The sequence below is a fragment of the Parviterribacter multiflagellatus genome, assembly GCF_056863265.1.
Window position 1 is genome coordinate 54,198 of the sequence record NZ_JBXPIZ010000011.1, and the last position, 228,404, is coordinate 282,601.

Annotated in this window: 202 protein-coding genes, 1 tRNA gene and 1 pseudogene (2 of these 204 cut by a window edge); 128 read left to right on the plus strand and 76 right to left on the minus strand. The window is 73.9% G+C overall.

Annotated elements, in window-relative coordinates:
* On the minus strand, positions 1-595 hold the 5' portion of the coding sequence (locus AC1UE5_RS22460) for a tyrosine-protein phosphatase (RefSeq protein WP_482927790.1). 194 nt of this gene lie to the left of the window's left edge; the window shows 595 of its 789 coding nt (coding positions 1-595); its start codon is at positions 593-595; its stop codon lies off the left edge, out of view.
* Positions 596-673: 78 nt separating this feature from the next.
* Between AC1UE5_RS22460 and AC1UE5_RS22465 the strand changes: the two genes are divergently transcribed.
* Positions 674-1,117, plus strand: a complete 444-nt coding sequence (locus AC1UE5_RS22465; RefSeq protein ID WP_482927792.1) for a universal stress protein — start codon at positions 674-676, stop codon at positions 1,115-1,117.
* A gap of 9 nt (positions 1,118-1,126) precedes the next feature.
* Here AC1UE5_RS22465 and AC1UE5_RS22470 read toward each other — a convergent pair whose 3' ends face one another.
* Positions 1,127-2,437: a S8 family serine peptidase gene (locus AC1UE5_RS22470; RefSeq protein ID WP_482927794.1), complete on the minus strand. Its 1,311-nt coding sequence runs from the start codon at positions 2,435-2,437 to the stop codon at positions 1,127-1,129.
* Positions 2,438-2,531: 94 nt separating this feature from the next.
* Between AC1UE5_RS22470 and tadA the strand changes: the two genes are divergently transcribed.
* Complete coding sequence (gene tadA / locus AC1UE5_RS22475; RefSeq protein WP_482927796.1) at positions 2,532-2,984, plus strand: tRNA adenosine(34) deaminase TadA; 453 nt, start codon at positions 2,532-2,534, stop codon at positions 2,982-2,984.
* 74 nt (positions 2,985-3,058) lie between these two features.
* Positions 3,059-5,206: a methyl-accepting chemotaxis protein gene (locus AC1UE5_RS22480; RefSeq protein ID WP_482927798.1), complete on the plus strand. Its 2,148-nt coding sequence runs from the start codon at positions 3,059-3,061 to the stop codon at positions 5,204-5,206.
* Positions 5,207-5,291: 85 nt separating this feature from the next.
* Here the strand turns inward: AC1UE5_RS22480 and xylA are convergent, their stop codons facing one another.
* Positions 5,292-6,485: a xylose isomerase gene (xylA, locus tag AC1UE5_RS22485; RefSeq protein WP_482927800.1), complete on the minus strand. Its 1,194-nt coding sequence runs from the start codon at positions 6,483-6,485 to the stop codon at positions 5,292-5,294.
* 121 nt (positions 6,486-6,606) lie between these two features.
* Between xylA and AC1UE5_RS22490 the strand changes: the two genes are divergently transcribed.
* The 9 genes from AC1UE5_RS22490 to AC1UE5_RS22530 all read left to right on the plus strand — a co-directional run bounded on the left by AC1UE5_RS22490 (position 6,607) and on the right by AC1UE5_RS22530 (position 14,248).
* Positions 6,607-7,809 carry a hypothetical protein gene (locus AC1UE5_RS22490; RefSeq protein ID WP_482927802.1) on the plus strand — a complete coding sequence of 401 codons (1,203 nt, stop codon included), beginning with the start codon at positions 6,607-6,609 and terminating at the stop codon, positions 7,807-7,809.
* Positions 7,810-7,842: 33 nt separating this feature from the next.
* A complete protein-coding gene (locus tag AC1UE5_RS22495; RefSeq protein ID WP_482927804.1) occupies positions 7,843-8,874 on the plus strand; it encodes an ArsR/SmtB family transcription factor in 1,032 nt (343 codons plus the stop codon).
* Between the two features lie 73 nt (positions 8,875-8,947).
* Positions 8,948-10,573 carry a hypothetical protein gene (locus AC1UE5_RS22500; RefSeq protein ID WP_482927806.1) on the plus strand — a complete coding sequence of 542 codons (1,626 nt, stop codon included), beginning with the start codon at positions 8,948-8,950 and terminating at the stop codon, positions 10,571-10,573.
* Positions 10,574-10,615: 42 nt separating this feature from the next.
* Positions 10,616-11,371 (plus strand): hypothetical protein, encoded by a 756-nt coding sequence (locus tag AC1UE5_RS22505; RefSeq protein ID WP_482927808.1) that lies wholly within the window; start codon positions 10,616-10,618, stop codon positions 11,369-11,371.
* 65 nt (positions 11,372-11,436) lie between these two features.
* Positions 11,437-11,526, plus strand: a tRNA-Ser gene (locus tag AC1UE5_RS22510).
* 73 nt (positions 11,527-11,599) lie between these two features.
* Positions 11,600-11,971 carry a hypothetical protein gene (locus AC1UE5_RS22515; RefSeq protein WP_482927810.1) on the plus strand — a complete coding sequence of 124 codons (372 nt, stop codon included), beginning with the start codon at positions 11,600-11,602 and terminating at the stop codon, positions 11,969-11,971.
* A 35-nt stretch (positions 11,972-12,006) separates the two neighbouring features.
* Positions 12,007-13,179: a tyrosine-type recombinase/integrase gene (locus AC1UE5_RS22520; RefSeq protein WP_482927812.1), complete on the plus strand. Its 1,173-nt coding sequence runs from the start codon at positions 12,007-12,009 to the stop codon at positions 13,177-13,179.
* Complete coding sequence (locus AC1UE5_RS22525) at positions 13,176-13,808, plus strand: hypothetical protein (RefSeq protein WP_482927814.1); 633 nt, start codon at positions 13,176-13,178, stop codon at positions 13,806-13,808. Before AC1UE5_RS22520 ends, AC1UE5_RS22525 begins: the two co-directional genes overlap by 4 nt.
* Positions 13,808-14,248 (plus strand): PIN domain-containing protein, encoded by a 441-nt coding sequence (locus AC1UE5_RS22530; protein ID WP_482927816.1) that lies wholly within the window; start codon positions 13,808-13,810, stop codon positions 14,246-14,248. The genes AC1UE5_RS22525 and AC1UE5_RS22530 overlap by 1 nt, the downstream gene beginning before the upstream one ends.
* A gap of 61 nt (positions 14,249-14,309) precedes the next feature.
* Here the strand turns inward: AC1UE5_RS22530 and AC1UE5_RS22535 are convergent, their stop codons facing one another.
* The gene (locus AC1UE5_RS22535; protein WP_482927818.1) at positions 14,310-14,738 is read right to left on the minus strand and encodes a hypothetical protein; all 429 of its coding nucleotides are present in this window, start codon (positions 14,736-14,738) and stop codon (positions 14,310-14,312) included.
* The gene (locus AC1UE5_RS22540; protein ID WP_482927820.1) at positions 14,735-19,117 is read right to left on the minus strand and encodes a DNRLRE domain-containing protein; all 4,383 of its coding nucleotides are present in this window, start codon (positions 19,115-19,117) and stop codon (positions 14,735-14,737) included. Before AC1UE5_RS22540 ends, AC1UE5_RS22535 begins: the two co-directional genes overlap by 4 nt.
* A gap of 412 nt (positions 19,118-19,529) precedes the next feature.
* Between AC1UE5_RS22540 and AC1UE5_RS22545 the strand changes: the two genes are divergently transcribed.
* Complete coding sequence (locus tag AC1UE5_RS22545) at positions 19,530-19,775, plus strand: NIPSNAP family protein (RefSeq protein WP_482927822.1); 246 nt, start codon at positions 19,530-19,532, stop codon at positions 19,773-19,775.
* A 76-nt stretch (positions 19,776-19,851) separates the two neighbouring features.
* On the opposite strand, the gene AC1UE5_RS22550 is transcribed toward AC1UE5_RS22545, so the two are convergent.
* Complete coding sequence (locus AC1UE5_RS22550) at positions 19,852-21,114, minus strand: PP2C family protein-serine/threonine phosphatase (RefSeq protein ID WP_482927824.1); 1,263 nt, start codon at positions 21,112-21,114, stop codon at positions 19,852-19,854.
* Between the two features lie 221 nt (positions 21,115-21,335).
* On the opposite strand from AC1UE5_RS22550, the gene AC1UE5_RS22555 reads away from it, so the two are divergent.
* The 3 genes from AC1UE5_RS22555 (at position 21,336) to AC1UE5_RS22565 (ending at position 22,472) form a co-directional block, all read left to right on the plus strand.
* Positions 21,336-21,674: a hypothetical protein gene (locus AC1UE5_RS22555; RefSeq protein WP_482927826.1), complete on the plus strand. Its 339-nt coding sequence runs from the start codon at positions 21,336-21,338 to the stop codon at positions 21,672-21,674.
* Between the two features lie 91 nt (positions 21,675-21,765).
* Positions 21,766-22,110 carry a hypothetical protein gene (locus AC1UE5_RS22560; protein WP_482927828.1) on the plus strand — a complete coding sequence of 115 codons (345 nt, stop codon included), beginning with the start codon at positions 21,766-21,768 and terminating at the stop codon, positions 22,108-22,110.
* 26 nt (positions 22,111-22,136) lie between these two features.
* On the plus strand, positions 22,137-22,472 hold the full coding sequence (locus AC1UE5_RS22565) for a hypothetical protein (RefSeq protein WP_482927830.1): 336 nt from the start codon (positions 22,137-22,139) through the stop codon (positions 22,470-22,472).
* A 21-nt stretch (positions 22,473-22,493) separates the two neighbouring features.
* On the opposite strand, the gene AC1UE5_RS22570 is transcribed toward AC1UE5_RS22565, so the two are convergent.
* Genes AC1UE5_RS22570 through AC1UE5_RS22580 form a run of 3 tightly spaced genes read right to left on the minus strand, consistent with a single transcriptional unit; the run spans position 22,494 to position 24,971 of the window.
* Positions 22,494-23,516 (minus strand): MBL fold metallo-hydrolase, encoded by a 1,023-nt coding sequence (locus AC1UE5_RS22570; RefSeq protein ID WP_482927832.1) that lies wholly within the window; start codon positions 23,514-23,516, stop codon positions 22,494-22,496.
* A 37-nt stretch (positions 23,517-23,553) separates the two neighbouring features.
* A complete protein-coding gene (locus AC1UE5_RS22575; RefSeq protein WP_482927834.1) occupies positions 23,554-24,672 on the minus strand; it encodes an amidohydrolase family protein in 1,119 nt (372 codons plus the stop codon).
* A gap of 59 nt (positions 24,673-24,731) precedes the next feature.
* On the minus strand, positions 24,732-24,971 hold the full coding sequence (locus tag AC1UE5_RS22580) for a hypothetical protein (protein WP_482927836.1): 240 nt from the start codon (positions 24,969-24,971) through the stop codon (positions 24,732-24,734).
* 82 nt (positions 24,972-25,053) lie between these two features.
* Between AC1UE5_RS22580 and AC1UE5_RS22585 the strand changes: the two genes are divergently transcribed.
* The 7 genes from AC1UE5_RS22585 (at position 25,054) to AC1UE5_RS22615 (ending at position 32,586) form a co-directional block, all read left to right on the plus strand.
* The gene (locus AC1UE5_RS22585) at positions 25,054-25,476 is read left to right on the plus strand and encodes a hypothetical protein (RefSeq protein ID WP_482927838.1); all 423 of its coding nucleotides are present in this window, start codon (positions 25,054-25,056) and stop codon (positions 25,474-25,476) included.
* Between the two features lie 136 nt (positions 25,477-25,612).
* Positions 25,613-26,542 carry a fumarylacetoacetate hydrolase family protein gene (locus AC1UE5_RS22590; protein WP_482927840.1) on the plus strand — a complete coding sequence of 310 codons (930 nt, stop codon included), beginning with the start codon at positions 25,613-25,615 and terminating at the stop codon, positions 26,540-26,542.
* A gap of 4 nt (positions 26,543-26,546) precedes the next feature.
* Positions 26,547-28,046, plus strand: coding sequence for a bifunctional 3-(3-hydroxy-phenyl)propionate/3-hydroxycinnamic acid hydroxylase (locus AC1UE5_RS22595; protein ID WP_482927843.1), 1,500 nt, complete (start codon positions 26,547-26,549; stop codon positions 28,044-28,046).
* Positions 28,043-29,044 carry an NmrA family NAD(P)-binding protein gene (locus AC1UE5_RS22600; RefSeq protein ID WP_482927846.1) on the plus strand — a complete coding sequence of 334 codons (1,002 nt, stop codon included), beginning with the start codon at positions 28,043-28,045 and terminating at the stop codon, positions 29,042-29,044. Before AC1UE5_RS22595 ends, AC1UE5_RS22600 begins: the two co-directional genes overlap by 4 nt.
* Positions 28,945-29,844 (plus strand): VOC family protein, encoded by a 900-nt coding sequence (locus tag AC1UE5_RS22605; protein WP_482928247.1) that lies wholly within the window; start codon positions 28,945-28,947, stop codon positions 29,842-29,844. The genes AC1UE5_RS22600 and AC1UE5_RS22605 overlap by 100 nt, the downstream gene beginning before the upstream one ends.
* Complete coding sequence (locus AC1UE5_RS22610; RefSeq protein WP_482927848.1) at positions 29,841-31,733, plus strand: acyl-CoA synthetase; 1,893 nt, start codon at positions 29,841-29,843, stop codon at positions 31,731-31,733. The genes AC1UE5_RS22605 and AC1UE5_RS22610 overlap by 4 nt, the downstream gene beginning before the upstream one ends.
* Before the next feature lie 199 nt (positions 31,734-31,932).
* A complete protein-coding gene (locus AC1UE5_RS22615; RefSeq protein WP_482927850.1) occupies positions 31,933-32,586 on the plus strand; it encodes a Crp/Fnr family transcriptional regulator in 654 nt (217 codons plus the stop codon).
* A gap of 25 nt (positions 32,587-32,611) precedes the next feature.
* Here the strand turns inward: AC1UE5_RS22615 and AC1UE5_RS22620 are convergent, their stop codons facing one another.
* Entirely contained in the window at positions 32,612-33,358 is a 747-nt protein-coding gene (locus AC1UE5_RS22620; protein ID WP_482927852.1) for a PaaX family transcriptional regulator C-terminal domain-containing protein, read from the minus strand.
* Between the two features lie 83 nt (positions 33,359-33,441).
* Here AC1UE5_RS22620 and AC1UE5_RS22625 point away from each other — a divergent pair, with 83 nt between their 5' ends.
* Positions 33,442-35,094 carry an acyl-CoA dehydrogenase family protein gene (locus tag AC1UE5_RS22625; protein WP_482927854.1) on the plus strand — a complete coding sequence of 551 codons (1,653 nt, stop codon included), beginning with the start codon at positions 33,442-33,444 and terminating at the stop codon, positions 35,092-35,094.
* 13 nt (positions 35,095-35,107) lie between these two features.
* Here the strand turns inward: AC1UE5_RS22625 and AC1UE5_RS22630 are convergent, their stop codons facing one another.
* From AC1UE5_RS22630 to AC1UE5_RS22645, 4 genes and pseudogenes are all read right to left on the minus strand, one after another.
* Complete coding sequence (locus AC1UE5_RS22630) at positions 35,108-35,512, minus strand: arsenate reductase ArsC (protein WP_482927856.1); 405 nt, start codon at positions 35,510-35,512, stop codon at positions 35,108-35,110.
* Positions 35,513-35,536: 24 nt separating this feature from the next.
* Positions 35,537-35,779: pseudogene (locus AC1UE5_RS22635) on the minus strand (ACR3 family arsenite efflux transporter); the annotation flags it as partial.
* Positions 35,780-35,828: 49 nt separating this feature from the next.
* Positions 35,829-36,590 (minus strand): arsenite methyltransferase, encoded by a 762-nt coding sequence (gene arsM, locus AC1UE5_RS22640; RefSeq protein ID WP_482927858.1) that lies wholly within the window; start codon positions 36,588-36,590, stop codon positions 35,829-35,831.
* On the minus strand, positions 36,578-36,919 hold the full coding sequence (locus AC1UE5_RS22645; protein WP_482927860.1) for an ArsR/SmtB family transcription factor: 342 nt from the start codon (positions 36,917-36,919) through the stop codon (positions 36,578-36,580). Before AC1UE5_RS22645 ends, arsM begins: the two co-directional genes overlap by 13 nt.
* A gap of 242 nt (positions 36,920-37,161) precedes the next feature.
* On the opposite strand from AC1UE5_RS22645, the gene AC1UE5_RS22650 reads away from it, so the two are divergent.
* The 3 genes from AC1UE5_RS22650 (at position 37,162) to AC1UE5_RS22660 (ending at position 40,378) form a co-directional block, all read left to right on the plus strand.
* Positions 37,162-38,277 carry a zinc-dependent alcohol dehydrogenase gene (locus AC1UE5_RS22650; RefSeq protein ID WP_482927862.1) on the plus strand — a complete coding sequence of 372 codons (1,116 nt, stop codon included), beginning with the start codon at positions 37,162-37,164 and terminating at the stop codon, positions 38,275-38,277.
* 68 nt (positions 38,278-38,345) lie between these two features.
* Positions 38,346-39,773 (plus strand): MFS transporter, encoded by a 1,428-nt coding sequence (locus tag AC1UE5_RS22655; protein WP_482927864.1) that lies wholly within the window; start codon positions 38,346-38,348, stop codon positions 39,771-39,773.
* Between the two features lie 23 nt (positions 39,774-39,796).
* Positions 39,797-40,378 (plus strand): TetR/AcrR family transcriptional regulator, encoded by a 582-nt coding sequence (locus tag AC1UE5_RS22660; protein ID WP_482927866.1) that lies wholly within the window; start codon positions 39,797-39,799, stop codon positions 40,376-40,378.
* 8 nt (positions 40,379-40,386) lie between these two features.
* On the opposite strand, the gene AC1UE5_RS22665 is transcribed toward AC1UE5_RS22660, so the two are convergent.
* The 4 genes from AC1UE5_RS22665 to AC1UE5_RS22680 form a co-directional block, all read right to left on the minus strand.
* Positions 40,387-40,983, minus strand: a complete 597-nt coding sequence (locus AC1UE5_RS22665; RefSeq protein ID WP_482927868.1) for a DUF305 domain-containing protein — start codon at positions 40,981-40,983, stop codon at positions 40,387-40,389.
* Positions 40,984-41,059: 76 nt separating this feature from the next.
* Positions 41,060-41,404 (minus strand): hypothetical protein, encoded by a 345-nt coding sequence (locus tag AC1UE5_RS22670; protein ID WP_482927870.1) that lies wholly within the window; start codon positions 41,402-41,404, stop codon positions 41,060-41,062.
* An 80-nt stretch (positions 41,405-41,484) separates the two neighbouring features.
* A complete protein-coding gene (locus tag AC1UE5_RS22675) occupies positions 41,485-43,704 on the minus strand; it encodes an esterase-like activity of phytase family protein (protein ID WP_482927872.1) in 2,220 nt (739 codons plus the stop codon).
* 90 nt (positions 43,705-43,794) lie between these two features.
* Positions 43,795-44,847, minus strand: a complete 1,053-nt coding sequence (locus AC1UE5_RS22680; RefSeq protein ID WP_482927874.1) for a LacI family DNA-binding transcriptional regulator — start codon at positions 44,845-44,847, stop codon at positions 43,795-43,797.
* Positions 44,848-45,015: 168 nt separating this feature from the next.
* On the opposite strand from AC1UE5_RS22680, the gene AC1UE5_RS22685 reads away from it, so the two are divergent.
* The 8 genes from AC1UE5_RS22685 (at position 45,016) to AC1UE5_RS22720 (ending at position 55,816) form a co-directional block, all read left to right on the plus strand.
* Positions 45,016-46,398 carry an ABC transporter substrate-binding protein gene (locus AC1UE5_RS22685; protein ID WP_482927876.1) on the plus strand — a complete coding sequence of 461 codons (1,383 nt, stop codon included), beginning with the start codon at positions 45,016-45,018 and terminating at the stop codon, positions 46,396-46,398.
* 4 nt (positions 46,399-46,402) lie between these two features.
* The gene (locus tag AC1UE5_RS22690; protein WP_482927878.1) at positions 46,403-47,374 is read left to right on the plus strand and encodes a carbohydrate ABC transporter permease; all 972 of its coding nucleotides are present in this window, start codon (positions 46,403-46,405) and stop codon (positions 47,372-47,374) included.
* The gene (locus tag AC1UE5_RS22695; protein WP_482927880.1) at positions 47,371-48,195 is read left to right on the plus strand and encodes a carbohydrate ABC transporter permease; all 825 of its coding nucleotides are present in this window, start codon (positions 47,371-47,373) and stop codon (positions 48,193-48,195) included. Before AC1UE5_RS22690 ends, AC1UE5_RS22695 begins: the two co-directional genes overlap by 4 nt.
* A 32-nt stretch (positions 48,196-48,227) precedes the next feature.
* Positions 48,228-49,379, plus strand: a complete 1,152-nt coding sequence (locus AC1UE5_RS22700) for an ABC transporter ATP-binding protein (protein ID WP_482927882.1) — start codon at positions 48,228-48,230, stop codon at positions 49,377-49,379.
* The gene (locus tag AC1UE5_RS22705) at positions 49,369-51,447 is read left to right on the plus strand and encodes an ROK family protein (RefSeq protein WP_482927884.1); all 2,079 of its coding nucleotides are present in this window, start codon (positions 49,369-49,371) and stop codon (positions 51,445-51,447) included. Before AC1UE5_RS22700 ends, AC1UE5_RS22705 begins: the two co-directional genes overlap by 11 nt.
* Positions 51,444-52,550 carry a glycoside hydrolase family 68 protein gene (locus AC1UE5_RS22710; RefSeq protein ID WP_482927886.1) on the plus strand — a complete coding sequence of 369 codons (1,107 nt, stop codon included), beginning with the start codon at positions 51,444-51,446 and terminating at the stop codon, positions 52,548-52,550. Before AC1UE5_RS22705 ends, AC1UE5_RS22710 begins: the two co-directional genes overlap by 4 nt.
* On the plus strand, positions 52,547-53,494 hold the full coding sequence (locus AC1UE5_RS22715) for an alpha/beta hydrolase fold domain-containing protein (protein ID WP_482927888.1): 948 nt from the start codon (positions 52,547-52,549) through the stop codon (positions 53,492-53,494). Before AC1UE5_RS22710 ends, AC1UE5_RS22715 begins: the two co-directional genes overlap by 4 nt.
* Positions 53,495-53,581: 87 nt before the next feature.
* Entirely contained in the window at positions 53,582-55,816 is a 2,235-nt protein-coding gene (locus AC1UE5_RS22720; RefSeq protein WP_482927890.1) for a helix-turn-helix transcriptional regulator, read from the plus strand.
* 3 nt (positions 55,817-55,819) lie between these two features.
* Here the strand turns inward: AC1UE5_RS22720 and AC1UE5_RS22725 are convergent, their stop codons facing one another.
* Genes AC1UE5_RS22725 through AC1UE5_RS22735 form a run of 3 tightly spaced genes read right to left on the minus strand, consistent with a single transcriptional unit; the run spans position 55,820 to position 61,835 of the window.
* On the minus strand, positions 55,820-56,620 hold the full coding sequence (locus AC1UE5_RS22725) for a L,D-transpeptidase (RefSeq protein ID WP_482927892.1): 801 nt from the start codon (positions 56,618-56,620) through the stop codon (positions 55,820-55,822).
* Between the two features lie 17 nt (positions 56,621-56,637).
* On the minus strand, positions 56,638-58,410 hold the full coding sequence (locus AC1UE5_RS22730) for a penicillin-binding transpeptidase domain-containing protein (RefSeq protein WP_482927894.1): 1,773 nt from the start codon (positions 58,408-58,410) through the stop codon (positions 56,638-56,640).
* A gap of 38 nt (positions 58,411-58,448) precedes the next feature.
* Entirely contained in the window at positions 58,449-61,835 is a 3,387-nt protein-coding gene (locus tag AC1UE5_RS22735) for a COG1361 S-layer family protein (RefSeq protein WP_482927896.1), read from the minus strand.
* Between the two features lie 363 nt (positions 61,836-62,198).
* Between AC1UE5_RS22735 and aqpZ the strand changes: the two genes are divergently transcribed.
* The 15 genes from aqpZ (at position 62,199) to AC1UE5_RS22810 (ending at position 81,186) form a co-directional block, all read left to right on the plus strand.
* On the plus strand, positions 62,199-62,930 hold the full coding sequence (aqpZ, locus tag AC1UE5_RS22740; RefSeq protein ID WP_482927898.1) for an aquaporin Z: 732 nt from the start codon (positions 62,199-62,201) through the stop codon (positions 62,928-62,930).
* Positions 62,931-63,042: 112 nt separating this feature from the next.
* Positions 63,043-65,229 carry a diguanylate cyclase gene (locus tag AC1UE5_RS22745; RefSeq protein WP_482927900.1) on the plus strand — a complete coding sequence of 729 codons (2,187 nt, stop codon included), beginning with the start codon at positions 63,043-63,045 and terminating at the stop codon, positions 65,227-65,229.
* Positions 65,230-65,252: 23 nt separating this feature from the next.
* Positions 65,253-65,693: a helix-turn-helix transcriptional regulator gene (locus AC1UE5_RS22750; RefSeq protein ID WP_482927902.1), complete on the plus strand. Its 441-nt coding sequence runs from the start codon at positions 65,253-65,255 to the stop codon at positions 65,691-65,693.
* 10 nt (positions 65,694-65,703) lie between these two features.
* The gene (locus AC1UE5_RS22755) at positions 65,704-66,114 is read left to right on the plus strand and encodes a VOC family protein (protein WP_482927904.1); all 411 of its coding nucleotides are present in this window, start codon (positions 65,704-65,706) and stop codon (positions 66,112-66,114) included.
* A 3-nt stretch (positions 66,115-66,117) separates the two neighbouring features.
* Positions 66,118-68,511: an excinuclease ABC subunit UvrA gene (locus tag AC1UE5_RS22760; RefSeq protein ID WP_482927906.1), complete on the plus strand. Its 2,394-nt coding sequence runs from the start codon at positions 66,118-66,120 to the stop codon at positions 68,509-68,511.
* A gap of 81 nt (positions 68,512-68,592) precedes the next feature.
* Positions 68,593-69,642 (plus strand): agmatine deiminase family protein, encoded by a 1,050-nt coding sequence (locus tag AC1UE5_RS22765; RefSeq protein ID WP_482927908.1) that lies wholly within the window; start codon positions 68,593-68,595, stop codon positions 69,640-69,642.
* Complete coding sequence (gene ureA / locus AC1UE5_RS22770) at positions 69,639-70,307, plus strand: urease subunit gamma (RefSeq protein WP_482927910.1); 669 nt, start codon at positions 69,639-69,641, stop codon at positions 70,305-70,307. The genes AC1UE5_RS22765 and ureA overlap by 4 nt, the downstream gene beginning before the upstream one ends.
* On the plus strand, positions 70,300-71,925 hold the full coding sequence (locus AC1UE5_RS22775) for an urease subunit alpha (protein ID WP_482927912.1): 1,626 nt from the start codon (positions 70,300-70,302) through the stop codon (positions 71,923-71,925). The genes ureA and AC1UE5_RS22775 overlap by 8 nt, the downstream gene beginning before the upstream one ends.
* Entirely contained in the window at positions 71,922-72,512 is a 591-nt protein-coding gene (locus AC1UE5_RS22780; protein ID WP_482927914.1) for a TetR/AcrR family transcriptional regulator, read from the plus strand. The genes AC1UE5_RS22775 and AC1UE5_RS22780 overlap by 4 nt, the downstream gene beginning before the upstream one ends.
* Before the next feature lie 179 nt (positions 72,513-72,691).
* Positions 72,692-74,848 (plus strand): TolB-like translocation protein, encoded by a 2,157-nt coding sequence (locus AC1UE5_RS22785; protein WP_482927916.1) that lies wholly within the window; start codon positions 72,692-72,694, stop codon positions 74,846-74,848.
* Positions 74,845-77,808, plus strand: coding sequence for a hypothetical protein (locus AC1UE5_RS22790; RefSeq protein WP_482927918.1), 2,964 nt, complete (start codon positions 74,845-74,847; stop codon positions 77,806-77,808). The genes AC1UE5_RS22785 and AC1UE5_RS22790 overlap by 4 nt, the downstream gene beginning before the upstream one ends.
* A 59-nt stretch (positions 77,809-77,867) precedes the next feature.
* Positions 77,868-78,977 carry an AI-2E family transporter gene (locus AC1UE5_RS22795; RefSeq protein WP_482927920.1) on the plus strand — a complete coding sequence of 370 codons (1,110 nt, stop codon included), beginning with the start codon at positions 77,868-77,870 and terminating at the stop codon, positions 78,975-78,977.
* A 59-nt stretch (positions 78,978-79,036) separates the two neighbouring features.
* On the plus strand, positions 79,037-79,369 hold the full coding sequence (locus AC1UE5_RS22800; protein WP_482927922.1) for a nuclear transport factor 2 family protein: 333 nt from the start codon (positions 79,037-79,039) through the stop codon (positions 79,367-79,369).
* Positions 79,370-79,462: 93 nt separating this feature from the next.
* Positions 79,463-80,428, plus strand: coding sequence for an ATP-binding cassette domain-containing protein (locus tag AC1UE5_RS22805; RefSeq protein WP_482928249.1), 966 nt, complete (start codon positions 79,463-79,465; stop codon positions 80,426-80,428).
* Positions 80,425-81,186 (plus strand): ABC transporter permease, encoded by a 762-nt coding sequence (locus AC1UE5_RS22810; protein ID WP_482927924.1) that lies wholly within the window; start codon positions 80,425-80,427, stop codon positions 81,184-81,186. Before AC1UE5_RS22805 ends, AC1UE5_RS22810 begins: the two co-directional genes overlap by 4 nt.
* On the opposite strand, the gene AC1UE5_RS22815 is transcribed toward AC1UE5_RS22810, so the two are convergent.
* The 7 genes from AC1UE5_RS22815 to AC1UE5_RS22845 all read right to left on the minus strand — a co-directional run bounded on the left by AC1UE5_RS22815 (position 81,160) and on the right by AC1UE5_RS22845 (position 91,075).
* Entirely contained in the window at positions 81,160-84,432 is a 3,273-nt protein-coding gene (locus AC1UE5_RS22815; RefSeq protein ID WP_482927926.1) for an ATP-binding protein, read from the minus strand. The two genes, AC1UE5_RS22810 and AC1UE5_RS22815, sit on opposite strands and share 27 nt — an antisense overlap.
* A gap of 226 nt (positions 84,433-84,658) precedes the next feature.
* Positions 84,659-85,903, minus strand: a complete 1,245-nt coding sequence (locus tag AC1UE5_RS22820; RefSeq protein ID WP_482927928.1) for an arginine deiminase — start codon at positions 85,901-85,903, stop codon at positions 84,659-84,661.
* 10 nt (positions 85,904-85,913) lie between these two features.
* Complete coding sequence (locus AC1UE5_RS22825) at positions 85,914-87,269, minus strand: basic amino acid/polyamine antiporter (protein ID WP_482928251.1); 1,356 nt, start codon at positions 87,267-87,269, stop codon at positions 85,914-85,916.
* Positions 87,270-87,388: 119 nt separating this feature from the next.
* On the minus strand, positions 87,389-87,706 hold the full coding sequence (locus AC1UE5_RS22830) for a hypothetical protein (protein WP_482927930.1): 318 nt from the start codon (positions 87,704-87,706) through the stop codon (positions 87,389-87,391).
* 5 nt (positions 87,707-87,711) lie between these two features.
* Positions 87,712-88,476 carry a succinate dehydrogenase/fumarate reductase iron-sulfur subunit gene (locus AC1UE5_RS22835; protein ID WP_482927932.1) on the minus strand — a complete coding sequence of 255 codons (765 nt, stop codon included), beginning with the start codon at positions 88,474-88,476 and terminating at the stop codon, positions 87,712-87,714.
* Positions 88,476-90,392: a fumarate reductase/succinate dehydrogenase flavoprotein subunit gene (locus AC1UE5_RS22840; RefSeq protein ID WP_482927934.1), complete on the minus strand. Its 1,917-nt coding sequence runs from the start codon at positions 90,390-90,392 to the stop codon at positions 88,476-88,478. Before AC1UE5_RS22840 ends, AC1UE5_RS22835 begins: the two co-directional genes overlap by 1 nt.
* Positions 90,389-91,075 (minus strand): succinate dehydrogenase cytochrome b subunit, encoded by a 687-nt coding sequence (locus AC1UE5_RS22845; protein ID WP_482928253.1) that lies wholly within the window; start codon positions 91,073-91,075, stop codon positions 90,389-90,391. Before AC1UE5_RS22845 ends, AC1UE5_RS22840 begins: the two co-directional genes overlap by 4 nt.
* 198 nt (positions 91,076-91,273) lie before the next feature.
* On the opposite strand from AC1UE5_RS22845, the gene AC1UE5_RS22850 reads away from it, so the two are divergent.
* Positions 91,274-92,506 (plus strand): alpha/beta fold hydrolase, encoded by a 1,233-nt coding sequence (locus AC1UE5_RS22850; protein WP_482927936.1) that lies wholly within the window; start codon positions 91,274-91,276, stop codon positions 92,504-92,506.
* Positions 92,507-92,639: 133 nt separating this feature from the next.
* Complete coding sequence (locus tag AC1UE5_RS22855; protein ID WP_482927937.1) at positions 92,640-94,307, plus strand: hypothetical protein; 1,668 nt, start codon at positions 92,640-92,642, stop codon at positions 94,305-94,307.
* A 4-nt stretch (positions 94,308-94,311) separates the two neighbouring features.
* On the opposite strand, the gene AC1UE5_RS22860 is transcribed toward AC1UE5_RS22855, so the two are convergent.
* From AC1UE5_RS22860 to AC1UE5_RS22870, 3 genes are read right to left on the minus strand one after another with little or no spacing between them, the layout of a single operon-like run.
* Entirely contained in the window at positions 94,312-95,550 is a 1,239-nt protein-coding gene (locus AC1UE5_RS22860; protein WP_482927939.1) for an amino acid permease, read from the minus strand.
* 11 nt (positions 95,551-95,561) lie between these two features.
* Positions 95,562-96,122 carry a PadR family transcriptional regulator gene (locus AC1UE5_RS22865; protein WP_482927941.1) on the minus strand — a complete coding sequence of 187 codons (561 nt, stop codon included), beginning with the start codon at positions 96,120-96,122 and terminating at the stop codon, positions 95,562-95,564.
* Positions 96,119-96,796: an enoyl-CoA hydratase/isomerase family protein gene (locus AC1UE5_RS22870; protein ID WP_482927943.1), complete on the minus strand. Its 678-nt coding sequence runs from the start codon at positions 96,794-96,796 to the stop codon at positions 96,119-96,121. The genes AC1UE5_RS22865 and AC1UE5_RS22870 overlap by 4 nt, the downstream gene beginning before the upstream one ends.
* Before the next feature lie 94 nt (positions 96,797-96,890).
* Between AC1UE5_RS22870 and AC1UE5_RS22875 the strand changes: the two genes are divergently transcribed.
* The gene (locus AC1UE5_RS22875) at positions 96,891-98,732 is read left to right on the plus strand and encodes a methyl-accepting chemotaxis protein (protein WP_482927945.1); all 1,842 of its coding nucleotides are present in this window, start codon (positions 96,891-96,893) and stop codon (positions 98,730-98,732) included.
* A gap of 140 nt (positions 98,733-98,872) precedes the next feature.
* Here AC1UE5_RS22875 and AC1UE5_RS22880 read toward each other — a convergent pair whose 3' ends face one another.
* The gene (locus AC1UE5_RS22880) at positions 98,873-100,060 is read right to left on the minus strand and encodes an acyl-CoA dehydrogenase family protein (protein ID WP_482927947.1); all 1,188 of its coding nucleotides are present in this window, start codon (positions 100,058-100,060) and stop codon (positions 98,873-98,875) included.
* A 327-nt stretch (positions 100,061-100,387) separates the two neighbouring features.
* Between AC1UE5_RS22880 and AC1UE5_RS22885 the strand changes: the two genes are divergently transcribed.
* The gene (locus AC1UE5_RS22885; protein ID WP_482927950.1) at positions 100,388-101,107 is read left to right on the plus strand and encodes a TetR/AcrR family transcriptional regulator; all 720 of its coding nucleotides are present in this window, start codon (positions 100,388-100,390) and stop codon (positions 101,105-101,107) included.
* A gap of 35 nt (positions 101,108-101,142) precedes the next feature.
* Here AC1UE5_RS22885 and AC1UE5_RS22890 read toward each other — a convergent pair whose 3' ends face one another.
* Positions 101,143-102,330 (minus strand): MFS transporter, encoded by a 1,188-nt coding sequence (locus AC1UE5_RS22890; RefSeq protein ID WP_482927952.1) that lies wholly within the window; start codon positions 102,328-102,330, stop codon positions 101,143-101,145.
* A 53-nt stretch (positions 102,331-102,383) separates the two neighbouring features.
* Entirely contained in the window at positions 102,384-102,896 is a 513-nt protein-coding gene (locus AC1UE5_RS22895) for a winged helix-turn-helix transcriptional regulator (RefSeq protein WP_482927954.1), read from the minus strand.
* A 31-nt stretch (positions 102,897-102,927) separates the two neighbouring features.
* Here AC1UE5_RS22895 and AC1UE5_RS22900 point away from each other — a divergent pair, with 31 nt between their 5' ends.
* Positions 102,928-104,367: an MFS transporter gene (locus AC1UE5_RS22900; RefSeq protein ID WP_482927956.1), complete on the plus strand. Its 1,440-nt coding sequence runs from the start codon at positions 102,928-102,930 to the stop codon at positions 104,365-104,367.
* Here AC1UE5_RS22900 and AC1UE5_RS22905 read toward each other — a convergent pair.
* Entirely contained in the window at positions 104,348-104,560 is a 213-nt protein-coding gene (locus tag AC1UE5_RS22905; protein ID WP_482927958.1) for a hypothetical protein, read from the minus strand. The genes AC1UE5_RS22900 and AC1UE5_RS22905 overlap by 20 nt on opposite strands.
* Positions 104,561-104,661: 101 nt before the next feature.
* Between AC1UE5_RS22905 and AC1UE5_RS22910 the strand changes: the two genes are divergently transcribed.
* The 4 genes from AC1UE5_RS22910 (at position 104,662) to AC1UE5_RS22925 (ending at position 108,078) form a co-directional block, all read left to right on the plus strand.
* On the plus strand, positions 104,662-105,711 hold the full coding sequence (locus AC1UE5_RS22910) for an iron-siderophore ABC transporter substrate-binding protein (protein ID WP_482927960.1): 1,050 nt from the start codon (positions 104,662-104,664) through the stop codon (positions 105,709-105,711).
* Positions 105,708-106,700: a FecCD family ABC transporter permease gene (locus tag AC1UE5_RS22915; protein WP_482927962.1), complete on the plus strand. Its 993-nt coding sequence runs from the start codon at positions 105,708-105,710 to the stop codon at positions 106,698-106,700. The genes AC1UE5_RS22910 and AC1UE5_RS22915 overlap by 4 nt, the downstream gene beginning before the upstream one ends.
* Positions 106,697-107,749: a FecCD family ABC transporter permease gene (locus tag AC1UE5_RS22920; protein ID WP_482927964.1), complete on the plus strand. Its 1,053-nt coding sequence runs from the start codon at positions 106,697-106,699 to the stop codon at positions 107,747-107,749. Before AC1UE5_RS22915 ends, AC1UE5_RS22920 begins: the two co-directional genes overlap by 4 nt.
* Positions 107,750-107,856: 107 nt before the next feature.
* Positions 107,857-108,078, plus strand: a complete 222-nt coding sequence (locus AC1UE5_RS22925) for a hypothetical protein (RefSeq protein WP_482927966.1) — start codon at positions 107,857-107,859, stop codon at positions 108,076-108,078.
* Here the strand turns inward: AC1UE5_RS22925 and AC1UE5_RS22930 are convergent.
* Positions 108,075-108,338: a DUF6027 family protein gene (locus tag AC1UE5_RS22930; protein WP_482927968.1), complete on the minus strand. Its 264-nt coding sequence runs from the start codon at positions 108,336-108,338 to the stop codon at positions 108,075-108,077. The two genes, AC1UE5_RS22925 and AC1UE5_RS22930, sit on opposite strands and share 4 nt — an antisense overlap.
* 60 nt (positions 108,339-108,398) lie before the next feature.
* On the opposite strand from AC1UE5_RS22930, the gene AC1UE5_RS22935 reads away from it, so the two are divergent.
* The 12 genes from AC1UE5_RS22935 (at position 108,399) to AC1UE5_RS22990 (ending at position 120,884) form a co-directional block, all read left to right on the plus strand.
* Complete coding sequence (locus tag AC1UE5_RS22935; protein WP_482927970.1) at positions 108,399-109,400, plus strand: TerC family protein; 1,002 nt, start codon at positions 108,399-108,401, stop codon at positions 109,398-109,400.
* A 103-nt stretch (positions 109,401-109,503) separates the two neighbouring features.
* Positions 109,504-110,838 carry an FAD-binding oxidoreductase gene (locus AC1UE5_RS22940; RefSeq protein ID WP_482927972.1) on the plus strand — a complete coding sequence of 445 codons (1,335 nt, stop codon included), beginning with the start codon at positions 109,504-109,506 and terminating at the stop codon, positions 110,836-110,838.
* 226 nt (positions 110,839-111,064) lie between these two features.
* On the plus strand, positions 111,065-112,315 hold the full coding sequence (locus tag AC1UE5_RS22945) for an aminotransferase class III-fold pyridoxal phosphate-dependent enzyme (RefSeq protein ID WP_482927974.1): 1,251 nt from the start codon (positions 111,065-111,067) through the stop codon (positions 112,313-112,315).
* A 16-nt stretch (positions 112,316-112,331) separates the two neighbouring features.
* Positions 112,332-113,003, plus strand: coding sequence for a class II aldolase/adducin family protein (locus AC1UE5_RS22950; RefSeq protein ID WP_482927976.1), 672 nt, complete (start codon positions 112,332-112,334; stop codon positions 113,001-113,003).
* Entirely contained in the window at positions 113,000-114,019 is a 1,020-nt protein-coding gene (locus AC1UE5_RS22955) for a carbohydrate kinase family protein (RefSeq protein WP_482927978.1), read from the plus strand. Before AC1UE5_RS22950 ends, AC1UE5_RS22955 begins: the two co-directional genes overlap by 4 nt.
* 9 nt (positions 114,020-114,028) lie before the next feature.
* A complete protein-coding gene (locus AC1UE5_RS22960) occupies positions 114,029-114,652 on the plus strand; it encodes a TetR/AcrR family transcriptional regulator (protein WP_482927980.1) in 624 nt (207 codons plus the stop codon).
* Complete coding sequence (locus tag AC1UE5_RS22965) at positions 114,639-116,282, plus strand: ABC transporter substrate-binding protein (protein WP_482927982.1); 1,644 nt, start codon at positions 114,639-114,641, stop codon at positions 116,280-116,282. The genes AC1UE5_RS22960 and AC1UE5_RS22965 overlap by 14 nt, the downstream gene beginning before the upstream one ends.
* 10 nt (positions 116,283-116,292) lie before the next feature.
* Positions 116,293-117,234, plus strand: coding sequence for an ABC transporter permease (locus AC1UE5_RS22970; RefSeq protein WP_482927984.1), 942 nt, complete (start codon positions 116,293-116,295; stop codon positions 117,232-117,234).
* Positions 117,231-118,115 (plus strand): ABC transporter permease, encoded by an 885-nt coding sequence (locus AC1UE5_RS22975; protein ID WP_482927986.1) that lies wholly within the window; start codon positions 117,231-117,233, stop codon positions 118,113-118,115. The genes AC1UE5_RS22970 and AC1UE5_RS22975 overlap by 4 nt, the downstream gene beginning before the upstream one ends.
* Complete coding sequence (locus AC1UE5_RS22980; RefSeq protein ID WP_482927988.1) at positions 118,112-119,116, plus strand: ABC transporter ATP-binding protein; 1,005 nt, start codon at positions 118,112-118,114, stop codon at positions 119,114-119,116. Before AC1UE5_RS22975 ends, AC1UE5_RS22980 begins: the two co-directional genes overlap by 4 nt.
* Positions 119,113-119,949 carry an ATP-binding cassette domain-containing protein gene (locus AC1UE5_RS22985; RefSeq protein ID WP_482927990.1) on the plus strand — a complete coding sequence of 279 codons (837 nt, stop codon included), beginning with the start codon at positions 119,113-119,115 and terminating at the stop codon, positions 119,947-119,949. The genes AC1UE5_RS22980 and AC1UE5_RS22985 overlap by 4 nt, the downstream gene beginning before the upstream one ends.
* Positions 119,950-119,951: 2 nt before the next feature.
* Positions 119,952-120,884, plus strand: a complete 933-nt coding sequence (locus tag AC1UE5_RS22990; RefSeq protein ID WP_482927992.1) for a phosphotriesterase family protein — start codon at positions 119,952-119,954, stop codon at positions 120,882-120,884.
* Between the two features lies 1 nt (position 120,885).
* Here AC1UE5_RS22990 and AC1UE5_RS22995 read toward each other — a convergent pair whose 3' ends face one another.
* The 3 genes from AC1UE5_RS22995 to AC1UE5_RS23005 are packed head-to-tail and all read right to left on the minus strand — an operon-like array spanning position 120,886 to position 124,045.
* The gene (locus AC1UE5_RS22995; protein WP_482927994.1) at positions 120,886-121,938 is read right to left on the minus strand and encodes an iron-siderophore ABC transporter substrate-binding protein; all 1,053 of its coding nucleotides are present in this window, start codon (positions 121,936-121,938) and stop codon (positions 120,886-120,888) included.
* 8 nt (positions 121,939-121,946) lie between these two features.
* Positions 121,947-122,993, minus strand: a complete 1,047-nt coding sequence (locus AC1UE5_RS23000; RefSeq protein ID WP_482927996.1) for a FecCD family ABC transporter permease — start codon at positions 122,991-122,993, stop codon at positions 121,947-121,949.
* On the minus strand, positions 122,990-124,045 hold the full coding sequence (locus AC1UE5_RS23005; protein ID WP_482927998.1) for a FecCD family ABC transporter permease: 1,056 nt from the start codon (positions 124,043-124,045) through the stop codon (positions 122,990-122,992). The genes AC1UE5_RS23000 and AC1UE5_RS23005 overlap by 4 nt, the downstream gene beginning before the upstream one ends.
* A 174-nt stretch (positions 124,046-124,219) precedes the next feature.
* Here AC1UE5_RS23005 and AC1UE5_RS23010 point away from each other — a divergent pair, with 174 nt between their 5' ends.
* Positions 124,220-125,545 (plus strand): glycine-rich protein, encoded by a 1,326-nt coding sequence (locus AC1UE5_RS23010; RefSeq protein WP_482928000.1) that lies wholly within the window; start codon positions 124,220-124,222, stop codon positions 125,543-125,545.
* Here AC1UE5_RS23010 and AC1UE5_RS23015 read toward each other — a convergent pair.
* Complete coding sequence (locus AC1UE5_RS23015) at positions 125,478-126,968, minus strand: PucR family transcriptional regulator (protein WP_482928002.1); 1,491 nt, start codon at positions 126,966-126,968, stop codon at positions 125,478-125,480. The two genes, AC1UE5_RS23010 and AC1UE5_RS23015, sit on opposite strands and share 68 nt — an antisense overlap.
* Before the next feature lie 98 nt (positions 126,969-127,066).
* On the opposite strand from AC1UE5_RS23015, the gene AC1UE5_RS23020 reads away from it, so the two are divergent.
* Genes AC1UE5_RS23020 through AC1UE5_RS23060 form a run of 9 tightly spaced genes read left to right on the plus strand, consistent with a single transcriptional unit; the run spans position 127,067 to position 138,553 of the window.
* Positions 127,067-129,100 carry a hydantoinase/oxoprolinase family protein gene (locus AC1UE5_RS23020; RefSeq protein WP_482928004.1) on the plus strand — a complete coding sequence of 678 codons (2,034 nt, stop codon included), beginning with the start codon at positions 127,067-127,069 and terminating at the stop codon, positions 129,098-129,100.
* A complete protein-coding gene (locus AC1UE5_RS23025) occupies positions 129,097-130,830 on the plus strand; it encodes a hydantoinase B/oxoprolinase family protein (RefSeq protein ID WP_482928006.1) in 1,734 nt (577 codons plus the stop codon). The genes AC1UE5_RS23020 and AC1UE5_RS23025 overlap by 4 nt, the downstream gene beginning before the upstream one ends.
* Positions 130,831-130,840: 10 nt before the next feature.
* Positions 130,841-131,923, plus strand: a complete 1,083-nt coding sequence (locus tag AC1UE5_RS23030) for an S-methyl thiohydantoin desulfurase family protein (protein WP_482928008.1) — start codon at positions 130,841-130,843, stop codon at positions 131,921-131,923.
* Positions 131,916-133,463, plus strand: coding sequence for a hydantoinase/oxoprolinase N-terminal domain-containing protein (locus AC1UE5_RS23035; RefSeq protein WP_482928010.1), 1,548 nt, complete (start codon positions 131,916-131,918; stop codon positions 133,461-133,463). Before AC1UE5_RS23030 ends, AC1UE5_RS23035 begins: the two co-directional genes overlap by 8 nt.
* Positions 133,464-133,488: 25 nt before the next feature.
* The gene (locus tag AC1UE5_RS23040; protein ID WP_482928012.1) at positions 133,489-135,111 is read left to right on the plus strand and encodes an ABC transporter substrate-binding protein; all 1,623 of its coding nucleotides are present in this window, start codon (positions 133,489-133,491) and stop codon (positions 135,109-135,111) included.
* A 7-nt stretch (positions 135,112-135,118) separates the two neighbouring features.
* The gene (locus AC1UE5_RS23045) at positions 135,119-136,132 is read left to right on the plus strand and encodes an ABC transporter permease (protein ID WP_482928014.1); all 1,014 of its coding nucleotides are present in this window, start codon (positions 135,119-135,121) and stop codon (positions 136,130-136,132) included.
* A complete protein-coding gene (locus tag AC1UE5_RS23050) occupies positions 136,129-137,016 on the plus strand; it encodes an ABC transporter permease (protein ID WP_482928016.1) in 888 nt (295 codons plus the stop codon). Before AC1UE5_RS23045 ends, AC1UE5_RS23050 begins: the two co-directional genes overlap by 4 nt.
* Entirely contained in the window at positions 137,013-137,795 is a 783-nt protein-coding gene (locus AC1UE5_RS23055; protein ID WP_482928018.1) for an ABC transporter ATP-binding protein, read from the plus strand. Before AC1UE5_RS23050 ends, AC1UE5_RS23055 begins: the two co-directional genes overlap by 4 nt.
* Positions 137,792-138,553: an ABC transporter ATP-binding protein gene (locus tag AC1UE5_RS23060; RefSeq protein ID WP_482928020.1), complete on the plus strand. Its 762-nt coding sequence runs from the start codon at positions 137,792-137,794 to the stop codon at positions 138,551-138,553. The genes AC1UE5_RS23055 and AC1UE5_RS23060 overlap by 4 nt, the downstream gene beginning before the upstream one ends.
* On the opposite strand, the gene AC1UE5_RS23065 is transcribed toward AC1UE5_RS23060, so the two are convergent.
* The 4 genes from AC1UE5_RS23065 to AC1UE5_RS23080 all read right to left on the minus strand — a co-directional run bounded on the left by AC1UE5_RS23065 (position 138,550) and on the right by AC1UE5_RS23080 (position 140,516).
* Complete coding sequence (locus AC1UE5_RS23065) at positions 138,550-138,822, minus strand: HipA domain-containing protein (protein ID WP_482928022.1); 273 nt, start codon at positions 138,820-138,822, stop codon at positions 138,550-138,552. The genes AC1UE5_RS23060 and AC1UE5_RS23065 overlap by 4 nt on opposite strands.
* A gap of 8 nt (positions 138,823-138,830) precedes the next feature.
* On the minus strand, positions 138,831-139,838 hold the full coding sequence (locus AC1UE5_RS23070; RefSeq protein ID WP_482928024.1) for a HipA domain-containing protein: 1,008 nt from the start codon (positions 139,836-139,838) through the stop codon (positions 138,831-138,833).
* The gene (locus AC1UE5_RS23075) at positions 139,831-140,052 is read right to left on the minus strand and encodes a helix-turn-helix domain-containing protein (protein WP_482928026.1); all 222 of its coding nucleotides are present in this window, start codon (positions 140,050-140,052) and stop codon (positions 139,831-139,833) included. Before AC1UE5_RS23075 ends, AC1UE5_RS23070 begins: the two co-directional genes overlap by 8 nt.
* A 134-nt stretch (positions 140,053-140,186) precedes the next feature.
* A complete protein-coding gene (locus AC1UE5_RS23080) occupies positions 140,187-140,516 on the minus strand; it encodes a UBP-type zinc finger domain-containing protein (protein ID WP_482928028.1) in 330 nt (109 codons plus the stop codon).
* A 99-nt stretch (positions 140,517-140,615) separates the two neighbouring features.
* Here AC1UE5_RS23080 and AC1UE5_RS23085 point away from each other — a divergent pair, with 99 nt between their 5' ends.
* Together AC1UE5_RS23085 and AC1UE5_RS23090 are read left to right on the plus strand one after the other, a co-directional pair.
* Positions 140,616-142,283, plus strand: coding sequence for an NAD(P)/FAD-dependent oxidoreductase (locus AC1UE5_RS23085; RefSeq protein WP_482928030.1), 1,668 nt, complete (start codon positions 140,616-140,618; stop codon positions 142,281-142,283).
* Complete coding sequence (locus tag AC1UE5_RS23090) at positions 142,280-143,692, plus strand: ATP-binding protein (RefSeq protein WP_482928032.1); 1,413 nt, start codon at positions 142,280-142,282, stop codon at positions 143,690-143,692. Before AC1UE5_RS23085 ends, AC1UE5_RS23090 begins: the two co-directional genes overlap by 4 nt.
* Positions 143,693-143,704: 12 nt before the next feature.
* On the opposite strand, the gene AC1UE5_RS23095 is transcribed toward AC1UE5_RS23090, so the two are convergent.
* The 4 genes from AC1UE5_RS23095 to AC1UE5_RS23110 all read right to left on the minus strand — a co-directional run bounded on the left by AC1UE5_RS23095 (position 143,705) and on the right by AC1UE5_RS23110 (position 147,122).
* Positions 143,705-145,000, minus strand: a complete 1,296-nt coding sequence (locus tag AC1UE5_RS23095; RefSeq protein ID WP_482928034.1) for a type II toxin-antitoxin system HipA family toxin — start codon at positions 144,998-145,000, stop codon at positions 143,705-143,707.
* Complete coding sequence (locus AC1UE5_RS23100) at positions 144,990-145,322, minus strand: helix-turn-helix transcriptional regulator (protein ID WP_482928037.1); 333 nt, start codon at positions 145,320-145,322, stop codon at positions 144,990-144,992. Before AC1UE5_RS23100 ends, AC1UE5_RS23095 begins: the two co-directional genes overlap by 11 nt.
* 61 nt (positions 145,323-145,383) lie before the next feature.
* Positions 145,384-145,887: a MarR family winged helix-turn-helix transcriptional regulator gene (locus tag AC1UE5_RS23105; protein WP_482928039.1), complete on the minus strand. Its 504-nt coding sequence runs from the start codon at positions 145,885-145,887 to the stop codon at positions 145,384-145,386.
* A gap of 26 nt (positions 145,888-145,913) precedes the next feature.
* A complete protein-coding gene (locus AC1UE5_RS23110) occupies positions 145,914-147,122 on the minus strand; it encodes an acyl-CoA dehydrogenase family protein (protein WP_482928041.1) in 1,209 nt (402 codons plus the stop codon).
* Positions 147,123-147,140: 18 nt separating this feature from the next.
* On the opposite strand from AC1UE5_RS23110, the gene AC1UE5_RS23115 reads away from it, so the two are divergent.
* Genes AC1UE5_RS23115 through AC1UE5_RS23125 form a run of 3 tightly spaced genes read left to right on the plus strand, consistent with a single transcriptional unit; the run spans position 147,141 to position 148,475 of the window.
* Positions 147,141-147,905 carry a crotonase/enoyl-CoA hydratase family protein gene (locus AC1UE5_RS23115; RefSeq protein WP_482928043.1) on the plus strand — a complete coding sequence of 255 codons (765 nt, stop codon included), beginning with the start codon at positions 147,141-147,143 and terminating at the stop codon, positions 147,903-147,905.
* A gap of 18 nt (positions 147,906-147,923) precedes the next feature.
* Positions 147,924-148,139, plus strand: coding sequence for a hypothetical protein (locus tag AC1UE5_RS23120; RefSeq protein ID WP_482928045.1), 216 nt, complete (start codon positions 147,924-147,926; stop codon positions 148,137-148,139).
* Between the two features lie 33 nt (positions 148,140-148,172).
* Positions 148,173-148,475, plus strand: coding sequence for a GNAT family N-acetyltransferase (locus AC1UE5_RS23125; protein WP_482928047.1), 303 nt, complete (start codon positions 148,173-148,175; stop codon positions 148,473-148,475).
* Here the strand turns inward: AC1UE5_RS23125 and AC1UE5_RS23130 are convergent.
* Positions 148,468-150,159: a putative bifunctional diguanylate cyclase/phosphodiesterase gene (locus AC1UE5_RS23130; RefSeq protein WP_482928049.1), complete on the minus strand. Its 1,692-nt coding sequence runs from the start codon at positions 150,157-150,159 to the stop codon at positions 148,468-148,470. The genes AC1UE5_RS23125 and AC1UE5_RS23130 overlap by 8 nt on opposite strands.
* Before the next feature lie 152 nt (positions 150,160-150,311).
* Between AC1UE5_RS23130 and AC1UE5_RS23135 the strand changes: the two genes are divergently transcribed.
* The 3 genes from AC1UE5_RS23135 to fgd are packed head-to-tail and all read left to right on the plus strand — an operon-like array spanning position 150,312 to position 153,429.
* Complete coding sequence (locus tag AC1UE5_RS23135) at positions 150,312-151,964, plus strand: acyl-CoA mutase large subunit family protein (RefSeq protein WP_482928052.1); 1,653 nt, start codon at positions 150,312-150,314, stop codon at positions 151,962-151,964.
* A gap of 6 nt (positions 151,965-151,970) precedes the next feature.
* Positions 151,971-152,417, plus strand: coding sequence for a cobalamin B12-binding domain-containing protein (locus AC1UE5_RS23140; RefSeq protein ID WP_482928054.1), 447 nt, complete (start codon positions 151,971-151,973; stop codon positions 152,415-152,417).
* 7 nt (positions 152,418-152,424) lie between these two features.
* On the plus strand, positions 152,425-153,429 hold the full coding sequence (gene fgd, locus AC1UE5_RS23145; RefSeq protein WP_482928056.1) for a glucose-6-phosphate dehydrogenase (coenzyme-F420): 1,005 nt from the start codon (positions 152,425-152,427) through the stop codon (positions 153,427-153,429).
* On the opposite strand, the gene AC1UE5_RS23150 is transcribed toward fgd, so the two are convergent.
* From AC1UE5_RS23150 to AC1UE5_RS23165, 4 genes are all read right to left on the minus strand, one after another.
* Entirely contained in the window at positions 153,426-154,193 is a 768-nt protein-coding gene (locus tag AC1UE5_RS23150) for an ABC transporter permease (protein WP_482928058.1), read from the minus strand. The two genes, fgd and AC1UE5_RS23150, sit on opposite strands and share 4 nt — an antisense overlap.
* Complete coding sequence (locus AC1UE5_RS23155) at positions 154,190-154,999, minus strand: ABC transporter ATP-binding protein (protein ID WP_482928060.1); 810 nt, start codon at positions 154,997-154,999, stop codon at positions 154,190-154,192. Before AC1UE5_RS23155 ends, AC1UE5_RS23150 begins: the two co-directional genes overlap by 4 nt.
* 30 nt (positions 155,000-155,029) lie before the next feature.
* Positions 155,030-157,144 (minus strand): MMPL family transporter, encoded by a 2,115-nt coding sequence (locus AC1UE5_RS23160; protein ID WP_482928062.1) that lies wholly within the window; start codon positions 157,142-157,144, stop codon positions 155,030-155,032.
* Positions 157,145-157,572: 428 nt separating this feature from the next.
* Positions 157,573-158,745, minus strand: a complete 1,173-nt coding sequence (locus tag AC1UE5_RS23165; protein WP_482928064.1) for a methyl-accepting chemotaxis protein — start codon at positions 158,743-158,745, stop codon at positions 157,573-157,575.
* A 145-nt stretch (positions 158,746-158,890) separates the two neighbouring features.
* Between AC1UE5_RS23165 and AC1UE5_RS23170 the strand changes: the two genes are divergently transcribed.
* From AC1UE5_RS23170 to AC1UE5_RS23180, 3 genes are read left to right on the plus strand one after another with little or no spacing between them, the layout of a single operon-like run.
* Positions 158,891-159,571 carry an MBL fold metallo-hydrolase gene (locus AC1UE5_RS23170; protein ID WP_482928066.1) on the plus strand — a complete coding sequence of 227 codons (681 nt, stop codon included), beginning with the start codon at positions 158,891-158,893 and terminating at the stop codon, positions 159,569-159,571.
* 58 nt (positions 159,572-159,629) lie between these two features.
* The gene (locus AC1UE5_RS23175; protein WP_482928068.1) at positions 159,630-159,806 is read left to right on the plus strand and encodes a hypothetical protein; all 177 of its coding nucleotides are present in this window, start codon (positions 159,630-159,632) and stop codon (positions 159,804-159,806) included.
* A gap of 50 nt (positions 159,807-159,856) precedes the next feature.
* On the plus strand, positions 159,857-160,504 hold the full coding sequence (locus AC1UE5_RS23180; protein ID WP_482928070.1) for a cytidylate kinase-like family protein: 648 nt from the start codon (positions 159,857-159,859) through the stop codon (positions 160,502-160,504).
* Positions 160,505-160,649: 145 nt separating this feature from the next.
* Here the strand turns inward: AC1UE5_RS23180 and AC1UE5_RS23185 are convergent, their stop codons facing one another.
* Positions 160,650-160,979 carry a hypothetical protein gene (locus AC1UE5_RS23185; protein ID WP_482928072.1) on the minus strand — a complete coding sequence of 110 codons (330 nt, stop codon included), beginning with the start codon at positions 160,977-160,979 and terminating at the stop codon, positions 160,650-160,652.
* Between the two features lie 303 nt (positions 160,980-161,282).
* Here AC1UE5_RS23185 and purU point away from each other — a divergent pair, with 303 nt between their 5' ends.
* Together purU and AC1UE5_RS23195 are read left to right on the plus strand one after the other, a co-directional pair.
* Positions 161,283-162,152 (plus strand): formyltetrahydrofolate deformylase, encoded by an 870-nt coding sequence (gene purU, locus AC1UE5_RS23190; RefSeq protein WP_482928074.1) that lies wholly within the window; start codon positions 161,283-161,285, stop codon positions 162,150-162,152.
* 95 nt (positions 162,153-162,247) lie between these two features.
* Positions 162,248-163,714 carry a peroxidase family protein gene (locus AC1UE5_RS23195; RefSeq protein ID WP_482928076.1) on the plus strand — a complete coding sequence of 489 codons (1,467 nt, stop codon included), beginning with the start codon at positions 162,248-162,250 and terminating at the stop codon, positions 163,712-163,714.
* Here AC1UE5_RS23195 and AC1UE5_RS23200 read toward each other — a convergent pair.
* The 3 genes from AC1UE5_RS23200 to AC1UE5_RS23210 form a co-directional block, all read right to left on the minus strand.
* The gene (locus AC1UE5_RS23200) at positions 163,711-165,306 is read right to left on the minus strand and encodes an MDR family MFS transporter (protein WP_482928078.1); all 1,596 of its coding nucleotides are present in this window, start codon (positions 165,304-165,306) and stop codon (positions 163,711-163,713) included. The genes AC1UE5_RS23195 and AC1UE5_RS23200 overlap by 4 nt on opposite strands.
* On the minus strand, positions 165,303-165,818 hold the full coding sequence (locus tag AC1UE5_RS23205; RefSeq protein WP_482928080.1) for a MarR family winged helix-turn-helix transcriptional regulator: 516 nt from the start codon (positions 165,816-165,818) through the stop codon (positions 165,303-165,305). Before AC1UE5_RS23205 ends, AC1UE5_RS23200 begins: the two co-directional genes overlap by 4 nt.
* A gap of 130 nt (positions 165,819-165,948) precedes the next feature.
* Positions 165,949-166,413, minus strand: coding sequence for an Lrp/AsnC family transcriptional regulator (locus AC1UE5_RS23210; RefSeq protein WP_482928082.1), 465 nt, complete (start codon positions 166,411-166,413; stop codon positions 165,949-165,951).
* 67 nt (positions 166,414-166,480) lie between these two features.
* On the opposite strand from AC1UE5_RS23210, the gene AC1UE5_RS23215 reads away from it, so the two are divergent.
* Positions 166,481-166,909, plus strand: a complete 429-nt coding sequence (locus tag AC1UE5_RS23215; protein ID WP_482928084.1) for a DUF2000 domain-containing protein — start codon at positions 166,481-166,483, stop codon at positions 166,907-166,909.
* On the opposite strand, the gene AC1UE5_RS23220 is transcribed toward AC1UE5_RS23215, so the two are convergent.
* The gene (locus tag AC1UE5_RS23220) at positions 166,891-168,135 is read right to left on the minus strand and encodes a PucR family transcriptional regulator (protein WP_482928086.1); all 1,245 of its coding nucleotides are present in this window, start codon (positions 168,133-168,135) and stop codon (positions 166,891-166,893) included. The genes AC1UE5_RS23215 and AC1UE5_RS23220 overlap by 19 nt on opposite strands.
* A gap of 127 nt (positions 168,136-168,262) precedes the next feature.
* Between AC1UE5_RS23220 and AC1UE5_RS23225 the strand changes: the two genes are divergently transcribed.
* From AC1UE5_RS23225 to AC1UE5_RS23245, 5 genes are all read left to right on the plus strand, one after another.
* Entirely contained in the window at positions 168,263-170,062 is a 1,800-nt protein-coding gene (locus tag AC1UE5_RS23225; protein ID WP_482928087.1) for an AMP-dependent synthetase/ligase, read from the plus strand.
* Positions 170,059-171,570 (plus strand): TLP1 C-terminal extension domain-containing protein, encoded by a 1,512-nt coding sequence (locus tag AC1UE5_RS23230; protein ID WP_482928089.1) that lies wholly within the window; start codon positions 170,059-170,061, stop codon positions 171,568-171,570. The genes AC1UE5_RS23225 and AC1UE5_RS23230 overlap by 4 nt, the downstream gene beginning before the upstream one ends.
* A complete protein-coding gene (locus AC1UE5_RS23235) occupies positions 171,567-173,255 on the plus strand; it encodes an FAD-dependent oxidoreductase (protein WP_482928091.1) in 1,689 nt (562 codons plus the stop codon). Before AC1UE5_RS23230 ends, AC1UE5_RS23235 begins: the two co-directional genes overlap by 4 nt.
* Before the next feature lie 143 nt (positions 173,256-173,398).
* Entirely contained in the window at positions 173,399-174,136 is a 738-nt protein-coding gene (locus AC1UE5_RS23240; protein ID WP_482928093.1) for a GntR family transcriptional regulator, read from the plus strand.
* A 98-nt stretch (positions 174,137-174,234) separates the two neighbouring features.
* Positions 174,235-174,804 carry an adenylate/guanylate cyclase domain-containing protein gene (locus AC1UE5_RS23245; RefSeq protein ID WP_482928095.1) on the plus strand — a complete coding sequence of 190 codons (570 nt, stop codon included), beginning with the start codon at positions 174,235-174,237 and terminating at the stop codon, positions 174,802-174,804.
* Here AC1UE5_RS23245 and AC1UE5_RS23250 read toward each other — a convergent pair.
* Positions 174,801-175,712, minus strand: a complete 912-nt coding sequence (locus AC1UE5_RS23250) for an alpha/beta fold hydrolase (protein ID WP_482928097.1) — start codon at positions 175,710-175,712, stop codon at positions 174,801-174,803. The genes AC1UE5_RS23245 and AC1UE5_RS23250 overlap by 4 nt on opposite strands.
* Before the next feature lie 109 nt (positions 175,713-175,821).
* On the opposite strand from AC1UE5_RS23250, the gene AC1UE5_RS23255 reads away from it, so the two are divergent.
* From AC1UE5_RS23255 to xylB, 9 genes are all read left to right on the plus strand, one after another.
* Positions 175,822-176,643 (plus strand): hypothetical protein, encoded by an 822-nt coding sequence (locus tag AC1UE5_RS23255; RefSeq protein WP_482928099.1) that lies wholly within the window; start codon positions 175,822-175,824, stop codon positions 176,641-176,643.
* Positions 176,644-176,681: 38 nt separating this feature from the next.
* Positions 176,682-177,236 (plus strand): metallophosphoesterase family protein, encoded by a 555-nt coding sequence (locus AC1UE5_RS23260; RefSeq protein ID WP_482928101.1) that lies wholly within the window; start codon positions 176,682-176,684, stop codon positions 177,234-177,236.
* Between the two features lie 105 nt (positions 177,237-177,341).
* On the plus strand, positions 177,342-178,559 hold the full coding sequence (locus AC1UE5_RS23265) for an ROK family transcriptional regulator (RefSeq protein WP_482928103.1): 1,218 nt from the start codon (positions 177,342-177,344) through the stop codon (positions 178,557-178,559).
* A 35-nt stretch (positions 178,560-178,594) separates the two neighbouring features.
* Entirely contained in the window at positions 178,595-179,731 is a 1,137-nt protein-coding gene (locus AC1UE5_RS23270; RefSeq protein ID WP_482928105.1) for a sugar ABC transporter substrate-binding protein, read from the plus strand.
* Positions 179,731-180,555: an ATP-binding cassette domain-containing protein gene (locus AC1UE5_RS23275; RefSeq protein WP_482928107.1), complete on the plus strand. Its 825-nt coding sequence runs from the start codon at positions 179,731-179,733 to the stop codon at positions 180,553-180,555. Before AC1UE5_RS23270 ends, AC1UE5_RS23275 begins: the two co-directional genes overlap by 1 nt.
* A complete protein-coding gene (locus tag AC1UE5_RS23280) occupies positions 180,552-181,790 on the plus strand; it encodes a sugar ABC transporter permease (protein WP_482928109.1) in 1,239 nt (412 codons plus the stop codon). The genes AC1UE5_RS23275 and AC1UE5_RS23280 overlap by 4 nt, the downstream gene beginning before the upstream one ends.
* A 7-nt stretch (positions 181,791-181,797) precedes the next feature.
* Positions 181,798-182,742, plus strand: coding sequence for a Gfo/Idh/MocA family protein (locus AC1UE5_RS23285; protein ID WP_482928111.1), 945 nt, complete (start codon positions 181,798-181,800; stop codon positions 182,740-182,742).
* Entirely contained in the window at positions 182,739-183,770 is a 1,032-nt protein-coding gene (locus AC1UE5_RS23290; RefSeq protein WP_482928113.1) for a Gfo/Idh/MocA family protein, read from the plus strand. Before AC1UE5_RS23285 ends, AC1UE5_RS23290 begins: the two co-directional genes overlap by 4 nt.
* Positions 183,767-185,206: a xylulokinase gene (gene xylB, locus AC1UE5_RS23295; RefSeq protein ID WP_482928115.1), complete on the plus strand. Its 1,440-nt coding sequence runs from the start codon at positions 183,767-183,769 to the stop codon at positions 185,204-185,206. Before AC1UE5_RS23290 ends, xylB begins: the two co-directional genes overlap by 4 nt.
* 55 nt (positions 185,207-185,261) lie before the next feature.
* On the opposite strand, the gene AC1UE5_RS23300 is transcribed toward xylB, so the two are convergent.
* Complete coding sequence (locus tag AC1UE5_RS23300) at positions 185,262-186,428, minus strand: MFS transporter (RefSeq protein WP_482928117.1); 1,167 nt, start codon at positions 186,426-186,428, stop codon at positions 185,262-185,264.
* A complete protein-coding gene (locus AC1UE5_RS23305) occupies positions 186,425-187,183 on the minus strand; it encodes a DeoR/GlpR family DNA-binding transcription regulator (protein ID WP_482928119.1) in 759 nt (252 codons plus the stop codon). The genes AC1UE5_RS23300 and AC1UE5_RS23305 overlap by 4 nt, the downstream gene beginning before the upstream one ends.
* Positions 187,184-187,367: 184 nt before the next feature.
* Between AC1UE5_RS23305 and AC1UE5_RS23310 the strand changes: the two genes are divergently transcribed.
* On the plus strand, positions 187,368-188,093 hold the full coding sequence (locus AC1UE5_RS23310; protein ID WP_482928121.1) for a LuxR C-terminal-related transcriptional regulator: 726 nt from the start codon (positions 187,368-187,370) through the stop codon (positions 188,091-188,093).
* Here AC1UE5_RS23310 and AC1UE5_RS23315 read toward each other — a convergent pair.
* Both AC1UE5_RS23315 and AC1UE5_RS23320 read right to left on the minus strand, forming a co-directional pair.
* Complete coding sequence (locus AC1UE5_RS23315; RefSeq protein ID WP_482928123.1) at positions 188,090-189,385, minus strand: glycerophosphodiester phosphodiesterase family protein; 1,296 nt, start codon at positions 189,383-189,385, stop codon at positions 188,090-188,092. The genes AC1UE5_RS23310 and AC1UE5_RS23315 overlap by 4 nt on opposite strands.
* 47 nt (positions 189,386-189,432) lie before the next feature.
* A complete protein-coding gene (locus AC1UE5_RS23320) occupies positions 189,433-189,795 on the minus strand; it encodes a hypothetical protein (protein WP_482928125.1) in 363 nt (120 codons plus the stop codon).
* 119 nt (positions 189,796-189,914) lie between these two features.
* Here AC1UE5_RS23320 and AC1UE5_RS23325 point away from each other — a divergent pair, with 119 nt between their 5' ends.
* Entirely contained in the window at positions 189,915-191,282 is a 1,368-nt protein-coding gene (locus AC1UE5_RS23325; protein ID WP_482928127.1) for a wax ester/triacylglycerol synthase domain-containing protein, read from the plus strand.
* Positions 191,283-191,423: 141 nt separating this feature from the next.
* Here AC1UE5_RS23325 and AC1UE5_RS23330 read toward each other — a convergent pair whose 3' ends face one another.
* A complete protein-coding gene (locus AC1UE5_RS23330; RefSeq protein WP_482928129.1) occupies positions 191,424-191,774 on the minus strand; it encodes a GAF domain-containing protein in 351 nt (116 codons plus the stop codon).
* 274 nt (positions 191,775-192,048) lie between these two features.
* Here AC1UE5_RS23330 and AC1UE5_RS23335 point away from each other — a divergent pair, with 274 nt between their 5' ends.
* Together AC1UE5_RS23335 and AC1UE5_RS23340 are read left to right on the plus strand one after the other, a co-directional pair.
* On the plus strand, positions 192,049-193,089 hold the full coding sequence (locus AC1UE5_RS23335) for a potassium channel family protein (RefSeq protein WP_482928131.1): 1,041 nt from the start codon (positions 192,049-192,051) through the stop codon (positions 193,087-193,089).
* Positions 193,086-194,228 carry an acyl-CoA dehydrogenase family protein gene (locus tag AC1UE5_RS23340; protein ID WP_482928133.1) on the plus strand — a complete coding sequence of 381 codons (1,143 nt, stop codon included), beginning with the start codon at positions 193,086-193,088 and terminating at the stop codon, positions 194,226-194,228. Before AC1UE5_RS23335 ends, AC1UE5_RS23340 begins: the two co-directional genes overlap by 4 nt.
* Here AC1UE5_RS23340 and AC1UE5_RS23345 read toward each other — a convergent pair.
* Both AC1UE5_RS23345 and AC1UE5_RS23350 read right to left on the minus strand, forming a co-directional pair.
* Positions 194,225-194,770, minus strand: a complete 546-nt coding sequence (locus tag AC1UE5_RS23345) for a YqgE/AlgH family protein (RefSeq protein ID WP_482928135.1) — start codon at positions 194,768-194,770, stop codon at positions 194,225-194,227. The two genes, AC1UE5_RS23340 and AC1UE5_RS23345, sit on opposite strands and share 4 nt — an antisense overlap.
* 13 nt (positions 194,771-194,783) lie before the next feature.
* Positions 194,784-196,448, minus strand: a complete 1,665-nt coding sequence (locus AC1UE5_RS23350; RefSeq protein ID WP_482928137.1) for a putative bifunctional diguanylate cyclase/phosphodiesterase — start codon at positions 196,446-196,448, stop codon at positions 194,784-194,786.
* 250 nt (positions 196,449-196,698) lie between these two features.
* Here AC1UE5_RS23350 and AC1UE5_RS23355 point away from each other — a divergent pair, with 250 nt between their 5' ends.
* Entirely contained in the window at positions 196,699-198,039 is a 1,341-nt protein-coding gene (locus tag AC1UE5_RS23355) for a hypothetical protein (protein WP_482928139.1), read from the plus strand.
* Here the strand turns inward: AC1UE5_RS23355 and AC1UE5_RS23360 are convergent.
* Genes AC1UE5_RS23360 through AC1UE5_RS23370 form a run of 3 tightly spaced genes read right to left on the minus strand, consistent with a single transcriptional unit; the run spans position 198,017 to position 201,023 of the window.
* The gene (locus AC1UE5_RS23360) at positions 198,017-198,691 is read right to left on the minus strand and encodes a response regulator (protein ID WP_482928141.1); all 675 of its coding nucleotides are present in this window, start codon (positions 198,689-198,691) and stop codon (positions 198,017-198,019) included. The two genes, AC1UE5_RS23355 and AC1UE5_RS23360, sit on opposite strands and share 23 nt — an antisense overlap.
* Entirely contained in the window at positions 198,688-199,863 is a 1,176-nt protein-coding gene (locus AC1UE5_RS23365; RefSeq protein WP_482928143.1) for a sensor histidine kinase, read from the minus strand. Before AC1UE5_RS23365 ends, AC1UE5_RS23360 begins: the two co-directional genes overlap by 4 nt.
* The gene (locus tag AC1UE5_RS23370; RefSeq protein WP_482928145.1) at positions 199,860-201,023 is read right to left on the minus strand and encodes a sensor histidine kinase; all 1,164 of its coding nucleotides are present in this window, start codon (positions 201,021-201,023) and stop codon (positions 199,860-199,862) included. Before AC1UE5_RS23370 ends, AC1UE5_RS23365 begins: the two co-directional genes overlap by 4 nt.
* Before the next feature lie 157 nt (positions 201,024-201,180).
* On the opposite strand from AC1UE5_RS23370, the gene AC1UE5_RS23375 reads away from it, so the two are divergent.
* Both AC1UE5_RS23375 and AC1UE5_RS23380 read left to right on the plus strand, forming a co-directional pair.
* Positions 201,181-201,939 (plus strand): ABC transporter ATP-binding protein, encoded by a 759-nt coding sequence (locus tag AC1UE5_RS23375; RefSeq protein WP_482928147.1) that lies wholly within the window; start codon positions 201,181-201,183, stop codon positions 201,937-201,939.
* Positions 201,936-204,344 carry an ABC transporter permease gene (locus tag AC1UE5_RS23380; RefSeq protein WP_482928149.1) on the plus strand — a complete coding sequence of 803 codons (2,409 nt, stop codon included), beginning with the start codon at positions 201,936-201,938 and terminating at the stop codon, positions 204,342-204,344. Before AC1UE5_RS23375 ends, AC1UE5_RS23380 begins: the two co-directional genes overlap by 4 nt.
* 71 nt (positions 204,345-204,415) lie before the next feature.
* Here AC1UE5_RS23380 and AC1UE5_RS23385 read toward each other — a convergent pair whose 3' ends face one another.
* From AC1UE5_RS23385 to AC1UE5_RS23395, 3 genes are all read right to left on the minus strand, one after another.
* Positions 204,416-205,612: an RNA polymerase sigma factor gene (locus tag AC1UE5_RS23385; RefSeq protein WP_482928151.1), complete on the minus strand. Its 1,197-nt coding sequence runs from the start codon at positions 205,610-205,612 to the stop codon at positions 204,416-204,418.
* A 61-nt stretch (positions 205,613-205,673) separates the two neighbouring features.
* Positions 205,674-206,081 carry a YciI family protein gene (locus tag AC1UE5_RS23390; RefSeq protein WP_482928153.1) on the minus strand — a complete coding sequence of 136 codons (408 nt, stop codon included), beginning with the start codon at positions 206,079-206,081 and terminating at the stop codon, positions 205,674-205,676.
* A 10-nt stretch (positions 206,082-206,091) separates the two neighbouring features.
* Positions 206,092-206,637 carry a dihydrofolate reductase family protein gene (locus tag AC1UE5_RS23395; RefSeq protein ID WP_482928155.1) on the minus strand — a complete coding sequence of 182 codons (546 nt, stop codon included), beginning with the start codon at positions 206,635-206,637 and terminating at the stop codon, positions 206,092-206,094.
* 119 nt (positions 206,638-206,756) lie between these two features.
* On the opposite strand from AC1UE5_RS23395, the gene AC1UE5_RS23400 reads away from it, so the two are divergent.
* Positions 206,757-207,161, plus strand: coding sequence for a hypothetical protein (locus tag AC1UE5_RS23400; protein WP_482928158.1), 405 nt, complete (start codon positions 206,757-206,759; stop codon positions 207,159-207,161).
* Here the strand turns inward: AC1UE5_RS23400 and AC1UE5_RS23405 are convergent.
* Positions 207,158-208,258: an HD-GYP domain-containing protein gene (locus AC1UE5_RS23405; RefSeq protein WP_482928162.1), complete on the minus strand. Its 1,101-nt coding sequence runs from the start codon at positions 208,256-208,258 to the stop codon at positions 207,158-207,160. The genes AC1UE5_RS23400 and AC1UE5_RS23405 overlap by 4 nt on opposite strands.
* A 90-nt stretch (positions 208,259-208,348) precedes the next feature.
* Between AC1UE5_RS23405 and AC1UE5_RS23410 the strand changes: the two genes are divergently transcribed.
* The 10 genes from AC1UE5_RS23410 (at position 208,349) to AC1UE5_RS23455 (ending at position 222,194) form a co-directional block, all read left to right on the plus strand.
* The gene (locus AC1UE5_RS23410) at positions 208,349-209,128 is read left to right on the plus strand and encodes a fumarylacetoacetate hydrolase family protein (protein ID WP_482928166.1); all 780 of its coding nucleotides are present in this window, start codon (positions 208,349-208,351) and stop codon (positions 209,126-209,128) included.
* Positions 209,129-209,783: 655 nt separating this feature from the next.
* Positions 209,784-210,704, plus strand: coding sequence for a CAP domain-containing protein (locus AC1UE5_RS23415; RefSeq protein WP_482928169.1), 921 nt, complete (start codon positions 209,784-209,786; stop codon positions 210,702-210,704).
* 96 nt (positions 210,705-210,800) lie between these two features.
* On the plus strand, positions 210,801-210,974 hold the full coding sequence (locus tag AC1UE5_RS23420; protein ID WP_482928171.1) for a hypothetical protein: 174 nt from the start codon (positions 210,801-210,803) through the stop codon (positions 210,972-210,974).
* Between the two features lie 139 nt (positions 210,975-211,113).
* Complete coding sequence (locus AC1UE5_RS23425) at positions 211,114-212,634, plus strand: polysaccharide biosynthesis tyrosine autokinase (protein WP_482928173.1); 1,521 nt, start codon at positions 211,114-211,116, stop codon at positions 212,632-212,634.
* Between the two features lie 7 nt (positions 212,635-212,641).
* A complete protein-coding gene (locus tag AC1UE5_RS23430) occupies positions 212,642-215,437 on the plus strand; it encodes a coiled-coil domain-containing protein (RefSeq protein WP_482928175.1) in 2,796 nt (931 codons plus the stop codon).
* The gene (locus tag AC1UE5_RS23435; protein ID WP_482928177.1) at positions 215,437-216,906 is read left to right on the plus strand and encodes a phospholipid carrier-dependent glycosyltransferase; all 1,470 of its coding nucleotides are present in this window, start codon (positions 215,437-215,439) and stop codon (positions 216,904-216,906) included. The genes AC1UE5_RS23430 and AC1UE5_RS23435 overlap by 1 nt, the downstream gene beginning before the upstream one ends.
* A gap of 1,186 nt (positions 216,907-218,092) precedes the next feature.
* Entirely contained in the window at positions 218,093-219,214 is a 1,122-nt protein-coding gene (locus AC1UE5_RS23440) for a glycosyltransferase (RefSeq protein ID WP_482928179.1), read from the plus strand.
* Positions 219,211-220,065, plus strand: coding sequence for a class I SAM-dependent methyltransferase (locus AC1UE5_RS23445; RefSeq protein WP_482928181.1), 855 nt, complete (start codon positions 219,211-219,213; stop codon positions 220,063-220,065). The genes AC1UE5_RS23440 and AC1UE5_RS23445 overlap by 4 nt, the downstream gene beginning before the upstream one ends.
* A gap of 6 nt (positions 220,066-220,071) precedes the next feature.
* Entirely contained in the window at positions 220,072-221,274 is a 1,203-nt protein-coding gene (locus AC1UE5_RS23450; protein ID WP_482928183.1) for a hypothetical protein, read from the plus strand.
* Positions 221,271-222,194: a glycosyltransferase family 2 protein gene (locus tag AC1UE5_RS23455; RefSeq protein ID WP_482928185.1), complete on the plus strand. Its 924-nt coding sequence runs from the start codon at positions 221,271-221,273 to the stop codon at positions 222,192-222,194. The genes AC1UE5_RS23450 and AC1UE5_RS23455 overlap by 4 nt, the downstream gene beginning before the upstream one ends.
* Before the next feature lie 102 nt (positions 222,195-222,296).
* On the opposite strand, the gene AC1UE5_RS23460 is transcribed toward AC1UE5_RS23455, so the two are convergent.
* The 3 genes from AC1UE5_RS23460 to AC1UE5_RS23470 form a co-directional block, all read right to left on the minus strand.
* A complete protein-coding gene (locus AC1UE5_RS23460; protein ID WP_482928187.1) occupies positions 222,297-224,462 on the minus strand; it encodes a discoidin domain-containing protein in 2,166 nt (721 codons plus the stop codon).
* Between the two features lie 296 nt (positions 224,463-224,758).
* Entirely contained in the window at positions 224,759-225,796 is a 1,038-nt protein-coding gene (locus AC1UE5_RS23465) for a glycosyltransferase family 2 protein (protein ID WP_482928189.1), read from the minus strand.
* On the minus strand, positions 225,793-227,328 hold the full coding sequence (locus AC1UE5_RS23470; protein WP_482928191.1) for a lipopolysaccharide biosynthesis protein: 1,536 nt from the start codon (positions 227,326-227,328) through the stop codon (positions 225,793-225,795). Before AC1UE5_RS23470 ends, AC1UE5_RS23465 begins: the two co-directional genes overlap by 4 nt.
* A 172-nt stretch (positions 227,329-227,500) precedes the next feature.
* Between AC1UE5_RS23470 and AC1UE5_RS23475 the strand changes: the two genes are divergently transcribed.
* Positions 227,501-228,404: the 5' portion of a tyrosine-protein kinase domain-containing protein gene (locus AC1UE5_RS23475; protein WP_482928193.1), read on the plus strand. Its footprint extends 623 nt past the window's final position; the window shows 904 of its 1,527 coding nt (coding positions 1-904); its start codon is at positions 227,501-227,503; the stop codon falls past the right edge of the window.

Sequence of the window (228,404 nt, forward strand, 5' to 3'; positions counted from 1 at the left end):
CGACGGCGTCGTGCGCGTCGGACGCGACGACGTGCACGAGCCCGTGCTCGACCAGGTCGTACGTGAAGCGCTGCACGGTCGTCCCGAACGCGCCGGTCAGCGAGCCGGCGGTGATCTGCACGAGCATCCCCTCGGCCACGAGCTGCTCGAGCTTCGCGGGGTCGCGATGGAGGATCGGCGACCGCTCGGGGTGCGCGAGGAGGATGCGGTGCCCGCGCAGGTGCAGGTGCCGCACGGCGTGGTCGAAGCCGGTCGCGGACGTCCGCAGCGGGCACTCGCTGAGCAGGTAGGCGCCGCCGCCGAGCCGCAGTGCGGTCAGCTCCTCGTCGCCGAGCTCGGCCGCCTTCGACACCGACAGCTCGCCGCCCGTCCGCAGCCGCAGCGGGATGCCCTCGGCGTCGAGCCGCTCCTGCAGCTCGGTCACCCCGGCCATGACCGTCGCGGACGAGGTCGGGATGTCCCAGGTCACGTGGGGCGTGGCGACCAGCTCGGTGGTGCCGAGCGCGACGGCGGCGCGGGCCAGCTCGAGGCTCCCCTCGACCGTCGCGGGGCCGTCGTCGACTCCGGGCAGGACGTGGGAGTGGAGGTCGATCACGCCTCTCAACCGTACCCGCAGGAGCGGCGTGGACTAGCATCGCGGCTCGTCAACGTGGGCGAACCAGACAGGAGGGCGATGTTCCGGTCGATCGTGGTGGGGACGGACGGGTCCGAGACGGCAACCGAGGCCGTCCGGCAGGCCGTCGAGCTTGCCGCGGCCGTCAAGGGGCGGCTCCAGCTGGTGAGCGCCTACGAGCCGGTGTCCGGGCAGCGCCTGCGCGAGGAGAGCACGCAGGTCCCCGAGGACCTGCAGTGGATGGTCAACCCGCGCGAGGACGTCGACGCGACGCTCAACGAGGCGGCCGAGATCGCGCGCGAGGCGGGCGTGGACGTCGAGACCCACGCGCGGCAGGGCGACCCGGCCGACGCGATCCTCGACGTCGCGGAGGAGACGAAGGCCGACGTCATCGTCGTCGGCAACAAGGGCATGACCGGCGCGCGGCGGTTCCTCCTCGGGTCGGTCCCGAACAAGGTGTCGCACCACGCGCCCTGCTCGGTGCTGATCATCCGGACGACGTAGCGGGAGCGGCTAGCGCGTGCCCTTGGTGCGCAGCGCGGCGGCGACGGCGTCCGGCACGACCCGGTTGCGGTCGGTCGCCGCGGCGGCGTCCACCAGGCCCGCGCCGTAGCTGCGATCCGGCCCCGGGTCGCCCAGGTCGCGGGCGGTGCCCTTGAGGCGCGCGATGAGCTGCGCCGGCGTCGGGCTGGAGCCGATCACCTTCGTGGCGAGCACGAGCGCGGCCGCCGCCGTCACGTGCGGGACGGCCATCGACGTGCCGAAGTAGCTGCGCGAGTAGCCGAACGAGCGCGTCTGCTTCGACGGGAAGAGCGTGAGCTGCACGATCGAGCGACCGGGCGTCGCGTCCGGCTTGCAGTGCGGGTCGTCGGTGAACGCGTCGCGCCCGCCGCCGGGGGCGACGATGTCGAGCCCCTTGCCGAGGTTCGAGTAGCTCGACAGACAGCCGTGCTCCGTCGTCGCGCCGACCGCGAAGACGTTGGAGGAGCGCGCCGGGAACGAGAGGAGCTCGTCGCCCTCGTTGCCTGCCGCGCCGATCACGAGCACGCCCTTCTTGCGCGCGTACGCGAGCGCGTCGAGCAGCGACGGGATCAGGCTCGCGGGGACCTCGGTGCCGAACTCGAGGCTGAGGTTGATCAGGTCGACGTCCTGCTTGACCGCCCAGCGGACCGCGTCGGCGATGCGCGCCGCGTCGCCCTCGCCGCGCTTGTCGAGCACGCGGACGGGGATGATCGTCGCGTTGTACGCGAGGCCGGTGAGGCCCTTGCCGTTGTTGGTCGACTCGGCGATCGTGGAGACGACGTGCGTGCCGTGGCCGTTCTCGTCGTTCGGGTACGGGTCGCCGTCGACGAAGTCGTAGCCGGTCTCGAACTTCGTCCGGTCCAGGTCCGGGGAGCGGCGGTAGTCGCCGCGGTCCGCGTAGGCGACGCCGCTGTCGAGCACCGCGATCCGCACGCCGCGCCCGCCCGGGACGCCGGCGTCGATCGCGTGCTGCCACGCGTCAGGCGCGTTGACGCCCCACTCGGGCAGGAAGTTCCACTGGACCTCGGCCCAGCCCGCGCCGTTGCCCGGGTCGTTGGGGACGAACGCCGAGGCGCGCGCGACCGGGTTCGGCGCCGCGTAGTCGACGTCGCGCCGGCGGTTGAGGCGGCGGACGGTCGCGGCGACGTCGTCGACGCCGCGCAGGACCTTTGGGGCCTCGCCCTTCTCGCGCACGACGACCTCGCCCGGCACCGTGTCGGCAGCCTGCGCGGGGGCCGCGAGGGTGAGCGCGCAGGCGACGGCGGCGAGCGCGGCGGGCAGGCTGTGGCGGAGGCGGGGCAAGGGGGCGACGGACACTTAACTCCTCTTGTCGACCAAAGTTCCGTCCCACATGACTGCGAGTCTGCCTTCCGATCCATCTCGTGACGAGCGTCTCATGCGCCTGGCTCTCGCCGAAGCCGAGAAGGCGCTGGCGCACGACGACGTCCCGATCGGCGCCGTCGTCGTCCTCGACGGGACCGACGAGGTGATCGGCCGCGGCCACAACGAGCGGGAGCTGCTGGAGGACCCGACAGCCCACGCCGAGGTGCTCGCGCTGCGCGAGGCGGCCGCGGCGCTGGGCTCGTGGCGCGTGCTCGGCGCGACGCTCTACGTGACGCTCGAGCCCTGCGCGATGTGCGCGGGCGCGATCGTGCTGAGCCGCATCCCGCGCGTGGTCTACGCGACGACCGACCCCAAGGCCGGCGCGGCGGGCTCGGTGATGGACGTCCTCGACCACCCGGCGCTCAACCACCGCCCCGAGGTCGTCGGCGGGCTGCTGGCCGACGAGGCGGCGGAGCAGATCCGCGCGTTCTTCCGCGCGCGGCGGGGGCCGGCAGCGCAGGCGTAGATCGGGTGAGCGGCCTCACACTCCCGGCGTGCCACGTTGGTCAACCGGGATGACCATGGGTCGATTCACCTCCCGTGCACCTCTTCGCCTCGCTGAGCAGGAAGCTCAGCGTCCTCACCGTCGCCTGCGCCCTCGTGGTCGGTGCGGTGCTGTCCCTCGTCGCCGTCCGCGCGATCGATGACGGCGCCGACGACTCGAAGGAGCGGCAGGCCGCCTCCGCCAAGACCGCCGCGCTGACCCTCGGCCACACCGCCGAGGAGCACGCCGCCGCGCTGCTCGACCGCGTCAGCGGCGCAGCCGCCGCCACGCCCTCCGCCGCCGCTGCCGCGGCCTCCGTCAAGGGCGACGACCATCGCGCCGTCATCGCCGTCGACGCCGCCGGCCGGACCGCGTCGGGCAAGGAGCTCGCGCTCGCGTCGCAGCTCGGCACCGACGGCAAGGGCGCCGCGTCGATCGAGCGCGTCGCCGCCGCCGACCTCGCGCAGCTCGGCCTCGCCGACGCCGCCAAGATCCCGGTCGTCGAGACGGAGACCGGCCGCAAGGTCGACGTCACCGAGCTGACCGACGGCCTCGCGATGGTCGCCTCCGCCCCCGCCGCCGACGGTGGCCGCGTCATCGCCGTCGAGCTGATCTCGAACGACCACCACCTCGTCGACGAGAACAACGCGCTGATGGGCAAGGGCGCGTACAACACGATCTTCCTCGGCGACGTGCGCGTGACGACCACGGTCCGCAACGCGGAGGACAAGCGCTCCGTCGGCACGACCGTCTCCGAGAAGGTCCACGGCCTGGTCTACGAGGGCGGCAAGGCCTTCACCGGCGAGGCCGTCGTGGTCGACAAGGTCGTCATCTCCCACTACGAGCCCATCGTGAACGCCGCAGGCGAGGCGATCGGCATGTGGTACTCGGGCTACGAGAAGGCCGACATCGAGGCCGCCGCGTCCGACGCGCGCAAGAGCCTGCTGCTGATCGCGATCGTCCTGCTGCTGCTCGTCGGCGCCGGCGCCGCGTGGCTCGCCCGCCGCATGCTCGCCCCGGTCGGCGTGCTCACCGAGCGGCTCGAGCTGATGGCCCAGGGCGACGTGCCCGAGGAGGCGCCGGTCGTCAAGTCCAGGGACGAGCTCGGCAAGATGGCCGAGGCGTTCGGCCACATGACCGGCTACGTCCGCGAGATGTCCGCGCAGGCCGAGCAGATCGCCGCGGGGGACCTCAGCCAGGACGTCGAGCCGCGCTCCGAGCGCGACGTGCTCGGCCGCTCGTTCGCCGCGATGACCGAGCAGCTCCGCGAGCTCGTCGGCCGCGTGTCGGAGAGCGCGAACGTCCTCTCCCACTCGACCGGCGACATGGCCTCCACCTCCGCCGAGGCCGGCCGCGCGGTCACCCACATCGCCGAGGCGATCAGCGAGCTGGCCGGCGGCGCCGAGCGCCAGGCCCAGGTCGTCGAGGGCGCCCGCGCCGCCGCCGACGCCGTCGCCGAGGGCATCGCCGAGAACGCGCGCGGCGCCACCGAGACGGCCGCGCTGGCCGAGGGTGCCCGCGGCGCGGCCGCCGAGGGCGTCGCCGCCGCCGACGATGCGTCCGCCGCGATGGAGCAGGTCCGCGAGTCCAGCGAGGACACCGCCGAGGCGATCCGCACGCTCGCGCGCAAGTCCGACCAGATCCGCACGATCGTGGAGCAGATCACCGCGATCTCCGAGCAGACGAACCTGCTCGCGCTCAACGCCGCCATCGAGGCGGCCCGCGCGGGCGAGCAGGGCCGCGGGTTCGCGGTCGTCGCCGAGGAGGTGCGCAAGCTCGCCGAGGAGTCGCAGGAGGCGGCCGGCGCGATCGGCGGCCTGGCCGAGGAGATCCAGGGCGAGACGTCGCGCGCCGTGGACATCGTCGACGACGGCGCCCGGCGCACGCAGGACTCCAGCGTGCGCGTCGCGCGCACGCGCGAGGCGTTCGACCGCATCCAGCAGTCGGTCGACGCGATGAACGAGCGCGTGCTCGACATCGCCGCGACCGCCGACCGGGTCGCGGGCGGCGCGGGGGCGCTGCGGGACTCGATCGCCGAGCTGGCGACCGTCGCGGACGAGGCGTCGACCTCGACCGGCGCGGTGTCCGCGAGCACCGAGCAGACGAGCGCGTCGGCGCAGGAGATCGCGGCTGCGGCCGGCGACCTGGCCGGCACCGCCGAGGAGCTCGAACGGCTCGTCGGGCGCTTCCGCCTGACCGCGTAGCGCGGGCGGACGCGAAGAAGGACTCCGGGCCCACCCTTCCGTCGGCTCCCATGCCGGGAGGGTGGGCCTGCTGTTGCGCGCCTGGCTAGGAGCGCGCGCCGAGCAGGTGCTCGACCGCCAGCTGGTTCAGCCGGCCGTACTTGAAGCCGCGCTGCCCGGCGGCCTCGACGTCGAAGTCCTCGAACGCCGAGCGATCGGCGAGCAGGTCCTCGTACGACTCGCCGTCGGCGAGCGTGGCGGTGCGCAGCTCCGCGGTGCGGGTGCCGGCCAGGGCCTCCTGGACCTCCGGGTCGGCGCGGAACGCGGCGGCGCGCTCCTTGAGCAGCAGGTACGTCCGCATGTTGGCGGCGGCCGACTGCCAGACCGACTCGATGTCGGCGTCGGTGCGCAGCGGCTTGTAGTCGAAGTGCCGCGGGCCGGTGTAGGCGGGCGCGCCGTCCAGGCCGCCGTTCTCCAGCAGGTCGACCAGCGCGAACGCGTCGATCAGGTCGCCGTGGCCGAAGATCAGGTCCTGGTCGTACTTCGGGCCGTTCTGGCCGTTGAGGTCGATGTGGAAGAGCTTGCCCTGCCACAGCGCCTGCGCGATCGCATGGCTGAACTTGAGGTTCGCCATCTGCTCGTGGCCCGTCTCGGGGTTCACGCCGACCATCTCCGGGTGCTCGAGCGTGGAGATGAACGCCAGCGCGTGGCCGACGGTCGGCAGCAGGATGTCGCCGCGCGGCTCGTTCGGCTTGGGCTCGATCGCGAACTTCAGGCCGTAGCCCTTGTCCTTGACGTACTGCGAGAGGAGGTTGATGCCCTCGCGGTAACGCTCCAGCGCGGCGCGGATGTCCTTGCCGGCGTCGGACTCGGCGCCTTCGCGGCCGCCCCAGAACACGTACGTCTCGGCGCCCAGCTCGGCGGCGAGGTCGATGTTGCGGATGATCTTGCGGAGGGCGTAGCGACGGATGTCGCGGTCGTTCGAGGTGAACGCGCCGTCCTTGAAGATCGGGTGCGAGAACGTGTTCGTCGTCGCCATCGGGACGACGAGCCCGGTCTCCTGGAGGGCCGTCTTGAACCGGGCGATGATCTGCTCGCGCTCGGACTCCGAGGAGCCGTGCGGGATCAGATCGTCGTCGTGGAACGTGACGCCCCAGGCGCCGAGCTCGGCCAGCTTGTGGACCGTCTCGACCGGATCGAGCGCGGGGCGCGTCGGCCCCCCGAACGGATCCGCGGCAGGCCAGCCCACGGTCCACAGACCGAAGCTGAACTTGTCGTTGGGAGTGGGGGTGATGCTCATTGCGCGCTACAGGGTCGCACGCGCGCGAAGCGCGGCCGGTCCGCGGCGCGGACCCGGCGTTTCGACGATCCTCGAAAGGCTTGCGGGCGCTTCGGGCGGGCGGCACCGTCGAAGTGTCCCCATGCGCAAGATCGTTCTCCTCGTGGCCGCGCTCGGCGCGGCGTTCCTCTCCACCCTCACCGCCCCCGGCGTCGCCGCTGCCGCCGACGGGAGCCCGTGTGCCGCCCCCACCCAGCACCCGTCGTTCGGCGCCGTGCAGTACTGCCCGCTGTGGATGCCGGCCCGCGGGCACGTCCCGGTCCACGCGATCCGCGGCGGCCAGCCCGTGCAGGTCGGGCGGCTGAACGCGGCGGGCTCGGCGAACTGGTTCGTCTGCCAGACGACGACGCCGGAGGGCGTGGCGCCGCCGCCCTACGGCGAAGGGCCGTACCGCAACGTGTGGTGGGCGCGGACGCTGTCGGACGACAACCAGTGGGGCTGGGTCAACGAGGTCTACTTCTCCGGCGGCGGCAACGACGAGGCCGACGGCGGCCTGCGTCACTGCGACGGTGCGGCCCCACCCGCGCCGGCGCCGCCCAACCCGGAGCCTGCGCCCGACGAGTCCAAGCCCACGCCGCAGCCGGCCGCGGGCGGGCCGTTCGCCACGCGCGGGCAGGTCAACTGCAACCCGGCCCGTGAGAACCGCAAGCTGTCGGTCGGGTTCGACCTGCGGCAGGAGGAGTACCGCTCGATCAGCCAGGGTTCGATCGACCGCGCCCCGAAGATCAAGGACCGCAAGGAGCGTGCGGAGGGCCTGGGCACGCTGGAGATCCGCGCGGTGACCTGCAAGACGCCGGACGGGTGGAAGGTCCTGAGCCCGCTCAGCATCCAGGTCGAGTCGCGCGGGCTCGACCGCGAGGGCAAGGTCAAGGGCGAGGGGCTCGCGGAGGGCTGGGGGATCGGCGTGACCGCGGTGACCGACCGCGGCATCGAGATCACCACGATGTCCTGCGAGAAGGGCTGGTTCTGGAACCTCATGAAGGAGGCGCTCGGCCTCCCGATCCCCAAGGTGCCGTTCGTCGCGGTGTCGGTGCCGATGTACCTCGGCAGCAAGGGCATCGAGGCGCTCGGCCTCGACAAGCTCGAGGACTGCCGCGTCGCGGGCGACGGGTTCGTGCACCTGCGCGCGTCGGGCAGCGGCGAGCTCGTCGGCAGGATCGAGACGAACTTCGGCAGCGTGATGCAGGCGTCCGACAGCGCGCCGGGCATCCGGTTCGTCCGGACGCTCACCGCGCGCGGGCGCGTGCGCGAGTCCCGGCCGGCGCGACCGACCGGCCCGCAGTAGGGCCGCATCGGAGGTAGGCTCGCGAAGGCCCGGATGTCCGCGACCTCGTGCATCGCCGCCCCGCCGGCCCTCGAGCGCGTCCAGCTCCGCGCGCTGGCGCGGCGGCCGCTGCGGATCGGCCGCTCGCCGCTGCCCACGGCGCTGAGCCTGCTCGGCGAGGTGCTCGGCCCGCGGACCCACGGCGCGCCGGCGGCGTGGTCGCGGGCGGTGCGCAGCGCGCTGACACGGACGGACGTGGCGGCGCTCGGGCCGGTCTTCGGCGGGGAGCGGATCGTGCTCCCCGACGCGCTCGCGCCGCCGCCGTCCACGGTGCCGGACGGCGCGCGCTTCGTGACCGAGGAGGTCGTCGAGCAGGTCGCGGGCGCGGACCCGGCCCGGCTGCTGGACGAGGTCGCCGCGGAGTACGGCCACGCGCCGCCGTCCGCGTGGCGCGTGGTGGAGGCGGCGCCGGCGGTGTGGCTGGAGGCGTACGCGGTCGCGCTCGGCCACGCCCTGGAGGCGCTGGAGCCGGTGTGGCGCAGCGTGCAGCCGATGCTCGACCGCGAGACCGACCGCGTGGGCTCTGCGGTGGCGGTGGGCGCGGCACGCGACCTGCTCGGGACGCTGCACGTGTCCGGTCGCGTCGAGGGCGACGAGCTCGTGCTGGAGCGGCCCGGCTCGGCGGCCGCGACGTGGGACATCGCGCCGGACGGGCTCGTGCTCCTGCCGATGCTGAGCGGCGCGGGGGCGATCGTGACCGCGCACCGCGACGACGCCGTGACGCACCTCGCGTACCCGCTGCCCGGGCGTGCGCGGCTGCTCGACGTGGCGGACGAGCCGCCGCCGGACGACCCGCTCGCCGCGCTGCTGGGCGCGCGCCGGGCCGACCTGCTGCGGCGCCTGGATCGCTCGCTGACGATGGGCGACCTCGCGGAGCTGCTCGGCGGCCAGGCGAGCACGGCGACGCACCACGTCGCGGCGCTGGAGTCCGCCGGCCTGGTCGCGCGGCGGCGGCACGGGCGGCGGGTGCTGGTGGAGCGGACGGCGCGCGGGACCGCGCTGCTGGCGCTCTACGAGCGGGCCTGAACGCGGCGCGGCGCAGGCGCGGCTCGGGGGGTTCCCCGATGTACCCGGGGCGCGGCGGCCGCAGGCTGCTGGCATGCGCTTCTCCCGGACCTCCCTCGCCGTTGCCGCGGCCGCCGCGTGCGCGTCCGCGGCGTTCGCTCCTCCAGCTCCCGCCGCCCAGCAGTGGATCCCCGGCACCTCCGAGTACCAGGGTGGCTCGCAGTGCTTCGGCGGCACCCAGACCGGCTACGGCAACAACACCTCGGCCTCGGTCATGTACTGGGGCGACACGAACGGCTCGTACCCGAAGATCGGCGACAAGTACTACGTCCAGGTCGTCGTCGGGGCGATCGGGTTCACGTGCCCGTGGGGCGCCAGCGACGTCGGGACCGAGATCGGTCTGCCCGAGGGCACGCAGCTGGCGATCGACCTCGGCTCGGCCGACCGCAACGACCGCGTGCGGTGCTTCCACATCTCCTCCAAGAACGTCGAGACCGAGGTCACCGACTTCACCTGGACGCACCCCGACAACGCCTCGATTAAGGGCAAGTGGTGCGACTCGACCAAGGTCCCGTCGATCGGCCAGTACGCGTTCAACACGGGCTACCGGCTGCTGGCGCAGGGCGCGACGTTCGTCGTCCGCGTGCCGGTCGTGTCGACCAAGCCGCTGAAGGGCATGGCGGGCGCCGGGGACACCACGAAGGCGTGGAGCGCGGTGACGTCGGGGCTCAAGACGATGGCGGTGCCCTTCCAGTGGGTGAACGTCGGGGACCGCGCGGTCGCGATCACGTACCCGGCGACGCCGACGACGAAGATCGGCGACACGACCGCGACCACGAAGGGCGTGGCGGACACGTGGTTCCGCAAGGGCCGGCTGAGCGTGGAGCTGGGGACGGTGGCGAGCGGCGGGTTCGCGTCGGTCGCCGGGCCGTTCACGATCGACGGCGCGTCGTGGCAGTACACGATCGAGCAGGACTGGGGCCAGCTGACGCCCGGGACCGACTACCAGTGGCGCGTGCGGTTCGTGGACGACAAGGGCGTCGCCTCGGTCGGCGCGACGCGGACGTTCCGCACGACCGGCACCGCGCCCGCGCCGGGCGGCGGTGGGGGCGGGAACCCGCAGCCGGGCGGCGGCGGCACGGGCGGCAGCGGCGGCGTCCCGGGCGGCGGCTCGGGCGGTGAGACGCCGGGCGGCGGCTCCGGTGGGGGTGGCGGTGAGACGCCCGGCGGCGGCTCCGGTGGCGGCGGTGGCGGCGAGACCCCGGTGACGCCGCAGCCCGAGGTCACACCGACCGGCGGCGGGGCGCCCGGCGCGGGCCCGGTCGCAACGGCCTCCTCCAGCCCGCGCGGGACGGTGCCGGCGGGCGCGGGCGTGGCGCCGAAGGTCGCGCTCGCCGAGGGCGCGGGCCTGCAGGCGCTGCTCTCGGCGAAGGGCGCGGGCGTCGAGGTGACCTGCGCGGCGGCGTGTGCCCCGAAGGCGACGCTGAAGGTCGACGCGGCGACCGCGAGGAAGCTCGGCCTCGGGGCGGGCAAGAAGACCGTGGTGATCGCGCGTGGGAGCGGGCGTGCGGCGAAGGCCGGCAAGGCGCGGATCGTCCTGCGAGCGTCGAAGTCCGCGGCGCGCACGCTGCGGCGCGCGCGGTCGGTGCGGGCGACGCTCACCGTGACCGTCGCCGGGCTGCCCACCGCGACCCGCGTGGTGACCTTGAAGAACAGGTGAAGATCGGGCAGGGCGGTGGTCGCGACATGTCACGGTGGTGGGATGCCTTCCCGCCGTCTCACCTCCGTGCCCCTGTCCGCCGCCGTCGCTGCCGCTGCTCTCGCGCTCTCTGCCTGCGGGGGCGGGGACGAGCACACCGCGTCCGACAAGGCGTCCGGCATGAGCGTGACGGTGAAGGGCGACCAGGTCACGCTCAAGCGCACCGACAAGAGCGCGTCGGGGACGGGCAAGAAGGCCGGTCAGGTCTCGTGCACGGTCGACTACGCGAAGCTCGCGAAGGCGTCCGAGCTGCCCAACCCGGACACCGACTGGTACGCGGCGACGCTGATCACGTGGCCGGACAAGGGCAAGGAGACGACCGCGACGCTCTCGCACGAGCTCGACGGCAAGCCCGACCTCTGCATCGCCCAGTCCAGCGACCAGTCCGCGTCGGTCGTCGTGTACTTCGACCCGAAGGTGAAGACGGGCGTCGAGAAGCTGCAGGACGACCAGGCGCGCTCCCAGCAGGCCGAGCAGGCCGAGGCGGCGCTCCAGAGCGCGGCGCAGATGGCCGTCTCGGTGGTCGCCGACAAGAAGTTCCCCGCCGTCGACACGATCGTGACCTCCATGACCGGCCAGGGCCTCGTCGCGAAGAAGGCCGCCACGTCCGACGCCGTCACCGAGACGGGCACGATTTACGTCGTCATGGACGAGACGGACGACAAGGAGGTCGTGCTCGCGATGAAGGGCAAGGACGGCAAGATCACCACGGCGACCCAGAAGACCTCCGGCTCCCCCAAGATCGCGACGGCGAAGTAGCGGCGCGGGCGGCGGGGGAGCACGCGGCGCCGCTATCCTCCCTCGCCGTCCCGCAGGGATCCCGCGGAGGGGTGCCGGAGTGGTTGAACGGGGCGGTCTCGAAAACCGTTGTAGCGGTAACCCCGCTACCGAGGGTTCGAATCCCTCCCCCTCCGCCTCAGCACAGTGATCCCCAGCAGCCATCGGACTTTCTCGCACGCTGCTGGGCTGTGCTCGCAGGTTGGTCTTGTGCCGGTGGAAGCCGCCCAAGACCGCCTGAGCGGGGCGAGGACTGCCCCACAACTGCCCCACACCCTCCCCGCGCTGGTGGAGACGGGTGGGGTGGTTGAGGTGTCGCGCGACGTAGATGGCATGGCCGCCACGCGTCCCGCGTTCGAAGACCAGGGTGCTCATGTCGGCGCCGCGTTCGGTCGTCTCGCGCTCTCGAAGAGCGAGGCGGCTGACGCCCTCGGTGTCAGCGTCGACTTCCTGGAAGAGCACGTGATGCCCGAGCTGCGCATCGTCCGCCGCGGACGCCGGAGGTTGATCCCCGTGCGCGTGTTGGAGAAGTGGCTCGAGGAGAACGCAGCTCTTGCCGTGGAGGCTCGGCGCCGCGCCTGAGGGCGAGTGACCATCGCTCGTCCAAGAGGAACGGCATGCCCACTCGCAAGACCACGAAGAGCACGAAGCCGGCCCGGGTCACGGGCATCGAAGAGCGTCACGCGCGGACGTGCGCGAGCCGCGCCGGCGGTCGGTGCTCCTGCACCCCGCAGTTCCGCGCCGAGGTCTACGACCGGCGTGAGAAGCGGCGGCTGCGCAAGACGTTCGCGAGCAAGGCCGAGGCGAAGGCGTGGCGGGCGGACGCACAGTCCTCGCTCCGCCGCGGGGAGATCACCGCGGCGAAGAGCTCGACCCTGAGCGACGCGGCAGCCGCCTGGCTGAAGGGTGCCAAGGCCGGCGCGGTCCGCAACCGCTCCGGTGACGTCTACAAGCCGAGCGTGCTGCGTGGGTACGAGCAGGCCCTTCGCATCCGCGTGCTGCCCGACCTCGGCGCGACCTTGCTGACGGACCTCCGCCGCGGCGACCTGCAGGCGCTCGTCGACCGGCTGCTGGAGGACGGGCACAACCCGTCGACCATCCGCAACACGCTGCTGCCGGTGCGCGCGATCTTCCGCCGCGCGGTCGCGCGCGGCGAGGTGTCGGTGAACCCCACGCGAGGGCTGGAGCTGCCGGCGGTCCGGGGCCGGCGCGACCGGATCGCGTCGCCGGAGGAGGCGCGCCAGCTCCTCGACGCCCTGGAGCACGACCGCGCGTTGTGGGCGGCGGCGCTGTACTCGGGCCTGCGGATGGGGGAGCTGCGGGCGCTGCGGTGGGAGGACGTCGACTTCGACCGCGGGCTGATCCACGTCCGGCGGACGTGGGACGACCGCGAGGGCCCGGTCGAGCCAAAGTCGCGCGCGGGCCGTCGGAGTGTCCCGCTCGTCGGGCTCCTCCGCTCCGAGCTGCTGGCGCAGCGCCTCGCGTGCGCGTGGTCCGAGGGCCTGGTCTACGGGCGGTCGGCCACCTCGCCGTTCATTCCGCGGACGATCAACCTGCGCGCGAATCGCGCGTGGAAGGCGGCGGGCCTGACGCGGATCACGCTGCACGAGTGCCGCCACACCTTCGCGTCGATCATGATCGCGGCGAACATCAACGCGAAGGCGATGTCGGTCTACATGGGACACGCGAGCGTGATGGTCACGTTCGACCTGTACGGCCACCTGATGTCGGGCAACGAGAACGAGGCGGTCGGCCTGCTCGACGCGTTCCTCGCGCGGACGGCGGCGTGACGGTGGCGCAGATGGCGGTTCGTGCGCGACACTGGAGGGCGATGGAGTTCTCGGTCACCCTCGACGGCGACCCGGAGGTCGCAGGCACGCTGCCGGCGGCGGATGTCGTCCGCCTCCTCGCGTCGCTCGACGCGGCCGTGCAGCACGTCCTGACGACGGCGATCCTCGTGCACTCGTCGATCGCGGCCGAGCTAGGGGTGGCCGGAGTCGAAGATCGACAGCTCACGCTCACCGCGAACGGCCGCGCGTCGGTCGCCTTGGACGCGCTGCTGCACGCAGGGGATGAGGACGCGGATCCGCGGGTGGCGCAGACGCTCATCGGCCTGGCCGCGAGTATCGGCGTCGGAGAGCGATACCGCACAGTCGTCCTACGCCGTTCGAGCGACGGCGACGAGGTGCGGCTCGACGCGGACTTCGTTCGTCGGCTGCGGTCGCCGGGCGCACCCGAAGTGGGCGTTCCGTCCGCGCTCGCGGAGGCGAACGCGGCCTTCCACGCCCGGCCGACCCTTGCGGAGCTGGCCGAGCGCCAGGGCGTGGCGGGTCCCGTGGACGTTGCCCGTCTCTACGACGCCGAGGCGTCCGACGAGGAGCGCGACGCGTTCATGGCCGCCATCGCCGAACTCGGCTAGTGCTCCCGCACGAGGTTCCGGCCGGGGCGCTCGCGATCGACACCGACGCCTTCTCCGCGGTCCACTGGGGCCGCGGACGGCAGGCGGAGTTCTCGGCGTTGATCGACGGGCACGAGCTGGCGATGCCGTTCCCGGTCGTCGGTGAGCTGTGGGTCGGAGCGATTCGCGCCGGCCTCGGCGAGCGGCGACGGGCGTTGCTCGAGACGGACGTCGACTGCGATCTGCCGCCCGAGACGTGGCACCTCATGGCTGCGCCCGAACTCGCTCACCGGGGCGGCACTGCGCATCCCGCAGCAATTCGCGCAGTGCTCACGGTGAGCGGCTGCGGCACACACCTGACCCGTGAGGGGGTCGCAGGTGTGATCCGCGTGATCGAGCGGGCCGAGCCTCGAACGGATTTGGGGCAAGACCAGGGTTCGCTTCGCGGCGACGGGGTCTAGGCGCTCAGCGCGAGATCCGGTGGGGCCATCTCCTCGTTCCTCAGGCGATGGCGGTTTCAGGTCAGAGGTCCCCGGTGTCGAAGTCCAGGATGACGTCGAACCGGGCGCCCGGGGCGAGCGTGACCTGCCGAGGCGGTGGGGGTTCGGCTCGACGGACGCCGTGCGGGCGGGGGCCGGTGCTCACCTTGTACGTGCCGGCCGGGAGGGACGGAATCGCTCGGCCATCGGCACCGGTGCTGAGCTTCAGCACGCGCCGTCCGTCATCGGCCCGGTGAACCATGACGGTGGCCGCGACGGTGCGGTACGTGCAGCGGGGGAGGCGCGATCGCGTCGTCGTCGGGGGGTCGCAGTTGAACGGGCCGAGGAACGTCGCGACGCTCAGGGTCGCCCGTGGCGCGTCGGGCGTCGGCCCGCCGCGCGTTCCCGCGACGGCGATCGCGGGAGCGAGCGTGGCGACGGCGACGAGCGCGATGGCGGGGCGACGTGTCATGGCGATGGCTGCAGCGCGAAGTTGTGCGTGCGGTACCGCCTGGCGAGAGGCACGCCCGTGACCGGGGGGTCGAAGCGATCGTAGGGGATGTCGGCGTTGGTGCCCACGTACATGTTGGTACCCCAGATGACGCCGTCGTTGCTCGGATCTGGTGTCGCCGCCGCGTAGTCGCCCCAGCGGCAGACGCCGCCTCGCGGCCTGCAACCTCGTTGATCGAGCGAGACGAAGCCGCCGGTCTCGTTCAGACGCGAGGTCTCCACGATGATCTGGCTTCCGAGCATGGTGTTCGCGAGGTCGGTGGAGCGCCGGGAGCGGGCGTGGATCTGCACGGCCAGGTCGGCACGAGCGACGTTGTAGTGGATGGCGGCGCTGCGGCCGGTGCGGTCGGGGCTGACGGCGCCGTTGAAGACGAACGTGTTCGTGCCGCCGCCTTCGACTTGGCTGCTGTCGACGGTTCCGACCTGGAGGGTCCCGCCTGCTCCGGTCCCGGGCGGTGGGGCGAACTGGTACCAGCGGGCGACGCTTCTGCGGGGCGTTCCGTCGGCCGGCGAGGCGATGGTGTGCTGCGTCCAGATCTGGTACTGGCCGGTGTCGGCGTTGCGCACACCGACGGCCTGGTAGAGGCGGCTGTCGAGCGTGCTGACCGGGATGGAGTCGTTCTGGGGGACGTCGGGCGGCACCGAGAACTGGGGGACGTTCGTCACCCGCGCGACGCGGTTGCGCAGGTACGGCTTGCTGCGGGTGCCGAGGACGCGCCAGCTGAAGAGCCTGGTTCCGGCGGCGCCGGTCTGGCCGTTGATGTCGTTCTCAGCGGCGATGACGTATCCGCCGCGCGAGCCTGCCGTGGCGTTGATGACCGGGACCGGGGTCCACGCGCGCGGGGCGGGTGTGGCGAGGCGGTTGAAGCGGGCCATCCGGCGTTGCCGTTGCGTGGGGCAGGTCGTCTCGCCGCTCCGTGGCTTGGCGGTCACCAGCAGCCGCGAGAACGCGTAGGCGTCGTCGGTCTCGGTGCCCGGGTCGCCCTGGTCGAAGACGTTGCTGCCGATGATGATGTGGTTGCGGCTGACCGCGAGCTTGGGGTAGTCGTCTTGGAGTCGCGTCGCGCCGCGCATCCGGAGCGTGCACCAGTTGTCGCGCAGGAGCCCGCTCGGCGACGCGGTGCGCGACCAGCCGAACACGATGGTGTTGTTGCGCTGGCGGTCGCCGTCGGGTGTGGCGGCGGCTGCGTAGAAGAACCGGCGGGACTCGGGGTCCCACGTGACCTGCGGGTCGTAGACGTCGTCGAGGCCGGTGAAGCTCGAGAGATGGCGCTGGCTGATCAGCGCCATTGTCGACCGGTTGTAGAGCCCGATCCGGTTGTTGACCATCTGGACGTAGCTGCCCTCGCCGATCGCGCCGGTCGGGTCGGGCGGGACGCTCGTGCTCATGAGGCCGAGGCCTTCGAGGTTGTTCCACAGCACGGTGCGGGTCGGCGTTCCGGTCGCTTGAGCGATTGTCGCGCTGGCGCCGGTGCTCTTCGCCGCGGTCAGGGCCGTCGCGTTGTAGCTGCGGGGTGCGAGATCCTGCCACGCGCGTGTGGGAGCCGGGATCTCGACGGTCTCGTCGGAATCGATCTGCTCGCTCGGGGCGATGGACGCGGTGGAGCCGGCGACGACCGGACGCAGGGTCTGTGTGCGTGTGCTTCCGGCGAAGCTCGTGGCGATGACCTTCACGGTGCGGGCCCCGGGAGCGAACTCCTGCGGGTCCATCGTCCACGTCCGGGTCAGGACGCATGTGGTGCAGGTCTGCTCGACGAAGTCCTCGCGCTCGTCGTCGACCAGCACCTCGAGGCTCTTGGTTCCGGCGGGCGCGCTGAGTGTCAGCGGATAGGTGGACGTGCCGTCGTCCGCGAGGGTCGCAGTCGTCGTCAAGGTGCCGCCGAGCGTGACCGTCGGCGGGTTGGTGCCGCTGACGGTGTGGGTGATCTCGCGGTTGTGGTTCCAGAAGTGCTCGGTGACCTTGCCGTCGGGCGCTGTGACCGCGGTCTTGCCCGTGCTCGGGGTCAGCTGGGTGTAGGCGAAGCGCGTGGTCGGGCCATCGACGGTCGCGCCCGGCGCTCGCGTGGTGTAGGAGGCCACGGCGCGTGAGGCGTTGAACGACGTGTAGGAGAACCGGATCTCGCTGCCGTCAGGCCGGGTGATCTTCGTCAGCCAGCGCTCGCCGCCGTTGGCGTAGGGCTCGACGTACTCGTAGCGCGTGATCTTGCCGTCGGGTGCGGTGTACGTCGTCAGGCTGTCCTGCGCGTTGTAGCCGTAGCTGTAGACCTTGCCGTCCTCGGTCTCGATCCGCTCGGTGCGTCGGTGGCCTGCGCTGTACTCGAAGAACCACTTCGTCCAGCGGCCGGAGGGATCGACTGCGGTGCCCTCGATCGCGCGGTTGTCGGCGTCGGTGGTGTAGTTCCACGTGGTCTCGCGTCCGGTGCCGTCGATGTACCGCGAGAGCACCCGGCCGGTCCCTGGGAAGACGAACTGCTCGTTCGTCTCGGTGAACGTCACGATGTACTCGCCGCCGGCGGCGCGGACCGTCGCGTCCGCCTGCTCGGCCTTGCCGTAGGTGCCGTCCGGCCGGAGCGGGAAGCGGATGACGGAGCTGGTCGGCCCGCGGAACCCGAGCGCCCCATCGGGGTACGCATTGAGGGTCACGTCAACCCCGCTGACGTCGCTGGTCCAGCTTCGTCCGTGGCTCCATGCGCCCCACCACACGCTGTTGAACACGCGTGAGAGCGGCATGTTGTCCGGTGCCGACACGTCGGGCTGGCGGTCGAACTCGTTGATCATCAGGTTCCCGGTGCCGAGGTTGACGGCGATCGGCGGTGCGTTGCGAGATGCCTGCATGTCGGGCTGATCGCCGGCGACGATGCCGCGATCCGAGGTCCACCAGGTGTAGCCCGGAAGCGTGCCGTTGCGGTGCTCGTAGCGGATCTGCAGGTACGGGATCCGGTCCGCCTGTCCGGTGCTCTTGACGAAGTCGTAGCGGTTGAGCGGCGTGGCGCAGCACTCGTCGATCATCACGCCGTGATTCGGCGTCACGCCGGTCACCCACTTCTCGGCGAGCGGCTTGAGGTCGCGCCAGACCGTCCACCCGGAGGTGGGCACGACGGTGCCCGAGATGAACGAGCCGACCGAGCCGCCGGTCCAGGTCGCGGCGCCGTCGGGGCGGTTCCATGTCGCAGCTGTGGTCCAGGCGCGGTTGAGCTCGTGGACGTGCAGTGGCGCCTGGGAGGTGTTCAGGCGCCCTTGCAGGTAGAGGCCGAGGTCGGCGGCGAGCACGATCGACTCGGCGGTGACGGATCCCGCGACGTCGAACTTGAGCAGTGCGTTGTGGCGGCGTTCGGGTGAGTCGCTCTCCTTGCCGATGCGCAGGTAGGTGAGCGCGTCGTATCGCGTGTCGGGCGTGTCGCTGCGGATGAACGTCTCCTGCGTGGTGCCCTTCATCACCGACCACCCGTTGACGTAGGTCGTGGTGGGGTCGACCATGACGGGGAACTGCCGGTCTGGCGCGTTGAGCCAGGCGCGGTCGACGGCCAGGGTGACGGTCAGCTCGTCGCCGCGACGCGAGAGCGTGTAGGCGGGTGCCGCGCTGCCGCCGGCGACGCGGCCGGCGGCATCGATGATGAACGGTGGCTCGAAACGGAAGAGGGTGTCGGAGCCTCGACGGAACTCGATCCGGCCGTCGTCCGTCGAGCGCGCGCGAAGCCCGTCGCTCATCGAGACGCGGTATTCGAACGATGCCGTTGCGCGCGGACTGTCGAGCGTCAGGGTCTCCTTCACGCCGGTGTTGACCGCCTGGTACTCGAGGTCGACTCCGGGCAGCGCGTCGTCGTAGCGCACCGTGTCGTCCGTGACCTTGACGCCGCGACCCGAAGCGGCGGTCAGGCCGAACTGCACCCAGGCGTCGCCACCTGACACGCGAACGCCGCGGTCGGCGGTGTCGGGAAGGTCGGCGCGGAAGGCGTTGCCCTCGTTGCGGTACGCGACGCCGGGCGCAGAGGAGCGGACGAGGTCCCCGTTGATGCGCTCGAACCGTCCGCTGCGGCGGTAGTTGACCGGACCGGCGTACGTTCGGGTGATCTCCTGCCCGTTCGGGAGCGCCCACGTTCGAGTGGTCTCCGTGCGCGCGTCCGGAAGCTCCTGAGCTCCGGGAGGCAGCTCAGCGCCTTGCGGCGTCGGCGCGGCGGGCTGCGGGTTGGACGGTCCACCGGTGCCAGGGGCAGCTGTCGGCGTCAGCCCGAAGACCGCGACTGCCGAGAGGACGGCCGCGAGCGTGGCGCCGAACGCGCGTCGCGCAGGGGTCCTCGGATCCCGGTCGTCCCGGTTGCGCTGCGACCCGCGTCCCTCCATGGCGAGACCCCTTCTGCTCGATCACCGGCGGACGACGTGCCCGCCGGCCGTGAGACCACTCGAATGCAGGTGACGCGCTCATAGCGTGGTAGGCATTGCACGGGTTTCGGACCGGATCTCGGTCGATCGGCGGCCGCCGGTAGAAATCGTGACGTGTTTGGCGCTCCGTGCTGGCTGGGAGGTCGTCACGGCAGGGTCGCCAGGCGAGCGAGCGTGGAGCGATGGCTCATGCGACCCCTCGCCGCGCCCGGGCGGGGGCGGGAGGAGCGATCCGGTGGTGTCGATCAGGCGATTGCAGCGCTCCAGGCTTCGGCGCGCGACTGTCCCAAATCGTGCCCCACAGACCGCCCGAGGTGTCGTAAAATGGCTTGAACACGGGGCGTACGGCAGGCTCGCCGAGTTCAACGAGGCGATGGTCGTGATCAAGCGCGTGATGGAGGACCGCGGCGGCTGGAGGCTCGTCGGCGCGTGGTCGACGCTCGTCGGCGACCTCCACGAGGTCCACGACCTCTGGGAGGTCGAGGACGCCAACGCGGTGCCCAGCGGCTTCGCGGCGGCGTTCGAGGACCCGGAGTTCGCCGCGGCGTCGGCCAGCCTCGCCGACATCGCCGACCGGGAGGTGCTCTCGATCGTCACGAAGACGCCGTACAGCGCCTGAGCCCTCTCGGGAGCGGTGACCCCGCTCTGTGCACCGTGGCGTGGGGAGACGCATGGCGTCCGGCCCCTTCGGCGTGTCAGCCGTCGAGGACCGTCTCGGGCAGGACGCGGTCCTGGGTGCCGCGGCGCCACTCGACGAGCAGCGCGGTGGCGTCGTCGCGCAGCTTGCCCTCGCCGCGCTCGATGATCGCCTCGCGCAGGCGCCGCAGCGTCTCGGGGGCGGCCTCGCCGCCGCTGGCCTGGCGTTCGATGAACTCGGCGAGACGCTCGGTGGTGAAGAGCCGGCCGTCGGGGCGGCGCGCCTCGGTGAGGCCGTCGGTGTAGAAGAGGATCATGTCGCCGGGTTCGAGGGACTGCGCGCCGACCGCGACCGGCCGATCGGACCAGCCGAGCCCCGTCGGCGGCGACGGCTGCGCCACGAGCTCCTTGACGTACCGGCCGCGGCGCAGCAGCAGCGGCGCGGGGTGCCCGGCGCTGATCCAGCGCAGGTGGCCGGTCGTGACGTCGAGCTGGGCCAGGCAGGCCGTGACGTAGCGACTGCTCGGGTACTGCTCGACGACCTCGGTGTCGATGGCCCGGTAGGTCGCCGGGAGGTCGTCGCCCAGGCGGCGCGCGTGCCGGTAGGCCGAGAGCGCGAACGTTGTGACGCCGGCGGCGGCGAGGCCGTGCCCGACGCCGTCGAAGATGCCCAGGTGGAGGACGTCGCGGTTGAGCGCGTAGTCGTACGCGTCGCCGCCGATGTCGTAGGCGGGTTCGAGGATCGCGGAGAGGACGAAGTCGTCGGTCGCCAGGGTCGAGGGCGGCACCAGCTCCCGCAGCAGCTCGGTGGCGGTCGTCATGGGCGCGCGGCGGCGCAGCAGCTCGAAGACGTCGCTGTACGGGTCCTTGGTGACGATGAGGCTCGCGACGAAGTGCGCGTACCGCTCGAAGAGCGCGATGGCGTGTTCGGGCAGCTCGTCGGGATGCTGCTCGACGGTCATCTCGACCACTCCCAGGCGCTCGGTGCCGTCGAGCAGCGGGAGCCAGACACGCCTGCCCGTCTCCGTCGGGGTGTCGAGGATCGTCCCGCCGGTGTAGGAGCGGCCGCCGACCGTGCCGCCGATCGCCAGCGGCTCGCGGTCGTCGGCGCCCGGCCCCGGCACGGGGACGAGCACCGTCTGCTCGTAGTCGACCACGTAGATCACGAGGCCGGCGACGCCGATGGAGCGCGCCTCCTCGGCGACGACGGTGCTGAGGTCGTGAGCGCCGCTCAGATGCGTTCGCCGCAGCACTTCGAGCAGCGCGAGCCCGGCGCCGGCGGCGAGCTCGGACTCAGACAGCTGGCTGATCGGGGTCGGCATCGCCCGACGACCGTAGTGGTTGACCGACGAGAACGGCGTCACAGCGCTGATCGTCGATCCGTCAACGCCCGCGAACGCGCCAAAGTCGTCCGCTCAGGCCGGTTGCGGGGTAGGCCCACGGCTCGCCGGTTGCGTGAGCGGGCCGCCCTGAGAGGGGCATGGACAGGTCTGCGGGGCATCGTCACCGGCGTGTCCCGAACTCCTCTGGAAGGACCCTGATCATGGCTACCACGCCTGGCACGACCGGCGCCGCTTCGACGCGCGAGAGCCGCTTCGACCGCGATGCGCCTACGGGCCGTCGCACGCCCGCCCGCCTGTCGACCGAGACCAAGCACTCGTCCAAGACGAGCGAGCTGTACGCCTACATCGCCGCCACGGCCGGCGTGCTGATCGCCGGCCTGCTCACCAAGGCGGGCGACGGCCACGACGATCGCCTGCAGGCGGACGAGACCTGGCTGATCGTCGGGATCCTCACCGTCGGCTACATGCTCAGCCGCGGGCTCGCCAAGTCCGGCAGCCGCGACCCGTACTTCGACGGCGGTTCGAACTCCGAGCGGTAGCGGCCGCACTCGGGGAGGTCGTCGTCCCGGGCCTGGCGGCCCGCCTACCGCATCGCGTGTCGGATCGGTGCCGGCCGAGCACTACGGTCCCATGGGCGACGACCTCACCCTGACGGCGACGGAGTTCGTCGCGGCGTCCGTCGTGGCGGACGCGGTGGCCACGGGTGACTGGAGCGCGCTCAGGCACCTCATCCACTGCGGCGAGGTGGAGACGGCGCGGGAGGTCCTGCGCGTGGTCGCCGAGCTCGACCTCGAGGACCTGGTCGACCTCACGGTCCAGTCGATGGGGCGGGAGCATCGCGAGCCGGCCGGCTCCGTCCCGATGCGCGAGGCGATCGCCCGCGGGCGCAAGGCGCGGAACCAGGCCCGCGCCGTGCGCAAGCAGGCTGAGGCGACGCGCGAGCGCGCCGCGGCAGGCCGCCGAGGGCGGCGCTGAGCGAGCCGGGCGGTCCGGGGCCCCCAGTGGCCCTCGCGGAGGAGATCCGGCATGATCGCCGGGTGGCCGGTTCACCTCGACGCCATCTGGACGCAGCCGCTCGGCACGACAGGGCCGCGGTCACCCATGACACGTCCGCGGCGTTCTGGAAGGAGCGCGGGGATGCCGAGCGCGCGGCGCTGCATCGCGACGCGGCCGCCCATGAGCGCGCCGGCGCGGCGTTGGAGCGCCGCTGGGCGAAGCTGATCGCGGCCAGCGACGCAGAGGACGCCGACAGGGAGCAGGCCGCCATCGATCGCGCGCACGCGGAGACGCAGCGTGGAGTCGACGATGCCGAGGGTGGGCCGCGCCCCATCGCGTAGCTGCCCCCGGACCCGGCCGGCTCAGACGACCATCAGGTCCTTCGAGACGATGACGCGACCGTCGTAGTGCGGCTTCAGGTACGCCTGCCACGCCTCGTCGGTGATGAGCGGATTGCCCGGCGTCAGGTGGTAGAGGACGACCGTGCCGACGCCGGCCGAGTTCGCGACGCGGGCGACGCCGGGCGCGTCGGTGTGGTTGCCCACGACGTGCTCGATGAACTTCTTGGCGACCTTCTGCGCGCGGAGGCGGTCGAGCACGATGTCGCGGTGGACGATCTCGTGGAAGACCGCGTCGGCGCCCATGCAGAACTCGGCGAAGCGGTCGCCGGTGGAGCCGCGGTCGCCGCTGAAGACGACGTCGACGTCCGCGGTCTTGATGCGGTAGCCGACCGACGGGACGTCCCCGTGCTTGACGCGGATGGCGTGCACCTCGACCTCGTCGGTGTCGTAGATGGCCTTCGACTTGCGCGGCGGCGCGAACTGGTGCCAGCGCGCGAACGTGCCGAAGCGCGGCGTCTGCGCCAGCGGGCCGTGCTGGTCGTCGAGGGAGATCCGCACGCCGCGCGCGAAGTGGCGCTCGTAGTCGGCGATGCCGGTCGGGCCGTACACGTCCATCCGCCGGTCGTCGTCGCGCGTGCTGCGGCCCGAGGTCCACGAGTAGTAGACGGTCTGGCCCAGCTCGGACACGTGGTCGAAGTGGCAGTGCGTGATGAGCACCCGGCGGACCTGCGACAGGTCGTACCCGGCCTCGACGACCCGGTGCGTGCTCCCGCAGCCGCAGTCGAGGACGGTCACCTCGCCGGCGACGTCGATGAGGACCGACGTCCCGCACCGACGATCCGCGCCGACCAGCCGGGTGATCTGCTGGCCGCCCAGCGACCCGAGCACGACGATCTTCGTGCGCCCGCGCGACACGACCGGCGCGGGGGCCGTCACCGGCGGCGTCTCCTGGGCGGCGGCGCCGGGCACCCGCGCCACGGCCATGCCGGCCGTCGCGGCCGCCGCGGACTGCAGGACGCCGCGCCTCGTCAGACCCTTGCTCATGGGACTCCTCTCTCTCCTCTGCGGCCGGTGGCCGCGTTCAGGACCGTGGGACCGCGCGTGCGACGCGGGGGAACTCGCGGACGGCGTTGCGGCGGTCGATCCGCCGTCGCTCGTCGTCGTCGAACACCTCGCCGAGCGCGGGTGCCGGATCGCGCCTGGCGGGGTCGAAGCTGCGGGCGGCGAACGGCCAGTCGCTGCCGAAGAGCAGCTGCGCCGGGCCGGCCAGGGCGGCGATCGACGCGAGCTCCGGCGCGTCGGCGACGAGCGCGGTGTCGTACCGCTGGCGGGCCAGCAACCTGGCGGGCGACGCCCCGGTGAGGCTCGCGCTCCCGGCGGGCAGCCCGAGCGCCTGGCCGAACGGCTTGGCGTTGGCGGCCAGCACGGCCAGGCGGGCGCGGATCATCGTGATCGCGCCGCCGGCGTGGGCGAAGTGCCAGCGGATGCGCGGCCAGCGCGTGAACGCGCCGTTGAAGAGCAGCGAGACGATCGCCCGCGTCGTGTCGAAGGGGTACTCGGCGACGAAGTCGGGCACCGCGTAGCTGGGCTTGTCGCCGTTGGCGACCGAGGTCGGGTGCACCATGACCCACGCCTTCCGCGCGTCGAGCGCCGAGAGCAGCGGCGCGTTCGCCGGATCGCCGAGGTAGCGGCCGGCCGCGCTCGACAGCAGCCCGACGCCGTCGAGCTTCAGCGTGTCCAGGCAGTGGATCGCCTCGGCGGTCGCCCCCTGCACGTCGCGGAGGTTCACGACGCCGAACGCCCCGAACCGCTTCGGGTGCTGCCGGACCACGTCCGCGACCTCCTCGTTGACCTGCCGGGCGAGGGTGTTGGCGGCGGTGTCATCGGCGATGAAGGACACGCCCGGGTCGGAGACCGAGAGCATCTGCATGGCGATGTCGTGCTGATCCATGAACTCGAGCGCCAGGCGCGGGGACCAGTCGGGCACCGGGATGCGGTGGAAGGCGGTGATCCCCGCGGCGGCCAGAGCCTCGCGGTACGCGGGGACGAGGCTGTGCGCGTGGACGTCGACGCGGTGCCGCTCGACGTACCGCCGCCGTTTCGCCGCAGCGGCCGCTCCGCCGGTCGTCGCGATGGCGACGGTCGCGGCGGTCCCGCCCAGGAACGCCCGGCGGGTGGCGCGCGAGCGCTGTTCGTGCAACTGACCCTCTCCTCCTGTGACCTGGCGCAGGCCGCTTCGAGCCCGCGCTCCGGCCGAGCCTACACATTGCTGATGAGTTCATCAACTGTGCTGAAGACATCACCGTCGCACGTCGAGGTGATCACGACGTCAACCTTGAGGGCGATCGCAGCCCGGCGATAGCCTCGATCCATCGCACCCGCCTCCGACACGCCCGCCCCGACCCGCCGAGCACGGCGGAAGGCCGAGACGCGCGCCAAGCTCGTCGAGGCGGCGCGGGCGCTGTTCGCCCGGCAGAGCGTCGACTCGACCTCGATCAACGAGATCACCGAAGAGGCCGACGTCGGCTTCGGCTCCTTCTACAACCACTTCGAGAGCAAGGACGCGATCGCCGCGGCGGTGGTGGAGGACGCGGCGGCCGAGATCGCCGCGTCGATCGAGCGCGCGACCGCGGACGTCGAGGACCCGGCCGAGGTCGTCGCGATCGCGCACCGGGCGGTGATCGCCCGGGCGGTGAGCGACCCGAGCCTCGGCTGGCTGATGGTGCGGCTCGAGGTGAGCCACGACCTCGTGTTCGGCGTGCTCGGGCCGTACGCGGCCCGCGACTTCCAGCGCGGGGTGGACGCCGGTCGCTTCGACGTGGAGGACCCGGGCGCGGCGCTCATCGCCTCCGGGGGCGCCCTGCTCGGCATCGTCCGCGCGATCCTCCAGGAGCGTGCGACGCCGGCGTCGGCGGTGGCACATGCAGCAGGGATCCTGCGCATGTTCGGCGTGCCCGCGGCCGAGGCGCGGGAGATCGCCTCGCGCCCGCTCCCCGTCGTCTGACGCCTTCGCGGTCCGGCGGTGCTCGGCGTGCGGCCGCCCCGGCTGGCGCGTGCTCCCGCCACCCGTGTCGGCGGCGCGAACACGATGGGAAGATCGAGATTGACGACGTCATCAGCTTCGCGCTACGGTTGCCCCCATGAGACTCCGCACGACCGCGAACGGCCTCATCGCGCAGCCGACGCCGGGGGAGGGGTGGGTCCGCGTTCCGGGGAACGGCGACCTGCTGGCGTTCCTGGCCGAGGGCGAGCCGGCACGCGCCCGCGCCCGGGCCGCGACGGAGGCCGCCGACCCGGCCGAGGCGGTGCTGCCGTTCCGCCCCCGGTCGATCCGCGCCTTCATGCTGTGGGAGTCGCACGTCGTCGCGTCGAGCCGGATGCTCGTCAAGAACTTCTTCCCGGCGCCGGCGTGGAAGGCCGTGTCGACCTTCGAGCGCGTCACCGGCAGGACGTTCCCGAAGCTGAAGCCGAACGCGCGGTTCCGCGAGGCGCCGACGTTCTACGTGGCGAACCACACGTCCGTGCTGACTGACGGGGACGAGATGTGGTGGCCGTCGCACACCAAGGCGCTCGACTTCGAGCTCGAGCTGGCGTGCGTCCTCGCCAAGCCGCTCGTGGACGCGACGCCCGAGGAGGCGCTCGACGCCGTCGGCGGGTGGTTCGTGCTCAACGACTGGAGCGCGCGCGACGTCCAGGCCGACGACGCCCGGCGCAACGTCTTCGGGCCGGTGGTGAAGGCCAAGACCTTCGCGAACTCCATCGGGCTCGACGTCCTGACGGCCGACGCGCTGCCGGACTGGACGGCCGCGACCGGGCGCGTGCGCGTGGACGGGGAGCTGTGGTGCGAGGGCGCGACGGCGGATCCCCAGCACGGGCTCGGCGAGATGCTCGCGTACGCGTCGGCCGGCGAGCGGCTCGACGCCGGTGACGTCATCTCGACCGGGACCATGCCGGGCTGCTGCGGGCTCGAGCTCGACCGGTGGATCCGGCCGGGGCAGACCGTGGAGCTCGAGATCGACGGCATCGGCACGCTCGCCAACCGCGTGAGCGCCACCGCGGTGCCCGTGTAGCGCCGTGCCCGCGGTCGACGTGCTCATCTGCGGTCTCGGGCCGGTCGGGCAGCTGCTCGCGCTGCTGCTCGGCGACCGCGGCGTGCGGGTGCTCGCGCTCGACCGGGAGGACGAGCCGTACGCGCTGCCGCGCGCCGCGGTGATCGACGACGAGGTGCTGCGCATCATGCAGTCCGTCCGGATCGACGGGCGGGTCCTCGCCGACGCGCAGGTGCAGCCGCGCGCGAGCATCGTGACCGCCGGCGGGCGCGCGGTCGACGTCCTGGAGGCGAACGTCGGACGGCTCGGGCACCCGCCGCTCGTGTCGATCCACCAGCCGGCGATGGAGCGCACGATGCTCGCGGCGCTCGCGGAGCGGCCCACGGTCGAGGTGCGGCGTGGCGTCACGCTCGAGGCCCTCGACCGCCGGGCCGACCGGGTCGACGCGTACGTCCGGCCGACGCGCGGGGGCGGCTCGACGCGGGTGAGCGCGCGCTGGCTGGTCGGCTGCGACGGCGCGGCCAGCACGGTCCGGACGCGGCTCGCGATCCCGTTCGACGGCCGGACGGCGCCGCAGCGCTGGATCGTCGTCGACGCGCTCGTCGACCGGCCGCTGCGCCGGGTCCCCCATCCCCACTTCATCGGCGATCGGGCGCGGCCCGCGGTCACCCTCCCGATGTCGCCCGGGCGCCACCGGTGGGAGTGGATGCTGCATCCCGGCGAGGACCCGGCGCCCTTCCTCGCGCCCGCGGCGGTGCGCGCCGCCGTCGAGGCGTGGCTCGACGGCGAGTCCGCCGAGATCGAGCGCGCCGTCGTCTACACGTTCCACACCCGGACGGCCGCACGGTGGCGGCAGGGGCGCACGTTGCTCGCGGGCGACGCCGCGCACCTGACGCCCCCGTTCGCCGGCCAGGGCTTCTCGTCCGGCGCGCGCGACGTCGCCAACCTCGCCTGGAAGCTCGTGGACGTCCTCGACGGCGCGCCAGCGGCGCTGCTCGACACCTACGAGCGCGAGCGGCGACCGCACGTCGCCGCGATGCAGCGTCTCGCCAACACGATGGGCGGCCTCGTGCAGGCGACCGATCCGCGCCTCGTCCGCCTCCGGGACGGATGGCTGAACGCGATCGACGGGACCGGTGTCCAGCGGTGGCTCGCCACCCACCTCAAGCCGCTGCCCACGTACGCCGCCGGGGCGTTCGCCGAGCGCCCCGCGCGCGTGCCGGCACGACGGACCGTCGGCTCGCTCTTCCCGCAGACCGGCAGGTTCGACGACCGGCTCCCGGCCGGGTGGGTCGCCGTCGCCTGCGACGAGCGCTCACGCACGCTGCTGGAGGCCGAGGGCCTGCCGGTCGTCGACGCGGGACCGGACGGCGCGTGGCTGTCCGAGCGCGGGCTGACGTGGGCGCTGCTGCGTCCGGACCGCTTCGTGTTCGCGTGCGGGACGCCGGCCGACGTGCCGGCCGGCCTCGAGGCCCGGCGACGGATCGGCGCGCCGGCGAGGGCGACGATGGCGGTGGCTGCGTGATCGCCGTGCTCGGCGCCACGGGCCGCGTCGGCGCGCACGTCGCGGCGGCGCTGGCGGAGCACGGTGCGCCGGCGCGCGCGCTCGTGCGGCGCCCGGACGCCGGCCTGCCCCTGCCGGCAGTCCACGCGGACCTGCGCGATCCGGCGTCGCTGCGCCGCGCGCTCGACGGGGTCGAGCGGCTCTTCCTGCTCACCCCGCACGGGCCGGATCAGGACCTGCTCGAAGCGGCCGCCGTCGACGCGGCCGCGGCGGCCGGCGTCGAGCGGATCGTCAAGGTGTCCGGCGGCGCGCCGAGCCTCGGCCCGTCGGGCCCGACGTCGACCGCGGTGGCGCACTGGCGCAGCGAGCAGCGGATCGAGGCAGCGGGGCTGGGGTTCACGTTCCTGCGCCCCTCCTTCTCCCTGCAGAACCTGCTCACCACGGCCGCCCCGGTCGTCGCGTCGACCGGGCTGCTCGTGGCGCCGTTCGGCCGCGCGCCGATCGCGATGGTCGACGCCCGTGACGTCGCCGCCTGCGCCGTGGCGGCGCTGCTCGATCCGGCGCCGCTCGACCAGGCCTGGCACCTCACCGGGCCGCGGCCGGTCGGCTTCGCGCAGATCGCCGCCCACCTCGGCGTCCGGTACGTCCCGGTCCCGCCCGCGATGGCCGGCCGCGCCCTCGCGCGCGCGGGCGCGCCTGCGTGGGAAGCCGACCACGCCACGCGCGTGGCGGCGTACTTCGCGGCCGGGGCCGACGGCGCGGCGACCGATCACGTCGCGCGCCTCGCCGGCGCGCCCGCTCGATCGGTCGAGGCGTTCCTGGACGAGCACCGCACCGCCTTCCTCCCGCGCTCGGCCCTGGCCCGGGCGCTGTCCCGCACCGCACCCAGGAGCTCCTCATGGTCACCCGCATCGGACACATCGCGCTCAACGTCGCCGATCTCGACGCCGCCGTCGACTTCCAGCAGCAGGTCATCGGCATGGTCGAGACGGACCGCGTCGCCGGAGCGAGCTACCTGACCTGCAACGAGCGGCACCACGAGCTGATCCTGGTCGAGGACCGCCAGCGTCGCGGGTACGACCACCTCGCCCTCCAGGTCGCCGACGCGTCGGCGCTCGACGGCGCCGCGCGGCGGCTCGTCGCCGCCGGCGGCACGATGCTCAGCGGGATCTACGACGGTGAGCCGGGCATCGACCGGGCGCTCAAGGTCCAGTCGCCGGCGGGCCACGTCTTCAAGCTCTTCTGCGGCATGCAGGAGGTCGACGCGCCGCCGGCCGGGGACCGCCCGGTGAAGTTCGAGCACCTCTCGTGCAAGGTCCGCAACCACAGCGACGAAGAGCGCTTCCTCACCCAGGGGCTCGGGTTCCGGTTCTCGGACCGCATGGGCAGGATGGCGTCGTGGTGGCACTGCGACGACGACCACCACGGCATCGCGCTCACCCGCGCGCCGCGAGCGGAGCTGTCCCACTACGCGTACCAGTGGCCGGACTTCGCCTCGCTGGGCCGCGTCGCGGACCGCCTGCGCGCCGCGCGCGGGCGCAAGTGCATCTGGGGCCCGAGCCGGCACGGTCCCGGCAACAACCACTTCCTCTACTTCCACGACGAGGACGGGGCGATGATCGAGTGCTGCTCCGAGCTCGCCGGGATGGAGCGCGACGGCTACGTCCCCAAGGACTGGGGGTCGGGCCTGGGCGCGATCAACCAGTGGGGCGGCAACCCGCCGCTGCGGTTCCTGCTCGCGGGCTTCCCGATCGCCGACCCGCGTCCCGGCCGTCCCGACTGGGCGATGGCGCCGGCGCGCACGGCGGCGACGGCATGAGCGTGACGGCGTCGCTGCTGTGGCCGGCGGCCGACGGGCCCGAGGCCCTGGCCGAGATCGAGCGCGTCCCGATCGCCGACCGCGGACTGCCTGCGTCCACGTACGCCGTGCTGGCGCGAGCGGCCGAGCTGTGGCCCGACCGCCCGGCGACGTCGTTCCTCCCGGACGCCGAGCGCTGGGAGCAGCCGTCGCGCCGCACCTTCGCCGAGGCGCTGCGCGACGTCCACCGCGTCGCGGCGATCCTCCACGACGCGGGCGTCCGACGCCGCGACGCGGTCGCGCTCCTGTCGGTCAACTGCGAGGAGCTGTGGACGGCCGTCCTCGCGGCCGAGGCGGTCGGGATCGCGGCGCCGATCAATCCCGGGCTCGCCGCCGGCCACACCGCCGAGCTGATCCGGACCGCCGGCGCGCGCGTCCTCGTCGCGTCGGGGCCGGAGCTGGATCTCGAAGCGTGGGAGCGGGCGCGGGCGCTCGCGACGGAGACCGGGGTCGAGGCGCTCTTCGCGCTGCGGCCCACCGCACCCGGCGCGGCGCCGGAGCTCGCGTCCGCTCCCACGCTCGCGCCGCTGGCGGGCGTCCGGGTGGCGTACCTGGCGGAGCTCGCAGGCGAGCACGAAGGCGCGGCGCTCCCGGCCGCGCCGCCCGTCGGCGGGGACATCGCGAGCTACCTCCACACCGGCGGCACCACCGGCACGCCGAAGCTCGCCGCGCGCTCGCACGCGGCCGAGGTCGCGAATGCCTGGATGATCGCGACCGGCAGCCCGCTCGCCGACGACTCCACGGTCTTCGCCGCGCTGCCGCTCTTCCACACCAACGCGCTGCTCGTCACGTCGCTCGCGCCGCTGCTGCGGGGCCAGCACGTCGTGTGGGCCGGGCCGCTCGGCTATCGCGACGTGCCGCTGTACGGCGTCTTCTGGCGGCTGGTCGAGCGCTACCGGGTCGCGGCGATGTCCGCGGTGCCGACGGTCTACGCGGTGCTCGCCGAGGTCCCCGTCGACGCGGACATCAGCAGCCTGCGGCTGCCGATCGTCGGCGCGGCGCCGCTTCCGCCGGCGGTCGCCGACAGGTTCCACGCCGCGACGGGGGTCGACCTCTGCGAGGGGTACGGGCTCACCGAGGCGACGTGCGCGACCTCCCGCAACTGGCCGGGCGCGGTCCGCCGCGGCACGGTCGGCCAGCGGATGCCCTACCAGGAGGTCCGCGCCGTGCGGGTGGACGAGACCAGCGGCGAGTGGACGTTCCTCCCGCCTGGCGAGCGCGGCATGCTCGTCATCCGCGGGCCGGTCGTCTTCGCCGGCTACGTCCGCCGCGCCGGCACGGAGGTCGGCTACGACACGGGCGGGAAGGTCCGTGACGGCTGGCTCGAGACGGGCGACCTGGGAAGCGTCGACGCCGACGGGTACCTGACGCTCGCCGGGCGCGCGAAGGACCTCATCATCCGCGGGGGCCACAACATCGACCCGCTGGTGATCGAGGAGGCGCTGCTCGCGCACCCGGCGGTGACCGGTGCGGGCGCCGTCGGCCGTCCGGACCTCCACGCCGGCGAGGTGCCCGTGGCGTACGTGACGCTGGCGCCGGGCGCGGCGGCGCGTGAGGACGAGCTCATCGCGTGGGCGGCCGAGCGCGTGAGCGAGCGCGCCGCGGTCCCGAAGGCGGTGACGGCGGTCGACGCGATCCCCGTGACCGCCGTGGGCAAGCCGTACAAGCCCGAGCTGCGGCGCCGCGCCGTCGAGAGCGCTGTCCGCGCTGCCCTGGCCGAGCACGACCCGGGCGTCCGGGTGGAGCTGGTCGACGGGACGCCCGTCGTGACCGTCACGGACGTCGCGCGCGACACGGCCGCGGCGGCGCTGTCGGGGCTCGCGCTCACCTGGCGGGTGCAGGACGCCTGACAGGGCTGCCGACGTGCCCAGTGCCGCGATCGTCCGCGTCTGGCAGCCCCGTTCGCGGGTAGAGTCGGACGCACGACACCGCCGATCCGCGTGAGGAGGCAACGTGACTCTGGGCTCCGAGATGACAGGCCACGCGACCGAGACGCGCGTTCGCGCAGGGATCGCGCTGCTGGATGTCGTACCGGAGCTCCGGGCGGCGGTGCCGGCGGATCAGGTGGAGCTGGCCGAGCGGGTGCTGTCCGTGCCCCTCGCCCGCGCGGCCGACGAGGACCTGGCGGAGCTGCTCATCGCGCAGGGCACGGAGGCGTTCGACTTCGTCGTCGTCGACGGGCTGGTGCTGAAGGAGACGACGTTCCACCAGCGGTCGGCGCTGGAGCTCCTGTCCTCGGGCGACGTGCTGGTGCCGCCGCTCACGGCCAGCCGGCAGCTCGAGACGCCGGCCATCAGCCGGTACCTCGCGCACGGCGACGTGACGCTGGCGGTGCTCGACGAGCGCTTCCGGCAGGCGGCGCGCAAGTGGCCGGGCCTGTCGGACGTCTTGCACGACCGGCTCGGGCAGCAGGTCCATCGCGCCTCGCGGCACCTGGCGATGCTGCACATCGCGCGCGTCGACGATCGGATCGTCGCGCTCTTCCACGACCTCGCTTCGCGGTACGGCATGATGACGGCCGAAGGGGCGGTGATCGACGTGCCGCTGACGCACGACGTGATCGGCCGGCTGGTCGGCAGCCGCCGCCCGACCGTGACGCTCGCGCTCACCGAGCTCGCGTCCGCCGGCACGCTGACGCGCGACGACGACGGACGCTGGCTGCTCTCCCGCAGCGCGCTCGCCGCGGGCGACATCGCCGCCTGACGGCCACGGGCGACCGCGCCGGCGCTCAGCGCTCCGGGGCGGGCGCGAGGCGGGTGGTGAGCCGCGCGAGCTCGGCCCGGTAGGCGGCGTACGCCGCGCGAAGCACGTCGCCGGGCCAGTCGGCGGGCAGGAGCGCCGGCGGGAGGACCGGGTCGGCCTGCAGGTGCCGGACGCTCGCGGCGGCGGCCGCCAGGCGCGTGGCCGGTGGCAGGTCGGGATCGGCGAGGAGCGTGAGGAGCCGGCGCGCCTCCGCCGCCCATGCGCCCGTGTCCCACAGCGTGCCGGCGAGCGCGGCAGGATCGTCGGGGCGCGCGGTGAAGGTCGTCGTGCCGGGCGGGGCGTCGAGCGAGCGCAGCAGGTTGGCCGGGCGGACCCACGCGCCCTCGCGGACCTCTGCCAGCCGCAGGCGCTCGAGGTCGTCGCGCAGCCGCGCGCGGACCTCGGCCGGGCGTGGCCCGCTGGTGACCAGCACCATCTCCCACGTGCCGTCCCACGCGTCGCTGGTGCGCGGGTGCAGGCCCTCCTCCTGGCGCTCCTGGCGCGCGATGAGGCGGGCGCTGAGCCGGTACGCGTCCGGCGTCCGCTCGAGGTCGCCGGCGCTGAGCATGCGGCTCACCGCCACCCGCAGGGTCGGTGCCGTGATGCCGAACGGCGCGGTCACGCGGACGAGCTGGGCGGCGGAGAGCTCGGGCTCGTCGGCGCCGAGGAGCAGGCTCAGCACGACCGAGCGCGCGGACAGCGGACGGAGGTCTGCGGAGCGGCCTGCGGGCATCGGAGCATTGTGGTGCGGGCGGGTGACGGCACGAGACGTTACATCTTGCGTGCGCGTGCAGGAGACATGTAACATATCCAGGCATGAGCACCGTCGAGCTGGTCTCCGGGACGCACGCCGTCGAGAACCAGGCGCCGCCGCTGGCGCCCTACGACGCGTCGGACGACGCCGCGCTGCTGGAGGGCCTGCGCCGCGAGGGCGCAACGTGGGCGGAGCCCGACCTCCGTGCACTGGGCGCCCGCGCCGGCAGCGCGGAGACGCAGGAGTGGGCGGAGCTGGCGAACCGGTACGAGCCGGTGCTCCGCACGCACGACCGCTACGGCCACCGCATCGACGAGGTCGAGTTCCACCCCAGCTGGCACGCGCTGATGGAGGTCGCGGTCGGTGCGGGCCTCGGCGGGAGCGTGTGGGCGGACGAGCGCGCCGGCGCGCACGTGGCCCGCACCGCCGGCGGCCTGGTGTGGGGGCACACCGAGGCCGGCGTCGCGTGCCCGATGGCGATGACGTACGGCGTCGTGCCGGCGCTGCGCCACGCGCCCGAGCTGGCCGCGCAGTACGAGCCCCTGCTCGTCAGCCGCACGTACGATCCGGGCCTCCGCGCGCCGCTCACCAAGCGCGGCCTGCTCGCGGGGATGGGCATGACCGAGAAGCAGGGCGGCTCGGACGTGCGGACGAACACGACGACCGCGACGCCGACCGACGACGCCGGCGTCTACGTCCTGCGCGGGCACAAGTGGTTCACGTCGGCGCCGATGTGCGACCTGTTCCTCGTCCTCGCCCAGGCGCCCGGCGGCCTCTCGTGCTTCCTGGTCCCGCGGGTCCTGCCCGACGGCACGCGCAACCCGTTCCGGATCCAGCGGCTCAAGGAGAAGCTGGGCAACCGCTCCAACGCGTCCTCCGAGCCGGAGTTCGACGGCACGCTCGCATGGCTGGTCGGCGACGAGGGCCGCGGCGTCAAGACGATCATCGAGATGGTCAACAGCACGCGGCTGGACTGCGTGATGGGCGCGGCGACGCTGATGCGCAAGACGCTCGTCGAGGCGGGCCATCACGTCGCGCACCGGGCGGCGTTCGGCAAGGCGCTGATCGACCAGCCGCTGATGCGCAACGTGCTCGCCGACCTCGCGGTCGAGTCCGAGGCGTCGACGGCGCTGACGCTCCGCCTGGCCGGCGCGGCGGACCGCGCGGTGCGCGGCGACGCGCACGAGCACGCGTTCCGCCGCATCGCCAACGCGGCCGGCAAGTACTGGGTCACCAAGCGCGCCGCGCCGTTCGTGGCCGAGGCGCTCGAGTGCCTGGGCGGCAACGGCTACGTCGAGGAGTCCGGGATGCCGCGCCATTACCGGGAGGCGCCGCTGCTGTCGATCTGGGAGGGCTCGGGCAACGTGAACGCGCTCGACGTGCTGCGCGCGCTCGTCCGCGAGCCCGGCTCGCGCGACGCGTTCTTCGCCGAGCTCGACGCGGCGCGCGGCGGGGACCGGCGGCTCGACGCCGCGATCGACCGCCTGCGTGCCGCGTTCGACGCCGCCGGGCACGAGCGGCTCGCCCGCCGCCTGACCGAGGCGATGGCCACGACGCTGCAGGGCGCGCTGCTCGTCCAGCACGCCCCGCACGCGGTCGCGGACGCGTTCTGCGCGACGCGCCTGGCCGGCGACTGGGGTCACGCGTTCGGCACGCTGCCGGACGGGGTCGACGAGGCCGCCATCCTCGACCGCGCGCTGCCCGGGGTGCGCTGAGCGAGGGGTCGGGTCAGGCGGGCGCGTCGAGCTCGTCGGCGAGCTGCGCGACGCGGGCGGCGATGTCGTCGCGGACGGCGCGCACCTCGTCGAGCGGGCGGTCCTTGGGGTCGGTGAGGTCCCAGTCGACGTAGCGCTTGCCCGGGATGCAGGGGCAGGCGTCGCCGCAGCCCATCGTCACGACGACGTCGGCCTGCTCGGCCAGCGCGACGGTCAGGCGCTGCGGGCGGCGGCCAGACAGGTCGATCCCCAGCTCGCGCATCGCCTCGACCACCTGCGGGTGGACGTGGCCGGCGGGGTCCGCCTCGCTGCCGGCGGAGAACGCGGTGTGGCGCTCGCCGGCCGCGCGGGCGAAGAGCGCGGCGCTCATCTGGGAGCGGCCGGCGTTGGCCTTGCAGACGAACAGGACGGTCGCCACGGATCAGGCCTCCGCCGCGGCCGGCGGCCCGACCACGCCGGCGAGCGCCTGCCCGGACGTGGCGCCGAACACACCGGCGGCGACCGCGAACGCCAGCTCGAAGTCGTTCGAGGCGACGGTGATCGCGTCGCCCTGCAGCGCGAAGAGCGCGACGATCGTGAAGAGCAGCCCGCAGAGCGCCAGCGGCTGGATGCGCGGGACGATCTGCGGCGCCGCGCGCTGGATCAGCCAGCCGGCGACGAGCGGGACGCCGAGGAGGATCAGCACCATCGGGGTAGGTCGAGCGTCGACAGGCGGGAGACGACGGCGGCCTCGGTCAGGCGGGCTTGCGGGCGCGCACGATCGCCGAGCCGGCCTGGTCGTGGACGCGGTGCGTCTCGGTGATCTCGACGTCGGTCAGCCCGACCGCGGCGAGGCCGTCCCGGAACTCCTCGGCGGTGAGCGCGCCGGCGACGCAGCCGGTCCATTGCGCCATGTCGGCGCGGGTCGCGTCGTCCATGCCCGGGTCGGCGACGACGTCCGTGATCGCCAACCGCCCGCCGGGCTTGAGCACCCGCGCGACCTCGGCGAACACGAGGCGCTTGTCGCCGGCGAGGTTGACGACGCAGTTGGAGATCACGACGTCGACCGACGCGTCCGGCAGCGGGATCTCCTCGATGTAGCCCTTGAGGAACTCGACGTTGCCCGCTCCGGCCTCGGCCGCGTTCTGCCGCGCGAGGGCGAGCATCTCGTCGGTCATGTCCAGGCCGTACGCCTTGCCGGTCGGGCCGACGCGGGCGGCGGAGATCAGCACGTCGGCGCCCGCGCCGGAACCCAGGTCGAGGACGGTCTCGCCCTCGTGCAGGTCGGCGACGGCCGTCGGCACGCCGCAGCCGAGCGAGGCGGCGACGGCCGTCGCCGTCGCGCCCTCGGTCTCGGCGCCCGCGTAGAGCGTGTCGCCGAAGACCTGCTCGCCGGCCTTGTCGGTCAGCTCGACCGGCCCGCAGCAGCCGGGCCCGGTCGCGGCGGCGCGCGCGGCCGCGGCGTACCGCTGGCGGACCGACTCGCGGATGTCGGGGGAGGGCGTCATGTCAGCCATGCGGTCAGCTCCTGGAGCGCGTCGGCGGGGACGGAGTAGTAGGCCCACTTGTGGCGCCGCTCGACCTGCACCAGGCCGGCGTCGGCCAGCTTCCTGATGTGGTGCGACAGCGTCGACTGCGGGACGTCGAACAGCGGGATCAGCTCGCACTGGCACACGGGCTCGCCGTGACGGCGCAGCACGTCGAGCACGTTCACCCGCAGCGGGTCGGCGAGCGCGCGGGCCAGCTGCGCGAGCCGCGCGGCGTCGAGCGCCGGGTCGAGCTCGGTCGACGGCGCGCAGCACGAGTCGGCGGACGGGCCGGGGAGGGTGGGCAGTGCGGTGGTCATATCGAAGAAGGTTGGTCTGACGGTGTGCGCGGGACCATACCGGGTTCCCGCGCTCAGATCAACGTTCGTCGTTCTGACCCCGTCGGCCGGTCGGCTCCGGCCGTGCCGCCGCGACGACGATCGCGCCGCGCGCTCGTACCGGAGGGGATCTGCCAGAGTGCGGGCGACCACTTCGAGGCGGGGGAGTTGCCGTTGTCCGAGATGCACCTCAACGCGCCCGCCACGGGCGGCGGCGGGCTGACGTGCGCGAGCTGACGTACCGCCGCGCGGGGCGGCTGCGCTGGGCCGAGCGGCCGGCGCCCCAGATCGCCGACCCGACCGACGCGCTCGTGCGCCCGTTCGTCGCCGGGCGCTGCGACGGCGACACGGTGCCGCTGCACGACCGGGTCTCGCGCGCGATGCAGCTCGGCATCGCGGTCGGCGCGATCGACCCGGTGGTCGGCTGCATCTGCGGGCGCGTCCCGTTCCGCGGCCCGTTCGGGATCGGGCACGAGTGCGTCGCGCAGGTGGTCTCGGTGGGCGCTGAGGTGCGCGACCTCCACATCGGGCAGACCGTCGTCGTCCCGTGGGCCGTCTCGTGCGGGGCGTGCGACCCCTGCCGCCGCGGGCTGACGTCCAAGTGCGCGCGGACGGTCGGCCCGGGCGGGGAGCTCGCGGCGTACGGCTTCGGCGCGGCGGCCGGCTCCTGGGGCGGGATGGTCACCGACCTCCTGCGCGTGCCCCACGCGGACCACATGCTCGTCCCGGTCCCCGACGGCGTCCCGCCCGAGCGGGTCGCCTCGGCGGGCGACAACCTCGCCGACGCGTGGCGGGCCGTGGTCGAGCCGCTGCGGACGCGGCCTGGCGGGCGCGTGCTGATCCTCGGCGGCGGGGCGAAGAGCATCGGGCTGTACGCCGCGGGGCTGGCCGTCGCGCACGGCGCGAGCGTCGTCGAGTACCGCGACGACGACCCGGCGCGGCGCGCGATCGCCGAGTCGCTGGGCGCGCAGACCGGGCCCCGTGACGGCCCGCTCCGGCGGTACGACGTGGCGGTGGAGGCGACGTCCCGCGCCGCCGGGCTGCGCGCGGCGATCCGCGCGCTCGCGCCGGGCGGCGTCTGCACCGCCGTCGGCTACTACCTCGCCACCGGCACGCGCGTGCCGCTCATGCGCATGTACGCCACCGACGCCACCCTCCGCCTCGGCGTCTCGCACGCCCGCGCGCTCCTCCCGGACGTCCTGGCCTTCGTCGCGGCGACCGGCTTCCCCGCCGAGCGCGTCACGACCCTCGCCGCCGGCTGGGACGACGCGCCGACCGCGTACCTCGCCAAGACGACGAAGGTCGTCCTCGCCCGCGACCCGCTGCCAGCGACCGCTTGACTTGACACCACTGTAAAGGCGCTCTACCGTCCCTTTACGCATCTGTAAAGGCAACGGTTGGAGCCGCCATGCATGGACCACCTGGCCACCACGGCCACACCCCAGAAGACCCCGCGCAGCGCCAGCCCTGGACGACGCTGATCCTGCTGTGCGTGGCGCAGTTCATGGTCATCCTCGACGTGACCGTGGTGAACGTCGCGCTGCCGTCGATCGGCGCGGACCTCGGCTTCGCGGCCGGCGACCTGCAGTGGGTCGTGACGATCTACGTGCTGCTCACCGGCGGGCTGCTGCTCCTCGGCGGTCGCGTCGCCGACCTCGTCGAGCGGCGTGCGGTCTTCCTCACCGGGCTGACGATCTTCACGGGCGCCTCCCTGGCGAGCGGGCTCGCGAGCTCGCCGGAGATGCTCATCGTCTCGCGCGCCGTGCAGGGGCTCGGCGCCGCGCTGCTGACGCCCGCGGCCCTGTCGATCATCACCACGACCTACGCGGGCAGCCAGCGCACGACCGCGCTGAGCGCCTGGGGCGCGATCGGCAGCGCCGGTGCCGCGGCGGGCGTCCTGTTCGGCGGGATGCTGACCACGTGGCTGAGCTGGGAGTGGGTCTTCCTGATCAACGTGCCGATCGGCGCGGCGGCGGGCCTGCTGGCCCTCGTCCTGCTGCCGACGTCGCGGTCGACGACGCCCCGCGGCCCGCTCGACGTGCTCGGTGGCCTGACCGTCGTCGGCGGGCTCGTGCTGCTCGTCTACGCGCTGGAGGGGACGACCGAGCACGGCTGGGGCTCGGCGCGCACGCTCGTCCTGCTCGGCGTCGCCGCCGCGGTGCTCGCCGCGTTCGCGGCGCTGGAGCGCAAGAGCGTGCAGCCGCTCGTCCCGCCCGCGACGTGGCGCTCGCGCTCGCTGGTCTCCGCCGCGGTCCTGGTCCTCGGCGCCACCGGCATCCTCGTCGGGACGTTCTTCCTGAACACGTTCTACCTGCAGGAGCGGCTCGACGCGTCGGCGCTGGAGACCGGCCTGGCGTTCCTGCCGCTGGCGCTGCTGATCGGCGTCGCCGCGCACGCGGTGTCGCACCTCCTGCCCCGGCTCGGGGCGCGGGCCGTCGTGGTCCTCGGGATGATGCTCGTGGCGGCGGGGAGCCTGCTGCTGTCGGGCGCCCCCGCCGACGGCAGCTACGTCGCCGACGTGCTGCCGGGGTTCGTGCTGCTCGCGCTCGGCGTCGGGCTGGTGTTCCCCACCGTCTCGATCGTCGGGATGGGGGACGTCGAGCCCGAGCGGGCGGGCCTGGCCTCCGGGCTGCTGACCACCAGCCACGAGATCGGCGCGGCGCTGGGTGTGGCCGTGCTGTCCGCGGTGGCGGCGTCGGCCGGCGGGAGCATCGCCGCCGGCTACCAGGACGGGTTCGTCGTCGCGGCGGGGATCGCGCTCGGGCTGGCGCTCGTCTCGCTGGTCTCCGTGCCGAGCGTCAGGCCGGCGCACGTCGCGAGCGCGGGCATGCACTGAGCGCGCGGTACGGTGGCCGCGCGATGAGCGAGCAGGCGATCGACCACCGGCGGGCGACCGCCGACCGCAACCGGGCGGCGATCCTCGACGCCGCGGTGGCCCTGCTCGAGCGTCGCGCGGCCGTGAGCATCGCCGCGGTCGCGACCGAGGCCGGCGTGTCGCGGCCGACCGTCTACGCCCACTTCCCGACGCTCGAGGCGCTGCTCGAGGCGGTCGTCGAGCGCGCGGTCGCGCAGTCGGAGGCCGTGCTGGCGGCGGCCGCGATCGACGAGGGCACGCCGCTCGAGGCGCTCGACCGCCTGATCGCGGTCGGCTGGGGCGTGCTCGATCGCCACGCCGCCGTCGCGCAGGCCGCGGCCGACCAGCTCTCGCCCGACGCGCTGCGGCGCAGCCACGAGGCGGTCAACCGGCTCATCGCGCAGCTCATCGACCGCGGCCGCGAGGACGGCACGTTCCGCACCGACCTGCCCGCCGGCTGGCTCGTCACGACGATGCACGTCCTCTTCCACGCCGCCGGCGACGACGTCCGCGGCGGCCGGCTCGCCGAGGGCGAGGCCCTCGGCGTGCTCACCACGACGCTGCGCGACGTGCTCACCGGCCGCTGAGCGCGGGCCTAGTGCCCGTCGTGCTCGCCGGGCTCCATGGCGTCTCCGCCCGCGTCGGCGAGGAACTGCCGCATCTCGTCGATCTCGCGCTTCTGCGCGTCGACGATGTCCTGCGCGAGCTCCTCGAGCTCGGGGTCCTCGCCCTTGTCGAGCTCGACCTCGGCCATCATCACCGCGCCCTCGTGGTGCGGGATCATCATCTCGACGAACGCGGTGTCGAACGGGTCGGCGGTCTTCAGGCCTTCCATGTCGCCGTCCATGCCCATCGTCTCGTGGTCCATGCCGAGCGAGCCGACCTCGACGCCGGCGGTCTCGAGGCCCTCGTCCTCCCGCTCGAGCGTGTCGATCTCGGTCTGCTGGGTCCGGATGATGTCTGCGGCGAGCTGCTTGACGAACGCGCTCTCGCCGCGCTTCTCGGCGATCTGCGCCATGTCGATCGCCGACTCGTGGTGCGGGACCATCGCGCGGACGAACGCGCGGTCGGTGCCGTTGCCCCCGGCGCTGCCGGTGGTGGAGGCGGGCTCGTCGTCGGAGTCGCAGCCGGCGAACGCGAGCGCGAACGCGGCCAGGCCGGCGACGAGGGCGGTGGTGCTCCTGAGCTTCATCGTGTGGTGCTCCTCTTGTGCGTGTTGACGGATCGGGTGGTCGACGCGCGTCACGAGGACGCGCGCGGCCGCCGGCTCAACGTCGATGCACGCAGAGGAACACCGGCCCGGCGCGGGTGCGCAGGTCCGGCAGCGGAGATGCGACGGGCCTCGCCCAGGCAGCGAGCGTGCCCGGCGGGCGCCAGCGCCCGAGCCCGATCGAGCCGAGGACGACCGCGGCGACAGCCGCCCCGACCGCGGTGAACACGCCGAGGCAGAGCTCCATCACGGCGCCCATGTCCATGCCGTGCTCCCCATGGTCGGCGCTGACGACACCGTGGTGGAGGGCGATCGCGAGGCCGAGGACCACCACGACGGCCGCGGGAAGGACCCGCGCGCGGCGCAGGCGCCGGAGCGTGCGGTGAACGTGCGACGGACTCACCGCCGGCCAGCGTAGCTCAGGCGTACGTCCTTCCGCCGGCGACCGCGACGTGGCGGCCGCCGGCGGAGGCGCGCCGGACCTCAGCCGAGGCCCGGCACGTCGACGACGATCGCCTCGACGTCGTCCGGCCGCCCCGGCACGCGGCCGTCGGAGTCCGGGTAGTTGTTGTCGTTCGCGACGAGGACGCGGTCACCGCCCAGCGGCAGCACGGTCTCGACGGACTGCAGCGGGAACGAGAACGGGTCGCCGAGGCCGAAGGCGCCCGTGCCGGAGACGCCGAACGGGTCGCGGATGCGCAGCAGGTCCAGCACGACGCGCTTGGGCAGCGTGCCGTCGGCGGCGGGCGTCGCCCGGACGTCGATCGTCGCCAGCACCTTGACCTTCGCGTCCGGCCCCTCGAGGTCGTCGCGCTCGATGAGCAGGATCCGCCCGTCCTCGAGCACCTGCGCGTCGCCGATCTGGTGGCCGGCCGCGGCCGTGTGGAAGGCCCACGAGCGGCCCGTGTAGCGGCCGCGCACGGTGTCGAGCTCGTACACGCGGCGCAGGGTCTTGTCCGCGTCGGTGGTCAGCGCGGCCTCCAGGATCGGGTACAGCGTGCGCCCGTCCTTCGACGCCGCGACCGCTTCGAAGCCGCGCGAGCTGGGGAGGGTCGGCTGCTCGCCCGGCTCCAGCTCGTGGCTCTGCGGCGCCTTGACGCCCGGGAGCGGCACCGGCGCGTCGAGCACCTTGCCCGTGGCGTCGGTGTGGAGCAGGTACGGCCCGAACTCCTCGCCGAACCACAGGTCACCGCGGGCGTCGCGCTGGACCGCCTCGATGTCGAAGTCACCGCCGGTCAGCAGGCGGTCCTTCGTCGCCTCGTTGACGATCGGGAACGGGATCTTGCGATCCGGGTCGCGAAGCGACACGAACCGGTCGAGCACGAGCTCGCCCCGTCCGCCGAACGCGGCCTTCCACCGCGGGCGCACGTGGTACATGCGCAGCAGGAAGTCGCGCGAGTTGCCCTGGCTGCCGAACCCGTTGTCGGGCATGCCCCAGAACCCGTCGCCGCGCGGGTCGGCCAGCGCGCCCGAGAAGCCCGGGACAGGCTGGCCGGCGAACGGCGGCACCTGCCCGTTCGCCGCGCCGACGCCGACCGTCCCCGACGTCGGGCCTTCCTGCAGCTTCGTCGCGTCGTACGCGGCCCGCGCGACCAGCCGCGGCTCGTCGCGCGGCGTGATCCGCAGCCGGTACAGGCGGGTGACCTGGGTGGCCTGGAAGTTGTCGTCGGAGAGGAGCGTCAGCTCGCGCGTCCCGTCCCAGCCGCGCGCGCCCAGGCTCAGCGCCTCGACGTTGTCGAGCAGCGGGTTGGGCTGCGGCGCCGGGTTCGTGGCGCCCGACGGCGGGCAGGCACCGAGGTCGGCGATGAGGCGCTTGGCGGCGAGCCGCAGCCCGTCGCGCGCGAGCGTCGGCTCGTCGGTCACGTCGTCCGCGCCGGCCAGGTAGGCCTGGTAGACGCGGATCGTGTTGCCGATGCCCGGGGTGAACCCGCGTTCGAGCACGAGCAGCTGGTCGTCGGAGAGCACCTGGACCTCGGTGACGTTCATCGCCGGGTCGGTGACGTAGCCGATCTGGCCGGCAGGCTCCCAGCCCCGGCGACCGGCGCGGAGGTGGAGGAAGCGCACGCGCGCGCCGCCCTCGGCCGTCGTGCCGTCCGCGCTCAGCGCACCCTCCATGCCGGCCCACAGGTCGCGGCCGTCGGCCGAGGCGTCGAGCGCCTCCAGCGTCTGGTTGCGGGTGGCCTCGCCGGCGGGCGCGACGCGGAACCGCGCGGGCACCGGCAGCTCGGCGAGCTGGCGGCCGTCGCGCGAGAAGCGGCGGATCGAGGGCTCGGTCTCGGACGAGACGAGGAACGTCCCGTCGGCGAGCGCGACGATCCCTTCGCCGTCGAGGTCCGCGCCGGTGTACGCGGTCCCGTCGGGGCGGCGGAGCGGGATCATGCCGGTGACCTTCGGGCCCCGGCGGTCGTCGAGCCGCAGCCGGTACGCGCGGGCGGGCGTCGTGCCCTGGTTGTCGGCGAGCGCGAGCGCGCGGTCGCCCCCGAACCGCGCCAGCGCGGACAGCCCGCCGACGTCGGTGCCGGCGAACGTCGTCTTGTCCAGCGCGTCGCTGAAGCCGAGCAGCGACGCGTCCGGGCCGCACGAGGCGGCGGGCGTGGTGGCCGACGCGGCGGCGGGAGCCGCGAGCGTCACGGCCGCCGCGAGCGCGGCGGCCACACGAAGGCGCGACCCCTGCCGCACCTTGGAGCCTTCGAGGTTGGTCACGGGACGGCATGACAGCGGTCGCGGGGCGCGCGCCGGTTGCCATCCGGTGACGCGCTGCTGCCCGGATGGTCGCCGGCCCGGTGCGACGGGCTACCGCGCCGGCGGGCCGACCGAGCCCCGCGCCCGGAGCGGCATCGGGATGCGGTGCACGCGGCCCTTCTCGCCGGGTCCCGTGCGGTCGATCTCCTCGAGCAGCACGTCGATCGCCTTGCGCCCGAGCTCGTAGTGGGGCAGGGCGACGGACGTCAGCTTGGGGCGCAGCCACGACGCGATCACGTCGTCGTCGAACGAGATCACCGAGACGTCGTCCGGGATGCCGAGCCCGGCGGCGCGCAGGGCGTCGTAGGCGCCGAGCGCCAGGCGGTCGTTGAAGCAGACGAGCGCGCCGGGACGCCCCTCCTCGAGGATCGACCGCGTCGCCGCGTACCCGTTCTCGGGCTCCCACCCGTCGCACAGGCGCCCGCCGGCGATCGGGACCCCGGCCTCGGCGAGGGTCTCGCGGATGGCGGTGAGCCGCTCGCGCGCCGCGAACCCTCCGACGGGGATCCGCCGGAGCGTGGGGCCGGCGCCGATGAGGTGGATGCCCTGCCGGTGGCCGGCGTCCAGCAGCGCCTGCGCCGCGGTTCTGCCCGCCTGCAGCTCGTCGGGGATGACGGCCGGGATGGCGCAGGCCTGCCGCGGCACGGCGTTGAGGAGGACCGCCGGCGCCTTGGCGAGCGTCTGCGGCACGGTCACCGCCCGGGTGTACATCGACGCCAGCACGATCCCGTCGACCTGCCGGTCGTGCATGGCGTCGATGAGCGAGCGCTCGAGCGCCGCGTCGTCCTCGGTCTCGCCGATGAACAGGTGGAACCCGCGCTCCCGCGCGGCCTCGAGCGAGCCCTTGATGAGGTCGCCCGCGAAGCGCGACGTGGCGACGGTCTCCGACACGAACCCGACCGTGCGGGTCGTGCCGGTGCGCAGGCTCACCGACACGATGTTCGTCCGGTACTCGAGCTCGTTGGCGCTCTCGACGACGCGCTGCTCGGCCTCCCGCGAGATGCGCATCTCCTCGCCCCGGCCGGACAGGACGAACGACGCGGTCGTCGGCGACACGCCCGCGCGCCGAGCGACGTCGGCCAGGGTGACCCGGCGCGGCGTCACCGCGCGCGCTCCGCGCCGGCTCGGTGCCGGCAGGCGGCGGTCGACGTCTTGACACGGGCCCACATGGCCGTAACAGTACACACCTGCTAATTCGCTTTAGCACTCGGTTCGCGACGCTCCGCAGGACGCGGCGCTCGCGGGACACGCACGACGGAGGAGAGACAGATGATGGGTCACGCAGGCGCCCTGCGGCGCTGGACCGCCGTTGCGGCGGTCGCCCTGGGAGGCGCCGCCGCCCTGGTGGGCTGCGGCGGGCCGGGGAGCGACGACGAGGGTGGCGACGCGGCCGGCAGCACGGCCGGCGGCACCACCGCGGCGACCGCGACCGCCAAGCCGACGTGCGGCTCCGAGCCGGTCACCCTCAACGGCTACTTCGAGACCGGCTTCCCGCTGCCCAAGGCGCTGACGGCCGAGTTCAGCAAGCAGTTCCCCAACGTGAAGTTCAAGATCCGCGAGGACCAGTTCGCGGTGATCACGCAGAACGCGCCCCGCGTGCTGGCGGACGACCCGCCGGATCTCATGCGCCTGCCCCAGGTCTCCGAGCTCGTCAAGGACGGCCTGCTCGAGAACCTCGACGGCTACGCCAAGGCGTTCGGGTGGGACAAGTGGCCGGCCTCGCAGCTGGCGCAGCTGCGCATGGACCCCGAGGGCGCGCGCGGCGACGGCTCGCTCTACGCCATGGGCCTCAACTTCAGCATGACCGGGATCTTCTACAACAAGAAGCTCGCCGAGAAGGTCGGGATGACCGAGCCGCCGGCGACCCTCGCCGACCTCGACGCGCTGCTGGCCAAGGCCAAGCAGGCGGGCGTCACGCCGATCGTCCAGTTCAACGGCGGCGCGACGGGCGGGCTCGCGTTCCCGCTCCAGAACCTGATGGCGTCGTACGGCCCCGCGACGCCGATCAACGAGTGGATCTTCCAGAAGGCCGGCGCGACGATCGACACGCCGACGAACCTGCAGGCCACCGAGCACCTGCAGAAGTGGATCGAGGCGGGCTACTTCCAGAAGGACGTCAACGCGATCGACTACGCGAAGATGATGAGCCGCTTCCTCGACGGCGACGGCCTCATGATGTTCAACGGCGACTGGGAGGCCGGCAACCTCGACAAGCGGATGAAGGGCGACGTCGGGTTCTTCCTGATGCCGCCCGCGGAGGCCGGCGGCAAGGTCGCGGCGATGTCCGCGCCGCTGACCGTCGGCATCGGCAAGAACGCGAAGAACGCGGACTGCGCGGCGTTCTTCCTGGACTGGGTCGCGACGAACGACAAGGCGCGCGAGATCGCCGTCGAGGTCGGCGGCTCGCACCCGATGGGCCCGACCGACGCGTTCATGCCGCCCGTCGACGAGGGCTCGGTCACGGCGAGCACGCTCGCCGCCGGCGCCGAGATCGGCGAGGACAACGGGGCGATGGACTTCATCGCCAACGCCACCGGCGCCATCTACGCCAAGAGCTGGACGCCGCAGCTCCAGAAGCTCGTCGCCGGCCAGCAGGAGCCGCAGGCGCTGCTCAAGTCGGTCCAGTCGGACTACGAGAGCCAGCTCGGGGGCTGATGCCGTGAACCGTCCCTCCCTCGACGCCGTCGTCGAGGCCGAGGAGCGGCAGCCCGACACGCCGGCCCGGCCGGCCGCGCGCACCCCCGTCCGCCGGGACGGGGTGCGCCGGTCGGCCTGGGCGGGCTGGCTGTTCGTCGCTCCCGCGCTTCTGGTCTACGGGGTCTTCGTGCTCTGGCCGCTCGTGCTCACGGTCGACTACTCGCTGTTCCGCTGGAACGGCACCGGCCCGTCGACGTACGTCGGGCTCGACAACTACGAGCAGGTCTTCACGGATCCCGAGCTCTTCGAGACGATCACCAACGCCTTCAAGCTGATCGTCTTCTTCAGCTTCATCCCCACCGCGCTGGGGCTCCTGATCGCGTCGCTCATCCGGCGCATCGCGCAGAGCCGGCTCGCGTCCGTCGCGCGCGTGGTCCTCTTCCTGCCGCAGGTCATCCCGCTGGTCGCGGCGGGCATCGCGTGGAGCTGGATGCTGTCGTCCACCGGCCTGATCAACCAGGTGCTGTCCGCCGTCGGGCTCGACGGCCTGACGCGGGCGTGGCTGGGCGACTTCACGTTCGCGCTGCCCGCGGTGGGCGTGATCGGCGCGTGGGTCCTGCTCGGCCTGTGCGTGCTGCTGCTGCTGGCGGGCATGAGCAAGATCGACCCCGCGCTCTACGAGGCCGCGCGGATGGACGGCGCCGGCCCGATCCGGGAGTTCTTCTCGATCACCGTCCCGTCGCTGCGCCAGGAGATCGGCGTGTGCGTGACGGTCACGGTGATCGCGGCGCTGGCGAGCTTCGACATCGTCTACATCGCCACCCAGGGCGGCCCGGGCAACGCGACGATGGTCCCGGGGCTCGAGATCTACCAGCTGGCGTTCTTCGAGCGCGAGGTCGGCACCGCCTCGGCGCTGGCCGTCGTACTGATGGTGCTCGTGCTGGTCTGCGTCCTGCCGATCCAGTGGCTCACGCGCGGGGAGGACCGGTCGTGATCGTCGGACGTCGCGAGGAGCTGATCGGCCGGCTCCTGCTCATCGGGCTGATGGTCATCACGGTGCTGCCGTTCGTGAGCCTGTTCACCACCGCGCTGCACGAGCCCGGCACCTACCCCGACGGCATCGCCTGGCCGGCCGACGCCCACTGGGAGAACTTCACCGACGCCTTCCGTGCGGCCCACATGGGGACACTGCTGTGGTCGAGCGTGCTGATCGTGCTCGGCGTCGTGCCGGTCTCGCTGCTCATCGGGACGATGGCCGGGTTCGCGATCGGCCACCTGCGGATGCCCGGCGGCCGCGCGGTCTTCCTGGTGTTCGTGCTCGGCCTGACGCTCCCGTTCGAGGGCATCATCACGCCGCTCTACTACCAGATGCGCGACTTCGGCCTGCTCAACACGCGGTGGGCGATCATCCTGCCGCTGATCGGGCTGTTCATGCCGTTCTCCGTGTTCTGGATGCGGGCGCACTTCGTGAACATGCCCGAGGAGCTGTCGGAGGCCGCGCGGATGGACGGGGCGAGCACGTGGCAGCTCTTCTGGCGCGTCCACGTGCCGCTGGCGATGCCGGCGATCTCGTCGCTCGCGATCCTCCTGTTCCTCTGGACGTGGAACCAGTTCCTGCTGGCGATCGTCCTCGTCGACGACTCGACGAAGCGGACGATGGCGGGCGCGCTCGGCGCGTTCCAGGGCCAGTGGGGGACCGACATCCCGCTGCTGTGCGCGGGGTCGCTGCTGATCCTCACGCCCACGCTGGTCGTGTTCCTGATCTTCCAGCGCCGCTTCGTGTCGGCGCTGCTCCAAGGGTCGCTCAAGGGCTGACGCCCCGCGGCCATGCACCACAAGGACGACGTATGAGCAAGATCGAGCTCGAGCAGGTCTCCAAGGCCTACGCGGACGGGACGCTCGCGGTCGACGACCTCTCGCTCTCCATCGAGGACGGCGAGTTCATGATCCTCGTCGGCCCCTCGGGCTGCGGGAAGTCGACGACGCTGCGGATGATCGCGGGGCTGGAGACCATCACGAGCGGCGACCTGCGGATCGGTGGCACGTCGGTCGCCGACCGGTCGCCGAAGGACCGCGACCTGGCGATGGTGTTCCAGAGCTACGCGCTGTATCCGCACATGTCGGTCGCCAAGAACATGGGCTTCGCGCTGAAGCTCGCGGGCGCCGACCGGAGCGAGATCGACCGCAAGGTGCGGGAGGCGGCGGAGATCCTCGACCTCACCGACCACCTGGACCGCAAGCCGGCGAAGCTCTCCGGCGGCCAGCGCCAGCGGGTGGCGATGGGGCGGGCGATCGTGCGCGACCCGAAGGCGTTCCTGATGGACGAGCCGCTGTCGAACCTCGACGCCAAGCTGCGCGTCCAGATGCGCGCCGAGGTCGCCCGGCTGCAGCAGCAGCTCGGCACGACCACCGTGTACGTCACGCACGACCAGACCGAGGCGATGACGCTCGGCGACCGCGTGGCGGTGATGCGCGGCGGCGTGCTGCAGCAGGTCGCCGGGCCGCAGGAGCTCTACGAGACCCCGGCCAACCTCTTCGTGGCCGGGTTCATGGGCTCGCCGGCCATGAACCTCTTCGACGTGCGCACCGACGGCGCGCACGTCGAGCTGCCGTTCGCGAGCCTGCCGCTCGGCGAGCCGCTGCGCGCGGCGCTGAGCGGGCACCGCCCCGACGACGGGCTCGTCGCCGGGCTGCGCCCCGAGGCGTTCGAGGACGCCGCGCTCGTCGGCGACCGCCCCGGCGTGGTGTTCGACGCCGAGGTGGAGCTCGTGGAGTCGCTGGGGTCGGAGCTGTACGCGTACGTCGTGCTCGACGCGCGCGCGAGCGAGGGCCGCGCGCTGCGCGAGCACGTCGAGGACTCCGCCCGGCAGGGCGGGCGCCTGGTGGCGCGGCTCAGCGCGGAGTCGGCGATCCGGCAGCCCGGCCGCGCCCGGCTGTGGGTGGACCCGCGCCGGCTGCACCTGTTCGACGGCACGACCGGGCGGGCGCTTGCCCGCTGAGCCGCGCTTCGGCGCGATCGAGGCCGGTGGGACCAAGTGGGTGTGCGGCGTCGCCGACGCCGACGGCCGGCTGCTGCGCACCGAGCGCATCCCGACGACGACGCCGGGCGAGACGATCGGCCGGGCGGTCGCCTTCCTCGAGGCGGCCGGCCCGCTGCGCGCCGTGGGCGTGGGGAGCTTCGGGCCCCTCGACCTCGACCCGGCGTCGCCGACCCACGGCTGGATCACGACCACCCCGAAGCCCGGGTGGCAGCACACCGACCTGGTGGGCCCGCTGCGCGAGGCGCTCGGCGTGCCGGTCGCGCTGGACAGCGACGTGAACGCGGCGGCGGTCGGCGAGGGCCGGCGGGGCGCGGCGCGCGGGACGGACACGTTCGCCTACATCACCGTCGGGACCGGCATCGGCGCCGGCGTGGTGGTCGGCGGGCGGCCGGTGCACGGCCTCGTCCACCCCGAGTTCGGGCACGTGCGCGTGCCGCACGACCGCGCCCGCGACCCGTTCGACGGGTGCTGCCCGCGGCACGGCGACTGCCTCGAGGGCCTCGCGTCCGGCGCGGCGCTGCACGCGCGCTGGGGCCGGCCGGCGAGCGAGGTCGACGACGACGCGGCGTGGGACGTCGTGGCCGACCACCTCGCGGCCGGGATCGCCAACCTGGTCTTCACGGCGTCGCCGCAGCGCGTCGTCATCGGCGGCGGCGTCATGCGCCGCGTCGCGCTGCTCGCGCAGGTGCGCGCGCGGGTGCTGGACCTGCTCGGCGGCTACCTCGAGCACCCGGCGCTCGCCACGCACGCGGGCATGGACGCGTACGTGGTGGCCCCCGAGCTGGGCGACGACGCCGGCATCGTCGGGGCGGTCGAGCTGGCGCGCGACGTCGCGGCGGATGCCGGGACGCCGACGCGCCGCCGCGCGGCCGGGCCCGCGGTGCACGGCCAGGTCGCGCCCGGCTTCGAAGGAGTGCGCGAGGCGTTCGCGGACAACCTGCGTGAGCGCGGCGACGTCGGCGCGGCGTTCTGCGTGATGCGCGGCGACGAGCCGCTCGTCGACCTGTGGGGCGGGACCGTCGACGGATCGCGTCCGTGGCAGCGCGACACGCTCCAGGTGATCTACTCGGGCACGAAGGGCCTGGTCGCGCTCTGCCTCCTGATGCTCGTCGACCGCGGACTGCTCGACCCGGACGCGGCGGTGGCCGACTACTGGCCGGAGTTCGCCGCCGAGGGCAAGGCCGGCATCCGCGTCGCCGAGGTCGTCTCCCACCGCGGGCGCATGCCCGGGTTCGTGGCGCCGGTGCGCCACGACGAGGTGGTCGACGACCGGCGGATGGCCGCGCTGCTCGCGGCGCAGCCGGCGGAGGACGACCCCCGCGCGGTCGACGTCTACCACCCGCTGACGTTCGGGTGGCTGTGCGGCGAGCTGCTGCGGCGGATCGACGGGCGCAGCATCGGCCGGTTCTTCGCCGAGGAGGTCGCGGCGCCGCTCGGGCTGGAGATCTGGATCGGGCTGCCGCCCGCGCTCGAGCGCCGCGTCTCGACGCTCGCCACCGCGCCGGGGTGGGGAACGACCCGGCCGATCGCGCCGGACGCCTTCGCGCGCGACGAGCTGCTGCGCCGCACGCTCGCCAACCCGCCGCTGTTCCCCGCCGGGTGGATCCCGTCCAACGACCCGGCGTGGCACCAGGCGGAGATCCCCGGCGCGGGCGCGATCGCGACCGCATGGTCGATGGCGCGCCTGTACGCGTGCCTGGCGGCGGGAGGCGAGCTGGACGGTGTCCGGCTCCTGGGGGCCGACACGCTCGAGCGCGTCGGGCGCCGCGAGCTGAGCCGCCGGATCGACCCGCTCGTCGACCATCCGCAGGCCTTCGGCTTCGGCTTCCAGCTGCAGACCGACCCGCACCCGCTCGGGCCGCCCGGCGACGCGTTTGGGCACGGAGGAGCCGGCGGGTCGATGCACGGGGCCTGGCCGTCGCAGGGCGTCGGGTTCTCGTACGCGATGAACCTGCTGCGCGACGACCACCCCGTCGACCCGCGCGTCCGCGCGGTGCTCGACGCGACGCACGAGGCGCTGCCATGACGACGTCGTGGACCGCGGACGACCTCGTCCGCCGTGGCGCGGCCGCACGGACGACCGCCCCGCTGATCGACCACGCGGGCTGCGCCCGCGTGCTCTCCGGTGAGGACCTCTGGGACCCCTGGCCGCTGCAGGAGGAGGACGGCACGCCGTCCTCGATCCTCGGCGGGGAGCTGTGGATGGCGCTGACGGCGCCGGCCGACGGGCACCCCGAGCTGCGCCACGACGTGGCCCGCCTGCGGCTCTTCTCGGTGACCGCGGACGGCTGGCGCGACCTCGGCCCGGTCTTCGCGGACGGCGCGTCGCCCGGCAGCCGTGAGTGGTCGGGCTCGGCGATCCGCCGGGCGGACGGGACGGTGTCGGTCTTCTACACGGCGGCTGGGGAACGCGGCGAGTCCCCGGTCACGTTCCGCCAGCGGGCGATGGAGGTCCGGATGGCGCTGGACGTCGACGGCGACGCCGTGCGGCTGCGCCCCCTCGGGCCGCACCGCGAGATCGTCCGCCCCGACGGCCGGACGTACCTGCACGCCGACGACCGGGTCGGTGGCCCGGGGAAGATCCGCGCGTTCCGCGACCCGGCCTGGTTCCGCGATCCGGCGACCGGCCGCGCGCACCTGGTGATCGCCGCCTCGGTCGCCGGTGCGCGGCGCTTCACGGGGGCGGTCGCGCTGGCGGACGAACGCGACGGCGGCTGGGAGCTGCGCGCGCCCCTGCTCACCGCCGACGGCGTCAACCACGAGATCGAGCGGCCCCACGTGATCGTGCGCGACGGCCGGTACCACCTGTTCCTCTCGACCCACGGGCAGTCGTTCGACGTGGCGGACGCGCCGACGGGGCTGTACGGGTTCGTCGCGGAGGCGCTCACCGGGCCGTACCGGCCGCTCAACGGCTCGGGGCTCGTCGTCGCCAACCCGCCGGCCGCGCCGGACCAGGCCTACGCGTGGCTCGTGCTGCCCGACCTGCGCGTCGTCAGCTTCCTGAACTACGCGGCGGACGGCCGGCACCTCGAGGGGGCGGCGGCCCGGGCCGCGTTCGGCGGCACCGTGGCGCCGGTCCTGCGGCTGGCGATCGACGGCGACCGCACGGCGATCGTGGGAGATGCGTGACGGTGCCGCTCGACGAGGAGATCCGCCGCCGCCTTCCGCCGCTGCGCGGCTTCACCGCGGAGGACGTCGCCGTCCAGTCGCCCGCGCTGGTGGCGGCCGTGCAGGAGCTCGTGCGCCCGGTCGGGCGTTACCGGCGGCCGCTCGCGGAGGTCGAGGAGCTCGACGTCCCGGGCCCGCACGGCCCCGTGCGGGTGCGGGTCCACCGCCCGGTCTTCGGCCCGACGCGGTGCGGGCTCGTGTGGGTGCACGGCGGCGGGTTCCGTGCCGGCGACCTCGACATGGCCGAGGCCGACGCGGTCAGCCGCGAGCTGTGCGTCCGCGCGGGCGCGTGCGTCGTCTCGGTCGGCTACCGCCTGGCGGTCGACGGCATCCACTTCCCGGTCCCGCACGACGACGTGGTGGCCGCGTGGCGGTGGGCGGCGGCGTCGGCCGAGCGGCTCGGCCTGCCGGCCGGCCGGCTCGCGCTGGGCGGTGCGAGCGCCGGCGGGAACCTCGCGGCCGGTGCGGCGCTGCGCCTGCGCGACGACGGCGACCCGCTGCCGGAGCAGCTCGTGCTCGTGTACCCGACGCTCCACCGCGAGCTCCCGTCGCCCGTGGCCGCGCTCCCCGACGACATGGAGCTCGTGCCCGCGGTCATGCGCTTCCCGTCCGAGGTGATGGCGACGATGAACGACAACTACCTCGGGCCCTCGCCCGCCTCGCCCTACGCCTTCCCGGGCACGGGCGACGTGCACGGCCTCCCGCCGACGCTGCTCGCCACCGCGGGCTACGACGACCTGCGCGCGTCGGCCGACGCGTTCGCGGCGGACCTGCGGGCAGTGGGCGTGCGGACAATCGAGGTGGACGAGCCGGACGCGCCGCACGGCTACCTCAACATCCCGGGCCTCCGCGCGTTCGACCACACGCTGCGCGCCATCGCCCGCGCGCTCCTGGGCCAGGCGTGATGGGCGCCCGGGGCGCAGACGTGGCGCGTTGCGGATCGGCGCGATGTCGAGGGGGGTCGGTTCAGGCGGTCGCGCGACGTAACGTCGATGCGCATCACCTCCGTCCCCGATACCGATGACGATCCCCCCGGCGTCCCGCTCGTCGCCGCCACCAAGGTCCGCCCGCCACGGCTGCGCGCCGAGACCGTCGCCCGCGCGCGCGTGCACGACCTCGTCGCCCGCGGTGCCGAAGGGCCGCTGACCGTCCTCTCCGCGCCGGCGGGGGCGGGGAAGACGACCGCGCTGCTCGAGTGGGTGGAGACGGCGCCGTGGCCGGTCGCGTGGGTGTCGCTCGACGCGGCAGACGACGAGCCGCGGCGGCTGTGGGAGCACGTGCTCGCCGCGCTCGACCGCGTCGTCCCAGGGGCGGTCGAGGAGGCGCGGACGGCGCTGCGCGCGGGCGCCGACCTGCAGCTCGCGGTCGCGGCGCTCACCGTCAACGCGCTCGACCGGCACGCCGCCGGTGGCGTCGCCATCGTCCTCGACGACTACCACCACATCCGCGCCGACGCCGCGCACCGCTCCGTGATCGCGCTGCTCGACGCCGCGCCGGCGCACGTCCACCTGGTGATCGGGAGTCGCACCGAGCCGCCGCTGCGGCTGGGGCGCCGCCGCGCCGCGGGCACCGCGGTCGAGCTCAAGTACCCGCAGCTCATCTTCACCCCCGGCGAGGCCGCCGAGCTGCTCAACGACCGGTGGGGGCTCGGCCTCGACGCGGCCCAGCTGGCGGTGGTGGACGAGCGCATCGCCGGGTGCCCGGCGGGGCTGGCGCTCGTGGCCCGGACGCTGGCCGAGCCCGCCCACCGCAGCGGCTTCGGCGCCGGGCTCACCCGCGCGGAGGCGCTCCTCGACGAGTACCTGGCCGAGGAGATCCTCGACCCGCTTGAGCCGGAGTTGCGCGAGCTGCTCGTGTGCACTGCCGTGACGGAGCGCTTCACGCTCTCCCTGTGCGAGGCGGTCCTCGACCACCCCGACGCGCGCGCCTGGATCCACGCCGCGCGGCGCTCCAACCTGCTCGTGCACGAAACCGGCGACGGCGCCGACGCGTGGTACCGCTACCCAGACCGGTTCGCCCAGCTGCTGCGTGAGGAGCTGGCCGCCCGCCCACGCGCGTTCGCCGCCGAGCTGCACGCGCGCGCGTCGCGCTGGTTCGAGCGCGCGGGCCTGGGGGAGCAGGCCATCACGCACGCCAGCCTGGCCGGCGACGGCCCGCGCGCGGCGCGCCTGCTCCGCGAGAACGCGGCCACGCTCCTCGGCGGCGGCTGCTACGGCACGACCCGGCGCCTCGTCGAGGCGATGCCGGCCGAGCGCGGCGAGTACGGCCCGTTCGCCGAGGCCGCGCACACGCTGGCGCTCCAGATGGACGGCGCCGAGCCGTCGCTGGTCTACGAGCGCTGGCAGGAGCTCCAGGCGTACCGGGACGCGCCGGACATGGCGCGCATCGCCGACGCAGCCAGCATCTGGCCGTTCTTCGGGCGCGTCGGCGAGGCGGTCGAGCAGGGCCGCAGGGTGTACGAGCGCGACCCCGGGACGTCCGACCGCGCCCGCCACTCGATCGCCGGCCAGCTCGGCCTGGCGCTGTGGTTCGCCGGCGAGCGCGCGGAGGCGCGTGCGGTGATCGAGCGCCACCTCGGCGCGATGGTCTTCCCGGGCAGCAAGAGCTTGGCGTACGCGGTGCTCGCGTTCGACGCGGCGGAGGACGGCAACGCCGAGCGGGCCCTCGCGCGCGCGGGGGAAGCGGTCGCCGTCGCCGCGGCGCACGGCGGCGAGACCGCGCTGCAGTACGCGCTCGCCTACCAGGCGCAGGCGGACGCGCTGCGCGTCGCCGGCCGGCTCGAGGAGGCGGTGGGCGTGCTCGGCCACGTCGAGCGGGTGACCGCGCGCCACCCGGGCTCGCTCCACCACGCGCTGTCGCTCATCCTGCGCGCCGAGCTCCACGTCGCGCGCCACGCCCGCGACGACGCCCGGCGCATCGCGGCCGAGGCGGTCGACGTCCTCGCGCGGTACCCGGACGTCGGCATCCTCGGCGCGCGGCTCGGCGCGGTCCAGAGCCTCCTCGCGCAGCGGGCCGACGACGGCCTGCTCGGCAGCGCGCCGACGGCGGCCGAGCGGCGGGTGCTCGAGCTGCTGGCCGAGGACCGGACGCTGGAGGCGATCGCGCGCGAGCTGTTCGTCTCCGTCCACACGGTCAAGAGCCACACGCGCCGGCTGTACCGGCGGCTGGGCGCGCGCAACCGCGCGGAGGCGCTGGCCGCGGCGCGGGCGCGCGACCTGCTCGTGTGACGCTCAGCGGATGACGTCCACGGGCGTGCCGGGGACGAGCCGCTTGGCCATCCACGACACGGGCCGGTTGTCGATCCGGATGCACCCGTGCGAGCGGGCGGTGCCGAGCGGATCGCGGAAGCTCGCCCCGGCCCGCCCGTGGATGGCGACCCGGCCCGGTCCGCCGCCGTAGCTCTCCAGCACGTTCGAGAGGCTCGTGAGCGACAGCGCCCACGGGCCGATGAACGCCTTCGGGTTCGGCTGGCGGTTGCGCTCGTAGATCGCGGCCAGGCCGAGCGGCGTCGGCGTCCGCTTGGCGCCGACGACCGCGCGGGTGCGCAGGACGCGCTTGCCGCGGTGGAAGACCGTCACCGTCCGCGCCCGCACGCGGATCTCGACCCAGTAGCGCGTCTTGCTGAGCACGACGCGGTCGCGCGGGACCCAGCCCGCTGAGCCGTTCGGGCGGTTGGGGAGGAGGACCTTGACCCAGTCGACGCCGTCGCGCGTCGCCGCGTCGAGGACCAGCAGCGTCTGCGGCTGGCGCGACCACGACGTCGCGGTGCCGATGCGGCGGCCCTTGCCCCGGCCGTCCAGGTCCGGGCGCGCGGTGGTGGGCGCGATGATGCGGGCGACCGTCGCGCCGCCCTGCTTCGACGGCGGGGGGATCTGCAGCCCGGGCGCGGCCGGCGGAGCCTCGGGTGCCGGCGTCGGCGGAGTCGGTGCGGGGGTCGGCACCGGCGCGGGCGGCGGCGGCTCCTGCGCGCCGGCCGCGGTCGGCGCCGCCAGCACCGCCACCAGGGCGGCGCCGGCAGCCAGCCCGCGCACGCCTCGTTCCACCATCGTCAGCATCGCGCCTCCTGCGCCCGTCCTCGTTGGGTGCCCTCGCTGCCGGGCGCGTCGAGCGCGGCGCGCAGCAGCTCGCGTGCGGCGGGCGCCGCGGTGTCGCCGCCCGCGCCGTTCTCCATCAGGACGATCCCGACCGCCGCGCGCGGCAGGCACGTCTTGCCCGCCGGGGCGTAGCCGACGAACCACGCGTCCGTGTCGGTCGGGTCGTCGAGGTCGCACTCGCCGGTCGCCGCCACCTCGGCGGTGCAGCTCAGGCCCAGCTCGGCGGTCCCGGTCTTGCCTGCCACCGGCACGTCCTCGAGTGCCGCTCCGGTGCCGGTGCCCTGAGTGACGACTGCGCGCATCGCGTCCTGCACGGTACGCGCGACCGCGGTGCTCATGACGCGCTTGCCGCCGGTGGAGCGCGCCGCCGCGTCGCCGTCGAGCGTCAGCCGCGGGCGGATGCCGTCGCGCGCGACCGTCACCGCGACGCTCGTCATCTGGAGCGCGGTGGCCAGCACCTTGCCCTGACCGATCGCGGTGGAGCCGACGGTCAGCGGGTCGGTGCCGCCCTCGCCGCCGGGGATCGTCGACATCGCGGCGCCCGGGATGTCCGCCGGCGCGTCGAAGCCGAAGCGGCGCGCGGTCTGGGCGAGGCCGTCGGCGCCGACCTCGGCGCCGAGCGGCGCGAAGACCGAGTTGCAGGAGTCGGCGAAGCTCTCGACGAGGCTGCCGCCGCACGCCGCGCCGTCGTGGTTCTGGAGCGGCGCGCCGCCGAGGTTCGCCGCCGTCTCGAACGGGAAGGTCGCGTCGCGGTCGGTCACCCTGGTCGTCAGCGCCGCGACGAGCGTGACGATCTTGAACGTCGAGCCCGGCGCGCGCAGGCCGGAGAACGGCACGCCGGAGTAGCCGAGCACCGCGCCGGTCCGCGGGTCGATCGCCACCGCGCCGCCCATCCGCCCGCCGAGGGCGCTCACCGCGGAGCGCACCACCGCCGGCACGATCGTCGTGCGCACCGCCGGCGCCTGCCGCGGCGCGCGGCGCGCGAGCACGCGCGGGCCGGCGAGGAGTCGCCCGCCCGGCCTCCCGACGAGCCGCCCGTCGAGCGCGCGCTCCAGCCCGCTGCGCCCCACGCGCGCGTCGGACGGGACCCCGCGCGCCTGCAGGTCGTCCGCGCGGTCGGGCTCGATCGCGTCGAGCACGCCGACCGTCTCGCTCGCCACGTCCGCGACCTCGGGATCCGGCGTGCGCTGCTCGCCCTCCGCGAGCACGCGCCCGTCGGCGGCCAGCAGCGTCGCGCGCGGCGGCAGGCGCGTCTCGGCCCGCAGCCGCTCCCCGCGCCGCAGCCCCGGGAAGGCCATCGGCGTCGTCCAGACGATGCCGCGGTGCCGCTCGCGGAGCGTCACGGGGACGACGAGCGAGGCCTGCACGGGGCCGAACGCCGCCGTCGGCACGCGGGCGGTCACGCGCACGGTCTCGCCCTCGATCTCGGCGGCGACGAGCCGCGGGCCGGCGGTGGCGGTGGCGACCGCCAGCGCCTCGCGGTGGAAGGCGGCGAACCGCCGCAGCGGCACGCGCTTGCGCGAGCCCGGCGTCAGCAGCTCGTGCATCCGCGGGTAGTCCTCACGGGCCCACGCGGCCAGGTACGCGCGCACGAGCTCGGTCCGCGCCGTGCTCCCGTCGTCACCCGCGGGCCAGCACGACACGACCGCGACGGCCACGAGGGCCGCCGCGATCCCGCCCGCCAGGGCGGCCCGGCGGCGGCGCACCGTGCGCCGCCGCCTGCTCATCCGTGATGCGCTCACTCAGCCGCCCGGCGGGTGGGCTGCTAGCCGGTCACGCCGCCGGCCCGTGCCTGGGCGCCGAGCACCTGCACGGCCGCCCGGTCGGTGGCCGCGCGGGCCTTGGCCCCGCGCGCGTCGGGGGCGGTCGCCGTGGCGATGTTCACCTTGCGGCCGCCGGCCCCGCGCAGCGCGCGGGCCTTGATCGTGAAGGCCCGGCTCTTCTTCGCGCCGAGGCTCGGGATCGTCCAGCAGTACGCGCCGGCCGTGAGCTTCGCCCGCGGGCTCGACGACGCGTACACGAGGCCGGACGGCAGCGCGTCGCACACCTTCACGTCGGTGAGCGCGAACGCGCTGGTGTTCGTCACCTTGATCCGGTAGGAGACGGTCCCGCCGATGCTGACGACGCGGCGGTCGGCGACCTTCGTGATCGCCAGCCGGCCCTGGATCTTCGTGATGGTCCCGTCCAGGTTGTTGCCCGGGTTCGGGTCCGGCACGTCACCGGTCACGCTCGCGCTGTTGCGCAGCGAGCCGGCGGCCAGCGGCTGCGCGACGACCGTGATCGTGGCCTTCGCGCCCGGCGCCATCGTGCCGAGCTCGCACGTGATCGGCACCTTCGTCTGGCACGTGCCGACGCTGCTCTTCACCGAGCGCACCTTGATCGGCAGGCTCGGCGTGTCGAGCACCTTGACGCCGCGGGAGGCGCCCGGCCCGTTGTTGACGATCTGGAGCGTGTAGGTGATCGTCCCCGAGCCGGTCAGCGTGGTCCGGTTCGAGGTCTTCTCGATCGCCAGGTCGGCGTCCGGATCCTTCGGGCCCGGCTCCGACGGGATCTTCTCCTCGTCGTCGTTGTCGGTCGGGTCCGGGTCCTTCGTGGTGGACTCGACGTGGGCCTGGTCGACGAGCGTGCCCACCGCGTCGGCGCGCGCCGAGACGAGGACCTGCAGCGAGCCGCCGACCTCGACCGTGCCGACCTGGCAGGTGACCTTGCTGGCGGTCACCGCGCAGCTGCCCTGGCTGGTCTTGGCGGACAGGAGCGTCAGGCCGGTCGTCGCGGTGTCGGTCACGACGACCTTGTCCGCGTCGCTCGGGCCGTCGTTCTTGACGAGCAGCGTGTAGAAGAGCTGCTCGCCGACCTTCACGGACTTGACGGACGGGATCTTGTCGATCGACAGGTCGGCCTCGGGGTCCGACGGGACCTTGGCGTCGTCCTCGTTGTTGGACGGGTCCGGGTCCTTCGTGTCGGTCGTGACCTTCGCCGTGTTGACGACGCGGTCCCGGACCGAGCTCGCGACGCGCACGGTGATCTCGTACGTCTTCGACTCACCGGACGCGAGCGTCCCGACGGTGCAGCTCACGACGCCCTTGTCCGCGGCGCAGCCGGCGCTGCCGGACACGTAGGTCAGGCCCTTGGCCAGCGGGTCGCTGATCTTGACGTTGCGCGCCGGGCTCGGGCCGTTGTTGGTCACGACCAGCCGGTACTTCAGCGTGCGGCCGGGGACGACCTTGTCGCTCAGCGGGTCCTTGACGATCGCCACGTCCGCCTGCGGCTCGATCGGCACCGTCTCGGTCGACGTGTTGTTGCTTGGATCGGGATCCGGGGTGTCGTTGCCGACGGTCGCCGTGTTGGTCAGCGTGCCCTCGGTGAGGGAGCTCGCGACGCTCGCGGTGACGCGCAGCGTCCGGGCCTCACCGGCCGCCATCGTCCCGAGCGTGCAGTCGACGGTCTGGCCGCTGCCGGTGCACTCCGGCGACGACGACTGGTACGTCAGGCCGTTGGGGAGCGGATCCGAGACCTTGACGTTCGTCGCGCTGTCCGGCCCGTTGTTGCGGACGACGAGGTCGTAGGAGATCGTCGAGCCCGGGATCGCCGGCGTCGACGTCGCCTTCTTGGTGATCGCCATGTCGGCGCACAGCAGGCGCAGCGTGCCGGTGGTCGAGACCTCGGGCAGCTTGGTCCACGTGTCGATGCGGTCGCCGTCGCCGTTGGTGTAGGCGTGGAAGCCGGGGCCGCTGGTGCCGTTCGTCACGGCGGTCGGCGTGCTGTCCGTGATGACCTGGTTCTTGTACGGGTCGCGGTCGTTGTAGCTGACCGCCAGCGGGTTGCCGAGGTCGGCGTCATCGGGGAGCGTCATGCGCTCGATGCGCATGCCGCCGCTCGCCTCCGTGTCGCTCTGGAGGAAGTGCACCTCGGCGGGCGTCGCGCGGATCCGGTACTGGTAGTCACCACAACCCGGCGTGGCGCCCGCGCCGTCGCGGCCCGTCCACATGAAGCTGTTCGCCCCGGTCGACGACAGGTTGTGGGTCGTGTCGACGAAGTCGGTGCCGTTGCCGAACGTGCCGTCGCGGTTGGTGTCGATCTCCAGCGTGTAGCCGGCGCCCTGCATGGCGGGGGGCGAGCTGAAGCCGATGGCACCGCCGGCGCCGCGGTTCGTCCCGCCTGCCTGGCCGCCCGTGCCGGTGAACGCGGCGTCCCTCAGCGGCTGGGTCGAGGGGGCGATCGGGGTCTCGGCGTAGCCGCGCGAAGAGAGCCCGCCGGGGCCGCTGATCACGATCGGGTCGACGCGGTTGACGAACTGCGGGAACGCACGGTCGGCGGGCGCCGGCTGGGCCTCCGTGTACGTCGGGACGTTCGCGACCGCCCACTGGAACGAGGCGTAGATCGGCTCGCCGGTGCCGGCGTCGACCAGCCCGCGGTCGTCCGCGGCCATGCCCCAGTTCACGCCGGTGTGGTTGTAGAAGTTGACGCGGTACTCGTACCCGGTGCGGGTGTACGTGTAGGCATCGGTGTCCGACACCGTCTGGCCCGGGCCGCCGGTGCGGAACTGGTACAGGAACGCGAACGAGCGGCCCGGCTGCACCGTGCCGCCGGAGCGCACGGTGATGTCCCACATCGCGGTGTACGCGCCCGGTCCGACGTACGGCGAGTCCACGGTCCCGCCCCCGAGGTTGTCGCCGTTGGGCGCGACGAACTGGACCTGGTAGAGCCCGTCGGCGGGTGCGACGAGCTCGCACGGCGTGTAGCCGCCGGCGCTGGGCAGGGGCCCGGCGAGCTCCTGCGCCCGCGTGGTGATCTCGCCCCTTCCGGGCTGATCGGTCCGGCAGTTGCGCAGGGGCGTGGCGGTCGCCATGTCCACGCCGGGGGCGTAGACGCGGATGTTGGCCGGCGCCGTGCCCATCTGGCTCGTGCCGAGCTGGATGGTCTCACCCGCCCGGGCGTAGACCGAGAACTGGGAGTTGCCGCTCAGCGCGTGGCGGATCCCGGTGCCCGGACCGGTGTGGAACTCCCGTGATCCCTCGCCGAACGCGGGGGCGGCGGGAAGCAGCGCGGCGGCGGCCGCGGCGAGCGCCGCGACCTTCAGGCCGCGCCACCGTCGCGTGGTAGGCGGGGCGCCTCCTCCGCCGTCGTGGATGGACGTCCGTGCTGCGGACATGTGCAACCTCCGAGTCGCCCGCGCCCCGGAGTCGGAGCGCGGGCAGATGGGTACGGTCGGCACGGCGCCTGCTCAGCACCCCTGCCGAAAAGCGCGGCCAACGTAGACCCGCCTCATCCCCACCGGAAGGTCTGTGGCGCAACTTCATCCGGATGAACCGCGCCGGGTCGAACAGCCGCCGAACCGCCTGCAAACGCGCCACTTCAGGGGGTGCGTGCCAACTTCGTTTGCAGCCTTTGCGCCGAAAGCTCCACGAAGTGGTGTCGTGGGCCTGCTCATCCGGATGAAGGGGCTTGACATAGTTCGGCTCCCGCGGTGAGGGTTCCCGGCGCAGTTGCAAGCAGCGAACCAGGAGCGTGGGGGATGGCCGATCGTCGCATCGCGGCAGCGGAGTGCGTGGGGACGTTCGTCCTCGTGTTCGGCGGCGTCGGGACCGCCGTCATCGCCGGCGAGGCCGTCGGCGCGCTCGGCGTCGCGTTCGCGTTCGGGCTCTCGCTCCTGGCGATGGCGTACGCGATCGGGCCGATCTCCGGCTGCCACGTCAACCCCGCGGTCACCGCAGGGCTGGTCGCCGCCCGCCGCCTCACGCTCCCCGAGGCGGTGCAGTACTGGATCGGCCAGGCGATCGGCGCGGTGCTCGCCGCGTTCGCGCTCTTCGTCGTCGTCAAGTCGCGGGAGGGCGGCTACGACCTCAGCGACAACGGCTTCGGCGCGAACGGCTACGGCGACCACTCGCCCGGCGGCTATCCGCTCGGAGGGGCGCTGCTGATCGAGATCATCCTCACCGCGCTGCTGGTCTTCACCGTGCTGTCCGCGACGGACCGCATCGCCCAGGTCGCGTTCGCCGGCATCCCGATCGGCCTGGTGCTGACGCTGATCCACCTCGTCGGCATCCCGGTCGACAACCTCAGCGTCAACCCGGCCCGCAGCCTCGGCCCGGCGCTCTTCGTCGGCGGCTGGGCGCTCGAGCAGCTGTGGCTCTTCATCCTCGCGCCGCTGCTCGGCGCGGCCCTCGGCGCCGTCCTCCACACGTTCCTGTTCGCGGGCAGCCGCCCGGTCGCCCCGGAGGCGTCCGCGGTGGCCGCCGAGGCCTGAGCCTGAGCCGACTGGCGCGCCGCCGCTCGCCGGTGGCGCGCTCGCGCCAATGCGGCTCGGTCGTTCGTCCACGCCGCTCAGCAGAAGGTCAAGGTGCGACGACCAAGCGGCTGTGTCCCCCGTCGCACGTCTCAGCCTCCGGCCGCTCCGTCGCCGCGAGCGCCTGCTCACCCGGGTCCTCGGCCTCGGCGCGATGCTGCTCGCGCTCGTCGCCGGGCTGTTCTTCCTGACCCTGCGGGCGGAGTCCGACCGCACCGAGGCGGAGGCGACCAGCGCTCGCTCGGCGGACGTCTCCGCCCAGGCGCGCGAGGTGGAGCGGCTGGTCATCGACCTGGAGACCGCGACGCGCGCGTTCGTCCTGACGCGGGACCCGCGCTTCCTCACCTCGTACCGCGAGGCGCGCCGCGTCCTGCCGGGCGCCACCGCGCAGCTGCGGCGGCTCGTCGCCGGCTCCGAGCAGGAGCCGAGCGTGCACGAGATCGACACGCTCGCCGGCGCCTACGTGCGCGAGTACGCCGCGCCCGTCGCGAGCGGCGCGCGCCACGTCGCCGTGCACGACGCCGACGCCTTCGTGTGGGAGGGGCAGAACCGGATGGACCGGCTGCGTGCGCTCTTCCAGGACTTCCACGGCCGCCAGGAGCTGCTGGCCGCCGGCCGCGCCGCGCGGGCCGAGAGCACGTCGCGCCGCGCCGCCACCGTGGCGTGGGCCGGGCTGGCCGCGACCGTGCTCAGCGTGATCGGGCTCGTCGCCTTCTTCGTGCTCGCGGTCGTCCGCCCGGTGCGCGCAGCGACCGACGCGGTCGCCGACGTGGCGGGCGGGCGGCGCGACATCCAGCTCTCCGCGCGGGGCACCGGCGAGCTGGCCGCGCTGACCGCGGGCGTCAACCACATGGTCGCGGCCCTGTCGGCGCAGGAGCGCGAGGAGGCCCTCGCGACGCGCCGGCTCGAGGAGAGCGAGCAGCGCTTCCGCCTGCTGCTCGACCACATCGACGAGGTCGTCTTCCAGGCCGACGCCGGCGGGCAGTGGACGTTCCTCAGCCCCGCCTGGTCGACCGTCACCGGCTACACGCTCGACGAGACGCTCGGCCGTCGCGCGCTCGAGTTCGTCCACCCCGAGGACCGCGACGGCGTCACCGCGGTGTTCACGCGGCTGATCACGGGCGCGCGCCAGCGCGAGGCGTTCGAGCACCGGTACCTGGCCCGCGACGGCGAGGTGCGCTGGGTGGAGGTCGAGGCGCACCGGATGGTCGACCCCGCCACCGGCGCGATCGCGGTCAGCGGCCTGAGCCGCGACGTCACCGTGCGCCGCGAGGCCGAGGAGGCCGACCGCCGCCACCGCGAGAGCATGGCCGCCGTCGCCGAGGTCGCCCGCGTGCTGCCCACCAGCGGCGACGCGCGCTCCGCGATCGCCGCCGCCGCGCTGCGCGTCTCGGGCGCGGCGTTCACGGCGCTGATCGAGCGGCGCGGCGACGAGCTCGTCTCGACCGCGTCCGCCGGCCGCGGCATGCCGAGCATCCGCCTGCGCGTCGACGAGCCGTCCGCCAGCGCGGTCGCGTTCCGCACCGCCGCTCCGGTCTTCGTCCGCGACGCGGCGACGAGCTCGGTCATCTCGCCGCGCATCCGCGACGAGTTCGAGCTCGAGTCCGCGCTCTGGCAGCCGGTCGTCCAGGACGGCGAGACGGTCGCCGTGCTGGCGGTCGGCTGGACCGAGGCCGTCGGGAGCCTGAGCGACCAGCAGGCCAGCGTCATCGCGCTGCTGGCGGCCGAGGCCGCCGTCGCGATCGAGCGCGCCGACCTGCTCGCGCGCCTCCAGGCCCGCGCGACGACGGACGGGCTGACCGGCCTGGCCAACCGCCGCGTGTGGGACGACACGATCGCGGAGGAGCTGAGCCGCGCCGAGCGCCACGGCTACCCGCTCTGCGTCGCGCTGCTCGACCTCGACCACTTCAAGGCCGTCAACGACACCGAGGGCCACCACGCGGGTGACCTGCTGCTCGTCGCGTGCGCCGAGGCGTGGAGCGGACAGCTGCGCGACATCGACCTGCTCGCCCGGTGGGGCGGCGAGGAGTTCGCCGTCGCGCTCCCCGGCTGCGACCTGGAGGAGGCGACCGCGGTCGTCGAGCGCCTGCGCGGGGCGGTGCCGGAGGGGCGGACGTGCTCGGCCGGCGTGGCTCTGTGGAACGCGCAGGAGTCCGCGGACGAGCTGCTCGCGCGCGCCGACGCCGCGCTCTACACGGCCAAGGCCGAGGGGCGCGACCGCACCTGCGCCGCCGGCGTCCGGTTCCCGGTCGCGACCTGAGTGCGTGTGCCACGATCTCGGTCGTGGCCGGCACCCCCGCGAACGAGCACCTGAAGGACCTGGCGCGGCTGCGGCGCGTGCGCGACCGCATCGACCGCGAGTACGCCCAGCCGCTCGACGTCGAGGCGCTCGCGCGCGGGGAGCACATGTCGGCCGGTCACCTCAGCCGCCAGTTCAAGGCCGCGTACGGCGAGTCGCCGTACAGCTACCTGATGACGCGCCGGATCGAGCGTGCGATGGCGCTCCTGCGCCGCGGCGACCTCAGCGTCACCGAGGTGTGCTTCGAGGTCGGCTGCCAGTCGCTCGGCACGTTCAGCACGCGGTTCACCGAGCTGGTCGGCGTGCCGCCGAGCGTCTACCGGCGTGAGCAGGCCGGCGCCACCGACGGGATGGCGCCGTGCGTCGCCAAGCGCGTCACGCGACCCGTCAGGAATCGAGAAGCGACCACCACGACCCGCACGTAGCGTGCCCCCCATGACGAACCTCACCATCCACCAGGCGATGCTCCCGCACAACGACGCCGAGGCCGCGATCGCGTTCTACCGCGACGTCCTCGGCTTCGAGGTCCGCAACGACGTCGGCTACCAGGGCATGCGCTGGATCACCGTCGGCCCGCCCGATCAGCCCGGCACCTCGATCGTCCTCTACCCGCCGGAGTCCGACCCGGGGCTGACCGAGGACGAGAGCCGGATGATCAGCGAGATGATGGCGAAGGGCACGTACGCGTCGATCAACCTCGCGTCGACCGACATCGACGGCACGTTCGACCGCCTGCAGGCCAGCGGCGCCGAGGTCGTGCAGGAGCCGATCGACCAGCCGTACGGCATCCGCGACGCGTCGATCCGCGACCCCTCCGGCAACCTGCTCCGCATCCAGCAGGTCTGAGCGATGGCGACCGCCCCGGAGACGTCCGCGCGCAGCGGGCACGCTGCCGACAGCCACGACCTGATCCGCGTGCACGGCGCGCGCGTGAACAACCTGAAGGACGTCAGCGTCGAGATCCCCAAGCGGCGCCTCACGGTGTTCACGGGCGTCTCCGGGTCGGGCAAGAGCTCGCTCGTGTTCGGCACGATCGCCGCCGAGTCGCAGCGGCTGATCAACGAGACGTACAGCGCGTTCGTGCAGGGCTTCATGCCCTCGCTCGCGCGGCCCGAGGTCGACGTGCTCGACGGCCTGACGACGGCGATCATCGTCGACCAGGAGCGTATGGGCGCGAACCCGCGCTCCACCGTCGGCACGGTCACCGACACCGACGCGATGCTGCGCATCCTGTTCAGCCGGCTGGCCGAGCCGCACATCGGCGGGCCGGGCGCGTACTCGTTCAACGTCGCGTCCGTGAGCGGCAGCGGCGGCATCACCGTCCAGCGCGGCGACAAGACGATCACCGAGGCGGCGAGCTTCAGCCGCGTCGGCGGCATGTGCCCGCGCTGCGAGGGGCGCGGCGCGGTCAACGACTTCGACCTGTCCGCGCTCTACGACGAGAGCAAGTCGCTCAACGACGGCGCGCTCACGATCCCGGGCGTCTCGATGGACGGCTGGTACGGGCGGATCTTCCGCGGCGCCGGGTTCTTCGACCCCGACAAGCCGATCGCGAAGTACACCAAGCGCGAGCGCCACGACCTCCTCTACAAGGAGGCGACGAAGATCAAGGTCGACGGGATCAACCTGACCTACACGGGCCTGATCCCGATGATCCAGAAGTCGATGCTCTCCAAGGACGTCGACGCGATGCAGCCGCACATCCGCGCGTTCGTCGAGCGCGCGGTGGTGTTCACGACGTGCCCGGACTGCGAGGGCACGCGGCTGAGCCCCGAGGTGCGCGCGTCGAAGATCGACGGCGTCTCGATCGCCGACGCGTCCGCGATGCAGATCACCGACCTCGCCGAGTGGGTGAGCGGGCTGGACGAGCCCTCGGTCGCGCCGCTGCTCGCGGGCCTGCGCCACACGCTCGACTCGTTCGTCGGGATCGGGCTCGGCTACCTGTCGCTCAACCGCCCGTCGGGCACGCTGTCGGGCGGTGAGTCGCAGCGGGCGAAGATGATCCGCCACCTCGGCTCCTCCCTCACCGACGTCACCTACGTCTTCGACGAGCCGAGCATCGGCCTGCATCCGCACGACATCCAGCGGATGAACGACCTCCTGCTGCAGCTGCGCGACAAGGGCAACACCGTGCTCGTCGTCGAGCACAAGCCGGAGATGATCGCGATCGCCGACCACGTCGTGGACCTCGGGCCGCGCGCCGGCTCCGCGGGCGGCGAGATCGTGTTCCAGGGGACGGTCGAGGAGCTGCGCGGCGCGGACACGCTGACCGGGCGCCACCTCGACGACCGCGCGCAGCTGAAGGAGACGGTGCGCGAGCGGTCGGGCGCGCTCGAGATCCGCGGCGCGAGCACGAACAACCTCCAGGACGTCGACGTCGACATCCCGCTCGGCGTGCTGACGGTCGTCACCGGCGTGGCCGGCTCGGGCAAGAGCTCGCTCATCCACGGATCGGTGGCCGGCCGGGACGGCGTCGTCGTGGTCGACCAGGGCGCGATCCGCGGCTCGCGGCGCAGCAACCCGGCGACGTACACCGGCCTGCTCGACCCGATCCGCAAGGCGTTCGCGAAGGCCAACGGCGTCAAGCCCGGCCTGTTCAGCGCGAACTCCGACGGTGCGTGCCCGGCCTGCAACGGCGCGGGCGTGATCTACACCGACCTGGGCATCATGGCCACGGTCGCGAGCCCGTGCGAGGAGTGCGAGGGCAAGCGGTTCGAGGCGTCGGTGCTCGATCACAAGCTCGGCGGCAAGGACATCAGCGAGGTGCTCGCGATGTCGGTCGCCGAGGCGGAGGCGTTCTTCTCAGGCGGCGACGCGAAGCTGCCCGCGGCGCACAAGATCCTCGACCGGCTCGTGGACGTCGGGCTCGGCTACCTCACGATCGGCCAGCCGCTGACGACGCTGTCGGGCGGCGAGCGGCAGCGCCTCAAGCTCGCCACGAACATGGGGACCGGTTCCCGCCCGCCCGGGGTCTACGTCCTCGACGAGCCGACGACCGGCCTGCACCTGGCCGACGTCGAGCAGCTCCTCGGCCTGCTCGACCGGCTCGTGGACGCCGGCAAGTCGGTGATCGTCATCGAGCACCACCAGGCCGTCATGGCCCACGCGGACTGGATCATCGACCTCGGCCCGGGCGCCGGCCACGACGGCGGCCAGGTCGTGTTCGAGGGCCCGCCCGCCGACCTCGTCGCCGGCCGCTCGACGCTCACCGGGGAGCACCTGGCGGACTACGTCGGCGCCTGACGCGCACGGGCGGGCACACGCCACGGCCAAGTTCCTGAAGAAGTTTCAGGAACGCGGCTGCGACTGGTACCGTCGCGCGTCATGAGCGCGCCAGAGACCGTGGACCGTCGAACCGCGCTGCGGATGCCGCCGGAGTGGGCGCCGCACGAGCGGACGTGGATGGCGTGGCCGTCGCACGGCTACACGCTGGGCGACGACCCCGAGGAGGCGCGCGCGACGTGGGCCGCGGTGGCGCGCGCGATCGTCGCGTTCGAGCCGGTGACGATGCTCGTCGACCCGGTCGCGCTCGAGGACGCGCGGCGCCACCTGGATCCGCGCGTGGAGCTGCTCGAGGCGCCGCTCGACGACGCGTGGATGCGCGACATCGGCCCGACGTTCGTGCACGACGCCGGCGGCGCGTTGCGGGCGGTCGACTGGGTCTTCAACGGCTGGGGCGGCCAGTCGTGGGCGCGGTGGGAGCACGACGCGCAGGTCGCGCGCACCGTCGCGGACGCGGCGCGCGTGGAGGTCGTCGGCTCGCCGATGGTCAACGAGGGCGGCGGCATCCACGTCGATGGCGAGGGCACGGTGCTCATCACGCGCACGGTGCAGCTCGACGAGGGCCGCAACCCCGGCTGGGACGAGGCGCGGGTCGAGGCGGAGCTGGCGCGGACGCTCGGCGCGGAGAAGGTCATCTGGCTCCCGCGCGGCCTCACGCGCGACTACGACGAGTTCGGCACGCGCGGCCACGTCGACATCGTCGCCACGTTCGCCTCGCCCGGCACGGTGCTCGTCCACCGCCAGGACGACCCGGCGCACCCCGACCACGAGGTCACGCGCGAGGTCGCCGAGCTGCTGCGCGGGGAGACCGATGCGCGGGGCCGGCGGCTGACCGTGATCGAGGTGCCCGCGCCGCGGTTCACCCACGACGAGCACGGGCCGGTCGACTACAGCTACATCAACCACTCGGTCGTCAACGGCGGCGTCGTGCTGTGCGGCTTCGGCGAGCCCGAGGCCGACGCACGCGCGGCGCAGATCATCGGCGCGGCGTACGCGGGCCGGCGGGTGGAGCTCGTCGACGCGCGGCCGCTGTTCGCGCGCGGCGGCGGCATCCACTGCATCACGCAGCAGCAGCCCGCGGTGCGGCGATGAGGCTGCTGCCCCAGGAGCAGGAGCGGCTGCTCCTCTTCCTCGCCGCGGAGCTGGCCCGCAGCCGGCGCGCACGCGGGCTCGAGCTCAACCAGGCCGAGGCGACCGCGATCGTCTCCGACGCGATCTGCGAGCTGGCCCGCGACGGCCTGCGCTACCACGAGGTCGTCGCGCGCGCGTACGACGTGCTCGGGGAGGAGGACGTGCTCGACGGCGTCCGCGCGCTGGTGCCGCGCATCGAGGTCGAGGCGCTCTTCCGCGACGGCCGCCATCTGGTCGTCGTCGAGGACCCGCTCGGGCCGCCGCCCGCGCCCGCGGACCACGACGCCGAGCCGGAGCTGCCGTGGCGCGAGGACGCCGCGGCGCGGCTCACGGTCACGAACACGGCGGACATCCCGATCGCGGTGACGAGCCACTTCCACTTCTTCGAGACGAACCCGCGGCTCGACTTCGATCGCGCCGCCGCGTACGGCATGCGCCTCGCGCTGCCCGCGCGCGCGAAGTGCTTCTTCCTCCCCGGCGAGCCGCGCGAGGTCGCGCTGACGCCGATCGCCGGCGCGCGCGTGGTGCGCGGGCACGGGGAGCTGGTCGACGGGCCGCTCGACGCGCCCGGGGCGAGGGACGCGGCGCTGGCCGCCGCGCGCGAGAAGGGATACGCGGGTGCCTGACATCACCGCCGTCCGCCTGGGCGACACCGACCTGCACGTCGTCCCCGAGCGCGACGACGTCCGCGGCCCCGACGAGCTGATCCCCGGGTTCGGCAACACGATGCGCGACGGCCTCGGCGTGCGCGCCGAGCGCGGCGGCGTCGACATCGCGATCACCGGCGGCCTGATCCTCGACCCGCTGCTCGGCGTCAGGTACGCGTCGATCGGCGTCAAGGACGGGCGCATCGTGAGCGTCGGCCGGGCCGGCAACCCGGACACGATGGACGGCGTCGACGTGGTCCTCGACGTGACCACGGCGGTGCTCGACGCGACGGGGATGGTGGTCACGCCCGGCGGCATCGACACGCACGTGCACTGGCTCTCGCCGCAGGTCACCGACGCGCTGCTCGCGTCCGGCGTCACGACGATGGTGAGCCAGGACTACGGCCCGGTGTGGAACCTCGGCACGAACCCCGAGGAGGGCCTCGCGCTCGCGTGGGCCGCGCTCGAGGGGTCGCCGATCAACGCGTGCCTGCTCGTCCGCGGCTCCTCCTCGCGGCCCGAGCCGGTCGCGGCGATGCTCCGCGCGGGCGGCGGCGGGCTCAAGATCCACGAGGACGTCGGCGCGGGCCCGGTGCAGATCGACACCGCGCTGCGCGTGTGCGACGAGCACGACGTCCAGCTCGCGATCCACACCGACGGGCTCAACGAGGTGCTCTCCGTCGACGGCACGCTGCGCGCGTTCGCCGGCCGCAGCGTCCACGCGTTCCACATCGAGGGCGCCGGCGGCGGCCACGCGCCGAACCTGATGGAGCTCGCGGGGCGCGCGAACATCCTCACATCCTCCACGTCGCCGACCGTCCCGTACGGCGTCGACACGGCGGCCGAGCACGAGGCGATGGTCGCCGCCGTGCACGTGCTGGAGCCGGGCCGCGTGGCGGGCGACCGCGAGGCGATCCGCGCCCGCGTGCGGACCGGGACGATGGCGGCCGAGGGCGTCCTGCACGACCTCGGGATCGTCCACATGCTCTCCAGCGACTCGCAGGGCATGGGGCGCGCGGGCGAGGTCGTCCGGCGCGCGTTCCAGAACGCGGACGTGATGAAGCGCGTGCGGGGCGGCGAAGGTCCGCACGACAACGAGCGCGTCCTGCGCCACCTGGCCAAGGTCACGATCAACCCGGCGCTCACCCACGGCCTCGCGCACGACGTCGGCGCGCTCACCGTCGGCCGCGTCGCCGACTGCGTGCTGTGGAAGCCGGAGCTGTTCGCCGTGCGGCCCGAGCTGGTCGTCAAGTGCGGCCTGCCCGCGTGGGGCGCGAGCGGCGACCCGAACGCCACCACCGCGCTGTGCGAGCCGGTCACCGTGCGCCCACAGGTCGGCGGCGTGGGCGCGGCGCCCGGGCGGCTCTCGATCGCCTTCACCGCCGCGGCGGCCGCGGACACCGAGCTGCCGACGACGCGGCGGCGGTCGGTCGTGCAGGGCTGCCGCGACATCGGGGCGAAGGACATGGTGCGCAACGACCGGCTGGCCGACGTGACGGTCAGCCCGGACGGCCGCGAGGTGCGCGTCGACGGCGAGGTCGTCGGCATCGAGGGCGTGGCCGAGGTCGCGCTCTCCGGCCGCTACCTGCTGGGGTGAGCCCGCGCCGGGACACGCGCGGCGCGATCCTCGCGGCGGCGACCAAGGTCATCGCCGCGCGCGGCGTGCGCAACCTGCGTGTCGAGGACGTCGCGCGCGAGGCGGGCGTCTCGACGCCGCTCCTCTACTACCACTTCGGCGACCGCGCGGACCTCGTCCGCGCGGCGCTCGAACGGGCCAACGAGCAGGCGCCGAGCATGCGCGGCAACGGTGCCGCGCCCGACACGGGCGGGAACGCGCGCGCGTGGCTGGTGGAGGCGCTGCACGGCGAGCTCGACGACGCCCCGGCGGTGCGCGACAACGCGATCGTGTGGAACGAGGTGAGCGCGTCGGCGGTCTTCGACCCCACGCTGCGCGAGGCGCTCCAGCGCGTCACCGCGGACTGGAACGCGCGGGTCGAGGCGGCGATCGCGGCGGGCGTCGCGGACGGCTCGATCGCCCCCGGTGTCGACCCGCGCGAGGCGGCCGAGCAGCTCACCGCGACGGTCGAAGGGCTCAGCCTGCGCTGCCTCGCCGGGACGGTCGCGCCCGACCGCGCGCGCGAGCTCCTCACGCGCGCGCTCGACGCCTACGTGCCAGGCGTCTGAGCGGGTGTTCGCAGCGCACTGAAAAACGTTTCGGTACCTCGTGTACGAAACCGTATATGGTGCGCGCCTGTCCCGGCGCTGGGAGGCCGCCGAACACCACCCCACAGGAGGAGCCCCAGGTCGTGCCGAGACACGTCAGAGGAATCGGTCTGCTCGCAGCTGCCGCCTTGTGCGCCGCTGTGCCCGCGGCGGCGAACGCGGCGGACGAGGAGTACGCGTACGAGCTCGTGACCCCAGGCGCCCTGGAGGGCAACGGCGTCACGGACGGCTCGTCGGCCACGGTCGACGGCAACGCCGTGCGGTTCACCAGCCCCGGCACGCTGCCCGGGCTGCCCGCCGCGCTCTTCTACTCCTCGTACGTCTCACGTCGCACGCCGACGGGGTGGGTCCCGGAGATGCACACACCGCGCCCGCCCAGCGACAGCCCGACGCTCACGACCGACGCCATGTCGCCGTTCGGTGTCTTCTCGGACCTCAGCGGCACGTTCTTCAACACGGCCGTCGCGCTCGACCCCGCCGACCAGAACAAGGACGCCTTCGGTGGTGGGGGTCTCGACGTGTACCTGTCCCGGCCCGACGGGACGGTGCAGTGGCTGACCAAGCGTGCGGGCGCGCCCGACACCGGCACGGCGCCGGACGCGGTCTACGGCGGCCAGTCGCCCGACGGGAGCACGGCGGTCATCCAGACCAGCAAGGAGATCCACCCGACCGTTCCCGGCGGGACGAGCCAGGTCTACGCATGGCGCAACGGCACGCTCGAGCTGGTCAGCGAGGTGAGCGGCGCGACGAGCGGCGGCGCGGTGCTGGGCGGCGGCACGGGCCCGACCGCGGACGACTACGGCGGCCCCCGGGTCAAGCGCGCGGTCTCCACCGACGGCCGGCGCATCATCTTCAGCACGACCGCGAACCCCCGCCAGGTGTACGTGCGCGAGGACGGCACGAGCACTCCCGTGGCGACGCTGCACCGCACCGACGGCGTCGTCCCGGCGGCAGCGACCGCGACGTTCCAGACGGCGTCGACGGACGGGCGATACGTCTTCTTCACCACGACGCGCCAGCTGACCGACGGCGCGCACGCGACGGCCAGCGTGAACGGCTTGTACCGGTACGACCTCGAGACCGACAGCATGCTGCTGGTGAGCGCGGGCGCCACCGGGGGCGTCAACAGCGTCGTCCAGGCGTCGGCCGACGGCAGCGCCGTCGCGTACATCGCGTTCGAGGCCAGCAAGCAGGAGCTCTACCTGTGGCGGGAAGGCGCGCCCCGCCAGCACGTGGCGACGCTCAACTCGAGCCTCGACATGAACGACCTGTGGGCCGTGGGCAAGGAGGGGCACCACAACGGGCGCCTGAGCCCCGACGGCTCGATCTTCGTGTTCGCCGCCAAGACCAAGATCGGCACCTTCGACACCGGCATCGAGAACCAGCGCCAGGTCTACGTGTGGGACGCGGAGGCCGCGGAGCTCTCATGCGTCTCCTGCCGCACCGACGGCCTCCCGACGGCCAAGCACGCGGGCGGCCTGTTCGACCTCGCGCAGAGCGCCCCGTTCCCGATCGACGGCACGATGCAGGCGCGCAACGTGACCGACGACGGGCTCCTGTTCTTCGAGACCACCGCGCCGGTCGATCCGGCGGACGACGACGAGCTCAGCGACGTGTACGTGTGGGACGGCGAACGCGCGTCGCTGTTCTCGGTCGGCATCGACGAGGACCCCGCGCATTTCATCGACGTCACTCCTGACGGGAGCAGCGTCTTCTTCCGCACCCGCGCGACGCTGACCGCGTGGGACACCGACCGTGGCGGCACGGACCTGTACGTCGCCAGGCTCGGTGGCGGGTTCCCCGAGCCTGAGCCGTCCGCCGACTGCGGCGAGGCGGCCGAGTGCCGTGGCGCCGGGACGCCGGCGCCGGTGCCGCCCGCCCCGGGCTCGGTCCTCCACCGTCCGGGCAACCCGCCTGCGGCGGGTCCGGCGGTCGAGAACCCGGACGGCGACGGCACGAAGGGGGCGGAGCCGAAGCTGCGCAAGCTCACCGCCTCCGACCGCAGCCGCTGGGCCCGGACCGGCCGACTGAGCGTCAAGGTCACGCTCGCCCAGGCCGGCGCCGCCCGTGTCGTCGCCCGTGCGACCATCGGCGGCAAGGTCGTCACGGTCGCCAGCGGCAAGGCCACGCTGAAGCAGGCCGGGATCGCGTCGGTGACGCTGCGGCTCTCGCAGGCCGCGCGGCGCGCGCTGCGCCGGAGCGGGAAGCTCTCCGTCCGGCTGCACGCCACCGGCACGTCCTCGACCACCGGCACGAGCCAGACGCTCGTGCTCCGTCGCGCGGGGGCCGGTCGATGAGCTTCCCCCTCGCGTCCCCTGCGACCCAGGAGCAGCCGATGCTCTCGACCCTCACGCGCTGCGTGCTCGCCGGCCTCGTCGCCGTGCTCGCGGCGCTCGCCGCGGCAACGCCGGCGCACGCCGCGTTCGGCATCGCGTCGTTCACGACCGACGTGAGCGATCAGCGCGCCGGCGGCCATCCGGACGCGACTGTCGCGTTCGCGCTGAACACGAAGCCGGGCCCCTCGACGTACCCGCTGCCGGACGAGGGCGCCCGTGACATCGTCGTCGAGCTGCCCCCGGGCCTGATCGGCAACCCGCACACCGCGAAGCTGTGCACGCCGGCGCAGCTCACCGACACCTCCAACACGGCGTGCCCGCCGGAGTCGCAGGTCGGCATCAACGAGCTGGTGGTCGGCCTCTCCGAGGGCCCTCCGCAGACGCTCAAGGTGCCCGTCTACAACATGGTCCCTGAGGGAGGCGAGCCGGCGACGTTCGCGTTCGTGGTCAACACGCCGCGCGTGCAGATCCACACGGCGATCCGTGCGACCGACCGTGGGCTCACGACCACGATCCGCAACCTCAACCGGGCCGCGCGGCTCTACTCGGCCAAGCTCACCCTGTGGGGCGTGCCGGCCGATCCGTCGCACGCGCCCGACCGGTGGTGCCCGGCCGGCTACTCGCCCGCGTCCTCCTGGAACTGCCCGAGCACCGCGACGCCGAAGCCGTTCATGCGCAACCCGACGGCCTGTGAGGGCGAGCCGCTCGTCACGACGCTGCGCGTCCGCTCCTGGCAGAGCCCGGACGTCTGGAAGACGGCCGAGACGGTGACGCCGCATCCGCACGGGTGCGAGGACCAGCCGTTCGAGCCGACCGTGACGGCGACGCCCGACACGACGAGCATCGACACGCCCACGGGCCTGACCGTCGACGTGAAGGTGCCGCAGAACGAGAGCCCGACCGGGGTCGCGAGCGCGGACCTGCGCAAGGCCGTCGTCACGCTGCCCGAGGGGCTGACGCTCTCGCCGGGCGTGTCGGACGGGCTGCAGGCGTGCACGCCCGCGCAGTTCGGGCGAACGAGCGAGGCCGCCCCGGCGTGCCCGGACGCGTCGGTGCTCGGGTGGACCGAGATCGCCTCGCCGCTGGTGCCCGACCCGCTCGAGGGCAAGATCTACATGGGGCCCGCGGACCAGCCGGGCAGGTACCAGGTGTACGTCGACGCATCGACCGACGGCGTGCGGCTCAAGCTGATCGGCGACATCACACCCGACCCGCAGACGGGCCGGCTGACCGCGACGTTCGACGACAACCCGCAGCTGCCGTTCACCGACTTCCGGCTGCACTTCGACGGTGGGCCGCGCGCGGCGCTGGCGACGCCGGCGGTGTGCGGCACGGGGGCCGCGAGCTCGGTGCTGACGTCCTGGGCGGCGCCCGCCCTCGCGCCGGTGCGCTTCGACGACCAGCCGATCGCGTGGGGCGCCGAGGGCCAGTGCGGCGAGCAGCCGTTCACGCCCGCGTTCGCCGCCGGCACCACCGACCCGGGCGCGGGCAAGCGGACGGCGCTGACCGTCCAGCTCGCGCGTGAGGACCGCACGCAGCAGCTGGGGCAGATCGCCTCGGTGCGGCTGCCGCAGGGGCTGATGGCGGACGTCGGCTCCGTGCCGCGCTGCGCCGCCGCGGCGGCCGCGACGGGCGCGTGCCCGGAGGCGAGCCGCATCGGCAAGGTCGTCGTCGGCTCCGGCCCGGGCGCCGCGCCGCTGCACCTGGGCGGCACCGCGTACCTCACCGACGGGTACAAGGGCGCGCCGTTCGGGATGGCGCTCGTGATCCGCGCGATCGCGGGGCCGATCGACCTCGGCACCGTCGTGGTGCGGTCGGCGATCCGGGTCACCCCGGACGCGCGCATCGAGGTCGAGACCGACCCGCTGCCGCAGATGCTCGGCGGCATCCCGCTGCGCCTGCGCAGCGTGGAGCTGACGCTCGACCGGCCCGGCTTCGTCGTCAACCCGACGAGCTGCGAGCCGGCGCAGATCGCCGCGACGCTCAAGTCGACCACCGGCACGTCGGTCGACCAGAGCAGCCGCTTCCAGGCCGCCGACTGCGGCGCGCTGCCGTTCGCGCCCAAGCTCGTCGCGACGGCGACAGAGGGCAAGGGCAAGACGCCGCCCGCCGGGCTCAACGTCAAGATCGGGCAGGCGAGCGGCGAGGCCAACATGCGCTCGGTGACCGTCGACGTCCCGAAGCAGCTCGCCGTCCGCCTCGAGGCGCTCGGCGGCATGTGCTCGACGGCGCAGCTCGACGCGAACGCCTGCCCGGCGTCCGCCAAGGTGGGCACCGCCACCGCGGTCACGTCGATCCTGGCGACGCCGCTGACCGGGCCGGTGGTGCTCGTCGACGCGGGCACGCCGCTGCCGAAGCTCGCGGCGCTGCTCGCGGGCGACGGCATCGCGCTGCGGCTCGAGGGCGACACCGCGCTGACCAAGCGCAACAACCTCCGGACGATCTTCGGGTCGGTGCCGGACGTGCCGCTCTCCTCGTTCGAGCTCGACCTCCCGGCGACCGGGAACGCGGTGCTGCAGGCTGCGGCGGGGCTCCCGTGCGAGGGCCTGCGGATCGGCGCGTCGTACGTCGCGCACAACGGGGCCAAGCGGTCGGCGATGCTGCCGGTCAAGGTGCCGTGCACGGCCGCGGCGTGGCGCCCGACGGTGACGAGCCAGACGCTCACCGGGCGCGCGCTCGTGCTGAAGCTGAGCGTCCGCGGCGCCGGGCGCATCGTCGTGCGCGGCGCGGGCCTGCGGACCACGAAGCGGACGGTCAAGCAGGCCGGCGCGGTGACGGTGCGCGTGCCGCTGACGGCGCTCGGCGCCCGCACGGTCCGCGCGAAGGACCGGTTCGCCGGCAAGGTGCGGATCAGCCAGCGGCTGCGCAGCCGCGCGGTCACCTCGCGCGTGGTGGACGTGCGCGTGGCGACCACCGAGTAGCCGGGGTTCACCCGGCGGGGTGAGGCTTCGTCACCCGGCGTGGCGGGACGGTCGGCGGCATGACGCCACCGCCCCCGCCGCGCCGGGTCGAGGTCGTCGTGCCGGTCCGTACGCTGCTCGTGCTGCTGGCGTTCGGGACGGTCGTCCTGCTCGGGGTGCTGGCGCTCGACACGCTGCTGTCGGTCTTCATCGCGGCGATCCTCGCGCTCGGGCTCGACCCGGTCGTGAGCGCGCTCGTCCGTCGCGGCTGGTCGCGCGGGCGGGCGGCGCTCGTCGTGTTCGCGGCGCTCGGCGCCACCGTCGTCACGCTCGTCCTGCTGGCGGTCGGGCCGGTGTGGGACCAGGTCGTCGAGTTCGTCCACGAGCTGCCGGCCTACTGGGAGGAGCTGACGAGCAGCGACGTCTTCCAGGACATCACCGCGACGGCGGGCGCGGACGACACGATCCGCAAGGGGCTGCAGGAGCTGGCGGCCGGGCTGCCGGAGGCGGCGAGCGCGGTGGTCGGGCTGGCGGGTGGCGTGTTCGGCTCGGTCCTCTCGCTGGTGACGCTCGCGTTCCTCGCGCTGTTCCTGCTGATGGAGCGGCCGGCGATCACCGACTGGCTGTTCGGCTTCACGCCGCCGGCGGTGGAGGCGCGCTGGCGCCCGGTGCTCGAGGACTCGATCCTCGCCGTGTCGTCGTCGCTGCTCGGCAACCTCGCGGTGTCGATCGTCGCGGGCACGGTCGCGGGCGTCTCGTCGTGGCTGCTCGGCCTGCCCTTCCCGATCGTGCTCGGCCTGATCACCGGGCTGCTCGACCTCATCCCGCAGGTCGGCGCGACGATCGCGGCGGTCATCCTGGCGCTGGTCGCGCTGACGGTGAGCACGCCCGCGGCGATCGCGACGATCGTGATCCAGCTGATCTACCAGCAGATCGAGAACTACGTCGTCTACCCGATCGTCTACCGGCGGGCGGTCGAGCTGTCGGCGTTCACGACGATCGTCGCGGTGCTGGTCGCGAGCGCGCTGCTGGGGGTCGTGGGAGCGATCCTCGCGGTGCCGTTCGCCGCGGTGATCAAGATCGCGCTGCGCGAGGCGTCGGCGCCGCGCAGGGCGCGGATGGCGCTGCTGCGCGCGGAGCAGGGGATCGCCGCGGCCGAGCCGCAGCTCGAGGAGGGAGCGAGCGGATGAGGGTCCGGATCCTCTGATCGTGTGATGTCGGGACCGCGCCCGCCCGCGACGATCGGCCCATGCCTTCCGCCACCCCCGCGCTCGACCCGCGCATCCAGCGCGTCTTCGACGCCACGAACCGCGAGGACCACATGGGGTTCCTCGCCGCCTTCACCCCCGACGCCGTGCTCGTCGACTGGAGCCGCACGTTCGTCGGCCGCGACGCGATCGCCCGCTGGGACCGCAACGAGAACACCGGCGTGCACGCGCGCATCACGCCGACGTCGGTCGAGCCGCGCGGCGACGCCGTGCGCGTCGGCGTCGAGGTGCGCGGCGACGGCTACAACGGCGGAGGCGCCTTCACGTTCGAGCTCGGGGCCGGCGGGGTGCGCCGGCTGGAGATCACGGGCTGACAGCGCGGTGCGAGCGGCGTGTGAGCGCGCTGCGAGCGCCGTGTGAGCGGGTGGGCCGACAGTCGTGGCGTGACCACGACCAAGGACCACGACATGGACTACGCCATCGAGGCGGAGGGCCTGCGCAAGCGGTTCGGCGACACGGAGGCGCTCGCGGGGATCGACCTGCGGGCGCGCCGTGGGACCGTCCTCGGCGTGCTCGGCCCCAACGGCGCCGGCAAGACGACCGCCGTGCGCATCCTCGCCACGCTCCTGAAGCCGGACGCCGGCCGCGCGCACGTCGCCGGCCACGACGTCCTCGCCGACCCGCAGGCCGTCCGCCGCTCGATCGGCCTCACCGGCCAGTACGCGTCGGTCGACGAGACGCTCACCGGCACGCAGAACCTCGTGATGATCGGCCAGCTGCTCGACCTCAGCCGCCGCGACGCCCGCGCCCGCGCGAAGGAGCTGCTCGCCTGGTTCGGCCTGACCGAGTCGGCCGACCGCCCCGCGCGCACGTACTCGGGCGGCATGCGCCGCCGGCTCGACCTCGCCGCGAGCCTCGTCGGCCGCCCCGCGATCGTCTTCCTCGACGAGCCGACGACCGGCCTCGACCCGACCAAGCGCGAGGACATGTGGGGCGTCGTGCGCGCGCTCGTCGACGACGGCTCCACCGTCCTGCTCACCACGCAGTACCTGGAGGAGGCCGACGCGCTGGCCGACGAGATCACGGTCATCGACAAGGGCCGCGTGATCGCGCACGACACCCCCGAGGGCCTCAAGCGCGTCGTCGGCGGGCAGACGCTCGTCGTCCGGCCGGCCGACCCGGCGCGCCTCGGCGAGGCGTCCGCGATCCTCGCCGGGCTGACCGGCGCGCAGCCCGACGCGCTCAGCAAGGGCGTCGTCTCGGTGCCGGTCGCCGACGACGGCGTGCTCGGGCCGGTGGTGGAGCGGCTCGCGGCGGCGGACCTCGCCGTCACCGAGCTGTCGCTGCGCCTCCCGAGCCTCGACGAGGTCTTCTTCACGCTCACCGGCGGCCCGGGCGACACCGTGCCCGTCCGCGAGGCGGTGGCGGCATGACCCGCACGCTCCGCCACAGCGCGGTGCTCGCGCACCGCGGCCTGATCAACACCATGCGCACGCCCGAGGCGTTCTTCGACGTCACGGTGCAGCCGATCATCTTCCTGCTGCTCTTCACGTACGTCTTCGGCGGCGCGATCAGCGACGGCTCGCAGCAGGAGTACCTCCAGTTCCTGCTCCCGGGCATCCTCGCCCAGACCGTCGCGATGGGCGGCATCGCGATCGGCGTCAACCTCAACACCGACATCACCAAGGGCGTGTTCGACCGGTTCCGCAGCCTGCCGATCGCCCGCTCGGCGCCGCTGGTCGGCGCGGTGCTCGCGGACGTCATCCGCTATGTCATCGTCTGCGTCGTCCTGCTCGGCTTCGGCTACGTGCTCGGCTTCCGCGCGGAGACGAACGGGCTGGAGGTGCTGGCCGGCTGCCTGCTGGCGATCGCGTTCGCGCTCTGCTTCTGCTGGTCGGCGGTGTTCGTGGGGATGGTCTCGCGGACGTCCGGCGCGGTGCAGGGGATCATGATGCTGATCGTCCTGCCGCTGAGCTTCGGCTCGAGCACGTTCGTCCCGGCGGACACGATGCCCGGCTGGCTGCAGGCGTTCGTCGACGTCAACCCGCTCACCCACCTGATCGGCGCCGAGCGGGCGCTGCTGCTGGGCGAGCCGATGGGCCAGCACCTCGTCTGGACCTTCGTGTGGATGGGGATCCTGCTCGCGGCGTTCGTGCCGCTGGCGCTACGGGCGTACGCCCGCCGGGTCTGAGAGCGGCGTGCTCTCAGGATGGAGGCGGGCGACGGCGGCGTCGCGCGGGGCCTGGAGGCCGCGCGCGTACGCCGCCGCGTAGGCGTCCTCGCCCAGCGCCGCGCGCAGCCGCGCGGCCAGCTGCACCACCTCCTGGTTGGTCTCGTCGCCCGACCCGCGGACGGCGGCCGTCGCGCCCAGCGTCTCCGCCCCGTCGAGCGGTCGGCCCTCGCGCTCGGCGAGCGTCGCCGCCGTCAGGCCCACGATGGCGACGATCGGCATGTCGCGGGTCGCGACGGCGCTCGCGTGCGCCTCGGCGAGCTCGGCCCGTCCCGCGTCGAGCTCCCCGTCCTCGATCAGCAGCGCGGCGATCGCGGAGCGGGCGATCGCCTCGCCGTGGCCCCGCCCGGGCTCCGCGGGCGACGCACCCGCGAGCACGCGCTCGAGCTGTCGGCGGAGTCCGCGCGCCTCGTCGTCGGCGCCGACGGAGCACGCGAGCCGCGCACGCATCGCGAGGACGATCAGCTCCTCCTCGGGCGCGAGGTCGTGCAGCTGGGCGAGCCGCGTGAGGTCGGCGCGCGCGCCGACGGCGTCGCCGCGGCGCAGGCGCAGCTCCGCCAGCCGCAGCTCCAGCATCATCGTCCACCCGCGCGTCGCGAGCACGTCCGTGTTCGTGCGCGCCTCGTCGAGCGCCGCGGCGGCCGCGTCGAGGTCGCCGTCGAGCATCAGCACGTTGGACTGCACCACGAGCGCGAGCGTCAGCGCCCACCGGTCGCCCAGCGATCGGAGCCCGGGCAGGGCCTCCGCGATCGCCGTGCGCAGCGTGGCGACGTCGCCGTCGTTCTCGGCGACCTGCGCGCGCATGAGCGGGACGATCGCGCGCACCCACGGGTCGCGGTGGCTGCGGGCCAACGCGAGGAGCCGCCCTCCTTGGTCGCGGTCGCCGCTCACCCAGACGAGCGTCGCGCGCAGGAGCAGCGCCAGCGGCACCCTCGCCGTGTCGACCGTCGCGAGCCGGTCGGCCAGCGTGCGGAGGCGCTCGCCCGCGCCATCCGCCAGGTCGTCCGCGCCGCTGCCCTGCGCGAGCTCGTCGCGCGTGGCGGCGACGGCGACGATGACCTCCGCGAACGTCCGCTCGTCCGGGTCGCTCTCGCCCTCGGCGGACAGCGCGAGGCGCAGCAGCGGCAGCACCTCGCCGGGATCGCCGGAGAGCAGCGTGTACCAGACGAGCGCGAGCGCCAGCCGCACCGCGGTCTTCGCGTCGCCGGTGTCGACGAGGCGGCGCAGCGCGGCGACGACGTTCTCGCGCTCGGCGGTCAGCAGGCGGAACGGCGGGATCTGGTCGGCGGTGCGCAGGAGCGGCTCGGCGTCGATCGCCAGCGCCGCGAAGTACTCCGCGTGCGCGTCGCGCGTGGCCGCGGTCTCGCCGGCCTCCTCCAGCCGCTCGAGCCCGTACTCGCGGATCGTCTCGAGCATCCGGTAGCGCGGCGCGGCGCCCGGGTCGACGGCCTGGACGAGCGAGCGGTCGACGAGCGCGGCGAGCGTGTCGAGCACGTCGGCGGCGTCGAGACCGCCACCGGCGCACACGGCCTCGGCGGACTCGGGCGTCGCGCCCGCGGCGAAGACCGCGAGGCGGCGGGCGAGCGCGCGCTCGGGCTCGGTCAGGAGCTCCCAGCTCCAGTCGACGACCGCGCGCAGCGTGCGGTGGCGCGGCATCGCGGTGCGGCTGCCGCCGGTGAGCAGGCGGAAGCGGTCGTCGAGGCGGCGGGCCAGCTCGTGCGGTGGGAGCGAACGCAGCCGCGCGGCGGCCAGCTCGATCGCCAGCGGCTGCCCGTCCAGGCGGCGGCAGATCTCGATGACCGCGGCGACGTTCTCGGCGTCGACCGCGAACCCGGGCCGGGCGGCCGCGGCGCGGTCGGCGAACAGCTCGACGGCGGGGTGGGCGAGCGCGGTCTCGGGGGTCGCGTGGGGCGGCGGCCAGGCCAGCGGCGGCACCTCGACGAGCTGCTCGCCGCCGATGCCGAGCGGCTCGCGCGACGTGGCGACGATGCGGAGGTGCGGGCAGCGGCCCAGCAGCTCCTCCGCCGTGCGCGCGGCGGTCTCGACCAGGTGCTCGCAGTTGTCGAGGACGAGCAGCGCGCGGCGGTCGGCGAGCACGTCGACGACGCGCTGGAGCGTGTCGATCGGCGGCATGTGCGCGGCCCGCTCGAGCACGGCGGCGTCACGCAGTCCGATCGCGCCGAGGATCGCCGGCGCGACCTCGGCCTCCTCGCGCACGGGCGCCAGCTCGACGAGCCACACGCCGTCGGGGACGTGCTCGACGCGCCGAGCGGCGGCCTCCTGGGCCAGGCGCGTCTTGCCCGCGCCGCCGGGGCCGAGGAGCGTGACGAGGCGGTGGGCGGTGAGCGCCTCGCCGACCGCGGCGAGCTCGCCGGCGCGGCCGACGAAGCTCGTGAGCGGCGCGCGGAGGTTCGTCCGTGCGGGGCCGCGCGGCGCGGCCGCCTCCTCGACGGCAGCCGGCGCGGCGGCCTCCCCGCGCAGGACCGCGAGGTGCGCGGCCTGCAGCTCCGGCCCCGGGACCGCGCCCAGCTCGGCGTCGAGCGCGGCCCGGATGCGCTCGTACGCCGCGAGCGCGTCGGCCTGCCGCCCGGCCGCGGCCAGCGCCCGCAGCTGGCGGCGCGCGACGCGCTCGTCGAGCGGGTGGTCGGCGGCGAGCCGGTCGAGCTCGGTCGCCAGCGCGTCGCCCGCGGCGGCGCCGAGCGCGAGGTCGGCGTCGACGCGGTCGAGCGTCGCGGCGAGGCGCAGGTCGTCGAGGCGCGCGGCGGCGTCGAGCGCGAACCGCCGGTCGCCGGCCAGCCCCGCCAGCGCCGGCCCGCGCCACAGCGCGAGCGCGTCGCGCAGCAGCCCCGCGGCCCGCTCGGCCTCCCCGGCCCGCAGGGCGTCCCCGCCCTCCCGCGCGAGCCGCTCGAACCGCAGCGCGTCCACGTCGTCCGGCTCGACCGCCAGCCGGTAGCCCGCCGGCGTCTGCGCCACGAGCGCCGGGTCGCCCAGCGCCCGCCGCAGCCGCGACACGAGCGACTGCAGCGCGTGCGCCGCGTCGGCCGGCAGCGCGTCCTCCCACACCGCGTCGACCAGCGCGCCGGCGCTCACCGGGCGACCGGCATCCAGCGCCAGCCGCGTCAGCAGCGCCCGCAGCCGGGCGCCGCCGAGATCGACCGCGCGATCCGCGGCCTCCACCTCCAGCGCTCCGAGCAGCCCGACACGCACCCGCCCAACTGTCGCAGGTGCCCGGCTCAAGTTCCGCGCGCCGCATCCGAACACGGGGCCAGGAACCTCTCTCCTCCTCCTAGAGACCCGCAACGAGCCGGCACCCCGCCGGCTCGTTCGCGTTCTGAGCGGGTCTCCCGGCGACTGACACGACGAGACGACGCCTACCGGCCGTTCGGCCTACCCGGCAGTCGTCTCGCCGCGCCAGTCATCCGGGATGGCCCACTCAGATGTAGACCGGGTCGCGCGCGATCGGGCACGTCATGCAGTGCCCGCCGCCCCGGCCGCGGCCCAGCTCCGCGCCGACGATCGTGAGGACCTCGATCCCCGCCTCGCGCAGCAGCGCGTTCGTGCGCGTGTTGCGGTCGTAGGTGACGACGACCCCCGGCTCGAGCGCGACGGCGTTGTTGCCGCTGTCCCACTGCTGGCGCTCGGACTCGTACACGTCGCCGCCCGTCTCGACCACCCGCAGCGCGTCCAGCCCGAGCGCGCCCGCGACGACGTCGACGAACGGTCGCGGGCCCTCGTCGATCACCTCCAGCCCGGGCGGCCGGTCGCTGGGGACGAGGCTGAACGCGTGGATCGCGTCCACGATGTGGGGGTAGAGGGTCACGACGTCGCGGTCGGCGAACGTGAAGACCGTGTCGAGGTGCATCGCCGCCCGCAGCTTCGGCATCCCGGCGACCACGACGCGCTCCGCCGCGCCCGCGGCGAACAGCGCCGCCGCCACCTGCGTGATCGCTTGGCGCGACGTCCGCTCGCTCATCCCCACGAGCACGACCCCGTTGCCGACCGGCATGACGTCGCCGCCCTCGAACGTCGCCTCGTCCCAGTGCCGCTCCGGATCGCCCCACCACACCTGGGAGCCGACGTAGCCCGGGTGGAACTCGTACACCGCCTTCATCAGCAGCGTCTCGTCGTGGCGCGCGGGCCAGTAGAGCGGGTTGAGCGTCAGCCCGCCGTACAGCCAGCACGTCGTGTCGCGCGTGTAGAGCGTGTTGGGCAGCGGCGGCATCAGGTAGTCGCGCACGCCCGCCGCGTCCCGCGACAGCGCCGCGTACCCGCCGCGCAGCTCGTCCGGCAGGTCGGTGGTCGCCAGGCCGCCGATCAGGTGCTCGGCCAGCGCGCGCGGCGCGAGCGACTCGAGGTACGTGCGCGTGGGGTCGACGAGGCCCAGCCCGACCTGGTTCGGCGTCACCTTGCGGTCGAGCAGCCAGTCGCGCGCCGCGGGGATCGCCACCGTCTCGGCGAGCAGCTCGTGCAGCTCGACGACCTCGATGCCGCGCCCGCGGAGCAGGTCGACGAAGTCGCGGTGGTCGCGCTGCGCGTTCTCCACCCACAGGACGTCGTCGAACAGCAGCGCGTCCGCGTTGGTCGGCGTCAGCCGCCGGTGGGCGAGCCCGGGTGCGCAGACCAGCACCTTCCGCAGCCGGCCGACCTCGGAGTGGACGCCGTGGCCGTTGCTCTCCATCAGACCTCCTTCACAGGCTGATCCATCCGGCGGCGAGCGCCACGACGCCGACGAGGGCGCCCGCGACGGAGACCGCGAGGAGGACCAGCTCGCCCGGGGAGAACAGGCGCCGGCCCTGCTCCCGCCGGGCCATGACGAAGAGGATCGTCGCCGGCGCGTAGATGATGAACGAGACGAGCACGAACTTGACGCCCGCCGCGAAGAGCAGGAACGCCGTGTAGAAGGTCGCCAGCCCGGCGATCGCCAGGTCGCGCCGGAGGCGGTCGCCCCACCCGAGCTTCAGCGCGTACCCCGCGGCGAGCAGGAACGGGATCAGCGTCAGCGCGCTCGTCAGGTCGAGCGCGAAGCTGAACGCGTCGTCGGAGAAGTAGGTCACGACCAGGACGACCTGGCTCAGCGCGGTGGAGAGCACGAGCGCGGGCAGCGGCACGTCGTCCGCCGTCGCCCGTCCGAGGAAGCGGGGCATGTCCTCGTCCTTGGCCGCGACGTACAGCACCTCCGCGGCCATCAGCGTCCACGCGAGGTACGCGCCGAGCACGGACACGATCAGCCCGACGCTGACGAACGTCTTGCCCCAGCCGCCGACCGCCTCCTCCAGGACGCCCGCCATCGATGGCTGCCGCAGCTCGGCGAGCTCGGCCGCGGGCAGGATCCCGTAGGCGACGATCGTCACCGACGCGAAGATCGCGAAGACGCTGACGAAGCCGAGCACCGTCGCGCGCCCGACGTCCTCGCGCCGCCGCGCGTGGCGCGAGTAGACGCTCGCGCCCTCGACCCCGAGGAACACGAACACGGTCACGAGCATCGTCCCGCGCACCTGCTCGAACAGCGCGTCGTCGTCGCCCTTGCCGCTCCAGTTGTCGGCGAACACGCCGGGGTCGAAGTAGAAGAGCGCCAGCACGACGAAGACGAGGATCGGCACGACCTTCGCGACCGTCACGATGCGGTTGATCGCCGCCGCCTCCTTGATGCCGCGGCTGATCAGCCAGAAGAAGCACCACAGGCCGACCGTCGACAGCACGATCGCGAGCACCGTGTCGCCGTCGCCCAGCGCCGGCCAGATCGCGCCGACCGTCGACATGATCAGCACCCAGTAGGTGACGTTGCCGACGCACGCGCTGGCCCAGTAGCCGAAGGCGGAGAAGAAGCCGGGGTACTCGCCGAACCCGGCCTTGGCGTACGCGTAGACCCCGGCGTCCAGCTCGGGCTTGCGGATCGCCAGCCGCTGGAAGACGAACGCCAGCATCAGCATGCCGGTGCCCGCGATCACCCACGCGATGAGCGCGCCCGCGACACCGGTCTCCTCCCCGAAGCGGCGCGGCAGCGAGAAGACGCCGGCGCCGACCATCGAGCCGACGACCATCATCGTCAGCGTGACGAACGTCAGCTTGGCCGCAGGGGGAGCGTCGGACGACACGAGCGCCCGACGGTGACAGCACCATGGGTGAGCCCGGGCTCACCCATGGTGGATGACCGTTGCGCGCCCTAGAAGGGTCCCTCGCCGACCGGCGAGGGAAGGTCGACCTCGGCCAGCGCGCCGACGCTCGCCCGCAGGCCGGCGTCGATCCGCAGCTGGATGCGCTCGAGCTGGTCGAGCTTGCACATGGTGTCCAGCACCGCGTCCGCGCTGCGCTCGTCGCTGCCGGCGGCCAGGATGGCCGCCTCCAGCTCACCCCGCAGCTCGGCGATGCGAGCGTCGATGCGGCGGGCAGCGGCGGCGTAGCCGTCCAGCCGGCGCCGGCTGCGCTCCTCGATGGGACTTCTGACGGTGGCGACCAGACGGTCGACCTGTGACGCGTTCATCGCGGTCATCGCTCCTCTCCGTCCGCTCGACGGGTGCCGCGGACGGCCTGACGATAATCGCGATAGAGCATCGTGATGAAATCGATCTTGATCCCCTTGGGGCACTGGGCCTCGCACTCACGGTGGTTCGTGCACGGTCCGAAGTTGCGTTCCATGGCCTCGACCATCTTGATCGTGCGGCGGTGACGCTCCGGCTGACCCTGCGGAAGCAGGTTCAGATGCGCGACCTTCGCGGCCGTGAACAGATGGGCCGCGCCGTTGGGGCAGGAGGCGACGCAGGCGCCGCAGCCGATGCACGCCGCAGCGTCCATCGCGAGGTCCGACTCGCCCTTGGCGACCTGCACGAGGTTCGCGTCAGGGGCGCTGCCGGTGGGGACGGTGATGAAGCCGCCGGCCTGGATGATCTCGTCGAGCGCCGAGCGGTCGACGACCAGGTCCTTGACGAACGGGAAGCCCGACGAGCGGAAGGGCTCGACGGTGATGACGTCGCCGTCGTCGAACTTGCGGACGTAGAGCTGGCAGGTCGCGGTGCCCTGCTGGGGCCCGTGCGCCTCGCCGTTGATCATCAGGCTGCACGTGCCGCAGATGCCCTCGCGGCAGTCGCTCTCGAAGGCGAACGGCTCGATGCCCTCGAGCGTCAGTCGCTCGTTGAGCTGGTCGAGCAGCTCGAGGAACGACATCTCCGGGTTGGCGTCCGGGATGTCGTGGGTCTCGAAGTCCCCCGGGGCGTCCGGGTCGGCCTGTCGCCAGACCTTCAGCGTGAGGCGCATTACTTGTAGCTCCTCTGGGTCGGGGTGACGATGCGAAACTCGAGCTGCTCGCGGTGGAGCGTCGGGGGCGCGTCCGGGCCCTCGTACTCCCACGCCCCGACGAACGCGAAGTTCTCGTCGTCGCGCAGCGCCTCGCCGTCCTCCGTCTGGTGCTCGGTGCGGAAGTGGCCGCCGCACGACTCCTCGCGCATGAGGGCGTCGCGGCACATCAGCTCGCCGAGCTCGAAGAAGTCCTCGACGCGGCCGGCGCGCTCGAGCGACTGGTTGAGACCCGCCGCGTCGCCGGGGACGCGCAGGTCGGTCGCGAACTCCTCGCGCAGCGCCCGGATGTCCCGGATCGCCTGCTCGAGGCCCTCGCGGGTGCGGGCCATGCCGCACTCCTCCCACAGGATCCGGCCGAGCTCGCGGTGGTACCAGTCGACGGACCGGCTGCCGTTGGTCGACGTGAGCCGCTTGACCTGCTCGGCGACGCCGGCCTCCGCCTTCGCGAACTCCGGGTGGCTGGTGTCCGGCGCAGGCTTGCCGAGCTGCGGGGCCAGGTAGTCGCCGATCGTCACGGGGAGGACGAAGTACCCGTCCGCGAGGCCCTGCATCAGCGCGCTGGCGCCGAGCCGGTTGGCGCCGTGGTCGGAGAAGTTCGCCTCGCCGATCGCGTACAGCCCCGGGATCGTCGTCATGAGGTTGTAGTCGACCCAGAGCCCGCCCATCGTGTAGTGGGGGGCCGGGTAGATGCGCATCGGCTGCTTGTACGGATCCTCGCCGGTGATCCGCTCGTACATCTCGAACAGGTTCCCGTAGCGGGCCTTGATCGTGTCCGCCCCGAGCCGCTGGATCGCGTCCGCGAAGTCGAGGTAGACGCCGTTCTTGCGCGGCCCGACCCCGAGGTCCTCGTCGATCATGTGCTTCGCCGCGCGGGACGCGACGTCGCGGGGGACGAGGTTGCCGAACGCGGGGTAGCGGCGCTCGAGGAAGTAGTCGCGCTGCTCCTCGGGCACGTCCTCGGGCGCGGCGTCCGTCTGCTCCTGCGGGACCCAGATGCGGCCGTCGTTGCGGAGCGACTCGCTCATCAGCGTGAGCTTGCTCTGGAACGGCTCGGACTGCGGGATGCAGGTCGGGTGGATCTGCGTGTAGCAGGGGTTGGCGAAGAGCGCGCCCTTGCGGTGCGCCCGCCAGATGGCGGTCGCGTTCGAGTTGCGCGCGTTCGTCGACAGGTAGAAGGCGTTCGAGTAGCCGCCGGTCGCCAGGACCACCGCGTGCGCGGCGATGCTGAAGACCTCGCCGGTGAGCAGGTCGCGCGCCACGACGCCCGCGGCCTTGCCGTCGGCGACGACGACGTCGAGCATCTCCGTGCGCGCGTGGAGCTTGACGTTGCCCAGCCCGATCTGCCGCGACAGCGCCTGGTAGGCGCCGAGCAGCAGCTGCTGGCCGGTCTGGCCGCGCGCGTAGAACGTGCGCGAGACCTGCGCGCCGCCGAACGAGCGGTTGTCGAGCAGGCCGCCGTACTCGCGCGCGAACGGGACGCCCTGCGCCGTCGCCTGGTCGATGATGTTGTTCGACACCTGCGCGAGGCGGTAGACGTTCGCCTCGCGGGCGCGGTAGTCGCCGCCCTTGATCGTGTCGTAGAACAGGCGGTGGATCGAGTCGCCGTCGTTGCGGTAGTTCTTGGCGGCGTTGATGCCGCCCTGCGCCGCGATCGAGTGCGCGCGGCGCGGCGAGTCGTGGAACGTGAGGACCGTGACGCGGTAGCCGAGCTCGGCGAGCGTCGCGGCGGCCGAGGCGCCGGCGAGGCCGGAGCCGATCACCAGCACGTGGAAGCGCCGCTTGTTGGCGGCGTTGACGAGCCGGACGCCGAAGCGGTGCGCGTCCCAGCTCTCCTCGATCGGTCCGGCGGGAGCGTTGGACTCCAGCGTGATCATCCGACGACCCCCGTGAGGACGGCGATGGGGAAGGAGATGTTGCCCAGCGCGACGATCACCGAGAACGCGACCGCGAAGTAGCGGGTCCGCACGCGGGTGAGCGGGCCACCGACGCCCAGGCTCTGGAACAGGCTCCAGGCGCCGTGGTAGAGGTGGAACGCGAGGGCGAGGTTCGCCGCGATGTAGACGAGCGAGACGGGCACGCGCTCGAAGCTCGCGACGACGTTGTCGTAGACGTTCCCCGACTGGAAGTCCGGGTTCGTCGTGCCCCACGTGAGGTCCAGCAGGTGGAAGATCACGAAGAGGAGCACGATCGGCCCCGTCCAGCGCATGGTGCGGCTGGCGAAGTCGGCGGCGACGTACTTGCGCTCCGCCGCGTACTTGACGGGGCGGGCCTGACGCGACTTGCGCGCGAGGCGGAAGGCGGCGTCGAGGTGCAGGATCAGCGAGCCGAGCAGGACGACGCGGAGGATCCACAGCAGCCCCTCGTGGGGGAGCAGCGGCTCGCCGACGTCGCGGAGCCATTCGGCGTAGTGGTCGAGGTCGTCGGCTCCCAGGTACATCTTGAGGTTGCCGAACATGTGGAGGAGCACGTAGGCCATGAGCACGATGCCCGTGACGGCCATGACGTACTTCTTCTGAAGGTCTGAGCGGTACAGAGGCGTATGCGGGTTCGGGAACAGGCCTCGCGCGCTGCCCGGTCTCCTCCGTGCCGCGGAACCCGCGAGTAGGGGTTGCGCCGAATGTAGCGCGGGTTGACATCACGTGACGTCACCCCTGGACGCGTTCGGTCGAGCGCGGTTGAGCGAACGGTGACGATCATCTAGGATCCGCCGCCGGAGCGGGGGCTGTAGGGGTCCCCGGGGGAGAAGGGGAGTCCGATGGTCAGGGAGAACCGCCGCGGTGTCGCGGTGCTCGTCGCGTTGCTCGCGGCGCTCGTCGTCCTGCTCGTGCCGGCCGGAGGGGCCGCCGCCGCGGAGCCGGGGCAGGATCCGTTCTACACGCCGCCGTCGCCGCTGCCGGCGGGCCAGCCCGGCGACGTCATCCGGTCGCGCAGCGCGCGCTTCACGCTCGACCCGGTGCTGAAGCTGCCGGCGCCGGGCGTCCGCTCGTGGCAGGTCCTCTACCGCACGACGACCGGCAGCGGCCAGCCGATCGCGGTGTCCGGCACGCTGCTCGTCCCGGTGCTGCCGTGGCTCGGCGGGGGCAAGCGCCCGATCGTCACGTGGGGCGTCGGCACGCGCGGCCTGGGCGACGCGTGCGCGCCGTCGTACACGCTGAGCCAGGGCACCGACTACGAGGGCGCGTTCATCGCGGCGGCGCTCGCGCGCGGGTTCGCGGTCGTGGTCAGCGACATGCGCGGGCTCGGCACGCCGGGCGCGCACACGTACGAGGTCGGCAAGGACCAGGGCCGGGCGGTGCTCGACGCGGTCCGCGCGGCGCGCAAGATCGCCAACACGGGGCTCTCGTCCACCGGCCCGGTCGGCGTGATGGGCTACTCGCAGGGCGGCACGACCGCCGGGTGGGCGGCCGAGCTGGCGCCGACGTACGCGCCGGAGCTCGACGTCAAGGGCGTCGTCGCGGGCGGCGTGCCGGCCGACCTGCTGGCGGTGGCGAACAGCCTCGACGGCGGGCCGTTCCTGGCCTTCGCGCTGTTCGCGGCGGTGGGCTACGACGCGGCGTACCCCGAGCTCGACCTCGAGTCGTACCTCAACGCGCGCGGGCAGCAGACGTTCGCGCAGTTCAGCGAGGCCTGCCTGGTGAGCATCGACGGGATCGGCGGCCTCCTCCAGACCGGGTTCACCGACATCGAGGACTACGTGACGACGAACCCGCTCGACACGCCGCAGTGGCAGGCGCGGCTGAACGAGAACAGGCTCGGCGGCACGAAGCCGGCCGCGCCGGTGTTCCAGTACCACGGGCTGATCGACGAGATCATCCCGTTCGGCCAGGCGAGCACGCTGCGCCAGCAGTGGTGCGCGAAGGGCGCGCGGGTGCAGTGGACGGTCTACCCGCTGGCCGAGCACCTGCTCGGGATGGTCTCCGGCGCGGGGCCGGGGCTCGACTACCTCGCGAACCGGTTCGCGGGGCAGCCGGCGCCCAGCAACTGCTAGCGCACCAGGCGCTTTCGATCGCGGCCTCCCCGGCCGGCGCGCGCCGCCGGCCGGGGACGGCAGGCACCGCGACGGCGGCGGCTCGCCCACGCGGGCCTTGCACCGGGCCCGCCGCCTCCGGGAGGGTTGCGGCATGGACGCGTACTTCGACCTCGGCACGCACACCCGCGGGGCGTCCACCGCCTCGCCGGCCGCCCAGACCTGGCTCGACCGCGGGCTCGTCTGGGCCTACGCCTTCAACCACGAGGAGGCGGTCGCGTGCTTCGAGCGGGCGATCGCGGAGGATCCCGGCTTCGCGCTGGCCCACTGGGGCATCGCGTACGCGATCGGGCCGAACTACAACAAGCAGTGGGAGGCGTTCGACCCCGTCGACCTGCGCGTCTCGCTCGCTCGCGCGCACGGCGCGATCGAGGACGCGCGCGCCAACGCGCCCCGCGCGTCCGAGATCGAGCGCGCGCTGATCGAAGCGCTCGCCGCGCGCTACCCGTCGAGCGACCCCGACGGCCCGCTCGACGCCTACAACGCCGACTACGCGGACGCGATGCGCGCGGTCTACGCGGCGCACCCGGACGACCTCGACGTCGCGGCGCTGTTCGCCGACGCGCTGATGAACCTCACCGCCTGGGCGCTGTGGGATCGCGAGACCGGCCTCCCGCCCGAGGGCGCGGCGACGCTGGAGGCCAAGGAGGTGCTCGAGCGCGCGCTTGCTCAGCCCGGCGGGTTCGACCACCCCGGGCTGCTCCACCTGTACCTGCATCTGATGGAGATGTCGCCGTGGCCCGAGCGCGCGCTGCCGGCGGCCGATGCGCTGCGCACGCTCGTGCCGGACGCGGGGCACCTGCTCCACATGCCGTCGCACATCGACGTGCTGTGCGGCCACTACCACGCGGCGATCGAGGCGAACCTGCGCGCCATCGCGGTCGACCGCGCGTTCTCCGAGGGCCCGGCGGCGCACCGCTTCTACACGCTCTACCGCGCGCACGACAAGCACTTCGCGATCTACGCGGCGATGTTCCTCGGCGTGTCGCGGGTCGCGCTCGACGTCGCGGAGGAGCTGGAGGCGATGCTCCCGGAGGAGCTGTTGCGGATCCCGTCGCCGCCCATGGCGGACTGGCTGGAGGGGTTCGTCCCGGTGCGGCTCCACGTGCTCGTGCGGTTCGGGCTGTGGGAGGAGATCCTCGCGCTCTCGTTCCCCGCGGACCCGGCGCTCTACTGCACGACGACCGCGATGCTCCACTACGCGCGCGGGGTCGCGTACGCGGCGACGGGCCGGGTGGCCGAGGCGGAGGCCGAGCGCGAGGCGTTCGGCGCCGCGGTCGCGCGCGTGCCCGAGTCGCGGTACCTGTTCAACAACACGTGCCTCGACATCCTCGCGGTGGCGAGCGCGATGCTCGACGGCGAGCTGGCCTACCGGCGCGGCGACCACGACGCGGCGTTCGCGCACCTGCGCCACGCGATCGAGCTCGACGACGCGCTGCCCTACGACGAGCCGTGGGGCTGGATGCAGCCGACCCGCCACGCGTACGGCGCGCTGCTGCTCGAGCAGGGCCGGGTCGAGGAGGCCGAGCGCGTCTACGCGGAGGACCTCGGCTACGACCCGCGCGTCCCGCGCTCCTCCCACCACCCCGGCAACGTGTGGAGCCTGCACGGCTACCACGAGTGCCTCGTGCGCCAGGGCAAGGACCAGGCGGCGCGGATCGTCGCGCAACAGCTCGCGATGGCGCAGGCGCGCGCGGACGTCCCGGTGCAGGCGTCCTGCTTCTGCCGCCTGCACCACCATGCTGGCGTAAGCGGTCAGTGACCGGTTACGCGACCGCCTGACCGCGCCGCGCGTGGCGCACCGCGAGCGTCGCCGCCGCGACGACGACCGGCACCGCGAGGAACCAGCCCGAGAACGCCGTGACGACGGCGACGAGCACCAGCGCGATCGCCGCCACGACGCGTGCCCGCGCCGCGAGGATGCGCGTCGCGGAGCCCAACGCCAGGACGTAAACGGAGACGAAGCACGCCGACGTCGCGCGGACGAGCGCCTCCGGGTCCATCGTCCCGGCGGCGAGGAGCCCGAGCAGCGCGGCGCCCGTCGCGGCGAGGACCGCGAGCGGGCGGCGCGGGATCGAGCGCGGCGCTCCGCCGCCGAGCCAGGCCGGCAGCGCGCCCTGCTGGGCCAGCGCCGCGGCGAGCTTGGAGGAGCCGCCGAGGTAGACGTTCATCGTCCCCATCGTCAGCGCCACCGCGAGGATCGCGCATGCGTCGCGTCCCGTGGAGCCCAGCCCGACCTCGAGCAGCTCGGCCAGCGGCACCTTGCTGTCCGCGGTCGCGACGGTGATCGACGCGACCGCCAGGCCGAGGTAGAGCAGCGCGATCGTCAGGTAGGCGAGCGTCACCGCGCGGGGCAGGTCGCGGCGCGGGTCGCGGAAGTCGCCGGCCATCTGGGCCATCGCCTCCCAGCCGAAGAAGAGCCAGGCGAGCAGGTTCGCCGCGGTGCCGATCGCCCACCAGCCTTCGGGCGCGAACGGCTCCCACCCGTCGCCGCCGTGGTCGGGGAGCACGGTGACGACGGCGACGAGGATCACGGCGACGAGCACGCCGGTGAGCGCGAACTGGACGCCGCTCGACACCCGCAGCCCCGACGCGTTCGCGCCCAGCACGACCGCGAACATCGCCAGCGCGACCGGCACCGCGACCGCCGTCCCGCCGCCCGTCAGGTCCGCGACGTAGTAGCCGCCGATCAGCGCGACGGCGGGCGCGCCGAGCACGACGGCGGCGAGGAAGATCGTGCCGGTGACCGCCGCCGCGTGCGCGCCGAACCCCTCCTGCACGTACGCGGTCACGCCGCCCGGCACCGGATGGCGGACGCCGAGCGTCGCGAACGTGATCGCGAGCGGCAGCGACAGCACGAGCAGCGCGGCCCACGCGACGATCGCCGCCGGGCCCGCTGCCTCCGCGGCCAGCGCCGGGACGAGCAGCACGCCGGGGCCGACGAGCGCGCCGACGTACAGCGCGGTGCCGCGCCCGAGGCCGAGGGTGCCCGCAGAGCTCTCCATGCGCGGCGACGCTAACGGCGCACGCGGGCGAGATCTGCCCGCATGCGCCGCACGCCGTCGAGCACCGCCTCCTCGTGCGCGCGCCCGACGTCGAGCAGCACGGGGCCGACCGGTCCGCCGGGCTCCAGCGCGGCGAGACGTTCGAGCGCGGCGAGTCGCTCGCGGGTCACCCGCTCGATGCGGTCGAGCTTCGCGGCCCGCTCGTCCGGCGTCAGGCGCGCGGCGAACAGCAGCTTGAGGAACGGGTGGTCGAGGAACAGCGACGCGTCGACGCCCTCGGCCTCGTCCTGCGCGTCGCTGCGCAGCCACGTGAGGAACGCCTCCTCGCCTGCCGGCGTGCAGGCGTACCGGCGCCGCGGCCGGCCGCCGCGCTCGGGCACCTCCTCCTCGCCGGCCACGAGCCCGCGCCGCTCCAGCCGCGCGAGCAGCGGGTACAGCACGCCCTCCTTCGGCTGCTGCTCGCGGGGCAGGCCGGGCGCGAGTCGCGCGCGGAGCGCGTACGCGTGCGCGGGCGCGTCGGCGAGCAGGCCGAGCACGACGGCCTCCAGGCGGCTCAGCCGCCCGGCGCTCACGCCGGCAGCCGCACGCCGGCGCGGAGCTTGTCGAGCGCGGCCGCGTGCAGCTCGGTCTTGATCGCCCCGAGCGCCGGCCCGCGCGTCGGGGCGAGCGTGGCCGCCAGCGCGACCGCGTCCGGCACGACCCGCGCCTCCTCGGCCACCGCGTCGACGATGCCGGCCGCCAGCGCGTCCGTGCCGCCGTAGCGCCGGCCGGTCGCCATCGCCACGTGCGCGGCCTGGGGCGCGAGCTTCGCCGCGATCAGCGCGCTCATCCCCGGCGTGAAGGGCAGCCCGAGCGCGACCTCGGGGAAGCAGAAGTAGCCCCGGTCGGCCCGCATCACGCGGTGGTCGCAGGCGAGCGCCAGCATCGCGCCGCCCGCGAACGCGTGCCCGCCGATCGCGGCGACGGTCGGCACCTCCCAAGCGACGAGCCGGGCGTAGAGCCGATGGACGCGGTCGAGCACCTCCTGCGCACCGCCCTCCGGCGCGCTCCCCATCCAGTCGAGGTCGAGCCCGTTGGAGAAGAACTTGCCGCTGCCGGTGAGCACGACGGCGGCCGGGCCCTGCGCGGACTCGACCGTGTCAAGAGCGGCGTCGAGCGCGTCGATCAGGTCCGGGTGGAACCGGTGCTCGCCGCGGTCGAGGGTCAGGACGTGGACGTCGCCTTCGCGATCGGTCTGGAGGCTCATACCTAGAGTCTAGGTACTCAGGTCATACCGCGTTCATACCGGTCTCCTGGACGAGCGGTCGATCAACGGAGGACCCGTTCCCTCTTCCCGTCCCATGCGAGCCCTCACGAACCTCTCCATCCGCACGAAGCTGCTCGCCGGCTTCGGCGCCGTGGTCGCCCTCCTGGCGTTCCTCGGCTTCACGTCGACCGGCCAGATGAGCGGCATCGCCGGCAAGACCGCGACGATCAACAACGAGGTGCTCCCGAGCATCTCGCTCATCGACGACGTCGCGCTCGACGCCTCGACGATGCGCAAGGACCAGTACAAGCTCGCCGTCACGGTGCCCGAGAAGCAGGCCCAGGCGCGGGAGGACATCACGACGACGCAGGCGGCGATCACCAAGGAGCTCGCCGACTACGAGCGGCTCGTCGCCAGCCCGGCCGACCGCGCCGCGTGGGAGAAGGTCCGCGCGCAGTTCGAGGTGTTCGCCGGGACGACCGAGGCCGTCGTCGCGGCCGCCGCGACGGGCGACATCGAGAAGATCCGCACCGCGCTGTCGGCGGCCGGCGACGCGAGCGACCAGCTCCAGGTCGACGTGGCCGCCTGGGCGGACGTCAACGACAAGCTCGCGGATGGCGCGTACGCCGATGCGAAGGACACCGCGTCCTCGGCCCGCACGTCGACCGTCGTGATCGTGCTGCTCGCAGTCGTCATCGCGTGCGCCGTCGCGTTCGTGCTGTCGCGCTACCTCAGCGCCGGCATCGGCCAGCTCCTGCGCGCCGCCCGCGGCATCTCCCGCGGCGACGTCCGGCAGGAGGTCGCGATCGCGTCGAAGGACGAGCTCGGCGAGCTCGGCGTCGCGTTCGGCGAGATGACCGAGTACCTGCAGGAGATGGCCGGTGCCGCGCAGACCATCGCGTCGGGCGACCTCACGACCGAGGTCACCCCGCGCGGCGACGACGACGCGCTGGGCAACGCCGTCGCGCAGATGACCGGCAACCTGCGCGAGCTGGTCGGCTCGGTGCAGCGCAACGCCGGCGTGCTCTCGTCGTCCTCGCAGGAGATGGCGTCGACCTCCGAGGAGGCCGGCCGTGCGGTGAACGAGATCGCGCAGGCGGTCTCCGACGTCGCCCAGGGCGCCGAGCGGCAGGTCCGCTCCGTCGAAGGCGCGCGTGAGGCGACCGAGGAGGTGTCGATGGCGACGCAGGCGTCGGCCGAGTCGGCGCAGGAGACGGCGATCGCCGCCGCCGAGACCCGCCGCGTGGCGGACGAGGGCGCGGCTGCCGTGGCGCACGCGTCCGAGGCGATGCGCGCGGTCCGCGAGTCGAGCGCGTCCGTGACCGCCGCGATGCGCGAGCTGGGCGCGAAGTCCGAGCAGATCGGCGGCATCGTCGAGACGATCACCGGCATCGCCGAGCAGACGAACCTCCTCGCCCTGAACGCGGCCATCGAGGCCGCGCGTGCGGGCGAGCAGGGCCGCGGCTTCGCGGTCGTGGCCGAGGAGGTGCGCAAGCTGGCCGAGGAGTCGCAGGCGGCCGCGGCCACCATCGCGACGCTCGTCGGCGAGATCCAGGGCGAGACCACCCAGGCCGTCGCCGTCGTCGAGGAGACGGCGGAGCGGACCGAGGAGGGCGCCGCCACCGTCGAGCAGGCCCGCGCCGCGTTCGGCCGCATCGGCGCGTCCGTCGAGGACATGACCGGCCGCGTCGACGCGATCGCCGCCTCCGTGCAGCAGATCGCCGCCAGCGCCTCGCGCGTCCAGGCCGACATGGTCGAGGTCGCCGCGGTGGCCGAGCAGTCCAGCGCGTCCTCCCAGGAGGTGTCGGCCTCGACGGAGGAGACCTCCGCGTCCGCGCAGGAGATCGCGTCGAGCGCCCAGCAGCTCGCGGCGACCGCCGCCGAGCTCGAGGACCTCGTCGGCAAGTTCACCCTGAGCGGCCCTCCCGGCGCCTGACGCGACGGTACGACGTCTACCGGCCTGGCGGCCTAAGCGGCGATGTCCCGCCGCGCCTGGCATCCGGGATGGCTCGCTCAGGTCGCGGGTGTTGACGCCGCGCCGGCTCCCCCACCGGCGCGGCGCCCCGCTCTCCCCGCTCACCGCCGCGCCGGCAACCCCAAGACGTGCTGCGCGACGAAGTTGCGGGCGAAGTCGTCGCTGACGGGGGCGGAGCGGGCCAGGCGGGCGTCGAGGTAGAGGTCCATCCAGCCCTCGCGCTCGTCCCATGCGTCGGCGCCGAACACCTGCATCGCGTGGTCGGCGGCGGCGAAGGCGAGGTCGGCGGTGAGGAGCTTGGCCACGTTCGCCTCGCCTGCGACGACGAACCCGTCGACGCCGGCGTCGTGCCGCGCCGCGGTGCGGTGAACGTAGAGGCGGGTTGCCTCCAGCCGCGCGTGCAGGTCGGCGAGCGGGTGCGCGATCGCCTGCTCGGCGCCGATCGGGTGCGTGCGGGCGATCGTCCGCTCCTTCGCGCGCGCGACCGACCGCGTGAGCGCGTGGTGGGCGCTGCCGACGCAGAGCGCCGCGGTGAGGATGCGCTCGACGTGCGTGAACGGCCACATCGTCATCAGGCCCTGGCCCGGCGCGCCGACCACCGCGTCGTCCGGGACGACGACCTCGTCGAGCTGCAGCTCGAACTGCCGGACGCCCTCGCGGTGGCGCATCGGCAGCTCGGTGACGGTGCAGCCGGGCGCGCGCGGGTCGACGAGCACGGTCGTGTAGGACGCCGGCCCATCGCCCATCTTCGGCGCGCGGCCGAACACGAGCACGCGGTCGGCGACGTCGATGCCCGACGTCACGCGCTTGCGCCCGCTGACGAGGAAGCCCGCCTCGCCCTTGCGGCGGATCTGCGTCGCGGTGCGGAACAGGTTGTGCCCGACCTCCGGCTCCGTCGCCGCCATCGCCAGGTGCGCGTCGCCCGCCGCGACCCGCTCCAGCCACCCGGCGCGCACCGGGTCCGGCCCGACCTGCGCGATCGCGTACCCGACGGCCGCCGACAGCACCGGCATCCACAGCACGATCCCCTGCTCGGCGAACGCCTCCAGCACCAGCGCGAGCCCGAGCAGCCCGCCCTCCGTCCCGCCGTGCTCCTCCGGCACCACGAGACCCGCCCACCCGCGCTCGCGGAACGCCGCCCACAGCTCCGGATGTGGCTCGGCGTGGGCGAGCAGGTGATCCCGCACCTCCTGCCGCCGCCCGGCGAACGCCGCGGCGACCTCGCGCGCCTCCACCCGGATCGCCTCGGCCTCCGCCGGAAGCCCGAACACGTCTGCAACCTGGCTCATGGCGAACAGAGTAATGCTCCGGAGTACTGCTCTGTTGGTGGGGTGACGATCGGCCGACGCCCGCCTGCGTCGGCGGGTCGGCCCGCCCCCGACGGTTTCTGTCATCTCGCGCGACGCCCCGCGCCGAGATGTCGCGAACCGTCGCCTGGCGACGCTCACCGACATCTCGCGCGGCTCGGTGCCACGAGATGTCACGAACCTCGGCGCCTCGCGGGGCGGGCGGCGCGCGGCGCGGGCGGGGCGGGTGGCGCGGGTGAACGCGGGAGTGGGCGCCTCCGCCTTCGCCGGTCGCCGGTGCGGCACTCCGGAGCGTTACTCTGGCGCCGCGTGGCGCCCTCCTCCACCACCCGCGACAAGATCCTCGCCGCCGCGCTGGCGTGCTTCACGCAGGAGGGGTACGAGCGGACGACGGTCGCGCGGGTGCGCGAGCGCAGCGGCGTGTCCAACGGGGCGCTCTTCCACCACTTCGGCTCGAAGGAGGCGATCGCGGAGGCGCTCTACGTCGACGCGATGCGGTCGGTGCAGGAGCGCTACTGGGAGGTGCTGCACGCGCAGCCGCCGACGCTGCGCGCCGCGGTCGACGGGTTCGTGCGGGCCCAGCTCGGCTGGATCGAGGCGAACCCGGACCGCGCGCGTTTCCTCTACGGCCAGGGCCACCTCGACTGGGCGACCGACGCCGGCGCCGAACTCGCCGAGCTCAATCGCGACCTCGCCGACGCGTACCGCGCGTGGCTCGACCCGCTCGTCTCCGCCGGCACCGTCCGCGACCTGCCGATGTTCCTCGTGATCGCGATCGCCACCGGCCCCGCCCACGCGGTCGCCCAGCGGTGGCTCGCCGGCCACCTCCGCGGCCCGCTGGCCCGCCACGCCGAACCCCTGGTGGACGCCGCGGTCGCCGGCCTCACCGGCACCCCCTCCCCCGGCGGGCTCCGGAGCAGCGCTCCGTTCCCCGCGGAGTCGCGCGTGCGGGTCCAGCTCGTGGACGCCGACGGCGCGGTGGTCGCGGAGGGCGAGGCCGTCGCCCCGCTCGCGCGCCCCGGCGCGTAGCCCAGGCCGCCCCGGAGGCGGGCCGCGGCGGCTGGTCAGCCCGCGGCGACGGGCGCGGGGTCGGCCCGGCGCGTGACCGCGACCCCCGCGAGCGCGACGACGAGGCCCGCGAGCGAGAGCCCGACCCCGAGCCACGCGGTCGCGAGGTAGCCGTGGCCGCCCGCGATCACCAGCCCACCGAGCCATGCGCCCGACGCGTTCGCGATGTTGAGCGCGCTGTGGTTCGACGACGCCGCGAGCGACGGCGCGTCGGGGGAGACGTCCATCAGGTGCACGGTCAGCGCGCCCGCGAGGACCTGCGTCGTCACGCCGATCGCGAAGACCAGCACGACCGCGGCGACCGCCGACGAGGCCGTCGAGGCGTAGATCGCGAGCACGCCCGCCATCGCGATCAGCCCGCCGATCGCCGTGCGGTGCGGTGAGCGGTCGATCAGCCGCCCGCCGGCCAGCGCGCCGGCCGTCATGCCCGTGCCGAACAGCGCCAGCACCCACGGCACCGCCGAATCCGACAGGCCGGAGACCTCCGTCAACGTCGGCGACACGTACGAGTAGACCGCGAACATCCCACCGAACCCGACGCTCCCGGTCAGCAGCGCGAACCACACCTGCGGCCGCCGGAAGGCGCCCAGCTCGCGCGCGACCGACGCATCGCGCGGCGCCGGCGTCACCGGCACCCACGTCCGCACGGACAGCACCGTCAGCACCCCGATGACCGCCACCGCGCAGTACGCCCAGCGCCACCCGAGCTGCTGGCCCGCCAGCGTCGCCGCCGGCACGCCCGCGATGTTCGCCACGGTCAGCCCGGCCATCACGAGCGAGATCGCCGACCCGCGCCGCGCCGGCCCGACCAGCTCCGCCGCCACCACCGACGCGACACCGAAGTACGCCCCGTGCGGCAGGCCTGCGAGGAACCGCGCGACGATCAGCGAGTCGGCGGAGGGCGCCAGCGCGGACAGGCCGTTCCCCGCGGCGAACGCGAGCATCAGGAGGAGCAGCAGGCGCCGCCGCGGCACCCGCGCCGCGACCGCCGTGATGAGCGGCGCGCCGACGACGACGCCGAGCGCGTAGGCCGTGATCGCGTGGCCCGCCGTCGAGATCGACACGTCGAGCCCGTCCGCGACCTCGGGCAGCAGCCCCATCGTCGCGAACTCGGTCGTGCCGATGCCGAACCCGCCCACGGCGAGCGCGGACAGGGCGGCACCCGTGTGCCGCCTCGGGTCCATGGTTCCGACTGTAGGCCGGGGCGAGGGGCCGAGGTGTGAACGCGCCGCGCCGGCTAGCCCCGGTGGAAGGGCGAGCGGGGCGAGCTGCGGTCGACCGCGAGGTCGACCTCGTCGGCGCCGACCGCGTGGCCGGCGGCGCACCGGAGCTCCAGCCGGGCGGGCTCGCCGCAGCCGTGGTGCTCGAGGCGGACGCCGCTCGACTGCTCGCCGAGCCACTTGTCGCCCCACTGCATCAGCGCGGCGAGCACCGGCAGCAGGTCCTCGCCCTTCTCGGTCAGTCGGTAGCCCTGCCGCGCGCGCTGGCCGGGCTCCTGGTACGCCTCGCGGGCGAGCAGCCCGTCCGCGACGAGCTCGCGCAGGCGCGCGGCGACGACCGGCTCGCTCAGCTGCGTGCGGCGCACGAGCTCGTCGAACCGGGTGGCGCCGTAGAAGACCTCGCGCACGACGAGCACCGCCGACTTCGTGCGCACGACGTCGAGCGCACGGGCGATCGGGCACGTGTCCGCCGTCCAGTCGTCGCGGTCGGCCAGGCGCCCGGTGAGGTGGATCGTGGCTGGCTCAGACATGGCTAAGCCAGGATGATACGGTGCGCTGGCTATGCAAGCCCTAAGTCAGCTGCGCCGCCGCGACGCCACCCCCGGCGCGGTGCTCGCGATCGTCACCGCCGCCGTCGTCCTGGCGAGCCTCGACCTCTTCATCGTCAACGTCGCGCTGCCCGACCTCGCGCGCGATCTCGACACCGAGCTCGGGCCGCTCTCGTGGGTGCTCAACGGCTACGCGATCGTCTACGCGGCGCTGCTCGTGCTGTTCGGCCGGCTGGCCGAGCGGCGGGCGCGCGAGGCGGGCTTCCTCCTCGGCCTGGCGATCTTCACGGTGGCGTCCGCGGCGTGCGCGGCGGCGACGAGCGTCGAGATGCTCGTCGCGTTCCGGCTCGTCCAGGCCGCCGGCGCGGCGCTGCTGACGCCGACGTCGCTCGGCCTGATCCTCGCCACCGCGCCGCCCGAGAAGCGGCAGGCCTCGGTGCGGGCGTGGACGGCGGTCGGCGGGCTGGCGGCCGCGCTCGGGCCGGTCGTCGGCGGGGTGCTGGTGGAGGCGAGCTGGCGGTGGGTCTTCCTCGTCAACGTGCCGATCGGCCTCGCGGCGCTGTACGTCGGCTGGCGGCGGCTCCCGCACGTGCCCGGGCACCCGGTCCCGCGCCCGGACACGCTCGGTGCCGTACTGCTGACCGGCGGCGTCGCAGGCGTGACGCTCGCGCTCGTCGAGGGCGGTGCGTGGGGCTGGGGCTCGCTCGCGACCGTGGCCGTGCTCGTCGCGTCGGCGCTGGCGCTCGCCGCGTTCGCGCTGCACTGCGTGCACGCGCGCAGCCCGCTGGTGGAGCCGTCGCTCTTCCGCGCGCCGGGCTACACGGGCGCGTCGGTGGTGATGACGCTCTTCTCGATCGGCTTCGGCGCGATGCTCCTCTCCGGGGTCCTGTGGACGCAGGACGTGTGGGGCTGGTCGGCGCTGCGGACCGGCCTGGCCATCGCGCCCGGCCCGCTCCTGGTGCCGGTGTTCGCGGTGGTGGCCGGGCGGCTGATCGCGCGGTTCGGCCCGGCGCCGGTCGTCGCGGCGGGGACGACGTCGTTCGCCGCCGGCCTCGCGTGGTGGGCGGCGGCCGCGTCGGTGACGCCCGACTACGTGGGGAGCGTGCTCGGCGGGATGCTGCTGACGGGCGTCGGCGTCGGTCTCACGCTGCCGACGGTGATGGCGACCGCCGCCGGCTCGCTCCCGCCCCAGGCGTTCGCGACGGGTTCGGCGGTGGTGAACATGCTGCGGCAGGTCGGCCTCGCGCTGGGCGTCGCGATCTTCGTCGCGATCCTCGGCACGCCGGGCTCACCGGAGGCGGCGCGCGACGCGTTCCAGGCGGGCTGGCTCACGCTGGCGGGCGTCTCGCTGGCCGGGACGGTGGCCGCGGTGATGCTGCTGCGGGTGCGCCCCGAGAGCGCGCCGGCAGATCCGGGCGCCGCGCCGGCCGCCGCTACGCCGTCGTCGGCGTAGCGCCGCGCGCGGTCACCGCGACGGTCCGCACCACGGTCGCCTGCAGGTGGCGGCCGGGCGCCGCGGCGGCGGGGCGGTGCGGGCCGCGGTGGTGGCCGTCGGCCGCGTGGGCGACGGTGGCGGCGCCGAGCGACGCGGCGCCGGTGAGAGCGAGGGTCGTCAGGGCGGTGGCGAGCGTGCGGGAGAGCGTCATGCGCTCACTATCGGTCCGGAATCTGGGTGTTCGCTGGGAGGCGGCTGACGGTCCTCCGAGAGCGCGCGTGCGCCGCGGTGTTGGTTAGGGTTCCCTAAACCATGCGCCGTGCTCCGATCACCATCCTGCTGCTCCTCGCCGCCCTGCTCCTGGGCGCCTGCGGCGACGACGACAGCAGCTCCGACTCCTCCGACGCGGCCGCGGCCGCGCCCGCCGCCGAGACGACCGCCGCGGCGGCCGAGGCCCAGTTCCCCGCCACCGTCGAGCACAAGTTCGGCACGACGACCGTCGAGAAGGAGCCGCAGCGGATCGTCTCCGTCGGGCTCACCGAGCAGGACACGATCCTCGCGCTCGGCTACGAGCCGATCGCCGTCACCGAGTGGTACGGCGAGCAGCCGTACGCCGTGTGGCCGTGGGCGAAGGAGCTGCTCGGCGACGCCAAGCCGACCGTGCTGAAGACGACCGACGGCTTCGACTACGAGAAGATCGCGTCGCTGCGGCCCGACCTCATCGTCGGCACCAACGCCGGGCTGAAGAAGGGCGACTACGAGAAGCTCTCCGCGCTCGCGCCGGTCATCGGCCCGGTCAAGGGCGCCACCGACTACTTCTCGCAGTGGGACGAGCAGGTGCTCCAGATCGCGAAGGGCCTGGGCAAGGAGGCCGAGGGCCAGAAGCTCGTCGAGGACACGAAGGCGGCGTTCGCGAAGGTCGCCGCCGAGCACCCCGAGTTCCAGGGCAAGACCGTCACGTTCGCGCAGAACGCGTTCTACGACGGACTCCTCTACGTCTACCCGCAGGGCCTGAACACCGAGTTCCTCGAGTACCTCGGCTTCACGATCAACCCGAAGCTCAAGTCGCCGCGGCCCGGTGAGCAGCAGGCCGTGTCCGCCGAGAAGCTGAGCGTCATCGACGCGGACGTGATCGTGTTCGCGACCGAGAGCGCGAAGGACATCCCGGCGCTCGAGAAGGTGCCGACGTTCGGGAAGCTCGAGGCCGTCAGGGAGAACCGCGCCGTGTTCACCGACGGCACGCTCGCGGGCGCCGCGTACTTCATGACGCCGCCGTCGCTGCAGTACGTCGCCGAGCACCTCACGCCGCAGCTCGCCGCCGCGGTCAAGGGCGAGGCGCCGCGGAAGATCGTCGAAGGGTGAGCCGCCGCGCCGCCGGGCTGCTGGTCGTCCTGGCGGCGCTCGCGCTCGTCACGCTGCTGAGCGTCGCGGTCGGCGCGAAGTCGATCGCGCTCGACCGCGTCTGGGACCTGGTCTGGTCGCCGGACGGCTCCGAGGACGCGGTGATCGTGCACGACCTGCGCATCCCGCGGACGGTCCTCGGGCTGCTGGTCGGGGCGGCACTGGGCGTGGCGGGCGCGCTGATGCAGGCGCTGACGCGCAACCCGCTGGCCGACCCGGGCCTGCTCGGGGTGAACGCCGGCGCCGCGGCGGCGGTGGTGACGGCGACCGTCGTGCTGGGGACGACGGCGCCGCTCACCTACGTCTGGTTCGCGTTCGCCGGCGCCGGGCTCGCGGCGGTCGTCGTCTACGGGATCGGCTCCGCGGGCCGCGGGGGCGCGACGCCGGTGCGGCTCGCGCTGGCGGGGACCGCGCTGACGTTCGCGCTGATCGCGTACGTGGAGGCGATGATCCTCGTCGACCGCGACGTGCTGCAGGAGTACCGCTTCTGGCAGGTCGGGGCGCTCGCCGGCCACGAGGCGTCGCTCAACGCGCAGATGGCGCCGTTCATCGTCGCCGGGCTCGTGCTGGCGCTCGCGCTCGGGCGGCCGCTCAACGCGCTGGGCCTCGGCGACGAGGCGGCGCGCTCGTTGGGCGCGCGGCCGGCGCGGACGCGGATCGCGGGAGCGGTCGCGGTGACCCTGCTGTGCGGCGCCGCCACGGCGGCCGCCGGGCCGATCGTCTTCGTCGGGCTCGCCGTGCCGCACCTCGCGCGCGCGATCACCGGTCCGGACCAGCGGTGGGTGCTGCCGTACAGCGCGCTGATCGCGCCGACGCTGCTGCTCGGCGCGGACGTGCTCGGGCGCGTCGCGGCGCGGCCGGGGGAGCTGGCGGTCGGGACGGTGAGCGCGGTGCTGGGCGGCGGCGTGTTCGTCGCGATCGTGCGGCGGCGAAGGATCGCGCAGCTGTGAGCCAGGGCGTCGCCCGCCGCCGCGCCGTGCGGCTCCCGCCGTTCGCCCTCCGCGTCGCGCCGCGGAGCGTCGTCGTGGGCGCCGCGCTCGCCGTGCTCGCGTTCGCGCTGCTCGTCCTGTCGATCGGGACGGGCGAGTTCTCGATCCCGCCCGGCGACGTGATCGCGGCGCTGCTGGGCGGCGGCGACGCGGCCACGCAGTTCGTCGTCGAGACGCTGCGGCTGCCGCGCGCGCTGACCGGCCTGCTCGTCGGCGCCGCCCTCGGCGCGTCGGGCGCGATCTTCCAGTCGCTGACGCGCAACCCGCTCGGCTCACCGGACATCATCGGCTTCCTCCAGGGCGCGTCGGCCGCGGCGGTGCTGCAGATCGTCGTGTTCGCCGGGACCGCGTACGCGATCGCCGGCGCAGCGCTGGCGGGCGGGCTGACGACCGCGCTGATCGTCTACCTGCTCGCGTTCCGCGGCGGCGGCGTGTCGGGCTACCGGCTGATCCTGGTCGGGATCGGCGTCAACGCGATCCTCGTGGGGATCACGAACTACCTGCTCACGCGCGCGGCGCTCGACGAGGCGGCGAACGCGCAGCTGTGGCTGACGGGCTCGCTCAACGGCCGTGGGTGGGAGCACGTGCGGCCCGTCGGCGCGGCGCTCGCGATCCTGCTCCCCGCGGTCGCGCTCCTCGCGCGGCCGCTGCTGCTGCTCGAGCTGGGCGACGACACGGCCCGCGGCCTCGGCGTCGCGGTCGAGCGCTCCCGCGGCGCGCTGATCCTCGTCGCGGTCGCCCTGTGCGCCGTCGCGACCGCCTCCGCCGGCCCGATCGCCTTCGTCGCGCTCGCCGCGCCCCAGATCGCCCGCCGCCTGACGCGCGCCACCGGCCCCGGCGTCGCCTGCGCGGCGCTGATGGGCGCGGTCCTCCTGCTCGCCTCCGACTACGTGGCGCAGCGGCTGTTCGGCTCGGTCGAGCTGCCCGTCGGCGTCGTCACCGGCGTCGCGGGCGGGCTCTACCTCATCTGGCTCCTCACCCGCGAGGGCCGCTGCCGCGCGGGCCGCTGACGCCCGCCGCGCGTCTTCAGGGAACTTTTAGGTCCCTCCTCTGGACAACGAGGCCTGCGTGCCTCACCCTTCCGCGACCTTCGATTCCTCCACGAGAGGGGGCAGTCATGGCATGGGTTGTGTTCTCGTTCGTCATCATGGTGGCGTCGTTCGGCTCGGTGTTGCTCGCTGCCGTGGCGTCCACCCGGAGGGCCAACCGGCTCGGGCGCGGCGGCGGCGCGGGCGCGTCCTCGGGGTCGCACTTCTTCTCCGGGGGCGGCGGCGGGTTCGGCGGTGACGGCGGCGGCGGTTGCGGTGGCGGTGACGGCGGAGGCGGAGGCGGCTGCTAGCGGCCCGCCGCGATCCAGTCGATGATGCCCCCGACCCGCTCCCAGTCCTCCGCGTCGCGCGCGGCGACCAGGTCGGCGAGCGGGTCGGGGCCGCACGCGAGGATCGCCTCGCTCCCCGAGCTGACGAACTTCACGAGGGCGTAGTGGGTCAGGTCCGCCACCGGCACGCCGGTGGCGGCGCTGAGGTTGCGGAAGGTGGGCGTCGGGTCCTGCAGGCGCGCGGCCGCGACCTGCGCCGCGAACTCGGAGTGGTCGGTCATCGCGCCGGATGATCGCGTCCGGCGGCGTGATGCGCGCGCCTTTCCGGCATGGTGTGCCCGATGCTCGAGGTGACCGCCGCCGGCTGGGCCATCACGATCGGCCTCATCGTCGCGCTGCTGGCGCTCGACCTGACGGTGTCCGGCCGCCGCCCGCACGCGGTCGGCTTCCGCGAGGCGACCGCGTGGTCGGTGTTCTACGTCGGCGTCGCGATCGCGTTCGGGATCGTCTTCGGCCTGCGCGAGGGCTGGGACCTCGGGGGCCAGTACTTCGCCGGCTACATCGTCGAGAAGAGCCTGTCGGTCGACAACCTCTTCGTGTTCGTGATCATCATGAGCACGTTCGCGGTGCCCGCCCAGCACCAGCAGCGCATCCTGACGTTCGGGATCATCGGCGCGCTGGTCCTGCGGGCGATCTTCATCGCGCTCGGCGCCGCGCTGCTCGACGCGTTCTCGTTCATGTTCCTCGTCTTCGGGCTGCTGCTCGTCTTCACGGCGATCCAGCTGTTCAAGCACCGCGACGAGGATCCGTCGATCGAGGACAACCGCGTCGTCATGCTCGCGCGGCGCTTCCTCCCGCTGACCGACGACTACCACGAGGGCAAGCTCTCGATCCGCCTCGACGGCCGCCGCGTCTACACGCCGCTCGCGCTCGCCCTGGTGGCCATCGGGACGACCGACATCCTCTTCGCGCTCGACTCGATCCCCGCGGTCTACGGCGTCACCGACGAGCCGTACATCGTCTTCGCCGCCAACGCGTTCGCGCTGCTCGGCCTGCGCGCGCTCTACTTCCTCGTCTCCGGGCTGCTCGACCGCCTCGTGTTCCTCTCCACGGGCCTGTCGATCATCCTCGCCTTCATCGGCGCGAAGCTCGTCCTGCACTGGCTCCACACCGACGTCGACACGTCCGTCCCCGAAGTCTCCACGAACCTCTCGCTGCTGGTGATCGCGGTCGTCCTGACGGTCACCACCGTCGCCAGCCTGATGAAGACCAAGCGCGATCCGACGGCCAAGGCGCACGCCGGTTCGCTGCGCGGGCACGGGCCGCGCGACGGCGACCCCTGACCCCGCGGAAAACGGGACACGCCGGACCCCGGGGCCCCAGCTCGCGCCCATCAGGGTCACATCCCTGATGCCCGGGGGTGCGCCGGGCGCGGAGCATCGCCCCATGTCCCACAGCTCCCCCGCCTCCGCCTTCTCCTTCAACCTCACGATCGACGTCCGCGCGCACGAGATCGTGTACCCGCGCTCGGTCGCCGACGTGGTCGCCGCCGTCAACGGCGCCCGCGCCCGCGGCCTCCACGTCGCCGCGACCGCGACCGGCCACAACGTCGGCGCCTACGGCTCCCTCGAGGACGCCGTGCTGATCGACGTGCGCCACCTGCAGGACGTCGAGATCGACCCGGGCCGGCGGCGCGTGCGCGTCGGCGCGGGCGTCAAGTGGGAGCGCGTGACGTCGCAGCTGTCCGAGCTGGGCCTCGCGGCGCTGCACGGCTCCTCGCCCGACGTCGGCGTCACCGGCTACTCGCTCGGCGGCGGGATCGGCTGGCTGGCCCGCAAGCACGGCATGCAGTCAGGCAGCGTCACGGCGATCGAGATCGTCCTCGCCGACGGCCGCCACGTCCGCACCGACCAGTTCCACGAACGCGAGCTGTTCTGGGGCCTGCGCGGCGGCAACGGCAACTTCGGCATCGTCACCGCCGTCGAGTTCGCCGTCTACCCGGTCGCCGAGCTGTACGCGGGCGCGATGTTCTTCCCCTACGCGCGCTCCGAGGACGTCGTCCGCACGTGGGCGCGCAGCCTCGCCACGTACCCCGACGAGCTGATGACGTGGATCTCGCTCGCGCACTTCCCGCCCGCGCCGTTCGTGCCCGAGGAGGTCCGCGGCCAGTCGTTCGCGATCCTCCAGGCCGCGCACCTGGGCGACGAGGCCGAGGGCCGGGAGCTGCTGGCCCCGATCCGCGCGCTCGGCCCGGTGATGGACACGTTCGCCGTTCAGCCGCCGGCCGTGCTCGGCGACCTGGCGATGGATCCGCCCGAGCCGCTCCCATTCCACCTCGGCCACCAGCTCGTGACCGACTTCCCGGACGAGGCCGTCGACGCGCTGCTCGCGGTCGCCGGCCCGGGCAGCGGCGCGGCGCTCGACCTCGTCCAGCTCCGCCACATGGGCGGCGCGCTCGGCCGCGTGCAGCCGGGCGCCGGCGCCCGCGCCACGCTTCCCGGGGAGGTCTGCGTCATGGGGCTCGGCGTCGCGCCCGACGCGGACGCGATGGCGGCCGTCCGCGCCTCGGTCGACGCGCTGGAGCAGGCGATGCTCCCGCGCCGCGCGGGCGACTACCCGAACTTCGTCGAGCGCCCCGCCGACGCCCGCGGCTTCTTCGACGACCAGACGTGGGAGCGCCTGCGCCGCGCGAAGGCCCAGTACGACCCGACCGGCCTCTTCCGCGGCAACCACGCCATCCCGGCGGCGTCCGTCGCCGAGCCCGCCCGCCGCGCGGCGTAGACCTCCTCGCCACGCACCCGGCGCGGCGACCGCCGACGCGCCACCTCGAACGCGCCGCAGCTCCCCGGGGCTGCGGCGCTTTCGCACATGCGGAGCCGCCCGACGGGCGGAGGCCGTTCGACCGCCGGTCGGAACCTGCGCACCCCGGTGTTGACTTTATTTCGGACGTCTGGAATAAAACCCGGCCAAGTCGGCCGGAGCCCCCGGCAGGCGGACGAGGAGGAGCATGAGCGCAGTTCCCACAGCCCCGCACGGGAGGGTCGACGCCGGCCTGCGCGAGCGGGCCACCAAGGTCGTTCCAGGCGGCGTCTACGGCCACCTGAGCGTGAACCGCCTGCCCGCCGGCTACCCGCAGTTCTGGGCGCGCGGCGAGGGCGCGCGGATCTGGGACGTCGACGGCAACGAGTACGTCGACCTCATGTGCTCGTTCGGCCCGATCCTGCTCGGGCACGCCCACCCGAAGGTCGACGCGGCGGCGAAGGCGGCGCTCGACGGCGGCGACGTGTTCAACGGCCCGGCGCCGGTGATGGTCGACCTGGCCGAGCGCCTGGTCGACAACGTCGCGCACGCCGACTGGGTGATGTTCGCCAAGAACGGCAACGACGTCACGCAGCTCGGGCTCGTCGTCGCGCGGGCCGCCACGGGGCGCACCAAGGTCCTCATGGCGCGCGGCTCCTACCACGGCATCGGCGGCTGGTCGCTCGGCGCGGACTCGGCCGGCTTCACGCCGCAGGACCACGCGAACACGATCTTCTTCGAGTACAACGACCTCGCCTCCGTCGAGTCGGCGATCTCCCTCGCGGGCGACGACGTCGCGGCGATCATCGTCACGCCGATCCGCCACGACGTCTTCCGCGACCTGGAGGACCCGACGCCGGAGTTCGCCCGCGGCGTCCGCGCGCTGTGCGACCGGATCGGCGCCGCGCTGATCGTCGACGACGTCCGCTGCGGGCTGCGGCTCGACACCCGCGGCAGCTGGGAGGCGCTCGGCGTCCGCCCGGACCTCAGCGCGTGGAGCAAGTCGCTGGCCAACGGCCACGCGCTCGCCGCGCTGATGGGCGCCGAGCCGCTGCGCGAGGCCGCCACGCGCGTCTTCGCCACCGGCTCGTTCTGGATGGCCGCCGCGCCGATGGTCGCGGCGATGGCGACGCTCGACGAGCTCGAGGCCTCCGGCGGCATCGCGACCATGGCCGCGTCCGGCCGGCGCCTGCAGGAGGGGCTGCGCGAGCAGGCCACCGCGCACGGCCTGACGGTCACCGTCACCGGCCCGCCGTCGCTTCCGTTCCTCAGCTTCGCCGACGACCCCGAGTGGGAGAAGGCGGCGCTGTGGTCGAGCCACTGCGCCCGCAACGGCGTCTACCTGCACCCGGTCCACAACTGGTTCGTCTCGACCGCGCACGACGAGGCGACGATCGACCGCGCGCTGGACGGGACCGACATCGCGTTCGCGGCCGTCAAGGCCGAGTTCGGCGGCTGAGCGAGGCATGGGTCCGATGGCCGATCCGTTCACCCGCGAGGACCGCGAGGCGCTGTGCGCGGCCGCGGCCGAGGTCGCCACGAGCGGCCTGGTCGTCGGCTCGTCCGGCAACCTGAGCGTGCGCAAGGACGACCACGTCCTCATCACCCCGCGCAGCGCCCGCCTGGCCGCGATCGATCCGGCCGACTGCGTGTGCGTCGCGCTGGCGGACGGCGAGACCCACGCGGACCACGACCGCGACTCGGTCGCGTCGTCGGAGACCACGCTGCACCGCGTCGCCTACGCGGCCGTGCCCGACGCCCGCGCGGTCGTCCACACGCACTCGCACTTCGCCACGGTGCTGTCGACGCTGGTCGAGGAGCTGCCGCCGATCCACTACGTGACGACGACGTTCGGCGGCCCGGTGCGGGTCGCGCCCTACGCGACGTTCGGCTCCACCGACCTCGCCGAGACGGTCGGCCGCGCGCTCGAGGGCCGCACCGCCGCGCTGATGGCCAACCACGGCGCGATCGCCACCGGCCGCACGCTCGCGTCCGCGCTGGAGCAGGCGCGGCACCTGGAGTGGCTGGCGTCGGTCGCCTGGCACGCGAGCGTGATGGGCACCCCGAAGCTGCTCGACGCCGAGCAGCTCGACGCGGTCGTCGCGCAGAGCCGCGCGCTGAACTACGGCGCGGTGGAGGCGGCATGACCGTCGCCGCGACCCCCGCCGCCCTGGACGCCATCCGCGCGTCGCGCCCCCGTGTCGCGTGCGTGGGCATCTACATCGTCGACGTCCTCGGGCGCCCGGTCTCCGAGCTGCCGGTCGGCCAGCAGGCGCTGATCCTCGACGAGATCCGGATGACCGCCGCCGGCACTGGCGGCGGCACGGCCGTCGACCTGGCCCGGCTCGGCGCCGAGGTGCTCGCGATGGGCGCGATCGGCAGCGACCACGTCGGCGACTTCCTGCTGCGCATGCTCGAGCAGGAGCGCGTCGACACGACCGGCATCGTGCGCCGCGCCGACGGCGTCCAGACCTCGGCGACGATGCTGCCGATCCACCCCGACGGCAGCCGTCCGGCGTTCCACGTCCCGGGCGCGAACATGACGTTCTCGGCCGCCGACCTGGACTGGGACGCGATCGCCACGTGCGACGTCCTGCACCTGGGCGGCATCGGCGCGCTGCCGGCGCTCGACGGCGAGCCGTGCGCGGAGGTGCTCCGCAGGGCTCGCGCCGCCGGCATCACCACGACCGCCGACTGCCTCGGGGCCAAGCGCGACGACCTGCTCGACCTCCTGCGCGTCTGCCTGCCGCACCTGGACCTCTTCATGCCAAACGACGGCGAGGCCACGGCCATCACCGGGGAGCGCGACGTGCTCGCCGCCGGCCGGGTCCTGTACGAGCTCACCGCGGGCGGCGGAGGCGCCGTCGTCGTCAAGTGCGGCGGCGACGGCGCGCTCCTCATCGACGCGGACGGGGAGCGGCGCCTGCCCGCGTTCGCCGCGCCGGTGGTCGACACGACCGGCTGCGGGGACGCGTTCTGCGCGGGCACGATCGTCGCGCGCGCCGCCGGCTGGCGGCTCGACGAGGCGTGCATGCTCGGTGCCGCGACGGGCGCCCTGAACATGCGCGGCCTGGGCTCCGACGCGGGCGCCCGCGACCTCGACGAGGCGCTGCGCTTCCTGGCCACCACCCCGACGCGGCAGCCGGCCGCCGCGGAGGCGTAGAACCCGCCGATGCCCAAGAACGTCGACCACGAGCAGCGGCGCGAGGAGCTCCTCGCCGCCGTGTGGCGGGTGATCGCCCGCGACGGCCTGGAACGGGCCACGATCCGCTCCCTCGCCAAGGAGACCGGCTGGTCGTCGGGCGTCCTGGCGCACTACTTCGTCGACAAGGACGACATCCTCGCGTCCGCCCTCCGGCTCGCGCTGGAGCGGATCGAGGATCGCTGGGACGAGAAGCTCGAAGGGCTGACGGGTCTTGCGGCCCTTCGAGAGCTCGTCATGGACAACCTGCCGCTCGACGACGAGCGCGAGCAGGAGACGCGGTTCCTCATGAACTACTGGAGCCGCTCCATCCGGCAGGGGCCGAGCGAGGACGAGCACACGTGGCGGCGCGGGCCGCTGCTGGTGGACCGGCTCGCGGCCCTCATCGCAGATGGGCAGGCAGCAGGGGAGGTCGTGCCGGGCGATCCGGCCGACCTCGCGGAGCGCCTGTTGGCGCTGATCGACGGGTTGAGCCTGCACGCCTTGCTCGACCCGCAGCGGGTCACACGCGAGCGCCAGGTCGCGCTCGCCGAACAGGAGCTCGACCGGCTGTCGGTCGCGCAGGCACAAGGAGAGACGTATGCGGAGCAGTAGATGGCTGACGGCCGGCATCCTCTGCGCGGCGCTCGGGCTGAGCGCGTGCGGGGGATCCGACGGCGACGGCGGTGGTGGCGGCGCCACGGCCGCGGTCGAGCAGATCGGCGCGGGCGGCACGGCGGAGAACTGCACGGGCGAGCCGGTCAAGGGCGGGACGCTCGTCTACTCGCGCCAGGCCGAGACGCAGTCGCTCGATCCGATCACGCTGCGCAACGGCAACGGCGACATCTTCGCCACCGAGCTCGTCTACCAGGGCCTCGTCCGCTCGGACCCGACCGGCAAGACGCAGGACCTGGTCGGGGCCGTCGCGGAGAAGTGGGACGTCTCCGAGGACGGCAAGACCTACACGTTCACGATCCGCGACGGGATCGAGTTCGCCGACGGCGACCCGGTCACCGCCGAGGACGTCAAGTTCACGCTCGACCGCTTCGGCGACCCCAAGATCAACCAGGTGATGAGCGTCGTGGCCGGCGGCTACGGCTCGTCGAAGGTGATCGACGACCGCACGGTCGAGGTGAAGCTGAAGGAGCCGGTCGCGTCCTTCCTCTACAACATCTCGATCTTCCCGGCCTTCATCGTCCCCAAGGACGAGGTCGAGAAGGACGCAGAGGCGTTCTTCAAGAAGCCGTTCGGCACTGGGCCGTACATGGTCAAGGAGCTCGTCCGCGGCTCGCACGTGACGTTCGAGCGCAACCCGAACTACTGGGAGGACGGCAAGCCCTACCTCGACGAGATCCGGTTCAACTTCGCGTCGGACTCGAACTCGCGCATGCTCGCCGTCAAGAACGGCCAGGCGCAGATCGCCGACGGCGTGCCGTTCTCGCAGATCAACGCGCTCAACGGCGACGGCAGCCTCGCGCTGCAGAAGGCCGAGGTGCCGCTCTTCGTCGGCATGTGGCTCAACCACGAGCGCAAGGAGCTGGCGGACAAGAACGTGCGCCAGGCGATCCAGCACGCGCTCGACCGCGAGGAGATCAACCAGGGCATCTTCCGCGGCGTCGGGACGATCCCGAACAGCATCCTGCCCGCGCTCAAGTACGACGCGCCGGCCGACCAGGTCCCGCCCTACGCGCACGACGTCAACAAGGCGAAGGAGCTGATGGCGGCGTCCGGCTTCCCGGACGGGTTCCAGACGACGCTCCAGTACCCGGCGGGCTACGACTACTACAAGCAGCTCGGCCTGCTGATCCAGCAGCAGCTGGGCGCCATCGGCATCGAGGTCAAGCTCGTCGAGCAGGAGGCGGCCGAGGTCACCGACCGCTTCAACAAGAGCGACTACGACATGACGTTCCCGTACGCGCAGTTCACCAGCGACGTGGTGGTGCCGGACGAGTACGCGACCTTCGTCGCCAACTCCCCGGACATCGACAACTTCTTCACGCACTGGGACAGCGGCGAGATCGGCGAGCAGGTCGCGACGTTCACGACCACGCCGGACGAGGCGGAGCGGGCGAAGCTCTGGCCCGAGATCCAGAAGGCGATGCTCGAGGAGACGCCGGTGGTCAACGTGATGAACGTCCCGTACGTGAACGTCCACGGCAAGGACGTCTGCGGCACGTCGATCAACGCGCTCGGCGCCGACCACCTCGAGGACACCTGGATCGCGGCCGGGGCCGGCGGCCAGTAGGCGGAGCCCGATGCTCGGCTACTTCGTCCACCGGCTGCTGCTCGCGCTCGTCGTGCTGTTCGGCCTCGCGGTGTCCACGTTCCTGCTGATCCACCTCGTCCCCGGTGACCCGGTCCAGACGACGCTGGGAACGCGTGCCACCGCGGAGTCGATCGCCACGGCCCGCGAGCAGCTGGGTCTCGACGACTCGCTCCCCGCGCAGTTCTGGACCTTCGTGTCCAACGCTGCGACGGGGGACCTCGGGTACTCGCTGACCCAGAACGCGCCGGTGGGCGAGCTGGTCGGGCAGCGGGTCACCCCGAGCCTGCTCCTGATCGCGTACGGGTTCGTCGTGTCGCTCGTCGTCGGCGTGCCGCTGGCGATCGCCGCGGCGGTCCGCCCGAACGGCATCGTCGACCACGGCATCCGCCTGCTCACGACGTTCGCGTTCGCGATGCCGGCGTTCTGGCTCGGGCTGATGCTCGCGCTGATCTTCGGCCTCGGGCTGGAGTGGTTCCCGGTGTCCGGCTATGAGTCGGGCGTCGGGGGCGTGCTCCGCACGCTCACGCTGCCGGCGCTCACGCTCGGCCTGGCGCTCGCCACGATCGTCGTGCGGACGCTGCGGTCGAGCCTGCTCGAGGTGCTGCAGACCGAGTACGTCGAGGCCGCGCGGTCGCGCGGCCTGAGCGAGCGGCGGGTGATCGTCAAGCACGCGCTGCGCAACGCGATCATGCCCGCGCTGACCGTGCTGTCGGTGAACCTCGGCTTCCTGATCGGCGGCACCGTCGTCGTCGAGGCCGTGTTCCAGATCCCCGGGCTCGGCTCGCTGCTGCTCCAGTCGGTGCAGCGGCGCGACTACGAGCTGGTGCAGGGCCTGGCGCTGCTGGCCGGCTCGGCGGTGGTGCTCATCAGCCTCGCCACCGACCTGCTGCAGGCGTACGTCGACCCGCGCGTCCGGCTGGTGCGGCGATGAGCGCCGTGGCGGCGGTGCCGCAGAGCGGCGCGCGGGAGGAGCGCAAGGGCCGGCGGTGGCGGGTGCTCAAGGGCCAGCCGCTCACCGTGAAGATCGGCGTGGGGATCGTGGGCATCCTGACGCTCGCGGCGCTCCTCGCGCCGCTCATCGCGCCGTACGACCAGAACGAGCTGGACTTCAGCCAGGTGCTCGCGGAGCCGTCCGCCGACCACCTGTTCGGCACCGACGACAGCGGCCGCGACGTGTTCAGCCGCACGCTGTACGGCCTGCGCGTCGACCTGGCGATCGTCTTCTTCGTGACCTACGTGGCGCTGCCGATCGGCGTCGTCGCGGGTGCGGCCGCCGCGTACTTCGGCGGCTGGGTCGACGCGGTGATCTCGCGGCTCGTGGACATCATGCTCGCGTTCCCGTTCATCGTCCTCGTGATCGCGATCGTCGCGATCACCGGGCCGGGCGTGAAGGGCGTCCTGATCGGGGTGCCGATCGTGGGCTGGGCGCTGTACGCGCGGCTTGCGCGCTCGGAGATGCTCGTGCTGCGCGAGCAGCCGTTCATGCTCGCGACGACCGCGCTGGGCTACACGCGGCGCCGGGCGATCTTCCGGCACGCGATCCCGAACCTGGTGCGCACGTCGCTCATCTACTCGACGGTCGACCTGGTGGTGAACCTCATGCTGCTGGCCTCGCTCTCGTACCTGGGCCTCGGCGCCCAGCCGCCCGACGCGGAGCTCGGCTCGGTGATCGCGCAGGGGCAGGCGAACCTGCTCGACGCGTGGTGGGTGGCGACGCTGCCCGGCCTCGTCCTCGTCGCGTTCGGCGTGGGCGTCGGGCTGATCGGCGACGGGCTCTCGGACGGCAAGCTGCTGAAGGGCGGGCGGGCATGAGCGCGCTGCTGGAGATCGCCGGGCTGAGCATCGACTTCGGCACGGACGAGGAGCCGCGGCGCGCGGTCCGCGACGTGTCGCTGCAGATCGCGCCCGGCGAGATCCTGGGGCTGGTCGGCGAGTCCGGCTCGGGCAAGTCGCTGACGTGCCGCTCGGTGATGCGGCTCGTGCCGCCGCCCGGGCGGGTCGCGGAGGGGAGCGTCCGCTTCGACGACCGCGACGTGCTCGCGCTGGCGCCCCGCGACCTGCGGTCGCTGCGCGCCTGCGACGTCGGGATGATCTACCAGGACCCGTTCAGCTCGCTGAACCCGGTCTACCGGATCGGCGACCAGCTGATGGAGACACTGCGCAAGAACCGGGGGATGAGCAAGGCGGAGGCGCGCGACGAGGCGGTCGCGCTGCTGGAGCGGGTGGGCATCCCGGACCCGGCGCGGCGGCTGCTCGTCTACCCGCACGAGCTGAGCGGCGGCATGCGCCAGCGCGTGATGATCGCGCTCGCGACCGCCAGCCGCCCGCGGCTGCTGATCGCCGACGAGCCGACGACCGCGCTCGACGTCACGACGCAGGCGCAGATCCTGGAGCTGCTGCTGGAGATGCGGGAGGAGCTGGGGATGGCGATCCTGCTGGTCTCGCACGACTTCGGCGTGATCGCGCAGGTGTGCGATCGCGTGGCCGTGATGTACGGCGGGCACGTCGTCGAGAGCGGGCCGGTCGAGCGGATCTACCGCGACGCGCAGCATCCCTACACGCGGGCGCTGCTGCAGTCGGTGCCCGAGCTGACGGCGGCGACGCGCTCGCGCTCGGAGCTGCCGCGGGAGGGCATCCCCGGACGGCCGCCCGAGCTGGGCGAGGAGCTGCCGGGCTGCGTGTTCGCGCCGCGGTGCGCGTTCGCGCTGCCCGAGTGCTCGGCGCGCCAGCCCGCGCTCGTCCCGGTCGGGCCCGCGCAGTCCGCGGCGTGCAAGGTGCTGCCGTTCGCGTCCCGCGAGGCGGTGCACGCATGACCGCGACCGAGGCGGTGCTCGAGGTCGCCGGGATCACGAAGGACTTCGGCCTGCGGCAGACGCTCACCGAGCGGCTCACGCGCGTCGAGCCGACCGTCCACCGGGCCGTCGACGACGTGTCCTTCACGCTGCGCCGCGGCGAGATCCTCGGGCTGGCCGGCGGGTCGGGCTCGGGCAAGACGACGCTCGCCCGGTGCCTCATCCGGCTGGTCGAGCCCGACGCCGGCACCGTGCGGCTCGGCGGCGCGGACATGCTCGCGGCGTCGGGGGCGGAGCTGCGCGAGCTGCGCCGCCGGATGCAGATGGTGTTCCAGGATCCGTACGCGTCGCTCAACCCGCGGATGTCGGTCGGCGACGCGCTGCTGGAGGCCGGGCGCGTGCACCGGCGGCCGGGCGCGGAGGACGGCGAGGCGTTCGTCGCCGCGCTGCTCGACCGCGTGCACCTGTCGCCGACCTTCGCGGCCCGCAAGCCGCGCGAGCTGTCCGGCGGCCAGCGCCAACGCGTCGCGATCGCGCGGGCGCTCGCGGTCGGGCCGGAGGTCATCATCGCCGACGAGGCGGTGAGCGCGCTCGACGTGTCGGTGCAGGCGCAGCTCCTGCGGCTGTTCGTCGACCTGCGCGCCGAGCTGGGCGTCGCCATCGTCTTCGTCGCGCACCAGCTCGCCGTCATCGCGGAGATCGCCGACCGCGTCGCGGTGATGGAGAAGGGGCGGATCGTCGAGCTGGGCGAGACTGCCGCGGTGTTCGAGGCCCCGCAGCACGAGTACACGCGCGCGCTGCTCGCCGCGCACCCGCACCCCGACCCGGCGCGCCGGATGAAGGCCGCGGTCTGACGGTGGCCGCCACGGGCTTCGTCCAGACGGTCACCGGCCCGGTCGCGCCGGACGCGCTCGGGTTCACGCTCCCGCACGAGCACGTCTACCTCGACCTGTGGTCGACGGACGGCGCGACGCACGTCGGGCAGCTCGCCGACGACGACCTGCTGGCCCAGGAGCTCGGCGCGTTCGTCGCGGCGGGCGGCTCGTGCCTGGTCGACCAGACGCCGGGCGGCGCGGGCCGGCGGCCCGAGGCGCTGGCGGCGATGGCCGACCGGGTCGGGCTGCACGTCGTGCTCGGCTCCGGCTACTACACCGAGCCGTTCTACCCGCCGGGCGACGACCTGGCCCGGCGCTCGACGGCCGACGTCGCGGCCGCGCTCGTCGCCGAGATCGAGGGCGGGCTGGACGGAACCGCCGTCAAGCCGGGGCTGATCGGCGAGATCGGCGCGTCGCAGGGCTGGGTCACGCCGCTGGAGGAGCGCGTGCACCGCGCGGCGGCGCGGGCGCAGGTGGCGACCGGGCTGCCGCTGGCGACCCACACGCTCCACCACGGCGCGGGGCGCCAGCAGATGCGGATCTTCGACGAGGAGGGCGTCGACCCGGCCCGCGTCTCGATCGGCCACTGCGACACGTGGCCGGACCTCGCGTACTGCCTCGAGGTGGCGCGCTGGGGCGGGTACGTCTCGATCGACAACGTCGGCCTGGAGCTCGGCGACCACGAGGCGCGCGTCCGGCGGCTGGTGCTCGAGCTGGTCGAGGCGGGCTTCGCCGCCCACGTCCTGCTCTCGCAGGACGTGGGGCAGATGACGGAGCTGGCCTCGCGCGGCGGGCGCGGCTACGCCTACCTGGCGGAGGTGTTCCTCCCGGCGCTGCGCGCCGACGGGCTCGACGAGCCGCACGTGCGTGCGATCACCGTCGAGAACCCGCGGCGCTGGCTGACGATCGGCTGAGCTACTCCGGCTGCTCGATCTTCGTGGCAGGGTCCTCGTCGAGGGCCGCGTCGAGGAGCGGCGCGAAGTGCTCCGCCGCGTAGGCCAGCGACGGGCCCGAGCCGAAGCCGAGCGCGCCCGCGAGCTGGTCGGTGAGGTCGAGGTAGATCACCCGGTCCTCCTTGACGGCGTCGAGCCGCTTGAAGGCCGCGTTCTTGACCGCGTCGTCCTTCGCACCGAAGAAGATCACGACGTCCTGGTCCATCAGCCGGATCTGCTCGGACGAGAAGTCGACGTAGAAGCTCTCGCCCGCGAGCTTGTCGATCTCGCGCGGGGTCTTCAGGCCAAGGTCCTCGAAGAACCGCGAGCGGTAGTCGCTGGAGGCGTAGGCGCCGTAGTTGGCGGCGGTCGAGCCGTAGGCGAGGATCGCGTCCTTGCCCACGATGCCCGGGTGCTCCTGCTCGACCTTCTGGAACACGGCCTCGGTGTCGGCGATGACCTTCTCGGCCTGCTCGGTGCGGCCGAGCGCCTGCCCGATCACCTTCGTCTGCTCCTGCCACGGCACGCCGAAGTCGATGTACTTGTCGGTCTGCGCGAGGGTCGGGGCGATCTTCGAGAGCGTCTTGTAGGCGCTCTCGTCCATGCCGGTGTTGATCGCGATGATGAGGTCGGGCTGCTTGGCCGCGACCTTCTCGAAGTCGATCTCCTCGCCGCCGACGGTCGGCAGCTTCTCGCCCTTGGTGAACTGCTGCGCCCACGGCCGGGCGTTCCAGTCGTAGCCGGCGAGGAACTCGCGCACGCCGACCGGCTTGACGCCGAGGGCGAGGACCGTGTCCTGCTCGGTGTAGCCGACGACGACGACGCGCTCGGGCGCCTTCTCGATCTTCGTCTCGCCGAACTTGTGCTTGATCGTGACCGGGAAGGCGGCCGCGTCCGAGCTCTCGGTGGCGGTCGTCTCGGCGCCGGCGTCGGCGGACGTGCCGGAGTCCTCGTCGTCGCCGCACGCGGCGAGCAGCATCGTGGCGCACACGAGCAGCGCGGCGAGCCACGCGGCCCAGAGCGGGCGTCGGGTCATGGTGGGGGTCATCTCCTTAGCGGGCGTTTCAGCAGGTAGAGGAAGTAGGGAGCGGCGAGCGTCGCGGTGAGCAGGCCGGCCGGGAGGTCGGTCGAGCCGAACAGCTCGCGGCCGGCGAGGTCCGCGCCGAGGACGATCAGCGCGCCGCACAGCGCGGCGAGCGCGAGCGTCCCGGTGGCCGACACGCCGGGCACGAGGCGGCGGCCGATGTGCGCGGCGACGAACGCGACGAAGACGAGCGAGCCGGTCGCGGCGACCGAGACGGACGTGAGCGCGATGGCGATCGCCAGCAGCGCGAGGCGGGAGCGCTCGACGCGCACGCCGAGCCCGAGCGCGAGCTCGTCGCCGAGCTTCAGCGCCTCCAGCTGGCGGCCGAGCAGGATCGCGGCCGGCAGGAGCACGACGAGCGCGCCGACCATCGGCCAGACGTGGTCCCAGGTGCGGCCGTTGAGCGAGCCGACGAGCCAGATCCACGCCTCGTTGACGTTGATGATCTCGCCCTTGGTCAGGACGTACGAGACGCCCGCGTTGAGCGCCGCGGCGACGCCGATCCCGATTAGCACGAGCCGGTAGCCCTGCACACCGCCGCGCCAGGCCAGCGCGTAGAGCAGCGCGCCGGTGAGCAGGCCGCCGGCGAGGGCCACGGCGGGGAGCGTGAGGACGCCGCCCCAGCTCGTGAACACGATCGCCGAGACCGCCGCCAGCGATGCGCCGCCGGTGATGCCGATGATGTCCGGCGACACGAGCGGGTTGCGCGAGACGTCCTGGAAGATCGCCCCCGCGATGCCGAGCGCCGCGCCGGCGAGGACGGCCACCAGCGCGCGCGGGAGGCGCAGCTCGTTGATGATGAAGTCGGTGCCCGGGTCGCCCGCGCCGACGAGCGTCTTCAGCACGTCGAGCGCCGGGATCTTCGTCTCGCCGAGCGCGACGTGCGCGGTGAGCAGCGCGATCACGAGAACGACGAGCACGACCGTGACCGCGACGGTGCGGACCGCCACGCGCGTGGAGAACGCGCCGGTGCGGAGGGTGAGTCGGCGGGCGGGGAGGGCGCTCACAGCTGCGGGAGGTTGCGGCGGCGGACGAGCCAGACGAAGAACGGGGCGCCGAGCGCGGCGGTGACGACGCCGACCTCAAGCTCGGCAGGCGACGTCAGCACACGGCCGAGCACGTCCCCGGCGAGCAGGAACAGCGCGCCGAGCAGGCCGCTGAACGGGATGATCCAGCGGTAGTCGCTGCCGACCAGCGCGCGGGCCATGTGCGGCACGGCGAGGCCGACGAAGAGGATCGGGCCGGCGGCCGCGACGGCCGCGCCGGCGAGCAGGATGAACGCGAGCGCGATGCCGCCGCGGACCAGGCCGAGGCGCTGGCCGAGCGCCTTCGCCACGTCGTCGCCCAGCGCCAGCGCGTTGAGCCAACGGCCGGCGAGCAGCGCGATCGCGAAGCCGACGAGGATGAACGGGGCGATCGTCCACACGACCTCGGTCTGGCGGCCGGCGATCGAGCCGACGTTCCAGTAGCGGAACTGCGCGAGCGTCTGCGAGTCGAACGTGAGCACCGCGCTGGTGAGCGCGACGAGCAGCGCCGCCATCACGGCGCCCGCGAGCGCGAGCGTGGTGGGCGACGCGCCCTGCCGGCCCGACGTGCCGAGCGCGTAGACCGCGGCCCACGTGAGCCCGGCGCCGGCCAGCGCGAACCAGACGTACGCCGACGGCGTGGTGATGCCGAGCACGAGGATCGCGAGCACGACCGCGAGCGACGCGCCCGCGTTGACGCCGAGGATGCCCGGCTCGGCCAGCGGGTTGCGCGTGAGGCCCTGCATGAGCGCGCCGGCGGTCCCGAGGCCGACCCCGACGAGGAGCCCGAGGAACGTCCGGGGCACGCGCAGGTCGCGCACGATCGTGTGCGCGTCGGTGTCCTGCCGGTCGGTGAACGCGTCGATGACGTCGCTCAGCGGGATGCGGAGCGACCCGATCGCCAGCGACGCGGCCATGCACGCCACCAGGGCGACGATCCCCACGGCCAGCCCGATCCACCGCGCGGTGGACGTGGAGAGCGGCGCGCCGCGCCGGCGCGCGGTGGCAGGGGTGGACTCGACGGAGATGGACAAGGTCGCGCGGCAGGCGGGGGTGCGCCCGCGGGGCGGGGTCCTGCCTTAGGACACCCTAACGAAGATGAGGTCGCCCTAACCCCGTTCCCGGTGCGAGGTCCGTCCACCCGGCGCGACGGCCTCCAGGACGGCCCCGTACCGTTTCGCGCCGACCTGCGACGGACCCGGAGAACGATGACGATGGACACGAACGGCACCGTGCGGCGCGCGGCCGCCGCGGCAGCGCTGGTGGCGGCGCTCGCCGGCGGCGCGGCACCCGCCACGGCGGAGACCTACAGCGCCACCGGCGTCGAGCACGCGTACGTCGTGCCCGCGGGCGTGACGTACGTCGACGTGACGGCGACCGGCGCGCGTGGCGGCGACGGCCTCGACTACGGCGTCGGCGGGCGCGGCGCGACCGTGTCGGGCCGGCTGGCGGTGACGCCCGGGCAGACCCTCTACGTGCACGTCGGCGGCCCCGGCGCCCCGGGCGGCGGCGACGCCGACGCGCCGGGTGGGGCCAACGGCGGCGGCACGGGCGCGGCGTACGGCGCCGCGGGAGGCGGAGGCGCGTCGGACGTGCGCACGGTCAGCGCGACCGCCGGTGCGGGCTCGCTGGCGTCACGCCGGCTCGTCGCGGCCGGTGGGGGCGGTGCGACCGCCCGGGGGAACGGCGGGGACGCCGGCGGGACCGGCACGAGCGCCCCGGTGGGCTACCCCGGCCAGCCGGGCGGCGCGGGCACGCCGACCGCCGGCGGCGCGGGCGGCGGGACGATCGCCGGGCAGGTCGGCCAGCCGGGCGGGTTCGGCATCGGCGGGAGCGGCGGCTCCTCAGGCGGTGGCGGAGGCGGAGCCGGGTACTACGGCGGCGGTGGAGGCGGCGGGGGCGTCAGCGGCGACGGCGCGGGCGGCGGTGGCGGCGCGAGCTACGTCGAGGCGGCCGCGACGCTCGTCACCGCCCCGGTCGTGACGTCCGCCCCCGCCGCGGTGACGATCACCAGCGGCCCGGCCGCCGAGCCCGAGCCCACGCCCCCGGCGCCCGAGACGCCCGCTCCCGCCGGCCCGCAGGTCCCTGCCGGCCCGCCTGCCACGCCGCCGGCCGCCGTGCCCGCGCCGCAGCCGCGCGTGCCGCCGGCCGGCCTGTCCGCGGGCCTGCGCTCGCGCGCCGACCGTCGTGCGCCGTTCACCTACACGCTCTCCGGGCGCCTGGCGCTGCCTGCCGGCGTCGACGCCCAGGCCGGCTGCCGCGGCGTCGTCGAGGTGCGGTTCAAGCAGGGCGCGCGCACCGTCGCCGCGCGGTCGGCGATCGTCGACCGCGCCTGCACGTGGCGGCGCAGCGTCACCTTCCGCTCCGCGCGCTCGCTGAGCCGCGGCGGGCGCGGCACGCTCCGGGTGCTCGTCCGCTTCGCCGGCAACGACGCCCTGCAGCCGCTCGCCGCGGGCGAGCAGCGCGTCACGTACGGCCCGGCTCGGGCGAAGCCGCGCGCAACGTCCGGGCGCGGCACGCGAGCTGGAGCGTGAGGCGCACGTCCGGGTCGTCGAGGTCGACGCCGAGCTGCTCGACGATGCGGTTGATGCGGTAGGCGACCGCGTTGCGGTGCAGGTGCAGGCGCTCGGCCGTCCGGACGAACGAGCCGCGCTCGTCGAGGAAGACCTGGAGCGTGCGGACGGCGGTGGCGGCGCGCTCGGGGCCGAGCGCGTCGAGCGGGGCGAGCGACTCCTCCACCGTCAGCTGCGCGCCGTCGGACGCGAGCCAGTCGAGCAGCGGACGCGGGAGCCCCAGCGCGGCGAACGGCGTGAGCGTGAACGGCTGCCCGAGCGCGCGCGCCGACTGGGCCGACGCGCGCGCCTCGCCCGCGCCTGCGCGCAGGCCCTCCGGCCCGTCGAGGCGCCGGCTCAGGCCGCAGTAGGCGACGTACTCCGCGAAGCCGCGCCGCACCAGCTCGAGGGCCGAATGGGCGCCGGTGAGCGCCTCCTCCTCCGCGGTCGACGGGCCGTGCGTCGGCCGCTCGGTGTGGACGAGCAGCAGCCCGCCGTCCAGCGCCGTCCGCTCCCACGCCGGCCCGAGCACGTCGCCCAGCTCGTCCTCGAGCTCCAGCAGCACGTGCGGCGGCGCGCCGTCGAGCTCCACCCGCGCCGCGAGGTGCGCGCCGTCGACCGCGACGCCCAGCTCGCGGGCGCGCTCGGCCGCGGCCGGAACTCGGCGCGGCGCTGCTCCCACGAGCGCCGCGACGGCGGCGCCGCGCGCACGGGCGGGGGCGCGCTCCCGCCGGCGCCGCGCGGTCCGCAGCCGCCCGATCGCCTCCGCGGCCAGCCGCACGGTGAGCCGCGTGGCCGCGTCGTCGGTGTCGTCGGCGACGACGTAGCCCTCGATCCGCCCGTCGACCACCACCCGCTCGAACGGCGCGGGCGCGGCGCCGGACGGGCGCGGGGCGGGCAGGGAGGAGGAGAGCGAGAGCGGCGCGCCCAGCGCAGCGGAGGCGGCCGCCAGCACCGCGTCGCTGCCCTGCCGCTCGGCCGCTGCGATCTGGTCCATCGCCTCGACGGCGCGCGTCAGCACGGCGCCCGCGTCCTGGCGGATCGCCCGCTCCAGCCCGAACGCGAGCGACGACAGGTCCCGCCCGTGCGCGACCGACAGGAGCGCGACGCGGCCACGGTTCGCGAGCCGGATCGCGGTCGGCGACGTGGTGCCCTCGCCGTACACCGCGATCGCCGCCAGCTCGCGGTCGCCGGCCGTGCGCAGCGCGATGTCGAGCCGGTAGCCGTTGGCCAGCGACGAGGCATGCCGGGTGAGCAGCGCGACCGAAGCCGGCGCGACGTCGCGCAGCTCCTCGATCGAGTCGACGATCGCGACGTGCTCGGCCGCCCGCGCCTCCCACGGCCCGGCGACCAGCATCAGGTCGCGGCCTTCGGGGGTCTGGAGCAGCTGGTCGACCGTGGTCATCGGCGCCGCTCATTGTGCTGCGCGCACAGGCGTAAGTGGAACTCCTGTGCGCCAAGCCCGTGATGTGAACGCGATGTCGCCGCCTAGGGTGCCCCGCCATGAACCTGCGGATCGGCGTCGACGTCGGCGGCACCTTCACCGACCTCATCGTCAGCGACGAGGCCACGGGGACCGTGGTCGTGGGCAAGGAGCTGACGACGCCCGAGGCGCCCGAGCGCGGCGTCCTCGCCGCCGTGGACGGCACGCTCACCGACGGGCTCGGGACGGCGCGCGACTTCGTGCACGGGACGACGGTCGGCCTCAACGCGCTGCTCGAGCGGCGCGGCGCGGTCGTCGGCCTGCTCGCCACGAAGGGCTTCCGCGACATCCTCGAGATCCGCCGCGGCGACCGCGACGATCCGTACGACCTCTTCTGGAGCGGGCCGGCGCCGCTCGTGCCGCGCTCCCTCCGCCTGCCCGTCGCCGGCCGCATGCGCGCCGACGGGTCGGAGCACGAGCCGCTGTCCCACGGGGACGTGAAGGCCGCCGCGCACGCGTTCGCCGAGGCGGGCGTCGACGCGGTGGCCATCGCGTTCATGAACGCCTACGCGAACCCGGCGCACGAGCAGGAGGCCGAGCGGCTGCTGCGCGAGCACGGGTTCACCGGCGAGATCTCCGTCTCGCACCGCGTCTCCGGCGAGTACCGCGAGTACGAGCGCACGTCGACGACCGTCATCGACGCGTTCGTCCGCCGCCGCATGGGCGGCTACCTCGCCCGCCTGCGCAGCGCGCTGGGCGAGCGGGGGTTCGGCGGCCGCTCGTTCGTCACCCGCAGCGGCGGCGGCGCGATGGCCTTCGACGAGGCGATGGACCGGCCGTTCGAGACGATCATCTCCGGCCCGGTCGCCGGCGTCGCGGCGTGTGCGACGCTCGCCCGGGAGCTGGGGCTCGACGAGGTCATCGCCGCCGACGTCGGCGGCACGAGCTTCGACACCTGCCTGATCGTGGACGGCGTCCCGCCGGTGCTCTACGAGGGCGAGATCATCGGCCTGCCGGTGCAGACGCCGTGGGTCGACGTCCGCTCGATCGGCGCCGGCGGCGGCTCGATCGCCCACGTCGACGCGGGCCGCCTGCTCCGCGTCGGGCCGCGCTCGGCGGGCTCCAACCCCGGTCCCGCGTGCTACGGACGCGGCGGCGCCGAACCGACCACCACCGACGCGATGCTCGTGCTCGGCATGCTTCCCGCGGGCGACATCGCGGGCTCCGTCAGCCTCGACCTCGGCCGGGCCACGGCCGCGTTCGAGCCGCTGGCGGAGCAGCTCTCCTTCGGGACGGTCGAGGACGTCGCGCGCGGCGTCGTCCAGATCGCCGCGAACCACATGGCGGAGGCCATCCGCTCGATCACCGTCGAGCAGGGCCGCGACCCGCGCGCCGGGGCGATCGTCGCGTTCGGCGGCGCGGGCGCGCTGTTCGGCACGCTGCTCGCCGACGAGCTCGGCGCGGCCACGATCGTCGTCCCCAACCACGCCGGCGCGTTCTCCGCGTACGGCCTGCTCGGCGTCGACCTCGCGCGCACCGCGAGCCGGACGAAGCTCACGCCGCTCACCCCCGAGGACCTGCGCGCCGCGCGCCCGCTGGTGGCGGAGCTGCTGGCCGAGATCGACGCGCGCGGCGGCGACAGCGAGGCGCGCCAGCTCGAGGTCCACCTCGACGTCCGCTACGTCGGGCAGGAGCACACGCTGACGGTCACGGCCCCCGCGATGACCGGCGAGCTGCTGACCGACGACGCGCTCGCGCTCGCCGACCTGTTCACCTCGACCTACGCGCGGGTGTTCGGGGCGACGATCGAGGAGGCCGTCGAGGTCGTCACGTTCCGCCTCGTCGCGACGACGCCGCTCGAGCGCGGGGAGGCCGCCCCGGCCGCGCCCGCCCCCGACGGCACCGCCGCGCAGACCACGAGCGCATGGTCGTTCACGCGGCAGGAGCGCACGGAGTTCGCGGTCGTCGACCGCGCCACGATCGCGCCCGGCGACACCGTCGCGGGCCCGGCGATCGTCCGCGAGCCGACGACCACCACGTACCTCGACGCCGGCTGGGCCGCACGCGCCCACGACACCGGCCACCTGATCCTGGAGCGGAGGGAGCTCGCATGAGCAGCGACCTGACCGTCGTGCACCGCGCCGGCGTCGGCGCGTCGACCGGCGTCGCCGACGCGGACCCGATCACCACCGAGATCGTCCGCCAGGGGCTCAACGCGGCCGCCGACCAGATGAAGCGCTCGCTGGTGCGGACGTCGTTCTCGCCGGTGATCTACGAGGTGCTCGACTTCGCCGCGGCGCTCTACGACAAGGACATGGCGCTGCTCGCGCAGGCGCCCACGCTGCCGGTCTTCCTCGGCACGATGAGCTTCTGCGTCGAGGGCGCGGTCGAGGCGGTCGGCGGGCCCGAGGCGCTCGAGCCGGGCGACATCATCCTCTACAACGTCCCCTACGGCACGGGCTCGCACCCGCAGGACGCCGCGACGGTCATGCCGATCTTCCTCGACGACGAGGAGCTCATCGGCTACGCGGCGATCAAGGCGCACTGGCTCGACATCGGCGGCAAGGACCCGTACTCCACCGACACGGTCGACGTGTTCCAGGAGGGGACGATCTTCCCCGGCGTCAAGCTCTTCTCGCGCGGCCGCCTGGTCTCCGACATCTTCCGCATGGCGACCGCGAACTCGCGCGTCCCGAAGATGGTCGCGGGCGACATCAACGCGTTGGTCGTCGGCGTGCGCACCGGCGCCGCGGCGCTCACCCGCGTCGTCGAGCGCTACGGGCTGGAGACGTTCCGCGAGTGCGTCGCGCGCATGTACGACCACGGCGAGGCGGTGGTCCGGGACTGGTTCACCAAGCTCCCCGACGGGCGCTACGTCGGCCGCGGCGAGATGGACTCGGACGGCATCAGCGACGACCCGGTCCCGTTCGAGGTCGTCGTCGAGGTCCAGGGCGACACCGTCCGGCTCGACTACTCCGGCGCGCCGCCCGAGCAGACCGGCCCGATCAACTGCCCGGTGCCGTCGACCGTGAGCGCGAGCCGCATCGCGATCACGATGCTGGCCGGCGGCGGCGAGGCGCCCAACGAGGGCCACTTCCGCGCGATCGAGGTCGTCACGCGGCCCGGCACGCTCTTCCACCCCGAGCCGCCCGCGCCGTGCTTCCTCTACGGCTGGGCCGGCGACCAGGCGATCGAGGCGATCTACCAGGCGATCGCCGAGGCGATGCCCGACGCGGTCCCGGCGTCGAGCGGCGGCGACATCTGCGCGCTCGTCTGGTGGGGCAACCGCGAGGCGACCGGCGAGCCGTGGACCGACGGCTCCCCGCACCCGATCGGCCAGGGCGCGCACGCGCGCGGCGACGGCGGCTCGTCGCTCATGCACATCTCCGAGGCGGCCACGCGCTTCACCTCGACCGAGGTGTGGGAGGCCAAGACGCCGTGGCTGCTCGAGCGCGTCGAGCTGGCGCAGGACTCCGGCGGCGCGGGCCGCTACCGCGGCGGCCTGGGCGTCGACTTCACGTTCCTCACGCTCGAGGACATGTGGCTGACGTCCGCGCTGGAGCGGACGAAGAACGCCCCGTGGGGCCTGGAGGGCGGCCAGGAGGGGCGCGCGAACGCGATGCAGCTCGTCCGCCCCGACGGCGAGGCGACCTGGCACTCCAAGGCCACCCGGCTCGCCGTCCCGAAGGGCTCGCGCGTGCACCTGCACACCGGCGGCGGAGGCGGCTACGGCCCGCCGGCCGAGCGCGACCCCGAGGCCGTGCGCCGCGACGTCCGCGAGGGCTACGTGTCCGAGGCGCAGGCGCGCGCCGACTACCCGCACGCGTTCGGCGACGAGGTCTAGGCGCGACCCGATGGCCGACCGCATCACCCACGTCACCGTCGAGCACGTGCCCGCGCTGGCCCGCGGCTGCGCGATCCTCGGCACGGGCGGAGGCGGCGACTCGTACGTCGGCCACCTCATCGCGCGGCAGGCGCTGGAGGAGCTCGGGCCGGTGCCGCTCATCACGGTCGACGAGCTGCCCGATCACGGCATCGTCATGCCGCTCGGCGCGGTCGGCGCGCCGACCGTGGCACTCGAGAAGCTCCCCAACGGCGCCGAGCCCGTGCGGCTGCGCGACCACGTCGAGCAGAAGCTCGGCAAGGAGGTCGTCGCGATCATGGCGTCCGAGATCGGCGGCTCGAACGGCGTGGAGCCGGTCGCGTTCGCCGCCAAGCTCGGCGTCCCGCTGCTCGACGCGGACTCGATGGGCCGCGCGTTCCCCGAGGTCCACATGGTCTCCCAGCACGTGGCAGGGATCGAGCCCGACGCGATCGTCGTCACCGACGCGGGCGGGAACGTCGTCACGCTGCGCGCCACGAGCGGGCCGTGGGCCGAGCGCATCGCGCGCTCGATCACGGTCGCGTTCGGCGGCACCGCGCTGATGGCCGACTACCTGCTTGACGTCCAGCAAGTTCCCGGCGCGGTCGTCGAGGGCAGCGTCTCGCGGGCCATCGCGATCGGCCGCGCGCTGGAGGACGCGTTGCGCGAGCCGGTCGACGCGCTGGTCGACGAGCTCGGCGCGTACCGCCTGCTCACCGGCAAGATCGTCGACGTCGAGCGCACCACGCGCGGCGGCTTCGTGCGCGGCAGCGTGGCGATCGAGGGCGTCGGCGCGCAGGCCGGCCGGCTGCTGCGGCTGGAGATCCAGAACGAGAACCTGGCCGCGTTCGAGGACGGCGAGGTCGTCGCGTGCGTGCCCGACCTGATCACGGTCGTCGACACCCAGACCGGCGACGCGGTCCCGACCGAGCTGCTGCGCTACGGCCGCCGGGTCAGCGTGCTCGCGTTCCCCTGCGACCCGATCTGGCGGACGCCGCGCGGCCTGGAGACCGTCGGCCCGGGCGCGTTCGGCTACGACTTCGACTACGTCCGGGTGGAGGCGCTGCATGCCTGACCTGCGCCTCGGCATCGACGTCGGCGGTACCCACACCGACGCGGTGGTGCTCGACGCGAGCGACCGGCTCGTCGCCAAGACGAAGGCCCCGACGACCGCGGACGTCACCGGCGGCGTCACCGCGGCGATCGGCCAGGTGCTGGCCGCGGGGAGCGTCGATCCCGCGCGCGTCTCGCACGTCATGCTCGGCACGACGCACGCGACGAACGCCGTGCTGGAGCGCCGCAACCTCCACCGGGTCGCCGTCCTGCGCCTCGCCGCGCCCGCGACGATGGCCGTCCGCCCGCTGCTCGACTGGCCCGCCGACCTGCGCGCGGCGGTCAGCGCCGGCGAGGCGATCGTCGGCGGCGGGCACGAGCTGGACGGGCGCGAGATGGCGCCGCTCGACCGCGAGGCGATCACGCGCTTCCTCGCGCCGCTCGCCGGCCAGGTCGACGCGGTGGCGATCACGTCCGCGTTCGCGCCCGCGACGCCGGAGCACGAGCTGGAGGCCGGCGCCCTCGCCCGCGAGGTCCTCGGCGACGTGGACGTGTCGCTCAGCCACGACATCGGCACGCTCGGCCTGATCGAGCGCGAGAACGCGACCGTGCTCAACGCGACGCTCACCGGCGTCGCCCGCGACGTCGCCCACGCGCTCGACTCCGCGCTGGCCGCGCACGGCCTGGAGGGCGCCGCCGTGCTGTTCGCGCAGAACGACGGCACGCTGATGTCGCTCGACTACGCGGTCCGCCACCCGGTCCTGACGATCGGCTCCGGCCCGGCCAACTCGATCCGTGGCGCGGCGTTCCTGGCGAACGTCAGCGACGCGCTCGTGGCCGACGTCGGCGGCACCTCGACCGACGTCGGCGTGCTCGTCAACGGCTTCCCGCGCGAGTCGGCCGCGGCGGTCGAGATCGGCGGCATCCGCACGAACTTCCGCATGCCCGACGTCGTCGCGGTCGCCATCGGCGGCGGCTCGATCGTCGGCCCCGGCGGCGCGACGGTCGGACCGCAGTCGGTCGGCTACGCGCTGCCCGACCGCGCGCTCGTCTTCGGCGGCGACGTCCCGACGCTCACCGACGCGGCCGTCCACGGCGGCCGCGGGACGGTCGGCGACGGGGCGCGGGTGAACGGCCACGGCGACGCGCTCGCGCGGGCCATGGCCATCGCCGACGGCGTCATCGCCGGCGCGGTCGACCGGGCCAAGACGGCCCGCGCCGACCAGCCGCTGGTCGTCGTCGGCGGCGGCAGCTTCCTCGTCCCGGACACGCTGCCCGGCGTGTCGGAGGTCCTCCGTCCCGACCACCACGACGTCGCGAACGCCGTGGGGGCCGCGATCGCGCAGGTGAGCGGTCGCTGGGAGGAGGTCGTGAAGGTCGGGCCGGACCGCGAGGCGGTCCTGGAGCAGGCGCAGGAGCGTGCGCGCCAGCGGGCCGTCGAGGCCGGCGCGGACGTCGGGTCGATCGAGATCGTGGAGCTGGAGGAGGTCCCGTTGGCGTACCTGACGGAGCCCACCGTCCGCCTCCGAGTCAAGGCCGTGGGGCCGCTGAGCCGCCTGTAGGCGGTCCGTAGGAAGAGGAGCAGCGTTGAGACTGACGAGCAGGATCGGAGTGCTGGCCGCGGTGGCCGCGCTCGCCGCCGCCGGATGCGGCGAGAAGCGCGAGCCCGCCAGCGCGAGCGGCGACGGCGGCACGCCCGCCGCGGGCACCTCGGGCGACGCGACGTTCACCTACGTCGACAACAACACGATCATGGTCGGCTGGGACCCGGCGTCCTCGTACTCCAACGAGGTCACGGCCATGAACAACATCTATGAGCAGCTCGTCCGCTGGAACCAGCAGACGGAGAAGGCCGAGCCGCTGCTCGCCGAGAAGTGGGAGTCGTCCGAGGACGGCAAGACGTGGACGTTCACCCTCCGCGAGGGCGTCACGTTCCACACCGGCAAGGCCCTCGACGCGAAGGCCGCCAAGGCCGCGATCGAGCGTACGATCGACATCAACGAGGGCGCCGCCTACATCTGGGGCGCGGTCGACTCGATCGCGACGCCGGACGACCGCACGCTCGTCTTCAAGCTCAAGTACGCCGCGCCGCTCGACCTCATCGCGTCGTCCGCGTACGCCGCCTACATCTACGACGTCTCCGCCGCGCCGAAGGGCAAGAAGGCGAGCGCGAAGTGGTTCGAGGAGGGCAACGAGGCGGGCACCGGCCCGTACCAGCTCGACCAGTGGAACAAGGGCCAGGAGGTCGAGCTGCGCCTGAAGAAGTTCGACGGCTACTGGGGCGGCTGGGAGGGCGCGAAGTACACCCGCGTCGTCTTCCGCGCGGTGCCGCAGGACACCACCGCCGCGCAGCTGCTCGAGTCCGGCGACGCGACGTTCGTGCAGCGCCTCACGCCGCAGCTGCTCGGGCAGGTCAAGGCGCAGGACGGCATCGTGACCTCCGAGGCGCCGTCGTTCCAGAACCTGATCGGGTTCCTCAACACCGAGTCCGGGCCGCTGAAGGACCTCGAGCTCCGCCAGGCCGTCGTGGCCGCGATGGACTACGACGGCTACATCTCCGCGCTGAAGGGCAGCCAGGTGCGTGCGTCGGGCACGATCCCCGAGGGGCTGCTCGGCTACGACCCGGCGCTGACGCAGAAGCAGGACCTGGCGAAGGCCGAGGCGCTCTTGCAGGAGGCCGGCTACGGCCCCGGCGGCAAGAAGCTCACGCTGACGCTCACGCACGCGGCGGGCGACGACGACCTGGCGCTGTTCGCCTCGCTGCTCAAGAGCAAGCTGACGCCGCTCAACGTCGACCTGAAGGTGTCGCCGCTGGAGTGGACGAGCCAGTGGAACCGCGGCAAGGCGAAGGACCCGTCCAAGCGCCAGGACATCTTCGCGATGTACTGGTTCCCGGACTACGCCGACCCGTTCTCCTGGTTCACGTCGGTCTGGCACAGCGCCGACCCGCCGTACTTCAACATGAGCTACCTGAAGGACGCGACGCTCGACAAGGAGATCGACGGCCTCCAGGAGCTGACCGCGACCGACCGCACGGCGGCCGACGCGGCGTACAAGGCGGCGCAGAAGCGGATCGTCGACCAGGCGGCCGGCATGTTCCTCGGCGTCCAGCAGTACCAGCGGGCGTACCGCGACGAGTTCGACGGCTACGTCGACAACCCGGCCTACGCGAACGTCGTCTTCGTCCACGGGCTGACGCGCAAGGGCTGATCGACCGATGGCCCGGTTCGTCCTCCGCCGCCTGCTCCAGTCGCTCGTCGTGCTGGCGGGCGTCGTCGTCCTCACGTTCGCGGTCGCCCGGCTGGTGCCGGGCGACCCGGCGGTCGCCTACGCCGGACCGCGCGCGGGGGCCGAGGAGCTGGAGGCGGTGCGGGAGGAGCTGGGCCTCGACAAGCCGGCGCTCGCGCAGCTCGGCGACTACGCGGTCGGGATCGTGACCGGGGACTGGGGCACGGCGCTGCACACCAAGCAGCCCGTGCTGGAGGACCTCGGCCGCGTCATCCCGCCGACGCTCGAGCTGGTCGGCGCCGCGCTGCTGCTGGCGATCCTGGTCGGCGTCCCGCTCGGCGTGCTCGCGGCGCGCCGTGGCGGGTGGATCGACGGGACGGTGCGGGTCGGCTCGATGCTGCTGGTGAGCGCGCCGACGTTCCTGCTGGCGCTGCTCCTCCAGCTGATCCTCTTCCGCCAGCTCGACCTCTTCCCGGTGGCCGGCGAGTACGACCCGGAGCTGGACTACACGCACCCGCTCACGGTCTTCACGAACATGACGGTGGTCGACGCGCTCATCACCGGCAACTGGGCGATGCTGGGGAGCGCGCTGCACCACCTCGTGCTGCCGTGCCTGGCGGTCGCCGCCTACCCGACGGGCGTGATCGCGCAGATGACGCGCGCGTCGCTGCTGCAGGAGCTGGGCGAGGACCACGTCCGGATGGCGCGGGCGCTGGGCTTCTCCGAGCGGGTGATCGTCGGGCGCCTCGCGCTGCGGCCGGCGCTCAACCCCGTCGTGTCGATCGTCGCGCTCGTGTTCGCGTACGCGCTGGTGAACACGTTCCTCGTCGAGTCGATCTACAACTGGCCGGGGCTCGGCTCGTACGCGGTGGCGTCGATCCGCGCGCTCGACGTGCCGGCCATCATCGGCGTGACGGTCTTCATCGGGATCGTCTACGTCGTCGTCAACCTCGCCGTCGACCTGGTCCAGGCGTGGCTCGATCCCCGGATCTCGCTGCGATGAGCGCCGTCCCCGTCGAGCCCGTCGCCGCCGCCCCGCGCGGCCGCCGCCTCCTCGCGGCGGTGCGGGGCAACCGCTTCGCCGCGGTCGGGGCGGCGCTCGCCCTCCTGCTGATCCTCATCGCCCTCTTCGCGCCCGTCATCGCGCCGCATCCCGCCGACGCCGGCTCGGCGACGCACCCCGAGAACGCGCTCGCGCACCCCTCGTCGACGCACCTGCTCGGCACCGACCAGCTCGGCCGCGACGTGCTGACGCGCGTGCTCTACGGGGCGCGGACGTCGTTGCGCATCGCGGCGTCGGTGCTGCTGCTCGCGGTGGCGATCGGCGTGCCGCTCGGCCTGATCGCCGGCTACGTCGGCGGCTGGGTCGACGACGTGATCATGCGCGTCACCGACATCTTCCTCGCCTTCCCGGCGCTGCTGCTGTCGCTCGCGCTGGCGGCGGTGCTGACCCCGAGCGTGGGGAACGCGACGATCGCGATCGCCGTGACGTGGTGGCCGTGGTACGCGCGGCTCGCGCGGGGCAGCGCGGTGGCGATCCGCGACCGCGGGTACGTCGAGGCCGCGCGGGCGCTGGGCGTCTCGCAGCGGCGCATCCTCGCGCGGCACGTGCTCCCCAACGCGACCACGCCGGTGCTCGTGCAGGCGTCGCTGGACGTCGGCGGCATCATCATCACCGCCGCCGCGCTGTCGTTCCTCGGCCTCGGCGCGCAGGACCCGACGGCCGAGTGGGGCCTGATGGTGTCGCAGGGCCAGGGGCTGCTGGCGACGAACTGGTGGTTCCCGGTCGCGCCGGGTGTCGCGATCGTGATCATGGCGCTCGCGTTCAACCTGCTCGGCGACGGGCTGCGCACCGTGCTCGATCCGCGGAAGGTGGCGGCGCGGTGATCGCCGTCCGCAACCTCCGCGTGGCGTTCGGCGAGCGCGTCGTCGCCTCGGTGCCCGCGCTCGACCTCGCGGCCGGCGAGCTCGTCGGACTGGCGGGCGAGAGCGGCTCGGGCAAGTCGATGACGTCGATGGCGATCCTCGGCCTCGCGCCGGCGCTCGGCGCGACGGTGAGCGGCTCGATCACGCTCGGCGGCCGCGAGCTGCTCGGGCTCCCCGAGAAGGAGCTGCTCGACCTGCGCGGGCGGCGGATCGCGATGGTGCTCCAGTCGCCGCGCGGCTCGCTGAACCCCACGATGCGGCTGGGCAAGCTGATGGAGCGCACGCTGGCGACGCACGGCATCGAGAAGGCCGACGCCGACGCCCGCTGCGCCGCGGCGCTGGCGGACGTGCGGCTCGACAGCGAGCTGCTGCGCCGCTACCCGCACCAGGTGTCCGGCGGGCAGGCGCAGCGGTTCGCGATCGCGCTGGCCGTCGCGATGCGCGCGGAGGTGCTGCTCGCCGACGAGCCGACGAGCGCGCTCGACGTGACGGTGCAGGCCGAGGTGCTGGAGACGCTGAACCGCCTGCGCGAGGAGCACGGCACGGCGATCCTGCTCGTCTCCCACGACCTCGCGGTGCTCGGCCGGTACGCCGACCGGCTCGTCGTGATGCGCTCCGGTGAGGTGGTCGAGCAGGGCCCGACGCGCGAGGTGCTCACCGCGCCGTCGTCCGAGTACACGCGCGAGCTCGTGGCCGCCGTGCCCGTCATCGGCGGCACGCGTCGGAGGAGCGCGGCATGACGCTCCTCTCCGTGACCGGCCTCACCGTCACCTACGGCGACCGCGCCGTCGTGCGCGACGTGTCCTTCGACGTGCCGGCCGGGCCGTTCGGCCTGGGGCTGATCGGCGAGTCCGGCGCGGGCAAGACGACGATCGCACGGGCGGTGCTCGGGCTCGTGGCGCCGTCCTCCGGGTCGGTGACGTTCGACGGCGCGTCCGTGCCGGGGCTGCGCGGGGACGCGCTGAAGGCGTTCCGCCGCCAGGTGCAGATCGTCGCGCAGGACGGCTCGGAGGCGCTCAACCCGCGCATGCGCGTGGGTGCGTCGATCGGGGAGGGGCTTGGTGCGCACAAGATCGTCGCGAAGGCCGAGCGGCCGGCGCGCGTGGCGCGGCTGATGGAGGAGGTCGGGCTCGACCCGGCGCTCGCGGACCGCTACCCGCACCAGCTCTCGGGCGGCCAGCGCCAGCGGGCGGTCATCGCGCGGGCGCTGGCGGTCGAGCCGCGCCTGCTCGTCCTCGACGAGCCGACGTCCGCGCTCGACGTCACGGTGCAGGCGCGCATCCTCGAGCTGATCGAGCGGCTCCGCGACGAGCGCCAGCTCGCCTACGTCCTCATCTCGCACAACCTCGCGGTCGTCGACCGGCTCTGCGAGCGGTCGATCGTCCTGGCCGACGGCGAGGTCGTCGAGGCGGGAGAGACCGCGCAGCTCCTCGACGACCCGCAGCACCCCTACACGCAGCGCCTGCGGGCAGCGGTCCCCGAGCTGCCGGCCGCCTAGCGCGTGCGCGGACCGGGTGCGGCGGCCGCGGCGAGCCACTCGGCACGCTGGTCGACGGCCTCGACGACCCGCGTGAGCACCGGTCGATCCCACCCGCCGTCCGCGAGCGCCTGACGCGCGTCCCGTGCGGCGTCGGGCGCCCGCGCCGCCAGCCCGCGCAGGCGCCGCTTCGCCGCGGCGGCGCCGAGCCCGGCGTCGGAGAGGAGCCGGTCGAGGTGCCGCGCGCGCACGTAGTCGGGCCGGTACTCCGTCCCGATGCGCATCGCCATCTTGCGCGTCAGCTTGTGCGTCTTCCAGTACGCGGCAGTGCACAGGACGTCGTAGGCCGGCGCCAGTGCGGCGCGGCGCGCGCGCTTCCGGGCGCGTACAGGAGCGAGAAGTTCTTCGCATGCGCGTCGTGGTTGCCGACGAGGAAGCTCAGCGCCACCGAGTCCAGCAGCGCGAGCGTCTCGCGGGCGGGCACCGCGCTCGCCCGGCGCAGCAGGGCGAAGCAGTCCGGGAGCGACGGCCCGCCCTCGGCCTCGTACTTGCGCGCGGTGGGCACCCCGAGCGCCTGGCAGAAGTCCTCCTGGTGGAGTCGCGTGACCGCGCCGTCGTCCGCCGTCGCGCGGTCGTACCGGCGGACGAGCAGGCACTCCCGCCCGGCCGCCGCGCGCGGGGTCGCGTCGACGACGGCCATGCCGAGCCGCCGCCCGACGTCGAGGCACATCGCCTCGTTGACGACCGTGTCGTCGAGGCGTGCGATCGGCGTCTTCATGACGTGCGTCGAGGGCGTGCGGCCGGTCGTCAGGCCGACGCGCCCGTCGGCGCCGACGACGACCGGCAGCTTGTCCTGCGCGCCGGCGAGCGACAGCCGGTACTCGCCGTCCTCGTCCGCGTGCATCGGCCGCTGCGGGAGCTCCTCGATCTCGCGGGCGAGCTCCTCGTCGGTGAGCCACTCGACGTCGCCGTCGCCGCCGGGCGGCCCTGCGCCGGGCTCGGTGAGACTCACGGCGCCTGCGGTGTCCCCGCCGATCGCGGCGAGCAGGCTGAAGTCGTTGTTCGCGCTGACGCCGAGCTGCCGCGCGAGCGTCTCGCGCGGCGTGCCCTCCGGGAGGAGCCCGCCGAAGAACGCCGCGACCGCCTCCGGGGCGAAGTCGCCGGTGAGCGGGAGCGCCTGCGAGAGCGGCGGGTGGCCGGCCGCGACCCACGGCTCTGCGTACGCGAACGACAGCGCGTCCTGCCCGTCGACGAGCTGCCCGGCGCGCGCGCCGAAGCACCACACGTCGAGCGCGCGGTCAGCCAAGCGGATCGTCCAGCCAGAGCGACAGGCCGAGGGCCTGCACGACGCGGAGCGTCTCTGCGAGCCGGGCGGTCTCCTTGCCGCGCTCGAGCTCGCTCAGGAAGCGGACGCCCACGCCGGCCGCCGCGGCGACGTCCTCCAGCCGCAGGTCGCGCGCCTGCCGTGTCCGGCGCAGCGCCGTGCCCAGCTCCTCGGGGGTCTCGAACTCGGTCGTCATTTTCCCGCTCGGGACAATACCCAGCCCCACGGCCCGATGACAACGCGTACTGTCCCGCTCGGGACAACTCCGGCTCACGAGCCGGCGATCGACCTGACGTTGTCCCGCTCGGGACAACCACCCCCGGAGCGCCGTCAGGCCATGCCCCACTCCTGCGCCAGCGGCGACGGCGGGATGCGCGGCGCGCCGTGGACGGTGTCGAGGATGAAGCCGGCCTCATCGACGTAGCACCACGACCACTGCTCGCCGGGCTCGACGGAGCGGACGATGGGGTGGTCGGTGGAGCGCGCGTGGGCGGTGGCGTGCTTGTTGGGGGAGTCGTCGCAGCACCCGACGTGGCCGCACTCGAGGCAGATGCGCAGGTGGAGCCACTTGCCGCCGGACGCGAGGCACTCCTCGCAGCCGGCGATGGACTCGGGGAGCTCGGTGACGTGGACGTGGTCGAGGTGCGTGCAACGCGGCATGCCTCCATCCTTGCGCGTCGCGCAACCCCCGCCCCCGCACGTGCGCACGCGCGCCACGCGCGCGCCGTCGCTGGACACGTGTGGAACAGTGGCTCGCGCATGGCAGCCACCACCCCCGAACGCGAACGCCGCCCCGCGATCCTCGCCGTCGACGACGAGCCGGCCGTCCTGGCCGCCGTCGCCCGTGATCTGCGGCGCGGGTTCGGCGAGCGGTACCGCATCCTCCGCGCCGGCTCCGGGCAGCAGGCGCTCGACCTGCTCAAGGAGCTCCGCACGCGCGGCGACCAGGTCGCGCTCCTCATCGCCGACCAGCGCATGCCCGGCATGTCCGGCACCGACTACCTCGTCGAGGCGCGCAAGCTCGTCCCCGACGCCAAGCGCGTGCTCCTGACCGCCTACGCCGACACCGAGGCGGCGATCTCCGCGATCAACGACGTCGCGCTCGACTACTACCTCCTCAAGCCGTGGGACCCGCCGGAGGAGCAGCTCTTCCCGATCGTCGAGGACCTCCTCACCACCTGGGAGTCCGGCGCCGCGCTGGAGGCCGGCGGCGTCCGCGTGATCGGCCACCGCTTCTCCAAGGAGTCGCACGACCTGCGCGACTTCCTCGCCCGCAACCGCGTGCCCGCCCGGTGGCTCGACGTTGAGCGCGACGGCGAGGCGCGCGAGCTGCTCGACGTCGTCGGGCTGGACCGCGAGCGGCTGCCGGTCGTCCTGCTGGAGGACGGCGGCGTGCTCGACCGCCCGAGCGTCCTGGAGCTGGCCGAGCGCCTCGGCGTGGCGAGCCAGCCGACCCAGGACCACTACGACCTCGTCATCGTCGGCGGCGGCCCCGCCGGCCTGGCCGCAGCGGTCTACGGCGCGTCCGAGGGGCTGCGCACGCTGATGGTCGAGCGCGAGGCGCCCGGCGGCCAGGCGGGCATGAGCAGCCGCATCGAGAACTACCTCGGCTTCCCGATGGGCCTGTCGGGCTCCGACCTCGCACGCCGCTCGACCGACCAGGCGCGCCGCCTCGGCGCCGAGCTGCTCACCGTCCAGGACGCGGTCAAGCTGCGCGTCGAGGGCGCCGGCCGGCTGGTCGAGCTGAGCGGCGGCACCACGCTCTCCGCCACCTCCGTGCTCGTCGCGTCGGGCGTCTCCTACAACCAGCTCCAGGTGCCCGGCTTCGCCGAGCTGACCGGCGCCGGCATCTACTACGGCGCGGCGCTGACCGAGGCGCGCTCGTGCACCGACCAGCACGTCGTGGTGATCGGCGGCGCGAACTCCGCCGGCCAGGCCGCCGTCTACTTCAGCGGCTACGCGCGGCAGGTCACGATGCTCACCCGCTCGCCGCTGGCGAAGTCGATGTCGCAGTACCTCATCGAGCAGATCGCCGACCGGCCGAACATCGACGTGCGCACGGGCTGGACGGCGACCCAGGCCGAAGGCCGCGAGGGCCACCTGCGCTGCCTGACCGTGCGCGACGGCGACGGGACCGAGGCGCGCCTGGACGCCGACGCGTGCTTCGTCTTCATCGGCGCGGCGCCGCGGACCGACTGGCTCGACGGCGTCGTCGCGCGCGACGACCACGGCTTCGTGCTCTCCGGCCTCGACGCCAAGAGCGACGGCTGGCCGCTCAAGCGCGACCCGTTCTCGCTCGAGACGTCCGTCCCCGGCGTGTTCGTCGCGGGCGACGTGCGGTCCCGCTCGATCAAGCGCGTCGCGAGCGCGGTCGGCGAGGGCTCGATGGCCGTCTCGCTCATCCACGAGTACCTGGCCGAGGCGTGACCCCGGTGCACCCCGAGCCGCGCGAGCTGCTGCCGTTCACGCTCTTCCGGACGTTGACGGAGGAGCAGCTGGCGCCGTGGGCGGAGGTCGTGCACGTGCGCGACGTGGCCGCCGGGACGGTGCTGGTCGAGCAGGGCGAGCCGTCCGACGTCTACCTCCTGATGGAGGGCACGGCGCAGACGATGGTCGTGCAGGGCGAGAACGTCGAGATGATCGGCCGGATGGAGGCGCCGGGCTTCATGGGCGCGGTCGCCGCCCTCACCGGCACCGCGGTCGACGCGCGGATCCTCGCGGCGAGCGATGCCCGCGTCGGGACGATCGGGCGGGAGGACTTCACGCGCCTGACGCTCGCGCACCCGACCGTGCACGCGCGGATCATGGAGCTCGTCGGCCCCGTCACGCGGACGCTCGCGGGCATCGAGGGCCGGCGTGAGCGGCTCACGTCGCTCGGCACGATGGCCGCCGGCCTCGCCCACGAGCTCAACAACCCGGCGGCGGCGGCGCGGCGGGCGGCCGCGCAGATGGCCGAGGCGGTCGACGTCGTCACCGGCGCGGTGGCCTCGTTCGTCAACGCGGGGATGGAGCGCGCGGACGCGGCGGTGCTCGTCGAGCTGCAGCAGGAGGCGGTCGCGAGCGCCGAGACGCAGGACGTCCACGACGCGCTCGCGGCGGCGGACGCCGAGGACGACCTGCTCGACCGGATGGAGGACCTCGGCGTCCCCGAGCCCTGGACGCTCGTCGAGCCGCTCGTGGCCGCAGGCGTGGACGTCGCGTGGGTCGACCGCGTCGCTGCGGCGGCGGGCGACGCGACCGGCGCGGCGCTCGGGTGGGTCGCGGCGACGCTCACCGTGCGCGGGCTGGCGGACGAGCTGCAGGAGTCGACCGCGCGGATGTCCGACCTCGTCGGCGCCATCAAGTCCTACGCGTACATGGACCGCGGCGGGCTCGTCGAGGCCGACGTCCACGAGGGCCTCGAGACGACGCTCAAGGTCATGGGCCACAAGCTCAAGCACACGAGCATCGCGGTGGAGCGCCACTACGACAAGTCGCTGCCGAAGGTCACGGTCATGGGCTCCGAGCTCAACCAGGTGTGGACGAACCTGATCGACAACGCCATCTCCGCCCTCGGCGAGACGGGCACGATCACGATCACCACGCGCGAGGACGGCGGCTGCGTCCTGGTCGAGCTGAGCGACGACGGCCCGGGCATCCCCGCCGACGTCAAGGAGCGGATCTTCGACCCCTTCTTCACGACGAAGGAGGTCGGCCAGGGGACCGGCCTCGGCCTGTCCACGGCCCGCCAGATCGTCGTCGACCGCCACGGCGGCTCCCTCACCGTCGACTCCGAGCCGGGCCGCACGACCTTCCACGTGTGGATCCCCTACGCGCCGGCCACCAAGCTCAAGTAGGCGCGGACCGGTTCAGCTGCGCGTGGGCTCGGCGATCGGCTCGCGCCAGTCGACGAGGCTGCCGGGGTTGAGGAACTGACGACCCCAGAGCGCGCGCCGCTGGGTGGCGGTGAGCCCGGCCTCGTCGCAGACGTCGTGCCAGCCCTGGACGATCGTGTCGATCTGATGGTCGACGATCTCCGCCGCCTCGCCCTCGCTCAGCTGGTACAGCCGCGCCCGCGCGACGCACCCGGCGACCTCGCTCGCCTTGAAGCCGTCGCGCTCGTCCCCGATGAACATGGCCTGCTCGGCGGTGTGCCCGGTCCGCTGCTGCGGGCAGATGTCGTAGGCGGGCGTGAGCGTGAGCTGCTCTCCGTCCCAGAACGCCGCGTGGTTCCGGGCGTGGTCATCGATGTTCGAGACGAGGACGTTGAAGGTGATCCGGCTGAACAGCTCACGCAGGTTCGCCTGCGGCGCGGCGAAGCGCTCGCGGATGTGCTGCGCCAGCTCGGCGTAGCTGGCGTACCGCGCGATCAGCTCGCCGAGGCCGAGGATGGTCAACGCCGACACGATGGCTCGGCGCTGGTCGGTGCCCGGGATCCGATCGAAGCGCTCGACGAGGAGCGCACGCTTGCCCGCCGACGTGGCGAGCTCCACCGGCGCGGCGGCGATCCCGGCGCGGGCGGCGAGCGTCATCGCGACGTACTCCGCTTGGACCACGGGCATGGTGTCGCTGCTCGACGAGAACTTGGCGATGAGTCGCCGCTCGCCGTCGTCGAGCAGCGCCTTGGGCCGAGCGCCACCGATGGAGGTGCCCCGGAGCAACGCGTCCTCGAGCTGGGCCGGGATCATCTCCCCCGCCTCGATCCGCTCCGTGGCCTGACGCAGGTCGTCGAGGGTCGCCTGTCCCGCTCGCCGGGGTACGTACACCTCCGACGAGGAGGTGAAGTCCAGGTTCCCGGTCCGGTCCGAGTCGCCGGCGAGCAGGTACGTCAACGCGTTGAGCCCGCCCGGATCCGCGCCGCGACCGTGCTGGCCGGTGAGCCGGTCGAGGATGATCCGCTGACCCCAGGCATCCGGCCCCGCGTCCAGGATGCACCCGGGCGCCGACAGCTCGGCGGCCGGTTCGATCAGCCCTGGCCGGAGGGGGAGCTCAGGCAGATAGACGCTGATCGCGTCGTCGCGCTCCAAGTACGTGCGCGCGTACCGGAACCCCATCCTCCCGTCCGGCTCCAACCGATCGAGACGCCCGCACAGCGTGGGCTGGCCGGCACCCGGAAGCCAGATCCACACGAACGCGCGGTCGGAGCCGATCGGGTCAGAAGTCATCGTCGGCCTCTGCTGGGCGCGGGCGAGCGGCGGACGGCAGCAGCGTGAGTCGGTCGCGGCTCCTGAGCAGCTCACGCTCGAGCCCTGCACGGTCGGTGCCGAACAGCGGGACGCCACAGAGGACCGCGAGGTCGAAGCAGATGCCGATCCCGACGGTCGGATCGCCCTTCTCGGCGCGGACGACGGTCCGAGGGGTCACGCCGGCGCGCTCGGCCAGCTCGCGGATCGGCCAGCGGCGTTCCAGGCGGCCCTGCCGGATCTGCGCGCCGAGCAGCTCGCAGGCGTGGCGGACGGTGCGGGAGTATGCGCGCGCAGCTGACATCGTGTCCCTACAGGGATACGATACCTCGCTCGTGTTCCCTGCAGGGAAACGTTCTCGGTGGTCAGGTGAAGTCGTCCGCGCCCCGCCGCAGCTCGCGGAGGACCGCGTAGAGCGCCCCGAGGTCGTCGTCGCCGAGCGGGGCCATGCCGAAGCCGGCGTCGTGCATCGCTTCGGTGGCGGCGATCGCGACCTCGCGGCCGCGCGGGGTGATCGTCGCGAGCGACGAGCGGCGGTCGGACTCGTGGGGTGAGCGCTCCGCGTAGCCGAGCTTCTCCAGGCCGTCGACGATGTTCGTGACCGACGTGCGGTGGACCTGGAGGCGCTCGCCCATCTTGCCCAGCGGCAGCGCGCCCGCGGACGAGAAGTGCAGCAGCATCAGCGCCTCGTAGCGCGGGAACGTCAGGTCGAACGGGCGCAGCAGCTCGTTGAGGCGCGCGAGCAGGATCTGCTGCGCGCGCATGATCGACGTGACCGCCGCCATCGCCGGCACCGGCGCGTCCGGCCAGTGCGACCGCCACTGGCGCTGCGCCTCGTCGATGGGGTCGAAGGGCAGCGGCGGCGTCACGCTCCTCAATCTGGCAGACGCTCCGGTCAGTCCTGGGCGTACGGCTTCAGCTCGCGCCGCGCGATCGTCATCTTGTGCACCTCGTCCGGCCCGTCGGCCAGCCGCAGCGTGCGCACGTGCGCGTACATCCGCGCGAGCGGGAAGTCGTCGCTCATCCCGCCGCCGCCGTGGACCTGCATCGCGCGGTCGATGATCTTCAGCGCGACGTTCGGCGCCGCGACCTTGATCGCCGCGATCTCCGTCCGCGCGTGCTTGTTGCCGACGGTGTCCATCAGCCACGCGGTCTTCAGCGTCAGCAGGCGGATCATCTCCAGGTCGATCCGCGCCTCCGCGATCCAGTCCTGGACGTTCGAACGTGTCGCGACCGGCGCCCCGAACGTCACCCGCGACGAGGCCCTTGCGCACATCAGCTCCACCGCCCGCTCGGCCGCGCCGATCGTCCGCATGCAGTGGTGGATGCGCCCCGGCCCGAGCCGCGCCTGCGAGATGAGGAACCCGTCGCCCTCGCCGGCGATGAGGTTCTCCGCGGGCACCCGGACGTCCGAGAACTGCAGCTCCGCGTGCCCCTCCTGGTCGACGTAGCCGAACACCGGCAGACCGCGCTTGATCGTCAGCCCCGGCGTGTCGCGCGGCACGAGGATCATCGACTGCTGCCGATGCGGCGGCCCGTCCGGATCCGTCTTGCCCATGACGATGAAGATCCGGCACCGCTCCCGCATCGCGCCCGTGATCCACCACTTGCGCCCGTTGAGGACGTACTCGTCGCCGTCGCGCACGATCGACAGCTGCACGTTGCGCGCGTCCGACGACGCGACGTCCGGCTCGGTCATGGCGAACGCGCTGCGGATGTCGCCGTCGAGCAGCGGCCGCAGCCACCGCTCCTTCTGCGCCTCGGTGCCGAACTCCGTCAGCACCTCCATGTTCCCCGTGTCGGGCGCGTTGCAGTTGACCGCCTCCGGCGCGATGAACGAGCGGCCGGTGATCTCGGCCAGCGGCGCGTACTCGGCGTTCGACAGCCCCGGCCCGTACTCGGGGTCGGGGTGGAACAGGTTCCACAGCCCGCGCCGCCGCGCCTCCTCCTTCAGCTCCTCCATCACCGGCGGGTCGAAGTGCGGGTCGCCGGACGCGGCGAGCTGCTCCTCGTACACGCTCTCGGCCGGGTAGACCTTCTCGTCCATGAACGCCGTCAGGCGCTCCGCGAAGTCCTTGCTGCGCGCGGTCGGCTCGAAGTCCATCTGCGGGACGATAAGCGGATGAGCGTTCAGTACGAGCTGCGCGGCCACTGCGCCGTCATCACGATCGACCGCCCCGAGGCGCGCAACGCGGTCTCGCCGGAGGTCGCGTCCGGCATCGAGGCCGCGATCGACCGGGTGGAGGCCGAGGACGACGTGCGCGTCGCGATCCTCACCGGTACGCCGCCGGTGTTCTGCGCGGGCGCGGACCTGAAGGCGATCGGCGCGGGGCGCGCGGCGGAGCTGTCGACGGAGCGCGGTGGGTTCGGCGGCCTGGTCAAGCGCGAGCGCACCAAGCCGCTCATCGCGGCGGTCGACGGGCCGGCGCTCGCGGGCGGCACCGAGCTCGTGCTCTCCTGCGACCTCGTCGTCGCGTCGACCAGCGCCACGTTCGGCATCCCGGAGGTCAAGCGCGGCCTCATCGCCGCGGCGGGCGGCCTGTTCCGGCTCGGCCGCCGCCTGCCCGCGAACGTCGCGATGGAGCTGGCCCTGACCGGCGACCCGATCGACGCCCAGGCCGCGCACCGGCACGGCCTCGTCAACGTGCTCGCCGACCCCGGCCAGGCGCTCGACGGCGCGCTCGCGCTGGCCGAGCGGATCGCGGTCAACGCCCCACTGGCCGTGCGCGAGTCGCGCGCGGTGATGCTCGAGGCGACCGGGATGCCCGACGACGTCGCCTGGCGGCGCAGCGACGAGGCGCGCAACGTGATCATGGTCTCCGAGGACGTCCGCGAAGGCGTCATGGCCTTCGTCGAGAAGCGCGCACCGGTGTGGACGGGGCGCTGACGGGGCAGGTGTCCCGGTATGGCACCTGACCCCGATGAGCGCGAGTCGCGGCACGACGGGAAGCACTCCGAGCCGCTCGGGCCCGCGACCCCCGACGACGAGACCCCGCTGGGCGACACGCCCGAGGCGCACGACGAGATCACGCCCCACGACCTCCCGCCCGACCACCCGGGCCGCGAGGAGGCCGAGAAGCAGGCGAGCGAGCACGGCGGGACGACGCGCGGGGACGTCTGAGGCGCGCCGTCCGGCGCGCGCCATAGTGGGACGGTGCCCCGCACCGTCACCCACCATCCTGACCGCAACCGGTACGAGCTCGCCGTCGACGGCGAGCTCGCCGGCTGGATCGACCTCCTCCCCGGAGGCGCCAGCGTGATCCTCGCCCACACCGAGGTCGACGGCCGCTTCGAGGGGCAGGGCCTCGGCGGCGAGCTCGTCCGCGGCGCGCTCGCCGACCTGAAGGCGCAGGGCAAGACGGTGATCCCGACCTGCCCGTTCGCCGCCGCCTACATCAAGCGCCACCCCGAGCTGGCCGAGCACGTCGACCCGGCCATGCGCGCGCAGTTCACGTAGGGAGCGGCGCGGCGAGCATCGCCTTCAGCGCGTCCGGCGGGAGCGGCTTCGAGAACAGGTAGCCCTGTGCGAGTCGCCCGCCGAGCGCACTGACGAGCGCCGCCTGCTCGTTCGTCTCGACGCCCTCGACCAGGACCTGCAGCCCGAGCGCCTCGGCCAGCCCGAGGAGCCCGCGCAGGACGCCGCTCGACGTCGGGGTCGCGCGGGCGGTGAACGAGCGGTCGATCTTCAGCATCCCGACGGGCAGGCGGTCGAGCCGGCTGAACGACGAGTAGCCGGTGCCGAAGTCGTCGATCGCGAGCGTCACCCCGGCGGCCGCCAGCTCCTCGAGCGTCGCGAGGACGAGCGCGGTCTCGCGTGTGAACGCGGACTCGGTGATCTCCAGCGTGAGCCGCTCCACCGGCAGGCCGTGGCGGGCGGTGATCTCCAAGACGCGCTGCGCGAAGCCCGGCTCCTCGAGCTGGACGACCGACACGTTGACGGCGAGGTCGAGCTCCCGGTCGGCCCACGCGGCGACCTGCGCGCACGCCTGGTCGAGCACCCACGCGCCCAGCTCGATGATCGCGCCGGACTGCTCGGCGAGCGGGAGGAAGTCGAGCGGCGGGATCAGGCCGCGGTGCGGGTGCTCCCACCGCACCAGCGCCTCGACGCCGCGGACGCCGCCGCCCGCCAGCTCGACGACCGGCTGGTAGTGGACGCGCAGCTCGCCGCGTTCGATCGCGCCGGGCAGGTCGCTGCGCAGCTCCAGCCGGGCGCGGGCCCGGTCGTGCAGCGCCGAGCGGTAGGCCGCCGGCCGGCCCTTGCCGCACTGCTTGGCGTCGTACATCGCGAGGTCGGCGTTGCGCAGCAGCTCGTCGGCGTCGCCCGCGTCGTGCGCGAGCGCGATGCCGACGCTGGCGCCGATGCGGACCGTCTCGGCGCCGACGACGACCGGGTGCGCGAGCGCGAGGAGCGCGCGGTCGGCGGCGCGCTCCGCGGTCTCGGGCGTGGCCGTGCGCAGGAGCACGGCGAACTCGTCTCCGCCGAGCCGCGCGACGACGTCCTCGGTGCGGAACGCGTCCTTCAGGCGGCCCGCGACGTCCTGCAGGAGCACGTCGCCCGCGGGATGCCCGAGGCTGTCGTTGACCGCCTTGAAGTCGTCGAGGTCGACGAACAGCACGGCGCCGACCGGCGCGGCGCCGTCGTACGCGGCGGTCACCTCGTCGACGAACCCGGCGCGGTTGAGCAGCCCGGTCAGCTCGTCGTGCGCGGCGCGGTGCTCGTGCAGCCCCGCCAGCTCCTGCAGCAGGTCGACGACGACGATCGTCCGCAGCCGGCCGTCGGCGGTCCGCACGAGCAGGTCGTCGTAGCGGCGGCCCGCGGGCCGCGCGAGCGCCCGCCGCCCCGCCTCCACGAGCCCGGTCGTCGCGTCGAGCACCGGCGACGCCTCGTCGCGGATGAGCGAGCCGACCGTCTGGTTCGCGTACAGCGCCCGCCCGTACCCCAGCCGCCCGGCCATCTCGAGGCTCAGCCGGCGGCGAGTGAGGACGTGGAACCGGTCGTCGTCCAGCTCGACGACCACGGAGGACAGCTCCGGACGCTCGGCGAACACGAGTTCCACGTCGGGACAGGGAAGCGCGGCCGGCAGGACGACGGCCGGAGCGGACAGGCTCAGCACGTCGCGTTCGAGGGGGAGGGGTGTCACGCGCAGGTACTCGGCGGCTCGTCACCCGCTCGTGACCGCAGTTCACAACCTGGTCACAACCGTGCCGCTTCATGTGCGGCATCGCACGCGTGATGGAGAAACGTGGTATTCCTACTATCTGACCACCGCGCTTCTGGGGAGCTGACCCTGCCGTGACCCCGCTGACGACCCTCGCCGCCGACCTCGAGCAGTGGCGCGAGCGGTACAACGCCACGCCCGAGCGCGACGCGCTCTTCACCACGCTGTCCGGCGAGGCGATCGCGCCGCTCTACACGGCCGAGGATCTGCCGAGCGATCCCGACGAGGCGATCGGCGTCCCGGGCGAGTTCCCGTTCACCCGCGGCGTGTACCCGAGCATGTACCGCGGGCGGCTGTGGACGGTGCGGCAGTTCGCCGGGTTCGGGACGGCGGAGGAGACCAACGCGCGCTTCCGGTACTTGCTCGACCACGGGCAGACGGGGCTCAGCACGGCGTTCGACATGCCGAGCCTCATGGGTCACGACAGCGACTCCCCGCGCTCGCTTGGGGAGGTGGGGCGCGAGGGAGTCGCCGTCGACACCGTCGACGACATGCAGACGCTCTTCCAGGGGATCGACCTGGGCGACGTCACGGTCTCGATGACCATCAACGCCCCCGCGGCGATCATGATGGCCTACTACGTCGTCGCCGCCGAAGCCCAGGGCGTCCAGCCGCACCAGCTCGGCGGCACCGTCCAGGCGGACATCCTCAAGGAGTACATCGCCCAGAAGGAGTGGTGCTTCCCGATCGACCCGGCGATGCGCCTGCTCGACGACATGATCGAGTGGTGCACCGAGACGATGCCGCGCTGGCACCCGGTCTCGATCTCCGGCTACCACATCCGCGAGGCCGGCTCGACCGCCGCGCAGGAGCTCGCGTTCACGCTGAAGGACGGCCTGACGTACGTCGAGCGGGCGATCGCGCGCGGCATCCCGGTCGACGACTTCGCGCCCCGCCTGAGCTTCTTCTTCAACGCCCAGATCGACTTCTTCGAGGAGATCGCCAAGTACCGCGCCGCCCGCCGCATCTGGGCGCGGGAGCTGCGCGACACGTACGGCGCGAAGAACCCGAAGTCGATGCTGATGCGGTTCCACACCCAGACCGCGGGCGTCAGCCTCACCGCGCAGCAGCCGCTCAACAACATCACGCGCACCGCGATCGAGGCGCTCGCCGGCGTGCTCGGCGGCACCCAGTCGCTGCACACCAACTCGTACGACGAGGCGCTCGCGCTCCCCACCGAGGAGGCCGTGCGCATCGCGCTGCGCACGCAGCAGATCATCGCCCACGAGACCGGCGTGACGAACACCATCGACCCGCTCGGCGGCTCCTACTTCGTCGAGGCGCTGACGGACAAGATGGAGGAGCGCGCGTACGACTACTTCCGCCGGATCGATGAGCTCGGCGGCATGGTCGAGGCCGTCAAGCAGAACTTCCCGCAGCGCGAGATCGCGGACGCTTCGTGGGAGCTGCAGTCCGAGATCGACAGCGGCAAGCGCAAGATCGTCGGCGTCAACGCGCACACCGAGGGCGACGACGGGCAGACCCCGATCCTGCGCATCGACCCGGCGCTCGAGCGCAAGCAGGTCGGCCGCGTCCAGGCGGTCCGCGCGCGCCGCGACGCGACCCAGGTGGAGACGTCGCTGGCCGCTTTGCGCGATGCTGCGCAGACCGACCGCAACCTCATGCCCCTCCTCGTCGACTGCGCCCGCGCGCACGCCACCGAGGGCGAGATCGTCCACGCGCTGCAGGACGTCTGGGGCTCCTACACCGAGCGACCCGTCTTCTAGGACCCGATGCCCACCACCTCCGAGACCGCCCAGAACGCCGCCGCCGAGAGCACCGCGCGCGGCAAGAAGATCCGCGTCGTCGTGGCCAAGCCCGGCCTCGACGGGCACGACCGCGGCGCGAAGATCATCGCCCGCGCGCTGCGCGACGCCGGCATGGAGGTCATCTACACCGGCCTCCACCAGACGCCGGAGCAGATCGTCGAGACCGTCCTGCAGGAGGACGCGGACGCGGTCGGCCTCTCGATCCTCAGCGGCGCGCACATGACGCTCGTGCCGAAGGTCGTCGAGCTGCTGCAGGCGCAGGACGCGGGCGACGTGCTCGTCACCGTGGGCGGGACCATCCCGGCCGACGACATCCCCGAGCTGAAGCAGCTCGGCGTCGCCGAGGTCTTCACGCCGGGCGCGCCGACGCAGGACATCGTGGACTTCATCCGCGGCGCCGTCGCGGCCTGAGCCCGCGGTGAGCCGCGTCAAGATCGGCTACAAGGCGAGCGCCGAGCAGTTCGGGCCGCAGGAGCTGCTCGACCTCGCCGCGCGCGCGGAAGAGGACGGGCTGGAGATCGTCGGGATCTCCGACCACTTCCAGCCGTGGCGGCACCACGGCGGCCACTCGCCCGCCGCGCTGCCGTGGCTGGCGGCGGCGTCCCAGCGCACGTCGAAGGTCATGCTCGGCACGAGCGTGCTGACGCCGACGCTCCGCTACCACCCGAGCATCGTCGCCCAGGCCGTCGCGACCGTCGCGATGCTCGCGCCCGGCCGCGTCTTCCTCGGCGTCGGCACCGGCGAGGCGATGAACGAGACGCCCGCGACCGGCGCGGAGTTCCCCGGCCGCAAGGAGCGCCGCCTGCGGATGGCGGAGGCGATCACGCTCATGCGCAAGCTCTGGACCGAGGAGCGCGTCGACTTCAGCGGCGACTACTACACCGCGTCGAACGCGACGGTCTACGACCGGCCCGACACGCCGGTGCCGGTGTACGTCGCGGCGTCCGGCCCGCTCGCGGCCAAGCTCGCCGGTCGCGTCGGCGACGGCTTCATCTGCACGAGCGGCAAGGCTCCCGAGCTGTACGACACGCTGCTGGCGAACGTCCGCGAGGGCGCCGAGAAGGCCGGCCGCGACTACGACGGCATCCGCAAGATGATCGAGGTCAAGGTCTCCTACGACCGCGACCGCGAGCAGGCCGAGCGGAACACCCACTGGTGGGCCGCGCTCGCCCTGACGCCCGAGCAGAAGGAGGGCGTCGAGGACCCGATCGAGATGGAGCGCCTCGCCGACGCGAACGTCGACAAGGCGCACACCCGGTTCATCGTGAGCGACGACCCCGACGAGATCGTCGAGGGCATCGCCCGCTACGCGGAGCTCGGGTTCGAGGAGCTGGTCATCCACGCTCCGGGGGACGACCAGCGCCGGTTCCTCGATCAGTTCTCGGAGGACGTCCTGCCGCGGCTGCGGCAGCGCCTCGGCTAGGCCCGCAGCTTGTAGCCGCGGTTGAACATCCGCAGGTTGAGCGCGAGCAGCGCCGCCGCGGCGAGCGTCAGCAGCCCCAGCGAGAGCGCGACGTTCGCCTCGCTGTACCCCAGGAACCCGTACCTGACCAGGTTGATCATGTAGTAGATCGGGTTAAAGTGGGTCAGCGTCTGGAACGGCTCGGGCAGCAGCGAGGCCGAGTAGAAGACGCCGCCGAGGAAGATCAGCGGCTGCAGGATGAACGTCTGCGCGAACGAGACGTCGTCGAACTGCTCGGCCCGCACGCCCACCAGGACGCCCAGCTGCGCGAAGAAGAACCCGACGAGGAAGAGCGCCGGGATCAGCACGAGCGGGTGCTCGACCGGGACGCCGATCAGCGCCGCGGACGCCGAGAACGTGAGCAGCGCGACGAGCCCGCCGCGCAGGAAGCCGCCGAACGTGAACGCGAGCAGCAGCTCCGCCGGCGACGCGGGCGACGACAGCTGGTCGTCGATCGCGCGCTGGAACTTCTGCTGGAGGATCGACGACGAGTTGTTGGCGAACGCGTTCATCGCCCAGGCCATCATGATCAGGCCCGGCACGACGAAGACGACGTAGTCGAACCCGTGCAGCTCGTCGATGCGCGAGCCGAGCGCCGCGCCGAACACGGAGATGTAGAGGAACGTCTCCAGCAGCGGCGCGCCGACGGTCTGGCGCTTGATCTTCAGGAAGCGGTTGACCTCGCGCCGCAGCAGCGCGAAGAAGCGGATCTGCGCGGCGCTCACGCCTCGACCTCGACCTTCGCGCGCGACAGCTCCTTGCGGCCGACGAGCTCCAGGTAGGCGTCCTCGAGCGACGACACGCCGTACTCGGCGGCGACCTCGCCGGCGGTGCCCTGCGCGACGATCTCGCCCCCGTTGATGAAGGCGACCTTCTCGCAGAGCTGCTCGGCCTCCTCGAGGTAGTGCGTCGTGAGGAGGATCGTCGTGCCCTCCGCGTTGATGCGCTGGACGTAGTGCCACAGCTCCAGCCGCAGCTCGACGTCGACACCCGCGGTGGGCTCGTCGAGGATCAGCAGCTTGGGCCGGTGCATCAGCGCGCGGGCGAGGATCAGGCGCCGCTTCATGCCGCCGGACAGGGTGCGCGTGCGGTCGTCCTTCTTGGCCGTCAGCGAGAACGTCTCGAGCAGCTCCTTGGTCCGCTCGCGCCGCTCCTTCTTGGGCATCCCGAAGTAGCCGCCGTGGTAGTCGAGCGTCTCCTCGAGCGTCAGGAACCAGTCGAGGTTGAGGTCCTGCGGGGCGAGCCCGACGGCCGCGCGGGCGTCGCCGTAGTGCTCGATCGCGTCGTGCCCGAACACGCGGATCGTCCCGGACGTCGGCTGCGCGAGCCCGGTGGTGCAGTGGATGAGGGTGGACTTGCCGGCCCCGTTGGGGCCGAGCAGCCCGAAGAAGTCCCCCGGCTGGATGTCGAGCGAGACCCCCTTGAGCGCCTCGGTTCCGGTCGGGTACCGCTTGACGAGGTCGGTGATCTCCAGCGCCGCCGGCCCGCTCAACGGGCCGGCGGCTGGGGTGATGTGTGCAGGTGCATGCACTACATCATGAGGCCTCAACCTAGGTTGAGGTCAAGCGGCGGCGCGTTCCCGCTCGTCCAGGCGCTCCGCGCGGTCCTCGTGGCCGCCCTCGAGCGAGACGTTCGGCATGATCCGGTCGAGCCAGGCGGGCATCCACCAGGCCCGGTCGCCGAGGATCGCCATCAGCGCCGGCGACACGATCATCCGGACGATCAGCACGTCGATCAGGATCGCCGCGCCGAGGCCCAGGCCGAACATCTTCGTCACGACGTCGCCGCCGCTGATGAAGGCCAGGAACACCGACGACATGATCAGGCCGGCGACGAGGACGACCTTGGCGATCCGCGAGAGGCCGTGGACGACGGACTCCTTCGGCGAGTCGCCCTCGAAGTACGCCTCGCGGATGCGGCTGAGCAGGAAGACGTTGTAGTCCATGCTCAGGCCGAACAGGATCGCGAACATCATCAGCGGGACGAACGAGATGATCGGCACGTCGTCGCCGACGCCCAGGAGCGACGCGCCCCAGCCCCACTGGAAGACCGCGACCACGACGCCGTACGCCGCGCCGATCGACAGGAGGTTGAAGACCGCCGAGACGAGCGGCACCCAGATCGAGCGGAACACCGCGATCAGCAGCAGGATCGAGAGGCCGATGACGATCGCGATGAACACCGGCAGGCGCGAGGAGATCTTGTCCGAGAAGTCCTCGAAGCCCGCGGTCTGGCCGCCGACGTAGACGTTGAGGTCGGTGCCCTGCGTCGCCGCCGGGATGACGTCGTCACGCAGCTCCGACACCAGGTCGGACGTCTTGGCGTCCTGCGGTGAGGTGGTCGGGATCGCGTTGATGATCGCCGCGTCGCCCGCTTCGTTCTTCTGCGGCGGCGCGACGAACGCGAGGCCGTCGGTGCCCTTCAGCGCGTCCTCGAGCTTGGTGAGCTGCGCCTGGTCGAGCTGCCCGCCCGTCTTCGAGCCGATCGCCAGCAGGAACGGGCCGTTGAACCCCGGGCCGAAGCCCTCGGAGAGCTGGTCGTACGCGACGCGCTGCGTCTTGTCCTCCGGCTGGTTGCCGTCGTCCGGCTGGCCGAGGCGCAGGTCGAGCGTCGGCACCGCGAGGAGGAGGAGCAGGATGCCGCCGACGACGACGGGGACCGCCGGGCGCCGGACCAGCACGCGGCCCCAGCGCTCGAAGCCCTCGGACCTCGCGACGTGCGCCGGGTCCTTCGGGTGCAGCCACCGGGCGAGCATGCCGGCGAAGATCGGGAGGACGGTGATCGACGAGAGGACGACGAACGCGATCGCGATCGCGGCACCGACGCCCATCTTGCCGACCAGCGGGATGCCGACCGCGAGCAGGCCTGCGATGGCGACCATGACGATCGCGCCCGCGGCGACGACCGAGACGCCGGCGGTGGCGTTCGCGCGGCCGGCGGCGGCCGGCGGGTCGTCGCCCGCGGCGAGCTGCTCGCGGAAGCGGGAGAAGATCAGCAGCGCGTAGTCGATGCCGGCGCCGAGGCCGAGCATGACCGCGATCGTCGCGGCGAACTCCGGGATGCCCAGCGGCTTGCCGACCGCCGCCAGGATCATCTGGCTGATGATCACGCCGACGAGCGCGCCGAAGAGCGTCACGGCCATCGCGGCGATCGAGCGGAACAGCGCGGTGAGGAGGACGATCGCGATGGCGATGCCGACGAGCTCGCCGACCGGCGCCTCCTGCTCGGCGGCGAGGTCGATGACCGCGCCGCGCATCTCGACGGTGAGGCCGTCGCCGGCCTTCTCCGTCGGGTTGCCGAGCGCCTCGAGCTTCTCTCCGTCCTCCTTCTCGAGGTCCATCACCTGGACGTCGTACTGGACGGTCGCGTAGGCGGTCCGGCCGTCCTCGGACAGCGTCCCGCCGTCGGTGGCGAGCGGATCGCTGACGCTGCCGACGTGCGGCAGCTTCTCGATCTTCGCCCGCATCTGCTCGATGGCGGCCTTCCGCGCGGGGTCGCTGAGCGTGCCGGTCTTGACGTTGAAGACGACCTGGCTCGTCTCGCCGGCGGCGGACGGGAACTTGTCCTCCAGGAGGTCGAGCGCCTTCTGGGACTCGGTGCCCGGGATGGAGAAGTCGTCGGCGGCGCTGCCGGTCTGCGATCCGATGATCGCGCCGACGATGAAGATGCCGGCCACGAGGCCCAGCAGGCCTCGCTTCCAGCGTCGTGTGAGGGTTGATGCGAGGGAAGCGAGGAAGCTGGACATGGGTGCTCGGTAACGTAGCAGCAGGGACGGCAATCTTGCAGTCTCTGCAAGTTTGCAGGTTGTGTGGGGGTTCGAACCCCCGCACGTCTAGACCGAAGCACCGCCCGGAACTCATCGCGGGTCAATCGTGTGAAAGTCGAGTGGTTTTGTGTAGAATGGGTTCCACGGAGGGCTGAGGGACAGCAGCCGTCCGGAGGGAACGTCCCGCTCGGGCTCCTTCGAGACGCGCACCGCGAACGGGCGGGCGCTGAAACGCGAGCGGGGCGCGCGACCTGACCCATCGCGCGCGGCGGTGGCGCCGGGATCTGCACCCGGCGCCACCGCAGCCTCTCCACGCGCGGTGCGCGTGGGCGTGCGCGTCAGACGGAGAACGCGCCGACGAGGTCCTGCAGCTCGCCGGCCGTCGTCGCCAGCTCGGCGCTCGTGGCAACGACCTGCTGCGTCGCGGCGCTCGACTGCTGCGCGGACGCGGACACCTGCTCGGTCGCGGCGCTCGTCTCGGTGGCCACCGCGACCACCTCGCCCGTCGCGTCCGCGATGCGGGTCACGCACGCGGTGACCTCCTCCACGCGCGCGGCGAGCCCGTCGAACGCCTGGCGCGCCTCGGCCGCCGTCACCGCGGCGGACTCGGCGAGCTTGCGGACCTCGTCCGCCACGACCGCGAACCCGCGGCCCTGCTCGCCCGCCCGCGCCGCCTCGATCGCGGCGTTCAGCGCCAGCAGGTTCGTCTGGTCGGCGATCGTCGCGATCTCCCCGGTGAGCGCGACGCCCTGGTGCGCGACCTCGGTGGCCGCGGCGGCCGCCTCGACCGCCTCGCCGGTCACGGCCTGCGCGGCCTCGATCAGCGCGACCTGCCGCTCGGCGCCCTCGGCGACGCCGGTCGTCGCGCGCGCGATCTCGTCGATCGCGGTCCCCGTCTCCCGCGAGGAGGCCGACATCGCCTGGCTCGAGTCGGCGACCTGCGTGGCCAGCCGCCCGATCTCGTCCACCATCCCGCCGACGCGGTCGCTCAGCCGCTCGCGCGTCGCGTTGTAGGAGGCCAGGCCGCCCTGGGCCTTGGCCAGCATCTCGTTGAACAGCTCGCCCAGCTCGCCGAGCTCCGCGCCCGGCGCCGCCGCGAGCGGCTGGGTCACCGGCTGCGCGTCGACGGTCAGGTCGCCCTCGGCCATCGCGGCCAGGCCCTCGCCCAGTCCGGTGAGGCAGACCTCGCTCAGGCTGGCCAGCCGGGCCTGCAGGTCGGTGAGCGAGGAGCGGTCGCCCAGCCGCTGCCGCAGCCCGGTGCGGACCTCCTCGTACGCGGCCAGCGCCTGCTGCGCCCGCTCCAGCATCGCGTTGAACAGCGCGATCAGCTCGGCCAGCTGCGGGTCGTCGGACGTCGTGGTCAGCGGCCGGGTCGCGGGCGCGACCGCGACGGTGAGGTCGCCGCGGGCCATCGCGGACAGGCCGGCGGTGAGGTCCGCGAGGCAGTGCTCGTGGAGGCTGGTGAGCTGCGTCTTGAGCTCGGCGATCGCGGGGTCCGGGGACACGGACACCGCGGAGGTCCTGCGCCGTGGGGTGAACGGCATCGCAGATCGCTCCTTGTCGGGGTTGGTGCGGCAGTCGGTCGATGGCGCGTTCGGCGTCAGGAAGTTGTCGCGTTGGCGCTCGTCTGCAACGTCCGTTGCATAGGATCGGCGCGTGTCTCGCCAGGTCGCCGAGGGGGTCCGGCTCATCACCGGGCTGCCGCCCTACGCCATCAACGCCTACGTGATCGAGCACCCCGACGGGGACGTGCTGGTCGACGCGATGACGCGCCTCGAGGCGCCGGTCATCCTCCGCGCGCTGCGCGGCCGGACGGTCGCCGCGCACGTGGTCACGCACGCGCACCCCGACCACGTCGGGGCGACGCACGCGGTGGCGTCCGAGCTGGGCATCCCGGTGTGGGCGCACGAGCTGGACGCGCCGCCGACGGAGGACACGGGCCTCGTCGTGCAGCGCCAGCCCGACGCGTTCATCAACCGGCTGTTCGCGAAGGTGATGCTCGGGCCGGGCCACCCGGTCGAGCGCCGGTTGGCCGAGGGCGACGAGGTCGCGGGCTTCACCGTGCTCCACACGCCCGGCCACTCCGTCGGCCACATCGCGCTGTGGCGTGAGTCGGACGGCGTGCTGATCCTCGGCGACGTCCTCAACAACCAGCACCCGCTGCTGGGCTTCCCGCGCGGGCTGCGCCTGCCGCTCGACACCTTCACCCCCGACCCCGCCGCGAACCGCGCGTCGGCCAAGCGGCTGGGGGAGCTGGGGGCCCGCACGATCCTCTTCGGGCACGGCCGTCCGGAGACCGATGCGGAGCGCTTCCGCGCGTTCTGCGCGTCACTCTGACGACAACTTCCGTCCCTCCCTGTCACAAAGTGGCGCCTTCGCGCCATTTAAGGAGTGGATGGACGATCAGCATCTGTCGAACCGGAGCGACAGCGCCGACGGGTCGCCGTGGTCGGGCGCCGACGAGCGGGAGCTGCGCGCACGCGCGGCCGCCCGTGAGGAGCGGACGCGCCCGGCGTGGATCGCGTGGCTGGACAGCCGCGAGTCCGCGGCCGCGCCGGCCACCAGCGACTGAGCCGGCGAGGCGCCGGGAACACCGGCCCCATGGGGCCGGGAGCTGCGCCCGTGGTCACGCTCTCCGCGCCGTACGGCGCGGGCGGCAGCGTGGTCGGCCCGCGGCTGGCCGAGGCGCTCGGCGTCCCGTTCCTCGATCGCGCGATCCCGAGCGCGGTGGCCGAGCGGATGGCGCTCCCGCTCGCCAAGGTCGTCGAGCGCGACGAGTGCGTGCCGAAGGCGTTCGACCGGCTGCTGCTGAGCTTCGCCGCGATCGGGCCGGCGTTCGCCGGCGGGGACTTCCTCCACGACGTCGGCGACCGCTCCTTCGCGGACGCCACCGACGCCGTGATCCGGGAGCACGCCGAGTCGTCCGGCGGGGTGATCCTCGGCCGCGCGGGCGCGTGCGTCCTGCGCGCGCACCCGCGGGCGCTGCACGTCCGGCTCACCGGGCCTCCGGGGCGGCGGATCGAGCAGGCGATGCGCCTGGAGGACGTCGACCGCGCGACGGCGGAGCGGCGCCTGCGCGAGGTCGACACCTCACGCGACGCCTACGTCCGCCACTTCCACCGCGCCGACCCGCACGATGCGGCGCTCTACCACCTCGTCTTGGACACCACCGCCGTGCCGCTCGACGACGCGGTCGACATCCTCGTCCGCGCCGCGCGCTCCTCGCCGCGGGCCGTCGCGCCCGAGCCGGCGGCGGCGCCCGCCGGCTGAGGCTGGCGGCGCCGGCGCATCTCGTCGCACGCGGCCCGGCGGGCGCGCTCGTCGCCGGTCGCGACCGCGTCCTCCTCGCAGGCCCACAGCTCGGGCCACGTCATCGTGCGCAGCGCGCTCGCGGGGATCTCGATGCCCATGACGCTCACGCCGCCGTCGTGGTCCGCAGCCGCTCGACGCCGGTGACGGCGACGATCCCGGACAGCCACGCCTCGACGAGGTGGACGTGGGACGCCGGCGCCTCGATGCCGACGACGAGCTGCGTCGGCCGGTGCCGGTCGGCCGCGATGTACTGCAGGTCGGTGACCCGGCAGCGGCGGCGGCGCAGCTCGGTCAGGACGCGCTCGATCGCCTCGGGCGCGTCGCGCAGCTCCAGCGCGTACGTCCGCCGTGTGCCTGGCGGCGGTCCGGCAGGCAGCGCAGGAACGAGCTCGACCGGGGTGAGCGGGGCGGTGGCGATGGTGGCGGTGGACATGTGGACCTGGCTCCTCCTGGTCCCTCACGTCCGAGTACGGCGCCGCCGCCACCCGGTCCCGAGGGACCGATCGGCCTGCGGTCGCGCTTCGGCGACGGCAGGCTAGATGGCAATGACGAGTACGAGCGTCGCGAGAGCAGCCGGCAGCGTGCCCGGAAGGGCGAGGGCTGCGGCGGTGTGCTCGGACGACGACATCGGTCCGGGCAGGGTAACGGGCGATCGGTGCGCTCGCAACCACCCGGCGCGAAGCCGCGGTGACCGTCCGTCGACCGGCCCTTGCGGGACGCCCGCGGCCCGTTCAGGATGCCCCGCGTGCCCGAAGCGCCGATCAGCCGCCTGTTGATCTCGTGCGCGGACCGCCCCGGCATCGTCGCGGCGGTCTCGCGCTTCCTGCACGGGCGCGGCGCGAACATCGTCAGCGCGGGTCAGCACACGACCGATCCGCAAGGCGGGGCGTTCTTCATGCGGATGGAGTTCGCGCTGCCGCTCGACGCGGCCGCCCGCGCGGAGCTGGAGCGGGCGTTCGGGGCGGAGGTCGGCACGCCGTTCGGGATGGACTGGCAGATGACGGACGCGACACGGCCCAGGCGCGTCGCGATCCTCGTCTCGCGCTACGACCACTGCCTGCTCGACCTCCTGTGGCGGTGGCGGCGCGGCGAGATCCACGCCGAGATCGTCCTCGTCGCCTCCAACCACCCCGAGCTGCGCGGCGACGTCGAGGCGTTCGGGCTGCCCTACGTCCACGTGCCGGTGCCGAAGGGCGGCAAGGCCGAGGCGGAGGAGACGCTCCTGCAGGAGCTCGCGGGCGACGTCGACCTGGTCGTGCTCGCGCGCTACATGCAGATCCTCTCCGGCGACTTCCTCGACCGGCTCGGCGTGCCGGTGATCAACATCCACCACTCGTTCCTCCCCGCCTTCGCCGGCGCCGGGCCGTACGCGCGGGCGAAGGAGCGCGGCGTCAAGCTCGTCGGTGCCACCGCGCACTACGTCACCGAGGAGCTCGACGCGGGGCCGATCATCGAGCAGGACGTCATCCGCGTCAGCCACCAGGACGACGCGGTGGCGCTCGAACGGCTCGGTGCGGACATCGAGCGGACGGTCTTCGCGCGCGCGGTCAAGTGGCACTGCGAGGACCGCGTGCTCGTGCACCAGAACACCACCGTGGTCTTCTAGCCCGACGCTCCGGAAACCGGCACTCTCCCACGCCCGGTTCGGGCTCGCCTGACCGGTTTAGGGTCGGCCGAGATCGTTCGATCAGGGAGGTCGACATGAACCCGCAGGGGACCGCGCTCACCGGTCAGCCGGGCGCCCCGGCGCAGCCCGAGGTCGACGTGCGCGGCGTGCGCACGCGACGCCGACGCCACGGCACGCCGCCGCGCGGTCAGCGGTACGTCACGCAGTCGCCGCTCCACGAGGGCCGGTTCGGCCGCATGTTCCGCCGCCTGGACCCGATGCCGGAGCTGCCGGCCGCCGAGCTGGAGCGGCTCGCCGACTCGATGAAGGTCGACCCCCGGCCGCCCGCGGGCGACAACGACCAGATCCCGTCCGCCTACACGTACCTCGGCCAGTTCATCGACCACGACATCACCTTCGACCTCACCTCCAGCCTGGAGCAGCGCAACGACCCGGACGCGCTCGTCAACTTCCGGTCCCCGCGGCTCGACCTGGACTGCGTGTACGGGTCGGGCCCGGGCGACGAGCCGTTCATGTACGACGCCGACGACCAGCACCTGCTGATCGACGAGGACAACGGCAACGGCGAGGTGGACCTGCCGCGCAACGAGCAGGGCACCGCGATCATCGGCGACCCGCGCAACGACGAGAACACGATCGTCTCGCAGCTGCAGCTGACGTTCCTCAAGCTGCACAACCGGTTCGTGGACCAGGTGCAGCGCGCGGTCAACGACGGCGAGCTGCCGCCCACGACCGACGTGTTCGCCGAGGCGCAGAAGCGGACGCGGTGGCACTACCAGTGGGTCGTCGTCCACGACTTCCTGCCGCGGATCGTCGGCGACAAGACGCTGAGCCAGGTGCTCAAGGGGGTCGGCGACGGCACGTTCGACATCGAGCTCGCGTTCTACAAGCCCGACGGCGACACGCCGTTCATGCCGGTCGAGTTCTCCGGCGCCGCCTACCGCTTCGGGCACTCGATGGTGCGCGGCCGGTACGACCTCAACGGGACCGTCACCGGCGTGCCGATCTTCGTCGCGGGCGAGCCGTCGGACCCGCGCGAGGACCTGCGCATGGGGCATCCGCTGCCCGGCCGCTGGACGATCGAGTGGGAGCGGTTCCTCGACATGGGCGGCCCCGACATGCAGCCGTCGCGGCTGATCGACACCAAGCTCGCGACGGGGCTGTTCGACCTGCCCGGACCGGCCGGCTCGCTGGCGCTGGCGAACCTGCGGCGCGGGCAGGCGCTCGGCCTGCCGTCCGGCCAGGACGTCGCGGGGCGGATGGGCGTCCCGCCGCTCGACCCCGCTAAGCACCTGCAGGACGTGCCGGTCCCGACGCCGCTGTGGTTCTACTGCCTGCGCGAGGCCGAGGCGACCGCGCAGGGCCGCCACCTCGGGCCGGTGGGCGGGCGGATCGTGGCCGAGGTGCTGCTCGGGCTCCTCCTGTACGACAAGCAGTCGTACGGCAACGTCGACCGCACGTGGAAGCCCCAGCCCCCCGTCGCCTCGGCGCCCGGGAAGCTGGAGCTGAAGGACCTCGTGAGGTTCGCGCTGGACCTCTAGGCCGGCTGCGTCTGCGGAGCGGTGTCGGGCTCGCGCTCCTTCGCGAGCTCGATACCGCTGCGCGTGCCGAGCGGGACCTCGCGCAGGAGCGCGACGGCGATCAGCGCGACGATCCCGAGCGGGGCGGCGATCAGGAACATCTCCGCGATGCCCGTGCCGTAGGCGTGCTCGACGACCTCGGCGACCGGCCCGGGGAGCGTGCTCACGTCCGGCACCTTGCCGCCGCTCGCGGCGCTGCCCTGGATGCCGAGCTTGGCCAGGCCCGCGGCGATCGAGTCCGACGCGTGGGTGGCGAGCAGCGCGCCCATCACCGAGACGCCGGTCGCGCCGCCGAGGCTGCGGAAGAAGGCGACGAGCGAGGAGCCCGAGCCGATGTCCTGCTGGGCGACCGCGTTCTGGACGACCAGGACGAGGTTCTGCATCAGCATGCCGACGCCCGCGCCGACGACGACCAGGAAGACGCTGATCTCGAGCAGGCTGGTCTTCTCGTCGATGATCCCCATTGCGGCCAGGCCGGCGGTCAGCAGCGCCGCGCCGAGCATCATGTAGTTCTTGTACCGGCCGGTCTCGGTGACCTTGCGGCCGATCAGCGTCGAGGCGCCGAAGAGGCCGATCACCATCGGGATCGACAGCAGGCCGGACTCGGTCGGCGAGTAGCCGCGGGCGATCTGCATGTACTGGTTGAGGAAGACCGTCGTGCCGAACATCGCGGTGCCGACGGCGACCGACGCGACCACCGCGAGGACGACCGTGCGGTTGTCGAACAGGCGGAGCGGGACGAGCGGCTCGCGGACGCGGCGCTCGGTGTAGACCGCCAGGGCGATCAGCGCGACGCCGAGTCCGATGAGCAGCGCGGTGGTGCCGGAGAGCCAGTCGAACTGCTGGCCGGCGAGCGAGACCCAGATCAGGAGGCTGGAGACACCGCCGGCGATGAGCGTCGCGCCGACGTAGTCGATCGAGACCTGGCGCTTGGGCTTGGGCGGGAGCTTCAGCGTGCGCTGCAGGACGACGAAGGCGGCGACGGCGAACGGGACGGCGACGTAGAAGCACCAGCGCCAGCCGATGCTGTCGGTCACGACGCCGCCGATCAGCGGCCCGGCGACCGTGCCGAGGCCGAAGACCGCGCCCAGGTAGCCGGTGTAGCGGCCGCGCTCACGCGGGGAGACGAGGTCGGAGAGGATCACCTGGACGAGCGCGGTCAGGCCGCCGACGCCGATGCCCTGGACGACACGCCAGCCGATGAGCTGGCCGGTCGACTGCGACAGGCCGGCGAAGATCGACCCGACGACGTAGATGGTCAGGCCGGTCTGGACGAGCAGCTTGCGGTCGAAGAGGTCGGCGAGCTTGCCCCAGATCGGAGTGGAGACCGTGAGCGCGAGCAGCGTGCTGGTGACGACCCACGTGTAGGAGGACTGGGTCCCGCCGAGGTCGCCGATGATCGTCGGGAGCGCGGCGGAGACGATGGTGCTGGAGAGGATCGCGACGAACATGCCGAGCAGCAGCCCGGACATGGCCTCGAGGATCTGGCGGTGGGTCATGCCGTGCTCGCCGCGCTCGGCGGGCGGCAGGTCGGCGGTGGTGGCGGCGCTCATCGGGCGGCCTCCTTCTGGTGCGGCTGGGTGGTGGGGGAGGACCCCGGCGTGGCGTACGCGGCGGCGGCCTGCGTGCGCGCGAAGTCCTCGCGGAGGCGCTCGAGCCCGGAGGCGAGCGCTTGGATGTCGGCGGCGGACCAGGTCTCGAGGGCCTGGCCGAACGCGTCGACCATGCGGCGGTGGGTGTCGCGGAGGATCGTGTGCCCGGCGTCGGTGAGGACGACGCGGTGGGCGCGGCGGTCGTCGGGATCCGGCTCGCGGCCGGCGAAGCCCGCGCCGACGAGGGCGCTGGCCTGGCGGCTGGCGACGGACAGGTCGACGTTGAGCGCCGCGGCGAGGTCGCTCACGCGCTGCGGCCCGTGGATCTTGAGCACGCCCAGGGCCGTGAACCCCTGGGAGCCGAGGTCGGCGAGCGCCTCGCGAGCGATCCCCCGCTGGACGAACCCGAGCCGGTACAGCTGCCGGACGAGGTCCTCCACGGCGGTCGTTGGGGTGTCGGTGGTCTGGGTCATGGTGGTTGCTTTCTGCAAGCAACTAGGAAGATAGCGCGCCTATGCAGTTCTGCCCACTGCGTGGACGCACGTCACACGCACCGAACGACGACTTCGACTCGATATGCGAGTCGAACGCGTCGATGGCGGGTCAGGGGAGCGGTTCGAGGACCGGGCGGCGCAGGTGCTCGTACACGACCGACGTGTTGACGTCCGCGACCTCGGGGCGCCCGGTGAGCCGGTCGATGACGAAGGCGTAGAGGGCGTCGGTGTCCGGGACGGCGACGTGGAGGAGGTAGTCGGACGAGCCGGAGACCACGAAGGCGCCGACGAGCTCGGGGAGCGTCTGGACCCACGCGCGGAACTCCTCGATGGTCTCGCGCGTGGGTGGCCGGAGCGTGATCGCGATCAGCGCCTGGACGTGGCGGCCGAGCGCCTCGAACGCGATGTCGGCGTGGTAGCCGCGGATGACGCCGTCGGCGCGCAGCGCGCGCACCCGCTCGCTCGACGTCGAGGGCGACACGTGCACCGCCGCGGCGAGCTCGCGGTTGGTCTGCCGTGCATCGTCCTGCAGCTCCCGCAGGATCGCGTGGTCCACCGCATCAAGTCCGTCCATCGCCTCATTCTGTCGCACGATGTGCGGATCTCGTCGCTGGCTGCCGGACGTGTGCTGCCATGAACGCGTGACCACCGCCGTTCAGACCCTCCCCGCCCGCTGTGTGATCGTCCTCGACGAGGAGCTGCCGCCCGGCCTCGCCGCCAACGCCGCCGCCGTCCTCGCGCTCTCCCTCGGCGCCGAGGTCCCCGACCTCCCCGGCCCCGACATCGTCGACGCCGACGGCACGACGCACCCGGGGCTCATCCCGATCGGCCTGCCGGTGCTGAAGGCGCCGCGGGCAGAGCTCAACGCCCTGCGCGAGCGCGCGCGGGAGACCCCGGACGTCGGCGTGATCGGCTTCCCCGCGCCGGGCCAGCGCACGACGAACTACGCCGAGTTCGCGCACGCGGTCGCGCAGGCGTCGGCCGCCGAGCTCGACTACGTCGGCGTCCTCGTCCACGGCGACAAGAAGCCGGTGAGCAAGCTCACCGGGCGCTACGCGCTGCTGCGCTGAGCGTCGCCCGCGACCAGCGGCACGAGCTGGAGCGCGACGAGCGTCTCCGCCACCCGGGCGCCGGCCGGGCGGCCGAGCAGCTCCTCCGCCGCCCGGACGCGGTTGGCCACCGTGTTCGGGTGGACGCCGAGCCGGGCCGCCGTCCGCGCCGGCGACGCGTGCTCCTCCAGGTACACGCGGAGCGTCGCGGCCAGGCGCTGCGTCGCGTCGTCGCCCGCCGCGAGCGGCCCCAGCTCGTCGCGCACGAACGTGCGCGCGTGCGCGAGATCGGTCGTCGCCAGCGCCCGCAGCGCCAGCGCGCCGTAGTGCGACACCGGCTGCGGGCGCACGAACAGCTGCGCCACGCGCTGCGCCTCGACCGCCTGCCGGTACGACGCGCGGAACCCCTCGACGCCGTGGCGCGGCGTCCCGAACGCGATGCGCACCCGCGGCGGCAGCGCGCTCGCGTCGACCAGCCGCTCGACGTCGCCGCCGATCTCGTCGGCCGACGCCAGCCAGCCCGACAGCACCGCGCGGCCGGTCGTCGCCACGAGCATCGGCGCCAGGCCCAGCGGCGCGACGGCGTCGGTGGCGATCCGCTCCAGCTCGGGCAGCGCGGAGTCGCGCTCCTCCTCGCCTTCGTGCCAGAGCACGAACGCCAGGTGGTGGCGGTGGAGCGGATACCGCAGGCGGGAGGAGGCGAGGTCCGGGTCGACGGTCGCGTCCTCGGCCAGCAGGGCGCGGACCGTCTCCATCCGCACCGCCTCGGCTGAGCGCGCGAAGCGGTCGCGCTCCTCGGTGTACTGCTCGGCGATCCGCGCGGACAGCAGGTCGACGAAGCCGAACATGAAGCTCGAGGCCTCCTCGAGCGCCGTCGCGACCGCCGCGGGGTCCGTGAGCTGCCCGCGCAGCGCCTCGACCCACAGGACGAACGCCACCTCGTGGCCGATCCGGTACGTGCGCAGGAGCGTCGCGAGCCCGACGTTGTGGCGCACCGCGATGCGGCTCCACTCGACGGTCTCCGGCGGTGGGTCGAGGTCCACGGGCGTGCGCGCGCGGCGCGACGCGGTGCCGAACAGCCGCACGTTCGCCTCGATCGAGTCGCGCGTCGACGCGCGCAGGTCCGCGGACGTCACCAGCTCGGGCTGCTCGACCTCGATCCGGGCGATGATCCGCTTGGTGGTCGCGTCGACCCACGTGGGGCTGCTCACCAGTTCGGCGACGATCTCGCGCCATGGCTCCGCCATCGACCCCAACGGTACTGTGGCGGCGCCACAATCGGCCCCCGGGCGATTGGGGCACGCGCACGCGCGGAATCGAGGCCTGCGGCCATAGCGTTCCCGGCTCCCGCGAGCACTGCTGTCCCGGAGGGTCATGTCCGCAACCGCCGCCACCGCCGTCGAGGCGACCACCGTCACCGAGGCGTTCCGCCGCACCGTCGCGGCGCAGCCCGACGCGCCTGCGGTCCGCACGGCCGACGGGTCGCTCAGCCTCACGTGGGCGGAGCTGGCGCAGCGCGTCGACGCGCTCGCCCGCGGCCTGCACCGGCTCGGCGTCCGGCGCGGCGACGCGGTGGCGCTCCTGCTGCAGAACCGGCCCGAGTTCCAGCTCGCCGACCTCGCCGTGATGGCGCTCGGCGCGACGCCGTTCTCGATCTACACGACCAGCTCGCCCGAGCAGATCGCGTACGTCGTCGGGGACGCGGGCGCGCGTGTCGCGATCGCGGAGGAGGCGCTCGTCGCCAACCTGCTCGCGGCGCGCCCCGAGCTGCCCGCGCTCGCGCACGTGGTCGTCGTCGACGGCGACGCGCCGCGCGAGGGCACGACGCCGCTCGCGCAGGTCGAGGACACGGCCGGCGAGGTGGAGGTCGACCTCGACGCGATCCGGGCGGAGATCACCGAGGACGACCTGCTCACGCTCATCTACACGAGCGGCACGACCGGGCCGCCGAAGGGCGTCGAGCTCACCCACCGCAACCTGCTGTCGGTCGCACGCGCGGCGAACAGGATGCTTCCGTTCGGCGACGGCGGGAGGGTCATCTCGTGGCTCCCCGCGGCGCACGTCGCCGAGCGCGGCGCGCACCACTACGCGCCGATCCTGTTCGGCTGGGAGATCGTCTGCTGCCCGGATCCGAAGGCGGTCGTCGGGCTCCTGCCGCAGGTGCGCCCGCACTGGTTCTTCGCTGTCCCGCGCATCTGGGAGAAGCTCAAGGCGGGCCTGGAGGGGATGCTGGCCCAGCAGCCCGAGGAGCAGGCCCGGCCGCTGCGCGAGGCGCTGGACGCCGCGATCGAGAAGGTGCGGCTGGAGCAGCGCGGCGAGGCCGTGCCGGACGCGCTGGCGGCGCGCGTGGCGGAGGCCGACGCGCAGTACTTCAGCGGCCTGCGCGGGATGCTCGGGCTCGACGAGGTCAAGTCGGTCAACGTCGGCGCGGCGCCCACGCCGGTCGAGGTGCTCGAGTTCTTCCACGCGATCGGCATCCCGCTCGGCGAGGTCTGGGGCATGTCGGAGACCGCGGCGATCGCGACGATCAACCCGCCCGGCCGGATGAAGCTCGGCAGCGTCGGCGTCGCGGTCGAGGGCGTCGAGATCGCGCTGGCCGAGGACGGCGAGGTGCTCGTGCGCGGCGCGTCGATCATGCGCGGCTACCGCAACCAGCCCGAGAAGACCGCCGAGACGATCGACGCCGACGGCTGGCTGCACACGGGCGACCTGGGCGAGCTGGACGACGAGGGCTACCTGCGCATCGTCGACCGCAAGAAGGAGCTGATCATCAACGCCGCCGGCAAGAACATGTCGCCGGCGAACATCGAGGCGGCGCTGAAGGTCGCCTCGCCGCTGGTCGGCCACGCGTGCGTCGTCGGCGACAACCGGCCGTACAACGTCGCGCTGCTCGTGCTCGACCCCGACTTCTCCGCGGCGTGGGCGGCCAAGCACGAGATCGCGGACGCCTCGCCGGCCGCGCTGGCCGCCGACGAGCGCGTGCGCGCGGCGCTCCAGGAGGGCGTCGACCGGGCCAATGCGCGGCTGTCCCGCGTCGAGCAGGTCAAGAAGTTCCACGTCGTGCCCTCGGACTGGCTGCCGGGCGGCGACGAGCTGACGCCGACGATGAAGCTCAAGCGCAAGCCGATCGCGGAGAAGTACGCCGCCGAGGTCGACGCGCTGTACGCCGGATGAGCGGCGCGCCCGTGGATCCCCGGACGCCGGTCCTGATCGGGCTCGGCGAGCTGGTTCGCAGGCCGGCGGAGCTCGACGCGGGCGATCTGTCCGAGCCGGCGGAGATGATGGCGCAGGCGGTCCGCCTGGCCGCTCAGGACTCGGGGGCGTCGCTCGACGCGCTGCTCCCGAAGGTCGGTGTGCTTGCCGCGGTGCCCCCCGCGGCGTGGCCTGATGGCGATCCCGGTCAGCGCGTGGGTGTGCTGCTCGGGATCGCTCCACCGACGCTGCGGTCGTCGCTGCAGGGCGGCAACGGGCCGCAGCTGCTGCTGAACGTGCTGAGCGCGCGCATCGCGCGCGGGGAGCTGGACGCGGGCGTCGTCGTCGGCGCCGAGGCGCTCCAGTCGGTCGTGCAGGCCGGCAAGCGCGGCCTCGACCTCGGCTGGCCCGCGCCGGACATGCTGCGGCGCGCGGGCGAGGTCGTCGAGGGGGAGAAGGCGCCCGCGACCGAGCGCGAGATGGCCGTCGGGATGCAGGCGCCGATCATGGCCTACCCGCTGATCGAGAACGCGCTGCGGCACGCGGCCGGCCGGACGGTCGACGAGCAGCGCGCGCTGATCTCCGACCTGTGGTCCCGCTTCTCCGCCGTCGCCGCGACGCAGCCCGCCGCGTGGACGCCGGTGGCGCACGGCGCGGAGGAGCTGGCGACCGAGTCGCCCTCGAACCGGCGGGTCACGTTCCCCTACCTCAAGCTCCACAACTCGAACATCCAGGTCGACCAGGCCGCCGCGGTGATCGTCGCGAGCGCGGCGGTCGCGGAGGAGCTGGGCGTCCCGCGCGACCGGTGGGTCTTCCCGCATGCGGGTGCGCAGGCGGCCGACGAGTGGATGGTCTCGCACCGGCCCGCGCTGCACCGCTCGCCCGCCATCGCGGCGTGCGGGGAGGCGGCGTTCGGGCACGCGGGCATCACCGCGGACGACCTCACGTACGTCGACCTCTACTCGTGCTTCCCGTCCGCCGTGCAGCTCGGCGCGGACGCGCTGGGACTGTCGCTCGATCGGCAGCTGACGATGACCGGCGGCCTGACGTTCTTCGGCGGGCCGGGCAACAACTACGCGACGCACGGGATCATCGCGGTGGCTCGGGCGCTGCGCGCGGGCGCGCCCGGGGAGCTGGGCCTCGCGACCGCGCTGGGCTGGTACGCGACCAAGCACGCGCTGGCGGTCTACGGCAACGAGCCGCCGGCGAAGCCGTTCGCGGCGTTCGACGCCGAGCCGGCGCTCCCGCCCGCGCGCGAGGTGGTGGAGGACCCGGCGTCGGTGGCCGGCGCGACCGCGGTCGCAGAGACCTGCACGGTGATCTACGAGCGGGACGGGAGCGGCTCCTACGGGATCCTGTTCGCGCTGCTCGACGACGGGCGGCGCGCGCTGGGGCAGACGCGCGACGCCGCGACGATGGAGGCGATGACGTCCGACGGGTTCCTCGGGAGCCGCGTGACGCTCGACGCCGAAGGAGGGTTCGCGCTGTGAGCGACGGGTTCGACGTCGACTGGGTCGTCATCGGCTCGGGGTTCGGCGGCAGCGTCAGCGCGCTGCGGCTGGCGGAGAAGGGGCACTCGGTGCTCGTGCTGGAGCAGGGCGCGCGGATCGACGACGCCGACGTGCCGAAGTCGACGTGGCAGCTGCGCAAGTGGTTCTACCTGCCGCAGCTGGGGATGCGCGGGCTCTTCCGGATGACGCCGTTCAAGGACGCGTTCGTGATGAGCGGCGCGGGCGTCGGCGGCGGCTCGCTGACCTACGCGATGACGCTCTACGTGCCGCCGGGCGCGTTCTTCGACGACCCGCAGTGGTCGGGCCTGCGCGACTGGCGGGCGGAGCTGGCGCCGCACTACGAGACGGCGCAGCGGATGCTCGGCGTCACCGACGTGACCGAGGACGACGTCGCGGACGGGCTGCTGCTCGAGTACGCGCGGGAGCTGGGCGTCGAGTCGACCTACCGCAAGGCCCGCGTCGGCGCGTTCCTGGGGGATCCGGGCGTGCGCGTCGAGGACCCGTACTTCGGCGGCGCGGGCCCGGCGCGCGTGGGCTGCACGAAGTGCGGCCAGTGCATGACCGGCTGCCCGGTCGGCGCGAAGAACTCGCTCCCCAAGAACTACCTGTGGTTCGCGGAGCGCGCGGGCGCGCGGATCGAGGCGAACCGCGAGGTCGTCGGGCTGCGGCCGCTGGGCGACGGGACGGGCGCGGACGGCTGGGAGGTCGTCTCGCAGCGCTCGGGCGCGTGGCTGCCGGGGCGCCGGCGGCGGCGTGTCGTGCGGGCGCGCGGCGTGGTCGTCGCGGGCGGGACGATCGGGACGAACAAGGTGCTCGCGCGGGCGCGGCTCGACGGCTCGCTGCCGGCGCTGTCGCCGCGGCTCGGCGAGCTGGTGCGGACGAACTCCGAGGCGGTCCTCGGCGTCACCGTGCCGTCGGAGAAGGCGAAGAAGCTCATCGAGCGCGTCGCGATCACGTCGTCGATCTACCCCGACCCGTCGACCCACATCGAGACCGTGGTCTACGGGCGCGGCGGCGGCGCGACGCGGGGGCTGTTCACCCTCCTGACGCCGAACGGGACGCGGCTGACGCGGCCGCTGAAGCTGCTGCGGACGCTGGCGACGCACCCGAAGGACGTGTTCGAGCTGTTCCTGCGGCCCCGGTGGAGCGAGCGCACGATCATCGTGCTCGTCATGCAGGCGCTGGACAACTCGATCAAGCTGCGCGTGCGGCGCTCGCGGTTCGGCGGGGTGCGGCTCCAGACCGAGCAGGACCCGGACAAGCCGAACCCCACCTGGCTCCCTGCCGCCGACCACTTCACGCGGTGGCTGGCCAAGCGCACCGGCGGCGTCGCGGCCTCCTCGATCCTCGAGGCCGCGCTGTCGATCCCGACGACCGCGCACTTCCTCGGCGGCGCGCCGATCGGCGCGGACCGCGAGTCGGGCGTGGTCGACGCCGACCAACGCGTCTTCGGCTACGAGAACCTGCTGGTGTGCGACGGCTCCGCGGTCCCCGCGAACGTCGGCGTCAACCCGTCGCTGACGATCACCGCGATGGCCGAGCACGCGATGGCCTCCGTCCCGCCGGCCCCGGGCGTCACGCCAGACCACATCGGCGTCGCGCCGATCGCGGGCAAGACGGCCTCCGGGGAGCCCGAGCCGCTCCTCCCGCTCACCCCCGCCTGACACACCGGAAACGCGATTGACGGATTGGTCCCGCATACCGGGACCAATCCGTCGATCAACTTTCCGGTGCGCGGATGTGGGGGTTCGTGAAGGCCTTGTGACCAGCTTGCACAAGCGTCCGGTCCACTTGTATACTAGTGCTCATGGCGTTGCGGAAGTTGCCGAGGGGAGCAGGGTCTTCGACCCGTCAGCAGGCGTACGCCATGCTCCGCACCGCCATCGTGAGCGGCGAGCTGAAGCCCGGCACGCGGCTCAGCGAGAACGAGCTCGCGGGCGAGCTGGGCGTCAGCAGGACCCCGGTGCGCGAGGCGCTCCTCCGGCTCCGCGAGGACCAGCTCGTGGACGTCGTGCCGCAGCTCGGCACGTTCGTCACCGCCATCAGCGACACCGCCGTGAAGGACGCGCAATTCCTGCGCGAGGCGGTCGAGTGCGCGGCGGTCCGGCTCGCGACCGAGCGCGCCCAGCAGGGCGACGTCGCGCAGCTGCGCACCATCCTCACCAAGCAGGAGACCGCCCGCGACGCGGCTGACTTCGACGCGTGGTTCCTCCTCGACGACGAGTTCCACCACGCGCTGTGCGACCTCTCCGGGCGCCCCATCGCGTGGCAGATCGGCCGCCGCGCGAACGGGCACCTCGACCGCGTCCGCCGGCTCTCCCTGCCGGTCCCCTCGTACCTGGCCGAGATGGTCGACGAGCACCGCCGCGTGGTGGACGCCGTCGACCTGGGCGACCCGGATCTCGCGGAGGCGGCGCTGCGCCATCACCTCCGCATGGTCCTCTCCGGTGTGCCGCGCATCCGCGCCGAGCACCCGGAGATGTTCGCCGACGAGACGGAAAGCGCGGACGCGCTCTACACCCCCGCGACCACCGGGGGACCATGACCTTCGAGGCCCACGTGGCCTCGTACCAGGCGTCGCTCGCGAGAGCGACACGCCGCGCGCGGGACGGCTCCTCCCGGTCGCGGCACGACACAGCGACAGTGGCGACGTGGAGGGCCCCTCTTCCTCCTCCTCCGGGGGCTCTCCCGTCGCCACAGTCGCCTCCGCCGACGCGCGTCCTGCGCACCTTCTCGTTCCTCGACCTGTGCGGGTTCACCACGTACACCGAGACCCACGGCGACGGCGAGGCGGTCGCCGTGCTGGCCCTCCTGCGGGCGACGCTGCGCGCCGAGTGCGAGCGCTCGGGCGTGCGCGTGACCAAGTGGCTCGGCGACGGGGCGATGCTCTCGGGCGTCGAGCGCGTGCCGGTGCTCGAGGCCACCGCGTCGGTCGCGGCGCAGATGCGCGCGCAGTCGCCGCTCGCCCTGCGCGCCGGCATCGCCGACGGGCCGGTGATCATGTTCGAGGGCGACGACTACATCGGCGCGACGGTGAACGCCGCGGCGCGCCTGTGCGACATCGCGCTGCCCAACCAGCTCCTCGTCGCGACCGGCGACGACGACGGCGACCTCCCGCCGTGGCTGGCGATGCACCCGCTGGGCCCGGTGAGCCTCGCCGGCCTCGCGCACCAGGTCGACGTCGCCGAGCTGTTCGCCCCGCCGCCGTCCTAGGCCGGCTGCGCGTCGGTCGCCGCGGCGGCGCCGGTGTGCTCGGTGATCGCGCCGACCACCTGCGGCCACACGCCGCGCGGCAGGTCGTGGCCCATGCCGTCGATGAGCAGGAGCCGCGCGCCCGGGATCGCCTTCGCCGTCGCCTTCCCGCCGCTCACGTGGACCAGCCGGTCCGACGTGCCGTGGATGACGAGCGTCGGCGCGCGGATGCCGCGCACCTCGGTGGTGCGGTCGCCGCTCGCGAGGATGGCCGCGAGCTGCCGGCCTGTGCCCGCCGCCGCCGGGCCGCGGTCCCACGACAGCGCGGCGGTCTCCCGCAGCTCCTCCTCGTCGCGGTCGAAGCCGGGAGAGCCGACGACCTTGTAGAGCGCGACCGTCCGCTCGATCGACTCCTCCTTCGTCTTCGGCGGCTTGCCGAGGAGGAACGGGTACGCGCGCAGCGCCGGCTGGCCCTTCCAGCGCGAGCCGGTCATCGACATGATCGACGTCAGCGTCAGCACCCGCTCGGGGTGCCGGGCCGCCATCACCTGGGCGATCATGCCGCCCATCGACACGCCCGCGATGTGCGCGCGCTCGATGCCGAGATGGGTGAGGAGCTTCATCCCGTCCTCGGCCATGTCGCTCAGCAGGTACGCCGGGCGCTTGATGCGGCGCGTCGCGAGCTCGAGCGGCTTGGGCGGGCGGACGGCGTCGAACCTCGTCGACCGGCCGATGTCGCGGTTGTCGTAGCGGATGACGAAGTGGCCGCGGTCGGCCAGCTCCTGGCAGAAGTCGGCGTTCCACCCGATCATCTGCGTGCCGAGCCCCATCACGAGGAGCAGCGGGGCGGCGGCCGGGTCGCCGAAGGTCTCGTAGCAGAGCGTGACGTCGCCGAGCGCGGCGAACTGCTCGTCGGGCGGGGCGATCATCGGGCGGACGTTACCGCGCGGTGGCCGTTCGTCCGGCGCACCTAACGCGGGTGCACCGTGCGGCGTCTTCTCCCTCGACCGACCGCCAACCGAAGGAGAAGTCCCCCACATGCACCTGCTCAGAGCGGCCACGCCCCTGGCGCTCGTCGGCGCACTGGCGCTGTCCACCCCCGCGCTCGCCGGCCCCGGCCATCCGGGCCCCGGCGGGCCGAGCATCGCGCAGCTCGACCGCGGCGTCCCCAGCCGCATCGCGACGAGCCTCAAGCGCGCCGACCGCGCGCTCGACCGCGCCGCGGAGCGCATCGACGACGGCCAGGCGAGCACCGCGGTGAGCGCCATCAACTCGGCCCAGTCGAACCTCGCGACCGCGCTGCGCAGCGCCAAGCGGACCGTCGCCGCCAACGGCGCGAAGGGCCCGGCGTCCGCGTGGGCCGTCGCCGACGCCGAGCACAAGACCATCACCGAGGTCACGGGCCTGCTCAACGGCGTCAGCGACGACGCCGTGGTGACCGAGCTCGCCGAGCTGCTCGCCGCCCAGACCGCCGGCCGCGACGAGCTCGTCGCCGCGATCGCGGGCCTGTCCGACCGCTCCGCCCACGCCCGCGTGCTCGAGGCGATCGCCGGCCAGCTCGAGGACGAGACGGCCGCGATCGACGAGGCGCTCCTCGACGAGGAGGACGACAGCCTCACGCAGGCCGCCAAGGACGCGCTGACCGCCGCCAAGGCCGCGGTCGCCGCGACCGCGACCACGGTCGGCGGCCTCGACCAGGCCGGCACGACCGACACGGGCACCGACTACGCGAGCACCGACTCGTCGTCCGACTACCCGTCGGACGGCCCGCGCGCGGACTGCCCGCCGCGCAGCAAGGGCACCGGGGCCGGCACGGGCACCGGCGCGGGCGCCGACTACGGCCCCGCCTTCCGCAGCTAGTCCGCACGCAGGCCGCATCGGGGTCTACCCTGGCCCCGATGCGGCTGCTCGCCGTCGCCGACTCGGCGCCGCACCTGCCGCTCGCCACCCTCGTCGAGGCGCACCGCCCCGACGCCGTGGTGACGCTGGGCGACCTGGAGCCCGACTGGCTCGACCAGCTCGGGCGGTTCGACCTGCCCGTGCTCGGCGTCTACGGCAACCACGACGACGGCCACTACCTCGAGGCCGCCAACACGACGAACCTCCACCTGCGCAGCGCGCGGGTGAACGGCCTGACGTTCGCGGGCTTCGAGGGGTGCGTCCGCTACAAGAAGCGCGGCACGAAGCTCCAGTACACGCAGGCCGAGGCCCGGCGGATGGTCAGCAGGCTGCCCGCCGCCGACGTCCTCCTCGCACACGCGCCGCCCGCGGGTATCCACGAGGAGCCGGACGACCGCGCCCACGAGGGGTTCGAGGCGCTGGCCGAGTACGTGCGCAGGGTTCGGCCGAAGCTCGTCCTCCATGGGCACACCCCGCCGCCGCCGCGCGGCACGGCCGAGATGGGCGTGACACGGGTGGTACACGTGGTCGGAGCCCAGCTCGTGAAGGTCTGATGCGCCAACCTCTAGTTCGACTCGCGAACAAAAAACTGGCATTCAGCCGGTTATTTTTCACGAGGTCTTGACAAATGTCCCGAAGCGCGGAACAGTGCCCGCCACATGACGAGGGTCGAGTACGGGTCGCTCGAGTCCCTGCGGGCGCACAACCGGCGCCGCGTGGTGGATGCGTTGCGGCATCGGGGCACGGCGTCCCGGGCGGAGATCGCCCGGCTCACTGGTCTGTCCCGTTCCACCGTCTCGAGCCTGGTCGGCGAGCTCCAGGACTCCGGGCTCGTCATCGAGTCGACCCGCGCCGGCGACGGCGGCGGCTCCCAAGGCAACCAGCAGGGCCGCCCTCCTGTCCTGCTGACCCTCGACCGCCGCGCCGGCGCAGTCGTCGGCATCGACTTCGGACACCGTGACGTGCGCGTGGCCGTGGCCGACTTGTCCCGCACCGTGCTCGCCGAGCGGACGCTCGGCGGGATCGACGTCGACCACAAGGGCACCGAGGCCCTCGACGTCGCCGCGGACCTCGCCCGCGCCGCGCTCGCCGAGGCGGACGTGCCGATCGACCGCGTCCTCGCGGCCGGGCTCGGCCTCAGCGGGCCGATCGACCACGAGCGCGACGTCGTGCACCGCACCGCGATCCTCCCGTCGTGGGGCGACATCCGCCCCGGCGCGGAGATGGAGCGCCGCCTGCAGGTGCCGGTCCACATCGAGAACGACGCCAACCTGGGCGCGCTCGCGGAGATGACCATGGGCGCCGCCCAGGGCCATCGCAACGTCATCTACCTCATGATCGCGTCCGGCATCGGGGCCGGCGTGATCATCGGAGGCCAGGTCGTGCACGGCGCCGGCGGCACCGCCGGCGAGCTCGGCCACCTCCTCGTCGACGACCAGGGTCCGATCTGCCGCTGCGGGAACCGCGGCTGCCTCGAGACCGTGGTCGCGGGGCCGGCGATCGTCGACCTCCTCAAGCCGCAGCACGGCTCGGATCTCACCCTCGACGACGTGCTCTCGCTCGTCGCCCAGGGCGAGCCCGGTGCGCGGCGCGCGATCGAAGACGCAGGCCGCACCGTCGGCCGCGCTCTCGCGGGGCTGGTCAACGTGCTGAACCCCGAAGCGATCGTCGTGGGAGGGGAGCTGGCGGCGGCCGGCGACGCCCTCCTCGGGCCAGTACGTGGCGCCATCGCGCGCCACGCGATCCGGCCCGCAGCCGACGACGTCCGCGTCGTCCGCTCCGAGCTGGGTGATCGCGCCGAGGTCCTCGGCGCGCTCATCCTCGCGGCGCAGCGCGCGGACGCACCCCATCTGTCCCAACCAACCCCAGTCCCATGAGGGTCCGTTTGTCCCACGAGGAGGAGGAAGCGCACATGCGCAACAAGGAGAGCCTTTGGCGCAAGCCGATGGTCGTCGTTCTGGCGCTTGTCATGGCGCTCGCGTTCGCGGCCGCCGGCTGCGGCGACGACGATGAGGACTCGGGCGGCGGCGGCAGCGCCAGCACGTCCGAGAACGGTGGTGGCGAGGTCGGCAAGGTCGCCGTCCTGCTCCCCGACTCGAAGTCGTCGGTCCGCTGGGAGACGGTCGACCGTCCGTCCCTGCAGGCCGCGTTCGACGCCGCCGGCGTCGAGGCCGAGATCCAGAACGCCGAGGGTGACAAGTCCACCCAGCAGCAGCAGGCCGAGCAGGCCATCACCAACGGAGCCAAGGTGATCCTGCTCACCAACCTCGACTCCGGTTCGGGCGCCGCGATCGCCGCGAACGCGAAGTCGCAGGGCGTCAAGGTCATCGACTACGACCGTCTGACGCTCGACACGGACGCGACCGACTACTACGTCTCGTTCGACAACGAGAAGGTCGGCCAGCTCCAGGGCCAGGGCCTCGTCGACTGCCTCGAGGGCGCCTCGGGCAAGCCGGCGATCGCCGTCCTGAACGGCTCGCCCACCGACAACAACGCGACCCTGTTCAAGAAGGGCTACGACTCGGTCATCGACCCGAAGTTCGAGTCCGGCGAGTGGACCGAGGTCGACGACCAGTCCGTGCCTGACTGGGACAACCAGAAGGCGCTGACGATCTTCGAGCAGATGCTGCAGAAGGCCGACAACAAGGTCGACGGCGTCCTCGCCGCGAACGACGGTCTCGGCAACGCCGCGATCTCGGCCATCAAGCAGCGCAAGCTCGACCAGATCCCGGTCACCGGCCAGGACGCCACGCTCCAGGGCATCCAGAACATCGTCGCCGGCGACCAGTGCATGACGGTCTACAAGGCCGTCAAGAAGGAGGCCGACGCGGCCGCCAAGCTGGCGATCGCGCTGGCCAAGGGCGAGGAGCCCACGGGCGCCGACGCCCAGACGGACAACGGCACCAAGCAGGTCCCCTCGGTCCTGCTCGAGCCGGTCGCCGTCAACAAGGACAACATCGGCGAGTACATCGGCGAGCCGGACTTCCCGAAGAAGGAAGAGATCTGCGCCGGCAAGCTCGCCTCGAAGTGCGAGGAGCTCGGTCTCTAATGACCGCCACCCAGGGGGCCGTCCGCGACAGCGGGCGGCCCTCGGGCGCTGAGCGCCCACTCTTGGAAGCGAAGGGCATCGAGAAGCGCTTCGGCGCGGTCGAGGTCCTCAAGGGCGTGGACTTCTCCGTCCACGCCGGCGAGATCATGGCGCTGGTCGGCGACAACGGCGCCGGCAAGTCGACCCTGATCAAGTCCCTCGTCGGCATCCACCCGATCGACGGTGGCGAGGTCGTCTTCGAGGGCCAGCAGGTCCACATCCACGGGCCGAAGGACGCGGCCAAGCTCGGCATCGAGGTCGTCTACCAGGACCTCGCGCTCGCCGACAACCTCGACGTCGTCCAGAACATGTTCCTCGGGCGCGAGGAGACCTACGGGATCTTCCGGCAGCTCGACGAGACGAAGATGGAGCAGCGTGCGACCGAGACGCTCAAGGGCCTGTCGGTCACGACGCTCGACTCGGTCCGCCGCTCCGTCGCGTCGCTCTCCGGCGGTCAGCGCCAGTCGGTCGCGGTCGCCAAGGCCGTCATGTGGAACTCCAAGCTCGTCATCCTCGACGAGCCGACGGCCGCGCTCGGCGTCGCGCAGACCCGACAGGTCCTCGACCTGGTCAAGCGCCTCGGCGAGCAGGGCCTGGCGGTCGTGCTCATCTCGCACAACCTCCACGACATCTTCGAGGTGGCGGACTCCATCACCGTGCTGCGGCTCGGCAAGGACGTCGCCCGGTTCAAGCGCACCGAGACCACCCAGCAGGAGGTCGTCCAGGCGATCACCGCCGGCACGATCTCCAAGGTGCCCGGTCAGAGCGAGGAGGCGGGCGCGTGAGCACCATCGCACCTCCGCCCACCGCGGGCGAGGAGACCAAGGCGCCGACGCAGACCGTCAGCCTCTACGCCAAGCGCTGGCTCGACAACGTCAAGTCGGGTGAGCTCGGCTCGCTGCCGATCATCATCGGCCTGGTCATCATCGCGATCGTCTTCCAGTCGCAGAACGACCGCTTCCTCACCGCCGGCAACTTCGTCAACCTGGTCATCCAGGGTGCGGCGTTCGCCACGATCGCGATGGGTGTCGTGTTCGTGCTGCTGCTCGGCGAGATCGACCTGTCGATCGGCTACGTCTCGGGCGTCGCGGGCGTCATCTGCACGCTGCTGCTGATGCCGGACGGCAACGAGGTCCCCGCGGCCGTCGCGCTGCTCGCGGCGCTCGGCGCGGGCGCGGCCATCGGCACGCTGCATGGCGTGATCATCACGAAGCTCGGCATCCCGTCGTTCGTGGTCACGTTGGCGGGCCTGCTCGCGTGGAACGGCGTCGTGCTGCTGCTCATCGGCAGCCGCGGCACCGTCATCCTGCAGGACGACTTCATCATCGGCTTCGCGAACGACTTCCTCTCCGAGGGTGCCGCGTGGATCCTGGTGCTGGTCACCGTCGGCCTGTTCGCGGCGATCCAGTTCTCGGGCCTGCGCAAGCGCGCGAAGGCCGGCCTGCCGAACGACCCGTCGCTCATCGTGGCGCTGCGCATCGTCGGGCTGCTCGTCGCGCTCGCGATCGTCACGTACGTGATGAACGAGGACCGCGGCGTGCCGTACGTCGCCGTGCTCGTCGGCGCGCTCCTCGTCTTCTGGACGTGGGTCACGCGCAAGACGCGGTTCGGCCGGTTCGTCTACGCGGTCGGCGGCAACGCCGAGGCCGCGCGGCGCGCGGGCATCAACGTCGACCGGATCAAGATCGCCGTGTTCGCGATCTCGTCGCTGATGGCGGCGCTGGGCGGCATCATCCTCGCCTCGCGCCTGCGGTCGGTCGACACGAACGCCGGCGGCGGCTCGATCCTCCTGTACTCGATCGCGGCGGCGGTCATCGGCGGCACGTCGCTGTTCGGCGGTCGCGGCCACATCAAGTCCGCGCTGCTCGGCGCGCTGGTCATCGCCTCCATCGACAACGGCCTGGGCCTGCTCGGCCTGGGATCCGGTGAGAAGTTCGTCATCACCGGCGGCGTGCTGCTGCTGGCGGTGACGGTCGACTCGATCTCGCGGCGCGGTCGCGAGAACACCGGCAGAGCATGAGCGGGCTGTGGCGCTGAGGCTCGGCCTCCTCTCCACCGCCCGCATCAACGACGCCGTGATCGGCGGGGCGTCCACCTCCTCGGAGGTGGACGTCGTCGCCGTGGCGTCGCGGGACGCTGCCCGGGCCCGCTCGTACGCCGACGAGCGCGGGATCCCGTCGTCGTTCGGCTCCTACGAGGAGCTGCTCGCCTCCGACGACGTCGACGCCGTCTACATCTCGCTGCCGAACGCGCTCCACGTCGAGTGGGCGGTTCGCGCCGTCGAGGCGGGGAAGCACGTGCTCGTGGAGAAGCCGCTGTCGGCGCGGGTGAGCGAGGTCGAGCGGGCGTTCGACGCGGCGTCCGCCGCCGGGCGCGTGCTGACCGAGGGCTTCATGTGGCGGCACAACCCGCAGACGCGGAAGCTGACCGAGCTCGTCGCCGCGGGCGCGATCGGCGAGCTGCGCCTCGTGCGCGCAGCGTTCTCGTTCCCGTCGCCGGGGCCGGAGAACGTGCGCTGGAACGCGGCGCTCGAGGGCGGGGCCCTGATGGACGTCGGCTGCTACGGCATCTCGGCCGCGCGGCTGTTCGCGGGGGAGCCGACCGACGTGGCCGGCTTCGGGATCGACCGCGGCGGCGTGGACTCGCGCTGCGCGGCGGTGCTGCGGTTCGGCGACTCCGGTGTGCTGGCGACGATCGACTGCGGGATGGACCTGCCGCGGCGCGGCTCGCTGGAGCTGGTCGGCTCCGAGGCGACGCTCCTGTGCGCGGACCCCTGGCACGCGAAGACGCCGGGGATCTCGCTCGTGCGCGACGACGGCTCGAAGCCCGAGCGCATCGAGGTGCCGCTCGCCAACTCGTACGGGCTGGAGCTCGACGACCTGGCCGAGGCGGTGCGCTCCGGGCGCCCGCCGCTGCTCGGCCGCGAGGACGCGATCGGGCAGGCGCGGGTGCTGGAGGCGCTGCTGTCGTGAGCCTGCGGGTCGCGGTGGTCGGCTTCGGGCTGGCCGGCGAGGTCTTCCACGCACCGCTCGTCGACGCGGTCGACGGGCTCGAGGTGTCGGTCGTCGTCACCGGCAACGCCGAGCGCGCGGCGCGGGCCGAGGAGCAGTACCCGGGCGTGCGTGTCGTGGCCTCCGCCGACGAGGCGTGGGAGCACGCCGACGTCGCGGTCATCGCGACGCCGAACCGCTTCCACGCGGCGCTCGCGCTCGAGGCGCTCGAGCGCGGGCTACACGTCGTCGTCGACAAGCCGTTCGCGCCGTCGTCGGCGGAGGCCGAGCAGGTGCTCGCCGCCGCCGACGGCCGCGTCACGGTCTTCCAGAACCGCCGCTGGGACGGTGACTTCCTCACCGCCGCGCGGCTGGTCGCCGAGGGGCGGCTGGGCGAGGTGACGCGGTTCGAGTCGCGCTTCGAGCGGTTCCTGCCGTCGATCCGCGGCGGCTGGCGGGAGCTCGGCGCGCCCGAGGAGGGCGGCGGCATGCTGTGGGACCTGGGCGCGCACCTCGTCGACCAGGCGATCGTGCTGTTCGGCCGGCCCTCGCGGGTGTACGCGGAGGTCGACGCGCGGCGGCTGCTGACCGAGGTCGACGACGACGTGTTCCTCGCGCTCGACCACCCCGGCGGCGTGCGGACGCACCTGTCGATGGGCGTCGTCGCGCCGCTGGCGGGGCCGCGGCTCGCGGTGTCCGGCCTGGGCGGCGGGTTCGCCTGCGACGGGCTCGACCCGCAGGAGTCGCAGCTCAAGCTCGGCAAGCGGCCGGGCGACCCGGGCTACGGCGAGCGGCCGGGCGAGCCGGGCCGGCTGGTCGGGCTCGACGGCGTGATCGACGACGTGCCGCTCGAGCGCGGGCGGTACGAGGACTTCTACGCCGGCGTCGCGGCGTGGGCCGGGGGCAGCGGGCCTGCTCCCGTCGACCCCGAGGACTCGCTCCTCGGGCTGCAGGTGCTGGAGGCGGCGCGGCGCAGCGCGGCGTCGCACGAGCTGGTGGAGCTGCCGTGATCGTTGGGCTGGACATCGGGACCTCATCGGTCAAGGGCATCGCGCTGGACGCGACGACGGGCGCGGTCATCACGCGCGCCGAGCACGCGTACCCGCTGCTGACGCCGAAGCCCGGCTGGGCCGAGCAGGACCCCGAGGAGTGGTGGCGCGCGACGTCCGGCGTGCTCGCCGAGCTGCGCCGGGCGGGCCCGATCGAGGGCATCGGGCTCTCCGGTCAGATGCACGGGCTCGTCCTGCTCGACGCCGCAGGCAAGGTGCTGCGGCCGGCGATCCTGTGGAACGACGGGCGCACCGGGGCCGAGTCGGACTGGATCGAGGAGACCGTCGGGGGTCGTGCGCGGCTGGTGTCGCTGACCGGCAACCGGGCGCTGGTCGGGTTCACGGCGCCGAAGCTCGAGTGGGTCAAGCGCCACGAGCCGGACGTCTACGCGCGGATCGCGAAGATCATGCTGCCCAAGGACTACGTGCGGCTGCGGCTGTGCGGGGAGCACGCGATCGACGTCGCGGACGCGTCGGGCACGCTGTGGCTCGACGTGCGCGCGCGGGCGTGGTCGCGCGAGGTGCTGGATGCGCTGGAGGTCGACGAGGCCTGGCTGCCGAAGCTGCTCGAGTCGCCCGAGGTGAGCGGCGTGACGTCCGACGGCATCCCCGTCGCGGCGGGCGCGGGCGACCAGGCCGCGGGCGCGGTCGGCGTCGGCGTGAGCGTCGGCGGCGGGCCGTTGAGCGTGGTGCTCGGGACGAGCGGCGTCGTCTTCGCCGCGCTGGACGCGTACGGCGACGACCCCGAGGGGCGCGTCCACGCGTTCTGCCACGCGGTCCCTGGCGCCTGGCACGGCATGGGCGTGATGTTGAGCGCCGCCGGGTCGCTGGCCTGGCTGCGGAAGGTGACCGACCCGGGCGCGTCGTTCTCCGCGCTCGTGGACGAGGCCGCGGCGTGGGCACCGGGTGTCGAGGGGCTCACGTTCCTCCCGTACCTGGCCGGCGAGCGCACGCCCCACGCGGACCCGGACGCACGCGGCTCCTTCACCGGCCTGTCGCTGCGCCACGACCGCGGTGCGCTCGTGCGCGCGGTGCTCGAGGGCGTCGCCTACGGCCTGCGCGACTCGCTCGACCTCGTGGCCGGGCTGGACACGGAGTCCGGCGCCTCGGTCGGCCGGGTGAGCGGCGGCGGCGCGGCGTCCGACGAGTGGCTCCGCATCCTCGCCTCGGTGCTGGAGCTGCCGCTCCAGCGGATGGAGGTCGAGGAGGGCGCGGCGTTCGGCGCGGCGCTCCTCGGCGGCGTCGCCGGCGGCGTCTTCCCCGACGTCCAGTCGGCCATCGACGCGTGCGTCCGGCCGGGCGCCGTGATCGACCCGGTCGCCGACTGGATCCCGCAGTACGCCGAGGGCCGCGAGACCTTCCGCGCCCTCTACCCCGCCCTGCGCGCGGTCGCCTGACGACGCCGCGAGTCGACTTTCCCACCGCATGGGTGGGATAGTCGACTCGTGATCGTCAGGCCGGCTGCTTCTCGCGGGCCGGGTCGCGCTGGACCACGCCCGCGAGGACGGCGGTGGCGAACGCGAGGGCGGCGACGAACCCCATGCCGACCGGGAGCGAGACGACCTCCGCGATCGCGCCGATGATCGGCGGGCCGGCGAGGAGGCCCGCGTAGCCCATCGTGGTCGCGACGGCGAGGGTCGGGCCGCCGCCCGCGCCCGCGGCGGCGCGGAAGACGAGCGGGACGATCACCGACAGGCCGGCGCCGAGCGTCGCGAAGCCGACGAGCGCCGCCCACGGCTCGCCGATCAGCACCGCCACGCCGAGGCCGGCGCCCGCCACCGTGCCGCCGCCGCGCATGAGCGTCGTCGGGCCGAACCGCGCGACGAGCGCGTCGGAGAGCAGGCGGCCGGTGAGCATCGCCGCGGAGAACGCCGCATACGCGAGGGCCGCGGTCGACGACGCCGCGTGGAGCGAGTCCTCGACGTAGACCGCGCTCCAGTCGAGCGCCGCGCCCTCGGCCAGGTACGAGCAGAACGCGACGATGCCGAGCACGAGCAGCGCGCCGCTCGGCCGCACGAACTTCGCGCCGTTGCCGTCCTCGTCGCGCGGGTGCGCGTCGCCGTGGACGAGCGCGCGCGAGATCGGGAAGACGAGCAGCGCGAGCAGCAGCCCCAGCCCGCCGAGGTGGAGCTGGGGGTCGACGTCGGCCGCCGCGGCGAGCGCGCCCGTGCCCGCGCCGATCATGCCGCCCGCGCTGAACCCCGCGTGCACGCGCCCGAGGAGGAGCTTGCCGCGCCGCGCCTCGATCGTCGTCGCCTGCGTGTTCATCGTGACGTCGAGGCCGCCGTTGGTGACGCCGAGGACCAGGCCGCCGACCATCAGCAGCGCGAGCGACGGCGCGGAGGCGGCGACCAGCGGGGCGAAGCAGAAGAAGACGAGCAGCGTGCGGGTCGGGAGGCGGCTCCCGTCGCGGGCGGCCCACGCGCCGGCGAGCGGCATCGCGATGAGGGCACCGACGGCGAGCGCCGCCAGCGCGATGCCGAGCTCGCCTTCGGACAGGGCGAGCTCATCGCGGATCGCCGGGATGCGCACGCCCCACGCGCCGAGCAGCGCGCCGTTGGCGAAGAAGACGAGCGCGATGGCGCGCGCGGCGGCGCGGAGGTCCTCGGGGCGGCTCATGCGCGCACGACCTCGGCGCCGTGCTCGCGCAGCGCGAGGACGACCTCGGCCGGGGCGGTGCCGTCGGTGACGAGCGTCGAGAGCTTCTCGGGGCCGGCGACGACGAAGGGCCCCACCGTCCCGAGCTTCCCGGCATCGGCGAGCACGATCGTCTTGCGCCCGGCGGCGATCATCGCGCGGGCGACGTGCGCCTCCTCGCGCTCGAGCAGCGTGATGCCGTGGCCGGCGTCGAGCGAGCAGGTCCCGAGGATGCACGCGTCGGCGCGAATGTCGCCGATCGCCGCGACGGTCTCGGCCCCGACCGTCGTGCGCGTGTCGGGGAGGATGCGCCCACCGATCAGGTAGACCTCGACGCCCGGGACGCCGAGCAGCGCGCCGGCGACGTCGAACGAGGGCGTGAGCGCGGTCGTCTTGCCGCCCGCCGGCCAGCGCCGCGCGAGCTCCAGCATCGTCGTGCCGCCGCCGAGGATCACGGTCTCCAGCCCGCGCACGAGCTCGGCCGCCCGCGCGGCGATCGCGGCCTTGGCCTCGGTGTGGAGCGTCTCGCGCTCGGCGTACGCCGCGGGCACGCGCGTCGCGGGCGGCAGCGCGCCGCCGCGCACCCGCCGGACGGCCCCGGCGGCCTCGAGCTCGGACAGGTCGCGCCGGACGGTGTCGAGCGAGACGCCGAGCCGCTCGACGAGCTCGGCGCTGATCACCCGCCCGTCGCGGGCGAGCGCTTCGAGGATCTGGTTCTGCCGCTCTTCCGTCAGCACGTCGCGGCACGATACCGCAAGACGCCGCAGAAAACAGCAAGACGGCGCGGCGGGCCGGCGGCCGCGCCGCAGCTGGCGCCTGGGGGGTCGTTCGGGGGTGGGGCCCGGGTTGGGGTGCCCCTGGGGAGGATGTTCGGGCGTTCCACCGATGCGCTCCGGGTCCCGCGAGGCAAGGCTTCGCACCGTGTCACAGAACGTCATCGCCATCTCCCGCCCCGTCGCGACGGCGCCCGCTGCCACGCCCGACGCGATCCGCGTGCTGCTCGCCGACGGCGAGTGGCTGATCCGCGCCGGGCTCCGCGCCATCCTCGCCGGCGACGAGCGCCTGGACGTGGTCGGGGTCGCCGCCGACCGCGAGGCCACGATCCGCCACGCCCAGCGGCTGCGCCCCGACGTCGTCGTGGTCGACGAGGGCCTCGACGCCACGGCCCGGCTCGCCGCCGCCGGGACCGGCGCGCGGATCCTGGTCGTCACCGACGCCGACACCGAGGACGCCGCCCGCCGGGCGCTGTCGGACGGCGCGTCCGGCACGGTCCCCCGCGACACCCACCCGCGCCGCCTCGTCGAGGCCGTCGCGACCGTCGCCGCCGGCGGCGCGTTCCTCGCCCCGCACGTCGCCCGCCGCCTGCTCGAGGACGCACGCGGCGCCAGCAGCGTCGCCGACCCCGTGATGCGCGGCCGCTTCGCCCAGCTCTCCGACCGCGAGCTCGACGTCGTCAAGCTCGTCGCGCGCGGCTACTCGAACGCCGACATCGCGAGCGAGCTGTACCTCAGCGAGGGCACGGTCAAGACCTACGTGACGCGCACCCTGAACAAGCTCCGCCTCCGGAGCCGCGTCCAGGTCGTCGTCGCCGCGTACGACGCCGGCCTGGTGCAGCCCGGAGGGGAGATCGCGATCGGCCCGCGCTAGCGGCGGGCGCCGGCCTGGATGCGGATCACGCGCTCGTAGACGACCCGCCCGCGCTCCATCACGCGCGCGAGCACCTGCGTCCGCCCGCCGTCCCGCACCGCGGCGCGGCCGCGCGCGTTGAGCCGCACGTCCGCGACCACGCGCGCGGCGTCGGAGGCCAGCTCGAACGCGCCCGTGCCGACCAGCTCCCGCGGCTTCGCCGAGCCCGCGATGCGGTACAGGCGCACGACGCCCGAGCGCTCCTCCTGCGACCGCCCCTGGCGCGCGAGCGGCACCGCGACCCGGCCCGCCAGGATCTCGGCGTCGCGGAAGCGCACGCGCGTGCCGCACGGGTCCTGCTCGCGGTAGCTCGACAACGCGCCCTCCAGCTGCGACGGCTTGGCGGCCATGATGCCGTCGACGCACATCCCGAGCAGGCGCCGGTACATCCGGTCGTCCTCGCGGTCGTTGGAGAGCCAGACGTGCACCGCGTACCCGGCCTCGTGCGCGCGCTTGACGAAGTCGGGCGTCACGATCGTCAGCTTCTGGCCGCCGAAGTCGAACGTCACCGGCACCTGGAAGGCCGCGACGCCGTCGCCCGGCGACTGGTCCTGGAGCACGAACTTCGCGGTGCCGTCGATGCCCGGCGCGACCGGCACCCGCGGCGCCAGCCGGTGGAACGTGTCGATCGCGGCCTGCTCGAACGAGGCGACGATGACGTCCGTCCGCCCGCTCTTCTTCAGCACGTCCGCGAGCAGCGTCGCCGTGCGCTGGTAGACCGCCGCGTCGCCGCCGTCGCGCCCCTTGATCTCGATGTTCATCGGCACCGTCGGGAACGCGCGCAGCACCTGCTCGAGCGACGGCACGCGGAAGTCGTCGGCCTTCGCGCCGCGCGGCGGGCGCTTGTCGCCGGTGCGCACGCCGCGGTAGCGGTAGGCCGACGCCTCGGCGTCCTTCACGGTCCCGCGCCCGGGGACGAACCAGTACGCCGCGTCGAGCGCCTGGATCTCCGCGAGCGTCTTGTCGGCGATCGAGCCGGTGCCGTTCGTCGTGCGGTCGACGGTGTTGTCGTGGAGCACGGCGAGCCGGCCGTCCTTCGTCGCGCCGACGTCGATCTCCAGCATGTCGGCGCCGCCCTCCAGCGCCTCCCGGTAGGCGAACATCGTGTTCGAGGGCAGCTCGTCCTCGCCGCCCTGGTGGGCGAAGTTGACGACGCGTTCGGCGAGCCAGGGGTTGTCGGGCGCCTGGGCCGTCGCGGCTGTGGGGGACAGGAGCGCCGCCGCGACGGCGGCGCCCAGCAGCGTGCGGAGCATGTGCCGCGCGACGGTACACCGCCGCGCGGCACGTTCCCACCCTCCACCTACCTCCGGTGCTCGGGGTCCGGGTGCAGCTCCCGCCGCGCCTCCTCGTCGGCGTGCCCGTCCGGGTCCAGGTCCGCCGCCGACGCCTGGCGCTCCTTCGCGAAGCGCCGCTCCCGCTCGGCGGTCGCCGCCTGCTCGGCCGCGAGCGCCTCCTCGCGGCGTGCGCGGGCGGCCCGCTCCTCCGCCTCGGCGGCGGCGCGATCGGCGCGGGCGTTGCGCAGCCGCGCCTCCTCACGATGCTCGTGCGCCTCGCGCCTGCGGCGCTCCCGGTCGGCCGCGCTGCGGCGGCGCGACGCCATCACCACCAGCGCGATCACCAGGATCGCGGCGATGGCCAGCGCGATGATCAGCCCTACCTCCATGTCGGTTCTCCTCTCCCGTGGATCTCCCAGGTGAACGCATCCTGTGAAGCGAGGTTGGTTGGTTGCGGGGGCGGCGGTAGGCTCGCCGCTCGGACAAGCGGTCCCTGGGGAGGGAGGCCATGCCAGCCACGCCCGCGACGCGGCTCAGCGCACTCGACGCCGCGTTCCTGCAAGTGGATGAAGCAGCTGCGCCCGCGCACGTGGGCGGGGTGCTCCTGCTCGACGGCCAGGCGCCGGCGTACGACGACGTGGCGGCCCTCCTCGCAGCGCGGCTCGAGGCGCTCCCGCGGTGGCGCTCGCGGCTCGCGTACCCGCCCGGCGGCGGGCTGCTGCGGCCGTGCTGGGTCGAGGACCCGACGTTCGACCTGCGCCTCCACCTGCGTCACGCGGGCCTCCCGCGCCCGCGGACCGAGGCGCAGCTGCAGGAGCTGGCCGGGCGCATCCTGAGCGAGCGGCTCGACCACCGCAAGCCGCTGTGGGAGCTGCACCTCGTGGACGGCGTCGAGGGCGGCCGGTTCGCGGTCGTCACCAAGCTCCACCCGACGCTCGTCGGCACGGCGGGCGCGGGCGTCGTCGCGGCGCTGCTCGACAGCGCGCCCGTGGACGCCGACCGCGGCGCCCGGCTGCTGCAGGAGGGGCGGCCCGTCGCGCCGCCGCCGTCGGAGGCGCAGGTGCTCGCGACGTCCGCGCTCGGGCAGGCGCGCGAGGTCGCGGGGACGCTGCGCGGCGCGCTCCAGGCGCTGCGGCGCGACCCGGCGGCCGCGGCGCTCGCGGTGGCCCGCTCGGCGCGCGAGGCCACCGACCGGATCGAGGCGCGGCTCGACGGCGCGCCCCCGAGCCCGTACAACGGCCCGACCGGCGCGCCCCGCCGCCTCGCGTGGGCGCGGGCCGACGTGCCGGCGGTGCGGCGTGCGGCCGCGCAGGCCGGGATGGGCGAGGACGAGCTGGTGCTCGCGGCGGTCGTGGGCGCGCTGCGCACCCACCTGCGCCGGCGCGGGCACGACGCGGCCGCGCTGCGGGCGCTCGTCCGGACGAGCGACGGGCGCGAGGGGCCGGCCGAGCTGCCGGTCGGCGAGCACGACCGCGCCGCACGCCTCACCGCCGTCCGCGACGCCGCGCGGAGGCTGCCGCGCGCCGCGGCGGTCCACCCGCGCACGGTCAACCTCGCGATCGCGACGTTCCCGGGCCCGGACCGCGCGCTCCACCTGCTGGGGCGGCCGCTCCGCGAGGTGTTCCCGGTCCTGCCGCTGGCACCCGACCACGCGCTCAGCGTCGCGGTCATCCGGTGCGGGGAGCGGGTCGGCGTCGGCCTCCTGGGCTGCGCCGGCGCGATGGCCGACCTGGACGACCTCGCGCGCGACGTCGACCGCGAGCTGGCCGACCTCACGCACGCGGGAAACGGCATGACGCTGCGCCGCGTCCGCCGAAGGACTGCACGGGACCGCGATGCACCGGGCAGAGGTGTGCTGAACTCCGCCTTCCGGTAGGACGTTCGCGCCGTCGCCGTGCCGGGGACGCGCAGGTGAGGCCCCGGCCACGTGACGAGAGGCGGCCAGAGGACACTGGCCGGACGGACCGGGGCCTCACCTCCGCGCCACCGCACGGTGACGGTCGGCGCAGAAAGGCCCCTATGCCATCGCACCCGAGTGCCCGAGGGGTACGCCGCTGGACGGATCCGCGACCTCCATCGTCGCGGCGAGCCGCGCGGCCACGGCCTCCATCAGCTGTCGTTCGGCGGCGCCGAACGGCGCCTGGTCGGGCCGCCGCACCGCGCGCAGGCGCGCGATCGGCTTGCCGTCACGGAGGATCGGCACGGCCAGCATCGGCGCCTCGCCCTCGTGGACGGCGGCGAGCGAGCGGGTCGTGGCGAGGATCGCCTCGGTGCCGTCGATGTCGACGCTCACCGACAGGTGCGCCGTGTCGAGCAGCCCGGCAGCGGCGCGTAGCTGCGCGCGCAGCCCCCCGATGTCCGCGACCACCGGCGCCGTGGCCGGAGCATCCGTGCGGGCAGCCTTCGGCCGGGGCCGTCCTGGCACCCGATCCGCGCGTGCTGCTGCGTGGCACAGCCCAAGGGCGAGCACCGACAGCGCCATCCATGCGGCTCCCGCGATCACCAACGTCTCGATGTCGGGCAACGTGGCCCTCCACTGTGCGGACCGTGTCCTCGGCCCGTGTTCCCTGAGCCGGCGGTTCGTCGCCTCTCCCGCTGCGAACCATGCCGCCCCTACCGCCTGACATCGTACCTGGCTTCGCATGCCTGTCGACATCCGACCGCCACTCCGTCTCCCTTCGCGCACACGCTCGCCGCTGCGCACGCTCGCGCTGCGGCTCGGGCTTGCGATCGGCCTGATCACGTTCGTCGCGCTCGTCGCGTACTTCGGGCGCGACGGCTACCGCGACGGCGACGAAGTCGGCACGCTCACGCTGCTCGACGCGTTCTACTACGCGACGGTCAGCGCCACCACCACCGGCTACGGCGACATCACGCCCGTGACCGAGGGCGCGCGCCTCACGACGACGCTGCTCATCACGCCCGCCCGGATCCTGTTCCTCATCCTGCTGGTCGGCACGACGGTCGAAGTCCTCGCCGAGGGCTCCCGCGAGGCCATCCGGCGCACCACCTGGAGGAAGCGCTTGCGCGACCACACCATCGTCTGCGGCTTCGGCACGAAGGGCCGGGCCGCCGTCGCCACCATCACCGCCCGCGGCGTCCCGGTCGACAAGATCGTGGTCGTCGACACCGACCCCGACGTGATCGAGGAGGCCACGCGCGCCGGGTTCGCCGCCGTGCACGGCCAGTCGACGCGGACCGCCGTGCTGGAGGAGGCGGGCATCCGCGACGCGGCGGGCGTCGTCGTCGCGACGAACAGCGACGAGGCGTCGGTGCTGACGACGCTCACCGCCCGCGAGCTGAACAAGTCCGCCACCATCGTCGCGGCGGTGCGGGAGATCGAGAACCAGCACCTGATCCACGAGAGCGGCGCCGACTCGGTGATCCTGTCGTCGGGCGCGGCGGGGCGGATGCTGGGGCTCGCCACCCAGTCGCCCAAGCTCGTCGACGTGCTCGAGGACCTGATGACCGTCGGCCAGGGCATGGACATCGTCAAGCGCGAGGTCGGCGCCGACGACGTCGGCAAGCACCCGACGGTCGCGCAGGGCGGCGCGCCCGTGATCGCCGTCGTGCGCGGCGGCAAGACGCTGCGGTTCGACCACCCCGAGGCGCAGGAGCTGAAGGCGGGCGACTGGCTCGTCTGCCTGTCGAGCGAGAACGAGCTGGCGGACCACGAGCGATGAGCGTGCACGAGCTGACCGACGAGCAGCAGGAGATCCGCGCGCTGGCACGGCGGTTCGGCGACGAGGTCGTCGCGCCCCGCGCCGCCCAGTGGGACCGCGAGCACACGTTCCCGCGCGAGGTGTTCACGCAGCTCGGCGAGCTGGGCCTGATGGGCGTGTGCGTGCCCGAGCGGTACGCCGGCGCGGGTGCGGACTACCTGTCGTACGCGCTCGTGCTGGAGGAGATCTCGCGCGCCGACGCGGGCGTCGGCGTGACGCTCGCCGTGCACACGGGCGCGGGGACGATGCCGCTGCTCGCGCACGGCTCGGAGGAGCAGAAGGACCGCTGGGTGCCGGCACTGGCACAGGGGTTCGAGCTGGCGGCGTTCGCGCTGACCGAGCCGGAGGCGGGGAGCGACGCGGGCGCGATGCGGACGAGCGTGGTCGCCGACCCGGACGCGCCCGGCGGCTTCCGCGTGAGCGGCACGAAGCAGTGGATCACCAACGGCTCGTACGCCCACTCGTTCGTCGTCTTCGCCAAGGAAGCGGGGAAGCCGAGCGCGTTCGTCGTCCGGCGCGGCGCGGAGGGGTTCCGCGTGACGCGCGAGGAGGAGAAGATGGGGCTCAACTCCTCCTCCACCGCCGACCTGGCGTTCGACGGCACGCCGGCGGAGCGGCTGGGCGTGCCGGGCAACGGGATGCGCGTCGCGCTGGGAACGCTCGACGGCGGCCGGATCGGCATCGCGGCGCAGGCGGTCGGGATCGCGCAGGCGGCGTTGGACGTCGCCTCGGCCTACGCGAAGGAGCGGCGCGCGTTCGGCGGGCCGATCGGCCGGTTCCAGGCCGTCGCGCACAAGCTCGCCGACATGCAGACCGAGATCGAGGCGGCCCGCGCGCTGGTCTGGCGAGCCGCGCGCCTGAAGGACGCCGGCCGCCCGCACACGGTCGAGGGCGCGCAGGCCAAGCTCTTCGCCTCCCGTGTCGCGCGGCACTGGACGGGCGAGGCGATCCAGGTCCTCGGCGGCTACGGCTACACCCGCGAGTTCCCCGCCGAGCGCTACTACCGCGACGCGAAGGTCACGGAGATCTACGAGGGCACGTCGGAGATCCAGCGCCTCGTGATCGCCCGCAACCTCCTGCAGGGCGTCGCGCTGGACTAGTTGACGGACGGGTCGGGCGGCATCGTCGCGAGCAGCGCGTACGGGCCGCCCTTCCGCCCGAGGACCGCACCCCAGAGGTGGTCGGGATCGTCGGTGAAGGCGTCGGGCTCGAGGAAGTCGGCGACGATCCAGTCGTCGCGTTCGAGCTCGGAGTCGAGCTGGCCCGGGCCCCAGCCGGCGTAGCCGAGGAAGGCGCGGGCGCGGCGGACGGTCGCGGCGATCTCGTCGAGGTCGGACTCCGGGAGCACGATCCCGATGTCGCCGCGGACGCGGAGCGCCTCGGCGTCGTCGTCGGGGAAGTCCGCGACCACGACGACGCTCGTCGTCTGCACCGGGCCGCCCATCCACAGCCGCTCGTCGGGCGCGAGCGCGTCCGACAGCTCCGGGATCGCCTGCTCGGCGGGGATCGGTGACGGGCGGTTGAGCACGAGGCCCATCGCGCCGTCCTCGTCGTGCTCCACGATCAGCACGACCGTGCGGTGGAAGTTGGGGTCCAGCAGCGTGGGCCCGGCGACGAGGAGCTGTCCGCGCAGTGACGGCACGGCCCCTCGAAGGCTAGTCCGCTGCGCCGACCCGTGTGTCCGGCGCGTCGCTGCGCCGGGCGTCGCCGAGCCGCTCCAGCAGCGCGGCGGTCGCCACGTTGGCGGGGATCGGCCGCCCGAGACCGAAGCCCTGGCCGATCTTGCAGCCGAGCGTCACAAGCAGGTCCTGCTGCGCCGGCGTCTCGACGCCCTCGACCACGATGTCGCAGCCGCGCGCCTCGCCGAGCCGCACGATCGCGGTCAGCACCGCCACCGCGTCGGTGCGCTCGGGCACGCCGTGGAGCAGCGTCCGGTCGACCTTCAGCACGTCGATCGGCAGCGCCAGCAGCCGCGACAGCGACGAGTAGCCGGCGCCGAAGTCGTCCATCGCGAGCTGCACGCCGGTCGCCTTCAGCTCCTCCAGCGCCGGCAGCGTGCGGTCCGCGTCGAGCGTCCACGCCGACTCGGTCAGCTCGATCACGAAGTGGCGCGGGTCGAGGCCGTGCGCGGCGATGTGGCCGGCGACGCGCTCGGGGAGGTCGGGGCGGCGCAGCTGGCGCGGCGAGACGTTGACGCCGAAGCGCGGCTCCAGCCCCAGGTCGAGCCACAGCCGCGCCTGCCGGCACGTCTCGGCGATCACCCAGTCGCCCAGCGGCTCGATCAGGCCGGTCTGCTCGGCGACGGGGATGAACTGGTCGGGCGGGACGAGGCCGCGCTCGGGGTGCTCCCATCGCACGAGCGACTCCATGCCGCGGATCGCGCCGCTGGCGAGGTCGCAGATCGGCTGGTAGTGCAGGACGAGCTCGCCGTCGTCGATCGCGCGTCGCAGCCGCGCCGCCATCGACAGGCGCGCGAGCGGGACCGCGTCGTCGGCGACGTACTCCGACAGCCCGCCGCCGGCCGACTTGGCGCGGTACATCGCGGCGTCGGCGTGGCGGTGGAGCGTCTCGGCGTCGGCGGCGTCCTCCGGGAAGACGCTGATGCCCACGCTGATGCCGATCTGCAGCTCGGCGCCCTCGACCACCAGCGGCTCGTCGAGCGCGCCGCGGAAGCGCTCGAACGTCCGCGCGGCGGCGCGGTGGGCCGCGGCCGGGTCGTCGTGGTCGGGGAGCAGCAGGAGGAACTCGTCGCCGCCCTGGCGCGCGAGCACGTCGGTCGCGCGGGCGCAGTCGCCCAGCCGGCGCGCGACCTCGCGCAGGAGCTGGTCGCCGGCCGCGTGGCCGAGGTGGTCGTTGACGAGCTTGAAGTCGTCGAGGTCGATGTAGAGCAGCGCGACCGCGCCGCCGCTGCGCCGGGCGCGGGCGAGCGCCGCGGCGAGGTGCTCGCTCAGCAGCGCGCGGTTCGGCAGCCCGGTGAGCGCGTCGCGCAGCGCGGCGCGCTTGAGGCGGTCGACCACCGCGACGATCCCGACGGCCGCGGACACGAAGAAGAAGGCGCGGACGACCCACTCCGTCGTGGTCTGCGCCTCGCCGGTGCTCACGACCGCGGGCGTGAGCGGGCCGGCGATCACCCCGGAGAGCAGCGCCACCAGCACCGCGGGGACGAGCCGGCCGCGCGCCGCGGCGAGGAGGATCGCTCCGAAGAACCACAGCGGCGGCAGGTGCGTCTCGCCGCCCGCCAGGTACGAGGGCAGCCAGCACACCGGCAGCAGCAGGTAGGGGAGGGCGGCGGTCGCCGCCGCGCGGGCGCGCGCGGGCATGTCACCTCAACATCGGGTGCAGGCGGGTCGCCCTTGAACCCTCGCGGACCACCTTCGCGCCAGCTTCGCGGTCCGCACGAGCAGCGTGACCGTGTGACGGAGCGGTACGATCCGCGGCGCGCCGGTCGAGGGCGCATCCGGTCCGCGGGCAGGGCAGCGCCCACCTCGAGCAGCACCAGCAGCACGCATCCGAGCCGATCTTCTCGGCCCGACCGCCGCGGACGCCGGGCCACCGTTCGAGGAGGTCGTCGTGGACGTCGAGCAGCTGCGCAGGCAGGCCAAGGAGCTGGTGCGGGACGCGCGCGCCGGTGACGCGCGGGCGCTCGCCCGCCTGGACGGGCGCGAGCCGATCCTCGCCCGCGCCCAGCTGGTGATCGCGCGCGAGCAGGGGTACGCGAGCTGGCCGGCGCTGGTCGCGGCGGCCGAGGCGACCGTGGAGACGTTCGTCGCGGCCGCGACCGGGCCGGACGGCAGCCGGGAGCGCGCGGAGCGGCTCCTGGCGGCGCGGCCCCAGGTCGCGGACGACCCGTGGGCGGCGCTCGTGCTAGGCCGGGGCGAGTGGGGCGGCGAGGTGCACGCGCCCGGCGGCCCGCGCGGGTGGTCGCCGGTGCTCTACGCGGCGCACTCGCACTTCGCGCCGGTCGACGCGCTGCGCGACCTGCTGGCGCGGGGCGCGGACCCGAACGCGACCTTCCGCAACGCGTACGGCGACATGTCCGCGCTGTACGGCGCGGCCGGTGTCGTGCGCTCGGCGGAGATGACGCGCGCGCTGCTGGAGGCGGGCGCGGACCCCGACGACGGCGAGTCGGTCTACCACGCGGCGGAGGGCGGGTCGCCGGCGTGCCTGCGGCTGCTGCTCGACCACGGGGCGACGGTGGAGGGCACGAACGCGCTCGGCTCGGTGCTCGACGGGGAGCGGCCCGAGCACCTGCGGCTGCTGCTGGCGGCGCTGCGGGAGCCGGTCGACACGCAGGGCGCGCTGGTCGCCCACGCCCTGCGGCGCGGGCTGAGCGTCGCGGTGCTGGAGATCCTGGCGGACGCCGGCGCGTCGCTCACGATGCCCGGCGGCGAGACGTGGCGCGGGCCCGGCGTGCGGCGGCGGACGCCGTACGCGCACGCGGTGCTGCGCGGGCGCGACGACGCGGCGGCGTGGCTGGCGAAGCGCGGCGCGGCGACGCCCGTGGACGACGCGGACCGGGCGGTGGCGGCGGTGGCGCGTGGGGAGGCGCCGGGCCCGGCGTTCCCGCCCGAGCCGGACCACGACCAGCAGGAGGTCCTGATCCTCGCGGCGCTGCACGGGCAGCTCGACGCGGTCGTCGCCGCGGTGGGCGTGGGCTTCGCGGGCGTGGTCGGGGGCTCGCCGCGCGGGACGCTGCTCCACCACGCGGCCTGGGTCGGCGACGCGGACGCGGTGCGCGCGCTGGTCGCCCGCGGCGCCGACGTCGACGCCGCCAGCGGCGCCGAGTTCGACACGCCGCTGGACTGGCTCCACCTCGCGGTCGCCGAGCACGGGGCGTGGACGGAGCACGAGGCCGCGCGCGCGGCGCTGGTCGACGCGGGCGCGCGGGCTACCCGGCCGCGCCCGGCGTGACGATGCCGCTCTCGTAGGCGAGCACGACCGCCTGGACGCGGTCGCGGAGGCCGAGCTTCATCAGCAGGCGCGCGACGTGGGTCTTGACGGTGGTCTCGCTGACGATCAGCTCGGCCGCGATCTCGGCGTTGGAGAGGCCGCGGGCGATGCAGCGGAAGACCTCGAGCTCGCGCGCGGTGAGGTCGTCGAACGCCTTCGGGGGCGCGGGCGGCTCGGCGGGGCGGGCGTTGGCGAACTCCTCGATCAGGCGGCGCGTGATCGACGGCGCCAGCAGCGCCTCGCCGCTCGCCACGACGCGGATGCCGGCCGCGAGCTGCTCGGGCGGGACGTCCTTGAGCAGGAACCCCGACGCGCCCGCGCGCAGCGCCTCGTAGACGTACTCGTTGAGGTCGAACGTCGTGAGCATGAGGACGCGGATCGGATCCCCATCCGCCCCGGCGACCACCCGCCGCGTCGCCTCGATGCCGTCGAGCTCGGGCATGCGGATGTCCATCAGCACGACGTCGGGCCGCAGCGCGAGCGCCTGCTCGACCGCCGCCGCCCCGTCGGCCGCCTCGCCGACGATCTCCAGGTCGTCCTCGGCGTCGAGGATCATCCGGAACCCGGCGCGTACGAGCGCCTGGTCGTCGGCGATCAGGACACGGATGCTCACGCCGCATGCACCTCCTCGCGGGCGGCCGGCAGCGGCAGCCGCGCCCGCACCTCGTAGCCGCCGGCCGCGCGTGGGCCGGCCTCGATCTCCCCGCCGTACACCCGCACGCGCTCGCGCATGCCGACGAGGCCGTGGCCGCCGCTCGGCAGCGCGCCGCCGTCCTCGCCGCCGTCGTCGGCGACCTCCACCACCAGCGCCTCGTCCGACCACGTCAGCGCGATCTCTGCGCGCGTCGCGCCCGCGTGCTTGAGCGTGTTCGTGAGCGCCTCCTGCACGACCCGGTACGCCGCGACCTCCGCGCCCGCCGGCAGCGGCCGCCGCTCCCCCGCGACCCGCACCGCCACGTCGAGCCCCGCCGACCGCGCGCGGTCGACCAGCCCGCCGAGCGCGTCGAGCGTCGGCTGCGGCGCCAGCGCCGCGTCCCCCTCGGCGGTGCCGAGCAGCCCGAGCAGCCGCCGCATCTCCGCGAGCGCCGCGCGGCCTGTCGCCTCGATGCGCACGGCGGCCTCGATCGCCCGCTCGGGGTCCTTGTCGAGGATGCGCCGCGCGCCGCCCGCCTGCACGACCATCACCGACACGCTGTGGCCGACGAGGTCGTGCATCTCGCGCGCGATCCGCCGCCGCTCCTCGGCGATGGCCTGCGTGGCGGCGTGCTCGCGCGCCTCCTCAGCCCGCGCCGCCGCCTCGTGCAGCTCGGCCGCCAGCAGCGTCCGGTTGCGGACGGTCCGCGCGCCGAACCACATCGCGGTCGCGAAGCCGCCGGGGAACAGGAAGTCGCCCCAGACCCACCCGTCGTACGTGAGGTTGACGACGGTCAGCCCGGCGAACATCGTCAGCAGGCCACCGACCGCCTTGGCCGGCGACGGCAGCGAGCCCGCGATGAACGCGCTGAACATGACGAGCGCGAACGGCGTCTGGAGGTTGAAGTACGACGCGGCCAGCAGCGAGCCGGCCGCCGCGCAGCCCCACGACGCGACGAGCACGCCGAACGGCCAGCGGCGCCAGAACGCGTACGGCAGGACGAACCCGGCGTAGAAGACGAGCGCGAGCGCGCGGTCCTGCTCGAACGGCTCCTTGCCGAGCAGCTCGATCGCCCCGGTGACGAGGACGATCGCGGTGAGGGTCCAGTCGTAGACCTGCGGCGGAACCCGCCGGAGGAGGCTCAGGCTCACGCCGGCACCGCCTCCACGGGCAGCCGCGCGCGCAGCGTGTGGCCGCCGTCGCGCGGCCGGCTCACGTGGACGTCGCCGCCGAAGATCCGGACCCGCTCGTGCATGCCGGTCAGCGGTCGCTCGCCGCCGCGGCCGTCGTCGCGGATCTCCAGCTCCACGGCGCCCGCGCGGTACCGCACGACGACCTCGGCGCGGCCCGCCGTCGAGCCCTCCAGCGCCGCGCTCAGCGCCTCCTGGACGACGCGGTACGCGGTCACGTCGACGCCGGGCGGGAGCGGGACGGCGTCGCCCTCGACGGTCAGCCGCACGGGCAGCCCCGCCGCGCTGATCCGCGCCGCGAGCGCCTCGACGTGCGCGAGCGACGGCGCCGGCGCCAGCGCCAGCTCCTCGTCCTCCCGGCGCAGGACGCCGAGCAGCCGCCGCAGCTCCGCGAGCGCCTCGCGGCCGCTCCCCTCGATGGCGGCGAACGACTCGCGCGCGCGGTCCGCGTCGCGCTCGGCCAGCCGCCGCGCGCCCGCGGCCTGCACGACCATCCCGCTCAGCGCGTGGGCGATGATGTCGTGCAGCTCGCCCGCGATCCGCGCGCGCTCGTCCAGCGCCGCCTCCTCGGCCCGCTGCGCGCGCTCGGCCTCGGCCCGGGCGGTCTTCTCGCGCAGCGCCCGCTGGAGGCGCAGGCGCGAGTCGAGGAGCCGGCCGCCGAGCGTCGTCGCGCCGGTGAAGAAGATGAGGATCCACAGGTAGCTGACGAGGTCGTCGTCGTACGAGTCCAGCGACAGCGCGACGAGGCCGGTGACGGCGGTGATCGGCGGCACGAGCCAGAACTGCCGGCCGGAGATCTGCACGGACGCCGAGACGTTGGCGAAGAGGACGACGAAGAGCGGCAGGACGAGCGCGTTGGTGACGACCTCGTCGAGCGCCTGCCCGGTGACGAACGTCGCCTGCGCGAGGAGGAACGCCGGCCACGTGCGGCGGCGGTGCAGGGCGACGACGATCGCCGCCATCACGCCGACGAGGTGCGCGACGAGCTGCTGGCGGCCGTCGGCGGGGACGAGCAGCGCCTCGACCTGCGTCTCCACCAGCACGACGCCCGCGAGCAGCGCGTCGACCCGGTGCGGCGGCAGGGCGCCGAGGCGGGCGAGCAGGGCACGGGCGCGGTGCATCGGGCCGCGAGCGTAACCGCGCGCGAGGGCCGTGTCGTCCTCCTGGCAGACGAGCGGCGCGTCATCCCTGAGGACGACACGCGTTGGCGGATGGTTGGCGCGGGATCGTCCCGGAGGCCGACGACGCGACAACGGGGCGTTGGGAGGCTCGCGGCCCATGAGCACCACTGCCTCCGCCGTCTCCGCCCCCGCGTCCACCGCGCTCGCCGCCCGGGCCGTCACTCGTGTCTTCGGCACGGGCGAGGCCGAGGTGCACGCGCTGCGCGGCGTCACGCTCGACGTCCCTGCGGGCCAGTTCACCGCCGTCATGGGGCCGTCCGGCTCCGGCAAGTCCACGCTGATGCACCTGCTCGCCGGGCTCGACCGCCCGACCGAGGGAACCGTCCACATCGGCGGCGAGGACGTCGGCGCGATGAACGACGCGCAGCTCACCAAGCTCCGCCGCCGCCACGTCGGGTTCGTCTTCCAGGCGTTCAACCTGCTGCCGGTCCTCACCGCGGAGGAGAACGTGACGCTGCCGCTCGCCATCGCCGGCTCCCGTGTCGACCGCGAGCAGCTCGACGGGTTGCTCGAGCGCGTCGGGCTGAGCGACCGCCGCACGCACCGGCCGGCCGAGCTGTCCGGCGGCCAGCAGCAGCGCGTCGCGATCGCGCGGGCGCTGATCACGAAGCCGACCGTGCTGCTCGCCGACGAGCCGACCGGCAACCTGGACTCGCGCGCCGGCGCGGACGTGCTGGCGCTGCTGCGCGAGTCGGTGGAGGCCGACGGCCAGACGATCGTCATGGTCACCCACGACCCGCGCGCCGCCGCCACGGCCGACCGCGTGCTCTTCCTCGCCGACGGCCGCATCGTCGGCGACCTCGCCGAGCCGGCCGAGGACCAGATCGTCGCGATGATGCAGGAGGTCACCCGGTGATCCGGCTCGCGATACGGAGCCTGGCCGCGCGCCCGCTGCGCACGGCCCTGACCACCCTGGCGATCGTGCTGGGGGTCGCGCTGGTGAGCGGCGCGTTGACGCTCACCGACACGCAGCGCCGGGCGGCCGACGCGCTGTCCTCGGCGTCGTACGACGGCACCGACGCGGTGGTGTCCGCCAAGACCGCGTTCGCGACCGACACGTCGTCCGACTGGTCGCTGCAGCGGCCGACCGTTCCCGCGTCGCTGCTGGAGGAGGTGCGCGCGGTCGACGGCGTCGGGACCGCCGTCGGCGACGTCACCGACCAGAACGCGCAGGTCATCGGCGACGACGGCAAGCCGCTCGGGGAGGGCCCGTACTTCGGGGTCGGCCTCGACGCGGGGGCGCCGGGGGTCGAGGCGCTGACGCCGTTCCGGCTGGTGTCGGGCGCGTGGGCGTCGGGCGACGGGCAGGTCGTGATCGACCAGAAGACCGCCGAGGACCAGGGCTGGGGCGTGGGCGACCGCGTGAAGGTCACGGGCCGCGGCGGAGCGGAGACGTTCGCCGTCACCGGCGTGGCGAGCTTCGGCGACGTCAAGTCGCTGGGGCCGGCGACCGCGGTCGTGTTCGACCTGCGGACCGCCCAGCGGTTCTTCGGCAAGGGCTCGTCCTACGACGCCGTGCTCGTGCGCGCCCGCGACGGCGTGCCGGGCCCGGAGCTGCGGCGCTCGCTCGCCGATGCGCTGGGCACGTCGGCGACCGTGAGGACCGCGGCGGACGACGACCGGTTCACGTTCGAGGGCCTGTCGATGTTCATCGACATCATCCGGATCGTGCTGCTCGCGTTCGGCGGCGTGGCCGTGCTCGTGGGCGCGCTGACGATCGTCAACTCGCTCTCGATCACGCTGGCGCAGCGGACGCGGGAGCTCGGCCTCATGCGCCTGGTCGGCGCGTCGCGGCGGCAGGTCATGGCGAGCGTCGTGCTCGAGGCGCTGGCGATCGGCGTGCTGGGCTCCGTGGCCGGGCTGGCGCTCGGGTACGTGCTCGCGATCGGGCTGCAGTCGCTGTTCGCCTCGATGGGGCTCGACCTGCCCGAGGCCGGGACCGTCTTTGCGACGGGCACGATCGTGACCGGGCTGCTGGTCGGCACGCTGGTGACGCTGATCGCCGGGTTCGTGCCGGCAGTGCGGGCGACCCGCGTGGCGCCGGTGGTGGCGCTGCGCGAGGCGTCGGATCCGGGCGCGCGGCGCGTGGGGATCGTGGGGCGTCTCGTGCGGCCCGTGGTCTCGCTGCTGGCACGCCCGGCCGAGAAGATCGGGGGCGCTGCGGGCCTGCTCGCACGGCGCAACGCGCTGCGCCAGCCGGGGCGGACGATGTCGACCGCAGGCGCGCTCACCGTGGGCGTCGCGCTGGTGACGGTGGTGGCGATCCTCGCCGCCGGCCTGCGTGACACGACGCAGTCGTCGATCGCGGACAAGGTCGCCGCGTCGCACGTGGTCGTAGGCCAGGACGGCTGGTCGCCCACCGACGCCGGGACGGCGGCCGCCGTGCGCGACGTGGACGGCGTGCGCGGCGTGACGACGATCCGCCAGGACGTCGGCAACGCGTTCGGCGACAACGAGCGCGTGAACGCGGTGGCGGGCGGGCTCGTGACGTTCGACGCTGCCTCGGGGTCGGACGCGCCGGGCTCCCTGCGCGCCGACGAGGCGATCGTCGACGAGGGCTGGGCGAAGGAGCACGGCCTGACCGTCGGCGAGTCGTTCACGCTGCTGTCGCCCGCAGGGGACCGGATGTCGCTGACCGTGCGGGGGATCGAGACGTCGTCGATCTTCGACGGCCTGGACCTCGGCCCGATCACGATCGCGGCCGAGCGCTACGAGCAGGCGTTCGCGAACGACCGCTCGTTCCTGACCGTGGTCGACGCACCGGGCGCGTCGCCCGAGGCGCTGACCGCGGCGCTGTCGCGGTTCCCCGACGCCGACGTGCTGACCAAGAGCGCGTTCATCGACCTCCGCATGGAGGGGATCGACACGCTGATGGCGATCTTCGTGGTGCTCCTCGCGCTGGCGGTGATCGTGTCGCTCTTCGGCATCGTCAACGCGCTGGTGCTCGCGACGTTCGAGCGTCGCCGCGAGCTCGGCACGCTCGCCGCGGTCGGCATGACCCGCCGCCAGGTTCGGCGGATGATCCGCCACGAGTCGATCGTGACCGCGCTGCTGGGCGCGACGACGGGCGTCCTGGCCGGCCTCGCGCTCGGCGCGCTCGTGACCACGCTGCTCGCCGACCAGGGCCTGACCTACGTCGTCCCGACGGGCTCGCTCATCGCGCTCGCCGTGGTCGCGGTGATCGCGGGCGTGCTCGCGGCGATCGTCCCGGCCCGCCGCGCGGCGAAGCTCTCGCCGCTCACGGCGCTCGCCTACGAGTAGCCGCCCGCAGGACGAGTCGAGTTCCCCACCGCCTGCGTGGGGAACTCGACTCGCGAGGCGGTGCGGCGCGGTCAGCGCGCAAGCGCCGCCGCGCGTCCGAGGAGCAGCTCCCGCTCCCGCGCGTTCTGCGTCATCTCCGCCGCGCGCTCGAAGTCCGCGCGCGCCTCGTCGCCGCGGCCGAGGCGTTCGAGGAGGTCCGCACGGACCGACCACAGCAGGTGGTAGCGGTCGAGCTCCCCACCCGCGACGAGCGCGTCGACCGCCGCGAGGCCGAGGTCGGGGCCGAAAGCCTGCGCGAGCGCGACCGCGCGGTTGAGCTCCACCACCGGCGAGGGCGCGACCTGCGCGAGCGCCTCGTAGAGCGCCGCGATCCGCACCCAGTCGGTGTCCTCGAAGCGCAGCGCGCGGGCGTGGCAGGCCGCGATCGCCGCCTGCAGGACGTACGGGCCGCCGGGCTTGGCGCACGCCTCCGCCTGCTCCAGCGCGCGCAGGCCGCGGCCGATCAGCAGCCGGTCCCACCGCGCGCGGTCCTGGTCGGCCAGCAGCACCGGCGCGCCGTCCGGCCCGACGCGGGCGTGCTGGCGCGAGGCCTGGATCTCCATCAGCGCCACGAGCCCGTGGACCTCCGGCTCGTCCGGCGCCAGCCGCGCGAGCACGCGTCCGAGCCGCAGCGCCTCGCCCAGCAGCGTCGGCCGCATCCAGTCGTCGCCGGCGGTCGCCGAGTAGCCCTCGTTGAAGATCAGGTAGACGACCTCGAGCACCGACGCGAGCCGCGGCGCGAGCTCGGCGCCGCTCGGCACCTCGAACCGCGCGCCCGCGTCGGCGAGCGTCCGCTTCGCGCGGGAGATCCGCTGGCCGAGCGTCGGCTCGGGCACCAGGAACGCCCGCGCGATCTCCGGCGTCTTGAGCCCGCCGAGCATCCGGAGCGTCAGCGCGACGCGCGCCTCGGTCGGCAGCACCGGGTGGCAGCAGGTGAACATCAGCGCGAGCAGGTCGTCGCCGATCTCCGCCTCGTCGGCCTGCGCGGCGAGGTCGTCGGGCGGCTCAGACGCGATCGCGTGCGCGATCTGCGTGTACTTGTCCTGCAAGGTGGAGCCTCTTCGGAGGTGGTCGATGGCCCGGCGCTTGGCGGTCTGCGTGAGCCAGGCGCCCGGGTTCGGAGGCACGCCCTCACGCGGCCACTGCTCCAGCGCGGCGACCACGGCGTCCTGCGCGAGGTCCTCGGCGAGCCCGACGTCGCGCACCATCCGCGCGACGGTCGCGATCACCCGCGCGGACTCGATCCGCCAGATGGCGTCGATCCGCGCGGGCGTGGCGGCGTCGGGGGTGCTACTCGGCGACGGTCTGCTCCGGAGGATCCGACGACAGCCGGCGCGCCTCCTGCAGCTCGGGCGAGTAGTCCTCGGCCTCGCCGATCCGGCGCACCTCGATCGATCCGCCCCACAGCGGCGCGCGCTCCGCCCAGGCGACGGCCTCCTCCTGCGAGTCGGCCTGGATGATCCAGTAGCCGCCGATCAGCTCCTTGGCCTCGCTGAACGGGCCGTCGGTGACGGTCGGCTTGCCGCCCCGCTCCGGGAAGTCGAGTCGCGTTGCCGTCTTCGGCGGCATCAGCCCGTCGGCGGACAGCAGCGCGCCGGCCTGCAGCAGCTCCTCGTTGAACCGCTGCATCGCCTCGACGGCCTCGAGCGGCGGCTCGCCCTCGAACTCCCCCGAGTAGACCATCAGCATGAAGCGCATGGCCGGCACCCTACGCCTTCGCGGCCGTCGCCAGGCGGAGCGCGAGCATGCCGCCGCTGAGCTGGGTCGCGCGCTCGACCCGCAGGTCGTGGCGGGCGGTGTCGTCGAACAGCCGGACGCCCTTGCCGAGGGTGATCGGCGAGTAGAGGAGCTCGAACGCGTCGACGAGCTCGTGCCGCATGAGGAACTGGACGAGCCCCGCCGAGCCCCACACGAGCAGGTCCTGCTCGGCCTTCAGGGCGCGGATCTGCTCGACGACGTCGCCCTCGACGAGGTGCGAGTTGTTCCACGTCAGGTCGGACTGGGAGAGCGTCGTCGACACCACGTGCTTCGGCATCGCGTTGAACTTGTCGGTGTACGGGTCGCCCGACCGCTCAGGCCACGCGGCGGCGAACCCCTCGTAGGTCGTGCGGCCCAGCAGCATCGCGTCGGCGGGCTGCAGGACGCTGTTGTTGTACGCGCCGGTGTCCTCGCTCTGGAAGTCGAACGACCACAGGTGCGGATCCTCGACGACGTTGTCGAGGGTGATGAAGGCGGTGACGGTAAGCGTGCTCATGTCCCCACCTCGAACGGCGCGCGCGGCTTTCGACAACCGCCTGGTACTTGGCGCGTTGCCGCTCTTCTCTCGGGTGGAACGGACCTCTCGCCGCCCCGGCGACGTAGGACGGGCACGTGGTGCACGAGCTCCTCACGCTGGTCACGGTCATCGCGGCCCTCTCCGCGGACGCCGCCCGGACGCACGACCCCGGCGTGCTCGCCCGCGCGCCGTACCTCGGGATCGCCTGCCGCACCCCGAACACCTCGGCGTGCCGGCGGGCGGGGGTCGCGGTGTGGCTGCGCGGGCCGGCGCGGGGGATCGACGTGCGGGTCGCGGGCGTGCCGGTGGCGGTGCGGCGGCCGGCCGGCGGTGGGCCGGTCGGGTACTACGAGGGGTACGTCGTCGATCCGCGCGTGGTCGGCGGGAGCGTCTACACCACGCGCGGGCCGGTGATGCGGGACGTCAGCGTGACGGTCACCGGCCGGGACGGGACGCGGCGGGGCACCACCGTCCGGACGGCGCTCGCGCCCGGGTGGGGCTAGACCGTGACCGGGACCGCGAGGAGCGCGCGCTTGATCTCCTCGACCCGGCCCAGGTCGGTGAGCACGCGCACCGTGGGCTCGTAGGGGTGGCGGGCGTCGACGTCGACGACGAGGCCCTCGCGGCCGTCGGCCAGCGTCACCTCGGAGCCGGGCGGGAAGGGCATGACGACGCGCGAGAAGACCGCGACGACCTCGGGGTCGAAGTCGGTGCCGTCGCCCTGCTCGATGATCGTCACGCCCTCGTGCGGCTTCTTGGCCGGCCGGTAGACGCGGTCGGAGGTGACGGCGTCGTAGACGTCGGCGACGGCGGCGATGCGCGCGAACTGGTGGATCTGGTCGCCCGCGAGCATGTCCGGGTAGCCGGTGCCGTCCCAGCGCTCGTGGTGCTGCTTGACGACGGCGCGGATGAGGAAGGAGACGTTGTCGCCGAGGAGCTTGGCGCCCTGGGCGGGGTGGGTGCGCATGATCGCCCACTCGCGCTCGTCGAGCGGCCCCTCCTTCTGGAGGATCTCGTCGGGGATCGCGAGCTTGCCGATGTCGTGCAGCAGCAGGCCGAGCGCGATCTTCGCCAGACGCGGGTCGACGCTGTCGCGCCGGCGGCGGCCGTCGAAGTCGACCCAGCCGTGCTGGCGGAAGAGCCGCGCGGCGAGCACGGTGCCGAGCGCCGTCACGTCGATGATGTGCTGCAGCAGGTACTTGTCCGCGCCCATCATGTCCGCGAGGTGGAGCGCGACGTCGGGGGCCGAGTGGACCTCCTCGGCGATGAGCAGCGCGACGTCGCTCAGCTCCTCGACCGCCTTGGGCGACAGCCCGCGGCCCGCGGCGAGCGCGTCGCTCGCGGAGCTCAGCGCGTTCCCGACCGCGGCGAGCGTGCGCCGCTCGGTCTCGGGCGTCAGTGCCCGCTGCGGCACGAAGCCCTCGCTCAGCGCGTCCTCGATCCACACCGACGTGACGCCCTTGCCCTGCAGCGCCTTGACGTAGCGGGCGTCCAGCGTGATGCCGCGCCGCAGCAGCGGCGGACCGGCGTCGCCGGGGACGTGCACGTCCTGACCGAGCGTCGCGCCGGGGGCGATGGAGGCGAGAGGGACGAGGCGCATCTGACCCTTCGTTCATCGGCACGCCGGAACCCCGCTTGAACGCTGCTCGGCCGGATGGTGGACGCCCCGCGTCTGCCATGCTCGCGGCCGATGAGGCTGTGCACCTTCCTGCCGCCAGGCAGCGACGTCCCGCGCGCGGGCGAGGTCCGCGGCGCCGACGTCGTCTCCCTCCCCGGGACCATCCTCGACAAGTTGGCGCAGAACGACCGGTCCCCGGCGCGCGGGGAGGCCTTTCCGCTCGCCGACGTGACCCTGCTCGCGCCGGTCCCGCGGCCGCCCGCGACGTTCGCCATCGGGCTCAACTACCGCGCCCACGCGGAGGAGGGCGGGCGGCCGGTCCCCACCAAGCCCGTCGTCTTCCTGAAGCTGCCGTCGTCGTCCGCGCCGCCGTTCGCGCCGCTCCACCGCCCCGCGGTCGTGCAGCAGCTCGACTACGAGGGGGAGTTGGCGATCGTGATGGGCGCGGGCGGGACGATCGCCGGGTACGCGGTGGCCAACGACGTCTCGGCCCGCGACCTGCAGCGGTCGGAGCCGCAGTGGACGCGCGCGAAGGGCGCCGACGGCTTCTGCCCGTGGGGCCCGTGGATCACCACCGCCGACGAGGTCCCCGAGCCCGGCGACCTGCGGCTCCGGACGTGGGTGAACGGCGAGCTGCGCCAGGACAGCCGCACGAGCGACCTCGTGTTCGGCGTCGACGAGCTGGTCGCGTTCATCGGCGAGACGTGCACGCTCGAGCCCGGCGCGATCATCCTCACCGGCACGCCGTCGGGGGTCGGCGAGTTCCTCGACCCGCCGCGGTTCCTGGCGTCTGGCGACACGGTCCGGATCGAGGTGGAACGGCTTGGCGCGATCGAGCACCAGGTCGCCTGAGGTGCTTTCGAACGGAACCCGAACACGTTTCTCGTAACACCTGTTATTGGTGCGGCGCGGCGGGGGTAGCAGCGTGCCGCCATGAGCGCACGGCTGTTGGGGGTGTGCGCCGCGGCGGTGTGCTGGACGCTCACCGCCGCTGCGCCGGCGTGGGCGGATCTGCCGTCCGTGCCTGAGGTGATCGGGTCGGTGACGGGCGCGGTCCCGCCGCTGCCGACCCTGCCCGGCGATCCCGTAGGGGAGATCGTCGACGGCCTGCCGGGCGGGGTGCCGCCGGGGGTGGGGACCGAGATCCCGCTTCCCGGAGGCGGCGGGGTGGTCGGGGGCGGCGGCACGCCGCAGCTCCCGGCTCCGATCCCGGTCCCGCCCGTCTCGTACACCGGCAGCGCCCGCGACGTCGGGAGCGACCGCGTGACCGTCACGGGCCTCGTCGTGCCGGGGACCGCGTCGGCGCGCTACGCGTTCGAGTACGGGCCGACGACCGGCTACGGCGCCCGAGGTCGAGCTGCCCGCGAGCGTCGCCCCGGCGGTCGTCTCCGCGACGCTGACCGGGCTCCCGGCGGGCCGGACGATCCACTACCGGCTCGTCGCGACGTCTGCCGCCGGGAGTGCCGAGGGGCTCGACCGGCCCATCACGCTCCAGCCCGCGCCCGCGGTGCTCGAGCGCCTGCTCGCCGCCATCCGCGGCGACGCGACGACCGGCGGTGGCGGGCGCGGCGGCGGTGGCACCCCCGCGGCCGGGGCGATCGAGACCGTCGCAGAGCCCCTCGTCGGCCAGGAGACCGACCTCACCGTCCGGACCGCCTCCGGGCAGGTGCCGGTCTCCGGCATCGTCGCCGACTTCGACGAGGAGGACGCGCGCATCGGGGCGCTCGCCTGCCGCCAGGAGGAGGACGGCGGCCCGCCGCGCGAAGGCCCGCTCGCCCCGAACGGCACCGGCACGTTCGCGCTGGCGTACGCCTACCGCCGGGGCGGGCCGCACGACGTGCGGATCGACCTGCTCGGCGGCGACTGCCAGAGCGGCGGGCGCACGCTCAAGACGCTCCGCACGCGGGTCACGCCGAAGCTCGGCGCGCGGGCGCGGGCGGCGGTCGCCGCGCGGGCCGGGGCGGCCGGACGCGACGGGCAGTGCGCGGACGCGAACCTGCGGCCCACGCGGCGCACCGTCAAGCGCGCCGAGCGCGCGGTCCGCTGCCTGATCGCCCGCGAGCGGGCGGCTCACGCGCTCCCGCCGCTCCGCCCGAGCCGCCGCCTGTCGGTGTCCGCGCGGCGTCACACGCGGGACATGGTCGTGCGGGGCTACCTCGCCCACGCGCGTCGCGGCGGGCCGCGGCTGGCGAACCGCCTGCGCGCGGCCGGCTACGGCGGACCGGGCGGCGAGTGCATCGGCCTGGGGTCGGGCACGCTGCGCACGCCGCGGGCCATCGTGACCGCCTGGATGGGGTCGACCGTGCACCGTGACGTGATCCTCCGCCGGCGGTACCGCGCGGTCGGGATCGGCGTCGTCCCGCGGGCGCCGATGCGCCTCGGACTTCGCGCCGCGACGTACACCGCGAACTTCGGGGTGCGCCCATAGGACCGCAGTCGCCGGAGCCCGTGCAATCATCCATGCGTCCAGTCCGGACGCCCCGCGCTCCAGGAGGAGGGACGCGGGCGCCGAACCGGGGTCACCATGGAAGTGCTCGTCCTGCTGCTCGTGGTCTGGGTCGTGCTCATCCCCGCCGGGGTGGCGTCGTCCCTGCTCGCCTACTCCGCGCACGTCCGCCGCCGCGCGGTGCACCTCGCACCGCTCGCGCCGGTGGTCCCGCTGGCGCAGGCGCGCTCGGCCACCCGCGACGTCGCATAAGGCGCCGAACGGCCCAGATCCGGCTCGGACACGGCGATCCGGGCGGGCCGCGCGTGTCCCGAAAAGACACCTTGCATCCGGTGTCTCGAACCGGTTATAGCTCCCAAGGGAGGTGACCGGAGAGCGAGGAAGGCCACGGATGCTCAGTCGGCTGCTGGCCATCGTCGGGACGTGCGTCCTGATCGGTGCGGCGGCCGGGGTCGTCCTCGCGCTGCTCCAGGAGGAGCGCCACGCGGCGACCGCGAGCGTCCTGATCGCGGCCTCCGACGCCGGCGCCGACGTCGCCGCCGGGCAGGGCTCCACCGGCGATGCGGTGCTCGAGCACCGCACGGCCGCCGCGCTGCTGGACTCCGACGCGGTCCAGCGCCGCGCCGCGGTGCGGCTCCAGGCCGCGCGCATCTCGGACCCGGCCGAGCGCGCCACCGACGACGTCGAGACGGACGTGCGGGGCGACTCGTCGCTGGCGACGATCACCGCCGAGGCCGACAGCCACCCGCTCGCCGCGCGCATCGCCGACGCGTACGCCCGCGCCTACCTCGACGTCCGCCGCGCGACCGTCCGCTCCCGCCTCGCCGACCTGGCGACGTCGCTGGAGCAGCGCGCCACGCTGCTCGAGCAGCAGCCCGAGCCGGACACCGCGCAGGTCGCCCGCATCCGCGACCGCGCCACCCAGCTCCGGACGCTGTCGGACGTCGAGCCCGCGGACGCGCAGCTCCTCCAGACCGCCGCGCCGCGCGGCGACGCCGAGCCGCAGCCGATCGTCCTCTTCGGCCTGATCGGCGCGGGCGTCGGCGCGCTCTCCGGGCTGCTCGTCGCGCTCCTGCTGCGGCGCGACACGACGCGCATCACCGACGGGCACCAGGCCGAGGAGCTGCTCGGCTCCCCGCTCCTGGCGTCGATCCCCCGCACCGCCGCGCTGGCCGGCGGCCAGATGCCGGGCGCGCTGCCCGAGCGGGACGCCGAGGCGTTCCGGATGCTGCGCGCGAACCTGAACTTCGTCGTCGGCGGCGATCGCGACGTGCGCTCGCTGCTGGTGACCTCCTCGCGTCCCGGCGAGGGGAAGAGCACCGTCGCGTTCAACCTCGCCGCGCTGGTCGCGGCGAGCGGCCGCGACGTCCTCCTGGTCGAGGCGGACCTGCGCCGCCCGGCGGTCACGCGGCGGCTCGGGCTGCCGGCGGCCGACGGGCTCGCCGAGCTGCTGCTCGGCCAGGGCGAGCTCGCGGAGGCGGTGCGGGAGCTGCCCGCGCCGGCCGGCGCGCCTGAGACGGGTACGCTCGACGTCCTGAGCGCCGGCCTGGCCGGCGCCCACGCGAGCGAGCTGCTCGACTCGAACCGCATGCGCGCGCTCCTGGCCGAGGCCGAGGCGCGCTACGACCTGGTGGTCATCGACGCGCCCCCGCCGTCGGTGGTCTCGGACGCGATCCCGCTGCTCGACCAGGTCGGCGCGGTGATCGTGGTGACGGGGGTCGGACGCGTCACGGCCGACGAGGTCCGCCAGCTGCGCGACACGCTGCGGCGCACGAACGCGCCGCTCGTGGGGGTCGTCGCCAACTTCGTCGCGCCCCGGCGCGACGCCGAGTACGACCGGTACCTCAAGGACCGGGACGAAGCATCAACGCCCGCGGCGAACGGCCGCGCCCAGCAGGTGACTACGAGGTGAAGACGACATGCGTCTCCTGACGAGAAAGCACCCGGAGCAGGAGGTGCGCCGAGCCGTGGATGCCGCCGGCGGCGAGCTCCGCAAGAGCGCGAGCGAGCTGATGCAGCTCCTCGGGTACCGGACCTCGACGCTGCGCGACCGCGCGCACGCCGAGGGCCAGCTGAAGGCCGCGGGCCTCAGCGTGTCCCCACCGCTCGTGCAGGCGTCGGCGAGCGAGTCGATCCTCATCACCACCGGCGCGCCGGAGGCGGCGGAGGAGACCCCGGCGGAGGCCGTCGTGGAGGCGGCCGCCGAGGCGGAAGCCGCGACCGCACCGGAGTCCGAGGCCGAGGCGGAGACGGCGGCGGAGATCGAGGCCGAGCCGGCCGAGGAAGCCGAGGAGGCCGAGCCGGAGCCCGAGGCCGTCGTCGAGCAGCATCCCGACCCCGAAGAGCAGGAGGCTCCTGTGGCCGAGGCCGCACCCACCCCGAGCGCGCGGCCCGGGCTGGCCGACGAGCGGCTCGAGTTCGAGCGCCGGCTGGAGGACCTGCGCGACAGCCTCGACGCCGCCCGCACCGACAGCGAGCACGAGCGCGCCCAGCGCGCCCGGCTGGAGGAGCGCATCGCGACGCTCATCGCCGAGCGCGACGACCAGATCCACAAGGCGTCCTCGCTGGAGCAGGACCTCGCCGCCGCCGCCGACCACGCGCAGCGGCTGGAGACGCAGCTCGGCAACGCCCGCGCCGCGGTCGAGGAGGCGCGCCGCGCCGCCGAGGAGGCGGTCGACACGCGGGAGGAGACCCGCGCCGAGCTGGAGAACCGGCTGGTCGAGACGCAGGAGCGCGCCGCGCAGGAGCTGCGCGCGCGGATGGAGGCCGAGCAGGCCGTCGAGCAGGCCCGCGCCGCCGCCGAGGAGGCGCAGGCCGCGCTGAGCGCCGAGACGCGCCGGGCCACCGAGCTCGAGCAGGTGCTCGGCGCCGAGCGCGAGCAGCGTGCCGCCGTGCAGCAGGGCGCGCAGGAGCTGGCCGCCGAGATGGAGGTCCGCACCGGCGAGCTGTCGGGCCAGCTCGAGCAGGCCGAGGATCGCGTCGCGCAGGCCGAGGCCGAGGCCGAGCGGCTCCGCGAGCACGCCGGGCAGCTCAACGCTCGGCTGCAGGAGGCCGCCGAGGCGCACCGCCAGGGCGAGCAGCAGCGCGAGGAGCTGCGCGTCGACGCCGAGCGCCGCGTCGCCGAGGTGCGCGCGGAGGTCGAGCGCGAGCTGCGCGGGCGGGTCGAGGTCGAGCGTGAGCTGGCCACCGCCCGCAGCGAGGTCGAGCGCCTCACGCGCGACCTGGAGGCGACGAGCGAGCGGGCCACGACGCTGCAGCAGCGGGTCGCGGAGGCCGACGGCGCGCGCGACGAGGCGCTCGCCGCGCAGCGGGCCGCGTACGAGGGCCGGATCGGCGAGCTGACCGAGGGCTACGAGGGGCGGATCGCAGAGCTGACCGCGGCGGCCGAGGCGCGGCTGACCGAGCAGCGCGACGACCTGACCGCGCGCATGAACGCGATGCGCGAGGAGCTCACCGGCCGCCGCGACGAGCTGGCCGCCGCGCTCGAGTCCGAGCGGGCCGAGCACGCGCAGGCGATCGAGGAGCTGCGCGGCCGCGCCAACGAGACGCTGCAGGGCGAGCGCACCGCGCACGCCGAGGCGCTGGCCGGCGAGCGCGCCCAGCACCAGGAGACGCTGGAGCGGGTCCGCGCCGAGCTGGAGGAGACGCTGTCGGCCGAGCGCGCGGAGCGGGCGCGGGTCGTCGAGGCCGCCCGCATCGAGCGCGAGGAGCTGATCGAGCGGCTGCGCAGCGAGCGCGAGGCGGCGATCGAGGCGCTCCGCGGCGAGCAGCACAGCACGCTGGAGCAGCTGCGCGCCGAGCAGGAGCGCGCGCTGGAGCAGATCCGCACCGCCGGCCAGACCGCGCTCGAGCAGGCGCAGGTCCGCAACGACGCGCTGGCCGCCGAGCTGGACCAGGAGCGCGCGCAGCGCGCCGAGGCCGAGGCCGAGGCGCGCCGCCTGGCCGCCGAGGACGAGCGCCGCGCCGCGGAGATCGCCGAGGCCGAGCGCCGGATGATGGAGGCGTTCGACCAGCGCATCCAGACGGTGATCGAGACCGAGCAGCGGGCCCACGCGGAGGCCGAGCGCCGCCGCCAGGAGCTGCAGGCCGAGGCCGAGCGGCGGCTGGAGGAGATCGCGGCGTCCGAGCGGCGGCTCGCCGACGTGCAGGCGCTCCTCTCCGAGGTGCAGGCCGACGGCGAGGCCGAGCGGCACCGCCGCCAGGCGCTCGAGCAGCGGCTGCAGGCGGTGCTCGGGGGCGACCAGGCCGCCGCCGAGGCGGCCGAGGCCGGCGAGCTGGAGTACGCGTCCGCCGACGACGTCGACGCGATCGCCGACGACGACGCGCCCGACGACCACGACGACCCGCCGCACGCCGGCGAGGCGCCCGCGCCGCAGGCCGCCGCGGTGCCGCAGGACCGCGACAAGCGCATCGCGCCCGCCCAGCCGCGCAAGGCGCAGCGGGTGACGGTGACCGGCGACGAGGCGCCCGCGAAGAAGCGCCGCGGCCCGCGCATCGGCCGCGGCCGGCGCGGCCCGTTCATCTCCTCACCCGGCCGCTGCACCGTGTGCTCGCGGACGCTGCAGGTCGGCTCCGAGAAGGAGCTGGCCACCAGCGGCTGGACGATCCACGGCGAGATCGGCCTCTGCGGCACCTGCCGGGCCGACGGCTGGGAGATGCCCGAGGGCGCGCCGCTCCCGTACCGCCGCTCGCACCGCTCGGCGACGGTGCGGTAGTGCTCTTACGTGAGCACCGCGCGCTCGTCGCGGTGCTCGCGTTCGCCGTGCTGCTGCGCGCGGCCACGATGGTCGCGTTCACGCCCGCGCTGTTCTTCATGGACTCGTGGGCGTACCTGCGGATGGCGTACGACTCCGCGCTGGTCGGGATGGCGGTCGACCGGCCGAGCGGCTACGGCGTGCTGATCGAGCTCGTCTCGATCCCCGGCCGCAGCCTCACCGCCCTCGTCGCGGTGCAGCACGTGCTCGGGCTGGTGACCGGCGTCCTCGCGTACGCGCTGCTGCTGCGCCGCGGCGTCCCGCGGTGGGCGGCGCTGGGCGTCGCCGCGCTGGTCCTCTTCGACGCGTACCTGCTCGTCCTCGAGCAGCACGTCCTGCCCAGCGCGCTGTTCGCGGTGCTGCTGACGGGCAGCGCGTACCTGCTCGTCGCGGTGCGCGACGCGCCGGCCGCGCTGGCCGGGAGCGGGCTGCTGCTCGCTGCGGCGGTGACGGTCCGCACGTCGGCGCTGTTCGCCATCCCCGTCTGGCTGCTGTACGTCGCGGTGCGGGAGCGGAGCGTGCGGCCGGTCGCCCTGGGGTTCTCGGCGGTCGCCCTGCCGCTGCTCGGCTACGCCGCCGTGCAGCACCAGGTCGACGGGAAGTTCGGGCTCAACCAGTCGTCGGGCTGGTTCCTCTACGGCCGCGTCGCGGAGATCGCCGACTGCACGAAGATGGACGTCGCGCCCGAGGCGCGCGGGCTGTGCGAGCCGGCCGACCGCCCACACCGCGGCGCCGAGTTCTACGTCTGGCACCCGCGCTCCCCCGCGGTGCGAACGTTCGGACCGGTCGACGGGCCGCGCCACGCGGAGGCCGACGCCGCCCTGCGGGCGTTCGCGCGCGACACGATCCGCGCGCGGCCCGGGGCGTACGCGGAGATGGTCGGGCTCGACCTGCTGCGCTACTTCACGCCGGGCACGCGCTCGCTCGGCAAGTCCGACTCGGCGATCACGTTCCCGTCCGCGCCGCAGCGGACGCAGATCCAGCCCGCGCAGCTCGAGCGCCTGTTCCCCGGCACGGAGCAGCGGGTCCGCGCGCCTGCCGGGGCGCTCCGCGCCTACGCGTCGGTGATCCACACGCCGCGGTGGCTGCTCGGCCTGGTCGCGCTGCTCGTGCTCGCGACGGCGGCGGCCTGGCTCGTGCCGGCGCTGCGCCCGTCGGTGCGCGGGACGGGCGACGGGCTCGCGCTGGCCGGCATGGCGCTCGCGATCCTCGTCGGCTCGGCGGCGACGTCGGAGTTCATCATCCGCTACCTCGTCCCGCTCGTGCCGCTGCTGCTGTGCGGCGGCGTGCTGGTCGGGGCGGCGCTCGCTACCGCGGCGGGCGGTACGCGCCTGCCGGAGCGGGTGCGCCTTCGTCGACCTCGAGGTGCCGCCCCGCGTTCAGGAACTGGACCCAGTCGCGATCCAGCGCCTGCTCCAGCAGACGGCTGACCCACGGCACCGCGTTCGTGCCCGTGTGGCCGTAGTCGAAGCGGTCGCCGGTCGGCTGCTCGGCGAGGAACACGAACCCCGCGCCGGTCTGGTCGGTCATCGTCGCGCCGTGGCGCTGGAGCGTGCGGGCGACGATGCGGGCGAGCATGTCGCCGCGCGCCGTGCCGTCGCCGCGGACCTCGCGCTGGACGTCGATGCGCGGGTCCAGCCGCCACAGGCCGCCCATCGGCAGCGGGCCATGGCCGTGGCCGGCGCCGCCCGGGACGCCGACGCCGTACTCGGGCACCTTGCCGGGGCCGGTGCCCATGAAGTCGGTCTTCGTCGCCGGGTACTCCCACGTGTTGGCGGTGTGGCGCCACGCCTCGTAGCCGAGGACGTGCGGGACGTAGGCGTTCGCGTAGTCCCCCGCCTGGTAGCGCGCGACCGCACGGCGGATCTCCGCCTCGGTGATGGTGAAGGCCGCTAGCGGGCCGCCGCTCGCGGTGCCGCCGAGCCACGGGTGCGCCTCGGTGGAGAGCGTCTGCTGCGCGCGCGCGTCGGCCATCGCGCCGCCGTAGCCGTAGGAGATGCGGCCGCCGCCCACCTTCGCGCCGTAGAACTCGCCGTACGCGCCGGTCTCCGGGCTGTAGAGCGCGAGGTGGCCCTCCTCCGCCTCCGGCTTGAGGCACGGCCCGACCGGCCAGCCCTTGCCGTCGATGCCCGCGTCGAGGTCCTCGAGGCCGCCGCTGGGCCGGGCGAACGTCCCGCGGCACAGGTCGTTGCCGCGGCTGTCGCGGATGCGGCCGTCGCGGAAGACGTGGTACAGCGTCGCGGACCAGCGCTGCTGCTCCATCCCGGCGCCCTTGCCGAGCAGGAAGCGCAACTCGGCGCGGCGCTCGCGCTGGGTGGCGGCGGGGAGGAGCGGCGCGGCGGCGGGGATCGGGGTGAACCACGGGTTGCCGGGCGCGAGCTGCATGAACGGCTGCGGCGCGGTCTTGGCCGCAACCGGCCCCTGGAGCGGGCGCTTGCGCTTCTTCTTCGCGTCGGCGACGGCGGGCGAGAGCACGAGCAGGAGGGAGAGGAAGGCGGCGGCGAAGGAGCGCATTCCCTCGTGGCATCGGCCTCGATCTGGCCGTTCGTCACCCAGATGGACGTCTGTTGGACCACTTTCTCCCAACGGCGCGATGGGATCGGTTAGCGTCGCCGCGTGAAGGTCCTCCTGGTCTCCAACCTGGACTCCGGTCAGCCCTTCGGGCAGTTCCTGCGGCCCTTCCACCTCGGCCGCGGCCTCGCGAACGCCGGCGTCGAGGTCGCGATGGTCGGCGTCGACTGCGCCAAGGTCGACTACGCGCCCTCATGGTCGACGCACCGCAAGAGCCTGCGCCCGTACGTCGGCGCCGTCCGGCAGGCCGCGCGCTCGTTCCGCCCCGACGTCGTCTACGGCCACGAGGCGCGCGGCGGCACCGCGGCGCTGCTCGCGCAGCTTCCCGGCGTGCCGGTCGTCTGCGACTTCCACTCGATCCCCTCGATGGAGTGGCTGGGGTACGCGCGCACGGAGTCCGGCGCGGAGGCCGCGCGGCTGCGGGCCGCGGGCGCGCGCTCGTTCGCGGCCGAGCGGGCGATGGCCCGCCGCGCTGACGCGATCATCGCCGCCGGGCAGGAGGTCGCCGACGACCTGCGCCGGCTCCACCGGCCGCGCGCGGAGCCGCAGGTGGTCGTCAACGGCATCACGCCCGCGCTGCTCGACGGCAGCAAGGGCGGGCGGCGGCGCAACGGCACGCCGTACCCGCGGCGGACGAACGGCGCGCGACGGGTCGTCGCGACGATGCCGGGCGGCAAGGAGCTGGAGGCCAACACGCGCGCGATGGGGTTCCTCCAGGCGGTCGCCGAGGAGCTGACCGCGCGCGAGTCCGGCGTCACCGTCCACGTGCTCGGCTCCGGCGACGGGCCGCCCGCGCGCGGGCTCACCTACGAGGGGTTCGTGCCCCAGCTCGCGCCGTGGATCGTCCACGCCGACGCGTGCCTGCTGCCGTACCCGGCCGAGGCGGCTCTCGCGGGCGGCCCGCGCAACAAGCTGATCGAGTACCTGGCCGCCGGGCGGACGATCGTCACCACCGAGGAGGGGCTGCGCGGCCTGCGCGAGGTGCGCGACTGGCCCGGCGTCGTGGTCGCGGGCGACGACCCCGCGGCGTTCGCGGCGGCGGTCGCGGCGGCCACGCGTGACGACGCCCCCGACCTGACGCCCAAGCGCGCCGGCGTGCGCGCCCGGCTGACGTGGGACGCGCTCGCGCGCGACGTGGCCGCCGTCCTGGAGGAAGTCCGGCAGTGAGCGCGATCGGCACCGCCGTCTACCGGCCCCGCCCGAGCCATCGCGTGCTCAAGGCGTCGGCCTTCGCGCTGGGCGCGGCCAACGCGGTCCGCCACGCCGTGCAGGGCTACCGCACGCCCCGGCCGGTCGCCGCCGCGTCGGCGGAGGAGGAGCTCGCGTACGCGCGCGGCGTGCTGGAGCGGTGGACGGGTGCGGGCGGCATCGACTTCGCGGGCGCGCGGGTGCTCGAGGTCGGGCCCGGCTTCAGCCTGGTGACGGGGCTGCTCGCGCTGGAGCAGGGCGCGCGCTCGTACCTGGCGATCGACCGGTTCGACGTGCTGATGGACGGCGTGGACGCCGTGCACGCGCAGGTGGCGGAGGAGCTGGGGCTGCCCGGCGGCGCCGCGGAGCTGCGCCGCGCGCTCGTCACGTTCCCCGACCTGCCCGAGCTGGCGAACGGCGCCTACGACGCGATCGTCAGCAACGCGACGTTCGAGCACGTCGACGACGTCGAGGGCACGTACCGCGCGCTGCGGCGGACCGCCGCGCACGGCGCGCGGATGGTCCACTGGATCGACGGGCGCACGCACACGCGCCCGTTCAACGTGCGCGACCCGCTGAGCATGTACCGGTTCAGCCCGCGCGTGTACGACCGCCTGCTCGGCTTCCCGGGCGCGCCGAACCGGCTGCTCGCCGAGGACCACGTCGCGGCCGCGCGCGCCGCCGGGTGGGCACACGCCGAGGTGATCTGCGACCTCGAGCTCGACGCGGCGTACCTCGCCGACGTGCACCCGCACCTCGCCGCGCCGTACCGCGAGCGCCCGCCCGCGGCGTTCCGGCCGCTGCACTACACGCTCGTCGCCACCGCCTGAGCCGGCGTGGTCCGCAGCCGCCGACAGACCCTCGTGCGCATCGGCGTCGTGCTGGCGGTGCTGGGCGGGGTCGCGCTCGTGGCCTTCACGGCGGCTCCGGGGGACCAGGGCGAGGGCCGCACGCGGATCGAGCGGGCGAGCCCGTGGCTGACGCCGTTCGCCGACTCGCGCCGGGAGCCGCGCGTGCGGGCCGACAGCGCCAAGCTCGTCGCGGACCTCGTCGACCAGAAGCAGTTCGGGATGGGGATCGAGCAGCAGCAGTGGACCACGCCGCTCTACGTCGTGCGGTCCGACCAGGGGTTGCCACGGCGGCGGATCTACCTCCAGGGGCGGCGCGCCGACCGCGGCGACCCGCGCAACGGCGAGCGCCACAGCGGCGCGGTGCTCGGGTTCCTCGTCCACCGCGGCGTCAACGGCAGGGGCTGGCCGATCCCCGACCACGCCGTTCCCGACCCGAGCACCGGCACCGGCGCCGACGGGCACCTGGCGATCCTCGTCGCCGACACCGGCCAGTACGTCGAGCTGAACAACGCGCGGCGGCTGGCGGACGGCAACTGGGAGGCCGATTGGGGCGGCTACATCCACGACATCCGCAAGGACCCGGGGCACTTCCGCGACCGGTTCGTGCGGTCGCTCGAGTGGTCGCACCACGGATGGGGCGCGACCGGCAGCAGCCTGCCGCTGTACGCGGGGCTGATCCGCGAGACGGAGATCAAGGCGGCGGTCGCGGCGTACGAGCGCGGGGACTTCGACGACGCGCGCATCCCGCACGCGCTCGGGCTCAACACGCACGGGCACACGCAGTACTCGTGGGTGTGGCCGGCGCAGCGGACCGACTGCTACGGACAGGGCGGCTGCACGTTCCGCGACAGCCCGATCGACATGGGCGCGACGTTCCGCTTCCCCGCCGACTTCGACCCGCGGAGCATCGCGGGCCGGGACGCGCGGGAGACGATGCTGCTGCAGATCGTCGCGCGCACGATCCGCGACTACGGCGCGATCGTGTGGGACGCGAGCGGCGGCGGGTTCAAGCTGCGCGCCGAGCTGGTGCCGGGCGTGCCGATGTTCGACTACGGCGACAGCGCGGCGTGGCTGCAGGCGCTGCCGCTCGACCGGCTGCAGGTGGTGGAGACGCGGGGCCGCAGCGGCTACCGCCCGATGGTCCCGCGCGCGCAGGCGCGCGCGGCGGCGGAGAGGTACCTGGGATGAAGGTCAGCGCCGTGGTCATCACGAACCGCGACGACGACGTGGTGCAGGACGCGCTGCGGTCGCTCGCGGCGCAGGAGCACCGGCCGCTCGAGCTCGTGCTCTTCGGCAACGGCGCGGCGGTCGAGGCGCCGCCGGAGGTGCGCGCCGCCGGCGTCGACGTCCGCCTCGGCTCCTCGGCACGCGACCTGGGCGTCGCCGGCGGGCGCAACGCCGCTGCGGCGCTGGCGACCGGAGACGCGCTGCTGTTCCTCGACGACGACGCGATGCTCCAGCCCGGCGCGCTCGCCGCGGCCGTCGCCACCCTCGCCTCAGCACCGGACATCGGCGCGGTTGCCTTCCGCGTCGTCGACCCGGAGACCAAGCGCACCGCGCTGTGGCTCTACCCGCTGGATGTGGAGGAGTGGGAGGGGCGCCGGTTCGACGTGCCGACGTTCGTGGGCTGCGGCGGGCTCGTGCGGCGGGCGCTGTTCGCGCAGCTCGGCGGCTTCTGGGAGGGCTACCACCGCGAGGTCGAGGAGCTCGACCTGTGCTGGCGCCTGATGTCGCTCGGCTACCGGGTGCGGTACGAGCCTGACGCCGTGGTCGAGCACCCCGAGCGCGCGCGGCGCATCTACCGCTACGCGGTCCCGGCGAACGTCGTGATGCCCTACCGCCTGCTGCCGGCGGGGCTGGCGGCGCGGCAGGCGCTGGTGAAGGTCCCGCTCTTCGCGGTCCGCTCCGTGCGCCACCGCGAGGTCGGCGACTTCGTCGGCGGCATCCGCGCGCTGCCGGGGATGCTCCGCCGCGCCCGCGCCGAGCGCGCCCCGCTCGACCCCCGCACGGTCGCCTTCCTCCGCGGCCTCCACGCCCAGGAGGGCTGGCGCGGCCGCGTCCAGTGGACCCTCCGCGCGCGACCCCTCCCCGAGCTGCACCCGCACTGACGCGCGCGCACGCGCGAGAGGCGAAGGCCCGCCGCGCGCCCGGGGAGGCGCGCGGCGGGCGCCGCACCACACGGGGAGGCGCGCGGTGCGGCGGGTGGAGCGCTACTCGGCGGGGCGGTACGTGCCGGGCTGGGCCGGCTTGCCCTCGTCGACCTCCATGTTGCGGCCGACGTTGACGAACTGCATCCACTTGTTGTCGATGGACTGGTTCAGGAGGCCCTTCACCCAGGCGGCGCTGTTGCCGCTGCCGTTCTTGTAGTCGAACATCGTCTGGTGGGAGGCCTGCTCCGCGAGGAACACGAACCCGCCGCCGGTGAAGTCCGTCATCGTCGCGCCGTGCTTCTGCAGCGTGCGGGCGAAGATGCGGGCCAGCATGTCGCCGTGGGCGGTGCCGTCACCGCGGACGACCTTGAACACGTCGATCGACGGATCGAGGCGCCAGATCCCGCCCATCGGGATGATGCCGCGGCCGTGGCCGCCGTAGTTCGGGTCGCCGCCGACGCCGTAGCGCGGGACCTGGTTGGTCCCGTTGCCCATGAAGTCGGTCTTCGACGCCGGGTACTCCCACGTGTTGGGCGTGTGGCGGTAGGCCTCGTACGCCAGGACGTGCGGGATGTACGCGTTCGCGAAGTCGCCGGCCTGGTAGGCCTTCACCGCGTCGCGGATCTCCTTCTCGGTGACGTACTGGCCCCAGAGCGGCGTGCCGGAGGCGATGCCGCCCTGCCACTGCGTCGACGCTCCGCCGCCGTAGGAGTTCATGAGCTTGACCGCGCGGGTGTTCGGGATCGCGCCGCCGTACGCGTACGAGATCGAGGAGCCGACCTTCGCGCCGTAGAAGTCGACGTACGCGCCGGTCTCCGGGTTCCACATCGCGAGGTGGCCCTCGCCGTCCTCGGGGTCGAGGCACGACGCGGTCGGCCAGCCCTTGCCGTCGATGCCGGCGTTGATCTTCGCGATGCCGCCGCTCGGCTTGACGAGCGGGCCGCGGCAGATGAGGTCGCCCTCGGAGTCGCGGATGTCGCCGTTGCGGTACACGACGTACAGCGGGGAGGACCAGTTGCGCTGCTCGATGCCGGTCGCGCTCGCGTTCATCCACGCGCGCACCTCGTTGCGGCGCGCGTCCTGCTCGGCGGCCGGGAGGAGCGGCACGCTGGTCGGCAGCGGCGTGGTGAACGGGTTGCCGGCGGCGAACTCGACGAACGCGCGCAGGCCGCTGCTGGCCGGCGGGGTCGTCGGGGCGGGAGCGGGCGCGGGCTCCTCGACCGGCTCGCTCGTGCCCGGCGCGGTGCCGGTCGTGCCGGACACGCCGTGCACCTTCACCTCGAAGAGCGAGATGCCGTACTGCGTCCCGCGCGTCAGCCCGGTGATCCGGACGAAGCGCGCGTCACGCGGCGTGAAGCTCGTGGTGCGGTCGCCGGCGCCGGACGCGCCGTCCTCGGCCGCGGTCGTCCACGTCGTGCCGTCAGGCGAGGTCTGGACGCGGAACCGCGAGGCGTACGCGTGCTCCCAGCTCGTGGTGACCTGGCGGACGTCCTGCTTGGAGCCGAGATCGACCTGCCACCACTCGCCGTCCCGGTACGCCGACGACCAGCGGGTCGAGCCGGAGCCGTCGTTGGCCTTCACGGCCGCGCGGTCGGCGCTGTCGCTGGACGAGGCGGTCGAGGCCTTCCCGCGCGCCTTCTCGACGAGCGTGCCGGACGGAGCCGGGGCCGGGGCCGGCGTGGTCGTCGTCGGGGTGGTCGTCGGCGTCGTGGTCGTCGGCGCGGTGCCGACCGTGCCGGACGGCCCGAGCACCTTCGCCTCGTAGAACGAGACGCCGTACTTCGTGGCGCGGGTGACGGTGAGGATGCGGACGTAGCGCGCGTCGCGGGCGCTGAACGTCGTCGTCCGGTCACCGGCGCTCGACGCGGTCTGCTCGGCGGCGGTGGTCCAGGTGCTGCCGTCGAGGGAGGTCAGGATGCGGTAGCGGGACGCGTACGCGTACTCCCACTTGACCTGGACCTGGCTGACGGCCTGCGCCGAGCCGAGGTCGATCTGCCACCACTGCCCGTCCTTCCACTCGGACGCCCAGCGGCTGGAGGTGGAGCCGTCGTTGCCCTTGGCAGGCCCGCGGTCGGTGGCGTCGGAGGAGGACGCGGTCGCAGGCTTCTTCAGCGACTTCTCGACGAGCGTGGTGTCCGCCGCGGAGGCGAGCGACACGCCGGTCGTGACGAGGCCTGCGCTGAGCAGCGCGGCCCCGAGTAGTCGGGTACGGGTACGGCCGTGCATGGATGATCCTTCTGGGTGGGGGACGACGAACCAGCGGCCCGAGAGCGGGCGCCGACGCGGGGACGGCGTCGGCGGCAACCCTCGGCCTGGTCACCTCATCGGGAGGCCCGTTCCCCTACCGAAGTCGCCTGGACGGACGATCGATGCGGGCCTCGATGGCGCGTTCGGGGTACCAGCGCGGGCCGGAGGTCAAGCGCGATCGGGGGTCTGGGAGACTCCGGCTTCCGGAGCATCAGAGCGGCGTGGAAGGTCTGGAAGCCGGCGTGACAGGTTCGGGTCGCGCGACCGAGGCTCGATCAGCCGCGCGAGGCGCGCAGGAGGCGGTCGCGCCCGGCGCGCCGCAGCTCCGAGAGGTGCGGCGCGAGCCCCGTCCGGGCGCGCGCCGCTCGGGCCCGCGCGAGCGCGCGCCGCGCGGGCGCCCCGCCCGCGAGGACGACGAGGGCTGCCGGCACGCGTGGGTCGGCCACCGCGAGCGGGTGCGCGGAGACCGCGGCCCGCAGCGACGCGCGCGCCCGCGCCGCGTCGCCCCGCTCCAGCGCGTCGAACGCGACGATCAGGTGCCCGTGCGCGCGCCGGCGCCGGCGCCGCCGCTCCGGCCAGTGCACGTCCGGCAGCTCGGCCGCGACGAGCGCCTCCCACCGCGCGAGCAGCGCGAGCTCCTCCTCGCCCCAGCCCGACGACGCGGACGTCATCGAGCCGCCGTGCACCCGCCGGTCGGCGTCGCGCGCGTGCAGGTACCCGACCGGGTGGCGCATCGCCATGTGGAGCCACAGCTCCCAGTCGAAGTTCTTGATGCCGTTGCGCCACGCCAGCCCGACGTCCTCGAACGCGCTGCGCCGCACGAGCGCGGTCGGCGACCCGACGAGGCACTCCTCGAGGAAGAGCGGGACGAAGTCGTGCGGGCGCTGGACGCCCTCGGGCAGCCGGTGCGGGTAGGCGAGCACGACCTCGCCCTGCTCGTCGACGTCGTTCATCGCCCCGAACGCGTACGCGCACTCCGGGTGCGCCTCGAGGAACGCCACCCGCCGCTCGAGGTACTCGGGGTGCCAGCGGTCGTCGTCGTGGAGCATCCCCACGTACCGCGCGGACGTCGCCTGCAGGCACCGGTTCCAGTTCGTCACCTGCGGCAGCACCTCGCCGGTGCAGTCGTAGGCCACGCGCGGATCGTCTCGCCGCGCGGCGACCACCGCGGCCGCCACCCCGCCGCCCGGCCCGTTGTCGAACACCGTCACCCGGAAGTCCGCGAACGTCTGCGCGAGCACGGAATCGAGCGCCTCGGCGAGGAACTCGGGCTCGCCGTACGTCGGCATGATCACGTCCACCAGCGGGGTCATGCGGTCGGGGTGGGGTCGGCGACGGCGACCGCGCGGCGGCGGCGCAGCCGCGCGCGGATGGAGCGCAGGTGGCGGCGGTCGTCGGCGGTCAGGCCGCCCGCCAGGACGTACACGCCCGCGAACGCCAGCGCGCCCGCCGGGATCGCCACGACCAGCGCGGCGAGCCCGTCGATCGCGGCGTCGAGCTCGTGTGCGACGACGAAGCCCGCGGCGTACGCGCCCAGCGCCGCGGCGATCGAGCGCACCGGCCACAGCAGGCGCGAGCGGTGGCGCAGGTGGCGCCGTGTCAGCGCGGCGGTCAGGAGGAACCCGAACCCGTACGCGATCGCCATCCCCGCCGCCATCCCGGTGATGCCCTGCCACGAGGCGAGCGGGATGCCGAGCGCGAAGACCGCGGCCGTGCGCGCGAGCGCGGTGCCGGTCCAGGTGAGCGGCTTGTCGAGCGCCAGCATCGACTGCCCGAGCAGCGTGCTCATGCAGTAGAAGGCCGGCACGAGCAGCGTGAGCGTCAGCGCGTCGGCGGCCACGTCGAACCCGTCGCCGTAGATCGCCATGACGGCCTCCGACGCGCCGCCCGCCGTCGCAGCGACGAGCAGCAGCCCGGTGCCGACGATCCGCGACGAGTCGAGCAGGGCGCGCGAGAAGCCCGCGTGGTCCTCGTTGTGCCGCCGCTCCACCAGCGTCGGGAAGAGCATCTCGGCCACCCGGTAGGTCGGCTCGAGCAGGCGCTGGGAGAGCTGCCACGCGCGCGTCCAGCCGCCGACGGTCGCGATGGGCGAGGTGATGCCGACGATCCACGTCCCCGCCTCGTTCGAGGCGCCGTCGGCGATGTGCACCGGCATCACCTTCACGCCGAAGCGCAGCATGTCGGGGAGGAGCCTCGCGGCGGCCCGCACTTCGGTCAGCGGCACGCGGAAGCGCATGAACGGCGGCAGCAGCACGAGCCGCAGCAGCAGCGCCGCGACGGTCGACGCGATGTGCGCGACGACGAGCGCCCAGACGGTGCCGAACGGGAAGCTGAGCGCGATCGCGGCGACCAGGAACCCGGCCGTCGTCAGCAGCCGGATCCAGAAGAGCTGGCGCCCCGCGCGGAACGCCGCGAAGACCACGTCGGCGTTCCAGCCGAGGTTCCCGAGCAGCGCGTACTCGGCCAGCAGCACGAGTGACGGAGCCACGAGGTCGGGCTGGTCGATCGGGCCGGTGAGGAGCAGCGTCGACACGACGCCGGCGATCACCGCGACCACCGTCGTCAGCGCCGTCGAGAACACGGCCACGATGCCGAACAGCCCGGTGATCCGCGGCGCGCGGGCGGGCAGCACCGCCAGCTCGCGCATCAGCGCGGCCTGCTCCTGGACGGTCGAGAACGTGCCGCACAGCGCGACCGGCGCGTAGGCCAGCGCGTAGGCGCCGACGACCTCGATCCCGTACGCGCGCGCGATGGCGATGCCGCTCGCGATGCCGATCACGGCCATCGACGCGAACGACAGCATCCCGAAGGAGAACCCCTCCTTGAACGAGGCTCGTCTGCTCATGCGGGAACCGCCGAGCGCGCAGTGCTGGTGAAGGTGCGCGTTCGCAAGATCGCTCCGGGAAACCGACCCTAACCCAGTGCCAGAGCCGCGTGGAAAAGATTTCCCTGCGAGCCATTCGGCGTCTGTACGGTCGCCTCGACGTCTTCACCGGAGAACCGACCGGAGCACACGGATGCAACCTGACGGCAATCTCGATCTCGGACGGCGGGTCCGAGACCTCGTCCATCCCCTGAAGGAGCGCTGGCACATCGTGGTGCTCTGCGCGATCCTGACTTGCGCAGCGGCCCTTGGCTACTCGCTGACGCAGGAGGAGCGGTACGAGTCCACCGCCAAGCTCCTCATCCAGGAGGACGGCTTCGACGCGTCGGTCGTCGGGCTCGACCGCGGGACGCCGGTCGACCCCGAGCGCCAGACCGCCACCGACCTCGCCCTCTTCCGCCAGTTCCCACTCGCCGAGCGGGTCGTCGAGGAGTCCGGCGTCGACATCACCCCGAGCACGCTGCTCGACAACACGTCCGTCGAGGCCGACGGCCCGTCGCGCGTGATCGAGGTGACGGTCAACGCCGACGACCCGGATGAGGCCGCCGCCCTGGCGACCACCTACGCGCAGCAGTACGTCCGCTTCCGCGCGGCCAACTCGCGCCAGCGCTATCAGCGCGCCCTCGGCGACATCGAGCAGCGGCTCGAGACCGCCCGCGACGCCAACGCCAGCACCGCGGCGATCCGCCAGCTGCGCGAGCAGCGCGACCAGGTCGCCCTCCTGGCCTCGTTGCAGAGCGGCGACGCGACCGTCATCGAGCCGGCGCGCGCCGACGACACGCCGGTCTCGCCGAACCTCGTGCGCAACGGCGTGCTCGGCCTGCTCGTCGGCCTGATCCTGGGCTGCATGCTCGCGATCGCCCGCGAGCGCATCGACCCGCGGCTGCGCGAGGAGCGCCAGGTCACCGAGCTGCTGCCCGGCGTGCCGATCATCGCCGCGATCCCCAACTCGCCCGTCGACTACAGCGGCCGCCCGGTCGAGGCGGAGGGCTTCCGGGGGCTCCAGACGACGCTCTCGGTGCTCGACGCCGACCGCG

Coding starts and splice junctions, on each gene's coding strand:
- AC1UE5_RS22465 (WP_482927792.1), top strand. CDS start 674: ATGTTCCGGTCGATCGTGGTGGGGACGGACGGGTCCGAGACGGCAACC.
- tadA (WP_482927796.1), top strand. CDS start 2,532: ATGCGCCTGGCTCTCGCCGAAGCCGAGAAGGCGCTGGCGCACGACGAC.
- xylA (WP_482927800.1), bottom strand. CDS start 6,485: ATGAGCATCACCCCCACTCCCAACGACAAGTTCAGCTTCGGTCTGTGG.
- AC1UE5_RS22490 (WP_482927802.1), top strand. CDS start 6,607: ATGCGCAAGATCGTTCTCCTCGTGGCCGCGCTCGGCGCGGCGTTCCTC.
- AC1UE5_RS22495 (WP_482927804.1), top strand. CDS start 7,843: ATGTCCGCGACCTCGTGCATCGCCGCCCCGCCGGCCCTCGAGCGCGTC.
- AC1UE5_RS22500 (WP_482927806.1), top strand. CDS start 8,948: ATGCGCTTCTCCCGGACCTCCCTCGCCGTTGCCGCGGCCGCCGCGTGC.
- AC1UE5_RS22505 (WP_482927808.1), top strand. CDS start 10,616: ATGCCTTCCCGCCGTCTCACCTCCGTGCCCCTGTCCGCCGCCGTCGCT.
- AC1UE5_RS22520 (WP_482927812.1), top strand. CDS start 12,007: ATGCCCACTCGCAAGACCACGAAGAGCACGAAGCCGGCCCGGGTCACG.
- AC1UE5_RS22535 (WP_482927818.1), bottom strand. CDS start 14,738: ATGACACGTCGCCCCGCCATCGCGCTCGTCGCCGTCGCCACGCTCGCT.
- AC1UE5_RS22540 (WP_482927820.1), bottom strand. CDS start 19,117: ATGGAGGGACGCGGGTCGCAGCGCAACCGGGACGACCGGGATCCGAGG.
- AC1UE5_RS22545 (WP_482927822.1), top strand. CDS start 19,530: ATGGTCGTGATCAAGCGCGTGATGGAGGACCGCGGCGGCTGGAGGCTC.
- AC1UE5_RS22550 (WP_482927824.1), bottom strand. CDS start 21,114: ATGCCGACCCCGATCAGCCAGCTGTCTGAGTCCGAGCTCGCCGCCGGC.
- AC1UE5_RS22555 (WP_482927826.1), top strand. CDS start 21,336: ATGGCTACCACGCCTGGCACGACCGGCGCCGCTTCGACGCGCGAGAGC.
- AC1UE5_RS22560 (WP_482927828.1), top strand. CDS start 21,766: ATGGGCGACGACCTCACCCTGACGGCGACGGAGTTCGTCGCGGCGTCC.
- AC1UE5_RS22570 (WP_482927832.1), bottom strand. CDS start 23,516: ATGAGCAAGGGTCTGACGAGGCGCGGCGTCCTGCAGTCCGCGGCGGCC.
- AC1UE5_RS22590 (WP_482927840.1), top strand. CDS start 25,613: ATGAGACTCCGCACGACCGCGAACGGCCTCATCGCGCAGCCGACGCCG.
- AC1UE5_RS22610 (WP_482927848.1), top strand. CDS start 29,841: ATGAGCGTGACGGCGTCGCTGCTGTGGCCGGCGGCCGACGGGCCCGAG.
- AC1UE5_RS22620 (WP_482927852.1), bottom strand. CDS start 33,358: ATGCCCGCAGGCCGCTCCGCAGACCTCCGTCCGCTGTCCGCGCGCTCG.
- AC1UE5_RS22625 (WP_482927854.1), top strand. CDS start 33,442: ATGAGCACCGTCGAGCTGGTCTCCGGGACGCACGCCGTCGAGAACCAG.
- arsM (WP_482927858.1), bottom strand. CDS start 36,590: ATGGCTGACATGACGCCCTCCCCCGACATCCGCGAGTCGGTCCGCCAG.
- AC1UE5_RS22645 (WP_482927860.1), bottom strand. CDS start 36,919: ATGACCACCGCACTGCCCACCCTCCCCGGCCCGTCCGCCGACTCGTGC.
- AC1UE5_RS22655 (WP_482927864.1), top strand. CDS start 38,346: ATGCATGGACCACCTGGCCACCACGGCCACACCCCAGAAGACCCCGCG.
- AC1UE5_RS22660 (WP_482927866.1), top strand. CDS start 39,797: ATGAGCGAGCAGGCGATCGACCACCGGCGGGCGACCGCCGACCGCAAC.
- AC1UE5_RS22665 (WP_482927868.1), bottom strand. CDS start 40,983: ATGAAGCTCAGGAGCACCACCGCCCTCGTCGCCGGCCTGGCCGCGTTC.
- AC1UE5_RS22685 (WP_482927876.1), top strand. CDS start 45,016: ATGGGTCACGCAGGCGCCCTGCGGCGCTGGACCGCCGTTGCGGCGGTC.
- AC1UE5_RS22700 (WP_482927882.1), top strand. CDS start 48,228: ATGAGCAAGATCGAGCTCGAGCAGGTCTCCAAGGCCTACGCGGACGGG.
- AC1UE5_RS22710 (WP_482927886.1), top strand. CDS start 51,444: ATGACGACGTCGTGGACCGCGGACGACCTCGTCCGCCGTGGCGCGGCC.
- AC1UE5_RS22720 (WP_482927890.1), top strand. CDS start 53,582: ATGCGCATCACCTCCGTCCCCGATACCGATGACGATCCCCCCGGCGTC.
- AC1UE5_RS22730 (WP_482927894.1), bottom strand. CDS start 58,410: ATGAGCAGGCGGCGGCGCACGGTGCGCCGCCGCCGGGCCGCCCTGGCG.
- AC1UE5_RS22735 (WP_482927896.1), bottom strand. CDS start 61,835: ATGTCCGCAGCACGGACGTCCATCCACGACGGCGGAGGAGGCGCCCCG.
- aqpZ (WP_482927898.1), top strand. CDS start 62,199: ATGGCCGATCGTCGCATCGCGGCAGCGGAGTGCGTGGGGACGTTCGTC.
- AC1UE5_RS22755 (WP_482927904.1), top strand. CDS start 65,704: ATGACGAACCTCACCATCCACCAGGCGATGCTCCCGCACAACGACGCC.
- AC1UE5_RS22760 (WP_482927906.1), top strand. CDS start 66,118: ATGGCGACCGCCCCGGAGACGTCCGCGCGCAGCGGGCACGCTGCCGAC.
- AC1UE5_RS22765 (WP_482927908.1), top strand. CDS start 68,593: ATGAGCGCGCCAGAGACCGTGGACCGTCGAACCGCGCTGCGGATGCCG.
- ureA (WP_482927910.1), top strand. CDS start 69,639: ATGAGGCTGCTGCCCCAGGAGCAGGAGCGGCTGCTCCTCTTCCTCGCC.
- AC1UE5_RS22790 (WP_482927918.1), top strand. CDS start 74,845: ATGAGCTTCCCCCTCGCGTCCCCTGCGACCCAGGAGCAGCCGATGCTC.
- AC1UE5_RS22795 (WP_482927920.1), top strand. CDS start 77,868: ATGACGCCACCGCCCCCGCCGCGCCGGGTCGAGGTCGTCGTGCCGGTC.
- AC1UE5_RS22800 (WP_482927922.1), top strand. CDS start 79,037: ATGCCTTCCGCCACCCCCGCGCTCGACCCGCGCATCCAGCGCGTCTTC.
- AC1UE5_RS22805 (WP_482928249.1), top strand. CDS start 79,463: ATGGACTACGCCATCGAGGCGGAGGGCCTGCGCAAGCGGTTCGGCGAC.
- AC1UE5_RS22810 (WP_482927924.1), top strand. CDS start 80,425: ATGACCCGCACGCTCCGCCACAGCGCGGTGCTCGCGCACCGCGGCCTG.
- AC1UE5_RS22820 (WP_482927928.1), bottom strand. CDS start 85,903: ATGGAGAGCAACGGCCACGGCGTCCACTCCGAGGTCGGCCGGCTGCGG.
- AC1UE5_RS22825 (WP_482928251.1), bottom strand. CDS start 87,269: ATGATGGTCGTCGGCTCGATGGTCGGCGCCGGCGTCTTCTCGCTGCCG.
- AC1UE5_RS22830 (WP_482927930.1), bottom strand. CDS start 87,706: ATGAACGCGTCACAGGTCGACCGTCTGGTCGCCACCGTCAGAAGTCCC.
- AC1UE5_RS22835 (WP_482927932.1), bottom strand. CDS start 88,476: ATGCGCCTCACGCTGAAGGTCTGGCGACAGGCCGACCCGGACGCCCCG.
- AC1UE5_RS22840 (WP_482927934.1), bottom strand. CDS start 90,392: ATGATCACGCTGGAGTCCAACGCTCCCGCCGGACCGATCGAGGAGAGC.
- AC1UE5_RS22850 (WP_482927936.1), top strand. CDS start 91,274: ATGGTCAGGGAGAACCGCCGCGGTGTCGCGGTGCTCGTCGCGTTGCTC.
- AC1UE5_RS22855 (WP_482927937.1), top strand. CDS start 92,640: ATGGACGCGTACTTCGACCTCGGCACGCACACCCGCGGGGCGTCCACC.
- AC1UE5_RS22860 (WP_482927939.1), bottom strand. CDS start 95,550: ATGGAGAGCTCTGCGGGCACCCTCGGCCTCGGGCGCGGCACCGCGCTG.
- AC1UE5_RS22870 (WP_482927943.1), bottom strand. CDS start 96,796: ATGAGCCTCCAGACCGATCGCGAAGGCGACGTCCACGTCCTGACCCTC.
- AC1UE5_RS22875 (WP_482927945.1), top strand. CDS start 96,891: ATGCGAGCCCTCACGAACCTCTCCATCCGCACGAAGCTGCTCGCCGGC.
- AC1UE5_RS22880 (WP_482927947.1), bottom strand. CDS start 100,060: ATGAGCCAGGTTGCAGACGTGTTCGGGCTTCCGGCGGAGGCCGAGGCG.
- AC1UE5_RS22890 (WP_482927952.1), bottom strand. CDS start 102,330: ATGGACCCGAGGCGGCACACGGGTGCCGCCCTGTCCGCGCTCGCCGTG.
- AC1UE5_RS22895 (WP_482927954.1), bottom strand. CDS start 102,896: ATGTCTGAGCCAGCCACGATCCACCTCACCGGGCGCCTGGCCGACCGC.
- AC1UE5_RS22900 (WP_482927956.1), top strand. CDS start 102,928: ATGCAAGCCCTAAGTCAGCTGCGCCGCCGCGACGCCACCCCCGGCGCG.
- AC1UE5_RS22905 (WP_482927958.1), bottom strand. CDS start 104,560: ATGACGCTCTCCCGCACGCTCGCCACCGCCCTGACGACCCTCGCTCTC.
- AC1UE5_RS22910 (WP_482927960.1), top strand. CDS start 104,662: ATGCGCCGTGCTCCGATCACCATCCTGCTGCTCCTCGCCGCCCTGCTC.
- AC1UE5_RS22925 (WP_482927966.1), top strand. CDS start 107,857: ATGGCATGGGTTGTGTTCTCGTTCGTCATCATGGTGGCGTCGTTCGGC.
- AC1UE5_RS22930 (WP_482927968.1), bottom strand. CDS start 108,338: ATGACCGACCACTCCGAGTTCGCGGCGCAGGTCGCGGCCGCGCGCCTG.
- AC1UE5_RS22935 (WP_482927970.1), top strand. CDS start 108,399: ATGCTCGAGGTGACCGCCGCCGGCTGGGCCATCACGATCGGCCTCATC.
- AC1UE5_RS22940 (WP_482927972.1), top strand. CDS start 109,504: ATGTCCCACAGCTCCCCCGCCTCCGCCTTCTCCTTCAACCTCACGATC.
- AC1UE5_RS22945 (WP_482927974.1), top strand. CDS start 111,065: ATGAGCGCAGTTCCCACAGCCCCGCACGGGAGGGTCGACGCCGGCCTG.
- AC1UE5_RS22950 (WP_482927976.1), top strand. CDS start 112,332: ATGGCCGATCCGTTCACCCGCGAGGACCGCGAGGCGCTGTGCGCGGCC.
- AC1UE5_RS22955 (WP_482927978.1), top strand. CDS start 113,000: ATGACCGTCGCCGCGACCCCCGCCGCCCTGGACGCCATCCGCGCGTCG.
- AC1UE5_RS22960 (WP_482927980.1), top strand. CDS start 114,029: ATGCCCAAGAACGTCGACCACGAGCAGCGGCGCGAGGAGCTCCTCGCC.
- AC1UE5_RS22965 (WP_482927982.1), top strand. CDS start 114,639: ATGCGGAGCAGTAGATGGCTGACGGCCGGCATCCTCTGCGCGGCGCTC.
- AC1UE5_RS22970 (WP_482927984.1), top strand. CDS start 116,293: ATGCTCGGCTACTTCGTCCACCGGCTGCTGCTCGCGCTCGTCGTGCTG.
- AC1UE5_RS22975 (WP_482927986.1), top strand. CDS start 117,231: ATGAGCGCCGTGGCGGCGGTGCCGCAGAGCGGCGCGCGGGAGGAGCGC.
- AC1UE5_RS22980 (WP_482927988.1), top strand. CDS start 118,112: ATGAGCGCGCTGCTGGAGATCGCCGGGCTGAGCATCGACTTCGGCACG.
- AC1UE5_RS22985 (WP_482927990.1), top strand. CDS start 119,113: ATGACCGCGACCGAGGCGGTGCTCGAGGTCGCCGGGATCACGAAGGAC.
- AC1UE5_RS22995 (WP_482927994.1), bottom strand. CDS start 121,938: ATGACCCGACGCCCGCTCTGGGCCGCGTGGCTCGCCGCGCTGCTCGTG.
- AC1UE5_RS23010 (WP_482928000.1), top strand. CDS start 124,220: ATGACGATGGACACGAACGGCACCGTGCGGCGCGCGGCCGCCGCGGCA.
- AC1UE5_RS23015 (WP_482928002.1), bottom strand. CDS start 126,968: ATGACCACGGTCGACCAGCTGCTCCAGACCCCCGAAGGCCGCGACCTG.
- AC1UE5_RS23020 (WP_482928004.1), top strand. CDS start 127,067: ATGAACCTGCGGATCGGCGTCGACGTCGGCGGCACCTTCACCGACCTC.
- AC1UE5_RS23025 (WP_482928006.1), top strand. CDS start 129,097: ATGAGCAGCGACCTGACCGTCGTGCACCGCGCCGGCGTCGGCGCGTCG.
- AC1UE5_RS23030 (WP_482928008.1), top strand. CDS start 130,841: ATGGCCGACCGCATCACCCACGTCACCGTCGAGCACGTGCCCGCGCTG.
- AC1UE5_RS23035 (WP_482928010.1), top strand. CDS start 131,916: ATGCCTGACCTGCGCCTCGGCATCGACGTCGGCGGTACCCACACCGAC.
- AC1UE5_RS23045 (WP_482928014.1), top strand. CDS start 135,119: ATGGCCCGGTTCGTCCTCCGCCGCCTGCTCCAGTCGCTCGTCGTGCTG.
- AC1UE5_RS23050 (WP_482928016.1), top strand. CDS start 136,129: ATGAGCGCCGTCCCCGTCGAGCCCGTCGCCGCCGCCCCGCGCGGCCGC.
- AC1UE5_RS23060 (WP_482928020.1), top strand. CDS start 137,792: ATGACGCTCCTCTCCGTGACCGGCCTCACCGTCACCTACGGCGACCGC.
- AC1UE5_RS23065 (WP_482928022.1), bottom strand. CDS start 138,822: ATGGCGATGCGCATCGGGACGGAGTACCGGCCCGACTACGTGCGCGCG.
- AC1UE5_RS23075 (WP_482928026.1), bottom strand. CDS start 140,052: ATGACGACCGAGTTCGAGACCCCCGAGGAGCTGGGCACGGCGCTGCGC.
- AC1UE5_RS23080 (WP_482928028.1), bottom strand. CDS start 140,516: ATGCCGCGTTGCACGCACCTCGACCACGTCCACGTCACCGAGCTCCCC.
- AC1UE5_RS23085 (WP_482928030.1), top strand. CDS start 140,616: ATGGCAGCCACCACCCCCGAACGCGAACGCCGCCCCGCGATCCTCGCC.
- AC1UE5_RS23095 (WP_482928034.1), bottom strand. CDS start 145,000: ATGACTTCTGACCCGATCGGCTCCGACCGCGCGTTCGTGTGGATCTGG.
- AC1UE5_RS23100 (WP_482928037.1), bottom strand. CDS start 145,322: ATGTCAGCTGCGCGCGCATACTCCCGCACCGTCCGCCACGCCTGCGAG.
- AC1UE5_RS23110 (WP_482928041.1), bottom strand. CDS start 147,122: ATGGACTTCGAGCCGACCGCGCGCAGCAAGGACTTCGCGGAGCGCCTG.
- AC1UE5_RS23115 (WP_482928043.1), top strand. CDS start 147,141: ATGAGCGTTCAGTACGAGCTGCGCGGCCACTGCGCCGTCATCACGATC.
- AC1UE5_RS23120 (WP_482928045.1), top strand. CDS start 147,924: ATGGCACCTGACCCCGATGAGCGCGAGTCGCGGCACGACGGGAAGCAC.
- AC1UE5_RS23140 (WP_482928054.1), top strand. CDS start 151,971: ATGCCCACCACCTCCGAGACCGCCCAGAACGCCGCCGCCGAGAGCACC.
- AC1UE5_RS23175 (WP_482928068.1), top strand. CDS start 159,630: ATGGACGATCAGCATCTGTCGAACCGGAGCGACAGCGCCGACGGGTCG.
- AC1UE5_RS23185 (WP_482928072.1), bottom strand. CDS start 160,979: ATGTCCACCGCCACCATCGCCACCGCCCCGCTCACCCCGGTCGAGCTC.
- purU (WP_482928074.1), top strand. CDS start 161,283: ATGCCCCGCGTGCCCGAAGCGCCGATCAGCCGCCTGTTGATCTCGTGC.
- AC1UE5_RS23195 (WP_482928076.1), top strand. CDS start 162,248: ATGAACCCGCAGGGGACCGCGCTCACCGGTCAGCCGGGCGCCCCGGCG.
- AC1UE5_RS23200 (WP_482928078.1), bottom strand. CDS start 165,306: ATGAGCGCCGCCACCACCGCCGACCTGCCGCCCGCCGAGCGCGGCGAG.
- AC1UE5_RS23205 (WP_482928080.1), bottom strand. CDS start 165,818: ATGACCCAGACCACCGACACCCCAACGACCGCCGTGGAGGACCTCGTC.
- AC1UE5_RS23210 (WP_482928082.1), bottom strand. CDS start 166,413: ATGGACGGACTTGATGCGGTGGACCACGCGATCCTGCGGGAGCTGCAG.
- AC1UE5_RS23220 (WP_482928086.1), bottom strand. CDS start 168,135: ATGGCGGAGCCATGGCGCGAGATCGTCGCCGAACTGGTGAGCAGCCCC.
- AC1UE5_RS23225 (WP_482928087.1), top strand. CDS start 168,263: ATGTCCGCAACCGCCGCCACCGCCGTCGAGGCGACCACCGTCACCGAG.
- AC1UE5_RS23230 (WP_482928089.1), top strand. CDS start 170,059: ATGAGCGGCGCGCCCGTGGATCCCCGGACGCCGGTCCTGATCGGGCTC.
- AC1UE5_RS23240 (WP_482928093.1), top strand. CDS start 173,399: ATGGCGTTGCGGAAGTTGCCGAGGGGAGCAGGGTCTTCGACCCGTCAG.
- AC1UE5_RS23250 (WP_482928097.1), bottom strand. CDS start 175,712: ATGATCGCCCCGCCCGACGAGCAGTTCGCCGCGCTCGGCGACGTCACG.
- AC1UE5_RS23255 (WP_482928099.1), top strand. CDS start 175,822: ATGCACCTGCTCAGAGCGGCCACGCCCCTGGCGCTCGTCGGCGCACTG.
- AC1UE5_RS23260 (WP_482928101.1), top strand. CDS start 176,682: ATGCGGCTGCTCGCCGTCGCCGACTCGGCGCCGCACCTGCCGCTCGCC.
- AC1UE5_RS23265 (WP_482928103.1), top strand. CDS start 177,342: ATGACGAGGGTCGAGTACGGGTCGCTCGAGTCCCTGCGGGCGCACAAC.
- AC1UE5_RS23270 (WP_482928105.1), top strand. CDS start 178,595: ATGCGCAACAAGGAGAGCCTTTGGCGCAAGCCGATGGTCGTCGTTCTG.
- AC1UE5_RS23275 (WP_482928107.1), top strand. CDS start 179,731: ATGACCGCCACCCAGGGGGCCGTCCGCGACAGCGGGCGGCCCTCGGGC.
- AC1UE5_RS23300 (WP_482928117.1), bottom strand. CDS start 186,428: ATGAGCCGCCCCGAGGACCTCCGCGCCGCCGCGCGCGCCATCGCGCTC.
- AC1UE5_RS23315 (WP_482928123.1), bottom strand. CDS start 189,385: ATGCTCCGCACGCTGCTGGGCGCCGCCGTCGCGGCGGCGCTCCTGTCC.
- AC1UE5_RS23320 (WP_482928125.1), bottom strand. CDS start 189,795: ATGGAGGTAGGGCTGATCATCGCGCTGGCCATCGCCGCGATCCTGGTG.
- AC1UE5_RS23325 (WP_482928127.1), top strand. CDS start 189,915: ATGCCAGCCACGCCCGCGACGCGGCTCAGCGCACTCGACGCCGCGTTC.
- AC1UE5_RS23335 (WP_482928131.1), top strand. CDS start 192,049: ATGCCTGTCGACATCCGACCGCCACTCCGTCTCCCTTCGCGCACACGC.
- AC1UE5_RS23340 (WP_482928133.1), top strand. CDS start 193,086: ATGAGCGTGCACGAGCTGACCGACGAGCAGCAGGAGATCCGCGCGCTG.
- AC1UE5_RS23350 (WP_482928137.1), bottom strand. CDS start 196,448: ATGCCCGCGCGCGCCCGCGCGGCGGCGACCGCCGCCCTCCCCTACCTG.
- AC1UE5_RS23370 (WP_482928145.1), bottom strand. CDS start 201,023: ATGCACCGCGCCCGTGCCCTGCTCGCCCGCCTCGGCGCCCTGCCGCCG.
- AC1UE5_RS23375 (WP_482928147.1), top strand. CDS start 201,181: ATGAGCACCACTGCCTCCGCCGTCTCCGCCCCCGCGTCCACCGCGCTC.
- AC1UE5_RS23390 (WP_482928153.1), bottom strand. CDS start 206,081: ATGCGCTTCATGCTGATGGTCTACTCGGGGGAGTTCGAGGGCGAGCCG.
- AC1UE5_RS23395 (WP_482928155.1), bottom strand. CDS start 206,637: ATGAGCACGCTTACCGTCACCGCCTTCATCACCCTCGACAACGTCGTC.
- AC1UE5_RS23405 (WP_482928162.1), bottom strand. CDS start 208,258: ATGCGCCTCGTCCCTCTCGCCTCCATCGCCCCCGGCGCGACGCTCGGT.
- AC1UE5_RS23410 (WP_482928166.1), top strand. CDS start 208,349: ATGAGGCTGTGCACCTTCCTGCCGCCAGGCAGCGACGTCCCGCGCGCG.
- AC1UE5_RS23420 (WP_482928171.1), top strand. CDS start 210,801: ATGGAAGTGCTCGTCCTGCTGCTCGTGGTCTGGGTCGTGCTCATCCCC.
- AC1UE5_RS23425 (WP_482928173.1), top strand. CDS start 211,114: ATGCTCAGTCGGCTGCTGGCCATCGTCGGGACGTGCGTCCTGATCGGT.
- AC1UE5_RS23430 (WP_482928175.1), top strand. CDS start 212,642: ATGCGTCTCCTGACGAGAAAGCACCCGGAGCAGGAGGTGCGCCGAGCC.
- AC1UE5_RS23455 (WP_482928185.1), top strand. CDS start 221,271: ATGAAGGTCAGCGCCGTGGTCATCACGAACCGCGACGACGACGTGGTG.
- AC1UE5_RS23460 (WP_482928187.1), bottom strand. CDS start 224,462: ATGCACGGCCGTACCCGTACCCGACTACTCGGGGCCGCGCTGCTCAGC.
- AC1UE5_RS23465 (WP_482928189.1), bottom strand. CDS start 225,796: ATGACCCCGCTGGTGGACGTGATCATGCCGACGTACGGCGAGCCCGAG.
- AC1UE5_RS23470 (WP_482928191.1), bottom strand. CDS start 227,328: ATGAGCAGACGAGCCTCGTTCAAGGAGGGGTTCTCCTTCGGGATGCTG.